At 72.4% G+C, this 225,958-nt stretch carries 202 protein-coding genes, 1 other RNA gene, 1 pseudogene and 2 riboswitches (2 of these 206 cut by a window edge); of the genes and pseudogenes, 100 read left to right on the top strand and 104 right to left on the bottom strand.

The window, feature by feature from the left end:
• Positions 1–36, bottom strand: partial view of an ATP-binding cassette domain-containing protein gene (locus AB5J51_RS28485; RefSeq protein WP_369778985.1) — the beginning only. Its footprint begins 813 nt before the window's first position; only the first 36 of its 849 coding nucleotides appear in the window; it begins with the start codon at positions 34–36; its stop codon lies beyond the left edge, outside the window.
• A gap of 195 nt (positions 37–231) precedes the next feature.
• Here AB5J51_RS28485 and AB5J51_RS28480 point away from each other — a divergent pair, with 195 nt between their 5' ends.
• The 5 genes from AB5J51_RS28480 (at position 232) to AB5J51_RS28460 (ending at position 4,558) form a co-directional block, all read left to right on the top strand.
• Positions 232–753 (top strand): SAV_6107 family HEPN domain-containing protein, encoded by a 522-nt coding sequence (locus tag AB5J51_RS28480; RefSeq protein WP_136224587.1) that lies wholly within the window; start codon positions 232–234, stop codon positions 751–753.
• A 98-nt stretch (positions 754–851) separates the two neighbouring features.
• Entirely contained in the window at positions 852–1,610 is a 759-nt protein-coding gene (locus AB5J51_RS28475; RefSeq protein WP_030291871.1) for a bifunctional 2-polyprenyl-6-hydroxyphenol methylase/3-demethylubiquinol 3-O-methyltransferase UbiG, read from the top strand.
• Between the two features lie 306 nt (positions 1,611–1,916).
• Positions 1,917–2,318, top strand: a complete 402-nt coding sequence (locus AB5J51_RS28470) for a DUF3040 domain-containing protein (RefSeq protein ID WP_030156028.1) — start codon at positions 1,917–1,919, stop codon at positions 2,316–2,318.
• A gap of 137 nt (positions 2,319–2,455) precedes the next feature.
• Positions 2,456–3,091: a DUF4126 domain-containing protein gene (locus tag AB5J51_RS28465; protein ID WP_369778984.1), complete on the top strand. Its 636-nt coding sequence runs from the start codon at positions 2,456–2,458 to the stop codon at positions 3,089–3,091.
• A gap of 54 nt (positions 3,092–3,145) precedes the next feature.
• Positions 3,146–4,558 (top strand): NAD(P)/FAD-dependent oxidoreductase, encoded by a 1,413-nt coding sequence (locus AB5J51_RS28460; protein ID WP_136224586.1) that lies wholly within the window; start codon positions 3,146–3,148, stop codon positions 4,556–4,558.
• 70 nt (positions 4,559–4,628) lie between these two features.
• Here the strand turns inward: AB5J51_RS28460 and AB5J51_RS28455 are convergent, their stop codons facing one another.
• From AB5J51_RS28455 to AB5J51_RS28435, 5 genes are all read right to left on the bottom strand, one after another.
• Complete coding sequence (locus AB5J51_RS28455) at positions 4,629–5,585, bottom strand: hypothetical protein (protein ID WP_369778983.1); 957 nt, start codon at positions 5,583–5,585, stop codon at positions 4,629–4,631.
• 53 nt (positions 5,586–5,638) lie between these two features.
• Entirely contained in the window at positions 5,639–6,556 is a 918-nt protein-coding gene (gene metF / locus AB5J51_RS28450) for a methylenetetrahydrofolate reductase [NAD(P)H] (RefSeq protein ID WP_053785187.1), read from the bottom strand.
• A gap of 92 nt (positions 6,557–6,648) precedes the next feature.
• Positions 6,649–7,299, bottom strand: coding sequence for a thiamine phosphate synthase (gene thiE, locus AB5J51_RS28445; protein WP_053785186.1), 651 nt, complete (start codon positions 7,297–7,299; stop codon positions 6,649–6,651).
• Positions 7,300–7,409: 110 nt separating this feature from the next.
• Positions 7,410–7,775: an Rv2175c family DNA-binding protein gene (locus AB5J51_RS28440; RefSeq protein WP_030291860.1), complete on the bottom strand. Its 366-nt coding sequence runs from the start codon at positions 7,773–7,775 to the stop codon at positions 7,410–7,412.
• A 79-nt stretch (positions 7,776–7,854) separates the two neighbouring features.
• Complete coding sequence (locus AB5J51_RS28435) at positions 7,855–9,075, bottom strand: NAD(P)/FAD-dependent oxidoreductase (protein WP_133898279.1); 1,221 nt, start codon at positions 9,073–9,075, stop codon at positions 7,855–7,857.
• Positions 9,076–9,178: 103 nt separating this feature from the next.
• Positions 9,179–9,291: riboswitch (TPP riboswitch) on the top strand.
• Here AB5J51_RS28435 and thiO point away from each other — a divergent pair.
• The 6 genes from thiO (at position 9,289) to AB5J51_RS28405 (ending at position 15,115) form a co-directional block, all read left to right on the top strand.
• On the top strand, positions 9,289–10,470 hold the full coding sequence (gene thiO / locus AB5J51_RS28430; protein WP_369778982.1) for a glycine oxidase ThiO: 1,182 nt from the start codon (positions 9,289–9,291) through the stop codon (positions 10,468–10,470). (Overlaps the previous riboswitch by 3 nt.)
• Positions 10,467–10,667, top strand: coding sequence for a sulfur carrier protein ThiS (gene thiS / locus AB5J51_RS28425; protein ID WP_053785183.1), 201 nt, complete (start codon positions 10,467–10,469; stop codon positions 10,665–10,667). Before thiO ends, thiS begins: the two co-directional genes overlap by 4 nt.
• A gap of 5 nt (positions 10,668–10,672) precedes the next feature.
• Complete coding sequence (locus AB5J51_RS28420) at positions 10,673–11,467, top strand: thiazole synthase (protein WP_369778981.1); 795 nt, start codon at positions 10,673–10,675, stop codon at positions 11,465–11,467.
• 232 nt (positions 11,468–11,699) lie between these two features.
• A complete protein-coding gene (gene pknB / locus AB5J51_RS28415; RefSeq protein WP_136224581.1) occupies positions 11,700–13,616 on the top strand; it encodes a Stk1 family PASTA domain-containing Ser/Thr kinase in 1,917 nt (638 codons plus the stop codon).
• A 20-nt stretch (positions 13,617–13,636) separates the two neighbouring features.
• On the top strand, positions 13,637–14,506 hold the full coding sequence (locus tag AB5J51_RS28410) for a deoxyribonuclease IV (RefSeq protein WP_053785216.1): 870 nt from the start codon (positions 13,637–13,639) through the stop codon (positions 14,504–14,506).
• A gap of 78 nt (positions 14,507–14,584) precedes the next feature.
• Positions 14,585–15,115: a DUF4396 domain-containing protein gene (locus AB5J51_RS28405; protein ID WP_133898275.1), complete on the top strand. Its 531-nt coding sequence runs from the start codon at positions 14,585–14,587 to the stop codon at positions 15,113–15,115.
• 14 nt (positions 15,116–15,129) lie between these two features.
• On the opposite strand, the gene AB5J51_RS28400 is transcribed toward AB5J51_RS28405, so the two are convergent.
• Complete coding sequence (locus AB5J51_RS28400) at positions 15,130–15,762, bottom strand: sulfite oxidase-like oxidoreductase (RefSeq protein WP_053785179.1); 633 nt, start codon at positions 15,760–15,762, stop codon at positions 15,130–15,132.
• Positions 15,763–15,964: 202 nt separating this feature from the next.
• On the opposite strand from AB5J51_RS28400, the gene bfr reads away from it, so the two are divergent.
• A complete protein-coding gene (gene bfr / locus AB5J51_RS28395) occupies positions 15,965–16,444 on the top strand; it encodes a bacterioferritin (RefSeq protein ID WP_030291847.1) in 480 nt (159 codons plus the stop codon).
• 3 nt (positions 16,445–16,447) lie between these two features.
• Here the strand turns inward: bfr and AB5J51_RS28390 are convergent, their stop codons facing one another.
• The gene (locus tag AB5J51_RS28390) at positions 16,448–16,687 is read right to left on the bottom strand and encodes a bacterioferritin-associated ferredoxin (RefSeq protein ID WP_053785178.1); all 240 of its coding nucleotides are present in this window, start codon (positions 16,685–16,687) and stop codon (positions 16,448–16,450) included.
• A 168-nt stretch (positions 16,688–16,855) separates the two neighbouring features.
• Complete coding sequence (locus AB5J51_RS28385; protein ID WP_369778980.1) at positions 16,856–18,220, bottom strand: class II 3-deoxy-7-phosphoheptulonate synthase; 1,365 nt, start codon at positions 18,218–18,220, stop codon at positions 16,856–16,858.
• Positions 18,221–18,475: 255 nt separating this feature from the next.
• Here AB5J51_RS28385 and AB5J51_RS28380 point away from each other — a divergent pair, with 255 nt between their 5' ends.
• Positions 18,476–20,431, top strand: a complete 1,956-nt coding sequence (locus tag AB5J51_RS28380) for an anthranilate synthase family protein (protein ID WP_369778979.1) — start codon at positions 18,476–18,478, stop codon at positions 20,429–20,431.
• Positions 20,432–20,504: 73 nt separating this feature from the next.
• Here the strand turns inward: AB5J51_RS28380 and AB5J51_RS28375 are convergent, their stop codons facing one another.
• From AB5J51_RS28375 to AB5J51_RS28350, 6 genes and pseudogenes are all read right to left on the bottom strand, one after another.
• The gene (locus AB5J51_RS28375; protein WP_369778978.1) at positions 20,505–20,789 is read right to left on the bottom strand and encodes a hypothetical protein; all 285 of its coding nucleotides are present in this window, start codon (positions 20,787–20,789) and stop codon (positions 20,505–20,507) included.
• Positions 20,790–20,858: 69 nt separating this feature from the next.
• Positions 20,859–21,716, bottom strand: a pseudogene (locus AB5J51_RS28370) (2-hydroxyacid dehydrogenase); the annotation flags it as partial.
• Between the two features lie 60 nt (positions 21,717–21,776).
• Entirely contained in the window at positions 21,777–22,805 is a 1,029-nt protein-coding gene (locus AB5J51_RS28365; protein WP_053785175.1) for a 6-phosphofructokinase, read from the bottom strand.
• A 186-nt stretch (positions 22,806–22,991) separates the two neighbouring features.
• On the bottom strand, positions 22,992–23,636 hold the full coding sequence (locus tag AB5J51_RS28360) for a response regulator transcription factor (protein ID WP_053785215.1): 645 nt from the start codon (positions 23,634–23,636) through the stop codon (positions 22,992–22,994).
• 44 nt (positions 23,637–23,680) lie between these two features.
• Positions 23,681–24,892 (bottom strand): MacS family sensor histidine kinase, encoded by a 1,212-nt coding sequence (macS, locus tag AB5J51_RS28355; protein WP_053785174.1) that lies wholly within the window; start codon positions 24,890–24,892, stop codon positions 23,681–23,683.
• A gap of 66 nt (positions 24,893–24,958) precedes the next feature.
• Positions 24,959–25,690 carry a 1-acyl-sn-glycerol-3-phosphate acyltransferase gene (locus AB5J51_RS28350; RefSeq protein WP_053785173.1) on the bottom strand — a complete coding sequence of 244 codons (732 nt, stop codon included), beginning with the start codon at positions 25,688–25,690 and terminating at the stop codon, positions 24,959–24,961.
• A 160-nt stretch (positions 25,691–25,850) separates the two neighbouring features.
• On the opposite strand from AB5J51_RS28350, the gene AB5J51_RS28345 reads away from it, so the two are divergent.
• Both AB5J51_RS28345 and AB5J51_RS28340 read left to right on the top strand, forming a co-directional pair.
• Positions 25,851–26,630, top strand: coding sequence for a carboxylesterase (locus AB5J51_RS28345; RefSeq protein ID WP_053785172.1), 780 nt, complete (start codon positions 25,851–25,853; stop codon positions 26,628–26,630).
• Positions 26,623–27,237 carry a hypothetical protein gene (locus AB5J51_RS28340; RefSeq protein ID WP_369778977.1) on the top strand — a complete coding sequence of 205 codons (615 nt, stop codon included), beginning with the start codon at positions 26,623–26,625 and terminating at the stop codon, positions 27,235–27,237. The genes AB5J51_RS28345 and AB5J51_RS28340 overlap by 8 nt, the downstream gene beginning before the upstream one ends.
• A 22-nt stretch (positions 27,238–27,259) precedes the next feature.
• Here the strand turns inward: AB5J51_RS28340 and AB5J51_RS28335 are convergent, their stop codons facing one another.
• The 6 genes from AB5J51_RS28335 to AB5J51_RS28310 form a co-directional block, all read right to left on the bottom strand.
• Positions 27,260–28,021, bottom strand: a complete 762-nt coding sequence (locus AB5J51_RS28335; RefSeq protein ID WP_369778976.1) for an endonuclease/exonuclease/phosphatase family protein — start codon at positions 28,019–28,021, stop codon at positions 27,260–27,262.
• Positions 28,022–28,092: 71 nt separating this feature from the next.
• Positions 28,093–29,034, bottom strand: a complete 942-nt coding sequence (locus AB5J51_RS28330; protein WP_053785169.1) for an ROK family glucokinase — start codon at positions 29,032–29,034, stop codon at positions 28,093–28,095.
• Positions 29,035–29,257: 223 nt separating this feature from the next.
• Positions 29,258–29,761: a DUF5304 domain-containing protein gene (locus AB5J51_RS28325; RefSeq protein ID WP_053785168.1), complete on the bottom strand. Its 504-nt coding sequence runs from the start codon at positions 29,759–29,761 to the stop codon at positions 29,258–29,260.
• 76 nt (positions 29,762–29,837) lie between these two features.
• The gene (locus tag AB5J51_RS28320; RefSeq protein ID WP_369778975.1) at positions 29,838–31,070 is read right to left on the bottom strand and encodes an ArsA family ATPase; all 1,233 of its coding nucleotides are present in this window, start codon (positions 31,068–31,070) and stop codon (positions 29,838–29,840) included.
• 59 nt (positions 31,071–31,129) lie between these two features.
• Positions 31,130–31,570 (bottom strand): SRPBCC family protein, encoded by a 441-nt coding sequence (locus tag AB5J51_RS28315; protein ID WP_053785166.1) that lies wholly within the window; start codon positions 31,568–31,570, stop codon positions 31,130–31,132.
• Positions 31,571–31,715: 145 nt separating this feature from the next.
• The gene (locus AB5J51_RS28310) at positions 31,716–32,498 is read right to left on the bottom strand and encodes a metallophosphoesterase (protein WP_136224574.1); all 783 of its coding nucleotides are present in this window, start codon (positions 32,496–32,498) and stop codon (positions 31,716–31,718) included.
• A 228-nt stretch (positions 32,499–32,726) separates the two neighbouring features.
• Between AB5J51_RS28310 and AB5J51_RS28305 the strand changes: the two genes are divergently transcribed.
• On the top strand, positions 32,727–34,523 hold the full coding sequence (locus AB5J51_RS28305; protein ID WP_136224573.1) for a long-chain fatty acid--CoA ligase: 1,797 nt from the start codon (positions 32,727–32,729) through the stop codon (positions 34,521–34,523).
• A gap of 39 nt (positions 34,524–34,562) precedes the next feature.
• Here AB5J51_RS28305 and AB5J51_RS28300 read toward each other — a convergent pair whose 3' ends face one another.
• From AB5J51_RS28300 to AB5J51_RS28265, 8 genes are all read right to left on the bottom strand, one after another.
• Positions 34,563–36,179: a GMC oxidoreductase gene (locus AB5J51_RS28300; protein WP_369778974.1), complete on the bottom strand. Its 1,617-nt coding sequence runs from the start codon at positions 36,177–36,179 to the stop codon at positions 34,563–34,565.
• 119 nt (positions 36,180–36,298) lie between these two features.
• Positions 36,299–37,060 carry an SDR family NAD(P)-dependent oxidoreductase gene (locus AB5J51_RS28295; protein WP_369778973.1) on the bottom strand — a complete coding sequence of 254 codons (762 nt, stop codon included), beginning with the start codon at positions 37,058–37,060 and terminating at the stop codon, positions 36,299–36,301.
• A gap of 128 nt (positions 37,061–37,188) precedes the next feature.
• Positions 37,189–38,331: a glycosyltransferase family 4 protein gene (locus AB5J51_RS28290; protein ID WP_053785161.1), complete on the bottom strand. Its 1,143-nt coding sequence runs from the start codon at positions 38,329–38,331 to the stop codon at positions 37,189–37,191.
• A gap of 56 nt (positions 38,332–38,387) precedes the next feature.
• Positions 38,388–39,512: a hypothetical protein gene (locus tag AB5J51_RS28285; RefSeq protein ID WP_369778972.1), complete on the bottom strand. Its 1,125-nt coding sequence runs from the start codon at positions 39,510–39,512 to the stop codon at positions 38,388–38,390.
• Positions 39,513–39,548: 36 nt separating this feature from the next.
• Positions 39,549–40,589, bottom strand: a complete 1,041-nt coding sequence (locus AB5J51_RS28280; protein WP_240805333.1) for a C40 family peptidase — start codon at positions 40,587–40,589, stop codon at positions 39,549–39,551.
• A gap of 235 nt (positions 40,590–40,824) precedes the next feature.
• Positions 40,825–41,853, bottom strand: coding sequence for an NlpC/P60 family protein (locus AB5J51_RS28275; RefSeq protein ID WP_030291806.1), 1,029 nt, complete (start codon positions 41,851–41,853; stop codon positions 40,825–40,827).
• 253 nt (positions 41,854–42,106) lie between these two features.
• A complete protein-coding gene (locus AB5J51_RS28270) occupies positions 42,107–43,471 on the bottom strand; it encodes an NYN domain-containing protein (protein ID WP_136224569.1) in 1,365 nt (454 codons plus the stop codon).
• A gap of 40 nt (positions 43,472–43,511) precedes the next feature.
• The gene (locus AB5J51_RS28265; protein WP_030291802.1) at positions 43,512–43,751 is read right to left on the bottom strand and encodes a hypothetical protein; all 240 of its coding nucleotides are present in this window, start codon (positions 43,749–43,751) and stop codon (positions 43,512–43,514) included.
• Positions 43,752–43,869: 118 nt separating this feature from the next.
• Between AB5J51_RS28265 and AB5J51_RS28260 the strand changes: the two genes are divergently transcribed.
• Both AB5J51_RS28260 and AB5J51_RS28255 read left to right on the top strand, forming a co-directional pair.
• Positions 43,870–44,616, top strand: a complete 747-nt coding sequence (locus tag AB5J51_RS28260) for a rhomboid family intramembrane serine protease (RefSeq protein ID WP_053785157.1) — start codon at positions 43,870–43,872, stop codon at positions 44,614–44,616.
• Entirely contained in the window at positions 44,613–44,894 is a 282-nt protein-coding gene (locus AB5J51_RS28255; RefSeq protein ID WP_030291798.1) for an Lrp/AsnC ligand binding domain-containing protein, read from the top strand. Before AB5J51_RS28260 ends, AB5J51_RS28255 begins: the two co-directional genes overlap by 4 nt.
• A 693-nt stretch (positions 44,895–45,587) precedes the next feature.
• On the opposite strand, the gene AB5J51_RS28250 is transcribed toward AB5J51_RS28255, so the two are convergent.
• From AB5J51_RS28250 to AB5J51_RS28225, 6 genes are all read right to left on the bottom strand, one after another.
• Complete coding sequence (locus tag AB5J51_RS28250; RefSeq protein ID WP_133898262.1) at positions 45,588–46,976, bottom strand: aminotransferase class V-fold PLP-dependent enzyme; 1,389 nt, start codon at positions 46,974–46,976, stop codon at positions 45,588–45,590.
• 217 nt (positions 46,977–47,193) lie between these two features.
• Positions 47,194–47,310, bottom strand: a riboswitch (SAM riboswitch).
• A gap of 96 nt (positions 47,311–47,406) precedes the next feature.
• A complete protein-coding gene (gene trpD / locus AB5J51_RS28245; protein ID WP_053785154.1) occupies positions 47,407–48,471 on the bottom strand; it encodes an anthranilate phosphoribosyltransferase in 1,065 nt (354 codons plus the stop codon).
• Positions 48,472–48,637: 166 nt separating this feature from the next.
• Positions 48,638–50,263, bottom strand: a complete 1,626-nt coding sequence (locus AB5J51_RS28240; RefSeq protein ID WP_053785153.1) for a cytochrome bc complex cytochrome b subunit — start codon at positions 50,261–50,263, stop codon at positions 48,638–48,640.
• Positions 50,260–51,318, bottom strand: coding sequence for a ubiquinol-cytochrome c reductase iron-sulfur subunit (locus AB5J51_RS28235; protein WP_053785152.1), 1,059 nt, complete (start codon positions 51,316–51,318; stop codon positions 50,260–50,262). Before AB5J51_RS28235 ends, AB5J51_RS28240 begins: the two co-directional genes overlap by 4 nt.
• Entirely contained in the window at positions 51,315–52,124 is an 810-nt protein-coding gene (locus AB5J51_RS28230) for a c-type cytochrome (RefSeq protein WP_136224568.1), read from the bottom strand. Before AB5J51_RS28230 ends, AB5J51_RS28235 begins: the two co-directional genes overlap by 4 nt.
• Before the next feature lie 76 nt (positions 52,125–52,200).
• On the bottom strand, positions 52,201–52,821 hold the full coding sequence (locus tag AB5J51_RS28225; protein WP_030291787.1) for a heme-copper oxidase subunit III: 621 nt from the start codon (positions 52,819–52,821) through the stop codon (positions 52,201–52,203).
• Between the two features lie 198 nt (positions 52,822–53,019).
• On the opposite strand from AB5J51_RS28225, the gene AB5J51_RS28220 reads away from it, so the two are divergent.
• Complete coding sequence (locus tag AB5J51_RS28220) at positions 53,020–53,424, top strand: response regulator transcription factor (RefSeq protein ID WP_053785150.1); 405 nt, start codon at positions 53,020–53,022, stop codon at positions 53,422–53,424.
• Between the two features lie 179 nt (positions 53,425–53,603).
• On the opposite strand, the gene AB5J51_RS28215 is transcribed toward AB5J51_RS28220, so the two are convergent.
• From AB5J51_RS28215 to coxB, 4 genes are all read right to left on the bottom strand, one after another.
• Entirely contained in the window at positions 53,604–54,851 is a 1,248-nt protein-coding gene (locus AB5J51_RS28215; RefSeq protein WP_053785149.1) for an Ig-like domain-containing protein, read from the bottom strand.
• 116 nt (positions 54,852–54,967) lie between these two features.
• Positions 54,968–55,366 (bottom strand): cytochrome c oxidase subunit 4, encoded by a 399-nt coding sequence (locus tag AB5J51_RS28210; protein WP_053785148.1) that lies wholly within the window; start codon positions 55,364–55,366, stop codon positions 54,968–54,970.
• A complete protein-coding gene (ctaD, locus tag AB5J51_RS28205; RefSeq protein WP_369778971.1) occupies positions 55,363–57,093 on the bottom strand; it encodes a cytochrome c oxidase subunit I in 1,731 nt (576 codons plus the stop codon). The genes AB5J51_RS28210 and ctaD overlap by 4 nt, the downstream gene beginning before the upstream one ends.
• A complete protein-coding gene (gene coxB, locus AB5J51_RS28200; protein ID WP_136224567.1) occupies positions 57,090–58,064 on the bottom strand; it encodes a cytochrome c oxidase subunit II in 975 nt (324 codons plus the stop codon). The genes ctaD and coxB overlap by 4 nt, the downstream gene beginning before the upstream one ends.
• A gap of 283 nt (positions 58,065–58,347) precedes the next feature.
• On the opposite strand from coxB, the gene AB5J51_RS28195 reads away from it, so the two are divergent.
• Positions 58,348–59,727: a cysteine desulfurase/sulfurtransferase TusA family protein gene (locus AB5J51_RS28195; RefSeq protein WP_369778970.1), complete on the top strand. Its 1,380-nt coding sequence runs from the start codon at positions 58,348–58,350 to the stop codon at positions 59,725–59,727.
• Positions 59,728–59,756: 29 nt separating this feature from the next.
• Here AB5J51_RS28195 and AB5J51_RS28190 read toward each other — a convergent pair whose 3' ends face one another.
• Positions 59,757–60,734: a carbohydrate kinase family protein gene (locus AB5J51_RS28190; RefSeq protein WP_030291771.1), complete on the bottom strand. Its 978-nt coding sequence runs from the start codon at positions 60,732–60,734 to the stop codon at positions 59,757–59,759.
• Positions 60,735–60,866: 132 nt separating this feature from the next.
• Between AB5J51_RS28190 and AB5J51_RS28185 the strand changes: the two genes are divergently transcribed.
• Together AB5J51_RS28185 and AB5J51_RS28180 are read left to right on the top strand one after the other, a co-directional pair.
• On the top strand, positions 60,867–61,079 hold the full coding sequence (locus AB5J51_RS28185; RefSeq protein ID WP_053785144.1) for a hypothetical protein: 213 nt from the start codon (positions 60,867–60,869) through the stop codon (positions 61,077–61,079).
• Between the two features lie 82 nt (positions 61,080–61,161).
• Positions 61,162–62,619, top strand: a complete 1,458-nt coding sequence (locus AB5J51_RS28180; protein ID WP_369778969.1) for a hypothetical protein — start codon at positions 61,162–61,164, stop codon at positions 62,617–62,619.
• Positions 62,620–62,705: 86 nt separating this feature from the next.
• Here AB5J51_RS28180 and erpA read toward each other — a convergent pair whose 3' ends face one another.
• Positions 62,706–63,062 carry an iron-sulfur cluster insertion protein ErpA gene (gene erpA, locus AB5J51_RS28175; protein ID WP_030010511.1) on the bottom strand — a complete coding sequence of 119 codons (357 nt, stop codon included), beginning with the start codon at positions 63,060–63,062 and terminating at the stop codon, positions 62,706–62,708.
• Between the two features lie 306 nt (positions 63,063–63,368).
• On the opposite strand from erpA, the gene nadA reads away from it, so the two are divergent.
• The gene (gene nadA, locus AB5J51_RS28170) at positions 63,369–64,556 is read left to right on the top strand and encodes a quinolinate synthase NadA (protein ID WP_078613053.1); all 1,188 of its coding nucleotides are present in this window, start codon (positions 63,369–63,371) and stop codon (positions 64,554–64,556) included.
• A gap of 86 nt (positions 64,557–64,642) precedes the next feature.
• Here nadA and AB5J51_RS28165 read toward each other — a convergent pair whose 3' ends face one another.
• The 3 genes from AB5J51_RS28165 to AB5J51_RS28155 form a co-directional block, all read right to left on the bottom strand.
• Positions 64,643–67,786, bottom strand: a complete 3,144-nt coding sequence (locus AB5J51_RS28165) for an efflux RND transporter permease subunit (protein WP_369778968.1) — start codon at positions 67,784–67,786, stop codon at positions 64,643–64,645.
• A gap of 175 nt (positions 67,787–67,961) precedes the next feature.
• On the bottom strand, positions 67,962–68,663 hold the full coding sequence (locus AB5J51_RS28160; protein ID WP_136224564.1) for a response regulator transcription factor: 702 nt from the start codon (positions 68,661–68,663) through the stop codon (positions 67,962–67,964).
• A 17-nt stretch (positions 68,664–68,680) separates the two neighbouring features.
• Positions 68,681–69,514 carry an adenosylcobinamide-GDP ribazoletransferase gene (locus AB5J51_RS28155; protein WP_053785140.1) on the bottom strand — a complete coding sequence of 278 codons (834 nt, stop codon included), beginning with the start codon at positions 69,512–69,514 and terminating at the stop codon, positions 68,681–68,683.
• A gap of 86 nt (positions 69,515–69,600) precedes the next feature.
• Between AB5J51_RS28155 and AB5J51_RS28150 the strand changes: the two genes are divergently transcribed.
• Positions 69,601–70,371, top strand: coding sequence for a hypothetical protein (locus AB5J51_RS28150; RefSeq protein WP_369778967.1), 771 nt, complete (start codon positions 69,601–69,603; stop codon positions 70,369–70,371).
• Between the two features lie 65 nt (positions 70,372–70,436).
• On the opposite strand, the gene AB5J51_RS28145 is transcribed toward AB5J51_RS28150, so the two are convergent.
• Positions 70,437–70,715, bottom strand: a complete 279-nt coding sequence (locus tag AB5J51_RS28145) for a hypothetical protein (RefSeq protein ID WP_133898253.1) — start codon at positions 70,713–70,715, stop codon at positions 70,437–70,439.
• Positions 70,716–70,728: 13 nt separating this feature from the next.
• Positions 70,729–71,523 (bottom strand): PspA/IM30 family protein, encoded by a 795-nt coding sequence (locus AB5J51_RS28140; protein WP_136224562.1) that lies wholly within the window; start codon positions 71,521–71,523, stop codon positions 70,729–70,731.
• 261 nt (positions 71,524–71,784) lie between these two features.
• On the opposite strand from AB5J51_RS28140, the gene AB5J51_RS28135 reads away from it, so the two are divergent.
• Complete coding sequence (locus AB5J51_RS28135) at positions 71,785–72,393, top strand: DUF3043 domain-containing protein (protein ID WP_107093424.1); 609 nt, start codon at positions 71,785–71,787, stop codon at positions 72,391–72,393.
• A gap of 65 nt (positions 72,394–72,458) precedes the next feature.
• Positions 72,459–73,202, top strand: coding sequence for a bifunctional 2-polyprenyl-6-hydroxyphenol methylase/3-demethylubiquinol 3-O-methyltransferase UbiG (locus AB5J51_RS28130; protein ID WP_240805332.1), 744 nt, complete (start codon positions 72,459–72,461; stop codon positions 73,200–73,202).
• Between the two features lie 81 nt (positions 73,203–73,283).
• On the opposite strand, the gene AB5J51_RS28125 is transcribed toward AB5J51_RS28130, so the two are convergent.
• Positions 73,284–73,496 carry a hypothetical protein gene (locus tag AB5J51_RS28125; protein ID WP_053785135.1) on the bottom strand — a complete coding sequence of 71 codons (213 nt, stop codon included), beginning with the start codon at positions 73,494–73,496 and terminating at the stop codon, positions 73,284–73,286.
• A 104-nt stretch (positions 73,497–73,600) separates the two neighbouring features.
• Here AB5J51_RS28125 and AB5J51_RS28120 point away from each other — a divergent pair, with 104 nt between their 5' ends.
• The 5 genes from AB5J51_RS28120 (at position 73,601) to AB5J51_RS28100 (ending at position 79,906) form a co-directional block, all read left to right on the top strand.
• Complete coding sequence (locus AB5J51_RS28120; RefSeq protein WP_053785134.1) at positions 73,601–74,830, top strand: bifunctional adenosylcobinamide kinase/adenosylcobinamide-phosphate guanylyltransferase; 1,230 nt, start codon at positions 73,601–73,603, stop codon at positions 74,828–74,830.
• Positions 74,831–74,901: 71 nt separating this feature from the next.
• The gene (gene cobT, locus AB5J51_RS28115; protein ID WP_369778966.1) at positions 74,902–75,984 is read left to right on the top strand and encodes a nicotinate-nucleotide--dimethylbenzimidazole phosphoribosyltransferase; all 1,083 of its coding nucleotides are present in this window, start codon (positions 74,902–74,904) and stop codon (positions 75,982–75,984) included.
• 36 nt (positions 75,985–76,020) lie between these two features.
• A complete protein-coding gene (locus AB5J51_RS28110) occupies positions 76,021–77,919 on the top strand; it encodes a phosphatidylglycerol lysyltransferase domain-containing protein (RefSeq protein ID WP_053785132.1) in 1,899 nt (632 codons plus the stop codon).
• A complete protein-coding gene (locus AB5J51_RS28105; RefSeq protein WP_206310708.1) occupies positions 77,916–78,650 on the top strand; it encodes a hypothetical protein in 735 nt (244 codons plus the stop codon). Before AB5J51_RS28110 ends, AB5J51_RS28105 begins: the two co-directional genes overlap by 4 nt.
• Positions 78,651–78,733: 83 nt before the next feature.
• A complete protein-coding gene (locus tag AB5J51_RS28100; RefSeq protein WP_078987154.1) occupies positions 78,734–79,906 on the top strand; it encodes a sensor histidine kinase in 1,173 nt (390 codons plus the stop codon).
• On the opposite strand, the gene AB5J51_RS28095 is transcribed toward AB5J51_RS28100, so the two are convergent.
• The 5 genes from AB5J51_RS28095 to AB5J51_RS28075 all read right to left on the bottom strand — a co-directional run bounded on the left by AB5J51_RS28095 (position 79,903) and on the right by AB5J51_RS28075 (position 86,716).
• The gene (locus tag AB5J51_RS28095) at positions 79,903–80,730 is read right to left on the bottom strand and encodes an endo alpha-1,4 polygalactosaminidase (protein WP_136224561.1); all 828 of its coding nucleotides are present in this window, start codon (positions 80,728–80,730) and stop codon (positions 79,903–79,905) included. The two genes, AB5J51_RS28100 and AB5J51_RS28095, sit on opposite strands and share 4 nt — an antisense overlap.
• Positions 80,727–81,374, bottom strand: coding sequence for a spherulation-specific family 4 protein (locus AB5J51_RS28090; RefSeq protein ID WP_133899878.1), 648 nt, complete (start codon positions 81,372–81,374; stop codon positions 80,727–80,729). Before AB5J51_RS28090 ends, AB5J51_RS28095 begins: the two co-directional genes overlap by 4 nt.
• Positions 81,375–81,447: 73 nt before the next feature.
• Positions 81,448–82,986 (bottom strand): hypothetical protein, encoded by a 1,539-nt coding sequence (locus AB5J51_RS28085; RefSeq protein WP_369778965.1) that lies wholly within the window; start codon positions 82,984–82,986, stop codon positions 81,448–81,450.
• Positions 82,983–84,503 carry a GT4 family glycosyltransferase PelF gene (gene pelF / locus AB5J51_RS28080; RefSeq protein ID WP_053785127.1) on the bottom strand — a complete coding sequence of 507 codons (1,521 nt, stop codon included), beginning with the start codon at positions 84,501–84,503 and terminating at the stop codon, positions 82,983–82,985. Before pelF ends, AB5J51_RS28085 begins: the two co-directional genes overlap by 4 nt.
• Before the next feature lie 185 nt (positions 84,504–84,688).
• Entirely contained in the window at positions 84,689–86,716 is a 2,028-nt protein-coding gene (locus tag AB5J51_RS28075) for a hypothetical protein (RefSeq protein WP_053785126.1), read from the bottom strand.
• Positions 86,717–87,062: 346 nt separating this feature from the next.
• On the opposite strand from AB5J51_RS28075, the gene AB5J51_RS28070 reads away from it, so the two are divergent.
• The 7 genes from AB5J51_RS28070 (at position 87,063) to AB5J51_RS28040 (ending at position 97,867) form a co-directional block, all read left to right on the top strand.
• Complete coding sequence (locus AB5J51_RS28070; RefSeq protein ID WP_053785125.1) at positions 87,063–88,604, top strand: leucyl aminopeptidase; 1,542 nt, start codon at positions 87,063–87,065, stop codon at positions 88,602–88,604.
• Between the two features lie 297 nt (positions 88,605–88,901).
• Positions 88,902–90,290, top strand: coding sequence for a dihydrolipoyl dehydrogenase (gene lpdA / locus AB5J51_RS28065; protein WP_030291706.1), 1,389 nt, complete (start codon positions 88,902–88,904; stop codon positions 90,288–90,290).
• Positions 90,291–90,343: 53 nt separating this feature from the next.
• Positions 90,344–92,143 (top strand): 2-oxoglutarate dehydrogenase, E2 component, dihydrolipoamide succinyltransferase, encoded by a 1,800-nt coding sequence (gene sucB, locus AB5J51_RS28060; protein ID WP_369778964.1) that lies wholly within the window; start codon positions 90,344–90,346, stop codon positions 92,141–92,143.
• A 116-nt stretch (positions 92,144–92,259) separates the two neighbouring features.
• Positions 92,260–93,618, top strand: coding sequence for a hypothetical protein (locus AB5J51_RS28055; RefSeq protein ID WP_369778963.1), 1,359 nt, complete (start codon positions 92,260–92,262; stop codon positions 93,616–93,618).
• 86 nt (positions 93,619–93,704) lie between these two features.
• The gene (locus tag AB5J51_RS28050; RefSeq protein WP_030291700.1) at positions 93,705–94,328 is read left to right on the top strand and encodes a GntR family transcriptional regulator; all 624 of its coding nucleotides are present in this window, start codon (positions 93,705–93,707) and stop codon (positions 94,326–94,328) included.
• A gap of 221 nt (positions 94,329–94,549) precedes the next feature.
• The gene (aceE, locus tag AB5J51_RS28045; protein WP_053785122.1) at positions 94,550–97,231 is read left to right on the top strand and encodes a pyruvate dehydrogenase (acetyl-transferring), homodimeric type; all 2,682 of its coding nucleotides are present in this window, start codon (positions 94,550–94,552) and stop codon (positions 97,229–97,231) included.
• A gap of 117 nt (positions 97,232–97,348) precedes the next feature.
• Positions 97,349–97,867: a DUF4240 domain-containing protein gene (locus tag AB5J51_RS28040; RefSeq protein WP_053785121.1), complete on the top strand. Its 519-nt coding sequence runs from the start codon at positions 97,349–97,351 to the stop codon at positions 97,865–97,867.
• A 3-nt stretch (positions 97,868–97,870) separates the two neighbouring features.
• Here AB5J51_RS28040 and AB5J51_RS28035 read toward each other — a convergent pair whose 3' ends face one another.
• Entirely contained in the window at positions 97,871–98,641 is a 771-nt protein-coding gene (locus tag AB5J51_RS28035; RefSeq protein ID WP_136224559.1) for an SDR family NAD(P)-dependent oxidoreductase, read from the bottom strand.
• Positions 98,642–98,728: 87 nt separating this feature from the next.
• On the opposite strand from AB5J51_RS28035, the gene AB5J51_RS28030 reads away from it, so the two are divergent.
• Positions 98,729–99,412, top strand: coding sequence for a TetR family transcriptional regulator (locus tag AB5J51_RS28030; protein WP_053785119.1), 684 nt, complete (start codon positions 98,729–98,731; stop codon positions 99,410–99,412).
• A gap of 187 nt (positions 99,413–99,599) precedes the next feature.
• Positions 99,600–100,739 (top strand): serine protease, encoded by a 1,140-nt coding sequence (locus tag AB5J51_RS28025; RefSeq protein ID WP_369778962.1) that lies wholly within the window; start codon positions 99,600–99,602, stop codon positions 100,737–100,739.
• 62 nt (positions 100,740–100,801) lie between these two features.
• Here AB5J51_RS28025 and AB5J51_RS28020 read toward each other — a convergent pair whose 3' ends face one another.
• Both AB5J51_RS28020 and glnA read right to left on the bottom strand, forming a co-directional pair.
• Entirely contained in the window at positions 100,802–101,125 is a 324-nt protein-coding gene (locus AB5J51_RS28020; protein ID WP_369778961.1) for a hypothetical protein, read from the bottom strand.
• Between the two features lie 213 nt (positions 101,126–101,338).
• Positions 101,339–102,748: a type I glutamate--ammonia ligase gene (gene glnA, locus AB5J51_RS28015; RefSeq protein WP_053785116.1), complete on the bottom strand. Its 1,410-nt coding sequence runs from the start codon at positions 102,746–102,748 to the stop codon at positions 101,339–101,341.
• A 184-nt stretch (positions 102,749–102,932) separates the two neighbouring features.
• Between glnA and AB5J51_RS28010 the strand changes: the two genes are divergently transcribed.
• The gene (locus AB5J51_RS28010) at positions 102,933–103,400 is read left to right on the top strand and encodes an RDD family protein (RefSeq protein WP_369778960.1); all 468 of its coding nucleotides are present in this window, start codon (positions 102,933–102,935) and stop codon (positions 103,398–103,400) included.
• A gap of 95 nt (positions 103,401–103,495) precedes the next feature.
• Here AB5J51_RS28010 and AB5J51_RS28005 read toward each other — a convergent pair whose 3' ends face one another.
• The 5 genes from AB5J51_RS28005 to AB5J51_RS27985 all read right to left on the bottom strand — a co-directional run bounded on the left by AB5J51_RS28005 (position 103,496) and on the right by AB5J51_RS27985 (position 106,932).
• Complete coding sequence (locus AB5J51_RS28005; protein WP_053785114.1) at positions 103,496–104,194, bottom strand: DUF4191 domain-containing protein; 699 nt, start codon at positions 104,192–104,194, stop codon at positions 103,496–103,498.
• A 10-nt stretch (positions 104,195–104,204) separates the two neighbouring features.
• Positions 104,205–104,402: a hypothetical protein gene (locus AB5J51_RS28000; RefSeq protein WP_030291684.1), complete on the bottom strand. Its 198-nt coding sequence runs from the start codon at positions 104,400–104,402 to the stop codon at positions 104,205–104,207.
• A gap of 279 nt (positions 104,403–104,681) precedes the next feature.
• Positions 104,682–105,629, bottom strand: a complete 948-nt coding sequence (lipA, locus tag AB5J51_RS27995) for a lipoyl synthase (RefSeq protein ID WP_030291682.1) — start codon at positions 105,627–105,629, stop codon at positions 104,682–104,684.
• Positions 105,630–105,739: 110 nt separating this feature from the next.
• A complete protein-coding gene (lipB, locus tag AB5J51_RS27990; RefSeq protein ID WP_136224556.1) occupies positions 105,740–106,537 on the bottom strand; it encodes a lipoyl(octanoyl) transferase LipB in 798 nt (265 codons plus the stop codon).
• Positions 106,538–106,614: 77 nt separating this feature from the next.
• Entirely contained in the window at positions 106,615–106,932 is a 318-nt protein-coding gene (locus AB5J51_RS27985) for a hypothetical protein (RefSeq protein WP_369778959.1), read from the bottom strand.
• A gap of 173 nt (positions 106,933–107,105) precedes the next feature.
• Between AB5J51_RS27985 and AB5J51_RS27980 the strand changes: the two genes are divergently transcribed.
• Positions 107,106–108,563, top strand: a complete 1,458-nt coding sequence (locus tag AB5J51_RS27980; RefSeq protein WP_369778958.1) for a regulator — start codon at positions 107,106–107,108, stop codon at positions 108,561–108,563.
• 82 nt (positions 108,564–108,645) lie between these two features.
• Here the strand turns inward: AB5J51_RS27980 and AB5J51_RS27975 are convergent, their stop codons facing one another.
• From AB5J51_RS27975 to AB5J51_RS27965, 3 genes are all read right to left on the bottom strand, one after another.
• The gene (locus AB5J51_RS27975) at positions 108,646–109,902 is read right to left on the bottom strand and encodes an FAD-dependent oxidoreductase (protein ID WP_369778957.1); all 1,257 of its coding nucleotides are present in this window, start codon (positions 109,900–109,902) and stop codon (positions 108,646–108,648) included.
• Between the two features lie 252 nt (positions 109,903–110,154).
• Positions 110,155–111,048 carry a TIGR01777 family oxidoreductase gene (locus AB5J51_RS27970; protein ID WP_369778956.1) on the bottom strand — a complete coding sequence of 298 codons (894 nt, stop codon included), beginning with the start codon at positions 111,046–111,048 and terminating at the stop codon, positions 110,155–110,157.
• A gap of 153 nt (positions 111,049–111,201) precedes the next feature.
• Complete coding sequence (locus tag AB5J51_RS27965) at positions 111,202–111,903, bottom strand: VIT family protein (protein WP_053785211.1); 702 nt, start codon at positions 111,901–111,903, stop codon at positions 111,202–111,204.
• Positions 111,904–111,992: 89 nt separating this feature from the next.
• On the opposite strand from AB5J51_RS27965, the gene AB5J51_RS27960 reads away from it, so the two are divergent.
• Positions 111,993–113,153, top strand: coding sequence for a PP2C family protein-serine/threonine phosphatase (locus tag AB5J51_RS27960; protein ID WP_369778955.1), 1,161 nt, complete (start codon positions 111,993–111,995; stop codon positions 113,151–113,153).
• A gap of 147 nt (positions 113,154–113,300) precedes the next feature.
• Here the strand turns inward: AB5J51_RS27960 and AB5J51_RS27955 are convergent, their stop codons facing one another.
• Complete coding sequence (locus AB5J51_RS27955; RefSeq protein WP_136224551.1) at positions 113,301–113,558, bottom strand: hypothetical protein; 258 nt, start codon at positions 113,556–113,558, stop codon at positions 113,301–113,303.
• 107 nt (positions 113,559–113,665) lie between these two features.
• Here AB5J51_RS27955 and AB5J51_RS27950 point away from each other — a divergent pair, with 107 nt between their 5' ends.
• The 3 genes from AB5J51_RS27950 to AB5J51_RS27940 all read left to right on the top strand — a co-directional run bounded on the left by AB5J51_RS27950 (position 113,666) and on the right by AB5J51_RS27940 (position 116,301).
• Positions 113,666–114,031, top strand: coding sequence for an ArsC/Spx/MgsR family protein (locus AB5J51_RS27950; RefSeq protein WP_030291666.1), 366 nt, complete (start codon positions 113,666–113,668; stop codon positions 114,029–114,031).
• Between the two features lie 49 nt (positions 114,032–114,080).
• Positions 114,081–115,580 (top strand): PLP-dependent aminotransferase family protein, encoded by a 1,500-nt coding sequence (locus AB5J51_RS27945; RefSeq protein ID WP_369778954.1) that lies wholly within the window; start codon positions 114,081–114,083, stop codon positions 115,578–115,580.
• Between the two features lie 97 nt (positions 115,581–115,677).
• The gene (locus AB5J51_RS27940) at positions 115,678–116,301 is read left to right on the top strand and encodes a hypothetical protein (RefSeq protein WP_369778953.1); all 624 of its coding nucleotides are present in this window, start codon (positions 115,678–115,680) and stop codon (positions 116,299–116,301) included.
• A gap of 46 nt (positions 116,302–116,347) precedes the next feature.
• Here the strand turns inward: AB5J51_RS27940 and AB5J51_RS27935 are convergent, their stop codons facing one another.
• Positions 116,348–117,304, bottom strand: a complete 957-nt coding sequence (locus AB5J51_RS27935; protein WP_369780328.1) for a Gfo/Idh/MocA family protein — start codon at positions 117,302–117,304, stop codon at positions 116,348–116,350.
• Positions 117,305–117,542: 238 nt separating this feature from the next.
• On the opposite strand from AB5J51_RS27935, the gene glnII reads away from it, so the two are divergent.
• Together glnII and AB5J51_RS27925 are read left to right on the top strand one after the other, a co-directional pair.
• Entirely contained in the window at positions 117,543–118,562 is a 1,020-nt protein-coding gene (glnII, locus tag AB5J51_RS27930) for a glutamine synthetase (RefSeq protein ID WP_053785107.1), read from the top strand.
• A gap of 505 nt (positions 118,563–119,067) precedes the next feature.
• Positions 119,068–119,664: a winged helix-turn-helix domain-containing protein gene (locus AB5J51_RS27925; RefSeq protein ID WP_053785106.1), complete on the top strand. Its 597-nt coding sequence runs from the start codon at positions 119,068–119,070 to the stop codon at positions 119,662–119,664.
• A gap of 98 nt (positions 119,665–119,762) precedes the next feature.
• On the opposite strand, the gene AB5J51_RS27920 is transcribed toward AB5J51_RS27925, so the two are convergent.
• Both AB5J51_RS27920 and AB5J51_RS27915 read right to left on the bottom strand, forming a co-directional pair.
• Positions 119,763–121,253, bottom strand: a complete 1,491-nt coding sequence (locus AB5J51_RS27920; protein WP_136224549.1) for a PepSY domain-containing protein — start codon at positions 121,251–121,253, stop codon at positions 119,763–119,765.
• Positions 121,254–121,341: 88 nt separating this feature from the next.
• Entirely contained in the window at positions 121,342–122,115 is a 774-nt protein-coding gene (locus AB5J51_RS27915; protein WP_369778952.1) for a hypothetical protein, read from the bottom strand.
• Positions 122,116–122,180: 65 nt separating this feature from the next.
• Between AB5J51_RS27915 and AB5J51_RS27910 the strand changes: the two genes are divergently transcribed.
• From AB5J51_RS27910 to AB5J51_RS27875, 8 genes are all read left to right on the top strand, one after another.
• Positions 122,181–122,783 carry a rhomboid-like protein gene (locus AB5J51_RS27910; RefSeq protein ID WP_136224548.1) on the top strand — a complete coding sequence of 201 codons (603 nt, stop codon included), beginning with the start codon at positions 122,181–122,183 and terminating at the stop codon, positions 122,781–122,783.
• A 125-nt stretch (positions 122,784–122,908) separates the two neighbouring features.
• Positions 122,909–123,706: a tyrosine-protein phosphatase gene (locus tag AB5J51_RS27905; protein WP_369778951.1), complete on the top strand. Its 798-nt coding sequence runs from the start codon at positions 122,909–122,911 to the stop codon at positions 123,704–123,706.
• A gap of 97 nt (positions 123,707–123,803) precedes the next feature.
• Positions 123,804–125,747 carry a hypothetical protein gene (locus AB5J51_RS27900; protein WP_369778950.1) on the top strand — a complete coding sequence of 648 codons (1,944 nt, stop codon included), beginning with the start codon at positions 123,804–123,806 and terminating at the stop codon, positions 125,745–125,747.
• A gap of 158 nt (positions 125,748–125,905) precedes the next feature.
• A complete protein-coding gene (locus AB5J51_RS27895; RefSeq protein WP_369778949.1) occupies positions 125,906–127,336 on the top strand; it encodes a hypothetical protein in 1,431 nt (476 codons plus the stop codon).
• A gap of 121 nt (positions 127,337–127,457) precedes the next feature.
• Positions 127,458–128,354, top strand: a complete 897-nt coding sequence (locus AB5J51_RS27890) for a metal-dependent hydrolase (RefSeq protein WP_369778948.1) — start codon at positions 127,458–127,460, stop codon at positions 128,352–128,354.
• Positions 128,351–129,400 carry a 2Fe-2S iron-sulfur cluster-binding protein gene (locus tag AB5J51_RS27885; protein WP_369778947.1) on the top strand — a complete coding sequence of 350 codons (1,050 nt, stop codon included), beginning with the start codon at positions 128,351–128,353 and terminating at the stop codon, positions 129,398–129,400. The genes AB5J51_RS27890 and AB5J51_RS27885 overlap by 4 nt, the downstream gene beginning before the upstream one ends.
• Positions 129,401–129,430: 30 nt before the next feature.
• Positions 129,431–130,153: a TetR/AcrR family transcriptional regulator gene (locus AB5J51_RS27880; protein ID WP_053785098.1), complete on the top strand. Its 723-nt coding sequence runs from the start codon at positions 129,431–129,433 to the stop codon at positions 130,151–130,153.
• 50 nt (positions 130,154–130,203) lie between these two features.
• A complete protein-coding gene (locus tag AB5J51_RS27875) occupies positions 130,204–130,740 on the top strand; it encodes a GNAT family N-acetyltransferase (RefSeq protein WP_053785097.1) in 537 nt (178 codons plus the stop codon).
• Here AB5J51_RS27875 and pulA read toward each other — a convergent pair.
• Together pulA and AB5J51_RS27865 are read right to left on the bottom strand one after the other, a co-directional pair.
• Positions 130,727–136,069, bottom strand: a complete 5,343-nt coding sequence (pulA, locus tag AB5J51_RS27870) for a pullulanase-type alpha-1,6-glucosidase (protein WP_369778946.1) — start codon at positions 136,067–136,069, stop codon at positions 130,727–130,729. The genes AB5J51_RS27875 and pulA overlap by 14 nt on opposite strands.
• Before the next feature lie 103 nt (positions 136,070–136,172).
• Positions 136,173–137,879 (bottom strand): carbohydrate-binding module family 20 domain-containing protein, encoded by a 1,707-nt coding sequence (locus tag AB5J51_RS27865; RefSeq protein ID WP_369778945.1) that lies wholly within the window; start codon positions 137,877–137,879, stop codon positions 136,173–136,175.
• Positions 137,880–138,354: 475 nt separating this feature from the next.
• Here AB5J51_RS27865 and AB5J51_RS27860 point away from each other — a divergent pair, with 475 nt between their 5' ends.
• The gene (locus AB5J51_RS27860) at positions 138,355–139,431 is read left to right on the top strand and encodes a gluconolaconase (protein ID WP_136224544.1); all 1,077 of its coding nucleotides are present in this window, start codon (positions 138,355–138,357) and stop codon (positions 139,429–139,431) included.
• Positions 139,432–139,466: 35 nt separating this feature from the next.
• Positions 139,467–140,627: a hypothetical protein gene (locus tag AB5J51_RS27855; RefSeq protein ID WP_369778944.1), complete on the top strand. Its 1,161-nt coding sequence runs from the start codon at positions 139,467–139,469 to the stop codon at positions 140,625–140,627.
• Positions 140,628–140,759: 132 nt separating this feature from the next.
• On the opposite strand, the gene AB5J51_RS27850 is transcribed toward AB5J51_RS27855, so the two are convergent.
• The 5 genes from AB5J51_RS27850 to AB5J51_RS27830 form a co-directional block, all read right to left on the bottom strand.
• Positions 140,760–141,776: a LacI family DNA-binding transcriptional regulator gene (locus tag AB5J51_RS27850; protein ID WP_234381897.1), complete on the bottom strand. Its 1,017-nt coding sequence runs from the start codon at positions 141,774–141,776 to the stop codon at positions 140,760–140,762.
• Positions 141,764–143,398 (bottom strand): glycoside hydrolase family 13 protein, encoded by a 1,635-nt coding sequence (locus AB5J51_RS27845; protein WP_136224542.1) that lies wholly within the window; start codon positions 143,396–143,398, stop codon positions 141,764–141,766. Before AB5J51_RS27845 ends, AB5J51_RS27850 begins: the two co-directional genes overlap by 13 nt.
• A 75-nt stretch (positions 143,399–143,473) precedes the next feature.
• Positions 143,474–144,370 (bottom strand): sugar ABC transporter permease, encoded by an 897-nt coding sequence (locus AB5J51_RS27840; protein WP_053785090.1) that lies wholly within the window; start codon positions 144,368–144,370, stop codon positions 143,474–143,476.
• A 2-nt stretch (positions 144,371–144,372) separates the two neighbouring features.
• Entirely contained in the window at positions 144,373–145,401 is a 1,029-nt protein-coding gene (locus AB5J51_RS27835; protein WP_053785089.1) for a carbohydrate ABC transporter permease, read from the bottom strand.
• 8 nt (positions 145,402–145,409) lie between these two features.
• The gene (locus AB5J51_RS27830) at positions 145,410–146,684 is read right to left on the bottom strand and encodes an extracellular solute-binding protein (protein ID WP_053785088.1); all 1,275 of its coding nucleotides are present in this window, start codon (positions 146,682–146,684) and stop codon (positions 145,410–145,412) included.
• A 222-nt stretch (positions 146,685–146,906) separates the two neighbouring features.
• On the opposite strand from AB5J51_RS27830, the gene AB5J51_RS27825 reads away from it, so the two are divergent.
• The 4 genes from AB5J51_RS27825 to AB5J51_RS27810 all read left to right on the top strand — a co-directional run bounded on the left by AB5J51_RS27825 (position 146,907) and on the right by AB5J51_RS27810 (position 151,634).
• Positions 146,907–148,547, top strand: coding sequence for an alpha-amylase family glycosyl hydrolase (locus AB5J51_RS27825; protein ID WP_369778943.1), 1,641 nt, complete (start codon positions 146,907–146,909; stop codon positions 148,545–148,547).
• Between the two features lie 26 nt (positions 148,548–148,573).
• Positions 148,574–149,620 (top strand): LacI family DNA-binding transcriptional regulator, encoded by a 1,047-nt coding sequence (locus tag AB5J51_RS27820; protein ID WP_369778942.1) that lies wholly within the window; start codon positions 148,574–148,576, stop codon positions 149,618–149,620.
• 68 nt (positions 149,621–149,688) lie between these two features.
• Positions 149,689–150,579, top strand: coding sequence for a phosphatase PAP2 family protein (locus AB5J51_RS27815; RefSeq protein WP_133898220.1), 891 nt, complete (start codon positions 149,689–149,691; stop codon positions 150,577–150,579).
• Positions 150,580–150,737: 158 nt separating this feature from the next.
• Positions 150,738–151,634, top strand: coding sequence for an immunity 49 family protein (locus AB5J51_RS27810; RefSeq protein WP_136224540.1), 897 nt, complete (start codon positions 150,738–150,740; stop codon positions 151,632–151,634).
• A 28-nt stretch (positions 151,635–151,662) separates the two neighbouring features.
• Here AB5J51_RS27810 and AB5J51_RS27805 read toward each other — a convergent pair whose 3' ends face one another.
• Together AB5J51_RS27805 and AB5J51_RS27800 are read right to left on the bottom strand one after the other, a co-directional pair.
• On the bottom strand, positions 151,663–153,249 hold the full coding sequence (locus tag AB5J51_RS27805; RefSeq protein WP_369778941.1) for an amidohydrolase: 1,587 nt from the start codon (positions 153,247–153,249) through the stop codon (positions 151,663–151,665).
• Positions 153,171–154,709, bottom strand: a complete 1,539-nt coding sequence (locus AB5J51_RS27800) for an APC family permease (RefSeq protein ID WP_369778940.1) — start codon at positions 154,707–154,709, stop codon at positions 153,171–153,173. Before AB5J51_RS27800 ends, AB5J51_RS27805 begins: the two co-directional genes overlap by 79 nt.
• Before the next feature lie 104 nt (positions 154,710–154,813).
• Here AB5J51_RS27800 and AB5J51_RS27795 point away from each other — a divergent pair, with 104 nt between their 5' ends.
• Complete coding sequence (locus AB5J51_RS27795; RefSeq protein WP_369778939.1) at positions 154,814–155,419, top strand: TetR/AcrR family transcriptional regulator; 606 nt, start codon at positions 154,814–154,816, stop codon at positions 155,417–155,419.
• 12 nt (positions 155,420–155,431) lie between these two features.
• Here AB5J51_RS27795 and AB5J51_RS27790 read toward each other — a convergent pair whose 3' ends face one another.
• Genes AB5J51_RS27790 through AB5J51_RS27780 form a run of 3 tightly spaced genes read right to left on the bottom strand, consistent with a single transcriptional unit; the run spans position 155,432 to position 157,697 of the window.
• Positions 155,432–156,598: a hypothetical protein gene (locus AB5J51_RS27790; protein ID WP_369778938.1), complete on the bottom strand. Its 1,167-nt coding sequence runs from the start codon at positions 156,596–156,598 to the stop codon at positions 155,432–155,434.
• The gene (locus AB5J51_RS27785) at positions 156,595–156,852 is read right to left on the bottom strand and encodes a DUF397 domain-containing protein (RefSeq protein WP_369778937.1); all 258 of its coding nucleotides are present in this window, start codon (positions 156,850–156,852) and stop codon (positions 156,595–156,597) included. Before AB5J51_RS27785 ends, AB5J51_RS27790 begins: the two co-directional genes overlap by 4 nt.
• A complete protein-coding gene (locus tag AB5J51_RS27780) occupies positions 156,849–157,697 on the bottom strand; it encodes a helix-turn-helix domain-containing protein (RefSeq protein WP_369778936.1) in 849 nt (282 codons plus the stop codon). The genes AB5J51_RS27785 and AB5J51_RS27780 overlap by 4 nt, the downstream gene beginning before the upstream one ends.
• A 342-nt stretch (positions 157,698–158,039) precedes the next feature.
• Between AB5J51_RS27780 and AB5J51_RS27775 the strand changes: the two genes are divergently transcribed.
• Both AB5J51_RS27775 and AB5J51_RS27770 read left to right on the top strand, forming a co-directional pair.
• Complete coding sequence (locus tag AB5J51_RS27775) at positions 158,040–158,885, top strand: helix-turn-helix domain-containing protein (RefSeq protein ID WP_369778935.1); 846 nt, start codon at positions 158,040–158,042, stop codon at positions 158,883–158,885.
• 176 nt (positions 158,886–159,061) lie between these two features.
• Positions 159,062–160,291 carry a lipase family alpha/beta hydrolase gene (locus tag AB5J51_RS27770; protein WP_369778934.1) on the top strand — a complete coding sequence of 410 codons (1,230 nt, stop codon included), beginning with the start codon at positions 159,062–159,064 and terminating at the stop codon, positions 160,289–160,291.
• Positions 160,292–160,412: 121 nt separating this feature from the next.
• Here AB5J51_RS27770 and AB5J51_RS27765 read toward each other — a convergent pair whose 3' ends face one another.
• Positions 160,413–163,400 carry a bifunctional [glutamine synthetase] adenylyltransferase/[glutamine synthetase]-adenylyl-L-tyrosine phosphorylase gene (locus AB5J51_RS27765; protein ID WP_053785077.1) on the bottom strand — a complete coding sequence of 996 codons (2,988 nt, stop codon included), beginning with the start codon at positions 163,398–163,400 and terminating at the stop codon, positions 160,413–160,415.
• A gap of 1,024 nt (positions 163,401–164,424) precedes the next feature.
• On the opposite strand from AB5J51_RS27765, the gene AB5J51_RS27760 reads away from it, so the two are divergent.
• Both AB5J51_RS27760 and AB5J51_RS27755 read left to right on the top strand, forming a co-directional pair.
• The gene (locus AB5J51_RS27760) at positions 164,425–167,136 is read left to right on the top strand and encodes a PIG-L family deacetylase (RefSeq protein WP_369778933.1); all 2,712 of its coding nucleotides are present in this window, start codon (positions 164,425–164,427) and stop codon (positions 167,134–167,136) included.
• A gap of 216 nt (positions 167,137–167,352) precedes the next feature.
• Positions 167,353–169,452, top strand: a complete 2,100-nt coding sequence (locus AB5J51_RS27755; protein WP_369778932.1) for a PIG-L family deacetylase — start codon at positions 167,353–167,355, stop codon at positions 169,450–169,452.
• Positions 169,453–169,482: 30 nt separating this feature from the next.
• Here the strand turns inward: AB5J51_RS27755 and AB5J51_RS27750 are convergent, their stop codons facing one another.
• The 3 genes from AB5J51_RS27750 to AB5J51_RS27740 all read right to left on the bottom strand — a co-directional run bounded on the left by AB5J51_RS27750 (position 169,483) and on the right by AB5J51_RS27740 (position 173,182).
• Positions 169,483–170,151: a histone deacetylase gene (locus AB5J51_RS27750; protein WP_136224532.1), complete on the bottom strand. Its 669-nt coding sequence runs from the start codon at positions 170,149–170,151 to the stop codon at positions 169,483–169,485.
• Between the two features lie 527 nt (positions 170,152–170,678).
• Positions 170,679–171,092, bottom strand: a complete 414-nt coding sequence (locus tag AB5J51_RS27745; RefSeq protein WP_369778931.1) for a hypothetical protein — start codon at positions 171,090–171,092, stop codon at positions 170,679–170,681.
• A gap of 728 nt (positions 171,093–171,820) precedes the next feature.
• A complete protein-coding gene (locus AB5J51_RS27740; RefSeq protein WP_030291594.1) occupies positions 171,821–173,182 on the bottom strand; it encodes a glutamine synthetase family protein in 1,362 nt (453 codons plus the stop codon).
• Between the two features lie 173 nt (positions 173,183–173,355).
• Between AB5J51_RS27740 and AB5J51_RS27735 the strand changes: the two genes are divergently transcribed.
• The 4 genes from AB5J51_RS27735 to AB5J51_RS27720 all read left to right on the top strand — a co-directional run bounded on the left by AB5J51_RS27735 (position 173,356) and on the right by AB5J51_RS27720 (position 175,817).
• Entirely contained in the window at positions 173,356–173,784 is a 429-nt protein-coding gene (locus AB5J51_RS27735) for a hypothetical protein (RefSeq protein WP_369778930.1), read from the top strand.
• A gap of 72 nt (positions 173,785–173,856) precedes the next feature.
• A complete protein-coding gene (locus AB5J51_RS27730) occupies positions 173,857–174,510 on the top strand; it encodes a DUF3105 domain-containing protein (protein WP_053785070.1) in 654 nt (217 codons plus the stop codon).
• Positions 174,507–175,274 (top strand): DUF305 domain-containing protein, encoded by a 768-nt coding sequence (locus AB5J51_RS27725; RefSeq protein WP_369778929.1) that lies wholly within the window; start codon positions 174,507–174,509, stop codon positions 175,272–175,274. Before AB5J51_RS27730 ends, AB5J51_RS27725 begins: the two co-directional genes overlap by 4 nt.
• A gap of 123 nt (positions 175,275–175,397) precedes the next feature.
• Positions 175,398–175,817: a CBS domain-containing protein gene (locus tag AB5J51_RS27720; protein ID WP_133898207.1), complete on the top strand. Its 420-nt coding sequence runs from the start codon at positions 175,398–175,400 to the stop codon at positions 175,815–175,817.
• Here the strand turns inward: AB5J51_RS27720 and AB5J51_RS27715 are convergent.
• Both AB5J51_RS27715 and AB5J51_RS27710 read right to left on the bottom strand, forming a co-directional pair.
• Positions 175,802–176,746 carry an alpha/beta fold hydrolase gene (locus AB5J51_RS27715; RefSeq protein WP_369778928.1) on the bottom strand — a complete coding sequence of 315 codons (945 nt, stop codon included), beginning with the start codon at positions 176,744–176,746 and terminating at the stop codon, positions 175,802–175,804. The genes AB5J51_RS27720 and AB5J51_RS27715 overlap by 16 nt on opposite strands.
• Positions 176,743–177,453 (bottom strand): DUF998 domain-containing protein, encoded by a 711-nt coding sequence (locus AB5J51_RS27710; RefSeq protein WP_133898205.1) that lies wholly within the window; start codon positions 177,451–177,453, stop codon positions 176,743–176,745. The genes AB5J51_RS27715 and AB5J51_RS27710 overlap by 4 nt, the downstream gene beginning before the upstream one ends.
• 71 nt (positions 177,454–177,524) lie before the next feature.
• On the opposite strand from AB5J51_RS27710, the gene AB5J51_RS27705 reads away from it, so the two are divergent.
• The 4 genes from AB5J51_RS27705 to AB5J51_RS27690 all read left to right on the top strand — a co-directional run bounded on the left by AB5J51_RS27705 (position 177,525) and on the right by AB5J51_RS27690 (position 183,140).
• Entirely contained in the window at positions 177,525–178,097 is a 573-nt protein-coding gene (locus AB5J51_RS27705) for a hypothetical protein (RefSeq protein ID WP_369778927.1), read from the top strand.
• Positions 178,098–178,211: 114 nt separating this feature from the next.
• Positions 178,212–179,873: a multicopper oxidase family protein gene (locus tag AB5J51_RS27700; protein WP_369778926.1), complete on the top strand. Its 1,662-nt coding sequence runs from the start codon at positions 178,212–178,214 to the stop codon at positions 179,871–179,873.
• Between the two features lie 125 nt (positions 179,874–179,998).
• Positions 179,999–181,321, top strand: a complete 1,323-nt coding sequence (locus tag AB5J51_RS27695) for a DUF4352 domain-containing protein (RefSeq protein ID WP_369778925.1) — start codon at positions 179,999–180,001, stop codon at positions 181,319–181,321.
• A 64-nt stretch (positions 181,322–181,385) separates the two neighbouring features.
• Entirely contained in the window at positions 181,386–183,140 is a 1,755-nt protein-coding gene (locus AB5J51_RS27690) for an NAD+ synthase (protein WP_136224524.1), read from the top strand.
• A 106-nt stretch (positions 183,141–183,246) separates the two neighbouring features.
• On the opposite strand, the gene AB5J51_RS27685 is transcribed toward AB5J51_RS27690, so the two are convergent.
• On the bottom strand, positions 183,247–184,275 hold the full coding sequence (locus AB5J51_RS27685) for an endonuclease/exonuclease/phosphatase family protein (protein WP_053785061.1): 1,029 nt from the start codon (positions 184,273–184,275) through the stop codon (positions 183,247–183,249).
• 340 nt (positions 184,276–184,615) lie between these two features.
• Here AB5J51_RS27685 and panB point away from each other — a divergent pair, with 340 nt between their 5' ends.
• The 3 genes from panB (at position 184,616) to AB5J51_RS27670 (ending at position 187,469) form a co-directional block, all read left to right on the top strand.
• A complete protein-coding gene (gene panB / locus AB5J51_RS27680; protein ID WP_030291569.1) occupies positions 184,616–185,476 on the top strand; it encodes a 3-methyl-2-oxobutanoate hydroxymethyltransferase in 861 nt (286 codons plus the stop codon).
• Between the two features lie 110 nt (positions 185,477–185,586).
• Positions 185,587–186,621, top strand: a complete 1,035-nt coding sequence (locus AB5J51_RS27675) for an ATP-binding cassette domain-containing protein (RefSeq protein ID WP_199827963.1) — start codon at positions 185,587–185,589, stop codon at positions 186,619–186,621.
• Complete coding sequence (locus AB5J51_RS27670) at positions 186,618–187,469, top strand: ABC transporter permease (RefSeq protein WP_053785060.1); 852 nt, start codon at positions 186,618–186,620, stop codon at positions 187,467–187,469. Before AB5J51_RS27675 ends, AB5J51_RS27670 begins: the two co-directional genes overlap by 4 nt.
• Before the next feature lie 59 nt (positions 187,470–187,528).
• On the opposite strand, the gene AB5J51_RS27665 is transcribed toward AB5J51_RS27670, so the two are convergent.
• The gene (locus AB5J51_RS27665; RefSeq protein WP_369778924.1) at positions 187,529–190,873 is read right to left on the bottom strand and encodes a BTAD domain-containing putative transcriptional regulator; all 3,345 of its coding nucleotides are present in this window, start codon (positions 190,871–190,873) and stop codon (positions 187,529–187,531) included.
• A 73-nt stretch (positions 190,874–190,946) separates the two neighbouring features.
• Between AB5J51_RS27665 and AB5J51_RS27660 the strand changes: the two genes are divergently transcribed.
• Entirely contained in the window at positions 190,947–191,744 is a 798-nt protein-coding gene (locus tag AB5J51_RS27660; protein WP_053785058.1) for a site-2 protease family protein, read from the top strand.
• Positions 191,745–191,748: 4 nt separating this feature from the next.
• On the opposite strand, the gene AB5J51_RS27655 is transcribed toward AB5J51_RS27660, so the two are convergent.
• Positions 191,749–191,934: a hypothetical protein gene (locus AB5J51_RS27655; RefSeq protein WP_030291561.1), complete on the bottom strand. Its 186-nt coding sequence runs from the start codon at positions 191,932–191,934 to the stop codon at positions 191,749–191,751.
• Between the two features lie 265 nt (positions 191,935–192,199).
• Positions 192,200–192,916, bottom strand: a complete 717-nt coding sequence (gene npdG / locus AB5J51_RS27650; RefSeq protein ID WP_369778923.1) for an NADPH-dependent F420 reductase — start codon at positions 192,914–192,916, stop codon at positions 192,200–192,202.
• Between the two features lie 115 nt (positions 192,917–193,031).
• On the opposite strand from npdG, the gene AB5J51_RS27645 reads away from it, so the two are divergent.
• Positions 193,032–193,637, top strand: a complete 606-nt coding sequence (locus AB5J51_RS27645) for a hypothetical protein (RefSeq protein ID WP_136224522.1) — start codon at positions 193,032–193,034, stop codon at positions 193,635–193,637.
• A gap of 55 nt (positions 193,638–193,692) precedes the next feature.
• Here AB5J51_RS27645 and AB5J51_RS27640 read toward each other — a convergent pair whose 3' ends face one another.
• Positions 193,693–193,932, bottom strand: coding sequence for a hypothetical protein (locus AB5J51_RS27640; RefSeq protein ID WP_053785055.1), 240 nt, complete (start codon positions 193,930–193,932; stop codon positions 193,693–193,695).
• Between the two features lie 82 nt (positions 193,933–194,014).
• Here AB5J51_RS27640 and map point away from each other — a divergent pair, with 82 nt between their 5' ends.
• Both map and AB5J51_RS27630 read left to right on the top strand, forming a co-directional pair.
• Positions 194,015–194,872: a type I methionyl aminopeptidase gene (gene map, locus AB5J51_RS27635; RefSeq protein ID WP_030291553.1), complete on the top strand. Its 858-nt coding sequence runs from the start codon at positions 194,015–194,017 to the stop codon at positions 194,870–194,872.
• A gap of 172 nt (positions 194,873–195,044) precedes the next feature.
• Complete coding sequence (locus AB5J51_RS27630; protein WP_136224521.1) at positions 195,045–195,692, top strand: heme oxygenase (biliverdin-producing); 648 nt, start codon at positions 195,045–195,047, stop codon at positions 195,690–195,692.
• A 28-nt stretch (positions 195,693–195,720) separates the two neighbouring features.
• Here AB5J51_RS27630 and AB5J51_RS27625 read toward each other — a convergent pair whose 3' ends face one another.
• The 3 genes from AB5J51_RS27625 to AB5J51_RS27615 all read right to left on the bottom strand — a co-directional run bounded on the left by AB5J51_RS27625 (position 195,721) and on the right by AB5J51_RS27615 (position 199,447).
• Positions 195,721–196,392, bottom strand: a complete 672-nt coding sequence (locus tag AB5J51_RS27625) for a PhzF family phenazine biosynthesis protein (RefSeq protein ID WP_053785053.1) — start codon at positions 196,390–196,392, stop codon at positions 195,721–195,723.
• Positions 196,393–196,411: 19 nt separating this feature from the next.
• Complete coding sequence (locus tag AB5J51_RS27620) at positions 196,412–197,830, bottom strand: HtaA domain-containing protein (RefSeq protein ID WP_369778922.1); 1,419 nt, start codon at positions 197,828–197,830, stop codon at positions 196,412–196,414.
• 75 nt (positions 197,831–197,905) lie between these two features.
• The gene (locus AB5J51_RS27615) at positions 197,906–199,447 is read right to left on the bottom strand and encodes an HtaA domain-containing protein (protein ID WP_369778921.1); all 1,542 of its coding nucleotides are present in this window, start codon (positions 199,445–199,447) and stop codon (positions 197,906–197,908) included.
• A gap of 125 nt (positions 199,448–199,572) precedes the next feature.
• Between AB5J51_RS27615 and AB5J51_RS27610 the strand changes: the two genes are divergently transcribed.
• The 6 genes from AB5J51_RS27610 (at position 199,573) to efeU (ending at position 206,149) form a co-directional block, all read left to right on the top strand.
• On the top strand, positions 199,573–200,604 hold the full coding sequence (locus AB5J51_RS27610) for a hemin ABC transporter substrate-binding protein (RefSeq protein WP_369778920.1): 1,032 nt from the start codon (positions 199,573–199,575) through the stop codon (positions 200,602–200,604).
• 85 nt (positions 200,605–200,689) lie between these two features.
• Positions 200,690–201,739, top strand: a complete 1,050-nt coding sequence (locus tag AB5J51_RS27605) for a FecCD family ABC transporter permease (RefSeq protein WP_369780327.1) — start codon at positions 200,690–200,692, stop codon at positions 201,737–201,739.
• Complete coding sequence (locus tag AB5J51_RS27600; RefSeq protein WP_369778919.1) at positions 201,736–202,614, top strand: heme ABC transporter ATP-binding protein; 879 nt, start codon at positions 201,736–201,738, stop codon at positions 202,612–202,614. Before AB5J51_RS27605 ends, AB5J51_RS27600 begins: the two co-directional genes overlap by 4 nt.
• A 185-nt stretch (positions 202,615–202,799) precedes the next feature.
• Positions 202,800–203,948, top strand: coding sequence for an iron uptake system protein EfeO (efeO, locus tag AB5J51_RS27595; protein ID WP_053785049.1), 1,149 nt, complete (start codon positions 202,800–202,802; stop codon positions 203,946–203,948).
• Positions 203,949–203,969: 21 nt separating this feature from the next.
• A complete protein-coding gene (efeB, locus tag AB5J51_RS27590) occupies positions 203,970–205,262 on the top strand; it encodes an iron uptake transporter deferrochelatase/peroxidase subunit (protein WP_133898192.1) in 1,293 nt (430 codons plus the stop codon).
• Positions 205,263–205,288: 26 nt separating this feature from the next.
• Positions 205,289–206,149 carry an iron uptake transporter permease EfeU gene (gene efeU, locus AB5J51_RS27585; RefSeq protein WP_133898191.1) on the top strand — a complete coding sequence of 287 codons (861 nt, stop codon included), beginning with the start codon at positions 205,289–205,291 and terminating at the stop codon, positions 206,147–206,149.
• Between the two features lie 77 nt (positions 206,150–206,226).
• Here efeU and AB5J51_RS27580 read toward each other — a convergent pair whose 3' ends face one another.
• Positions 206,227–207,087 (bottom strand): PhzF family phenazine biosynthesis protein, encoded by an 861-nt coding sequence (locus AB5J51_RS27580; protein WP_369778918.1) that lies wholly within the window; start codon positions 207,085–207,087, stop codon positions 206,227–206,229.
• Between the two features lie 77 nt (positions 207,088–207,164).
• Positions 207,165–207,926 carry an SDR family oxidoreductase gene (locus AB5J51_RS27575; protein ID WP_369778917.1) on the bottom strand — a complete coding sequence of 254 codons (762 nt, stop codon included), beginning with the start codon at positions 207,924–207,926 and terminating at the stop codon, positions 207,165–207,167.
• Positions 207,927–208,034: 108 nt separating this feature from the next.
• Between AB5J51_RS27575 and AB5J51_RS27570 the strand changes: the two genes are divergently transcribed.
• Both AB5J51_RS27570 and AB5J51_RS27565 read left to right on the top strand, forming a co-directional pair.
• Positions 208,035–209,372 carry a Bcr/CflA family multidrug efflux MFS transporter gene (locus AB5J51_RS27570; protein ID WP_136226768.1) on the top strand — a complete coding sequence of 446 codons (1,338 nt, stop codon included), beginning with the start codon at positions 208,035–208,037 and terminating at the stop codon, positions 209,370–209,372.
• A gap of 76 nt (positions 209,373–209,448) precedes the next feature.
• Complete coding sequence (locus AB5J51_RS27565) at positions 209,449–210,465, top strand: small ribosomal subunit Rsm22 family protein (protein WP_053785044.1); 1,017 nt, start codon at positions 209,449–209,451, stop codon at positions 210,463–210,465.
• 13 nt (positions 210,466–210,478) lie between these two features.
• Here the strand turns inward: AB5J51_RS27565 and ddaH are convergent, their stop codons facing one another.
• Entirely contained in the window at positions 210,479–211,309 is an 831-nt protein-coding gene (gene ddaH / locus AB5J51_RS27560) for a dimethylargininase (RefSeq protein ID WP_346766497.1), read from the bottom strand.
• Positions 211,310–211,420: 111 nt separating this feature from the next.
• On the opposite strand from ddaH, the gene AB5J51_RS27555 reads away from it, so the two are divergent.
• Both AB5J51_RS27555 and AB5J51_RS27550 read left to right on the top strand, forming a co-directional pair.
• Positions 211,421–212,050 carry a TetR/AcrR family transcriptional regulator gene (locus AB5J51_RS27555; protein WP_053785042.1) on the top strand — a complete coding sequence of 210 codons (630 nt, stop codon included), beginning with the start codon at positions 211,421–211,423 and terminating at the stop codon, positions 212,048–212,050.
• Positions 212,051–212,235: 185 nt separating this feature from the next.
• The gene (locus tag AB5J51_RS27550; RefSeq protein WP_053785041.1) at positions 212,236–212,982 is read left to right on the top strand and encodes a bifunctional DNA primase/polymerase; all 747 of its coding nucleotides are present in this window, start codon (positions 212,236–212,238) and stop codon (positions 212,980–212,982) included.
• A gap of 31 nt (positions 212,983–213,013) precedes the next feature.
• On the opposite strand, the gene yaaA is transcribed toward AB5J51_RS27550, so the two are convergent.
• Complete coding sequence (gene yaaA / locus AB5J51_RS27545; protein WP_136226765.1) at positions 213,014–213,814, bottom strand: peroxide stress protein YaaA; 801 nt, start codon at positions 213,812–213,814, stop codon at positions 213,014–213,016.
• A 102-nt stretch (positions 213,815–213,916) separates the two neighbouring features.
• Between yaaA and AB5J51_RS27540 the strand changes: the two genes are divergently transcribed.
• Both AB5J51_RS27540 and AB5J51_RS27535 read left to right on the top strand, forming a co-directional pair.
• Positions 213,917–215,362, top strand: coding sequence for an RNB domain-containing ribonuclease (locus AB5J51_RS27540; RefSeq protein ID WP_369778916.1), 1,446 nt, complete (start codon positions 213,917–213,919; stop codon positions 215,360–215,362).
• Between the two features lie 111 nt (positions 215,363–215,473).
• Positions 215,474–216,421, top strand: a complete 948-nt coding sequence (locus AB5J51_RS27535) for a helix-turn-helix domain-containing protein (protein ID WP_369778915.1) — start codon at positions 215,474–215,476, stop codon at positions 216,419–216,421.
• 133 nt (positions 216,422–216,554) lie between these two features.
• On the opposite strand, the gene AB5J51_RS27530 is transcribed toward AB5J51_RS27535, so the two are convergent.
• Together AB5J51_RS27530 and AB5J51_RS27525 are read right to left on the bottom strand one after the other, a co-directional pair.
• Entirely contained in the window at positions 216,555–217,199 is a 645-nt protein-coding gene (locus AB5J51_RS27530; RefSeq protein ID WP_369778914.1) for a hypothetical protein, read from the bottom strand.
• The gene (locus AB5J51_RS27525; protein ID WP_369778913.1) at positions 217,196–217,933 is read right to left on the bottom strand and encodes a MerR family transcriptional regulator; all 738 of its coding nucleotides are present in this window, start codon (positions 217,931–217,933) and stop codon (positions 217,196–217,198) included. The genes AB5J51_RS27530 and AB5J51_RS27525 overlap by 4 nt, the downstream gene beginning before the upstream one ends.
• A gap of 78 nt (positions 217,934–218,011) precedes the next feature.
• Between AB5J51_RS27525 and rnpB the strand changes: the two genes are divergently transcribed.
• From rnpB to AB5J51_RS27510, 3 genes are all read left to right on the top strand, one after another.
• Positions 218,012–218,412: RNase P RNA component class A (gene rnpB, locus AB5J51_RS27520), an RNA gene on the top strand.
• Positions 218,413–218,532: 120 nt separating this feature from the next.
• Positions 218,533–218,802, top strand: a complete 270-nt coding sequence (locus AB5J51_RS27515) for a type II toxin-antitoxin system Phd/YefM family antitoxin (protein WP_053785036.1) — start codon at positions 218,533–218,535, stop codon at positions 218,800–218,802.
• Positions 218,799–219,053, top strand: a complete 255-nt coding sequence (locus AB5J51_RS27510) for a Txe/YoeB family addiction module toxin (RefSeq protein WP_369778912.1) — start codon at positions 218,799–218,801, stop codon at positions 219,051–219,053. Before AB5J51_RS27515 ends, AB5J51_RS27510 begins: the two co-directional genes overlap by 4 nt.
• A gap of 60 nt (positions 219,054–219,113) precedes the next feature.
• Here the strand turns inward: AB5J51_RS27510 and AB5J51_RS27505 are convergent, their stop codons facing one another.
• The 3 genes from AB5J51_RS27505 to AB5J51_RS27495 are packed head-to-tail and all read right to left on the bottom strand — an operon-like array spanning position 219,114 to position 222,042.
• The gene (locus tag AB5J51_RS27505) at positions 219,114–220,445 is read right to left on the bottom strand and encodes a bifunctional RNase H/acid phosphatase (RefSeq protein WP_369778911.1); all 1,332 of its coding nucleotides are present in this window, start codon (positions 220,443–220,445) and stop codon (positions 219,114–219,116) included.
• A complete protein-coding gene (locus AB5J51_RS27500) occupies positions 220,445–221,188 on the bottom strand; it encodes a zinc ribbon domain-containing protein (protein WP_369780326.1) in 744 nt (247 codons plus the stop codon). The genes AB5J51_RS27505 and AB5J51_RS27500 overlap by 1 nt, the downstream gene beginning before the upstream one ends.
• Positions 221,185–222,042 carry a Nif3-like dinuclear metal center hexameric protein gene (locus tag AB5J51_RS27495; protein WP_053785033.1) on the bottom strand — a complete coding sequence of 286 codons (858 nt, stop codon included), beginning with the start codon at positions 222,040–222,042 and terminating at the stop codon, positions 221,185–221,187. The genes AB5J51_RS27500 and AB5J51_RS27495 overlap by 4 nt, the downstream gene beginning before the upstream one ends.
• 243 nt (positions 222,043–222,285) lie before the next feature.
• Here AB5J51_RS27495 and AB5J51_RS27490 point away from each other — a divergent pair, with 243 nt between their 5' ends.
• Positions 222,286–223,350 (top strand): hypothetical protein, encoded by a 1,065-nt coding sequence (locus tag AB5J51_RS27490; RefSeq protein ID WP_053785032.1) that lies wholly within the window; start codon positions 222,286–222,288, stop codon positions 223,348–223,350.
• Positions 223,351–223,395: 45 nt separating this feature from the next.
• Here AB5J51_RS27490 and AB5J51_RS27485 read toward each other — a convergent pair whose 3' ends face one another.
• On the bottom strand, positions 223,396–224,622 hold the full coding sequence (locus AB5J51_RS27485; protein ID WP_369778910.1) for an ROK family protein: 1,227 nt from the start codon (positions 224,620–224,622) through the stop codon (positions 223,396–223,398).
• 104 nt (positions 224,623–224,726) lie between these two features.
• Here AB5J51_RS27485 and AB5J51_RS27480 point away from each other — a divergent pair, with 104 nt between their 5' ends.
• Entirely contained in the window at positions 224,727–225,008 is a 282-nt protein-coding gene (locus tag AB5J51_RS27480) for a hypothetical protein (RefSeq protein ID WP_133898177.1), read from the top strand.
• Positions 225,005–225,592 carry a hypothetical protein gene (locus AB5J51_RS27475; protein WP_063785106.1) on the top strand — a complete coding sequence of 196 codons (588 nt, stop codon included), beginning with the start codon at positions 225,005–225,007 and terminating at the stop codon, positions 225,590–225,592. Before AB5J51_RS27480 ends, AB5J51_RS27475 begins: the two co-directional genes overlap by 4 nt.
• Here AB5J51_RS27475 and AB5J51_RS27470 read toward each other — a convergent pair.
• A protein-coding gene (locus AB5J51_RS27470; RefSeq protein ID WP_136226757.1) for a 3-oxoacyl-ACP reductase crosses the window boundary here: on the bottom strand, positions 225,589–225,958 show its 3' portion. 572 nt of this gene lie beyond the right edge of the window; only the last 370 of its 942 coding nucleotides appear in the window; its start codon lies off the right edge, out of view; its stop codon occupies positions 225,589–225,591. The genes AB5J51_RS27475 and AB5J51_RS27470 overlap by 4 nt on opposite strands.

Raw genomic sequence — 225,958 nt, 5'->3', positions numbered from 1 at the left:
CTCGGCTGTGACGGCCGCACCGTGCGGGCTGTCCACACCGTCCCCCCTTCTTTTGAACTGACCGGTCAGTTCAAAAACTAGCACCTTTGTGTGCATCACATGCCCACAGGGGGGCAGTTGACCGGACAGAGGGGGCAAACCAGCAGGTCAGGGCGATTGTCAGTGGTGGCCGTCACGATGGATGCAGGCACAAACGCAGACACAGCAGTACGCAACGACAGGAGGTTCGTCATGGCCACACCGTCCCCGTCCCCTGTCCACCCCGTCCCGCGCAGGTCGGCAGCCCCCTCCCCTCCGGCTCCGCCGCGGGGATGCCCCAAGGCCGCGCTCGATCTGCTCACCAAGGCCCGCGCGGGCCTGGCCGAGGCCGCCCGGCTGGACCGGCCGGGCGAGCGGTACGCCACCGCCCACCTCGCCGCGCTGCGCACCGCCGCGGCCGTGCTCGCCGCGCGGGGGCGGCCGGAGCCGGTGGGCGCGCGGCGCCGCCCGCGGATCCGCAGCGCGTGGGAGGTACTGCCGGAGATAGCGCCGGAGCTGACGGAGTGGAGCGCACTGTTCGCCTCCGGCGCCGAGCGCCGGGCGCGGGCCGAGGCGGGGATACGGGATGCGGCGTCGGTCCGGGACGCGGACGATCTGGTGCGTGCCGTGGAGATGTTCCTGCGGCTGGTGGAGCGGATGCTCGCCCTCCAGCCGGTGGCGCCGACGCTGCCCCAGCCCCGTCCCGAGCCTCCGGAGCCTGCGGACGCGGGCTGACCCCGGCCGGGCAGCCGGGGGTGATCGGCAGGGCATGCTCCAGGCAATAGGGTGGGGTTCGCATCTCCCACCCTTGTCGCGCCGAGGAGCCATCAGCCGTGTCGGACACTTCCCGCCCCCGTGCCTCCCTCCGCACCGCCGTGGTGTGGGAGGTCCTCAAGGAGGCGCTCGACCGCCGGGTGAAGGCGACCGGGCGGGATGTGCTGGACGTGCTGGACACCGGCGGCGGCACCGGCAAGTTCGCCGTGCCGGTGGCCCGGCTGGGCCACCGGGTGACCGTGGTCGACCCCAGCCCGAACGCACTGTTCGGGCTGGAGCGCCGCGTCGCCGAGGCCGGTGTCGCCGACCTGGTGCGCGGCGTGCAGGGCGACGCCCAGGGCCTGCTGGACGTCGTCGAGCGCGACGCGTACGACGTGGTGCTCTGCCACGGCGTGCTCGAGTACGTGGACGACCCGGCCGAGGGCGTGGCCAACGCGGTCGCCGCCCTGCGCCCCGGCGGCACGCTCAGCCTGCTGGGCGCCGGCCTCGGCGGGGCCGTGCTGGCCCGTGCCCTCGCCGGGCACTTCACCGAGGCCCGTACGGCGCTCACCGACCCGGCCGGCCGCTGGGGCGCGGGCGACCCGGTACCGCGCCGTTTCACCGCCGAGCAGCTCACCGAGCTGGTCGGCGGGGCCGGCTTGGAGGTCGGCGCGGTGCACGGGGTCCGCGTCTTCGCCGACCTCGTCCCCGGCGTCCTGGTCGACACCGAGCCGGGCGCGGTCGAGGCGCTGCTGCGCCTTGAGGAGGCAGCCGCCGAACTGCCGGCCTTCCACGCGGTCGCGACGCAACTGCACGTCCTGGGCGAGAAGCGCGCCTGATCTGCGGAGCTTCCGCTCACGGAGTACGCCGGACACCCTCCGATCGGGTGTCCGGCCCCGTATGATCGTGCGCAGTACCGGCATGGTGGACGGGCCGTTGGGGAATAAGCGCCTCAGTGACCGCCCTCCCGGCGGTACGGTTTCGCGCAGGGTTTTGCTCAGGCGGCGCCTTTCCGGGCGGCGTCTTCTCCGGGCAGTGTTTGGAACCTCGCGCAGAGGGCGGGTATCACGGGGGCGATTCCCCGCCTATCCTGAAGGGGACCCCTGGTCGCTACCCCCCGCGACCGACGGATGAGGAGGACTCCCGTGCCGCTCTCGGAGCACGAGCAGCGAATGCTCGAGCAGATGGAGCGAGCGCTGTACGCCGAAGATCCCAAGTTCGCGACAGCGCTTGAGGGAAGCGGACTGCGTACGTACACCCGGCGACGGGTCTACCAGGCAGTCGCAGGCATTGTGGTGGGTATCGCGCTCCTCATGACCGGTGTGATCATTCCGAACGTACTCTGGGTCAGCGTGGTGGGTTTCCTCGTCATGCTCGGCTGTACGGTCCTCGTGGTCACCGGTTGGCGCAAGGCACCCAAGCCTGGCGAGCAGCCCGTCTCCGGCAGTGCAGGCGGTTCGGCCCACGGCCGCAACCGACAGCGTCGGTCGATGATGACCCGCATCGAGGAGCGGTGGCAGCGCCGCCGCGACGAGCAGGGGCAGTAGGCCCCCCGCAGACACGGGTGAGGGGACGGTCGCCGCACGGCGACCGTCCCCTCACCGCTCTGCCCCGCCGGTCCGCGTGATCGGTCCGGGTCCCGGATCGCCCCTTCCGAGGCGCGATCCTGCGGCATGATGACCCGGTGAGTGTGCTCCCCCTGGTCTTCACCAGCGGCTGGGCCAGTGGGATCAACGCCTACGCCGTGGTCCTCCTGCTCGGCATCTTCGGCGCGACCGGACTGACCGACGAGGTCCCCGAGTCCCTTCAGCGCACCGACGTGCTCATCGTCGCCGGTGTGCTGTTCCTCTGCGAGGCCGTCGCGGACAAGATCCCGTACGTGGACTCGGTCTGGGACACGGTGCACACCGTGATCCGCCCGGTGGCCGGTGCTGTGGTGGGCGCCCTGCTGGCCGGCCAGAGCGGCTCGCTCTCCGACATCGCCGCCGGCGCGATCGGCGGTTCCACGGCGCTGGCCAGCCATTTCGTCAAGGCCAGCACCCGCATGGCCGTCAACACCTCGCCGGAGCCGTTCAGCAACATCGCGCTGAGCACCGCCGAGGACCTGGGCGTGGCCGGCATCGTCACGTTCGCGATGTTCAACCCCCAGGCCGCCGCGATCATCGCGGCCGTCCTGCTGGCGGCCGGTCTGGCCATACTCGTGTTCCTGTGGACCCGGATCCGCCGCTTCCTGCGCCGCCGGGCCCAGCGCCGCGAGGAGAAGAAGCTCGCCGCCGAGGAGCGCGAGGCGGCCGCGCGGGCCGCGGTGCCACCCCGCTGACTTCCCGCGCCACCCCGCTGACCTCCCGCGATCCCGCTCGATAGGGTCATCCGCATGGCACGAATTGCGGTGATCGGCGCCGGCATGGGCGCGATGGCTACGGCGGCCCGGCTGGCCGTGGCAGGGCACCAGGTGACGGTGTACGAGCGCGGGTCCACCTACGGCGGCTCCGTCGGCCGGTACGAGCAGGGCGGCTTCTCCTTCGACACCGGGCCCGGTCTGCTGCACCTGCCCGCCGTCTACCGCGACCTGTTCGTCAAGACCGGCAAACGGCCCCTGGAGGACTGCGTCGAGCTCGTCCAGGTCGACCCGGCCGTCCGGCACGTCCTGGCCGACGGGACAGCCGTCACCCTCCCGGGGGGCTCGCGCGGCGGCGCCGCCGCCGTCCTCGACGAGGCCTTCGGCGCGGGCGCCGGCGAGCGCTGGAACGGGGTCCTGGGCCGGGCCCGGGACGCCTGGAACGCCACCCGCCGCCCCCTGCTGGAGGAGCCGCTGCGCCCCGACTGGCAGGTGCTGGGCGGCGATCCGTACCCCGCGCTGCGGGGGAGCGGCCTGCTGCGCCGCCGCCCGCCGACCCTCGCCGAGGTGGCCGGGCGCGAGCTGGGCGGGGAGCTCGGCGAGCTGCTGGCCGCCCGGGTGCGGGCGTACGGGATCGACCCCGCCACCGCGCCCGCAGCGGCGGCCGTGCTCCCGTACATGGAGCAGACCTTCGGCAGCTGGTACGTGCGCGGCGGGATGCGGGAGCTGGCCACCGCCGTGTACGAGCGCTGCCGGGAGCGGAAGGTCGCCTTCGTCCTCGACGCACCGGTACGGAAGGTCCTGGAGCGGGACGGCCGGGCGGCCGGGCTGCTGCTGGCCGACGGCACCGAGGCCGCCGCCGATCTCGTGGTCTGCGGGGTCGACCCGCGGCAGCTGGGGACCCCGCTGCCGGCCGGCGGCGCCCCGGCCCGCGGGCCGGGGGTGGCGAGCAGGCTGACCCTGCTGCTCGCGCTGCGCGGAGCCCGCCCCGCGGACGCCGTCCACCGCACCCTGGTCCACTCCCCCGGCACCCAGCTGACCGTGCTGCGCCCCGACGACCCCGCGATCCGGCCCGACGCGGACCACGAGGCCGTCACCGTGAGCGCCGTCTGCGGCCCTGGAGGCGCCTCTGCGCCCCGCGAGGAGGAGTTGCTGGACCTGGCCGCCCGGGCCGTTCCCGGGCTGCGCGAGCGGCTGCTGTGGACGCAGGCGCGTACGCCCGCGGACATCGAGGCGGCCACCGGCGCGCAGGGCGGCGCGGTGCCGCCGCCCGCCCTGGCCGGGGCCGGCGGCCGGATGCTCTACCCCGCCAACACCACGGCGCTGCCGGGGCTGTTCCTCGCGGGCGGCTGGGCGCACCCCGGCGGCGGGCTCGCGCACGCCGGGATGACCGGGGCCCTGGTGGCCGGACTCATCGTGGAGGGCGCGGAGTTCCGCGGCTCCCAGTGACACGGACGCCCCCGGGGAAGGAACCCCGGGGGCGCACGCGCTGCTTCACGGCCTCCTCGGCCTCACGGCCTCAGTAGCGGTACTGCTCGTACTCGCCGGAGCCCTGGTACGGGTACTCCTGCGGCTGTTGCTGCGGGTACGGCTGCTGCTCGTCCCCCGGGTAGGGGTGGGCGGCCCCGTCGGTGGACCGCTGCTGCGGCACCCACACCCCGCCCGGCGGGGTGTCCATGGAGTACTGCTGCTGCCCGCCCGCGCTCGCGTACGGGTCGGCGGAGTAGTCGGCGTACGGGGTGTAGTCGTACGGCTGTTGCGGGATGACGGCCCCGCCGGTGCCGATGTACGGGTCCGAGTAGGCGGCGTAGACCTGCTGTTCGCCGCCGGCCGGATAGCCCGTGGAGTAGTCGTAGCCGCCCTGGCCCGTCGGCTCGTAGGACTGCGCGTCGTAGTAGGGCGCGTACTGGTGGGCGTCCTGCTCGGCCGTGGAGAACGGCGGGGCGAACGCCGCCGTCCGCCCCGCGTCGGCGGTGGGCGCGAAGCTCTGTATCCCGTACGACCCGGTGTCCTCGGGCAGCGGCTCCGGGCTGTAGAACTCCTCGGTCGCGGCCTGGAACTGCGGCTCCGGCCGCTCCTTGCCGGACGCGTCGGGCGTGTCGGCGCCGTCGGCGTCCCCGTCCGTCCCCTCGGACCCGTACTCCAGCCCGGTCACCTGCAGCGCGGGCTCGGGGCGCGGACCGCCCGCCCGGCGGCGCCGGGTCTTCCGTACGGGCTCACCGCCCCGGCGCAGCGCCCAGCCGGCCTCGAAGCCCTTGCGGAAGGAGAGCGTCACCAGGGTCTGGCCCACGGCGAACGCGGCCGCACCGACGCCGATGACCAGCACCGAGGGCAGCACCACCCCGGCGACCACACCGAGGAACCCGGCGAACGCGAGCAGGCGCCAGCGCAGCCGGGCCTTGTACTGCATCAGGACCTCGGCAAGCAGCCACAACGCGACGAAACCGAACGCGATGTAGAGGACCGTCATTCCCATGCGTGGCACCTCTCGGTACGGCCGCCCCGCCCAGGAACAAGGGGGCCGGCCGATCAGGCCCGCTGGTGCAGGCCCAGGTTCTCGTAGATCTCGAGAGTCGCCGTGGAATTGTTCAGCGTGATGAAGTGCAGCCCCGGGACACCCTCGGACAGCAGCCGCGCGCAGAACTCCGTGGCGAACTCGATCCCAATGGAGCGTACAGCGGCTGGATCGTCCTTGACGGCGAGCATGCGCTCTTTCACGGCTGCGGGGAAGACTGCGTTGCTGAGTTGTGGCAACCGGTCGAGCTGCTTGATGCCCACAACAGGCATGACCTCGGGGATGATCGGGGTCTCGCAGCCCGCCTTCCCGGCGCTGTCGCGCAGCCGCAGATAATTCTCCGGATCGAAGAACATCTGGGTGATCGCATAGTCGGCGCCGGCGCGGCACTTGTCCACGAAGTGACGGATGTCCGTGTCCCAGTCCTCCGAGCGCGGGTGCATCTCGGGGAAGGCCGCGACGCCCACGCAGAAGTCCCCGGACTCCTTGAGCAGTCGGACGAGGTCGGCCGCGTAGTGCACGCCCTCGGGGTGCGCCAGCCAGGGGCCCATCGGGTCGCCCGGCGGGTCTCCGCGCACGGCGAGCATGTTGCGGATGCCGGCGTCGGCGAACTGGCCGATGACATTGCGCAGCTCGGCGATGGAGTGGTCGACCGCGGTGAGGTGCGCGACGGGGGTCAGGGTGGTGTCGGCGGCGATCTGCTGGGTGGCCTTGACGGTGCCGCCGCGGGTGGAGCCGCCGGCCCCGTAGGTCACGGAGACGAAGCTCGGGCCCACCGCCTCGATCCGGCGCAGCGCGTTCCAGAGGTTGCGCTCGCCCTTCTCCGTCTTGGGCGCCCAGAACTCGAAGGAGTACGACGGGCTCCCGGACGCCAGCAGGTCACGGACCGTGCGTGCACGGTCCGTACGGGTGGAAGCGGTTCCAAGGGCCATACGGGCAGGTTAGACGCGTGTTCGCGGTCACCGAAGCGGTGTCCGCCTTTTGGACACGTTTTTGGACACCTGCACGGGGGTCCTGCGACGGCTTAGGCGGAAACGCGCTCCCGGACCCGCTTGGCCAGGTCGGCGGCGGCCGCACCCGGGTCGGAGGCCTCGGTCAGGGCGCGGACGACCACGATGCGGGTGGCTCCGGCGTCGAGGACCTCGTCGAGGTTGCCCGCGTCGATGCCGCCGATGGCGAACCAGGGGCGGGGCTGCGCCAGCGAGGCCGCGTACCGGACCAGCCCGAGGCCGGGGGCGTACCGGCCGGGCTTGGTGGGGGTGGGCCAGCAGGGGCCGGTGCAGAAGTAGTCCACGCCCGGCTCGGCGACGGCGGCGTCGACCTCGGACTCGGCGTGGCAGGACCGGCCGAAGAGCACCCCGTCGCCGAGGATCGCACGGGCGGCGGGCACCGGGATGTCGCCCTGGCCCAGGTGCAGGACGTCGGAGCCGATGGCGTGGGCGACGTCGGCGCGGTCGTTCACCGCGAGGAGCCTGCCGTGCCGGCGGGCGGCCTCGGCGAAGACCTGGAGGTGCTCGAGCTCCTCGCCGGCCTCCATGCCCTTGTCCCGGAGCTGGACGATGTCCACGCCTCCGGCCAGGACCGCGTCGAGGAACTCGGGGAGGTCCCCCTGCCGCTTGCGGGCGTCCGTGCACAGGTAGAGCCGGGCATCGGACAGCTGGGCGTTCGCGGACATGGGTACCCCCCGGGGTGGAAGCGGTGCACGGGCCGTCCAGGGCCCGTGCACCGCGGATGGATCAGGCGGCCCGGATCACCGGGCCGCTCGGGTCGCTCGGGTCGCTCGGCTCAGAGGGCGAGCGCCTGAGCGCGGCGCTTCACCTCCGTGCCGCGATTCTCACTCAGCGCCTGGACGGGGGTGCCGGGCAGGGTCGGGTCGGCGGTGAAGAGCCATTCCAGCATCTCCTCGTCGGAGAAGCCGTCGTCGCGGAGCACGGTCAGCAGGCCCGCGAGGCCCTTGACGGTCTTGTCGCCGTCGATGAAGGCGGCGGGCACCTGCAGCGCGCGGTTCTCACCGCGGCGTACGGCGATCAGCTGACCTTCCTTGACCAGCTGGCGGACCCGGGTCACTTCGATGTCGAGCATCTCCGCGATGTCGGGGAGGTACAGCCAGGCGGGGACAAGGGCATCGATCTTTGCGTCAATCTCGGTCACGAGCACAAGCCTGCCACCTCGGACCGACACCCGGTACCCGAGCCGACCCGTCCGGGTCTGCGGGCCCCCTCCGCACCGTCTAGACCAGCGCCGATTTCAGCGGGGTCGCCGGGTCGGAGACCTTGGCGGGGTCCACGGGGGCGCCCGTCTCGATCAGCTTCCGGCCCTGCGCCAGGTCCCGCGGCCGACCCACCGCCAGGACCGCGACCAGCGCTCCCGCCCGGAGCCAGCACACCGACCACGCCGCCTCGGCCGGGTCCCCGCGCCACATGAGCTCGTCCGCCCCCGCATGGTGCCCCGCGTACTGCACGAAGCGCCCGAACTGCTCCGACCAGAAGTACGGCACCGGGTCGTAGACCTGCACCGGAGCCGCCGCCACGATGTTCGCCGCGACCACGCGCGGCCCCTGCAGGGCGTTGTCCCAGTGGTGCACCAGCAGCCGCGCCCCGTAGCGCCCCGACGGGAACGACGCGCAGTCGCCGACCGCGTACACCCCGGGCAGGGAGGTCCGCAGGTACTCGTCCGCGGTGACCGAGCCGTCCGGGCCGAGCGCGACCCCCGATTCCGCCAGCCACCGGGTCGCCGGCCGGGCCCCGATGCCCACGACCACCGCGCCCGCCGGCAGCTCCCGGCCGTCCGCGAGCAGGACCCGCCCGGACTCCACCGAGGCCACCTTCGCGCCGGTCAGCAGGGCGGCCCCGGCCTCCTCGTACCAGCGGGCCATGGGGGCCGCGACCTCCGCCGGCAGCGCCCCGGCCAGCACCCGGTCCGCCGCCTCGACCACGGTCACCGCGCAGCCCGCCTCGCGCGCCGCCGTGGCGAACTCGGCGCCGATCCAGCCGGCCCCGACGACCACGGTCGCCGGCGCCTGGGCCAGCACCGGGCGCAGCCGGGCCGCGTCGTCCAGGGTGCGCAGCAGGTGCACGCCCTGGACGCCCTCGGACCCGGGCAGGGTCAGTGGTTCGGCGCCGGTCGCCAGTACGAGCACCTCGTACGGGACCGGTCCCGCCTCGGTGTCCAGCTCGCGCTCGGCGGCCCGCAGCCCGGTGACCTCCACCCCGAGCCGGAGCTCGATGCCCAGCCCCTCGAAGTCCACGTCGAAGGCGGAGTCCTCGGCCTTGCCGAGCAGCACCGCCTTGGACAGCGGGGGCCGGTCGTAGGGCTGGTGGGGCTCGGCGCCCAGCAGGGTCAGGGGGCCGCTCCACCCCTGCTCCCGCAGCGCGACCGCGGTCTGCACCCCGGCCATTCCGGCGCCGACGATGACGACGCCGCTCTGTGTCTGTTCCGTCTGCTCGCTCACACCGCCCAGCCTAGCGATCTGACGCACCGTCAGGAACAGCGGCCGGGGGAACGGCCGGGGAGGCAGCCTTACCCGGCCCCGGCGCCGGGGTTAGTCTGGCCGTCGTACCTATCGCGGGAGTCCGGGCGTACCGGGCTGAGAGGGAGGCTGGACGGCCTCCGACCGTACGAACCTGATCCGGGTCATGCCGGCGAAGGGAGGGGCTGGACGCCCATGCACTCATCTCGGAAGGGATCCGCCAGGGGATCCGACGTCCTCGTCATCGGGGGCGGGATCATCGGCCTGGTCACCGCCTGGCGGGCGGCCCGGCGCGGGCTGCGGACCGCGCTCGCCGATCCGGCGCCCGGCGGCGGCGCCGCTCAGGTCGCGGCCGGCATGCTCGCCGCCGTCACGGAGCTGCACTACGGCGAGGAGACCCTGCTGGGCCTCAATCTCGCCTCCGCCGGCCGCTACCCGGAGTTCGCCGCCGAGCTGGCCGACGCCAGCGGAGGGATGGACATCGGCTACCGCGCCTGCGGCACGCTCGCCGTGGCCCTCGACGCCGACGACCGGCTCCACCTGCGCGAGCTGCACGCCCTGCAGCGGCGCTGCGGCCTGGAGTCCGAGTGGCTCACCGGCCGCGAGTGCCGCCGCCTGGAGCCGATGCTGGCCCCGGGCGTACGCGGCGGCCTGCGCGTGGACGGCGACCACCAGGTCGACCCGCGCCGGCTGGCGGCCGCGCTGCTGGCCGCCTGCGAGGGCGCCGGCGTGGAGATCCACCGGGCGGACGCCGAGCAGCTGCTCACCGCCGCCGACCGGGCCGCCGGGGCACTGCTCGACGACGGTACGGAGCTGCGCGCCGACCAGGTGGTGCTGGCCGCGGGCTCGCTCAGCGGCCGGCTGGCCGGCGTACCGGCGCAGGTGCTGCCGCCCGTACGGCCGGTCAAGGGCCAGGTGCTGCGGCTCGCGGTGCCGGCGGCGTACGCGCCGTTCCTGTCGCGGACGGTCCGGGCGGTGGTCCGCGGCAGCCACGTGTACCTGGTGCCGCGCGAGAACGGCGAGCTCGTCATCGGCGCCACCAGCGAGGAACTCGGCTGGGACACCACGGTCACCGCGGGCGGCGTGTACGAACTCCTGCGCGACGCCCATGAGTTGGTACCCGGCATCACCGAACTGCCGCTGACCGAGACCCGGGCGGGGCTGCGGCCCGGCTCCCCGGACAACGCCCCGCTGCTCGGCCCGACCGACCTGCCCGGCCTGCACCTGGCCACCGGGCACTACCGCAACGGGGTGCTGCTGACCCCGCTCACCGGCGACGTCATGGCGGAGCTGCTGACCACCGGCGTGCTCCCGGAGATCGCCCGCCCGTTCACCCCGCGCCGCTTCAGCGTCGCACGTCAGGAGTCCTACGCATGACGATCTCCGTCAACGGCGAGCCGCGCGAGGTCGCGGCCGGCACCACCCTCGACGCGGTGGTCGCCATCCTGACCGCGGCCCCCTCGGGCGTCGCGGCCGCACTCAACGAGACCGTGGTCCCGCGCGGGCAGTGGCCGCTCACGCCGGTGGGCGAGGGCGACCGGGTCGAGATCCTCACCGCCGTGCAGGGAGGCTGAGCGCGATGGCAGACGACGCTTTCGTGCTGGGCGGCCGGACCTTCTCGTCCCGCCTGATCATGGGGACGGGCGGGGCGCCGAGCCTGGACGTCCTGGAACGGGCGCTGACCGCGTCCGGTACGGAGCTCACGACGGTGGCGATGCGGCGGCTGGACCCGACGGTCCAGGGCTCGGTCCTGTCGGTGCTGACCCGGCTGGGCATCTGCGTACTCCCCAACACGGCGGGCTGCTTCACGGCGGGCGAGGCGGTGCTGACGGCGCGCCTCGCGCGGGAGGCGCTGGGCACGGACTGGATCAAGCTCGAGGTCGTGGCCGACGAGCGGACCCTGCTGCCGGACGGCCTGGAGCTGCTGGACGCCGCGGAGACGCTGGTGGACGAGGGCTTCACGGTGCTGCCGTACACCAACGACGACCCGGTGCTCGCGCGGAAGCTGGAGGACGTGGGCTGTGCGGCGATCATGCCGCTGGGGTCGCCGATCGGCTCGGGGATGGGGATCCGCAACCCGCACAACTTCGAGCTGATCGCGGAGCGGGCGGGGGTGCCGGTGATCCTGGACGCGGGGGCCGGTACGGCCTCGGACGTGGCGCTGGCGATGGAGCTGGGGTGCTCGGCGGTGATGCTGGCGTCGGCGGTGACCCGGGCGCAGTCCCCGGTCCTGATGGCGGCGGCCATGCGCGACGCGGTGTCGGCGGGCCGTCTGGCGTACCGCGCGGGCCGCATCCCGCAGCGCCGCTTCGCGGAGGCCTCGTCCCCGGCCGAGGGCCGCGCCGCCCTCGACCCGGAACGCCCGGCCTTCTGACGCTCCGCTGCGCGGGGCCTTCTCCCCGCCCCGCCCTTTCTCCGTTTCCCGGGCTCTGCCCGGACCCGGTCTTCGGCCCCGGACGGGCTGGAATTGCCGCTGCGCGGCAAGATCCGGACCCGCCGGGGCCGAGCCGCGCGAGGGGCGCGTCGAAAAGGGAGTCACGTCACAGCTGCGCTGCAACAAACCACACCCGGGACGGGACCCCGACCCGCGCTCGTAGAATCGCCGGGTGGATACGACCCTGGATGACCCCCTCGTCGGGCAGACACTCGACGGCCGCTACCGCGTCGACGCCCGCATCGCGGCCGGCGGCATGGCGACGGTCTACCGGGCCGTCGACACCCGCCTCGACCGCGTGCTCGCGCTGAAGGTGATGCACCCGGCGCTCGCCGCCGACGGCGGCTTCGTCGACCGGTTCATCCGCGAGGCCAAGTCCGTGGCCCGCCTCGCGCACCCCAACGTCGTCGCCGTCTTCGACCAGGGCACCGACGGGCCGTACACGTACCTCGCCATGGAGTACGTCTCCGGCTGCACGCTGCGCGACGTGCTCCGCGAGCGCGGCGCGCTCCAGCCCCGGGCCGCCCTCGACATCCTCGAGCCCGTCCTCGCCGCGCTCGGCGCCGCCCACCGGGCCGGGTTCGTGCACCGCGACATGAAGCCCGAGAACGTCCTGATCGGCGACGACGGCCGGGTCAAGGTGGCGGACTTCGGGCTGGTCCGGTCCGTCGACTCGGTCACCAGCACCACCGGCTCCGTCCTCGGCACCGTCTCCTACCTCGCCCCCGAGCAGATCGAGAGCGGCAGCGGCGACACCCGCGTGGACGTCTACGCCTGCGGTGTCGTCCTGTACGAGATGCTCACCGGCTCCAAGCCGCACTCCGGCGGCACCCCCGCCCAGGTGCTCTACCAGCACCTGCACGAGGACGTGCCGCCGCCGTCGGCCGCCGTCCCGGGGCTGCCGGGCGTCCTGGACCAGCTCGTCGCGTACGCCGCCGCCCGCGATCCGGAGCTGCGCCCCTCCGACGCCGCCGCCCTGCTCGGGCTGGCCCTCGACGCCCGCGCGCTGCTCGGTGACGCCGAGCTGGACGCCGTGCCGCCGCAGGCGCGTGCCGAGGCGCGCAGCGCCACCGAGGACCGCACCAGTGTGATCCCGCGGCCCGTCGCGGGACAGCCGCCCGTGAACCTCACGTCCCGGCTGGAGCTCCCGGACCGCCCGGAGCCCGCACCGGCCCGTACCGCGCCTCCGGCCTCGCGCAGGCCGCGGCGCGGCACGCTGCTCGTGATCGCCGGGGTGCTGCTCGCGCTCGGTCTGGGCACCGGGGTCTGGTACATCAACGCCGGCCAGTTCACGAAGGTCCCCAATCTGCTCGGGAAGAGCGAGGCGCAGGCCAAGTCCGACCTGTCCGCGGCCGGCCTCGGTGTGAAGCGGATCGACCGGAAGTTCAGCGACGCGTTCGACCGCGGGACGGTGATGAACTCCGACCCCTCGGGCGGCAAGCGCATCCGCGGCAACGGCGCGGTGGTGCTGACGATCTCGCGCGGCCCGGAGGTCGTCGTCGTACCGGACGTGAAGGGCAGGCCGCTGGACGACGCGAAGGCCGAGCTGACCAAGAGCGGTCTGGCTCCCGGCCTGGTCACGCAGGCGTTCAGCCAGGACGTCGCGCAGGGATCGGTGATCTCCACCGATCCGACGGGCGGGCAGAAGCGGTCGCCCGACACGGCGGTCGCGATCGTGGTCAGCAAGGGCCGGCCGGTGCAGGTGCCGAACGTGGCCGGACGCCCCCTCGACCAGGCGCGGGCCGCCCTCCAGGACGCCGGCCTCAAGGTCGAGACGGCCGCGGACCAGGTCAATTCGCCGTTCCCTGCCGGTACGGTCGCCAACCAGTCGATCGGCGCCGGAGCGCAGGCCGCGACGGGTGACACGGTGACGCTCACCGTGTCCAAGGGCCCGCGGCAGATCCCGGTGCCGAACGTGACCGGCCAGGAGGCGGACGTGGCCCGCAGGACGCTGGAGGCGGCCGGTTTCAAGGTGAAGGTGGAGCGGCCCTTCCTGTCCTTCAGCAACACGGTGGACGCCCAGTCGGTGCCGGGCGGCCAGAACGCCCCCGAGGGCAGCACGATCGTCCTACGGACCAAGGGGCTGTAGCGGTAGTGGACCAGAGCGTCATGGACGGGGCCGTGCGCAATCCCGTGGGCGGACACGTCCCCGTCGCCGGCGGGCTCGCCTCGGTGGGGCTGACGTACGCGCGGGAGATGGGTGCCGAGGCCGTCCAGGTCTTCGTGGCCAATCCCCGCGGCTGGGCCACCCCGGTGGGGAACCCGGCGCAGGACGAGTTGTTCCGGGCCGGGTGCGCGGCCGGGTCGATCCCGGCGTATGTGCACGCGCCGTACCTGATCAACTTCGGCTCGCACACGGAGGCGACCGTGGAGAGGTCGGTGGAGTCACTGCGGCACTCGCTGCGCCGCGGCCGGGAGATCGGTGCGCTCGGGGTGGTCGTCCACACCGGCTCGGCGACCGGAGGGCGCCCGCGCGAGGTGGCGTACGCGCAGGTCAGGGAGTACATGCTGCCGCTGCTGGACGAGCTGGTGCACGACGACGACCCGTTCCTGCTGCTGGAGTCCACGGCCGGGCAGGGTTCCTCGCTGTGCTCGCGGACCTGGGACTTCGGGCCGTACTTCGAGGCGCTGGAGCACCATCCGAAGCTCGGGATCTGCCTGGACACCTGCCATGTCTTCGCCGCGGGGCACGATCTGGCGGAGCCGGGCGGCGCCAAGCAGACGCTGGACCTGCTGGTGGACACGGTGGGCGAGGGGCGGCTGAAGCTGATCCACGCGAACGACTCGAAGGAGGGCGTGGGCGCCCACAAGGACCGCCACGCCAACATCGGGCAGGGACACATCGGCGGGGACGCGTTCGCCGAGCTGTTCACGCATCCCGCGACGCAGGGCGTCCCGCTGATCATCGAGACGCCGGGCGGCAAGGAAGGGCATGCGGCGGACGTGGCGCTGCTGAAGGAGCTGCGCGAGCTCCACTGATCCGTTGAGGAATACCCCTGGGGGGTATACGGTTCTGCTGTCTGCAGGACCGTTATCCGACGTTCCCAGGGGGTTCCGATGGAACACGCGCACGCACACCACGAGCACGACGCACACCATCAGCACCACGACAGCGGCCACGGCACCGGCGGCCAGGGCACCGGCCACGGCAGGGCGAGCTGGGCCGTGGCGGCCAAGGCCACCCTCCACTGCCTCACCGGCTGCGCCATCGGCGAAGTGCTCGGCATGGTCATCGGCACGGCCCTGGGCTGGGGAAATGTGCCGACGATGATCCTGGCGATCGTCCTCGCGTTCTTCTTCGGCTACGCGCTCACCCTGCGCGGGATCCTCGCCGCCGGCGTGGACCTGCGTGCGGCCATCCGGGTGGCCTTGGCCGCGGACACCCTTTCGATCGCCGTCATGGAGCTGATCGACAACGGCGTGATCGCGCTGTGGCCGGGAGCGATGGACGCGCACCTCGCGGACGCGCTGTTCTGGGTCGTGCTGGCGATCTCGCTCGCGCTCGCCTTCGTCGTCACGACCCCGGTCAACAAGTGGCTGATCGGCCGCGGCAAGGGCCACGCGGTCGTGCACCGGTACCACCACTGAGGGCGGAGCCCCGATTACAACTCGGGGCCGTCCCCCGGCTCCTCCTGGTACGAGTAGCGCTGCTCGCGCCAGGCGTCGCCGATGTTGTGGTAGCCGCGCTCCTCCCAGAAGCCGCGGCGGTCGGCGGTCATGTACTCGATGCCGCGGACCCACTTCGGGCCCTTCCAGGCGTACAGGTGCGGGACCACGAGCCGTACCGGGAAACCGTGCTCGGCGGTGAGCAGTTCACCGCCCTCGTGGGTGGCGAAGACGGTGCGGTCGGAAGCGAAGTCGGCCAGCCGCAGGTTGGAGCTGAAGCCGTACTCGGCCCACACCATCACGTGCGTGACCTGCGGCGACGGCGGCGCCAGGGCGAGGATGTCGCGGGCGAGGACCCCGCCCCATTCGGCGCCCTGCATGCTGAACTTCGTCACGCAGTGCAGGTCCGCCACGACCGACTCGAACGGCAGGGCCGTGAATTCCTCGTGGTTCCAGCAGTGCTTGTCACCGTCGGCGGTCGCTCCGAAGACGCGGAACTCCCAGCGGTCCGGCTTGAACTTGGGGACCGGGCCGTAGTGGGTGACCGGCCAGCCGCGCTGCAACCGCTGCCCCGGTGGAAGCTCCAGCTGCTCTGCTCCCGGAGATTCCCGGCTTTCCGGCTGACCCATGCCTCCATGGTGACAGACGTGGCGGGGTGGTCACGACCAGGTATGCCCCTATACGGGCAAGTCACTGCAACTCACACTAAGGAGGCACTTACTGGACGGCCTCCTGCGGCGGTGCAAGGATGCGCGCACTCCCCCAGTCACGGCTGGGAGGTACCCCCAGACCCGTCATTACAGCTGACACTGCCTGGAAGGAGCCTCTGCGATGCAGGGCGACCCCGAGGTCCTCGAGTTTCTGAACGAGCAGTTGACCGGCGAGCTCACGGCGATCAACCAGTACTGGCTCCACTACCGGATCCAGGACAACAAGGGTTGGACCAAGCTCGCGAACTACACCCGTGCCGAGTCCATCGACGAGATGAAGCACGCGGACAAGATCACCGAGCGCATCCTCATGCTGGACGGCCTGCCGAACTACCAGCGGCTCTTCCACGTACGCGTCGGCCAGACCCTGACGGAGATGTTCCAGGCGGACCGGCAGGTCGAGGTCGAGGCCATCGACCGCCTCAAGCGCGGGATCGAGGTGATGCGCGGCAAGGGCGACGTGACCTCGGCGCGCCTCTTCGAGGAGATCCTGGGGGACGAGGAGCACCACATCGACTACCTCGACACCCAGCTGGAGCTCATCGAGAGCATCGGGGAGCCGCTCTACATCGCGCAGCTGATCGAACAGCCGGAGAGCTGAGTCCTACGCGGCTTCCGCGAGCGCCGGGTCGGCCGCGAGCACGGCAGCGGCGTTGCCCTTCTCCAGCAGCTCCCGACGCGGGCACGCCCCGCGGCCCAGGATGCCCTGGATGGTGCGCACACAGGATCCGCAGTCGGTGCCGGCCTTGGTGACCGAGGCGATCTGGCGGGGGGTGCAGGCCCCGGCGGCCGCGTGCTCCTTGACCTGCTTGTCGGTGATCCCGAAGCAAGAGCAGACGTACACGCGGTTCACCTCCCTGGAAGGAATGGTTTCTGCAGCCATCCCCTATTCGGTGAGGCTTACCTAACCGTACCCAAAGTGAGGCGTACCCAAAAGCCCTGGCAACGACGGTGGGGCACGGATCACATCGATCCGTGCCCCACCGTCGTAGGTACCTACGTACTGATCCGCTTACTGGTCGCGGTACATCTCGGCGACGAGGAAGGCCAGGTCCAGGGACTGGCTGCGGTTGAGCCGCGGGTCGCAGGCCGTCTCGTAGCGCTGGTGCAGGTCGTCGACGAAGATCTCGTCGCCGCCGCCCACGCACTCGGTGACGTCGTCACCGGTGAGCTCGACGTGGATGCCGCCCGGGTGGGTGCCCAGGCCCTTGTGGACCTCGAAGAAGCCCTTGACCTCGTCGAGCACGTCGTCGAAACGGCGCGTCTTGTGGCCGGAGGCCGCCTCGAAGGTGTTGCCGTGCATCGGGTCGGTGACCCAGGCGACGGTCGCGCCCGAGGCCGTGACCTTCTCGACGAGCTCGGGGAGCTTGTCCCGGACCTTGTCGGCGCCCATGCGGACGACGAAGGTCAGCCGGCCCGGCTCGCGCTCCGGGTCCAGGCGGTCGATGTACGTCAGCGCCTCGTCCACCGTGGTGGTCGGGCCGAGCTTGATGCCGATCGGGTTGGCGATCTGCGAGCAGAACTCGATGTGCGCGTGGTCCAGCTGGCGCGTGCGCTCACCGATCCAGACCATGTGGCCGGAGGTGTCGTACAGCTTGCCGGTACGCGAGTCGGTGCGGGTCAGCGCGCCCTCGTAGTCGAGCAGCAGCGCCTCGTGGGAGGCGTAGAACTCGACGGCCTTGAACTCGGCCGGGTCGGTGCCGCACGCCTTCATGAAGTTCAGCGCGTTGTCGATCTCCCGCGCGAGCTGCTCGTAGCGCTGCCCGGACGGGGAGGACTTCACGAAGTCCTGGTTCCAGGCGTGCACCTGGCGCAGGTCGGCGTAGCCACCGGTGGTGAAGGCGCGCACGAGGTTCAGCGTCGACGCGGACGCGTGGTACATGCGCTTCAGCCGCTCGGGGTCCGGGATCCGGGCCTCTTCGGTGAAGGCGAAGCCGTTGACGGAGTCGCCGCGGTAGGTCGGCAGGGTGACGCCGTCGCGGGTCTCGGTGTCCTTGGAGCGCGGCTTGGAGTACTGGCCCGCGATGCGGCCGACCTTGACGACGGGCACGGAGGCCGCGTACGTCAGGACGGCGCTCATCTGGAGCAGCGTCTTCAGCTTGGCTCGGATGTGCTCGGCGGACACGGCGTCGAAGGCCTCGGCACAGTCGCCGCCCTGCAGCAGGAACGCCTCGCCCTTGGCGACGGCTCCCAGACGGGCGCGCAGCTGGTCGCACTCGCCCGCGAAAACGAGCGGAGGATACGACTCGAGGTCCGCGACGACAGCGCGCAGTGCCTCGGCATCGGGGTACGAAGGCTGCTGCGCCGCGGGAAGGTCTCGCCAGGTCGCCTTGGCGGCGGGGGCTTGGGTTTCAGCGTTCACGGTCACCTCGTACACATTACGGCGTCTTGCGTCACGTCCAGCCCGGTGCCCACTCCGTGAGACGGGTGTCTCTGCGGGTACGGGTGGGCTATCGTCGGCGGCATGTACGCGCTCTCGAACCAGAACTGGTGGTGGCCCGCTCCCGGCGGCCCACTTCTCGCGCGTACCCACTGACACGCACGACGCGAAGGCCGCCCGAGGGGCGGCCTTCGGTGCTTTCCGGGCCCGGCCGCTCCTCTTCACCCCGCCGATGGAGAAGGACGCCCGCCCATGGAAACCAGCCGCCCGGCCCCCAGCCGCCTGCTCGGCCTGCTCGACGACTCCTGCCCGCCGTTCGCCCTGCTGCGCCGCCGGACCCCCGGCCGCGACCACGACACCGTCGAGGTGCTGATCGGCCCGGTCCATGAGGCCGGGCGCCTCGCCGAGCTGCCCGTGCGGGAGCTGCCCACCCTCGCCCTCGTCCCGTTCCGGCAGATCCGCGAGCGCGGGTTCGAGGTACGCGACGACGGCACGCCGCTGAGCGTGCTGGCCGCCGAGGAGGCGTACGAGATCCCGCTCGCGGAGGCGCTGGCCGCGCTGCCGGACCACCCTGTGCGGATCGAGGGCGGCAGCTTCGACGTGCCCGACGAGGAGTACGCGGCGACCGTCGAGCGGGTGATCCGGGACGAGATCGGCCGCGGCGAGGGCGCGAACTTCGTCATCCGGCGCACGTACGAGGGCCGGATCGACGGCTTCGGGCGGGCCGACGCGCTCGCGCTGTTCCGGCGGCTCCTGCTGGGCGAGCGGGGTGCGTACTGGACGTACGTCGTGCACACCGGGGACCGGACGCTGGTCGGGGCCAGCCCGGAAGTACACGTACGGATGTCGAACGGGAGGGGCGGGCGCGAAGCGCCCTCAGTTGAGGGTGGTGGTGGGAGACGGGCGGGCCACACGGTGGTGATGAACCCGATCAGCGGGACGTACCGCTATCCGGCCGGGGGCCCGACGGCCGAGTCCCTCCTCGCCTTCCTCGGCGACCGCAAGGAGACCGAGGAGCTGTCGATGGTGGTCGACGAGGAGCTCAAGATGATGTGCACCGTCGGGGACATGGGCGGGGTCGTCGTCGGGCCGCGGCTGAAGGAGATGGCGCACCTCGCGCACACCGAGTACGAGCTGCGCGGCCGGTCCTCGCTGGACGTACGGGAGGTGCTGCGCGAGACGATGTTCGCGGCGACGGTGACCGGGTCGCCGGTGCAGAACGCCTGCCGGGTGATCGAGCGGTACGAGGCCGGCGGGCGCGGCTACTACGCGGGGGCCCTGGCGCTGCTGGGCGTGGACGCCTCGGGGTCCCAGACGCTGGACTCCCCGATCCTGATCCGGACCGCGGACATCGCGGCGGACGGCACGCTGCGGGTGCCGGTGGGCGCCACGCTGGTGCGGCACTCGGATCCGGCGGGCGAGGTGGCGGAGACGCACGCGAAGGCGGCCGGGGTGCTGGCGGCGCTGGGGGTCCGCCCGGCGGCCCCGCGGCCGGCGTTCGGTTCGGCCGGCCTCGCCTGCGACCCCCGGGTCCAGGCGGCCCTCGCGGCGCGCCGCCAGGACCTGGCGCCGTTCTGGCTCCGGATGCAGGACCGGCCCCCGGCGCGGACCGGCCACGCGCTGGTGGTGGACGGGGAGGACACGTTCACGGCGATGCTGGCGCACGTGCTGCGGGTGACGGGGCTGGAGGTGACGGTACGCCGCTACGACGATCCCGGGCTGCGGGAGGCGGCCCTGTCGTGGGCGGGCCCGGTCGTCCTGGGCCCGGGGCCGGGGAACCCGGCGGACGCGGCCGACCCGAAGATGCGGATGCTGCGGGGGCTCGCGGGCGAGCTCCTGGCCGGGCACCGGCACGGCCTGCTCGGGGTCTGCCTGGGCCACGAGCTCCTGGCGGCGGAGCTGGGCCTGCCGCTGATCCGCAAGGCGGAGCCGGCGCAGGGGGCGCAGACGCGGATCGACTTCTTCGGGCGGGAGGAGGTGGTGGGCTTCTACAACACGTACACGGCGCACTGCCCGGACGAGGTGGCGGACCGCCTCTCGCAGCAGGGGGTGGGGGTGTCCCGCGACGCGGTCACGGGCGAGGTCCACGCGCTGCGCGCCCCCGCGTTCGCCGGGGTCCAGTTCCACCCGGAATCCGTCCTCACCCTGGACGGCGCGCAGCTGCTGAGCGAGCTGCTGGCGGGCCTGCGCGCCGCCACCCCGGCGTAGCGCGGGTCAGGGGCGGAGCCCCGGTGCACGGGAGGGGGCGGGCAGTGGCCGGGCTCCGCCCCGGCGGGAGCGGTCAGGCCGCGGTCGGCCTCGTGCGGCGGGCCGCGATGGTGCGGTAGAGCCGGCAGGCCAGGACCGGGCCCAGGACGGCCAGGACGGCGAGGAGCGCCGGAAGGTTGCCGAGGGCCAGGGCCAGCGTCACCGGGACGCCGACCGCCGGGTCGGCGAAGGCCAGCCACGCGTCCAGCCGCGCCCCCGGCCGGGAGCGGAGTGCGGGCCGCAGGGCCCGTACGGCGTACCCGAGCTGCACCGCGGCGAGGGCCGTCAGGATCCAGCGGCCCGCAGAAGGTATGTCCACGGGGGCGAATCTAAGCCATGCCTCCCCGCAGCGCGCACGGCCGCGGCCTGAACTCGGGGTGAACTCGCGTCACTCGGGGGACAGCGTGTTCTGCGACCTCCGCCCCGCCAGGTAGTCCTCCACGTTCCGGACCGTCGCCTCGATGATCTGCCCCACCGCGTCGTGCGTGTAGTACGCCTGGTGCGAGGTCACGACCACGTTCGGGAACGTGATCAGCCGCGCCAGGGTGTCGTCCTCGACGGCCTCCAGGGACTTGTCCAGGAAGAACATCCCGGCCTCCGCCTCGTACACGTCGAGCCCGACCCCCTCGAAGCGCCCGGACCGCAGCTCCGACACCAGCGCCTCCGAGTCGATCAGCCCGCCGCGGCTCGAGTTCACCAGGATCGCGTCGTCCTTCATCATCCGCAGCGCGGCCGCGTCGATGATGTGGTGCGTCGCCTCCAGCAGCGGCACGTGCAGGCTGACCAGGTCCGCGGACGTGAGCAGCTCGTCCTTGTCCACGTACTTCATGCCCAGCTCCACGCACGCCGGGTTCTGCACGAGGTCCCAGCCCAGCAGGTTCATGCCGAAGCCGTGCGCGATCCTGGTGAACACCTCGCCGATCTTGCCGGTGCCGAGCACGCCCACGGTGCGGCCCCGCATGTCGCGGCCCATCAGCCCGTTCAGCCGGAAGTCGAAATCCCGCGTCCGGCTCGAGGCCCGGACGATCCGCCGGTTCACGGCCATCGCCAGGGTCCACGCGAACTCGGCGACGGAGTAGGGGGAGTAGTACGAGACCCGGCTCACCGTCATGCCGAGCTGCCGGGCGACGGCCAGGTCGATGTTGTTGAACCCGGTGGACCGCTGGGCGATCATCTTCGTCCCGCCCGCGGCCAGGGTCCGCAGCACGCGCCCGTTCAGATCCGCGTTCACGCTCGACGACTGGACCATGGGTCGTTTCCTCACCTTACGGCCGGTACGACCCACAGCCTGTGCGCCCGCTCCGGCTCAGCCGAAGAACACCCCGACCTCCTCGTACAGCGCCGGGTCCACGGTCTTCAGCTTCGCCGTCGCGTCCGCGATCGGCACCCGCACGATGTCCGTCCCCTTCAGCGCGACCATCTTCCCGAAGTCACCGTCGTGCACGGCGTCGATCGCGTGCAGCCCGAACCGCGTCGCCAGCCACCGGTCGAACGCGCTCGGCGTGCCCCCGCGCTGGATGTGGCCGAGCACCGTGGTCCGGGCCTCCTTGCCCGTCCGCGCCTCGATCTCCTTGGCCAGCCACTCCCCCACGCCCGACAGCCGGACGTGCCCGAACGAGTCGGTGGTGGCGTCCTTCAGCACCATCTCCCCGTCCTTGGGCATGGCCCCCTCCGCGACCACCACGATCGGCGCGTAGCTCGCCTTGAACCGGGAGGTCACCCATGCGCACACCTGGTCCACGTCGAAGCGCTGCTCGGGGATGAGGATGACGTTGGCGCCGCCCGCCAGCCCCGAGTGCAGGGCGATCCAGCCGGCGTGCCGGCCCATCACCTCGACGACGAGCACCCGCATGTGCGACTCGGCCGTGGTGTGCAGCCGGTCGATGGCCTCCGTGGCGATGCCCACCGCCGTGTCGAAGCCGAAGGTGTAGTCCGTGGCCGACAGGTCGTTGTCGATGGTCTTCGGGACGCCGACGCAGGGAATGCCGTATTCCCCGTACAGCTTGGCGGCCACGCCCAGGGTGTCCTCGCCGCCGATCGCGACGAGGGCCTCGACCTCGTACTTCGCGAGGTTCTCCTTGATCTGGCGGACCCCGTTCTCCTGCTTGAACGGGTTGGTCCGCGAGGAGCCGAGGATGGTGCCGCCGCGCGGCAGGATGCCGCGGACGGCGGGGATGCCGAGCGGGACGGTGTCCCCCTCGACCGCACCGCGCCAGCCGTCCTTGAAGCCGACGAACTCGCACCCGTACTCCTGGACGCCCTTGCGGACGACGGCACGGATGACCGCGTTGAGCCCGGGGCAGTCGCCGCCGCCCGTCAGCACTCCGACCTTCATTGGAATCTCCCTTCGCCACAGGGCCCACTGAGCCCGCTGGGCCCGCATGACGGTCACGCTAGTGGTGACTCAGGTCACAGCAAGGGCCTGGGAAGGGTCAATTCCGGTGGAATCACGGGGTGTTGCGTCCCCCCGTTCACTCGTACGAGGACGTAAGTACGACGTACGACACCGTGCGCGTCCCCGTCACGCGTCGTCGAGGCCGCGCTCTATCGCGTACCGGACGAGCTCCACCCGGTTGTGCAGCTGGAGCTTGCCCAGGGTGTTCTGCACGTGGTTCTGCACCGTGCGGTGGGAGATGACGAGGCGCTCCGCGATCTGCTTGTACGAGAGCCCCTTGGCCACCAGCCGCAGCACCTCGGTCTCCCGGTCGGTCAGTTGGGGGACCTTCGGCTCGTCGGGGGCGGCGGGCGCCGGGTCGGTGGCCAGGCGCCGGTACTCGCCGAGCACCAGCCCTGCCAGGCCCGGGGTGAACACCGGGTCGCCGGCGGCGGTGCGGCGGACCGCGTCGATCAGTTCCTGGGCGCCCGCGGACTTGAGCAGGTAGCCGGTGGCCCCGGACTTCACGGCCTCCAGGACGTCGGCGTGCTCACCGCTGGCGGACAGGACGAGGACGCGCAGCGCGGGGTTGGCGCCGACGAGCTCCTTGCAGACCTGCACCCCGGGCATGCCCGGCAGGTTGAGGTCGAGGACCAGGACGTGGGGGGCGGCGGGCACGGCCCGGCGGACCGCCTCGGGGCCGTCGCCGGCCGTGGCGACCACCTCGAAGCCTGCGGCGGCCAGGTCGCGGGCGACCGCGTCCCGCCACATCGGGTGGTCGTCGACGACCATCACCTTGATCTCGTGCGGCTGCGGCTGCGGCTCGGCGGTCTGGCTCACTGGGTTCTCCCCCTCGGTACTTTCAGTTCCACTTCGGTGCCCTGCCCGGGGACGGACACCAGCTCGGCGCTGCCGCCGAGGTCCCGCAGCCGGCCGCGGATGGACAGGGCCACGCCCATCCGGCCCTCGCCCTCGGCCTGGTCGAGCCGGCCCGCCGGGATGCCCGGGCCGTCGTCGCGGACGGTCACGATCACCTCGTCGCCCCAGTCCTCGACCAGGATCCAGGCCCGGGCCCCGTCCCCGGCGTGCTTGCGCACGTTGTCGAGGGCGGCGCCGACCGCGGCGGCCAGCTCCTTCGCCGCGGGCACCGGCAGCAGCACCGGTGTGCCCGGCTCGGCGAAGCTGACCCGGGATCCGGCGTGCGGGGCGAGGAGGGTCCGCAGATCCAGCTCGCCCTCGTCGGCGCCGGGCTCCTCCACCTCGTACGTGTCCACCAGCGCGCCGAGCGACTCGTCGCGGCAGATCCGGGAGGTGGGCACCAGCCCGCTGGTCACCAGGGTGCGCAGCGCCACCTCCTGCTCCCCTGCCATCCGGCCGAGCTCGGCGGCCTCGCCGCCCAGCTCGGTGCCGCGCCGCTGGACCATGGCGAGGACCTGGAGGACCCCGTCGTGGATGTCGCGGGCGAGGCGCTCGCGTTCGCGGGTGGCGGCCTCGATCTCCAGGGCGCGGGCGAGGGTGGCCTCACTGGCCCGGGCGACCTCGACGACGTAGCCGATGGCGATGGAGGCGACCCAGACCAGCAGCACGTTGTGCAGGGTGTCGCGGGTGGGACTGCCGCCGTGGACCAGGACGTTGGCCACGGCCACGAAGGTCGAGGCGAATCCCGCCCAGCGCCAGCCGCCCTTGATCGCGAAGGCGAGGACCGAGCCCGCCGTCCAGATGCTGGGGAGGGTGGGGCCGCCGGTGGCGATCCGCTCGTACGTGTCCGCGACCGGGGTGAGCAGGATCCCGACGAGGGCGACGGTGAGGTCGGCCCCGAGGAACCGCTTGGTGCAGCTGACGGCGTTCGCCACCTTGCGGTGGGTGGCCACGGTCCAGACGGCGAGCACGGCGAGGTACCCGGCCGCGACCCAGGGGCGGTCGAAGTCCTTGTACGCCGAGGCGAACAGCAGGGCCGCGTAGACCATGGTGATCAGCCGGTAGGCGGTCAGGGCCCGCCACAGCGGCTGCTCGACCGACATGCGCACGACGCGTTCGCGTTTCGCCATCTCCCCCACCCCGTGCGGGCGGTAACGCCCGTTCTGCCCGCCCTGCTCCGCTACTCCGCCGCTCCGCTACTCCGCGCTCTTGCCGGCGTTCTTCTCGGCGGCGGCCCTGGCGGCCTTCTCGGCCTTCTCCGCGTCGGCGATCTGGCGCTTGGCGGCCGTCGCGTAGATGTCGACGTACTCCTGGCCGGACAGCTTCATGATCTCGTACATGACCTCGTCGGTCACCGAGCGCAGGATGAAGCGGTCGCTGTCCATGCCCTGGTAGCGGCTGAAGTCCAGCGGCTTGCCGATCCGGATGCCCGGGCGCATCAGCTTCGGGACGACCTTGCCGGGCGGCTGGATCTTCTCCGTGTCGATCATCGCCACGGGGATCACCGGGGCGCCGGTGGCGAGGGCCACCCGGGCCAGACCGCCGGGCTTGCCGCGGTAGAGGCGGCCGTCGGGTGAACGCGTGCCCTCGGGGTAGATACCGAACAGCTCCCCGCGCTCGATGACCTCGATGCCGCTCTTGATCGCGGCCTCGCCGGCACCGCGCGCACCGGAGCGGTCCACCGGGAGCTGGCCGACGCCCTTGAAGAAGGCGGCCGTCAGCTTGCCCTTGACGCCCGGGGAGGTGAAGTACTCCGCCTTCGCGATGAAGGTGACCTTCCGGTCCAGTACGGCCGGCAGGAAGAAGGAGTCGGAGAACGACAGGTGGTTGCTCGCGAGGATCGCCGGCCCCTCGGCGGGAATGTTCTCGAGGCCCTCCACCCACGGCCTGAAGGCGAGCTTCAGGGAACCCCCGATGGAGAACTTCATTGCGCCGTAGATCAACTCGAAAGCCTTCCTGTGTCTGTCGAACAGACCATATCCCCTGGCTCGGGCGTGAGCGGTCGACGACCCTGGTCGGTGTCACCCCCGTCGCGTACGGTGAAGTCACACAGCGCTACGCACCCCCCGCCCGTCGAAGGAGACCCTGGTGCCCGTCCTCCCTGGAGCTGAGCCGTTCCGCCACGAGGGCGGAGAGGTCGGTGTCCTCCTCTGCCACGGCTTCACCGGTTCCCCGCAGTCGCTGCGCCCGTGGGCCGAGTATCTCGCCGGGCAGGGCCTGACGGTGTCGCTGCCGCTGCTGCCCGGGCACGGGACGCGGTGGCAGGACATGCAGCTCACGGGCTGGCAGGACTGGTACGCGGAGGTCGACCGCGCCCTGCGGGAGCTGCTGGACCGGTGCACGCAGGTGTTCGTCTTCGGCCTGTCCATGGGCGGGGCGCTGAGCCTGCGGCTCGCGGCGAAGCACGGGAACGCGATCAGCGGGCTCGTGCTCGTCAACCCGGCCAACAAGGTGCACGACCCGCTGGCCGTCGCCCTCCCGGTGGCCAAGCACTTCATCCGCTCGACCCCGGGCATCGCGAGCGACATCGCGAAGCCGGGCTCGGACGAGGTCGGGTACGACCGGGTCCCGACCCGGGCCGCGCACTCGCTGCGGAAGTTCCTGCAGATGCTGGACACCGAGCTGCCGCAGGTGACGCAGCCGGTGCTGCTGCTGCACAGCCCGCAGGACCACGTCGTACCGCCCGCCGACTCGGCGCGGATCCTCGCGCGGATCTCGTCGACGGACGTCACCGAGACCCTGCTGGAACAGAGCTACCACGTCGCGACGTTGGACTACGACGCGGAGCAGATCTTCGCGGACAGTTTTGCGTTCGTCGGACGGCTCGCGGAGAGCGTCGGCAGGGAGGGGGCGGCCAGCGGTGGCTGAGCACGAGGAGTCCCCGGGGGGTGTCCCCCCGCTGGACGAGGAGGCGGCCTGGGCGGCGATCGTCGCCGGGTACGGGCAGGAGCCGCCGGACCCGCCGGGGTCGAGGCCGTTCCGGCCCATCGAGAACCTGATGCTGCCGGAGGAGGACGTGGAGCCGGCGCCGAAACCTCCGGCGGACAAGCCTCCGGCGGAAACACAGCCTCCGGCGGACAAGCAGCCCCCTGCGGACAAGGAGCCCCCGGCTCCTCCGGCGCTGGGCAGCTCGGTGGTGTTCGCCCCGGGCGTGGGCGTGGGCCTGAGCGGCACCGGTCCCGGGACCGGGCCCCGGGACCACACGCCGGCGGAACCGGACGAGAAGGACGAGGGCCACTTCGTCCCCCCGGAGCCGGAGCTCCCGCCCGCGGACACGACGGCGAAGTTCGCGTGGCTGGCGGTGGTGGGCGGGCCGGTGCTGCTGCTGGTGGCCGTGCTGCTGCAGTGGGACATGACCTGGTGGCTCACGACGCTGGGCATCGGCGGCTTCCTCGGCGGCTTCGCCACGCTGGTGGCCCGGATGTCGCAGGGTGACGACGAGGACGACGACCCGGGCCGCGGCGCGGTGGTGTAGGCCACGGCCCGGACCCCGCGCCTCACACGCCGGCGGGGCCGGACCTCCCGGCCGGGAGGCGGAGGGCGGCCAGGACCGGGAGGTGGTCCGTGGCGGCGTGGAGGTCCCGGGGGGTCACCCCGGGCAGCCCGTCGGGCACTCCGCAGGCCAGGACCTCCACCCCCGGCGAGGCGAAGACGGCGTCGATGCGCCGGTCCGGAGCCGCCGCCGGGAAGGTGCGCTCGCCGCCCCACGGGGACACCGTCCAGCAGTCCCGCAGGCTCTCGGTGAGGCGCCCGAAGGCGGGCCCGCCGGGGGCTTCGTTCACGTCGGCCGCCACGATCGCGTGCGGCGCCTCCAGCGACGCGGCGCGCTGCGCCAGCAGCCCCGCCTGCGCGGCCCGCTCCGCCCGGTCCAGGGACAGGTGCGCGCTGACGACCCCGACCCGCGCGGCCCCGAACCGGACCACCGCCGTGGCGAAACCCCGCCGGTGCAGGCCCGGGGTGAGGGGGAGGAGTACGTCCTCCGTCCGCTCCACGAAGGCCCGTAGGGAACACAGCAGGAGCGGGCCCGCAGCCGTGGCGCCGCCGCTGAGCACCACCAGGTCCGTCTTCGCGGCCAGCCGCGCCGCGTGCTTGCGCCAGCGGAAGAACCGCGGCGCCTCCTGGATGAAGACGAGGTCGGGGGCGCAGGCGCGGATCACCCGGGCCAGCGCCTCCTCGTCGTCCCGCATCGAGCGGATGTTGTAGCTGAGGGCTCGGATCACCGCGGAACCGTCGGGTTCCGTCACAGAGTTCGGCAGCATGGACGGCAACATAGCCAGACTGCCCGCCGTGCCACAGAGGGCGCGGCGGGCAGTTCGGACAACAGGAGCCGTCAGCCCTGGCGGGCCAGGTCCGCCGCGCCGACGAGCCCGGCCTTGCCGCCCAGCTGCGCGGCCAGCACCTGCGCGTGCGGGCGCCACGCGCCGCCGACCAGCCAGCGCTTGAACGACTTGCGGATCGGGTCGAGGACGAGGTCGCCCTCGTCCGAGACCCCGCCGCCGACGATGAACGCCGACGGGTCGAAGAGGGACGCCAGGTCCGCCAGCCCGGCACCCGCCCAGCGGGCCAGCTCGCGGAAGGCGTCGATGGCCACCAGGTCACCGGCCCGCGCGGCCTCGCTGATGTGCTTGCCCTCGATGCCGTCGGCGGTGCCGTCACCGAGCGAGAGCAGGATCGCCGCGTTCTCGGGGGTGGCCTTGGCGCGCTGCTTCGCGTACCGGACGAGCGCGCGCCCGGAGGCGTACTGCTCCCAGCAGCCCTGGCTCCCGCACCCGCACAGCAGACCGTCCGGAACCACCCGGATGTGCCCGAACTCGGCGGCCACGCCGAAGCGCCCGCGGCGCAGTTTGTTGCCGATGATGATGCCGCCGCCCAGGCCCGTGCCGAGCGTGATGCAGATGACGTCTTCGTGGCCCTGGCCGGCGCCGAAGCGGTACTCGCCCCAGGCGGCGCAGTTCGCGTCGTTCTCGACGACGACCGGCAGGCCGATGCGCTGCTCGACCTTGTCCTTGAGCGGCTCGTGCCGCCAGTTGATGTTCGGCGCGAAGAGCACGGTCGCGCGCTTGTCGTCCACGTAGCCGGCGGCGCCGATGCCGACGGCCTCGATGGTGTGGCTGCTGCTGACTTCGGACACTGCGGCGCAGATAGCGTCCGTCACTCCGTCCGCGGTCGGCGGGGTGGGCACCTTGTACGTCTCAAGAATGGTGCCCTCTTCGTCGACCACGCCGGCCGCGATCTTCGTGCCGCCGATGTCGACGCCGATGGTGAGTCCCATTAGTCCCTCGGTTTCCGGTCAAACCCCGCCACGGCCAACGGTACCCGAGGGCGAGGGGGCATCCGGCGGATCAGGGCCGGAAAGCCCGGGGGGTCTGGTGCCGTGGATCGCAAGGCGGAGGAGAGAGCCACTGCGGAGCATTGGCGACCGACGACAACGCGGCGAGGCACGGTGCCAGACCCCCCGGGCCCGGTCATGATCCGCCGGACGCCCCCTGAGGGTCTCAGTCGAGATCGATCCGCTGCGTCGGACCGCTCCCGCCCCCGTCACGGGGATCGGAACGGTCTCCGGAAGGGCGGTCGCCCGAGGGGCGCTCGCCGGAGGGGCCGTCCGGGCCCGCGCCCGCCGCGGGCTCGTCCCGGGTCCAGCGGCGCTCGTGGCCCTCGACGGCCGAGCGGTACGCGGCGAGCAGCTCGGAGCCGGCGGCCGCGAGGTGGTCGAAGACCTCGGGGTTGCGCTCGACGACGGGCTTGGCGGCGGCCTTCGCCTGGTTGACGAACTGGCGTACGGCGCCTTGGGCGGCGGCGCCGAGCAGCGGGTTGTTCAGCCCGGAGACCTTGTCGGCGACGGCTTCGAACAGCTTGAAGAGCTCTTCTGCGGCGGTCCCGGTGCCGGCGTCGGTGCCGCCCTGCCGGGCCCGGCGGCGCTCCTGCTCCGCGGCGAGGTCCTCGGCGCAGGCCTTGGCCCAGGCGTCGTCGTCGGTGGGACGGTCGGTGGCCTCGCTCATGGCGGACTCTCCTGCGGCAGCTGCTGGGCGTGCGGTACGTACTACTTCCGACGTTACCCGAACGGGGGTACGCGGTTCAGGGCCTGCGGGGCCAGAGCCCCGGGTCCGGCGTGAAGCGGATGCGGAGCTCCCCGTCGGCGAGGGCGGCGCCGGAGACCGTGCAACGGCGCAGCGCCGAGGGCAGCGGAACGATCCTGCGGTACGGGCCGGCCGCGAGCAGCAGCTCGTCGCCGCGCCGGACCAGGTCGAGGTCGCGCTTGTGGGCGCCGGGCAGCGGCACCACCCAGACGAGTACCCCGTCGTCGGCGAGGCGGTCCTCGACCACCCAGGTCCGGCGGTTCCGGGCCGTGTCCCGGGCCGTGCCCCCGGCTTCCCCCGAGGCGCCCGGAACGAGCCCCTCCGCCCCGGTGAGCCGTGCCAGGTCCTCCGGCCCCTGGGGGTCCCGCCCGAGGTGTCCCAGCGGCAGCACGGGGGTGTCCCCGGCCCACTGGGCGGCGTACTTCTCCTGCTGGACGGCGAGCCCGGCCAGCCAGGGGTCGGGCGAGCCCTGCGGCACCATCCGGTTGGCGACGATCCCGGCGACCGGCAGCTGCTCGAGGGCGAGGCCGAGCAGCCCGGTCCGCAGTGCGGCGTCGGCGCCCGGTCCCGGCTCGGCGACCAGCCGCAGCGAAGTGGTGCCGGCCTCCACGACGGCCTGGACGGCGGCCAGCTCCTCGTCCCAGCGCGCGGCGGCCTCGTACAGCCACTGCGCGGGCATCGGTACGCCGGCCAGCTGGGCCAGTACGGGCCGCAGGGCGCGGGCCGCCTGCCGCTCGGCCGGGAGCAGCCGGGCCAGGTAGCGGCGCAGCTGGGCGGGGAGGGCGAGGGCGGCCACGGCCTGGTGCAGCGGGGGCATGTCGACGACGACGAGGTCGGTGCCGGGTGCGGCGGCGGCCCGGCGCAGCGCGCGCAGCAGGGCGAACTGCTCGGCGCCGGGCAGCTCGGTGAGCTCCTCGGCCCCGAGCGGGCGGGCCCCGACCATGCCGAGCAGGGCGGATCCGCGCTCCTGGAGGGCGACGAGCTCCTGGCGGAACTCCTCGCCGGAGTCCACGCGGGCCGTGAGGACCCCGGCGGCGGGTACCGCCGTCAGCCCGGGCGCGGCTTCGACGGGGTCCCCCGTCGGCTCCCCGAGCAGTGCGGACAGGGGGTTCCCGGGGTCACCGGAGAGCAGCAGCACCCGCGCACCGTTCCTGGCGGCGGCGAGGGCGGTGGCGGCGGCCACCGTGGTCCGCCCTGCCCCTCCGGGGCCGGTGATGAGCAGAGTGTGCATGCTGCAGGTGCTCCTACGGTGCGCAAGCGGAAGCCGGGCCGGGCCCGGGGCTGGATCGATCAGGCCGATTCGACGCGCTTCTTCAGGCCGGCCAGGGCACGGTCGATGATGACCTTCTCGGCCTTGCGCTTGATCATGCCGAGCATCGGGATCTTGACGTCCACGGTCAGCTGGTAGGTGACCTCGGTGCGCTTGCCGCCTTCCAGCGGGGCGAGCCGGTACGAGCCGTCGAGCTGGCGCAGCATCTGCGACTTGTCCAGGGTCCAGCTGACCTCGTCCGTACCCTTCCAGGTGTAGGCGAGGGTGTGGTCGTCCTTGATCGCGCCCGCGTCCAGCAGCAGCCGGACCTTCTCGGCGCGGCCGTCGGCGTCGGTGGCCAGCACCTCGGCCTCCTTCACCTCGCCGGTCCACTCGGGGTAGCGGGCGAAGTCGGCGATCACGGCCATCACGTCGGCCGGCGCCGCCTCGATCGTGATGCTCGAGCTGGTGTGTTCGGCCATGGCGGTCGCCCCTCCAGGGATTGTTCGAGGAAGTGTGCGGCCTACGGCCGCCGCGTGCAGGCTACCGTGCGTGCGGAGGTCACCACTCCAGGGCCCGGGGCTCTGCGCCCAGGGGCCCACGACCACCCCTGCGGGCCCCGCGGGTTCACCACTCCAGGGCCCACGGCCTTCCGGTGGCGGCGAAATGCCCGACGTTCACGCATTCCGTGCCGCCGATCCGCATGCGCCGGGCCAGCGGCTGGTGCACGTGCCCGAACAGCGCGTACCGCGGGCGGGTCCGCCGGATCGCCGCGAGCAGGGCCTCGCTGCCGCGTTCGAACCGGCGCGCGACCGTGTCGTAGCAGAGCTCGGGAACCTCCGGCGGGATGTGCGAGCAGAGCACGTCCACCTCGCCGAGCGCCTCGACCTTGGCGGCGTACTCCTCCTCGTCCACCTCGTACGGGGTGCGCATCGGGGAGGGCAGTCCGCCGCCGACGAAGCCGAAGACGCGGCCGCCGATCTCCACCCGCTGCCCGTCGAGGACGGTCGTGCCGGGGCCGGCGTACTCGGACCACAGACCCGGGATGTCGACATTGCCGTACGTGGCGTACGTGGGCTGCGGGAACGCGGCGAACATCTCGGCGTACTGGCGGCGCACCGCGCCCTCGATCAGCTGTTCCCGGTCGAGCCCGGCCCACAGCCGTCGCCCGAAGTCGCGGGCCTCGTCGAAGCGGCGCGCGGTGCGCAGCTCGACGATCCGGTCGGCGTTCTCGACGCCGAACAGGTCGGGGAAGATGCCGCGCGAGTGGTCGGCGTAGTCGAGGAAGAGCACGAGGTCGCCGAGGCAGATCAGGGCGTCGGCGCCGTCGCCGGCGCGGGCGAGCCCTTCGGCGTTGCCGTGGACGTCGCTGACGACATGGACCCGCGTGCTGCTTTTCCTGCCACCCATGCGCCCCACCCTAGGGGGACCCGCAGGCCGCGGGTAGAGGGGGTGGGTCAGGCGGCCTACCTGCGGTTACTTCCGAGTCCTCAACGGCGTCGACTAGTGTCGGCCTGGCACGGCCGCGGCTGTGACGCACGGAACATCTGGCCGGTTCCCTCTATCCGGAACCCACTACCGGTGGGTAACGTCCGGTCGGTCCACATGGTGGCGATGGCGCCCAGAGGAGCAGCAGTCTTGCGCGAGTTCAGCCTTCCGGCCCTGTACGAGGTCCCGTCGGACGGGAACCTGACGGATCTCATCCGCCGCAATGCCGCGCAGCATCCCGACACCGCCGTCATGGCCCGCAAGGTCGACGGCCAGTGGCAGGACGTGTCCGCGACCGAGTTCCTCGCCGAGGTGCGTGCAGCGGCCAAGGGCCTGATCGCGGCCGGTATCCAGCCGGGCGACCGTGTCGCGCTGATCTCCCGCACCCGCTACGAGTGGGTGCTCTTCGACTTCGCCATCTGGAGCGCGGGCGGCGTCACCGTCCCCGTGTACGAGACCAGCTCGCCCGAGCAGATCCAGTGGATCCTCGGCGACTCCGGCGCGGTCGCCGCGGTCGTGGAGAGCCCGGGGCACAGCGCGGCCGTGGCCTCGCTGCGCGACCGGCTGCCGGACCTGCGCGAGGTCTGGGAGATCGAGCAGGGCGCGCTGGCGGCGCTGCAGGCCGCCGGCACGGACGTGACGGACGAAGAGGTCGACCGGCGCAGCTCGCTGGCGAACGCCGACGACCCGGCCACCATCGTCTACACCTCGGGCACCACCGGCCGTCCCAAGGGCTGTGTGCTGACCCACCGCAACTTCTTCGCGGAGTGCGGCAACGCGGTGGAGCGCCTGAGCCCGCTGTTCAAGACCGGCGAGTGCTCGGTGCTCCTGTTCCTGCCCGCCGCGCACGTCTTCGGGCGCCTGGTCGAGGTGGCCGCCGTGCTGGCGCCGATCCGGCTGGGCTGCGTACCGGACATCAAGAACCTCACCGACGAGCTGCAGTCCTTCCGGCCCACGCTCATCCTCGGCGTCCCGCGCGTCTTCGAGAAGGTCTACAACTCTGCGCGCGCCAAGGCCCAGGCCGAGGGCAAGGGCAAGATCTTCGACGCGGCGGCCGACACGGCGATCGCGTACAGCCGGGCGCTGGACACCCCGCGCGGCCCGTCCTTCGGCCTGAAGCTGAAGCACAAGGTCTTCACGAAGCTGGTCTACAGCAAGCTCCACGCCGTCCTCGGCGGCCGCGGCGAGTACGCGATCTCCGGCGGCGCCCCGCTGGGCGAGCGGCTCGGGCACTTCTTCCGCGGCATCGGCTTCACCGTTCTGGAGGGCTACGGCCTGACGGAGTCCTGCGCGGCCACCACCTTCAACCCGTGGGACAAGCAGAAGATCGGTACGGTCGGCCAGCCCATGCCGGGTTCCGTGGTGCGCATCGCGGACGACGGCGAGGTGCTGCTGCACGGCGAGCAGATCTTCAGCGGGTACTGGAAGAACGAGGCGGCGACGGCGGAGGCGCTGGCCGACGGCTGGTTCCACACCGGCGACGTCGGCACCCTCGACGAGGACGGCTACCTCACGATCACCGGGCGCAAGAAGGAGCTCATCGTCACGGCGGGCGGCAAGAACGTGGCGCCCGCGGTGATCGAGGACCGGATCCGCGCGCACGCGCTGGTCGCGGAGTGCATGGTGGTCGGCGACGCGAGGCCGTTCGTGGCCGCGCTGGTGACGATCGACGAGGAGTTCCTCGGCCGCTGGGCGGCGGAGAACGGCAAGCCGGCCGGCGTCACGGCGGCGGAGCTGCGCGAGGACGCGGACCTCATCGCCGCCGTCCAGAAGGCCGTGGACGACGGCAACGCGGCGGTTTCCAAGGCGGAATCGGTGCGGAAATTCCGCATTCTGCCCTCCCAGTTCACGGAGGAGTCGGGTCACATCACGCCGTCGCTGAAGCTGAAGCGGAACGTGGTGGCGAAGGACTTCGCGGACGAGATCGAGGCCCTGTACCGCGGCTGATGCCGCCCGCGGCCGGGGCCCCGCGGACGGGGCCGCTGATCAGCGCGGGTCCTCCGCGAGGATCCGCGCCATGTTCCGCTCGGCGAGTGCGGTGATGGTGACGAACGGGTTCACCCCGAGCGAGCCCGGGATCAGGGAACTGTCGACCACGTACAGCCCCTGGTAGCCCTTGGCGCGGCCGTAGTCGTCGGTCGCGTCGCCGAGGACGCAGCCGCCGAGCGGGTGGTACGTGAAGTTGTCGGCGAAGTTCCTGTTGTCGCCGAACAGGTCGTACCGGTAGATCGTGAAATTGGCCCGGTTGATGCGGTCGAAGAGGTTCTTCGCGGCCTGGACCGACGGGGTGTTCTGGTCGCGGCGCCAGTTGAGCCGCGCCGAGTCGGTGGCCGCGTCGTACGTGAAGTGGCCGCGCTCGGGGTTCTTGGTGATCGCCAGGTACATCGAGATCCAGTGCTCGAAGCCCATGGGCAGCGGGGCGATCTCCGCGAACACCGGGTTGGCGGCGTTGTCCCAGTCGTCGATCCCCAGGGCGGGCATGGTGGCCTGGTTGCAGCCGACGGTGTCCCACAGGTGGTTGGCGCGGGCGGTCATGATGTTGCCGTTGTGGCCCCAGCCGAGCCCGACCTTCTCGCTGAGCGCGGGCAGCGTGCCCCGCTCGCGGGCGCGCAGCAGGATCTCGGTGGTGCCGAGGCTGCCGGCGCCGAGGAAGAGCTGCTTGCAGCCGAGTTCCCTGACCTGGGTGACCCTTCCCGTCAGATCGCTGGTCCGGACGGTGAGTACGTAACCGCCGGCCGGGTCCTGGCGTACGCCGACGACGCGTTGCATGGTCTCGATGGTGACGTTGCCGGTGCCGATCGCGGCCGCGAGGTAGGTCTTGTCGACGCTCTTCTTGCCGTGGTTGTTGCCGTAGATGACCTCGCCGGCGAGGGCGGAGCGGGTGGCGGTGCCGGCGGCCTCGCGCTGCATGTACCCGAAGTCGTACACGTTGGGCACGAAGGTGGTCCGCAGGCCGGTGTTCTGGGCGTGCTTGCGGGAGATCCGGGCGAACCGGTACCACTCCGTGGACTCGAACCAGCCCGGATCGATGTCGTTGACCCCGAGCATGGCGCGGGCGCGCGGGTAGTACGTGCCGTACATCTCGTCGGCGTCGACCCGGGGCAGCACCTCGGAGAAGTACGAGCGCCGGGGCGTCGGGGCCATCCCGCCGTTGACGAGGGATCCGCCGCCGACGCCGCGGCCGACGTACACGGACATGTCGCCGTGGTTCACGCGGTCGAGGACGCCGGGGTAGGGGCTGATGTCGCGGTTGACGACGTCGAGCCAGAGGAACTGGGCGAGCGGGGCCTCGGTACGGTTGCGGAACCACATGGACCGCTGGTCGGGGGCGGAGGTGGAGGGGAAGACCTTGCCGTCCGGGCCGGGGGTGTTCCAGAGCCGGCCCATCTCGAGGACGACGGTGCGTACACCGGCCTGCCCGAGCCGCAGGGCGGCGACGGCCGAGCCGTAGCCGGAGCCCACGACGATGGCGGGGGCGTACTGCGCGGCGGCGGGCTCGGCGGCCGCGGCCGATTGCAGGCCTATGCGGGTGAAGCCGAGGGCGGCGGCGGTCTGGAGGGCGCCGATACCCAGGAAATGACGGCGCGTCAGCTGAGGTGTCATGGCCGCATCATGGGCGGAATCCGGCCGTCCACCCAGAGGCGGTGTTGACAGACTTCTGAGGAACAGTCAGATGTGGCGGAGGATCACCGCGCCCGGTCCGGGGCGGGCCGGAAGCGGCATCAGACCTGCTCGGTGGGGCGGACGAGCATCTCCGCCACCGCGACCCGCCGAGGCCGCGTGACGATGTAGACGATCGCGTCCGCGATGTCCTGCGCTTCCAGCCGTTCGATGCCCCCGAACATCCGCCCCAGCGCCTCCTGCATCTCGGGGGAATTGTGCCCGCGCAACTCGGTGTCCACCGCGCCGGGCTCGACGAGGGAGACCCGTACGTGCTGCCGCGCCAGCTCCTGGCGCAGCGCCTCGCTGAACGCGACCACGCCGAACTTCGTGGCGCAGTACACGGTGGCCGTGGCCGCGGCCTGGCGGCCCGCCACGGAGGAGACGTTGACGATGTCGCAGACCTGCCTGCGGCCGTCCGCCGCGGCGTTCACGAGGTGCGGCACGGCCGCGTGGGTGATGTGCATCAGGCCGGTGAGGTTGATGTCCACCATCCGCTTCCAGTCGGCGGTGGCCGACTCGGTGGCGTACCCGAGGATCATCAGGCCCGCGTTGTTCACCAGGGTGTCCAGCCGCCCGAGCTCGTTGACCGTACGCTCCACCACGCGCGCGGCCTCGGCCTCGTCGGCGATGTCGGCGGGCAGCACCAGGGCCGAGCCGCCGCCGGCCTCGATCTGGGCGGCCAGCTCCGTGAGCCGGTCCCCGCGCCGCGCGGTGAGCGCGACGGTGGCCCCCCGCCCGGCGAGCGCCAGGGCGGCCGCCCTGCCGATCCCGCTCGAAGCCCCGGTCACCAGGGCCACGGTGCCGCGCAGCACGTCGTCCATCGTCCTCACCACTCCTCGCCGCCGCGCAACCGTCGTGCACGTCCGCAGACATGCCTTCCGTGTCCGGTGGGACATGCACGGCCGGGGCCCCGACGCGCCCTGGTCGGCGTAATCGCGGGCCGGGTGCGTCAGAGCAGCTCGCGCAGGCGGTCGGCCAGGAGGTCCCAGCGCCACTTCTCCTCGACCCAGGCGCGGCCCCGCTCGCCCATGCGGCGGCGCAGCTCCGGGTCCTGCAGCAGCGCGATCACGCGGTCCGCCGCGTCCTCGGGGACACCGCCCCGGACCACCCAGCCCGTCTCACCCTCCAGCACCGCGTCCGGCGCCCCGCCCGAGTCGCCCGCGACCACGGGCAGGCCCGTCGCCGAGGCCTCGAGGTAGACGATGCCGAGCCCCTCCACGTCCAGTCCGCCCCGCCGGGTCCGGCACGGCATCGCGAAGACGTCCCCGGCGCCGTAGTGGGCGGGCAGCTCGGCCCACGGGACCGCGCCCGTGAAGACCACCGAGTCCGCGACCCCGGTCGAGACGGCCAGCGCCCGCAGGTCCGCCTCGTACGGGCCCCCGCCGACCACCAGCAGCACGGCGTCCGGAACCGCGGCCAGGATCCGCGGCATCGCCTCGATCAGGGTGTCCTGCCCCTTGCGGGGGACCAGCCGCGAGACGCAGACCACCACGGGCCGGTCCGACAGCCCCAGCCGGGCCCGGATCTCGTCGCCGCCCGACCCGGGGTGGAAGGTCTTCTCGTCCACCCCCGGCGGGAGTTGCACCATCCGCTCCGCCGCCCGGTCCGTCAGCGCCGAGGCGATCCGCGAGCGCGTGTACTCGCCCAGGTACGTCAGCGTGTCCGTGCCCTCGCCGATCCGGCGCAGCAGCTGCCGCGCCGCCGGGAGCTGCGCCCAGCCCGCCTCGTGCCCGTGGGTGGTGGCCACGATCCGCTTCGCCCCGGCGCGGCGCAGCGCCGGGCCCATCAGCCCCAGCGGGGCCGCCGCCCCGAACCACACCGACTCGCAGCCGTGCTCGCGCAGCAGCCCGACCGCCCGCCGGGTCACCCGCGGGGTCGGCAGCAGCATCGTCGTACGGTCGCGCACGACCTGGAACGGCTGCTCGGCGTCGAAGGCCGCGGTGGCCTCGCGGCCTTCGGCCCCGTGCTTCCAGGTGGAGGCGTAGACGACGATCCGGTCGGGATCCAGCCGCAGCGCCATGTTGTGCAGGAAGGCCTGGATGCCGCCGGGCCGCGGCGGGAAGTCATTGGTCACGATCAGCGTCTTGTACATCGCCAGCCGACAGTACCGGACGGCTCCGCGCGGCCCCGCGCCAGCCGCGGGCCGGGCTACGCCCCGCCCAAGTCCTGGCGGAGGCTCGCCTGCCAGGCCAGCGTCAGGCCGGGCGGATCGCCGCCGATCGTTTCCTCCAGGGCCGTCGCCAGGGGCTTGCGGCCCGCCCGTTCGTAGAGGCGGACCAGTGCGTCGTCGCCCCATTTGGCGGCGATCAGGCGGCAGGCCAGCCATGCGCCCTCGTACGCGCGGGCCAGTGCCTCCGGGTCGGCGCCGAAGGCGAACGCCTCGTCGGCGGGGAGTGCGGCCGGCAGCTCGCCGCGGCGGACCGCCCGGGTCAGGGCCGGCGCGGCCTGCTGCGGGGTGGTGGTGCCGCCGCGGTACGCCGCCCAGTCCGCGAAGCCCTCCGAGAGCCACAGCGGGGTCTTGGCGGTGGTCGCGGCGCGGGTGGCCACGTGGGTGACCTCGTGGGTCAGGACGACCCCGCGGCCCGCCGCGCTGAGCTCCGCCCAGCCCTCCGGGTTGACAACGACCCGGTCGGCGGGAGCCGCGGCGGCGCCCGCCCGGCCCGTCGTGACGGCTCCCATGCCCCGGTACTCGGCGGCCGGCCGCCCCAGCAGCTGCGCCATCCGCTCCAGGGAGCCGGGCACCAGCACGACCACCCGGCCCGCCCACGGCCCGGGCCAGGCGGCGCTCGCCGCGGGCACCGCCCGGTCCGCCTCCGCCCCGATCGCGGACAGGGTCTGCGCGGACTGGCCGACGCCGAGCACCAGCGCGTGCGCGCCCCGGACCACCTCCACCGGGCCCTGGTCCCACAGCTGCGGCGGGGCGCCCGGCGCGGCCCGGTCCCCGGTCACCCGCCACCGTCCGCCGTCGTCCCGGCTCAGCCGCACCTCGCGCGCCGAACCGGCCGGGGCGAGGTCGTAGCCGGTGAGCCGGTAGTGCAGTTCCGCCCGGGCGGTGGCCTGCGCGCCGTCCCGCCGGACCGCGGAGACCTCGTACGCCCATCCCTCCAGCGGGATCCCGGCGAGCTGCGCGGGCGGCGTCCGCGACCAGGCGGCGACGGCCTCCCGGACGTCCTGCTCGGCGGCGTCCCGTACCGCGGGCGCCCCGCACCCCGCGAGCAGCGCGCTCAGCAGGAGGGGCAGTGCGCGTACGAGGAGCCGACGGACCGGGGACATCCGACGATCGTACGCACGGCCTGCGTCAGGGGCGGGTCAGGGACGGGTCACCGAGGACACCGGCATCATCCCGACCGGGTCGTACCGCACCCGGGCCCCCGGGTACGGGGCGTGCACGACCTGCCCGTTCCCGACGTACATGCCGACGTGGCTGGCGTCCGAGCGGTACGTGACCAGGTCGCCGGGCTGCGCCTGCGACAGCGGGACCTGGCGGCCGGCGTACCGCTGGGCCTGCGAGGTGCGCGGCAGCGCGACGCCCGCCTGCCGGTACGACCACACCATCAGCCCGGAGCAGTCGAACCCGGAGGGCCCGGTGGAGCCCCAGATGTAGGGGCGGCCGACCGCGGACCGGGCCGCCATCACGGCGGTCGCGGCGCGCCCCGACGAGGGGCCGAGCGAGTTCGGCTCGGGCAGCCCCTCGGGGCGCCCGCCCGCGCGCGAAGCCCGCTCGAAGTCGGCCCGCTCCTGCGAGGGCATGGCGTCCAGGAGACGGCGGGCCGCGGCGAGCTTGGCGGTGACGGCGCGCTTCTGACGGGCCACGTCGGCGCGTACGGCGTCGAGTTCGGCGAGCTTGAGCGAGGCCTCGTGGCGCTGCTGGCCCAGCCGGCGCTGTTCCTTGCGCAGTTCGTCGAGCTGCCAGGTCTGCCGGTCCGTCAGCCGGTTCAGCTGGGAGGCCTTGTCGAGGTACTCGTCCGGGTCCTCGGAGAGCATCAGCTCGACGGCGGGGTCGATGCCGCCGGAGCGGTACTGGGCTCCGGCGAAGGTGCCGAGGACACCGCGCATGGTGTTGATGCGGTCCTGGCCGCGGGCCAGTGCGTCCTGGGCCCGGTCGATGTCGGTGCGCAGCCGGTCGGCCCGCTCGCCCGCCTTGTTGTAGCGCTCGGTGGCCTGTTCGGCCTCCTCGTAGAGCCGGTCGACCTGGGCGCGGGCGCCGGCCGGAGGCTCCTGCGGCTGCGCGGGGGCCGCATTCGCCGCCCCCGCCATGGCTGCCGCGGCGGTGGCCACGGCGGCGGTGAGGACGGTGACCTTGGTGTTCCGGTCGAGACTGCCGAGCCCGGGCCGGCGATGGGACGCCACGAGGAACCGCTCCCTTCCGCTGCGCGGGACCGGGTCCGTCCCCCGTGGACGGCCGTGTGCCGGGTTCCGCGCTGGCAGACAGTAGCCGCGCGGCCACACACCGGCCAACGACCGCCGGAGGCCACACACAGCGACGCCCCGCCGGAGACGCAGGTCACCGGCGGGGCGTGCGGTCACAGCGGGCCCGCGGAATTCGCCCGGATGGGCGGTGCACGGCGCGTCCCGTGAGCGGGCGTCAGCCGATGCGGACGCCGAACTGGAAGGGCATGTTGTTGATGGACTCGTACTTGACGCCGCCGCGCGGGTTGGAGGCGTGCAGGACCATGCCGTTGCCCGCGTACAGACCGACGTGGTGCAGGTCCGAGTAGAAGAGCACCAGGTCGCCGGGCTGGAGCTGGCTCTTGCCGATGCGCGTGCCGTCGTTGGCCTGGGTGTAGGTGGTGCGCGTGATGCTGACGCCGGCCTGCTTGTAGGCCCACTGGGTCAGACCCGAGCAGTCGAAGGCGCTCGGGCCGGTCGCGCCGGAGACGTACGCGCTGCCCAGCTTGGTCTTGGCGGCTGCGAGGGCGGCGCCGGCGCGGCCCGAGGCCTTGACGTTGCCGAGGTCGGCGCGGTCGCTGTCGCTGCGGCTGGCGCGGGTGTCCTCGTCCTTGAGGGCCGCGCGCTCCTGCGCGGTCAGGGTGTTGAGGAGGGCCTGGGCCTCGGCGAGCTTGTCCTGCGAGGCCTTCTTCTTCTCGCCGAGTTCCTTGCGGGTGGCGTCGAGGTCCGCGAGCTTGCCGGAGGCCTCCTGGCGCTGCTGCGCGAGCGCGCGCTGCTTGGCCTGGATCTTCTGGACGGCTTCGACCTGCTTGCCGCTCAACTGCTCCAGGGTGGAGGCCTTGTCGAGGTAGGTCTCGGGGTCGCCGGAGAGGAAGAGGGCGACGGACTGGTCCATGCCGCCGGTGCGGTACTGGGCGCTGGCCATCGAACCCAGCGTCGTGCGCAGCTGGTTGAGCTCGTCCTGGCCGCGGGCGACCTGGTCCTGGAGCTGGCCTATCTCCTTCTCGAGCTTCTCCTGGCGCTCCTTGGCCCCGTTGAACTTCTCGGTGGCCTGCTCCGCCTCTTCGTAGAGGGCGTCGACCTTGGCCTTGACCTCGTCCTTGCTCGGCTGGGCCGGAGCGGCGGAGGCGCCGTGTGCGGAGAGTGCGACGGCCGCGGCGGCCGTGGCGGTGAGCACGGTCACACGAGTGCGGGTCGGCTGCTTGGGTCGACGGTGGGACGCCACGAAGGCGAGCTCCTTCTTCCTAGAGCCGCCGAAGGAACGCAACTCGGCGACACCCCCGCCGTCACTCCGAATGAGTGATCTACCGCACGAAGGTTTGAACAGACCCTAGTGACCCCGCTGTGATCAGTTCAAATCCTGTCGAGAAAAAAATCGCTTGCCGACCAGGTTCTTTACCTACAGCCCACGCTCTGTGCAGGGCAGTTGACGGTACGTTCTCTCTTGGCCAGGCCAAATCGGGCATTCCGTCGAGGAGTTACGAAACGCGCGAAAGCCGCTTCAGCAACAAAGCGGACGTTACGGGCCGGGCTCCGGCCTTCGCCACGCCGTCGGCCACCTCGCGGTCCGTGGAGACCACGACCACCGGCCGGCCGGGGGGCTCCGCGCGCACCAGCTGGCGGATCAGCTCGTCCGCCGTGACACCGGGCTTGGAGAACAGCACCCGTACCCCGCGCGGCGGCGCGAGCAGCACCGGGGCCGCCAGTTCCGCGCCGTCGAAGACACAGGTCATCTCCGCGCCGGTCTGCGCGGCCAGCATGGACAGCCCGCCCAGCAGCCGCAGCCGCTGCTTCTCCAGCGGCATCGTCGGATAGCCGGTCTTCGTCACGTTGTAGCCGTCGACCACCAGATGGGCCTGGGGCAGCGCCAACAACTGGTCCAGCAGCGCCGGATCGGTCTCCGACAGGGCCCGCGCCGCGATGTCCTTCGGGGTCATCCGGCCCGGCTCCACCGCGTCCACGGTGTCGGCCGGCCGCGTCGACACCGGCGGCAGCGCCAGCTCCCGGCGCAGCCCCTGCGCCGCGTCCAGCACGGTGTCCAGCAGCAGCCGCAGCCGCATGTCCTCGACGCTGCGGCCCTCACGGGTGGCCCGGCGGGAGGTCTCCAGCGCCGCCTCGACCTCCGCGAGGCGGGACTTGAGCCGCCGGGTCTCGCTCTCGGCGGCCGCCACGTGCGCGGCCGCCTCACCCCGGATCCCGTCGATCTCGGCGGTGACCTTGCGCAGGGCCGCCTCGCCGCGCTTCACATCGCTCTGGGCGCTGCGCAGCTTGCGCTGAAGCGATTCCGCTTCCTTGCGCGCCGCGTCCAGCTCGGCCCGCACCTGCTCGCCGCCTGCACGCTGCAGGTCCCGTGCCTGGGCCAGTTCCTCGCGCAGCCGCTCCATTTCGCGCCGGGTCTCCTCGCCGACGCGCTCGGCGTCGGCGCGCTGCGCCTCCTCGCCTGCGGAGGCCACCAGCTTCACCCAGCCGACCGGCCGCAGCACGTACGCGGCGGCCGCCACGTCCAGCGGGTCCGCGGCGGCCGGCGGCGCACCGGACTCCAGCGCACCGGCCAGCTCGGCCTGCGCCTCGCGCAGCTTCTCGGCGACGCGGCCCCGGAAGACGGCGTCCGTCTCCACGGCCGCGGCCATGGCGTTGCCCGCGAACTTGGCGCGCCGGGTCGGGGTGAACCGGGCGTACTGGCGCAGCTGCGCCGGGAGGTCCGCGATCGTCAGTCCGCCGAAGGCGTCCGAGACGAGCGCGACGACCCGGCGCCGCACGCCTTCCGGCAGCGGGCGGTCGAGCACCTCCGCGGCGTCGCCGGCCGCGTCGGCCGGCTCAGCGCCGCTTGCTGGCTCCACAATCCGTCACCCCTACCGTGATCTACCTGTGGGCCCGGCTCCGTCAGGAGTCCGTGCCCGGCCTGTCCACGAGCTCGATCTGATCCACCGCGTTGCACCACCGGCAGCGGACCGACTCGATGGTCTCATTGACCACCTCGCGCTCCTCGACCTTGGGCTCCCCGGCAAGATCCAGGTGGACGTACTCCACGACCTTCGACGAACGAGTGACGTCGAAACGCGTGAGGTTGCCGCACAGCGTGCAGCGCCACCGGGTGGTGTCGGTCGGCAGGGGAACCGTCATCAGGCCGCTCTCTCCTTCTTCGTAACTGATTCAATTAAAGCCGCCGTCTGCGTCAATCGGCGGACCGCAGCACGTAACCCTACGGCCTGCCGGTGCTCCGGGTGGGTCCGCTTGGGTCATGCTCGATCGCATGATCGTAAGGTGGCGGGCCCTCCGGGAGGGCGTCCGGGATGCCGTCCGGGGCCCGGTGGTCGTCCACGCGCTGATCGCCGGCTGCTGCGTGGTGTTCCTGCTGGGCCCGGCCTCGGGGCTGAACCCCTCGTACGGGACGGGCGAGCGGTTACTGGAGGCGGGTACCGCCTACTTCCGGCGCTGGGGGGTGGTCCCGGACGAGCTGTTCACCGGGTCGGGGCGGGCGCTGCTGACCCCGCTCACCGCATTGTTCGTGCACGGCAGCTGGCTGCACCTGCTCGGCAACATGCTCTTCCTCTACGTCTTCGGCGTGATGACGCAGGAGCGGATGGGCCGACCGGAATTCCTGTCCTTCTACGTCTGTACGGGTTACCTCGCCCTGGCGGCGTACGCGGCGGCCAACGCCTCCTCGGCCCAGACCCTGGTCGGCGCGTCGGGTGCGATCTCGGCGGTCCTCGGCGCCTTCCTGTGTCTGTTCCCCCGGGCGAGGGTGACGAGCCTGTTCCCGTTCCTCCTCTTCCTGCCGCTGCGCTTCCCGGCCTGGATCGTCCTGCTGTTCTGGTTCGGCCTCCAGTGGCTGGCGGCGCACCGCGCCGGGAGCGGCCCGGGGGTGGCGTACCTGGCCCACGTGGTGGGCTTCTCGCTCGGCTTCGTCTACGCGTGGGTGCGGTATCGGCGTACGACTAGAGTGAGGAGACCAGCGACGGCCACCGAGGGAGACAGCCAGCCGTGATCACCGCGATCGTGCTCATCAAGACCAGCGTGGACCGCATCCCCGAGATCGCCGAGTCGATCGCCGCGCTGGACAACGTCAGCGAGGTCTACTCCGTGACGGGGACGTACGACCTGATCGCGCTGGTCCGCGTGGCCCGCCACGAGAACCTGGCGGACATCATCCCGGGCCGCATCAGCAAGATCCCGGGCGTGGAGGCGACGGACACCCACGTGGCGTTCCGCACGTACTCCCAGCACGACTTGGAAGCGGCGTTCGCGATCGGCCTGGACGCGTAACGTCCGACCGCGGACCGACGGGCTCCGGCAGGCTCTCCCCCGGCTGCACCGACCGGCCTTCGGCCAGCCGGAACATGTAGCCGCGGAGGTAGTCCGCCAGGTCGCCGTCGATGTGTGCGACGTACGCCCGCGCCCCGGCGGCGGCATCGTTCATCCAGTCGCTCCGGGCAGTCGCCCAGGGTCCCCAGCCCGCGCCCGAGGCCCACTCCCGCACCCGGGCCCGCTCCCGCCACCAGTCCCGGACCAGCTCAGGGGTCCAGTGGGCGTCGCCGTCGCCGCCGTACCCGCTGAAGGGCTCGCATTCGGCGGCGCAGATCAGGGCGTGGACCTCCGAGGGCGTCCGGGGCCGGCGGTACACGAACTCACTGCCGCACGTGTCCTCGTACGTGACGTGCTCGGGCGCGCACTGCCGCCCGGTGAGACAGGTGTCGGTGTTGGCCGCGTAGAAGGGCCCGGCACGCTCCGCCAGTCCCGCTGCTCCCACCCGTCGGGCGCCGGCCCGGACCGGTCGCGGCTCACCCGGTCGCCCCGCCACAGCGGATGCGGCTCGCCCGCCATGGCGCGGGCGGTCGGTATCGGATCCCAGTACGTCATGCGGCGAAGCGTATGCCGAGGCCGTGACGACGGACCGAGTCCGGCGCAGCGGCACGAAGCCCGGGAGGCCCGCCAGGGCCGTGCGGTGCGAGGGGCGCGTCAGGAAACGGGCACGCAGCGGCCTTCTTCCGTGCGGTACTGCCACTTGGCTCCGTCGGCGACGAGTTCCCTGACCGCGCGGACGAAGCGGTCGACGTGCTCGTCGGGGGTGCCCGCGCCGAAGCTGACGCGGATCGCGTTCAGCGAGCGCTCGCCCGGGGCCGCCTCGGGGGCTCCGCATTCGCCCTGGGCCTGCGGCTCGCTGCCCAGCAGGGTGCGGACCAGCGGGTGGGCGCAGAACAGGCCGTCGCGGACGCCGATCCCGTACTCCGCCGACAGCGCGGCCGCGAAGTGCGAGCTGTTCCAGCCGTCCACGACGAAGGAGATGACGCCGACCCGCGGGGCGTCGTCCCCGAAGAGGGAGAGGATCCGGACGGCGGGGACCTGCGCCAGGCCGGCCCGGACCTTGGCGATCAGGTGGCGCTCGCGGGCGACGAGGCCGTCGAAGCCCGCCTCGGTCAGGGCCTTGCAGGCGGAGGCGATCGAGTACACGCCGATCACGTTCGGGGAGCCGGCCTCGTGGCGCGCGGCCGTGGTGTGCCACTCGACGTCGACGCCGCCGTCCGCGCGGCGGGCGACCTTCCGGGAGGCGCCGCCTCCGGCCAGGTACGGCTCCGCCTGCTGCAGCCAGTCCGCGCGGCCGGCCAGTACGCCCGAGCCGAACGGCGCGTACAGCTTGTGCCCGGAGAAGGCCACCCAGTCCACGTCCAACTCCTGCACGGAGACGGGGTGGTGCGGGGCCAGCTGGGCGGCGTCCAGGACGATCCGCGCGCCGTGGGCGTGCGCCGCGGCGGCGAGTTCCTTCACCGGCCACAGCTCACCGGTGACGTTGGAGGCGCCGGTGACGCAGACCAGCGCCGGACCGTAGGGGTCACGTTCGGCCAGCGCCCGCTCGAGGGTCTCGACGGCCTGGGCCGGGGTCCGGGGGGCGTTGAGGTACGTGACCTGCGCGTCGCCCCACGGCAGCAGCGAGGCGTGGTGCTCGGTCTCGAACACGAAGACCTGGCAGCCGGCCGGGAGTACGGCGGCCAGCAGGTTCAGCGAGTCGGTGGTGGACCGGGTGAAGACGACCTGGTCCGCGGGGCGGCAGTCGAGGAACTCGGCGACCGTGGCGCGGCTCTGCTCGAAGAGGTCGGTGGAGAGCTGGGAGAGGTAGCCGGCACCGCGGTGCACGCTGCCGTAGTAGGGGGCGTACGCGGCGACGTCGTCCCAGACCCGCTGCAGGGCGGGGGCGCTGGCCGCGTAGTCGAGGGCTGCGTAGGTGACCTCGCCGCCGGTGACGAGCGGGACGGTGACGTCGCGGCCGAGGACCGGCAGCGGCTCGGCACAGGCGGGGGCGGCAGGAGCGGCAACGGCGGCGGTGGCGACGGCGTTCGGGTACGTGGACATGGCGGTATCTCCCGGCGGGACAGGCTGAATGGCTTCGGACGGCCCGTACGCGGGTGCACGGATGCGCGGTCGCGCATGCGGCTGTGGGTACGGGAGTTGCCTCGACGCACGGACGGCTGGGTGCCGTGCGGAGGGTGAAGAAGGGGCGGAGTCGCCCTATCGCATTCGCTTGCTCACGGAAAAACTCCTCGAGAGACCAGGACCCCTGGTGTCGAGGGATCCGCGCTTGCCGTGGGCCTTTCTGCCTACGGCCTGGTCATCACCCGGGGCACCCCGCCACGGAAGGAGGGTTGCCGGACAGCAAGCCGGGGCCTAAACGCTGTCACTCGTGACCTGGTCAGCATCCTGCCACAAGATCCCTCACGCGCAAGACCCCGGTCCGCATCGTGGACCGGGGTCATCGCTTTCACGCCTTTCCGGCGCGGCCTGGCTAGGCGTTGCTCGCCTGCACCCAGCGGTCAAGGGCGGCCCGCGCCGCGCCCGAGTCGATCGACTCGGCCGCGCGGGTGATGCCGGCCGCGATCTGCTCCTCCAGGCTGCCGGTGCCCGGGTCCAGCGCCACCAGGGCGGCGGCCGAGTTCAGCAGGACGGCGTCGCGGACCGGGCCGGTCTCGCCGGCCAGCAGGCGGCGGGCCACGTCCGCGTTGTACGAGGGGTCCCCGCCGGCCAGGGCGGAGACGTCGACCAGGGAAATGCCCACGTCACGCGGGTCGAGGGTCTGCTCGGTGACCTTGCCGTCGCGGACCCACCAGATCCGCGAGGTCGACGCCGTGGTCAGTTCGTCCAGGCCGTCGTCGCCGCGGAACACCAGAGCCGAGGAGCCGCGCTCCGCCAGTACGCCCGCCACGATGGGGGCCACCCGGGCGTCCGCGACGCCCGTGGCCTGCGCCCGTACCCGCGCCGGGTTGGTCAGCGGGCCGAGGAAGTTGAAGGTGGTCCGGATGCCCAGCTCCCGTCGGGCCCCGGCGACGTGCCGCAGCGCCGGGTGGAACTTGACCGCGAAGCAGAAGGTGATCCCGGCCTCCTCCGCGACCTCGACGACCCGCGCCGGGGTGAGGTCCAGGTTGACGCCGAGCTTCTCCAGCACGTCCGAGGAACCGCTCGCGCTCGACGCGGCCCGGTTGCCGTGCTTGACGACCTTGGCGCCCGTACCGGCCACCACGATCGACGACATCGTCGAGATGTTCACCGTCTTGGCCCCGTCGCCGCCGGTGCCGACGATGTCCACCGTCCGGCCCGGCACCTCGATCAGGTTGGCGTGCCCGTACATGGACCGCACGAGGCCGTTGATCTCCGCGACGGTCTCCCCCTTGGCCCGCAGCGCCACAACGAAGCCGGCGATCTGGGCGTCGGTGGCCTCCCCGCGCATGATCCGGTCCATGGCCCAGGCGGTCTCCTCGGCGCGCAGGTCCTGGCCGCTCAGCAGGGCGTCGAGGACGCCCGGCCAGCCACGGGCCGCCACGCTGTCGCCGCCTGCCGGGGTCACAACGTTCATGGTCCGCTCCTGCTTTTGGTCGGCCACCCGATGTCGGGGCCCACGTGAATGGGAAGGTCTCCAGCCTATCCAGCGCCGGGGACGGCAAAGAGCCCCGTCCGGACACTGGACGGGGCTCTCGCCGTGGCGACACCAGGACTGACCGAAATCAGCCCCTCAAGCGGGATCAGTGATGGCCGTGGCCGCTCTGGATCTCCTTGTACTCCTCCACCGTGGGCTTCGGAATCTGGTTGTTCTCGGCGTAGAAGCCCTTGCTGAGCTTCGCGCGGAGCTTCTCCATGCGGCCGACCTTGCGCTCGACACCGTTCTCGTCGACCGTCGGGCCGATCTCGATCGGCTTGTACTGCTCGTGCGCGGTGAGCGTGTGCAGCTTGCCCTGCGACAGCGGCTCGTGGACCTCGACGAACTCACCGTGCGGCAGGCGCTTGATGATGCCGGTCTCGCGACCGTGCAGCACCTTGTCGTGGTCCCGGCGCTGCAGGCCGAGGCAGATGCGCTTGGTGACGATGAACGCGAGGACCGGGACGACGAAGAAGCCGATCCGGACGAACCACGTGATGTTGTTGATCGAGAGGTGGAAGTACTGCGCGAACATGTCGTTTCCACCGCCGATCAGCAGCACGATGTACTCCGCGATCCAGGCGACACCGAAGGCCGTACGGGTCGGGACGTTGCGCGGGCGGTCCAGGATGTGGTGCTCGCGCTTGTCCCCGGTGACCCAGGACTCGATGAACGGCCAGGCGGCGATCGAGCCCAGCACCAGCGGGAAGAGCAGCAGCGGGATGAACACGCCCAGGACGAGCGTGTGGCCCCACAGGTTGATCTCCCAGCCCGGCATGGCTCGGATCAGGCCTTCCGGCATGCCCATGTACCAGTCGGGCTGCGCACCGGTGGACACGTGGTCCGGGCGGTACGGGCCGAGCGCCCAGATCGGGTTGATCGAGGCGATCGCCGCGATGGCCGCGATGACACCGAAGACCAGGAAGAAAAAGCCTCCGGCCTTGGCCATGTAGACCGGCAGCAGCGGCATGCCGACGACGTTGTTGTTCGTCTTGCCGGGACCCGCGAACTGGGTGTGCTTGTGGTAGAAGACCAGGATCAGGTGGGCCACCAGCAGGCCCATCATGATGCCGGGCAGCAGCAGGATGTGGATCGAGTAGAACCGTGCGACGAAGTCGCCGCCGGGGAACTCGCCGCCGAAGAGGAAGAACGAGAGGTACGTGCCGACGATCGGCACGGACAGGATCGCGCCCTCCATGAAGCGGACACCGGTGCCCGAGAGCAGGTCGTCCGGCAGGGAGTAACCGGTGAAACCGGTGAACATGCCGAGGACCAGCAGCAGGAAGCCGAAGATCCAGTTGACCTCGCGCGGCTTGCGGAACGCGCCGGTGAAGAAGACGCGCATCATGTGCACGACCATGCCGGCGACGAAGATCAGCGCCGACCAGTGGTGGATCTGCCGGATGAGCAGACCGCCGCGGACGTCGAAGCTGATGTCCAGCGTCGAGGCGAAGGCCTCCGACATCTGGACGCCCTGCATCGGCACGTACGAGCCGTGGTACACGACCTCGTTCATGCTCGGGTGGAAGAACAGCGTCAGGTACACACCCGTGAGGATGATGATGATGAAGCTGTAGAGGCAGATCTCACCCAGCATGAAGGACCAGTGGTCCGGGAAGATCTTGCGCATGTTGGACTTGGCCAGGCTGTAGATGCCCAGGCGGCCGTCCGCCCAGTCGGCTACCCGCTCGCCGGCCGGCGCTTTGCGCTTCGAATCAGTGGCAGTGCTCATCCGCGCTCCCAGAATGCAGGACCGACGGGCTCTTCGAAGTCGCCGAGCGCCTCGAGGAAGCCTTCGCCGTTCACGCCGATCCGCAGCTGCGGAAGCGCGTGGCCGGCCGGGCCGAAGATGACACGGGCGCCGTCGGAGAGGTCGAAAGTGGACTGGTGGCACGGGCAGAGCACGTGGTGCGTCTGCTGCTCGTACAGGCTGATCGGGCAGCCGACGTGGGTGCAGATCTTCGAGTAGGCCACGATGCCCTCGTGGGACCACTCGAGTTCCTGCTTGTCCTTGATGTCCTCCGGCTTGATCCGGACGATCATCACGGCAGCCTTGGCGATCTGCGTCTGGAAGTCGTGCTGCTCCTCTTCCAGGCCCTCGGGCACGACGAAGGTCAGCGAACCGACCTGGACGTCCTCGGGACGCAGCGGCTCCATCGTGTTCTGGTTGATGAGCAGCTTGCCCTTGGCCCACACGGTCTTGCGCAGCTTCTCCTCGGGCAGCGGGCCCAGGTCGCGCATGATCATGACGGCGGACAGCGGCAGCATGGCCAGCGCGCCCAGCATCGTGTTGCGGATCAGCGGGCGGCGGGCGATGCCGGACTCGTTCGCGCCGTCGGCGAAGTCCGCGAGGACCTTCGCCTTGACCTCCGGCGGCGCCGCGATCTCGTGGCGCTCGTCGGCGACCTCCACGTCGGACATCAGGGTGCGGGCCCAGTGGACCGCGCCCGCGCCGATGCAGAAGAGGGCCGCGCCCAGGGTCAGACCGAGGGCGAAGTTGAGCCCGCTCACCTTCCCGACGGGGAAGATGTAGACGATCTTGTCGACCGGGATGGTCACGTACGAGACGATGAAGCCGATCGTGGCCAGCATCGACAGCGTGAACAGCATCGCCACGGTGCGCTCGGAGCGCTTCGCGGCCCGCTCGTCGATGTCCTGGATACGGGGCTTGTGGACCGGCAGGCCCGGGTCGGCGAACGGGTCGTCCGCGACTGCTACGCCACCGTGGTGCGCGTCGCCCTGCTCGCTCGGCAGGTGCTTCTCTTCGGGAATGTCTTGGCTACTCATGACTTCTTGGCCTTAGCGGTGTGGGCCGCGACCCAGACGGCGACAGCGATCAGCGCACCCAGGCCGAAGATCCAGCCGAACAGACCTTCGGAGACGGGGCCGAGGCCACCGAGCTTCAGGCCGCCAGGGCTGACCGACTTCTCGCCGTTCACGTGCTGGATGTACGCGATGATGTCCTTCTTCTCCTTCGTCGGCATGGTGCTGTCCGGGAAGGAGGGCATGTTCTGCGGGCCGGTGAGCATGGCCTCGTAGATGTGCTTCGGCTCGACGCCCTCGAGGTTGGGGGCGTACTTGCCGTTCGTCAGCGCGCCGCCTTCGCCGGTGAAGTTGTGGCACTGCGCGCAGTTGTTGCGGAAGAGCTCACCACCCCTGGCGATGTCGGCACCCGCCGGGTCGTACTGCTTCTCGGTGGGCACGATGGGGCCGGCGCCGAGGGAGGCGACGTAGGCGGCGAGCTGGTCGATCTGGGCCTGGTCGTAGATGACCGGCTTCTTCGGCACCTGCGCGCCGGGCTGCTGGGCGGGCATGCGGCCGGTGCTCACCTGGAAGTCGACGGCCGCGGAGCCGACGCCGACCAGGCTGGGGCCGTCAGTGGAACCCTGACCGCCGGTTCCGTGGCAGCTTGCGCAGCCCACGGCGTAGAGCTTCTTGCCCTCCTCGATGGCGAGGGACTGGGCGGTTTCATCGGCCTGCGCTTTGCCCGCGGGAGCAAAGGCGGCGTACAGCCCCCCAGTGGCCGCCAGCGCGAGGAGTAGAACGACGACCGCCGCCAGCGGATGGCGTCGTCGTGCGGAGAGCTTTTTCACGGATTACCCCGGTGTCAGGATCTTCTGCGTCGGTGTTTCTGGATGGAGTGCCGGGTCTTGCCCGGTGACGTGTTCGCTACTTGATCAGGTAGATCGTCGCGAAGAGGCCGATCCAGACGACATCGACGAAGTGCCAGTAGTAGGACACGACGATGGCCGACGTGGCCTGTTCGTGGGTGAACCTCTTGGCCGCGTACGTCCGGCCGAGGACCAGCAGGAAGGCGATGAGACCGCCCGTCACGTGCAGACCGTGGAACCCGGTGGTCAGGTAGAACACGGAGCCGTACGGACCGGACGAGAGGCTCATGCCCTCGTGCTTGACCAGCTCGGTGTACTCGAACACCTGGCCGCCAATGAAGATCGCACCCATGACGAACGTGATCATGAACCACGACCGGAGCTTCTTCACGTCACCGCGCTCTGCGGCGAATACGCCGAGCTGGCAGGTGAGGGAGGAAAGCACCAGGATCGTCGTGTTCGTCGCCGAGAAGGGCAGATTCAAGGCCGAAGCCTGCTCTGTCCAGTACTCGGGACCTGTCACGGATCGCAGGGTGAAGTACATCGCGAAGAGGGCCGCGAAGAACATCAGCTCGGAACTCAACCAGATGATGGTTCCGACGCTGACGAGGTTCGGCCGGTTGACCGTCGGGTGCGCGTGCCCGGTATCTACTGTCGTTGCTGTCGCCACGACCGACATTATGTCGGTCGCTTATCCCGCCCTCACCCCGGGGGGTGCCGTTCGGAGTGTCAGGGGCGTGTGCAAGGCCCGAACGGCCCATCAGATCGGCCCGGGGCGTTCGTCGACGAGGCTGTTCGAACCGATGTTGACACCGGGTCGGACGGAGTAGCATCCCGCGCAACATCAACGTTATTCACGGCACCGTGGAGGAACGAAATGCGGTCGACTGCACGGGTTCTGGTCTACAGCGACGACGCGAGCACCCGGGAGCAGGTGCGGCTGGCGGCCGGACGCAGGCCGGCCGCGGACCTGCCGCCGGTCGAGTTCGTGGAATGCGCCACCCTCCCGGCCGTCCTGAGCGAGCTGGACGCGGGCGGGATCGACGCGTGCGTGCTGGACGGCGAGGCGGTTCCGGCCGGGGGCATGGGCGTGTGCCGGCAGATCAAGGACGAGATCTTCCGGTGCCCGCCGGTACTGCTGCTGATGGGGCGTCCGCAGGACGCCTGGCTGGCCACCTGGAGCCGCGCGGACGCCGCGGTGACCCTCCCGGTCGACCCCGTGGAGTTCGCGGACGCCCTGGCAGGCCTCCTCCGCCCCCGCCTGGCCGCCAACTCCGCCTGACCCGCCAGGGGACACCGCCGCCCGTGCCCGGCCGAAGGCTGCACGGTCGGCTGAGCCGAAGGGGCCGCGTCGGCGAAGGAGGGCGAGCGCCCGGAGGAAACCGCGAGGTACGAGCGGTTTTCGAGGACGCACGCCCTCCTGGAGCCGACACCAGCGGCCCCGGAGGCGAAGCCGACCAATCAGACAGTGGGCCGCAGGCGGGCCTTGTCGATCGGGCTGCGCCCTTCCTGGGTGCCCTTGAGGAGGGCGCTGCCCTCGCGCCACTCCTTCCAGTCCAGGTTCCAGTCGCCGAAGCCGTTGCCGAACGGCTCCATGTCGTCGCCGATGCTGTTGATCACCCGGACGATGTCGCCCTCGGTGATGTTCTCGTAGAACCAGGCGGCGTTGCCCGTGCTCATGCCGGTGCAGCCGTGGCTGACGTTCTCGTAGCCCTGCGAGCCCACGGACCACGGCGCGGCGTGCACGTATTCACCACTCCAGGTGACGCGGGTCGCGTAGTAGACGGGCAGGTTGTAGTACTCGCTGCCGCCGATGCCGACGGTGTCGCCGCGCATCTGGACGAAGTACTGCTTGCCGAGCACCACCTTGACCCCGTTGCGGGTGGAGAAGCCGGGCTTCCCGGTGGTCACCGGAATGGTGTTGATCACTTCTCCGTTGCGCTCGAACGTGAGGTAGTGCGAGGACGCGTCGGTGGTGACCTCGACCCGGTCCCCGATCTCCAGGTTCAGCGGCTTGGTGACGGCCCCGTGCAACTCGTCGGAGATCTTGATGCCCTCCAGGTTGCTCCGTACGGAGACGGTGGAGTGGGCGGGCCAGTATTCCTTCGGGCGGAAGTGCAGGTGCTTGTCGTCCACCCAGTGCCAGGCGCCCTCGACCCCCGGCGGCGTGTCGACGACCAGGCCCCGCTCCACGATCGCGCGGGCGGCCTTGTCCGTGATGGGCTCGTTGAGTTCGGCCGTGATGGGCTGTCCGACGCCGTACTTGCCCTCGTCCGGCCCGAATTCGACCTTCAGGACCTGCTTGGCCGGAGTCGTCTTGAACGTCAGCCTGCGCTGCCCTGGAGCCCCGCGCTCGTCCTCGGTGTTCACCAGGACCGTGTAATGCGCGCCGGCGGCCATCGGGGCGGTGCTGTGCCAGCGGTCGCCCTTGGCGCTCAGCTCGCCCGCGAGCCGGCGGCCCTGGGAGTCCACGGCGGACACGTCGGTGATCCGGGTGCCGCCGGTGCCCTTGGCGGTGATCTCCAGGGGCTTCTCGGGGTCGAGGGGGCGGCCGCCGGGCGGCTGGTTGAAGACGACCTTGTCGCCCGCGTCGTACGGGCGGGCTGACAGCGGGTTGTCTCCGGGCCCGCAGGCGGTGGCGCCGGCCCCCAGGGACGCGACCAGCACGGAGCAGCTGAGAACCGTCCAAAGACGCGGTGAGTGCTTCATGGAGCCCACGCTATGAAGGTATGACCATTACTGCGCGCGGGGTGACTGCAAACGAGGGGCCCGGACTCCTCCATCGGAGGTGTCCGGGCCCCAGGTCTTGTCTCGTTGCTGCGGTCCTACTGGTTCTGGTTCTCACCGCGGTAGTACTCGTACACCCAGCCCCACAGGCCGATCACGATGATCGGGGCCGAGAAGTACATGAGCCACCAGCCGAAGATGACGCCCATGAAGGCGAGCGCACCGCCGATGCCCAGCGAGAGCGGCTGCCAGCTGTGCGGGGAGAAGAACCCCAGCTCGCCCGCCTCGTCGGCGACGTCGGCCTCCAGGTTGTCCTGGGCCATCTCGTCCACGCGCTTGGCCGTGAAGGCCAGGTAGTAGCCGATCATGACGCTCAGGCCGAAGGCCAGGAAGAGCGCGGTGGTACCGACGGGCTCCTTCGACCACACGCCGTACACGACGGCCATGATCAGGATGAAGAGGGAGAGCCAGAGGAACATCTTGCCCTGGATCTTCACTTGCCGGCCTCCTTGCCACCGGTGACGGCCTTGGTGGCGACGCTGTGGTCCTCGAGGTGGTCGAGGGCCGCGATCTCAGGGTGGTGCAGGTCGAACGCCGGGGATTCGGAACGGATCCGCGGCAGGGTGAGGAAGTTGTGCCGCGGCGGCGGGCAGGACGTCGCCCACTCGAGCGAACGGCCGTAGCCCCACGGGTCGTCGACCTCGATCTTCTTGCCGTACTTCGCCGTCTTCCAGACGTTGTACATGAACGGCAGCATCGACATGCCCAGCAGGAACGAGCTGATCGTCGAGATCGTGTTCAGGGCGGTGAAGCCGTCGGCAGCGAGGTAGTCCGCGTAACGACGCGGCATGCCCTCGGCACCCAGCCAGTGCTGCACCAGGAACGTGCCGTGGAAGCCGATGAACAGCGTCCAGAAGGTGATCTTGCCGAGGCGCTCGTCCAGCATCTTGCCCGTGAACTTCGGCCACCAGAAGTGGAAGCCGGCGAACATCGCGAACACCACGGTGCCGAAGACGACGTAGTGGAAGTGCGCGACGACGAAGTACGAGTCGGAGACGTGGAAGTCCATCGGGGGCGAGGCCAGGATGACGCCGGTCAGACCACCGAAGGTGAAGGTGACCAGGAAGCCGATCGTCCAGAGCATCGGGGTCTCGAAGGACAGCGAGCCCTTCCACATGGTGCCGATCCAGTTGAAGAACTTCACACCGGTCGGGACCGCGATCAGGAAGGTCATGAAGGAGAAGAACGGCAGGAGCACGCCGCCGGTGACGTACATGTGGTGGGCCCACACGGTCACCGAGAGGCCGGCGATCGCGATCGTCGCACCGATCAGACCGATGTAACCGAACATCGGCTTGCGGGAGAAGACCGGGATGATCTCGGAGACGATTCCGAAGAATGGCAGCGCGATGATGTACACCTCTGGGTGTCCGAAGAACCAGAAGAGGTGTTGCCAGAGCAATGCGCCGCCGTTGGAGGCGTCGAACACGTGCGCACCGAACTTGCGGTCGGCCTCCAGCGCGAACAGCGCGGCGGCCAGGACCGGGAAGGCGAGCAGGACCAGGACACCGGTCAGCAGCACGTTCCAGGTGAAGATCGGCATGCGGAACATCGTCATGCCGGGGGCGCGCATGCAGATGATCGTGGTGCTGAAGTTGACCGAGCCGAGGATCGTGCCGAAGCCGGAGAAGGCCAGACCCATGATCCACATGTCGGCGCCGATGCCCGGCGAGCGGACCGCGTCCGACAGCGGGGAGTAGGCGAACCAGCCGAAGTCGGCGGCGCCGTTCGGCGTGACGAAGCCGGCCACCGCGATGGTCGAGCCGAAGAGGTACAGCCAGTACGCGAACATGTTCAGCCGCGGGAACGCCACGTCGGGCGCGCCGATCTGCAGCGGCATGATCCAGTTCGCGAAGCCCGCGAAGAGCGGGGTGGCGAACATCAGCAGCATGATCGTGCCATGCATGGTGAACGCCTGGTTGAACTGCTCGTTCGACATGATCTGCGTGCCCGGACGAGCCAGCTCGGCGCGCATGAAGAGCGCCAGCAGGCCGCCGATGAGGAAGAACACGAACGACGTGACCAGGTACATCGTGCCGATGGTCTTGTGGTCGGTAGTGGTCATCCACTTCACGACGACATTGCCCGGCTGCTTGCGCCGCACCGGCAGCTCGTTTTCATACGAGTCGGCGGCGGCACCCTGAGATTCGTTGAGGATGCTCACAGTTTGTTCGTCTCCGCATTCCGGGCCGGGTCAGTCTGCTTGATGCCGGCCGGGAGGAAGCCGGTCTGCCCCTTCTCGGCCAGTTCCTTGAGGTGCGCCCGGTAGGCCTCGGGCGAGACGACCTTGACGTTGAAGAGCATCCGGGAGTGGTCGACGCCGCAGAGCTCGGCGCACTTGCCCATGAACGTGCCCTCCTGGGAGGGGACGACCTCAAAGACGTTGGTGTGGCCCGGGATCACGTCCTGCTTGAACAGGAAGGGGACCACCCAGAAGGAGTGGATGACGTCGTTCGACGACAGGATGAAGCGGACCTTCTCACCCTTCGGCAGCCACAGCGTGGGGCCGGGGTTGCCGGTCTCCAGGTTGCGGTCGCCGGGAACGCCCTTCTCGTAGACGCCCTCGGCGCCCGCGGGGAATTCCTTGGTGAAGCGGTCCGGGATGTTGGCGAGCTCCTTGGGAACCTCGCCCGCCTTCGGGGTCACCGCATCGCCGTCGACGTTCTCGACGTAGTTGAAGCCCCAGCTCCACTGGAAGCCGACCACGTTGATCGTGTGCGCAGGCTTCGGGGTGAGCGCGAGCAGCTTCGACTCGTCACGCGCGGTGAAGTAGAAGAGCACCGAGACGATGATGAGCGGGACCACGGTGTACAGCGCCTCGATGGGCATGTTGTACCGGGTCTGCGGGGGGACCTCCACCTTCGTCCGGCTGCGCCGGTGGAAGATGACGCTCCAGATGATCAGGCCCCAGACCAGGATGCCCGTGATGAGAGCGGCTGCCCACGACCCCTGCCACAGGGACAGGATGCGAGGCGCCTCCTCCGTGACCGGATAGGGCATTCCGAGCCGGGGGAAGTCTTGCCAGTTGTACGAGCAACCAGTGGCGGTCGCCAGGACCGCGCCCGCAGTCAGCGCCTGCAGCAGCTTCCGCCGCATCGGGCGCCGCGGCGAGCGGTCGGAGCCGTAGGGACTCACGTAGCGCCTTCCCGAGAGTCTCGGCCCGCGCGGCCGGCCGCGGCCGTATTCGGGTCGGTCGCCGGCCCTGACGCAGGCAGGGGTTTGGATGTTTATGCGGACCAAACCCTACTGGACGCTATTTGGGGTCGCGCGGGGAGGGTGCCCAACGCGCCGCTACTGCCCCCGAAGGGATGGATCCGCCGTACGGGGGACGGCCCAACACCCCCTGAATGGCGGCCTCCGGAGGGCATCTGACGGCCCCTGACCTCGAACGGACCCGGCCGCCGGTTAGCGTGGCGGGATGCCGTACTTCGACACCGCGTCCGCCGCCCCCCTGCACCCCGTGGCCCGGCAGGCGTTGCAGGCCACCCTGGACGAGGGGTGGGCGGACCCCGCCCGGCTCTATCGGGAGGGCCGGCGCGCGCGGCTGCTGCTGGACGCGGCGCGGGAGGCGGCGGCGGAGGCGGTGGGCTGTCGCCCCGACGAGCTCGTGTTCACTCCTTCGGGGACGCACGCGGTTCACACGGGGGTCGCCGGAGCCCTCGCCGGGCGTCGGCGCGTCGGCGGTCATCTGGTCGTATCAGCGGTCGAACACAGCTCTGTCCTCCATGCGGCGCAGGCCCACGAGGCCGCCGGCGGGACCGTGACGCAGGTCCCCGTGGACCGCACGGGGGCGGTCTCCCCGGCCGGATACGCCTCCGTACTGGACGCGTCGACGGCCCTGGCCTGCCTCCAGTCGGCCAACCACGAGGTGGGCACGGTCCAGCCGGTGGCGGAGGTCGCCGAGGTCTGCGCGACGGCGGGGGTGCCGCTGCTGGTGGACGCGGCGCAGTCGCTGGGCTGGGGCCCGGTCGAGGGCGGCTGGTCGGTGCTCACCGGGAGCGCGCACAAATGGGGCGGTCCGCCGGGAGTCGGGCTGCTGGTGGTCCGCAAGGGTGTCCGCTTCTCGCCCCAATTCCCCGCGGACGAACGGGAGTCGGGCCGCTCCCCCGGGTTCGCCAACCTCCCGGCGATCGTGGCGGCGGCGGCCTCGCTGCGCGCGGTACGGGCGGAGGCCGACGCGGAGGCGGCCCGGCTGCGGATCCTGGTGGACCGCATCCGGCGGCGCGTGGCGCGGCTGGTGCCGGACGTGGAGGTGGTCGGTGACCCGGAACGGCGGCTGCCGCACCTGGTCACGTTCTCCTGCCTGTACGTCGACGGCGAGACGCTGCTGCACGAGCTGGACCGCGCGGGCTATTCCGTTTCGTCCGGCTCCTCCTGCACCAGCTCCACGCTGACCCCGAGTCATGTGCTGCAGGCGATGGGCGTGCTGTCGGAGGGGAACGTACGGGTCTCCCTGCCGTCGGGGACGACGGCCGAGGAGGTGAACGGCTTCCTGGAGGTCCTGCCCGGGGTGGTGGCGGGGGTGCGCGCCACGCTCGGCGTGGGCGAACCGGTGGCCGTGGAGCCGGTGTCGGACGCGCTGGAGGTCGACGCGCTGGGCCTGCGCTGCCCGCAGCCGGTGATCGAGCTGGCCCGGGTCATCGGTACGGTCCCGGTCGGCGGGACCGTGACCGTCCTGTCGGACGACGAGGTGGCCCGCCTGGACATCCCGGCCTGGTGCACGATGCGCGGCCACACGTACCTGGGCGAAGCCCCCCGCCCGGTGGGGGTGGCGTACACGGTCCGCCGGCGGGTCTGAGGTCCAGCCCCGCCGGCGTCCGAGTGCGCCTACGCGGCCAGGTGGGCGCGGACCTCGGAGGCGGCGGCGTCGCCGTAGGCCTTCGTGAAGCGCTCCATGAAGTGGGCCCGCGCCAGCGTGTACTCCTGGGTGCCCAGCGTCTCGATCACGAGCGTGGCCAGCATGCAGCCGACCTGCGCGGCCCGCTCCAGGCCCACGCCCCAGCCCAGACCGGTCAGGAACCCGGCGCGGAACGCGTCGCCGACGCCCGTCGGGTCGATCTTCGCCGTCTCCTCGGGGCAGCCGACGACGATCGGCTCCTCGCCGACCCGCTCGATCCGCACGCCCCGCGAGCCCAGCGTCGTCACCCGGGTGCCGACCTTGGCGAGGATCTCCTCGTCCGACCAGCCGGACTTCGACTCGATGAGGCCCTTCTCGTACTCGTTCGAGAAGAGGTACGTCGCACCCTCCATCAGGGTGCGGATGTTGTCGCCGTCCATCCGGGCGATCTGCTGCGAGAAGTCCGCCGCGAACGGGATGCCCCGCGTCCGGCACTCCTCCGTGTGGCGCAGCATCGCCTCGGGGTCGTCGGCGCCGATGAGGACGAGGTCGAGCCCGCCCACCCGGTCCGCGACCGCCTTCAGCTCGATCAGGCGGGCCTCGCTCATCGCGCCCGTGTAGAAGGAGCCGATCTGGTTGTGGTCGGCGTCCGTGGTGCACACGAAGCGCGCGGTGTGCAGGACCTCGGAGATCCGCACGGAGGCGGTGTCGACGCCGTGCCGGTCCAGCCATGCGCGGTACTCGTCGAAGTCGTACCCGGCCGCGCCGACCAGGATGGGGCGGATGCCGAGCTGGCCCATGCCGAAGCAGATGTTCGGGCCGACACCGCCCCGCCGTACGTCGAGGTTGTCGACGAGGAAGGAGAGGGAGACCGTGTGCAGCTGGTCCGCGACGAGCTGGTCGGCGAAGCGGCCGGGGAAGGTCATGAGGTGGTCGGTGGCGATGGAGCCGGTGATGGCGATACGCACGGCGTGGACGCTCCTGCGAGGGACGGCGAGGGGGACAGTCAAAACTACCCGGTCGCTGCCCCGCGGCCGACCGCACGAAACTACCCCGTAGTAGGTCTTTCTTCACCCGCGGGGCCGTGCCTACCGTGCCCCATGACCTCTACCGATGGTTTCGGGTACGAGAACGCGGCCGACACGCAGCCGGAATTCGAGCGGCTGCTGGGCGACTGCGCCAGGATGGCCCCGCACTGGACGGTCCCGGCACACCCCCGGCCGACCCGGGTGGCGCCGTCCCAGATCCACGGGATCAGCGTCCCGCCGGCCTCGGCCCGCCTGATCGCTTCCACGGCCGAGTACGGCGAGTAGCCGCCGGCGACCGGGGAACCGGTTCGCCGTCTGTTCCGTCACAGCCGCATCAGCCACTGCGGTACAGGCGAAGGAGCAAGCGGTGACCAGCGAACAACCCGACACACCACGCGGCACTCGGCGGCGGCCGGCCTGGGCCATCGGCTCGATCGCGGCCGCCGTCCTGCTCGCAGGCGGCGGTACGGCGTACTGGGCGGCGGCGGCCTCCGGCGACGGTACGCCGGGCGGTCGTACGGGTGACAGCGCGGCCTCGGCGCCCCGCGTCGCGCCGAGCCCCTCGGGGCCGGGCATCGCCCCGGGCGAGCCGGATCCGCACGGCAGCGGGGTGACGTACCGGGCGGACGTGGCCCTCCCCGAGGCTCCGGCGACCGCGCCGGCCTTCGCCGCGACCGGCGAGGTCACCTCGGAGGAGGTGGCCCGGCTCGCGACGGCCCTCGGCATCCCGGGCACCCCGCGGCTGACCGGCGACGTCTGGCAGGCCGGGGAGACCGCGGACGGCGCCGGGCCCCGGCTCACGGTGAACCGCAAGGCGCCCGGCACCTGGAACTTCGCCCGCTTCCAGGGGGCGGGCGGCGCCGGTGACGACTGCAAGCGCGGCAAGGACACCTGCGGCCCGGCCACGCTCCCCCAGGGCGCCCAGGAGGCGGACGGCGCGGGCGGTGCGGCCGCCAGGGGGGGTGCACCGGTGAGCGAGGAGGCCGCCAAGGCCGCCGCCGCCCCGGTGCTCGCGGCCGCCGGCCAGAGCGGGGCCAAGCTGGACGCCCGGCTCGTCCAGGGCGCCGTCCGCGTGGTCAACGCCGACCCGGTGATCGACGGGCTGCCCACGCAGGGCTGGTCCACGAAGGTCAGCGTGGCTGCGGACTCCCAGGTGGTGGCGGGCAGCGGCGAGCTGAAGGCACCCGTGCGCGCCGCCGATCAGCCGGTGGTCGGGGCCGTCGAGGCGCTGGCCCGGCTGAACCGGTCCTCCGCCGGGTCGGGCGGTACGGACCCGGGGCCGAGCGGCTGCGCGACCTCGGTCCCGCTGACCCCGGACACCCCGGTCGGGCCCTCGGACACGCTGCCCTGCAACCCGGAGCCGCGTCCGATGAAGCCGCCGCGGACGGAGACCGTGAAGGGGGCCGTGCTCGGGCTGGCCCCGGGGACCGTGGACGGCGCGCGCGGCCTGGTGCCGGCCTGGCTGTTCGAGGTGGCGGGCAGCAACGGCGGCGCAGGGCGCACGGTGGTCCAGCCGGCCGCCGAGAACGGCTCCGCCGCGCCTTCGGCCCCCAAGGGCGGCCGGACCGTGCCCGGGTTCTCGTACAAGGAGGACGACCGGAAGCTGACCGTGAACTTCTGGGGCGGGGTGTGCAGCACCTACGCCCTGGAGGCGCGGGAGGAGGCCGGGTCGGTCATGGTGAAGATCACCGACACCCCGAACGAGCCGGGCCGGGCCTGCATCATGGTCGCCCAGGACATGACGGTGTCGACGACCCTCCAGCAGCCGCTCGGTGAGCGCAAGGTGGTCGACGTGACCTCGGGCAAGCCGCTCCCCCGGCAGTAGCCCCTACGCGAAAGGCCCCCGGCACCGAGAGGTGCCGGGGGCCTTTCGTCGTTCGGGCTCGCTCAGGGCTCAGCCGGACGACGGGCCTAGCTGAACGAGTCGCCGCAGGCGCAGGAGCCGGTGGCGTTGGGGTTGTCGATCGTGAAGCCCTGCTTCTCGATGGTGTCGACGAAGTCGATCGAGGCACCGTGCAGGTACGGGGAGCTCATCCGGTCCGTGACGACCTTCACGCCGTCGAAGTCCTTGACGACGTCACCGTCGAGGGACCGCTCGTCGAAGAAGAGCTGGTAGCGCAGGCCGGAGCAGCCGCCGGGCTGGACGGCGACGCGAAGCGCCAGGTCATCGCGGCCTTCCTGCTCCAGCAGGGTCCTGACCTTCTCGGCGGCGGCGTCGGACAGGAGGATGCCGTCGCTCACAGTGGTCTTGTCGTCCTGTACGGACATCTGCATTCACTCCCGAAGTGGGCGGCTCCCCGCCGGAAGCAGGGAAACGTCGGACTCTTGCCGTCGATGGCAACGAGCGGGGCCGCGGATTCATTCCGGACCCGACGCATGTCTTGGTTATTCATGCTCGCACACCCTCCCGGGCGGCTGGGCCCGACGGACCGAGTGCTTCATCTCAGGGGAATTCGTCACATCGACACTATCGGCATCGTCAAAGTGACGTGAAGCGGCTATCATAGATAGCGTCAAATAGACGAGAAGTCGAAGCCCAGCTCCAGAAGTTCCCCTTGTCGCAGAACAGAAAGGGTGCGTGTCGTGACCACCGCCCAGCCTTTGGACGTCCAGCCGACGCCCCTTGCCCTGCTGCTGCTCGGCCGTGAGGCCGACCCCAAGAGCGAGCGCGGGGTGGAGTGCCCCGGCGACCTGCCCTCGCCGTCGGACCCGGACCTGGTCGCGCGCGCCCGCGCGGCCAAGGAGAAGCTCGGGGACAAGGTCTTCATCCTCGGCCACCACTACCAGCGTGACGAGGTGATCGAGTTCGCCGACGTCACCGGCGACTCCTTCAAGCTGGCCAAGGACGCGGCCGCCAAGCCGGAGGCCGAGTACATCGTCTTCTGCGGCGTCCACTTCATGGCGGAGTCCGCGGACATCCTGACCTCGGACGACCAGAAGGTCGTCCTGCCCGACCTCGCGGCCGGCTGCTCGATGGCCGACATGGCCACCGCCGAGCAGGTCGCCGAGTGCTGGGACGTGCTCACCGAGGCGGGCATAGCGGACGTGACGGTCCCCGTCTCGTACATGAACTCCTCGGCGGACATCAAGGCGTTCACCGGCAAGCACGGCGGCACGATCTGCACGTCGTCCAACGCCAAGAAGGCCCTCGAGTGGGCCTTCGAGCAGGGCGAGAAGGTGCTCTTCCTGCCGGACCAGCACCTGGGCCGCAACACCGCGGTGCGCGACATGGGCATGTCCCTCGACGACTGCGTGCTCTACAACCCGCACAAGCCGAACGGCGGCCTGACCGCCGAGCAGCTGCGGAACGCCAAGATGATCCTGTGGCGCGGCCACTGCTCGGTGCACGGCCGGTTCTCGGTCGACTCGGTCAACGACGTGCGCGCCCGCATCCCCGGCGTGAACGTCCTCGTCCACCCCGAGTGCAAGCACGAGGTCGTGGCGGCCGCGGACTACGTCGGCTCGACGGAGTACATCATCAAGGCGCTGGAGGCGGCCCCGGCCGGATCCAAGTGGGCCATCGGCACGGAGCTGAACCTCGTCCGCCGCCTGGCGAATCGATTTGCCGCGCAGGACAAGGAGGTCGTCTTCCTCGACAAGACGGTCTGCTTCTGCTCGACGATGAACCGCATCGACCTCCCCCACCTGGTGTGGACCCTGGAGTCCCTGGCCGAGGGCAACCTCGTGAACCAGATCCAGGTCGACAAGGAGACGGAGAGCTTCGCGAAGCTCGCCCTGGAGCGCATGCTCGCGCTCCCGTAGCCGTCTCCTCCCGTACGCCCGCAGTACGCCCGAAGGGCCGCCCCCTCGATCGAGGGGGCGGCCCTTCGTCGTCCGTCGGACGTGCGTCAGACCGTGACCGGGGACTCCTCGTCCGAGGACTCGTCCGGGGACGGGACCACCCTCAGGCGGGCCGTCCGCCTGGCCTCGCGCCTGGCGCGGCGGCGCTCCTTGCGGAGCTCGATCATCGTGTACAGCGTCGGCACCAGGAGCAGCGTCAGCAGGGTCGAGCTGACCAGGCCGCCGATCACCACGACCGCGAGCGGCTGCGAGATGAACCCGCCCTCGCCGGTGACGCCGAGCGCCATCGGGAGCAGCGCGAAGATCGTCGCGAGGGCCGTCATGAGGATCGGGCGCAGGCGGTGCCGGCCGCCCTCGATGACGGCTTCGACGACGCCGAGGCCCTGGGCGCGGTACTGGTTGACCAGGTCGATCAGGACGATCGCGTTGGTCACGACGATGCCGATGAGCATCAGCATGCCGATCATGGCCGGGACCCCCAGCGGGGTGCCGGTCACGAGCAGCAGGCCGAGCGCGCCGGTCGCCGCGAACGGGATGGACACCAGCAGGACCAGCGGCTGGATCAGCGACCGGAACGTGGCCACGAGCAGCATGAACACGATGGCGATGGCCGCGAGCATGGCCAGGCCCAGCGAGGCGAAGGCCTCGCCCTGGTCCTCGGAGACGCCGCCGATGGTGGCCGTGGCCCCGTCGGGCAGGTCCAGTGCGCTGATCTTCGTCTGGAGCGCGGCGCCGATCGCGCCGGTGTTGTCGCCCACCGGCTTCGCGGTGACGGTGGCGGCGCGGGCGCCGTCGATCCGGGTCATCGAGACCGGGCCGGGGACCTCCTTGACCTCGGCGACGTCGCCGAGCTTGACCGGGCCGACCGGGAGCGCCTGCAGTTCGGCCAGGGTGGTGGCCGGCTGCGCGGACTTGATGACGATGTCCCGCTCGGTGTTGTCCAGTACGGCCTTGCCCGCCGGATTGCCCCGTACGGCCTGGGCCACGATCGCGCCGAGCGCGGCCTGGTTCAGGCCCGCCTCGGCGGCCTTCGGGGTGGCGGTGACCGAGATCCGGGGCACGGACTGGGACAGGTCGCTCTGCACGTCGGTGACGTCGTCGAGCGTGGCCACCTCGGCCCGGACCTGCTCGGCGGCCTGGGCGAGGACGGCCGCGTCGCCCGCCTTGACGACCACGCTGAGATTCTGGCTGCCGAAGCCGCCGCCCGCCGAGATGCTGGTGTCGCCGATGCCGTCGAGCTTGCCGAGGGCGTCCTCGATGCGCTTCTTGACGCCCTCGGAGTCGCCGGAGTCCTCCAGGGTGACCTGGTACGAGGCCTGGTTGGAGCCCGTACCGCCGCCGAAGGCGGCCAGGAAACCGGAGGAGCCGACGGTGACCTGGTAGTCCTTGACGCCCTTGACCTCGGTCAGGGCCTTCTCGACCCGCCGGCCGGCAGCGTCGGAGGCGGCCAGCGAGGTGCCCGGGGGCAGCTGCTGCTTGACCGTCAGGACGCTCTGCTCGCCCTGGTCGAAGAAGTTGGTCTTCAGCAGGGGCGCCATCCCGAACGTGGCGATGAGGACGACGACCGCGACGACGAGGGTGGCGATCCGGCGGCGGGTGACCAGCCCCAGGGCCCGTACGTAGAACCGCTGGAGACGGCTCTTCGCCTCCTTCTCCTCGGCTTCGCGCCGCGCCTTCGCCGCACTCTCGGGGTCGCCGGCCACCACGCCCTTCGGCGCGCGCAGGAACCAGTAGGAGAGCACCGGCACGACCGTCAGGGAGACGATCAGCGAGGCCAGCAGGGCCGCGGCGACGGTGAGGGAGAACGGGCCGAAGAACTCGCCGACCATGCCGCCGACGAAGGCGATCGGCAGGAAGACGGCGACGGTGGTGAGCGTGGAGGAGGTGACCGCGCCGGCGACCTCCTTGACCGCGGTGATGATGGCGGCCTCGCGCTCCTCGCCGTAGCCGAGGTGGCGCTTGATGTTCTCCAGGACCACGATCGAGTCGTCGACGACGCGGCCGATGGCGATGGTGAGCGCGCCCAGGGTCAGCATGTTGAGCGACAGGTCGCGGGTCCACAGCACGATCAGCGCGAGGACCACGGACAGCGGGATGGAGACCGCGGTGACCAGCGTCGAGCGCAGCGAGGCCAGGAAGACCAGGATCACGATCACCGCGAAGAGCAGGCCGAGCAGGCCCTCGGTGGTGAGGCTGGAGATGGACTTGGCGACGGGCGGGCCCTGGTCGCTGACGACGGTCAGCTCGGCGCCGGCGCCGAGCGCGGTGCGCAGCTCGGGCAGCTTGTCCTGGACGGCGTCGGAGATCGCGACGGCGCTGCCGTCCTTGTCCATGGTGAGGACGAGGGCGAGGCTGGGCTTGCCGTTGGTGCGGGTGATGGAGACGGCCTTGGCGGGCTCCTGCTTGACGGTGGCGACGTCGGCCAGGCGCACGGCCGGCTTGCCGGGGCCGGCGCTCAGGCGCAGGTCCTCGAGCTGGGCGAGGGAGGTGTAGCCGCCGCCGACGCGGACGGTCCGGTTCTTGCCCGCCTCGTCGAAGGAGCCGGCGGGGACGGTCGCGCCGCCCGCCTGGAGGCCCTGCGCGAGGGCGGCGCCGTCGAGGCCGGCCGCCGCGAGCTTGGCGTTGTCGGGGGTGACGGCGATCTGGAGGTCCTGGACCCCGTCGACGCTGACCTGGCCGACGCCCTCGATGTCCTCGAGGACGGGGACGACGGAACGGTTCAGCTGGTCGGCGAGCGCCTGCTGGTCCTTGTCCGAGGTGACGGCGAGGACGACGGTCGGGATGTCGTCGGTGGAACCGGCCACGACCTGCGGGTCCACCTCGGCGGGCAGCCGTACGCGCGCCCGGTTCACGGCCTGCTGGACGTCGGCGACGAGCTGCTTGGTGCCGCTGTCGCCGTAGTCGAACTTGGCCATGATGAGGGCGTTGCCCTCGCTGGCGGTGGAGGTGATGCCGGTGATGCCGTCGACGCCCTTGAGCGTGGCCTCGATCGGTTCGATGACCTGCTTCTCCACCACGTCGGGCGAGGCGCCCTGGTACGGCGCGAGCACGGACACCATCGGCAGTTCGATGGACGGCAGCAGCTGCTGCTTGAGCTGCGGGATGGCTATGGCGCCGAAGAGCAGTGCGGTGATCGACACGAGGCCGACCAGCGCTCTCTGCGCCAGGCTGAAGCGGGACAGCCAGGACATGGGTTGGGATCTCTCTGCTGTGGCGTGCGCGGGGCTGGGCCTGAAGGCCGCGGGCCTTCAGCCTTCCGTACGCCGGGGCGGCGCTGCGTCGCCCCCAGGTCCCGCGTCTTTATACGCCGCATACCGCGTCCGCAGTACGCGGCCGTACTCCACGGCCCTGCGGCCGGCCGTGGCCCTACTCGGCCCGGGGCCGGACCAGTCCCGATTCGTAGGCGATGACCACCAGTTGGGCGCGATCGCGGGCGCCGAGCTTCGCCATGGCCCGGTTCACATGGGTTTTGACGGTGAGCGGGCTGACCTCGAGCCGGCGGGCGATCTCGTCGTTGGACAGGCCCGCGGCGACGTGGACGAGGACCTCGCGCTCCCGGACGGTCAGCGCGGCGAGCCGCTCGGCGTGCACGGCGGCGGGTCCGGCGGGGTCGGCGCCGCCGCCCTGGGCGAGGAAGGTGGCGATGAGCCCTTTGGTGGCCGCCGGGGACAGCAGCGCCTCCCCGGCTGCGGCGACGCGGATGGCGTTGAGCAGCTCCTCGGGCTCGGCGCCCTTGCCGAGGAACCCGGAGGCGCCGGCCCGCAGGGACTGGACGACGTACTCGTCGACCTCGAAGGTCGTCAGCATGACCACGCGGACGGCGGCGAGTTCGGGGTCGGCGCTGATCATGCGGGTGGCGGCGAGACCGTCGGTGCCGGGCATCCGGATGTCCATGAGGACCACGTCGGGCCGGGTTGCCCGGGCGAGTTCGCAGGCCTGGGCGCCGTCGCAAGCCTCGCCGACGACCTCCATGTCGGGCTCGGAGTCGACCAGCACCTTGAAGGCGCTGCGGAGCAGGGCCTGGTCGTCGGCGAGCAGCACCCTGATGGTCGTCGGCGTCTCTTCCACGCCCCGAACCCTACGGGTCAGCCCAGGGCCAGGACGATCAGGGCCGTCGTCGCCGAGACCTCGGCGAGGGCGCCGAACACGTCGCCCGTGACCCCGTCGAAGCGGCGTACGCAGCGGCGGAGCAGGTGTTCCGCCGCCGCCAGGGCGATCAGGACCGCGGCCGCGCACTGCACGGCGGCCCCCGGGCCCACCGGCAGGGCGGCGGCCCCGGCCAGGACGGCCACCAGTGCGGCGATCCCGATGGCCGAGCCCTTGGGGAGCACTCCGGCGACCGCCGCCCCCAGCCCCTCGGGGCGGGCCGGCGGTACGCCGTCACGGGCGGCCATGGTCATGGCCAGCCGGGCGGTGACGGCCGCGATGACCGTCGCCAGGGCCCCGTGGAACCAGCTCTCGGCGTAGAGGTCGGCCAGCGCCCCGGCCTGGGCCATCAGCACCAGCAGCAGCGCCACCACCCCGAAGGGGCCGATGTCGGACTGCTTCATGATCCGCAGGGCCGTCTCGGCCGGCTTCGCGCTGCCCAGCCCGTCGGCGGTGTCGGCGAGCCCGTCGAGGTGCAGCGCCCGGGTCAGGGCGGCCGGTACGGCGACGGTGACGGCCGCCGCGAGCAGCGGGCCGCCGCCCAGGAGCAGCAGCAGCACCCCCGGCACGGCGGCGAGCAGGCCCACGACCAGCCCGGCGAGCGGCGCACAGGCCATGCCGGTACGGGCCGCGGGCCGGTCCCAGCGGGTGATGCGGGCGGGCAGCACGGTGAGCGTGCCGAACGCGAAGCGCAGGCCGTCGCGCAGCGAGGCGCGCTCCGCGGGCGGCGTCAGGGGCGGCGCGGGGGGCTGGTCGTCGAACGAATCTTTCATCGGCGCGAACGCTACCCGCTCTCCGAGGGCGGTAAATTGCCGCATACGGGAAATTGGGGAGCTGCCCACAACAGGGAGCCGGCGGTATGGGTCACTGGTGGTACCGGAACATCGTCGAACCGGGGAAGCTCCCCCTGCTCCTCGCCCTGCTCTCGTTCGTGATGTCGTTCCTCGTCACCCGTGTGATCACCCGGCTGATCCGGGCCGGGCGGGGGCCGTTCAAGAACGTCACCCCGGGCGGCCTGCACATCCACCACGTGGTGCCCGGCGTCGTCCTCGTGATCATCGGCGGGTTCGGGGCCGTCGGCAGCGGCCGGCACGGATTCGGCGCGCTGCTCTCCGCCGTCATCTTCGGGCTGGGCGCCGGCCTGGTGCTGGACGAGTTCGCGCTGATCCTGCACCTCGACGACGTCTACTGGAGCGAACAGGGCCGCAAGAGCGTCGAGATCGTGGTGCTGACGGCCGCGCTGGTGGCGCTGGTTCTGGGCGGGTTCCTGCCGTTCGGCGTCAACGACCTGACCGCCGACGAGCGGCAGAGCCGCGGGCTCATCATCATGAACACCGCGACGAACTTCTTCCTGGCCCTGATCGCCCTGTGGAAGGGCAAGGCGCGCACCGCGTTCTTCGGCACCGTCATCCCCTTCGTGGCGCTGATCGGGGCGATCCGGCTGGCCCGGCCCGGCTCCCCCTACGCGAAGAGGTTCTACGCGAAGCGCCCGCGGGCCCGCGCCAAGGCCAAGCTGCGCGCGTTCCACCACGACCGGCGGTGGGCGGCCCCGCGCCGCAGGTTCGAGAACTTCATCGGCGGGACCCCGGATCCGGAGCGGACGGCGGTCTCGAAGCCGACGAAGCACTGAGCGCGCCCGGCCGCCCCCGCGAGGGGGCGGCCGGGCGCCGTCACGTCCCTGTCCTGCCGGGCGGTTCAGCCCGGGATCAGGCCGTCGTCGCTGAGCATCTCCTTGACCTCGTCGAGCGAGGCGTCCTCCGCGGGCAGGATCAGCTCGGACGGCTCCAGCGCATCGTCCGGCAGCGGCTCGCCGAGCCGCCGTACGGCCTCGAGCAGCGCGCACAGCGTGCGCCGGAAACCTTGCTCGTCACCGCTCTCCATCTCCGCGAGCAGGTCGTCGTCCAGCTTGTTGAGCTCGGTGAAGTGGCTGTCGGCCACCTTCACCTGGCCTTCCCCCATGATGCGGACAATCATGACGGGCCCCGTCCTACTGCTTGTCGAACCGGTGCTGGGCCTGCGGCTGCTGGGCGCTGCCCGGGGCACCGCCCTCGATGGCCTGCTGCTGCGCCGACGGGCCGCCCGCCAGCTCGGCCTTCATCCGCTGGAGCTCCAGCTCCACGTCCGTACCGCCGGAGAGGCGGTCCAGCTCGGCCTGGATGTCGTCCTTGGAGCCGAGGCCGCTCTGGTCGTCGAGGGCGCCGGAGGCCAGCAGCTCGTCGATCGCGCCGGCGCGGGCCTGCAGCTGGGCGGTCTTGTCCTCGGCCCGCTGGATGGCCAGGCCGACGTCGCTCATCTCCTCGGAGATGCCGGAGAAGGACTCCGCGATCCGGGTCTGCGCCTGCGCCGCCGTGTACGTGGCCTTGATGGTCTCCTTCTTCGTACGGAAGGCATCCACCTTGGCCTGCAGGCGCTGCGCGGCGAGGGTCAGCTTCTCCTCCTCGCCCTGCAGGGTCTGGTGCTGCACCTCCAGGTCGCTGACCTGCTGCTGCAGCGAGGCCCGCCGGGACAGCGCCTCGCGCGCCAGGTCCTCGCGGCCCAGGGCGAGGGCCTTGCGGCCCTGGTCCTCGAGCTTGGCGGACTGGCCCTGCAGCTGGTTCAGCTGCAGCTCCAGGCGCTTGCGGGAGGTCGCCACGTCGGCGACGCCGCGGCGCACCTTCTGAAGCAGCTCCAGCTGCTTCTGGTACGAGTAGTCGAGGGTCTCGCGCGGGTCCTCGGCCCGGTCCAGGGCCTTGTTCGCCTTCGCGCGGAAGATCATCCCCATACGCTTCATGACACCGCTCATGGGCTTCGCGCGCCCCCTTCTAGACGGACTGTGCTCCAGGTCACCGACAGAACCCACAGTACGGGCCCTGTCTCCATTACCGCACTGTTCCTGTGCGGATGCGCTCCTCCTCCAGAACGACTCCACCCCTGCCCCTGTCAGGCGTAGGGAGTAGGTGCTCCCCCGAGCCCGCCCACCGCAAGAACCCTGCACAGGGAAGACGCCCGCCGTTGCCGGATCGTTCCCCGCCGGGGTGGGGTACCCGCCCGCAACCACGTAGGCTTGGGTTTTGTGTTTGGTAGCCGTTCCTCCAAGGAAGAGAAGGCCGCAGCCACCGACAAGGTGACCGCCGACCTCTCGCAGCCCCGTGACCCGCAGGCCCCGAAGGGCCGCCCGACGCCGAAGCGTGCTGTGGCCCAGTCGCAGCGCAAGGCCGTGGTGGCCTCGACCGGCAACCGCAAGGAGGACGCCAAGCGTGCGCGTGAGCGCCGCCGGGTGGAGATGACCAAGCAGCGCGAGGCGCTGGCCAGTGGCGACGAGCGCTATCTGCCCGCCCGCGACAAGGGCCCCGTCCGCCGGTTCGTCCGCGACTTCGTGGACTCCCGCTTCTCCGTCGCCGAGATGTTCCTGCCGCTGGCAGTGATCATCCTGGTGCTCAGCATGGTGCGGGTGCCGTCGATCCAGAACATCGCCCTCATGCTGTGGCTGGCCGTGATCGCCCTGATCATCGTCGACTCCGTCGGCATGGGCTTCCGCCTGCGCAAGGCCCTCGCCGCGCGCTTCCCCGACGAGCCGCGCCGCGGCGCCGTCGCGTACGGCCTGATGCGCACCCTGCAGATGCGCCGACTGCGCCTGCCGAAGCCGCAGGTCAAGCGCGGGGAACGGCCCTGAGCGGAGGGAAGCCCGGAGCGTCGGGAGACGGCTTCGCGGGGGGAGCCCGGCTGTGGCTCGAGGGCTTGGGCGGACTGCGCAACGCCGTCCGCCAGGAGCTCGTGGGCCGGCAGGTCGACGAACAGATCGCGCACCGCTTCCCGGTCGGGCAGCGGCTGCGCGTCCTGGACGTCGGCATGGGCCAGGGCACCCAGGCGCTGCGTCTCGCCCGCGCCGGGCACAAGGTCACCGGACTGGAGCAGGACCCCGCCATGCTCGCCGTCGCCCAGGAGGCGCTCGCGGCCGAGCCCGCCGGGATCCGGGACCGGGTCCGGCTCATGGAGGGCGACGGCCGCGAGACCGGCGCGCACTTCCTGCCGGGCAGCTTCGACGTGGTGCTGTGCCACGGCGTTCTGATGTACGTGCCCGAGCCGGACGCGATGCTCGCCGGGCTGGCCCGGATGCTGGCACCCGGCGGACTGCTGTCCCTGCTGGTGCGCAACGGCGACGCCCTCGCGATGCGGCCCGGGCTGGACGCCGACTGGCCGGCCGCTCTGGCCGCCTTCGACACCATCGACTACACGAACCGGCTGGGCCTGGAGGTACGGGCCGACCGGCTGGCCGGGCTCACCGCCACCCTGTCCGGGATCGGCGCACCGCTGCAGGCCTGGTACGGCGTACGCGTCTTCACCGACGGGACCGAGGCCGGCGAGGAACTTCCCCCGGACGAGGAGCTGGAGCAGCTGCTGGCCGCCGAGGACCGCGCCGGACGGACCGACCCGTACCGCGGTGTCGCGGCGCTGCTGCACCTGTGCGGCGTACGGGGCTGACCCGCCCCGGCACACCACCCGCAGAACCCGGGAAGCCCGGACCCCGACGGGGTCCGGGCTTCCTGCATCGGCAGCCGCCGCTCAGGCGTTCAGAGCCTCACGCAGGCTCATCGTGTACAGCTCGGTGCCGTTGTCGTCGGACAGCTTCACCTGCTCGGTGCCGCCTTCCAGCAGCTCCTTCCAGACCTCGCCGATCCACGACTCCGCGTCGCCCTGCGTGGTGAACTCCTCCGGCTCGACCGCCGGGCTCGTCTCGCTGCCGTCGGCCTTCTCGAACCGCCACGTCCACGCCATGTCCGCCTCCGTTGCTCGTCCGCTGCTCGCACGCATCTCTTCTTGAGTCTGCCCGCAGAGTAGCCGGGCGCGCACCAGTCCCGGCGACGCGGGAGGATCTTCTCGTGGAACTCACTCTGCTCGGCACCGGCACACCCGAAGGACTGCCCCGCCCCGGCTGTCCCTGCGCGGCCTGCGCGGTCTCCGTCGGCCCCCGGTCGCGCGCCGCGACGTCCCTCCTCGTCGACGGGGCGCTGCTGCTCGACCTGACCCCCGGGGCGGTCTTCGCCGGCGCCCGCGCGGGGCATTCGCTGGCCGGCGTACGGCAGGTCCTGCTCACCCATCCGCACGACGGGCCGCCGGTCGAGCTGCCGCCGGGGCTGCCGGCCGCCGGGCGGGTGCCGGACGGGCGGGAGCTCGCGGTGATCAGCGGGCACCGCGTGCGGGCGGTGCCGATGGACGCGCCGGGCACCGGGTACGAGGTGACCGGGCCGGACGGCAGCCGGCTCCTGTACCTCCCGCCCGGCGGGGCGCCGGCCGGCTGGGGGTCCCCCCGGACGGAGTCTGGGGGAGGCGCCGCCGGGCAGCGTCCGTACGACACGGTCCTCGCGGACGTGCTGGGCCGGCCGGAGGCGCTGGTGCGGCTGCGGGCGAGCGGCGCCGCCGGGCCGACCACCGACGTGATCGCCGTGCACCTGGACCACGACACCCCGCCGGGCCGGGAACTGGAGCGCCGGTGCGCCGCGGCCGGCGCGCGGGCGGTGCCGGACGGGACGACGGTGACGGTGGGCGAGTACCACGCGGTGCCGGACCTGCCGCGCCGGACGCTGGTGCTCGGCGGGGCCCGCTCGGGGAAGTCCTTCGAGGCGGAGCGGCGGCTGGCGGGCTTCCCGGAGGTGGTCTACGTGGCCACCGGCGGAACCCGGGACGGCGATGCGGAATGGGCGGCGCGGATCGGCCTGCACCGGGACCGGCGGCCGGGGAGCTGGCGCACGGTGGAGACGTGCGAGCTGGTGCCGCTGCTGGTGGAGGGAGGGCCGCCGTTGCTGATCGACTGTCTGGCGCTGTGGCTGACCGACGCGATGGACCGGGCGGGGGCCTGGGACGACGCCGTGTGGGCGGGGCGGGGCCAGAAGGAGCTGCGGGAGCGGGTGGCGGAGCTGGTGGCGGCCGTGCGGGCCACCCGCCGCACGGTGGTGGCCGTCAGCAACGAGGTGGGCTCGGGCGTCGTTCCGGCAACCGCTTCCGGCCGGCGTTTCCGCGACGAACTGGGGCGCCTGAACAGCCTGGTGGCCGCCGAGTGCGAGCACGTCCTGATGGTGGTCGCCGGGCAGGCGGTGGTCCTGAAGGACTGACTCCGCGCCCCGCCCGGCGAGCGGCCCGGACGGGGCTTGGGGAGGGCCTTACCCGCTGTACGCTCTGGCAGATGACCACGCTGAATCTCGACGACTTCTCCGATCTGATCGAGCGCCCCGACGGGGGCGTCCGGCGTGACGCCGAGGAACGCCGTGAGCGGCTGGCCGTGCCGGCCGGGGCGCTGGGGCGGCTCGACGAGCTCGCCGAGTGGCTCGCCGCCGCGCAGGGGCGGGTGCCCGTCCGCCCGATCGAACGGCCCCGCGTCGTGCTGTTCGCCGCCGACCACGGGATCGCCGCCGAGGGGGTGTCCGCCCGCGCCGCCGGCAGTGCGCACGAGCTGGTGCGCTCCGTGCTCGACGGGAACAGCCCCGTCTCGATCCTCGCCGGGCGCCTCGGCGCCCCCGTACGGATCGTGGACGCCGGCCTGGACTGCGAGCCCGGGCTGCTGCCCGAGGACGTGGTCCGCCACCGCGTACGCCGCGGCAGCGGGCGGATCGACATCGAGGACGCGCTCACCCTCGAGGAGGCCGACGCGGCCCTGCGGCTCGGGGTGCGGATCGCCGACGAGGAGGCCGACTCGGGCACCGACCTCGTGGTCCTCGGGGACGTGAGCGTCGGCGGGACCACGGTCGCGGCGACGCTCGTCGCCGCCCTGTGCGGAACCGACGCCTCTGTGGTCACCGGCCGCGGGGGACTGCCCATCGACGACCTGACGTGGATGCGCAAGTGCGCGGCGATCCGCGACGCGCTGCGCCGGGCCCGCCCGGTCCTCGGCGACCAGGTGGCCCTGCTCGCGGCGGTCGGCGGCGCCGACGTGGCCGCGATCACCGGGTTCCTGCTGCAGTGCGCGGTCCGTCGTACGCCGGTCATCCTGGACGGCATCGTCTCGGCGGCCTGCGGTCTGGTGGCCCAGCGCGCCGCGTTCCGGGCCCCCGACTGGTGGCTGGCCGGGCAGGCCAGCGGCGAGCCGGGCCAGACGAAGGCCCTGGACCGGATGGCACTCAACCCGGTGCTCGACCACGGCGTCACAGTGGGAGAGGGAACCGGGGCATTGCTAGCTCTCCCCCTGGTCCAGGCGGCCGCCGCGCTCGCGGCGGACCTCCCGGAGCGGGTGGCGCAGGAGCCTGCGGAGCCTGAGGAGCCGAAGGACTGAGCGTCCGGTCGGCGGCGCCCCATATGATCGCGTTTTATGGGAGAGGCCCGCTTGACCAGCGCAGACATTGACCGGACCGCACAGGCTGCCAAGGCAGCACAAGGATCCGGCAAAGACACGAACAGCAGGAAAGACGAGAAGAAGGACGAAGGGGGCGGCCGCGAGACCGGCCGGGGATCCGCCCGGTCGCGGCGCAGCGCCGCGTTCGCGGTCTGGTACCTGCGCGCCGTCACCTTCGTCAACTTCCTCAGCGCGGTGTGGCTTTCGCTCGGGCAGGACCTGCGCCGCCACAACACCGCCGATTTCTACACCCCTTACCTGCTCACGGCGGGCTTCGCGTCCGGCCTGTTCTCGCTGCTGCTCGCGGTCACCATGGGCCGCCGCAAGCGGGCCGCGTGGATCCTGAACCTGGTGCTCAGCGGCATGCTGCTGCTGGCCTTCGCCACCGCGGCCTTCGCCCCGTGCACCAGCGGCGACTTCGACCTCTGCTACCCGGAGTTCCGGGACCACACCCAGAACTGGGTCTCCCTGGCCCTGACGGCGGCCTTCGTCGGCGCCCTGCTGCTCGGCCGTCGGGAGTTCTACGCCAAGGGCGACCGCTCCAACCCCAAGCTGGCCACCCTCGTCGGCGCCGTCGGCCTGCTGGCCACCTCGCTGCTGGCCGCGCTGATCGTCGGCGCCGCCAACACCGACCCGGACGCCGCCGACGCCACGTTCCTGGCCCGCTGGCGGTACGGCGTGATGCGGCTCATCACCCTGGAGCCCAACGCCCGCGACTACGCGGCGATCACCACTCCCGGCTGGGTGGACATCGTCATCAACGTCATGTCGACGCTGCTGCTGATCGCCGTGCTGCTCGCCGCCTTCCGCTCGCGCCGCGCCGTCGACCCGCTGACCGAGGAGGACGAGGAGAGGCTGCGCGCGCTGCTCGCCCGGCAGGGCGACCGCGACTCGCTCGGCTACTTCGCGCTGCGCCGCGAGAAGTCCGTCATCTGGTCCCCCACCGGCAAGGCCGCCGTCACGTACCGCGTCGTCGGCGGGGTCTCGCTGGCCTCCGGCGACCCGATCGGCGACCCCGAGGCCTGGCCCGGCGCCATCGAGCCCTGGCTGGCCGAGGCCCGCGAGCACGGCTGGGTGCCGGCCGTGATGGGCGCGAGCGAGGAGGCCGGGCAGATCTACGCGCGGCACGGTCTGGACGCGCTGGAGCTGGGCGACGAGGCCATCGTCGAGACCGACGAGTTCACCCTGGAGGGCCGCGCCATGCGGACCGTCCGGCAGGCCTACAACCGCGTCAAGCGCGCCGGGTACACCGTCCGGATCCGCCGGCACGCCGACATCCCGGCCGAGGAGATGGACGTGCTCCTCACCCGCGCCGACGACTGGCGCGACGGTGCGACCGAGCGCGGCTTCTCGATGGCACTGGGCCGACTGGGCGATCCCGGCGACGGCCAGTGCGTGATGCTGGAGTGCACCGACGGCAACGGCGATCTGCGCGCCGTGCTGTCCTTCGTGCCGTGGGGCCCCAAGGGTCTGTCGCTGGACCTGATGCGCCGCGACCGCGATTCCGAGAACGGTCTGATGGAGTTCATGGTCATCGAACTCCTGGAACGCTCCAAGGAGATCGGCGTCACACAGGTCTCGCTCAACTTCGCGATGTTCCGTTCCGTCTTCGAGCGGGGGTCCAAGCTCGGCGCGGGTCCGGTGCTGCGCATGTGGCGCTCGCTGCTGAGCTTCTTCTCCCGCTGGTGGCAGATCGAGTCCCTCTACCGGGCCAATGCCAAATACCGGCCGATCTGGGAACCGCGGTTCATGCTCTTCGAGAAGAGCTCCGACCTGCTGCGGATCGGTATCGCGGCGGGCCGGGCCGAGGGCTTCCTGGAGGCTCCCGGGCTGCCGAAGTGGCTGAACCGCAGACATCTGGAGACCAATCGTTGACGGCGTGGACGACCACCCCCCTCCGGCGGTTCGCCCGCCGCGAGTGGGGGCCCCTGTTCTGGACCGTCCGCGACGCGCTCGTCCGCGACAAGTGGCGGGCCGCCCCGATGACGCTGGGGGCCGTCTGCCTGACCTCGGTCTTCCAGATCGTCCAGAACACGTCCTGGGGGTTCCAGCCGGTCCAGAACCTCGGGTCGGTCAAGGCCGCCGACCCGCTGTGGCTGGCCCTGCTGCGCACCCCGCTGTCCCTGTTCGTCCCCGCCCTCGACCTGCCCGTGTGGGGGGCCCTCGCCCAGATCCTGCTGGTCTTCGGGATCTCCGAGATCTGCATCGGCTGGTGGCGCACGCTGCTGATCGGCTACGTCGCCACCCTCGCCGGGACCACGTACGCGCGGATCGGGCTCTCGCTGGGCCCCGACCACCCCTTCGGCCTGCCGGTGTCCGACCGCGTCGTCAACGACACCGGCCCGTCGGCGGCGGTGGTCGGCCTCGCGATCTACGTGTGCTGGCGCTACCGGGCGTACCTGACCGGGGCCGCCGTGATCGCGGTGATGATCGGCGAGGTGCTGGTCAAGGACAACCTGGCGGGCAAGGAGCACCTCGCGGCCATCGCCGCCGTCATGGCGGTGTGCGTGGTCCGCGCGAAATGGGGCCCCGCACGCTCCCGGGCCCCCCTCGGCCGGCGCCCGCCCCCGGCCGCCCCGCTGCCCCCGCAGCGTCCCGGCCTCTGACGCCCGTCCGCCCGGCCGGAGGCAGGCCGTACCGTATCGGGGTGACGACACACCTCGGGCCGTTCGCCCCCACCCGGCACTGGATGCGGACCCATCCGCTCGCCACCGATGCCGTTCTCGCGCTCGGGGCGCTCGTCTCCATGGTCGTCGGCTCGTTCGCCGATCCGCACGGCCCGCACGGGCCCACGTTCGGGACCCGGACCCCCGAGCCGTTCTCCCTGCTGCTCATGGTGCTGGGCGCGGCCGCGCTGGTGTTCCGGCGGCGGCACACGCGCACCGTGCTCGCCGTGACCATCGGGCTCTGCCTGCTGGAGCTGACCACGGGCGAGCCCCGGGCCCCGGTCGCCATGTCCACGGTGATCGCCCTGTACACGCTGGCCTCCCGCACCGACCGGCCCACCACCTGGCGGATCGCCGTGCTCACGATGGCCGGGCTGACGGGCGTGGCCATGCTGGCGGGCCCCCTGCCCTGGTACGCGCAGGAGAACATCGGCATCTTCGCCTGGACCGGGATGGCCGCGGCCGCCGGCGACGCGGTGCGCAGCCGGCGGGCGTTCGTCGACGCGATACGGGAGCGGGCCGAACGGGCCGAGCGGACCCGCGAGGAGGAGGCCCGGCGGCGGGTCGCCGAGGAGCGGCTGCGGATCGCGCGCGACCTGCACGACGTGGTGGCCCATCACATCGCCCTGGTCAACGTGCAGGCGGGGGTGGCCGCGCACGTCATGGACAAGCGTCCCGACCAGGCCAAGGAGGCCCTGGCGCACGTACGGGACGCGAGCCGCTCGGCGCTGAACGAGCTGCGGGCCACGGTCGGCCTGCTGCGGCAGTCCGGCGATCCGGAGGCGCCGACCGAACCGGCGCCGGGGCTGGCCGTACTGGACGAGCTGGTGGACACCTTCCGGCACGCCGGGCTGCCGGTGAAGGTGATGGTCGAGCTGGGCCGGGAGCGGGACGTGCTGCCGGCCGCCGTGGACCTGGCGGCGTACCGGGTGATCCAGGAGGCCCTGACCAACGTGCGCAAGCACGCGGGCCCGGAGGTCCGGGCCGAGGTCAGCGTGGTCCGGGTCGGCGCCTCGGTGGAGGTGACCGTGCTGGACGACGGCGGCACCGCCGAGCTCCCCGCGGACGACGGCGCCGGCGGCGGCCACGGGCTGCTCGGCATGCGCGAGCGGGCCACGGCCCTGGGCGGCTCCTGCTTCGCCGGGCCCCGGTTCGGCGGCGGCTACCGGGTGCACGCGGTCCTTCCGGTGGCCTAACCCTTCGGTGGGCAGAACTGCCGCCAGACGCCCAGTTCGTACTTCTTCTGCAGCGAGCTGAGCCGCAGCTCCTGCGAGCGCTCGCACCACTCGCCGATCCGGCTCTCGTACTCGACGTGGAAGACGGCCTTGCCCGCCGCGATGAACGGGGTGAGCCGCTCGCACTCGTCGTACTCGGCGCACTGCTCGTTGACCGCGAAGTCGAAGTCCCCCACCAGCTGCGGGATCTGGTCGAGGTCGTTCTTCAGCCCGACCGCGAGGCCCCGGTCGTGCGCCAGCTTCGCGATCAGCCGGTTGTACTTCAGCTGGTCGTCGGCGGAGAGCGGGAAGCCGGACTTGTTGCGGTAGCCGTCCATGTTGTCGGGCTCCACCGCGTCGAAGCCCTTCTCCCGGCACATGTCGAACCGCTTCGCGATCAGCGGCTCCAGCTCGGTCAGCCGCCGGATGTCCAGCCAGCGCTCGCCCTCCCAGCCGTTGCCCTCGCCGAGCATCTCCTTCGGGAAGGCGCCGGCGTCGGGGCGGAAGTCCTCCCAGGCGCCGGTGGAGAGGTAGCAGATGGTCCGCCGGCCGGCCTTGTTCAGCTCGGCGACCTGCTCCTTGGTGGTGGTGAACCCGTCGACGTCGTAGACCGCGGCCTTCACCGAGGTGTCCAGCTTCTCGGTCAGCTGCCACTGCCAGCTGACCCCGGGCTTCGGCTGCCAGCGCTCCCCCGGCGCCGGGGCGGGCGACAGGTCGTCCGGCTCCTGCCCCTCGGTGGTGCAGGCGGCCAGCACGAGCAGCAGGAGCAGCGGCAGTACGCGGCCGCGCCGGAGCGGGCGCGTCATCCGGTGGCCTCCAGGGCGTACGGGAGGGTCCCCCACGGGTGCGCGCCGGTCCCGGGGACGGCGCAGTGCACCGCGGCCCCGCGCTGCCGGGCGAGCTCGGCGGCGGGCGCGCCCGGCGGGACCGCGTACACGAGGTGGCAGAACCGCTGGGCGGGGTGGTCGGCCGTCCAGGGCGGCACCGACGCGTCCCGGTAGGCGTCCCAGGGTCCCTCGAAGGTGACCAGCAGATCGGCGAGTCGGGCGTAGCCGGGGTGCGGGTGGACCCCGTGGTTGAGGACGAGGGTACGGGCGCCGGCGGCCCGGGCGGCGACGGCGAGCCGCCCGTAGTGCGACAGCAGCTCCGGATCGGCGGAGGCCTGGTCGAGGAAGGCCCCGTCGGCGCCGTACCAGTCGCGGTGGCGCAGCAGGTCCGCCACGACGGCGGCGTGCGGACGCCGCCCGTAGTCGGTGTCGGTGTAGCCGAGGACGGGCACCCCGGCGTCGCGCAGCCGCTCCGCGACGGCGGCGAACCGCTCGTCGCGGGCCTCCCCCGGCCCGCTGGCCGGGTTGAGGACCACCGAGTGCAGCCGGCCGGCGGAGCGGATCAGCCGTTCCCAGTCCTCGGGCCGGTCGGCGGGGTGCTCGTAGAGGGGCACCAGCAGCATGAGGTCCTTCTTCTTGTACGGGTTCACGTTGTACGGGTTCACGTTGTACAGGTCATGTCGTACGGGTCGGGAATCAGCGGTGGGCCGTCGCGCGGCCGAGGAGCAGGCAGACCAGCGTGCCCAGCGCCGCCGCGGCCGCACCCGCCACCACCAGCTGGACCAGTCGCGGCTGCCCCGCCCCCAGCAGCAGCGCCAGGCTCTGGGCGACGGCCGCCGAGGCGCAGACCACGGCCGCGGGCCGGACCGCCCCGAAGGACTGGAGCAGCAGCCCGGTCCACATGACGGAGCCGAGCAGCAGCAGCGTCGCGACCCGGACCACGGTCAGGCCCGGGGCCCCCGGCCACAGCAGGGTGCCGACCAGCCCGAGGAGCAGCAGCACCGCCAGGTACGCGGCGAGGCAGCGGCCCAGCGTGCCGAGCATCCGCAGCCAGAACTGCCGGGGCGAGCGGGCCGCCCGCAGCCCGGCCAGGCTCCCGCTGCGGAACCGGTGGAGCAGCCATTCGGCGGGACCCATGCTGAGGGTGAGCGCCACCGCCGAGGGGGCGGCGACGGCCTCGGCGGGACCCCCGGCGAGCACTTCCCCCAGCGCGGCGTACAGCACGAGCAGGCCGGTCCCGAGGCCGAACACCCCGTACGGCACGGAGTCCCCGATGCGGGGTCCGCGCGGGCCGTACTCCTCCTCGGCGCCCCGCAGCATCCGCCAGCGCACCGGGCCCTCGCCGGGCCGGTGTCCGGCCCAGCCCCGGATCCGGCGCGCGCCGGCCCGTACGCCCTCGGCCAGCGGCAGCTCCCGTACGGCGAGGGTGCAGGCGGCCAGCAGGGACACCAGCAGCAGGCCCACCCGCAGCGGCACGGGCGGGTCGGTGAACAGCGCGAGCAGCGACCCCGCGGCCATCGGGGCGAGCGCGGCGAGCAGCACCCGCTCCCGGCCGAGGACCAGCAGCACGGTGGCGGCCCCGACGTACAGGGCCTGCCCGGCGGCGAACGCGTACGAGAACGGCGGCCCGCCCGGCACGGTCAGCGCGGCGGCGATGCCGAGCAGGGCGCCGGCGGGGGCGCCGACGAGCAGGGTCCGCCCGGCAGCGGCCCGGTCGCCCAGGCCCATCCAGGAGTAGGCCCGGTGGGACAGCGTCTGGTCCCACACCCAGCCGATGAGCGCCCCGGCGAGCAGGGTCAGCGTGCCGGCGGGCAGCCCGAGCCGGTCCTGCGGACCCTCCAGCAGCGGGGCGCCCAGGACGTACGCCAGACCGGGCAGGGCGAAGATCACCCCGCGGAGCAGGCAGGCCGTGAGGGAGACCTTCCACGGGTCGGGGACGTGCTGCGGCTCCGGGAAGGCGCGCGGCACCCGGGCGTAGAGCTCCTCGGCGAGGCCGAAGGAGTCGTGGCGCCCGTAGGTGAGCCGGATGTGCTCGTCGGTCATCCCGTCGGATTCGAGGACGGCGGCGATCTCGTCGGGGTGGACGGCCGCCGCGATGAAGGGTCCGAGGCGTTCGGCGAGTTCGTCCATCGGGTCGCCGGCGGGGCCGGGGTCCCCCGGCCCGGTGCGCCGGGGCCGGGGGAGGGCGGGCAGGGTGTCGCCGCCGGGGACGCGCAGCCAGAGGGATCCGCTCACCACAGGCTCCCGTCGGCGGCGAGTTCGCGGTACCAGGGGTCGGCGACCCGCTGCGTCCAGTCGCCGCCCTCGCGGACGGGCAGCACGGGCTGCCCGGCTTGGGCGAGGCCGCGGTAGATGTGCCGGAAGCCGTCCACGGACTGGTGGAGCGTGAACTTCTCGATCACCCGCTTGCGGGAGCGCCGGCCCAGTTCGGCGCGGCGTTCGTCGTCGCGGAGCAGGGCGAGGGTGGCGCGGGCCATGGTCTCCGGTTCGCGCGGCGGGACCACGAGCCCGGTGTCGCCGACGGCCTCCCGCACCCCGCCGACGTCGGTGGAGACGGTGGTGCGGCCGCAGGACATGGCCTCGATGATGCTGAAGGGGAAGCCCTCGCTGATGCTGGAGAGCATCACGACGCTGCCCGCCGCGTAGGCCCGGGCCACCTCCGCGATGCGGCCCTCGTACGAGATGCCGTCGCTCACCCCGAGTTCGGCGGCGAGTTTCTCCAGGCGGAGCTTGTACTCCTCGCAGCCGGCCGGGACCGGGCCGAACAGGCGCAGCCGCAGGGCGGGCAGCTCCTCGCGCATGAACGCGTAGGCCCGGATGAGGGTTTCGAGGTCCTTGATCGGGTCGATGCGCCCGCACCAGCTGAGGGTGGGCACCTCGGGTTCGGGGCCGGCGTCGGGGAAGACGTACGGGTCGACCCCGTTGTAGACCGTGCGGATGCGGTCGGGGGCGGCGCCGCCGCGCTCCTCCCAGCGGCGGTTGTACTGGTTGCACGGGGTGATCAGGTCGGCCTGCCGGTAGCCCTCGGTGTTGAGCTCCCGGTAGAAGCCGAGCATCAGCGCCTTGACCGGCCAGCGCTGTTCCGCGGTGCGGTAGCCGAGGTAGCGCTCGCGCAGGTAGATGCCGTGCTCGGTGAGCAGGAAGGGCACCTCGTCGAGGTACTTGGCGGCGAGGGCCGGGAGCGTGGCGAGCCCGCTGCTGACGGCGTGCGCGACGCTGTCCGGCGGGATCCGTACGGACAGCGGCCGCAGCGCGTGCTCGATCAGGTCGGTGGCGGTGAGCGCGTCGTGGACGGTGGGCTCGGCGGCGGCGGTGACGAGGCCGGGCCGGGTCCATACGGTCATCAGCAGCCGCAGGACCGTTTCGGAACGCAGGGCCGGGGCGAGGCGGCCCGCCCGGGCCAGGACGGCGAGCTCGTGCAGGGCTTCGGAGAATCCGCCGCGGGCCGGGTCGAGGAGCGAGAGCAGGAAGGTTTCGTAGGTCTCGGTGAAGCGGCGGTGCGCCTTGCCCCGCAGGGCGGAGCGGCGGCTGCGTCCCGGCGGCGGTCCCCAGAGCGGGACGGCGGTGTGCCGGTAGACGTTGCGCGGCAGCTCCCAGGTGACCGGCTCGCGCCCGGAGCCGGTCAGGGCTATGACGTTGAAGTCGACCTCCGGCATCCCGCGTACCAGCTGGTCGCACCAGGTGCTGACTCCCCCGTGGACGTGCGGATAGGTGCCTTCGGTGAGCATGGTGACATGACGCCCATGGCTCATGCGCTGTGTCCCCCCAGGACTCTCTTTTTGGGGCTCGCTCGCCTCCGGGGGCGCCCTTGTCGGCTCCAGGAGGGCGTGCGTCCTCGAAAACCGCTCGTACCTCGCGGTTTCCTCCGGGCGCTCGCCCTCCTTCGCCGACGCGCCCCCTTCGGCTCACTCACCCGTGCAGGTGGTGCGGCGGCAGGTCAGCTGGGCAGCTTGAGCGTGACCGCGCTCTGCAGCAGCTCGGGCGCGGTCCACGCCGAGCGGTTGCCCGCGTAGGCGGTGCCGAAGTCGGCGGTGCCCAGCAGGAGCTGCTTCTTGGTGCCGGTGGGTGCGGTCACCGGGGCGACGACGCCGGACGGCGCCTTGACGGTGACGGCGGTCCCGATGCGGTAGGCGGTGACCTTGCCTTCGGCCAGCGCCTTGTCCCAGGCGGCCCGGCGGCTCAGCTCCACCCCGGTGTCCTTCATGCTCTGGTTCACGATCGGGGCGCTGGGCGCGTAGAGCGCGCGGTAGGTGTCCAGGACCTGGTTGAGCACCGGGTAGAGGGTGCGGTCCTCGGCGAGGTTGGACTGGTGGACGTAGTGCGGACGCGGGTCGTTGGCCAGGACGTGGCGCAGGGCGGTCCGCGCCTCGGCCGGGACGATGTAGTCCAGGTAGCCGGTGGTGGTGCTGAGCGGGGCCGGGAGACAGGTGGAGGTCGCGGGGTTGTCCTCGCAGACCCCGCTGCCGCCGTCGGCGCGGCTGGTGTAGATCCAGTTGTACTCGTCGGCCATCTCCGCGTTGGTGCCCGTGTTGTAGTACACGTTCATCGGGTAGCGGGGGACGGTCAGGGCGGCGCCGACCGCGCGCTGCACGGGCTCGCGCGAGTTGTCGCTGCCCGCCCACTTGACCCCGTTGTCGGCGAGCGCGCCGGCCAGGTTGGGGTTGTCCTGGGCCTGCTGCGGCAGGGTCTTGAGGCCCGAGTGCTCGCCGGTGACGAGCTCGGTGCGGTCGGTGGTGATGCCCTTGGCGGCGGCCCAGTTGTTGTTGTCGCGGATCTGGGCGGAGATCTCGGCGCGGCTCATCCAGTTGATCGCGCCCGCGCTGTTCGTCGTACAGGTCCACGGGACGGTGGTGGTGTTCTGGACGCAGCCGAGGAACGGGTGCGTGTAGGTGTGGTTCATCCAGCGGTACTTGGCCCGGTCCGCGACCAGTTGCGCGGTGAGGGCGTCGGTGCCGCCGTTCTCGGCCTTCCACTCCTCGCCGGCGCCGGCGTTGAAGAGGAGGTCGAGCTTGAAGTTCTTGCTCGTCTGCCACTGCGCCGCGTACTGGGCGTCGGCGGCGGTCATGCGGATGGTGCTCTCCTTGCCCTCGCCGCCCGCACAGGCGTAGTCGCCGGGCGTGCAGTTGAGGTCCTTGCTCCAGCGGGCGTCCGGGGCGAAGACGTCGTCGACGTGTACCGCGAAGTAGCTGCGGCTCTGGCCGAGGTGGACCCCCTGGGTGAGCCAGTCGACGATGCCGCGGGCCAGCAGCCGGAACTGCTGCTGGTACTGGTTGTATCCGAAGGTGACGACCAGTTCGCTGCGTCCGTCGTGCGTGTACTCGCCGACGAGCGAGGCCCGTCCGCCGGCGACGGGTGCGTCGAGGTAGCTGGTGTAGCCGGCCCGCGGCTTGCCCATGAACCCGAAACTCTCCGGAATCAGGGTGGAGTTGTCCTCGAAGGCGACTTGACCGGCGAGGTAGTTGAAGGGGCCCGCCTTGCCGGCCGTGGTGACCGCGGCCTGGGTGCCGTCGAGCTGCCCGCTGTAGCCGCCGTTGTCGGTGTACTCGAGCCCCACGCCCGGGTGGGCCCAGGTGTACGCGTCGACCTGGCGGACTCCGTACGTCGTCTCGTACGCGGTCAGCGCGGCCATCTCGGCCGAGCCCTCGCCGAACGGGTTCTCGTTCGGCAGCACGACGCCCTGGTACTTGGCGCGCGGCCGGCCGTCGACCGTGTCGCTGAGGAACGCGGCGTTGATCACCGGGCGGTCGGAGCCGCCCAGCAGGACGCGGGTGTAGGGGACTCCGGTGTCCCGGAGCTCCGCGGTGATGGCCTCGACCGAGCTGCCGCCGTCGTCGACGACGAGCACCTTCAGGTCGATGCGCGGTGTCGCGGCCGCCTGTGCGGTCGCAGCGGGCATTGCCACGGACATCAGCGCTGCCACCGCCATTGCGGCGGCAGCCCTGTTCATCCGGTTCTTGTTGACCATTTCGGCCTTTCCCCCCGCAGGCATCACTCGACAACGGCCCTGTGGCGGTCGGCCGGGCCGAGGAGGCTCTGTGGAAATCATGCAAAGGGACCCCGCGTCCCCTTGCGAGAGTGGCTCGAGTCTCTCGGACCTCGTCAGGTCTAAAGGGCAAACCTGGTCCGGAAGCCACGGATGGGTGAACCTGGTGGCGTCTTGATCGAACAACTTGCCAAACCTTCGAGTGGCGTACGGGCCAGCCGGTACGCGTAGGCTCATTTCTGGCGGCCGTCGGGCCGGAATACGATCGCTACGGATGGCCGTCCACCCACTCGGCCCACAACACAAACGGAAGCGAGACTTCACCACCGTGACTGCTCTGACTCTCAGCACTGCCGGCGCGGCGACGCTCCGCGCCGACGCCCTCGTGGTCGGCGTGGCGAAGGGCCCGAAGGGCCCGGTCGTCGCCGCAGGCGCCGAGGCCGTGGACAAGGCGTACGACGGAAAGCTCGCCGCCGTGCTCGACGCACTCGGTGCCTCCGGCGCCGAAGGCGAGACCACCAAGCTGCCGGCGCCGGACGGCCTGAAGGTCCCGGTCGTGCTGGCGGTCGGACTGGGCCCCGTCCCCGAGAAGGACGAGTCGTACGACGAGGAGGCCCTGCGCCGCGCCGCCGGCGCCGCCGCCCGTGCGCTGCACGGCACCAAGAAGGCCGCCTTCGCGCTGCCCCTGGACGACGCCTCCGCCATCACCGCCGTCGCCGAGGGCGCGCTGCTGGGCGCGTACGCCTTCACCGCCTACCAGGGCGGCGAGAACAAGGCCCGCAAGAACGGCGACAAGAACGGCGGCCCGAAGCAGCCGCTCGCCGAGGTCGCCCTGCTGGGTGCCAAGCCGCGCGACAAGGAGCACAAGGCCGCCGTCGAGCGCGCCACGGTCGTCGCGACCGAGGTCAACATCGCCCGCGACCTGATCAACACCCCGCCGAACGACCTCACCCCCGAGGCCTTCGCCGCCGTCGCGTCCGCGACCGCCAAGGAGCACGGGCTCAAGGTCCAGGTCCTGGACGAGAAGGCGCTGACCAAGGGCGGCTTCGGCGGCATCATGGGCGTCGGCAAGGGCTCCGAGAACCCGCCGCGCCTGGTGAAGATCGCCTACACCCACCCCAAGGCGGAGAAGCACCTCGCCTTCGTCGGCAAGGGCATCACCTACGACTCGGGCGGCATCTCCCTGAAGCCGGCCGGCCACAACGAGACGATGAAGTGCGACATGTCCGGCGCCGCCGCCGTGTTCGCCTCCGTCGTGGCCGCGGCCAAGCTGGGCCTCGAGGTCAACGTCACCGGCTGGCTCGCGCTCGCCGAGAACATGCCCTCCGGCTCCGCCACGCGCCCCGGCGACGTGCTGCGCATGTACAGCGGCAAGACCGTCGAGGTCCTGAACACCGACGCCGAGGGCCGCCTCGTCCTGGGCGACGCGCTGACCAAGGCCTCCGAGGAGAACCCGGACGCGATCGTCGACGTCGCGACCCTGACCGGTGCCATGGTGCTGGCCCTGGGCAACCGGACCTTCGCGATCATGTCCAACGACGACGCCTTCCGCACGGCGGTCCACGAGATCGCCGAGGAGGTCGGCGAGGCCTCCTGGCCGATGCCGCTCCCCGCGGACCTGCGCAAGGGCATGGACTCCCCCACCGCCGACATCGCCAACATGGGCGAGCGCATGGGCGGCGGCCTGGTGGCCGGCCTCTTCCTGCAGGAGTTCGTCGGCGAGGGCATCACCTGGGCGCACCTCGACATCGCGGGCCCGGCCTTCCACGAGGGTGCGCCGTACGGCTACACCCCCAAGGGCGGCACCGGCTCCGCCGTGCGCACCCTGGTGCGGCTGGCCGAGCGTACGGCCACGGGCGACCTGGGCTGACGCTCCCCGTGTGAGACGCGACTCGCCCCGGGCCCTTGGAGGAGGCCCGGGGCGAGGTTCGCTCACGACGGAATCCGAAGCAATCCGTAGGTTTCTACGCACGGGTAACCGTTGCTTCGGGCAGAACGACCTGCCACAGTCCGGGCCCGGCGTCCCGCGTTCCCCCGACAAATGCGAAGATGGGTTCTCGGCAGGACAGGGCCCCCACCACAGGGCCGAAGAAACAAGCGGCCGATTACCAGCCGCCGCCCGGTCACAGAGGACCGGTGCCCGGCGCACATGCATGGAGGACGTGACGTGGCGAACGACGCCAGCACCGTTTTCGACCTAGTGATCCTCGGCGGTGGCAGTGGCGGTTACGCCGCAGCTCTGCGCGCATCCCAGCTGGGTCTGGACGTTGCCCTGATCGAGAAGAACAAGCTCGGCGGCACCTGCCTGCACAACGGCTGCATCCCCACGAAGGCCCTGCTCCACGCGGGCGAGATCGCGGACCAGGCGCGCGAAGCCGCCCAGTTCGGCGTGAAGGCCACCTTCGAGGGCATCGACATCGCGGGTGTGCAGAAGTACAAGGACGAGGTCATCTCGGGCCTGTACAAGGGCCTGCAGGGCCTGGTCGCCTCCCGCAAGGTGACGTACATCGAGGGTGAGGGCCGCCTTTCCTCGCCGACCTCCGTCGACGTGAACGGCCAGCGCATCCAGGGCCGCCACATCCTGCTGGCGACCGGCTCCGTGCCGAAGTCGCTGCCGGGCCTGAACATCGACGGCAACCGCATCATCTCCTCGGACCACGCGCTGGTCCTGGACCGCGTCCCCGAGTCGGCGATCGTCCTGGGCGGCGGCGTCATCGGCGTCGAGTTCGCCTCGGCGTGGAAGTCCTTCGGCTCCGACATCACCGTGATCGAGGGCCTCAAGCACCTCGTCCCGGTCGAGGACGAGAACAGCTCGAAGCTGCTGGAGCGCGCGTTCCGCAAGCGCGGCATCAAGTTCAACCTCGGCACCTTCTTCGACAAGGCCGAGTACACCGAGACCGGCGTGCGCGTCACGCTGGCCGACGGCAAGACCTTCGAGGCCGAGGTGCTGCTGGTCGCCGTCGGCCGCGGCCCGGTCTCGCAGGGCCTCGGCTACGAGGAGCAGGGCGTCGCGATGGACCGCGGCTACGTCCTGGTCGACGAGTACATGCAGACCAACGTGCCGACGATCTCGGCGGTCGGTGACCTCGTCCCGACCCTGCAGCTCGCGCACGTCGGCTTCGCCGAGGGCATCCTGGTCGCGGAGCGTCTGGCCGGTCTGAAGACCGTCCCGATCGACTACGACGGCGTTCCGCGCGTCACGTACTGCCACCCCGAGGTCGCTTCCGTCGGCATCACCGAGGCCAAGGCCAAGGAGATCTACGGTGCGGACAAGGTCGTGGCCTTGAAGTACAACCTGGCGGGCAACGGCAAGAGCAAGATCCTGAAGACCGCGGGCGAGATCAAGCTCGTCCAGGTCAAGGACGGTGCCGTGGTCGGCGTCCACATGGTCGGTGACCGGATGGGCGAGCAGGTCGGCGAGGCCCAGCTGATCTACAACTGGGAGGCCCTGCCGGCCGAGGTCGCGCAGCTCATCCACGCGCACCCGACCCAGAACGAGGCGCTCGGCGAGGCCCACCTGGCCCTGGCCGGCAAGCCGCTTCACTCCCACGACTGATCGTCCCGGGCGCGACGACCACTTCCGCACTTTCGTAAGGAGCAACAGAAACCATGTCGGTTTCCGTAACCCTTCCGGCGCTCGGCGAGAGCGTCACTGAGGGCACTGTCACCCGCTGGCTGAAGGCCGAGGGCGAGCGCGTCGAGGCCGACGAGCCGCTGCTCGAGGTCTCGACCGACAAGGTCGACACCGAGATCCCGTCGCCCGTGTCCGGCGTCCTGGCGTCCATCAAGGTCGCCGAGGACGAGACCGTCGAGGTCGGCGCCGAGCTGGCCGTCATCGACGACGGCTCCGGCGCGCCGGCCGCCGCCGAGGCCGAGACCGTCGTCGCCGAGGTTCCGGCCGCGCCGGCCGCTCCGGCTCCGGTCGCCGAGGCCCCCGCGGCCCCGGCTCCGGCCGCTGCGGCTCCGGCCGCCGCCGCCCCTGCCGCCTCCGGCACGGACGTCGTTCTCCCCGCCCTGGGCGAGAGCGTCACCGAGGGCACCGTCACCCGCTGGCTGAAGCAGGTCGGCGAGTCCGTCGAGGCCGACGAGCCGCTGCTCGAGGTCTCCACGGACAAGGTCGACACCGAGATCCCCGCGCCGGTCTCCGGCACGCTGCTCGAGATCCGGATCAACGAGGACGAGACCGCCGAGGTCGGCACCGTCCTGGCCGTCATCGGCGCCGCGGGTGCCGCCCCGGCCGCCGCTCCGGCTCCGGCCGCGGCTGCTCCGGCCGCTGCCGCCCCGGCCCCGGCCGCCCCGGCCGCTGCCGCCCCGGCTCCGGCCGCCCCGGCTGCCCCGGCCGCCGCTCCGGCTCCGGCCGCCCCGGCCGCTCCGGTTGCCGCTCCGGCCCCCGTGGCCGCTGCGGCTCCGGTCGCTGCCCCGGCTCCGGTTGCCGCCCCCGCTGCCCCCGCTGCCCCCGCCGCCCCGGTCTCCGCCGGTGACGAGGGCGCGTACGTGACCCCGCTGGTGCGCAAGCTCGCCTCGGAGTCCGGCGTCAACCTGTCGCAGGTCTCGGGCACCGGCGTCGGTGGCCGTATCCGCAAGCAGGACGTCCTCGCCGCTGCCGAGGCCGCCAAGGCCGCCGCTGCCGCCCCGGCTCCGGCTGCCGCCGCTCCCGCCGCGAAGGCCCCGGCCGCCGCGGTCTCCGAGCTGCGTGGCCAGACCGTCAAGATGACCCGCATGCGCAAGGTCATCGGCGACAACATGATGAAGGCGCTGCACTCGCAGGCTCAGCTCAGCTCCGTGGTCGAGGTGGACATCACCAAGATCATGAAGCTGCGCGAGCAGGCCAAGGGCTCCTTCCTGGCCCGCGAGGGCGTCAAGCTCTCGCCGATGCCGTTCTTCGTCAAGGCCGCCGCCCAGGCGCTGAAGGCCCACGCGGTCGTCAACGCCCGGATCAACGACGACGAGGGCACCATCACCTACTTCGACTCGGAGAACATCGGCATCGCCGTGGACTCCGAGAAGGGCCTGATGACCCCGGTCATCAAGGGTGCCGGTGACCTCAACCTGGCGGGCATCTCCAAGGCGACCGCCGACCTGGCCGCCAAGGTCCGCGGCAACAAGATCACGCCGGACGAGCTGTCGGGCGCGACCTTCACCATCAGCAACACCGGCTCGCGCGGTGCGCTGTTCGACACGGTCATCGTGCCCCCGAACCAGGTCGCCATCCTGGGCATCGGTGCCACGGTCAAGCGCCCGATGGTCATCGAGACCCCCGAGGGCACCGTCATCGGCGTCCGCGACATGACGTACCTGACCCTGTCCTACGACCACCGCCTGGTGGACGGCGCGGACGCGGCCCGGTACCTCTCGGCCGTCAAGGCGATCCTCGAGGCCGGCGAGTTCGAGGTCGAGCTCGGCCTCTGAGGCTGACGCCCCATCGGCAGACGCCACGACGGCGCCCCCGCCCGGAACCACTTCGGGCGGGGGCGCCGTCGTCATACCCTGGTGGGTCCATGTGTGACATCTGGGGGGGGCGTCGTATGGCACGGGCACGGGTGACGGATCTCGTCGTGGTACTGCCGGGCATGACGGGCAGCCGCCTGGCGGACGCCGACGGCACGGCGGTCTGGGACCTGTCGGGCGCCGCCCTGTTACGTGGCCTGCAGACCTTCGGCCGCTCCGCGGCGGCCCTGCGCCTCCCCGAGGACATCGGCGACGGGGATCCGGGCGACGGCGTCGTCCCCGTGGGCCTCATGCCCGATCTGCACGCCCTCCCCGGCATCTGGCACCCGGTGGACGGCTACACGGACCTGCTGCGCTGGCTGGAGCGGCACTTCACCCTGTCGGTGTCGGACAACCTCCTCACGTTCCCGTACGACTGGCGGCTGTCCTGCCGCTTCAACGCGGAGCGGCTGAAGGGCCGCATCGACCTGGAGCTGGAGCGCTGGCGGGCCTCGGCCCCCGAGCGCCGCGAGGCCCGGGTGGTCTTCCTCTGCCACTCGCTGGGCGGGCTGGTGGCCCGGCACTACGTGGAGCGCCTCGGCGGCCACGAGATCACCCGCCGCCTGATCACCCTGGGCACCCCGCACCGGGGCTCCGTGGAAGCCCTGGCCCACCTGGTCAACGGCGGCCTCCTGCCGGGCCCGGACCTCGGGGCGTTCGCCCGCAGCCTGCCGTCCCTGCACCAGCTGGCCGCCGACTACGCATGCGTGACGGGCCCGCAGGGCCTCGCGTACGCCCGGGACCTGCCGGGTCTGCCGGGCGTGGACGCGGCCCTGCTGGCGGATGCGGCCGGCTTCCACGCGGACCTGCGCAGCGCCCCACCGCGGGCCGAACTGCACGCGATCGCCGGTGCCGGCCAGCCCACGGCGATGAGCGCCTCGTACGCGGACGGCCGTCTGACGCTCCTGCCGGACCTCGACGGCGCCGCCGGGGGCGGCGACGGCGCGGTCCCGCTCCTCGCGGCCCTCCCGGCGGACGCTCCCGGCGACGGCTGCGCGGTGGCCGGGTCGTTCACCCCGTACGAGCAGCACGGCTCCCTGCACCACAACCGGGGCGTCCGGGAAGCCCTGTGGGGCCTCCTGGGCCATACGCCCCCGCCCCACCGCCGCGAACACCCCGCCGCCACGGCCCGCCTGGGCGTCCAGGCACCCGCCGTACTGGCGGCCGGAGTCCCGTACGAGGTCACGGTCACGGCTCCCGACTCGGAACTGCGGCTCACGGCGGAACTGCGCCCGTCGGACGGCGGCAGCCCGACGGCCCGCCCCCTGCGCAGCCTGGGCGGCGGCCGCTACGCCGCCTCGTTCCCGCCGCCGCAACCGGGCGCGTACCGGCTGTCGGTGGGCCGGGTCACGGCGCTGGGCGTCGTCCTTGTTACCAGCCTCACCCAACGGCCCTGACCAGGAACGCATCCCAGCGGGCTACTCCGCCGTATTGTCTACGCATCAGAGCTCTGCATGCCCCCACAGGAGATGAAGCCCGGATGATCACCCCACCCGTTGTGCACTCGCTGCGCGAGCAGATCCGCGAGCACATCGTGGAGGGGATCGTCAGCGGGCGCTGGAAGCCCGGCGAGCGGATCGTCGAGCGGCGGATCGCCGTCGAGCTCGAGGTCAGCCAGACGCCCGTGCGCGAGGCGCTGCGCGAGCTGGAGACGCTGCGGCTGATCGAGTCGGCGCCGAACAAGGGCGTGCGCGTCCGGAACCTGTCGGCGGCCGACCTGGAGGAGATCTACCCGGTCCGGGCCGGCCTGGAGCAGATCGCGGCCGAGCTGGCCGCGCCCCGGCTGGCGGCCGACTGCTCGGCGCTGGAGCCGCACGTGGCGGCCCTGTGGGAGGCCGACCGCACGGAGGACGGGACCGCGCAGGTGCGGCACACCGTCGGGTTCCACCGGGAGCTGGTGCGGGCGGCCGGGAACAGCGTGCTGCTGCACACGTGGGAGAGCCTGGGCATCGAGGTGTTCACGGCCCTGTCCATCCGCTGGCTCGGAACCGTCCAGAAGTCGTACGCCGAGGAGCACGCGGCCCTCGTGGAGGCGTTCCGCAATCAGGATCCGGACATCGGCGTGCTGGTGAAGCGGCACGTCCTGGGGTGCGCACCCCGCGCCTGACGGGTCACTCTGTCCCGGTTTGCCCGGCACCGGGTGCCTGATTTCCTGGCACCGGGTGCCGACTTTTGGCCGGATGGCCATTTCAACGTCACATTCGTTTGATCGATCATCGATCAGCGATTTACAGTCGACGACGGACCCCACCCGGGCCCATCGACCCTGTCCTGCCCGTCAGGGATTTCTTCACCACCTCTCCTTTGTCCGGAAGGCGGCGCACACCGATGTCCGACCCCGTAGGAAAGCTTCCGAGCGAGCTCGACCAGCTCCCGGACCGCGACACCGAGGAGACCGCCGAATGGGCGGCCTCCCTCGACGCCGTCGCCAAGGCCGCCGGTACGCGCCGCGCCGAATACCTGCTCCGCCGCACCCTCCAGCACGCCGAGGCCGCCGGCCTCGCCCTGCCGAAGCTGCTGGAGACGGACTACGTCAACACCATCCCCACCTCCGCCGAGCCCGAGTTCCCGGGCGACGAGGAGATGGAAGCCAAGATCACCGCATGGAACCGCTGGAACGCGGCCGCCATGGTGACCCGCGGCTCCAAGTACGGCGTCGGCGGCCACATCGCCACCTTCGCCTCGGCGGCCTGGCTCTACGAGACCGGCTTCCAGCACTTCTTCCGCGGGAAGGAGGCCGACGGATCGGGCGACCAGCTCTACATCCAGGGCCACGCCTCCCCCGGCATCTACGCCCGCGCCTTCCTCGACGGGCGCATCTCCGAGCAGCAGCTCGACAACTTCCGCCAGGAGTCCGGCGGCAACGGCCTGCCGTCCTACCCGCACCCGCGGCGCCTGCCGTGGCTGTGGGAGTTCCCCACGGTCTCCATGGGCCTCGGCCCGCTGTCCGCGATCTACCAGGCGCGCTTCAACCGCTACCTGCAGAACCGCAGCATCAAGGACACCGCGAACTCGCACGTCTGGGCCTTCCTCGGCGACGGCGAGATGGACGAGCCCGAGTCGACCGCCGCCCTGGCCCTCGCCTCCCGCGAGCAGCTCGACAACCTGACCTTCGTCATCAACTGCAACCTGCAGCGCCTCGACGGTCCGGTCCGCGCCAACTTCCGCGTGGTCCAGGAGCTGGAGGCCCAGTTCCGCGGCGCCGGCTGGAACGTCATCAAGTCGCTGTGGGGCTCCGCCTGGGACGAGCTGTTCCAGCTCGACACCACGGGCGCCCTGGTACGCCGCCTGCGCGAGGTACCGGACGCGCAGTTCCAGACGTACGCGACCCGCGACGTGGCCTACATCCGCCAGCACTTCTTCGGCGCGAACGCCGAGCTCGTCGCCCTGGGCGGCCTGCTCTCCGACGCGAAGATCGCCGAGTGCTTCCACAGCTCCCGCGGCGGCCACGAGCCCCGCAAGGTCTACGCCGCGTACAAGGCCGCCCTGGAGCACAAGGGCGCGCCGACGGTCATCCTCGCGCAGACCGTCAAGGGCTACACGCTGGGCGCCGGGTTCGAGTCGAAGAACGCGAACCACCAGATGAAGAAGCTGACGACCGACGAGTTCAAGGACATGCGTGACCTCCTTGGCCTCCCGATCCCCGACAGCGCCTTCGTCGACGGCAAGGTCCCGTACGGCCACCCGGGCGCGAACAGCCCCGAGGTGCAGTACCTGAACGAGCGCCGCGCGGCCCTCGGCGGCCCGGCCCCCGCCCGCAAGGTCCACCACGTGGCCCTGCCGGCTCCGGCCGAGCGCTCCTTCGCCCCGCTGCTCAAGGGCTCCGGCAAGCAGGAGATGGCCACCACCATGGCCTTCGTCCGGCTCGTCAAGGACCTGATGCGGGACAAGGAGACCGGCAAGCGCTGGGTCCCGATCGTCCCCGACGAGGCGCGTACCTTCGGCATGGAGTCCCTGTTCCCGTCGGCCGGCATCTACTCGCCGCTGGGTCAGACGTACGAGCCGGTCGACCGCGACCAGCTGATGTACTACAAGGAAGCCAAGGACGGCCAGATCCTCAACGAGGGGATCACCGAGGCCGGTGCCATGGCCGACTTCATCGCCGCCTGCACGTCGTACGCGACGCACGGCGAGCCGATGATCCCGTTCTACATCTTCTACTCGATGTTCGGCTGGCAGCGCACCGCCGACCAGATGTGGCAGCTCGCCGACCAGCTCGGCAAGGGCTTCATCGTCGGCGCCACCGCCGGCCGCACCACGCTGACCGGCGAGGGCCTGCAGCACGCGGACGGCCACTCGCACCTGATCGCGTCCACGAACCCGGCCTCGCTCAACTACGACCCGGCGTTCGCGTACGAGATCGCGGTGATCGTCAAGGACGGTCTGCGCCGCATGTACGGCGAGCAGCCCGAGGACGTCTTCTACTACCTGACGGTCTACAACGAGCCGAAGGTGCAGCCGGCCATGCCGGAGGGCGTGGAGGAAGGCATCCTGCGCGGCCTCTACCGCTTCAACGAGGCCTCCTCACTGGAGTCGGCCCCGGCCGCCGACGCCCCGAAGATCCAGCTGATGGCCTCGGGTACGGCGATCCACTGGGCGCTGGAGGCGCAGCAGCTGCTCGCCGCCGACTGGAACGTGGCCGCCGACGTCTGGTCCGCCACCTCCTGGGGCGAGCTGCGCCGCGACGCGCTGGAGTGCGACGAGGCACTGCTGCGCGGCGAGATGCGCACCCCGTACGTCACCCGCGCGCTCGAGGGCGTCACCAGCCCGGTGCTGGCCGTCTCCGACTGGATGCGCCAGGTCCCGGACCAGATCAGCCAGTGGGTGGAGCAGGACTGGACCTCGCTCGGTACGGACGGCTTCGGCCTGTCCGACACCCGCGAGGGCGCCCGCCGCCACTTCGGCGTCGACGCGCAGTCGATCGTGGTGGCCGCGCTGGCCCAGCTCGCCCGCCGCGGCGAGGTGCCGGCGTCCGCCATCAAGGAGGCGCGCGAGCGCTACGGCCTGTAAGGCAACGGCACGGTACGGCCGAAGGCCGGTGTCCACCCCCGTCACAGGGGTGGACACCGGCCTTTGGCCGTATGAGCGGTGGCGGCGAGGGGGCTCACCCGTGATGCTGGAGCGGTGATGGACGAGACGGAGTTCTGGGAGATCGTCGACCGTACCCGCGAGGCCGCCGAGGGCGACCCCGAGGAACACGCCGAGCTGCTCGTGGAGCGGCTGGCGCAGCTCGATCCGGACTCCGTCCTGGACTTCGCCCGGCACTTCGAGTCCCGGTACAACCGGGCGTACACGTGGGACCTGTGGGGCGCGGCCTGGGTCCTGCTCGACGGGGCGAGCGACGACGCGTTCGACTACTTCCGGTGCTGGCTGATCGGCCAGGGCCGGGAGGTCTTCGAGGGCGCGGTGCACGACCCCGACGCGCTCGCGGAGCTCCTGGACGAGTTCGACGAGGACATCGACGGGGACGGCGAGGAGCTCGGGTACGCGGCCGACGAGGCGTACGAGCAGCTGACGGGCGCGGTGGCACCGGACTTGGGGATTCCGCTGCAGGCGGCCGAGCCGGAGGGCACCCCGCTGGACTTCGAGAACGAAGCCGTGCTCGCGGAGCGCTTCCCCCGGCTGTGGGACCGCTTCAGGGGCTGATCCCTAGTAGTGGGTGCCGCCGTCGATCCGGATCTCGGTACCGGTGATGAAGGCGCCGTCCTCGGAGCCCAGCATGGCGACGACGCCGGCGACGGTCTGCGGACCGGCGAAGCCCTGGCCGATGGCCGGGGCCAGCTTCGTGAACAGGCTCCAGTCGGTGTCCTCGGGCAGGCCGGGGCCGTTGCCCGTGGTCATGCCGCTCTCGATGGAGCCGGGCGCGACGGCGACGAAGCGCAGGCCCTGCTTGCTGTACTCGGCGGCCAGCGCGTGGGTCATGGACTGGATGCCGCCCTTGCTGGCCGCGTACGCGGACATGTAGGGGTGGGCGAAGGACGCCGAGGTGGAGCTGAAGTTCACGACGACCGGCTGGTCGCCCTCCAGCAGCGCCGGGAGCGCCTCGCGGATCACCAGGAAGGTGCCGGTGAGGTTGACCGCAATGACCTTGTTCCAGAACTCGAGCGTGGTCTGGTGGGTGTGCGCGGAGCGCAGGATGCCGGCGGCGTTGACGAGCACGTCGAGCCCGCCGAGGCTCCGGACGGCGGCGGCGACGCCGCTCTGCACGGCGGCCTCGTCGGATATGTCGAGGACGGCGGTGGTGAGCCGGTCCGCGCACCCGTCGGCGGCGGCCTGCTCCGCGGTGCGCTTGAGCCCCTCGTCGTTGACGTCCACGGTGTGCACGCGGCCGCCCTCGGCGAGGATGCGGTGGACCGTGGCCTGGCCGATGCCGGAGCCGCCGCCGGTGATGAGGACGCGACGTCCTTCGTAACGGTTCATGGGGGCGAGCGTACCGAGTCGATGGCACGTTTTGCCAGGGCGTCAAAGCGTGCAATTACTCTCGTTCCCGGGAGGTAGGCTTCACCCGTGAGATCCCCTCGTCCGTACTCTCCCCAGGCCGGCCCCGGAGCCCAGTCGCTGACCGAGCGCCGCAAGGCCGCCACCCAGCTCGACATCGCCCGCGCGGCCTGCGAACTCTTCGCCGAGCACGGCCCCGACGGCACCACCGCCGAGGACATCGCGCACCGCGCCGGCGTGGCCCTGCGCACGTTCTACCGGTACTTCCGCAACAAGCAGGAGGCCGTGGCCCCGCTGCTCGCCGGCGGCGGCGACGCCTGGCGCGCCCTCCTCGCCGAGGAGGACCCCGGCACCCCGCTCGACGCGGCGCTGGAACGCGCGGTGACCCGCTCGCTCAGCGACCTCCACGCGATCGAGGAGGGCCTGGAGGTGACCCGCGGCCTGCTCCGTGCGGCCGCCTCCGACGAGGCGCTGCGGGCGGTCTGGTACCGGGTGAACCAGGACTCCGAGGAGCGCCTCGTCCCGGTGATCGCCCGCCTGGCCGGCGAGGACGCCGACCCCCTGGGCGTCCGCCTCCTCGCAGCGGCCGCCACGGACGCCATCCGCATCGCCCTGGAACTCTGGTCGACCACGGAAGCCCCGGTAGCCGGCCCGGGCTCCCCCCCGGAACTGGCGGTCCGCTGCCTCCGCGAACTGACGAGCGGCATGTCCCTGCTCCGGGGGGTGCGGGGAGCCGGTCCGGCTTCGGCCTAGTCCAGGGACGCGCGTATCGCCGTCGCCGCAAGGCGCTCCGCGAGGCGACTCAACTCTCCGCCGCCGGTCGGAAGTTGGGTCGCGATTCCATCCAGACGTCTCACACAGCGCGTTCACAGAATGCCCATGCCCGTGGTGTTCACTGACACGGCGCGACAGGAGGATACGTCAACTGGAGAGGTAGAGCGTGTTAGTACGCAGCACCCGCAGGACGACCGCAGCCGTCCTCATGGCCATGGCCATGATCCCGGCCACCCTCACGACCGCCTCGGCGGGCGAGACCCCGGCAGCACCGGCAGTCCCGGCGGTGACGGTCGGCAAACAGGCCACAGACCCGCAGAAGGTGCGGGACTTCTGGACCCCGGAGCGCGTCAAGAAGGCCCTCGCCAACGAGAAGGGCGACCAGTCCGTCGTCGCCCGTGACGCGAAGGCCGCCGCCGACAAGGCGGCGTCCGAAGCGACCGACACCGCCGGAAGGGCACGAGGTGCGGGCCTGACGGCCGAGGCTCCGCAGGTTCGCCCGGCGAAGAAGACCGGCACGGCCTCGACCATGGCGGCCGCGGCCGACGTGCCCGAGATGCCCGTCGCCCGCAAGGTGCCGTTCCCGCAGAACTCCCCGGCCACCGTCGTCGGGAAGATCGTGTTCATCGACGACGCCGGCAAGGAACACGGCTGTACCGGGGCGTCGATCGCCGCCGACGGCAACAACACCGTCTGGACCGCCGGACACTGCGTCCACCCCGGCGACGGACGCGGCTCGGACGGCTTCTACGACCTGGTGCTGTTCATCCCCGGCTACAAGGAAGACCCCACCAGCCCTGGTGACTACCAGGCTCCCTGGGGCGAATGGGCGGCCCGGTCGTTCGTGGCCCCTCAGGCATGGACCCGCGACAAGGACTACGAGGAGGGCGACCTCGCCGCCTTCACCGTCTCCGCCCCGACCGGCTACACGAACCTGACCGACACCGTCGGCGCGCTCGGCTACAAGTTCGGGTACGGCTCCGACTGGTCCGACATCATCGACTCCGGCTTCCCCGGCGAGGGCTTCAACCGCACCGACATGGACGGCTACACCCAGTTCTACTGCACGGGTGACGTCGTGGACGCGGTGGACTGGTACCCGTGGGACAACCGCCTGGAGATGGACTGCGACATGGGCGCGGGCGCGTCCGGCGGCCCCATGGCAACCCCCGAGGGCCGGATCGTCGGCGCGAACTCCCACGTCGAGACCGACGACAACGACGTCCGCATCAACGACAACCTGTACTCCTCGGACCACGGGGATCAGGCCGTCGCGGTGATCAACGCGATCAACGCCAACAACTAGCCCCGTACGGCAGAGGGGCCCGCAGCCGGACGATCGGCTGCGGGCCCCTCTGCCGTGCCCGATCAGTCAGCCCGGCGGGCCATGCCCGGGTCGATGCCCTCGGCCTTCGGGGCGTTGACCACCTTCTGGTGCAGATACCGGCCCCGGATCTCCTCCGCGGTCAGCACCTCCCACCCTTCCGGCAGCCCCTTGCCCGCCTTCTCCAGCTCGGCCGCCCACGCCGCCACGAGCGCCTCGCGGGACTGCGGCACCGCCGAACCGGACGCAGCCTGCGGGCCGATCGTCACCTCGGGAGTCCGGTCCCACAGCACCCCGGAGAGGAACCCGCCGGCCGCCCCGACGAGCAGCAACCCGGCTCCCGCACCCCACAACCACCTTCGCGTCATCGCACTCCTCCCTCTGCAGCCGCGCCCCCGCCACCGTGCCACACCGGCCCGCCGGCCGATACGGCGACGACCCGGGCTCCCTGTCGCACCTCGTGCCCGACAGCGAGGCGAAAACACGAAGGGCCGTCGACGGAGTCTTCCGCAAGGGGAGACACCGGCGACGGCCCGAAGACGGCCCAGGGGGACGGAAAAGCGTCCTGACCTGCGGCTGACTTAAATGTCGAAGTAGAGCTCGAACTCGTGCGGGTGGGGGCGCTGGGCGATCGGGGCGATCTCGTGCGTGCGCTTGTAGTCGATCCAGGTCTCGATCAGGTCCGGGGTGAAGACACCGCCGGCCAGGAGGTACTCGTGGTCGTCCTCCAGGGCCTTGAGGACGTCCTCGAGGCTGGTCGGGACCTGCGGGACGCTCGCGTGCTCGTCCGGGGAGAGCTCGTAGAGGTCCTTGTCGATCGGCTCCATCGGCTCGATCTTGTTCTTCACGCCGTCGAGGCCGGCCAGCAGGAGGGCCGCGAACGCCAGGTACGGGTTCGAGGACGGGTCCGGGGCGCGGAACTCGACGCGCTTGGCCTTCGGGTTCGAGCCCGTGATCGGGATGCGCATCGCGGCGGAGCGGTTGCGCTGCGAGTACACCATGTTGACCGGCGCCTCGAAGCCCGGGACCAGGCGGTGGTACGAGTTCACCGTCGGGTTGGTGAAGGCGAGCAGCGACGGGGCGTGCTTGAGGATGCCGCCGATGTAGTAGCGGGCGGTGTCCGACAGGCCCGCGTAGCCGGCCTCGTCGTAGAACAGCGGGTCGCCGTTCGCCCACAGCGACTGGTGCACGTGCATGCCCGAGCCGTTGTCACCGAAGATCGGCTTCGGCATGAAGGTCGCGGTCTTGCCGTTGCGCCAGGCGACGTTCTTCACGATGTACTTGAAGAGCATCAGGTCGTCGGCCGCGGCCAGCAGCGTGTTGAACTTGTAGTTGATCTCGGCCTGGCCGCCGGTGCCGACCTCGTGGTGCTGGCGCTCGACCTGGAGGCCCTGGGCGTCCAGCTCGAGGGAGATCTCGGCGCGCAGGTCGGCGAAGTGGTCGACCGGGGCGACCGGGAAGTAGCCACCCTTGTAGCGGACCTTGTAGCCGCGGTTGTTCTCCTCGGAGCCGGTGTTCCAGGCGCCGGCCTCGGAGTCGATGTGGTAGAAGCCCTCGTTCGCGGAGGTCGCGAAGCGCACGCTGTCGAACACGTAGAACTCGGCCTCGGGGCCGAAGTACGCGGTGTCGGCGATGCCGGTGGAGGCGAGGTACGCCTCGGCCTTCTTCGCGATGTTGCGCGGGTCGCGGCTGTAGGCCTCGCCCGTGATCGGGTCGTGGATGAAGAAGTTGATGTTGAGCGTCTTGTCCTTGCGGAACGGGTCCAGACGCGCGGTGCTGATGTCGGCACGCAGCGCCATGTCGGACTCGTGGATCGCCTGGAAGCCGCGGATCGAGGAGCCGTCGAAGGCGAGCTCCTCCGCCGGGTCGAATGCCCGAGCCGGGATGGTGAAGTGCTGCATCACACCAGGCAGGTCGCAGAAGCGGACGTCGACGAACTTGACGTCGTTCTCCTCGATGTACTGCTTCACTTCGTCGGCGTTCTGGAACATCCAACTCCTCCTACTCCCGACCCCGGGGCAGGGCGGGCTTTATAGCTCGTGGTGCGTCAGTGCGGTGCCGCACGCTGACCCGACCATAAGCAGGCGGGATTTCTCAAGCATGACCCATTTGTTTCGCTCAAGTTAACCAGGGTCCCGCCGGAACGCCGTGGGACACCACCGGTACCGTGGTCGGGTGGACAACAGACAGGCAATCGGATCCTGGCTCTCCGGCCCCCGCGCGGCCGCCGAGGACATGGGCGTCGACTTCGGCTACCGGGGCCAGCGGCTCGGCCTGCCCCAGGAGGGGCCCGGCTCGGTGGCGCGCTTCGGCCGCCGCCTCGGCGCCCTCGGCATCGACTGGGTCGGCTGCCAGGTGATCGCATACGGGCTGATCACGGGCGGCAACGCGACCGCCACGGGTAACTGGACCCTGGCGCTCTTCGTGGTGTTGAGCATCCTCACCATCGGCACCGTGGGATTCACTCCCGGGAAGCGGCTCGTGGGCCTGCGGGTCGTCGCGGAGGGCGGCGGCCGCCTCGGCCTCGGCCGGGTCGTGCTGCGCACCGTGCTGCTCGCCCTCGTCATCCCGGCGCTGGTCTGGGACCGGGACGGGCGCGGCCTGCACGACCGCCTCGCCCGCGCCGTCCAGGTCCGCATCTAGCCGGACGCGGTACGACGGACGGAACAGAGGGGCGCCCCCGGACCGACAGGTCCGGGGGCGCCCCTCTGTTCGTATACGAAAATCAGCTGAGCCGGTCAGCGCATCTTTCCGCCGCGCGGCATCCGCATGCCCTTCGGCATCGGGCCCTTCGGCAGCGGCATGTTGCTCATGAGGTCACCCATGGCACGCAGCTTGTCGTTGACCTGGGTGATCTGCGGGCCGGCCAGCGTGCGCGGCAACTTGAGCAGCGTCGTGCGCAGCTTCTTCAGCGGGACCTCGCCCTCGCCGGTGCCCACGATGAAGTCGTACACCGGGATGTCCGGCATGATCCGGGCCAGCTTCTTCTTCTCGGCGGCGAGCATCGGCTTCAGCCGGTTCGCATTGCCCTCGGCGATCAGGACGATGCCCGCCTTGCCGACGGCCCGGTGGACGATGTCCTGGCTCCGGTTCATCGCGACGGCCGGGGTGGTCGTCCAGCCCCGTCCCACGTTGTCCAGTACGGCCGCGGCCGCGCCCGGCTGTCCCTCCATCTGCCCGAAGGCAGCCCGCTCGGCCCGCCGTCCGAAGACGATCGCCATCGCGAGGAACGCCACCAGGAAGCCCAGGATGCCCAGGTAGACCGGGTGGTCGATCAGGAAGCCGATCGCAAGAAAGACACCGAAGGTGACGATTCCCACGCCCGCGACGATCAGACCGACCTTCGGGTCGGCCTTGCGCGTCATCTTGTACGTCAGGGCGATCTGCTTCAGTCGCCCGGGGTTCGCAGCAGTCTCTGCGTTTGACTTCCTCGCCATACAGCGAAGTTTACGTGGCCTGCGAGGTCCGGGTCGCCGCGGCCTCGAGTACGTGCTCGGTTTCGACCCGGTCCTTGGCTCGGCGGCGGTCCTCGAGGACCGCGGTCCAGGCGTTGCGGCGGGCGCCGCTCATGAGCAGCGACTCGATGCCCCGGAAGGCGTCGGTGAACGACGGAATGGCAATGGCGCGTACGGGCGCGGCCTGCATGATGTCGATCCCTTTCACGGTGCTCATGTCGGTCTGGGTGCGCGTCGGGCGTGCGTCGGCGGTGGGCGACGGCGTGCGCGGTGCGTGGACCCATCGTCACTGACTGGTGTTACCAGGGCATGACCGGCCGGTCAAACGGTGATGAAACATTTACGCGGCCCGCCGGGCTCTTCGTTACAAAAAAGAGCCTAGGGGCCGCGTCGATGCGGTGTTACCCGTTGGTAAGACTTTGTGCGTGAGTTCACACAGTCCGTGTGGTAGCGCGCGTCACACCTGCACTCAGACCCGGCTGCGCTTCTCCATCGCCTGCTGGTAGAGGCGCCCGGCGCGGTACGAGGAACGGACCAGCGGGCCCGACATCACGCCGGAGAAGCCGATCTCCTCGGCCTCCTTCGCCAGCTCCACGAACTCGGCCGGCTTCACCCAGCGCTCGACGGGGTGGTGCCGCGGCGAAGGCCGCAGGTACTGGGTGATGGTGATGAGCTCGCAGCCGGCCTCGTGCAGCTCCTTCAGCGCCTCCGAGACCTCCTCGCGCTCCTCGCCCATGCCCAGGATCAGGTTGGACTTGGTGACGAGGCCATAGGCGCGGGCCTGCCGGATCACGTCGAGCGAGCGCTCGTAGCGGAAGCCGGGGCGGATCCGCTTGAAGATCCGCGGCACCGTCTCGACGTTGTGCGCGAAGACCTCGGGGCGGGAGGCGAAGACCTCCTCCAGCAGCTCCGGGACCGCGTTGAAGTCGGGGGCCAGCAGCTCGACCTTGGTGTGGCCGGTCTCGCGGCCCGCCGTCTGCTGGTGGATCTGGCGCACGGTCTCTGCGTACAGCCAGGCACCGCCGTCGGCCAGGTCGTCGCGCGCGACGCCCGTGATCGTGGCGTAGTTCAGGTCCATCGTGACGACCGACTCGCCGACGCGGCGCGGCTCGTCCCGGTCCAGGGCCTCGGGCTTGCCCGTGTCGATCTGGCAGAAGTCACAGCGCCGGGTGCACTGGTCGCCACCGATGAGGAAGGTGGCCTCGCGGTCTTCCCAGCATTCGTAGATGTTGGGGCAACCGGCCTCCTGGCACACGGTGTGCAGTCCTTCGCCCTTCACCAGGGCCTGCATCTTCGTGTACTCGGGACCCATCTTCGCCCGGGTCTTGATCCACTCGGGCTTGCGCTCGATGGGCGTCTGGGCGTTACGGACCTCGAGGCGCAGCATCTTGCGTCCGTCGGGTGCGACTGCGGACACGACCGGCTCCCTGTGACTTCGATTCTTCGGCGCCCACCAGGGTACGCCCGTAATTTCATACGCTCTTACGTCCGCCAACCTGGGGGGCGGCGGTCGCATTCCCCCGGGCGTCAGCCGGCGGCCGGCTCGATCTCCCGGGGCCGCAGCTCGGCCTGCTCCAGTACGCCCTTCAGGTGACGTTCGACGACCGGCAGCACCTCGGCGATGGTGATCTCCCGGCCCAGTTCGTACGAGAGCGAGGTCACACCGGCGTCCCGGATCCCGCACGGGATGATCCGGTCGAACCAGGTGCTGTCCGGGTTCACGTTGATCGCGAAGCCGTGCATGGTGACGCCCTTGGCGACGCGGATGCCGATCGCGGCGAGCTTGCGGTCCTCGCGGCGCTGGCCGGCGTTGGAGGGGGCGTACTCGGGGCCGTTCAGGCGCGGGTCGAACTCCTCGTCCGTCAGCCGCGGGTCGAAGTCGAGGGAGAGGCCGCCGATCTTCGGACGCTCGTCGATCGGGTCGCCCAGCACCCACACGCCGGAGCGGCCCTCGACCCGGGTGGTCTCCAGGCCGAACTCGGCGGCGGTGCGGATCAGCGCCTCCTCCAGGCGGCGGACGTGCGCGACGACGTCGACGGGGCGGGGCAGCTTCATGATCGGGTAGCCGACCAGCTGGCCCGGGCCGTGCCAGGTGATCTTGCCGCCGCGGTCCACGTCCACGACGGGTGTGCCGTCCAGCGGCCGCTCGTTGTCGGCGGTGCGCCGGCCGGCGGTGTAGACGGGCTCGTGCTCCAGCAGCAGGCAGGTGTCGCCTATCTCGTCCGCGAAGCGCGCGGCGTGGACCCGCCGCTGCTCCTCCCAGGCCCGGGTGTACTCGACGTAATCGGGTCCGAAGCCCAGACGGACAAACCCAAGCTCAGCCACCGCAGCGCCTCCTCGTTGAACCTGCCGTGTGCACGTATCGTGCCAAGCCAAGAGTACGGCGGCCGGATTCCGACCCCTCAGTCACCCGTCGGCGGCCCTGGCGGCGGCCCGTCCTGCGGGCCCGGCGGCAGCGGCCTGGGCCGCCTGCGGCCCCGGGGCGGCCGGTCCGGGTCCTCGTCGGCCCGCGGCAGCCGCCGGTGGCCCTCGGAGTGGTCGTTGACCCAGCCGCAGACCCCGCACGCGTACCGGCCGTCCAGGCCCGCGATGTACGTGCCGCACCGGCGGCACTCGGCCTCGGTCAGCTCGGGCGCCGTCAGCGGCGCGGGCAGCCCGGGCGCGGGCAGTGGCGCGGTGGCGTCGGCGGAGGGCTCCGCCGCGGTGGGCCTGCGGGTCATGTCGCGCAGCGTACGCGGACGGAAGGGGGCGGTCCGTAAAGAGCCCTACCGATTCTGCACACGATCGGATGAATGTGGGACAGAGGGGGCGGCATGAGCGGAGTTCGCCGCTACATTCACGCCGTTCACAGGGCCGGGACTCCGGTCCGTCACGTCAGGAAACCGTGGAGCCGATGACGGAACGACCTGCCCAGCGCGTCCCCAACCGGCAGCTCGCGGCGCTGATCGCGGAAGCCGGGTTCTCCAACGCCGGTCTGGCCCGCCGCGTCGACCAGCTCGGCCTGGAGCACGGTCTCGATCTGCGGTACGACAAGACCTCCGTGACCCGGTGGCTGCGCGGGCAGCAGCCGCGCGGGACCACCCCGGCGCTGATCGCCGAGGTCTTCACCCGGCGCCTGGGCCGGCGGCTCTCCGCACAGGACCTGGGCCTGGACGCCTGCGCGCCCGTCTACGCCGGTCTGGAGTTCGCGGCCACCCCGGAGGAGGCCGTCGACATCGCCAGCGGGCTCTGGCGCAAGGACTCCGGCTCCCACGCCGAGCTGCGGAAGATCGCGTTCACCCCGGCCGGGCTGGTCGTGCCCAGCCGGGACTGGCTCATCGGGCGGCCCGACGAGCGCGTGGGCCGCGGCGCGGACCCGGCGGCGGCGGCGGCCGCGGCGGCGGCCCGCGTCCCGGTGCAGGGGCGCAGCTCGGTGCCCCGCCAGCGGCAGATCGACCGGGGCCCCGGCCAGCGGGTGACCGGCGGGGACATCGCGGCGCTGCGGTCGGTGAGCGAGCTGTTCCGGACCCTGGACCAGACCTACGGCGGCGGGCACGCCCGGCAGGCCCTGGTGCGCTACCTCGAGCACGAGGCCGAGCCCATGCTCCGCGGCACCTACGGGGAGACCACCGGGCGGCGGCTGTTCTCGGCCGCTGCCGACCTGACCCGGCTCGCGGGCTGGACCTCGTACGACATCGCCGCGCACGGGCTCGCCCAGCGGTACTTCGTGCAGGCGCTGCGCCTCGCGCAGGCCGCCGGGGACCGGCCGTACGGCTCGTACGTGCTGGTGACCATGAGCCGGCAGGCCGTGTACCTCGGCCACGGCCGGGAGGCCGTGCAGCTGGCCCGCGTCGCGCAGCAGGGCGTCGGCTCGGGGCCGCCGCCCGTGGTGCAGGCGCTCCTGCACTCGGCGGAGGCGCGCGGGCACGCGGTGCTCGGCGAGGTCCGGGCGGCGACGGCCTCGCTGGTGCGGGCCGAGCGCGCGCTGGGTGCGGCCCGGCCGGGGGACGACGTACCCCACTGGGCGCGATTGTTCGACGAGGCGCAGCTGGCGGACGAGTTCGGGCACTGCCACCGGGACCTCCAGCAGTACCGGGCCTCGGCTCAGCACGCGGAGCGGTCCCTGCAGTTGCGGGCGCCCGCGTTCGCGCGCTCGCGGCTGTTGTGCCGGGTGGTGCTGGCCACGGCGCGGCTGGGGCTGGGCGAGCTGGACCAGGCGTGCGCGCTGGGTGCGGAGGCGGCGCAGCAGGCGATGGAGATGCGGTCGGTGCGCGCGGTGGAGTACGTACGGGACTTCGAGCGCCGGCTGGAGCCGTACCGGGACGCCTCGGCGGTGCGGACGTACCGGGACCGGGTGGCGGCGCTGTCGTGAGCTGCTGATACGGGGTCAGGCGTGGGCCCGGTTCCGCGGGGCGGAACCGGGCCCTGGCGCCGTGGTGCTCAGGCCATGGTTCTCAGGCCACCGCCGGAAGGGCGGGTTCCGCGCTCGCCGGGAGCCGGATGCCGAAGTCGCGCAGGGCGGCCGTGGCGGCGCGGCGGGCCGAGTGCAGTGCCCCCTGGACGGTGTTGGAGTCGCGGTGGTCGCCGCACACGTACAGCCCGGCCAGGACCCGGACCGGACGGCGCAGGTCATGGGGCGGCGACATCGCGGGGACGGCCTCCGGGGTGTGGTGCACGGCCAGCAGCTCCCAGTCCCGGGTGCCGGTCTCGTACAGCCGGGACAGGCGCGAGGCGACCGTCCGCGCGGGCGGCGGCGGGCCGAGCACGGTGGTGGTGACCAGGCTCCGGCCGGCCGGGGCCCGCGTCGGGTCGACCGCGCTCATCACGGCGGTGTGCGCGACGGGCCAGCGCGGATCGCCGTCGAGCAGGAGCGAGCCGTCCCGCGGGAGCGGGGCGGCGGTGGCGTGGTGGATGACGGTGATCTCGTGGAACTCCGGCACCCGCAGCCCCGGCAGCAGTTCGGCGGCGGCCCGCGCGCCGGTCGCCAGGACGGCGGAGCGGCAGCTGAAGTCGCCGTGCTCCTCGGTGGTGACGAGTCGGGTCGCCACCGACCGGACCCGGACCCCGGTGCGCACCGTGCCGGGCGGCAGGGTGGCGGCGAGCAGCCCGGGCAGGGTGGCGGCGCCGCCCTCGGGCACGGCGAGCCGGCCGCGGGCGAAGGTGCGCAGGGCGAGGTCGGCGACGCGGCTGGAGGTGGTGAGCTCCGGATCGCGCAGCAGGGCGGCGAGCAGGGGCCGCAGGGTCGTGCCGTGGGCCCGGGAGCGCAGGGCGGCGAGTGCCGTGCGCTCGGGGCGGGCCAGTACGCGTTCCACGGGCACGGCGGCGAGCCGGCCGAGGTAGGCGCTGAGCCGGGCCTGGTCGAAGGAGCCGCTGGCCAGCGCACGGGCCGGGGTCAGCGCTCCGGCGCGCAGCTGCCTGCCGTCCGTGTGGACGAGCACCCCCGGTGCGAAGGGCCGCAGGACCAGTCCGGCCAGGCCGGGGGTCCGGTCGAGCTCCGTGTACGAGGTGTTGAGCAGCTGCCCGATCCGGTCCAGCCGGAATCCGTCGACGTGCTCGGTGGCCATCCGGCCGCCGGGATCGTCGGCGGCCTCCAGAACGGTGACCGTGACCCCTGCCGCGATCAGGTGGTGTGCGGCCGCGAGTCCTGAGACCCCGGCTCCTACGATGACGACGTCCGCATGCTGTGCGGCGCGGTGTGAGCTGCTGAGCACGTGCCCCTCCCCGAGGTCGGCGCGGCTGTGTGGGGATCCTCCTTCCCCCAACGGGCTCGATGGGAACCCGAGTTCGGTGCCGTATTACGTCCGACTCCGGTCGCACACCGGTCGCATCCGGGTCACGACCGGTCGCACGGCGCCGGAGCCGCGCGCCGCGGTGGGGGTCCGGGACGGAGCGAGCGGCTAGGGGGTGTCTGACGGGTCGGGGTCGGATAGACCCGGGCCCGGCCCTGATCCGTCAGACACCCCCTAGCGGGCGAGCGCGGCGCGGATCGCCTCGTTGATGCCCGGGTGCCGGAAGGTGAACCCCGTCTCCAACAGCCGGGCGGGCCGTACCCGCTGACTGCCGAGAACGTCCCCGGCGAACTCCCCCAGGACCACGCGCAAGGCGGGCGCCGGTACGGGGAACGGCGTCGGCCGGTGCAGTACCCGGCCCATCGCGGCGGTGACCTCACGGTTGGTCAGCGGCTCGGGGGCGGTCAGGTTGACGGGGCCGGACAGCTCCGGGGTGTCGATGGCGTGCCGCAGCGCGGCGATCTCGTCGTGCATGGAGATGAAGGACCAGTACTGCCGGCCGTTGCCGAGCCGGCCGCCGATCCCGGCGCGGAAGATCGGGAACAGCTTGCCCCAGGCCCCGCCCTCGGCGGCGACCACCAGTCCGGTCCGGGCGAAGACCGTCCGTACGCCGGCCTCCTGGGCGGGGGCGGCGGCCGCCTCCCACTCGATGCAGACCTCGGGCAGGAAGCCCTGCCCCGCCGGGGCGTGCTCGTCGACGGCGCGGTCGCCGGTGTCGCCGTAGTAGCCGATGGCGGAGCCGCAGACGAAGACGGCGGGGGGCGCATCGAGCGCGGCGATCGCCCGGGCCAGGGCGCTGGTTCCCGCCACCCGGCTGTCCCGGATCTCCTTCTTGTAGGCGGCGGTCCACCGGTGTTCGCCGACCCCGGCCCCCGCTAGGTGGACGACGGCCCCGCAGCCGGCGAGCCCGGCGGGGTCGACGTACCCGCGCCGCGGGTCCCAGGCCGCCTCGTCGGGTGCGGCGGGCGTGCGGCGCACGAAGCGGACGACGTCGTGGCCGTCTGCGCGCAGGGACCGTACGAGGGCTTGGCCGATGAGGCCGGTGGAGCCGGTGATGGCGATACGCATGGGCCCATGATGCAGGTCCGCTGCGCGGTGCATCCGGTGGCGCTGCGCGGGCTCCCCTCCCCGCGCCGCCCTTCCCCCGTTCCCCGGGCCCGGGCCGGACCCGTCCGGGTGCGGCGCCGTCGCCGGCGTCCGAGGCCGGCGGCGGCGGTGGGGTCAGCTCGTGCCCATCCACGTGCCCACCGCGTACGTGACCGTCATGGCCAGGGCGCCGCCCGCGACGTTGCGCAGGACGGCCCGGAGGGGAGGTGCGCCGCCGAGGCGGGCGCTGATCACCCCGCACAGCGTCAGCGCCGCCAGCACCGCCGCCACCGTCACCGGCACCCGCTGCGACGGCCCCGGCAGCACGATCGCCAGCAGCGGGAGCAGCGCCCCCACCGTGAACGCGACCAGGCTCGCGAACGCCGCGTGCCAGGGATTGGCCAGCTCGTCGGGGTCGATCCCGAGCTCCACCCGCGCGTGCGCCTTCAGCGCGTCCCGCTCCGTCAGCTGCTCCGCCGCCTCCCGCGCCAGCTCCCGGCTCAGGCCCCTGCCCTCCAGCAGCTCGGTCAGTTCCGCCAGCTCCGCCTCGGGCTCCTGCAACAGCTCCTGCCGCTCCGTCTCCAGCGCGGCCTGCTCCGAGTCCCGCTGGGAGCTCACCGAGACGTACTCCCCCGCCGCCATCGACAGCGACCCCGCCAGCAGCCCGGCCACCCCCGCCGCCAGGATCGACGCCCGCGAGGTGGTGGCCCCGGCCACGCCCACCACCAGGCCGGCCGTGGAGATGATCCCGTCGTTCGCGCCGAGCACCCCCGCCCGCAGCCAGTTCAGCCGCGTGCTGATCGCCGCGCTCTGCTCCACCCCGTCCGTGTGCGTCACGGGACCACTGTCGGCGCCCGGACCCCGCAGGTCCACCCGGCAGGCCGGTCCGGCGTGCGCGGCCCGGGCCCCGGTACCAGGGTGGAGGGGTGAGACGCCGACGCGAGGAGCCTGGCTGGCTGCACGGGAAGCCGCCACCACGCTGGGCGCGGCTCGCGCCTCCCGTGGCGCTGGTGGCGCTGGTGTTCGCACAGGCCGCCACGCCGGGCGACATCGAGCTGGGCTACTTCCTGGCCGGACTGCCCCCGGTCGCGGCCTTCGCGTACGGCCCGGCCGGCACCGCCGTCTTCGCCGGGATCGTGCTGCTGCTGCTCGGCGTGTCGTCGCTCGGGATCGGGCACGCCCAGGGCGCGGACCTGGCCACCGTGGCCGTGGTCGCGCTGCTCAGCGTGGTGATCGCCTGGGTCCGGCGGCGCCGCGACGCGCAGCTGGTCAGCGTACGGACCGTCGCGGAGGCGGCGCAGATGGCGGTGCTGCCGCCGGTTCCGGAACGCGTCGGTCCGGTGCGTTGCGCCGGGCTGTACCGGGCCGCCCAGCGCGGCACGCTGGTGGGCGGCGACCTGTACGACGTACGGGTCGGGCCGTACGGGGTACGGGCTCTGGTCGGGGACGTGCAGGGGCACGGCCTGGCGGCGGTCGGCACGGTGGCGGCGCTGCTCGGCGCCTTCCGCGAGGGGGTGCTGGACGATCCGGAGCTCGCGGGGGTGGCCGCCCGGCTGGACCGCAGACTGCTGGCGGACACGGCGGGGGCTACGGGTGCGGCGGAGTCGGCCGGCTCCGCGGGGTCGATGGGCCCGGCCGGCCCGGGCGACGCCACCGTCGAGCATCCGGAGCTGTTCGCGACGGCGCTGCTGCTCGAGTTCCCGCCCGGGCTGGACCTCGTACGGATCGTCTCGTGCGGGCATCCCCCGGCGCTGCTGCTCCGGGCGGCCACGGTGTCGGAGGTGGCCGTGGAACCGGGCCCTCCGCTGGGGCTCGGGCTCGCCGGAGCGGACCTCGCGGTGGTGGCCGACGTACGGCTGCTGCCGGGCGACCGGCTGCTCGTACACACGGACGGGGTGACGGAGGCCCGCGATGCGGCGGGCGACTTCTACCCCCTGGCCGCCCGGATCCCGGTCCTGGCGAAGGATCCGGCCGGGCTGGTCGAGGCGGTGTGGCAGGACCTGGTGGCGTTCACCGACGGCGGGCCGCGCGACGACGTGGCCGTGCTGGTGCTGTCGCTCCCGGACGGGGCGGCCGCCCCTCGATGACCGGGCGGTCCTGATCACGTGACCTGATCACGTGGCCGCGGTCGCGTGGCCGCGGTCGCGTGGCCGCGGTCGCGGTCGCGTCGTCGTCGGGCAGAGCGTCCGAGAACGCTCTGCCCGACGCGTCCGACCATCGCCCCTGTCGGTTGCTCAGGCTCCGTTGCTGATGATGAAGGCGCGGACCATCTTGCACGTGACGTTCGACGGGCGGTGGATGCCCGTGCGGACGGCCATCGTGCGGATCTTCCGGTTGGTGGCGCGACGGGCGTCGTACGTCCCCGAGTCGAGCAGGGATATCGCCAGCCGCATCGCCTTCAGACGGCGGTTGTGGCTCTCGTACCATTCGCGGGGCAGGCCCGCCGGCAGCGGCTTCTTCTTGACGGGCACCATGGTCGTGGCAGTGGCCATCTACAGCCTCCCAAACGGTAGTTGGCTTCCTGTCGTTCTCCCTCGATTTTACCGGGGACCACTGACAGAAGCCCCTGGCCAGACAGGCTCTGACTAGGCTGTGGCGCATGGAGATCTGGATCAATCCCGCTTGTTCGAAGTGCCGCAGCGCGCTGACCCTGCTGGACGCGGAGGGCGCCGAGTACACGGTGCGCCGCTACCTGGAGGACGTGCCGTCCGAGGACGAGATCCGCGAGGTCCTGGGCCGGCTCGGCCTGGAGCCGTGGGACATCACGCGCACCTCGGACCCGCTCGCGAAGGAGACCGGCGTACGGGACCTGCCGCGCGAGGAGACGGACGAGGCCCGGGGCCGCTGGATCGCCCACCTGGCGGCGCACCCGAAGCTCATCCAGCGCCCGATCATCACGGCGGAGGACGGCACGGCGGTCATCGGCCGCTCGGAGGAAGCGGTCCGCGAGGCCCTGTCCCGCTGAGGCCTGCCGGGCAGCGCAGGGTGCAGGCGCGCCCGCCTACGCTCCCGGTATGACGTCCGACCACACGGCCACCGCCGCCATCGCGTCCGGCACCACCACAGCCGGAACCGGCGGCGGCACGGGCCAAGGCCCAGGCGCAGGCCCCGGCGCGGACGCCGGCACCGGCACCGGCACCGACCTGCATCTCGAGCTGCCCCCGCACGGCGCCCGGCGCACCGCCCTCGCGCAGGCCCTCCGCGAAGCCGTGCGCAGCGGGCGGCTCGCCGGCGGGACCCGGCTGCCGCCCTACCGGGCGCTGGCCGCCGACCTCGGGCTGGCCCGCAACGCCGTCGCCGACGCCTACGCCGAGCTCGTCGCCGAGGGCTGGTTCACCGCCCGGCAGGGCTCCGGGACCCGGGTCGCCGAGGGGGCGGCCATCGCCGCCGCGCCCGCCGCCCCGGCCCCGGCCGCCCCCGAAGGTCCCCGTCACGACCTGCTCCAGGGCAAGCCCGACCCCGCCTCCTTCCCGCGGGGCGCCTGGTCCGCGAGCGCCCGGCGGGCCCTCGCCGAGGCTCCCACCGAGGCCTTCGGGCCCGGCGATCCCCGGGGCCGCCCGGAGCTGCGGCGGGAGCTGGCCGCGTACCTGTCCCGGGCGCGCGGCGTGCGTACCGGCCCGGAGAACGTCGTGATCTGCTCCGGCTTCGCGAACGGCCTGCGGCTCCTCGCGTCGCTGCGGCCCCGCGACTGGGCCGTGGAGGAGTACGGACTCCCGTTCCACCGCAGCATCCTCGAAGCGGCCGGGGTCCGCCCGCACCCCGTCCCCGTCGACGAGGACGGCGCCCGCCCGGACGAGGTCCCGGCCCGGGCCCGCACCCTGCTGCTGACCCCGGCGCACCAGTTCCCGACGGGCTCCCGGCTGCTTCCGGCGCGGCGGGCCGCCGCCGTGGAGTGGGCCCGTACGACCGGCGGACTGATCGTGGAGGACGACTACGACGGGGAGTTCCGCTACGACCGCAAGGCGGTCGGCGCCGTACAGGGCCTGGACCCCGGGCACGTCGTCTACGCGGGCTCGCTGAGCAAGTCCCTCTCCCCCGCCGTCCGCCTGGGCTGGCTGGTGCTTCCGGACCACCTGGTCGACCGGGTCCTTGCGGCGAAGGGGCTGCGGGAGTCCTGGGCGAGCGCCCTGGACCAGCTGGCACTGGCCGACTTCATCGCGTGCGGTGGGTACGACCGTCACATCCGCCGCATGCGGCACCGCTACCGCGACCGCCGCGACCAGCTGGTCTCCGTACTCGCCTCCCGTGCGCCGGAGTTGCGGGTGACGGGCATCTCGGCGGGTCTGCACGCGGTCGTGGAACTCCCGCCGGGGACGGAAGCCGCCGCTCTGGAGGCGGCCCGCGCGGCGGGCCTGGCACTGGACGGCCTCTCGGAATACCGGCACCCGGCCGCCGCCGGGGCGGGCAGGGAGGGCCTGGTGGTGGGCTACGCGGCGCCACCGGACGCGGCGTTCGGCCGGGCGGTGGAAGCACTGGCGCAGGCGATCAGCCGCGCGGGCAGGGCGGGGCGCTGATCCCGGGAGCTCGGCCTCGCCCTCATCTCATCCTCACCCACTCACCCCATAGGGTGTGAAATCAGCCAAATGGGATGCATCTGATCGAAGGACCGGGATGAACGACGACGGGCAGAACGAGCCGAACGAACAGAACGAGCCGAACCGGCAGCAGGCGCAGCCCTTCCCGGCCGACCCCCGGTCCGATCCCCGGTCAGACACCCGGCCCCAGCAACCCGCCGCCGCGCCCCGGCTCCCCCCACCGCGCCGGGGGGCCGACTGGATGTTCGGCGGGGTCTACGGGACCGTGCTCGCGTCTGCACTGCTGGCCGCGCTCGATCAGGAGGGCGACGCGTTCACCCCGTTCTACGACGCCAGCTGGGTGCTGGTCACCGCCTGCGCGGCCGCACTCGCGCACGGCTATTCACACCACATGGCCGGGCATCAGGCCGGCTCCGCCGCCCACCGCCGGCGGGTCCTCTCGCGGGCGCTGTGGAACGAGCGGCCGATGATCGTGGCCACTCTTCCCACGGTCCTGCTGCTGGTCGTCTCCGGGCTCGCCGACTGGGGCTCGTACGAGGTGACCGCCGTCGGGCTCGGCCTGAACACCGCGCTGCTGTTCGCCTGGGGCTCCTTCGTGGCGCTCCGCGTCGGCTACCGGACCGGCCCGGCGCTGCTGATGGGCCTCGCGGACGCGACCATCGGACTGGCCATCATCGTGGCCAACGCCGTCATCAAGTAGCGCCCCGGTCCGGGCCTGCCACGGCCCGGTGCCCGGCCCCGCCCCCTCACTCCGGCAGCTGCGCCTCCGCCTCCGCCAGGATCTCCGTCAGCCTGGCCGCGAACTCCGCGTCTCGCGCGTCCGGCACCCCCGTCCGGGCCGCGGTGAGCAGTGCGTCCAGGGCGCGGCCGTACGCGCCGGGTACGTCGGACCAGTTGGGCAGCGAGAACACGCCCTCGGCCCCGCGCAGCTCCAGCCCCACCCCGGCCGCCGCGGCCGGCGCACCGAGGCTGAGCACCGCGGTGCTGGCAGCGCCCGAGGCGTGGCGCAGTGCGAGCTGGACCACGTCGGAGGGCCCGCGGGTGGCGGTGACGGCCGTGACGTCGCCCAGGACCGGGATCAGGACGGACAAGGCGTGCGGGCCGACGTCCCAGAGCCCACCCTTGGCCTTGCGCCAGGGCGAGGCGGCGTACGCGCTGGGCGTGCCGTCGGGCGGGAAGACGGCGCCGAGCCAGTGCGCGCTCGCGGTGAACCAGCCGGAGCGACCGGCCTGCTCGGCGACCCAGCCGGCGGCCGGCTCGGCGAAGCGCAGGGTGAGGAAGACGACGGAGGCGACGCCGTGCCGGGCGACGGCGTCGGCCACGGCCCGGGCGTCCCGGGCGGTCGTGGCGACGGGCTTGTCGAGCAGCAGCTGGCAGCCCGCCGCGGCGGCGCGCACCGCGAGCGGGGCCTGTACGTCGGGCGGCAGGGCGAAGGCCACGACGTCGCAGTCGGCGAACAGCGCGTCGGGGTCTTCGTACACCTTCACGCCGTACGCGTCGGCGAGCTCGGCGGCGGCTTCGGGGCGGCGGCCCCACACTCCGGCGAACTCGGAGCCGGCGGACTCGGCGGCGGCGTGCGCGGCAAGAGCCGGGGCATGGGTGCGGTGGGCCCAAGGGCCGGTACCCAGCAGGCCGACGCGGGGGCGGGCCGGCAGGCGGGGGGAGTCCGTGGGGGCGGTGGCCGAGGTCAAATCGTACGAAATGCTCACCTGCTCAGTCTGCCCCACTCGGACGGGTGTGCTGCCACCAACCCGCACAACCCACCCGACCTGCGGCGTAAACCTCGGTAACACGGGGTTCACACCCGGGCAACGGAAGAGAAATCGCGAGCGGGCACGCTGCGGTCGACACCGCAGCGACATCGCAACACCACGACCGCAGCACCCGCAACGCAGCACCCGCACGGTCTGCGACGGAGCGACGCACCGAAGGATGGGGCCCGTGAGCTACAAGGCTGAGTACATCTGGATCGACGGCACCGAGCCGACGGCGAAGCTGCGCTCCAAGACGAAGATCCTGGCCGACGGCGACGCGCTGCCGATCTGGGGCTTCGACGGATCGAGCACCAACCAGGCCGAGGGCCACGCCTCCGACCGCGTGCTGCAGCCGGTGTTCTCCTGCCCGGACCCGATCCGCGGCGGCGACAACCTCCTCGTGCTCTGCGAGGTCATGAACATCGACATGACCCCGCACGAGTCGAACACCCGCGCCCTGCTGCGTCCGGTCGCCGAGCAGTTCGCGGACCAGGAGCCGATCTTCGGCATCGAGCAGGAGTACACCTTCTTCGACGGCATCCGGCCGCTCGGCTTCCCCGTGGGCGGCTTCCCGGCCGCGCAGGGCGGCTACTACTGCGGTGTCGGCGCGGACGAGATCTTCGGCCGCGAGATCGTCGAGAAGCACCTGGACCACTGCCTCGCGGCGGGCCTGAGCATCTCCGGCATCAACGCCGAGGTCATGCCCGGCCAGTGGGAGTTCCAGGTCGGCCCCGTGGGCCCGCTGGAGGTCTCCGACCAGCTGTGGATCGCGCGCTGGCTCCTCTACCGGACCGCCGAGGACTTCAACGTCTCCGCGACGCTGAACCCGAAGCCGGTGAAGGGCGACTGGAACGGGGCGGGCGCGCACACCAACTTCTCCACGAAGGCGATGCGCGAGGACTACCGCGCCATCATCACCGCGTGCGAGTCGCTGGGCGAGGGCTCGAAGCCGCTGGACCACGTCAAGAACTACGGCGCCGGCATCGACGAGCGCCTGACGGGCCTGCACGAGACCGCCCCGTGGAACGAGTTCAGCTACGGCGTCTCCGACCGCGGCGCCTCGGTCCGCATCCCGTGGCAGGTGGAGAAGGACGGCAAGGGCTACATCGAGGACCGCCGCCCGAACGCGAACGTGGACCCGTACGTGGTGACCCGCCTGATCACGGACACCTGCTGCACGGGCCTGCAGAAGGAGGGCCTGGTCTAAGACCCGGCCCCCCTTCCGCAGCGAACACTGCGACACGACGCGCGACGCCCGCCGAGCCCCCGTGGCCCGGCGGGCGTCGTGCGTCGTGCGTCCACACAACCGACCAGCATTCGATACGGGCCGCCGGTACGGACGCCCGGACCGGCGCCACCAGGTGACGTTTTGTCCGCCCTTGTCCAGGCCAAGTCGAGGAACGATCGCGGAATTTGAGATTCCGCTCCACTACCTGAGACGGGGCCTGCCCCGCACCCGTTGCGTCTGCTTCAATGAGCTCATGGCCAGCCACTCGCACACCTCGAACGGTCGCAGCGACCTCGAGCCGTTCTGGCCCTCCCGTCAGGACCACGATTTCGACCGGGTGTGTCGCCGCGTGAAGAACGCGCCGACCCTCTAAAGCCTCCCGGGATCTCCCACCGGACCTTCCCCGAGGCCTTCGGTCTGCGCGGAACGCGATGACGTACGCACGTCTCCTGCCGACCACTCCGCGTGAAAGAGCTGACCACTCATGTCTCACACCCGTTCCCTGACGTCCGCCGCCTCCGCCGCGACCGCTGCGACCGCGCCCCTCGCCTATCCGCCCAGTCCGCGCCACCGGCTGCGCGCCGTGGACCGTGACGAGGTCGCCCGCGTGGTCGACCTCCTGCCGCCCGGCGCCACCTGGCTGCCCGCGCCTCAGCACACCCTGCCGGCGCTGCCGGGCCAGCCGCCGATGGTCGGATACCTGGTCCTCGTACCGGCGGACCAGCAGCCGCCGATCGCCTTCGCCCCCCAGGCCGTTCCCGCACCGGCCGCTCCCCGGCCGGTCCCGGCCACCACCGGGGACGAGCTCGTCCGCATCGACGCGGCGCAGCGCACCGCCGAGGTCGACGGCCGGGTACTCGACCTGACGTACCTGGAGTTCGAGCTGCTGGCCCATCTGGTGGCGCACCCGCACCGGGTGCACAGCCGGGACCAGCTGGTGACCACGGTCTGGGGCTACGGCCACGTCGGCGACGGCCGGACCGTGGACGTCCACGTCGCCCGCCTGCGCCGCAAGCTGGGCGCGGCGCACCGCAGCGCGATCCAGACGGTGCGCCGCGTGGGCTACAAGTACGCGCCCTGAGTGCCGCTTCGCCGCGCCGCGGCGCCCCGCACGGCGGTGGGCCCGCACTCCCTCGCGGAGTACGGGCCCACCGTGCGCATCGGGACGGACCGTCCGGGCTAGACCGCGGTGGCCGCCTTGGCGCGGCGCGCCGCGAGCAGCCCCAGCAGCACGTCGACTGCCAGGAAGGCGACCAGGCTGATGCCGAGCAGCGGTACGAACCACCCGACCACCGCGACCACGGCGGCGAGCGGGAGCAGCAGGGTCAGCGGCACCTTGCGCCAGGCTCCGCGCGGCTGGGCGCGGCCGACCGAGAGGGTGCGGTCCTTGGTGGGCCGGCGCAGCCACCACATCCGGTAGCCCCAGAAGACCAGGAACATCACCGCGACCGCGAGCGCGGCGAGCGCGATCTGGTTGGCGAGGCCGAAGGTCCTCCCCATGTGCAGGTCGATCCCGAAGCGCGTCAGCTGCGCGAGGACGGGGTAGTCGGCGAAGCGGAGCTCGTCCATGATCCGGCCGTCGGCGGGGTCCACGGCGACGGAGTCCAGGTGGACCGGCAGCTGCTTGTCCTGCTCCTTGATCACGTAGCCGTTGCCCTTGGCGGGCAGGGTGATGCGGAGTTCCTCGGTGACCCCGGCGGCGCGGGCGGCGGCCACGGCCTTGTCGATGCCGATGTCCGCGGCGGCCGGCGTCCGGGGCGTCTGCGTGCCGTCGGTCGTGCCGTGCCCGGCGTGCTCGCCCGAGCCGGAGCCGGAGCCCTCGCCGGAGCCCGAACCGGGCGCGAGGGCCGCGGACACGGACGGGGTGGCGCCGCCGAGGCCGTCCTGGAGCTGCCCGATGTTCTCGCCCGCGTACTTCGACCAGGTCAGGCCGGTGGCGGACAGCGCGACGAGCCCGGCGACGGCCCAGAGGCCGACGGCCCCGTGCCAGGAGAGGGTCTTGCGGCGGCCGGTGGCGGCGCGGTCGGGCAGGACGAGCAGGGCCTTGCGGGACCGGCGGCGGCCGATCCACAGGGCGAGTCCGCCGAGTGCGACGACCCACAGCCAGCTCGCGGCGAGCTCGCTGTAGTTACGGCCGAACTCGCCCAGCTGGAGGCTCGAGTGGAACTCGCTGAGCCACGCGCGCAGCGGCAGCGCGTCGCCCTCGGTGATCAGCTGTCCGTTGACGTGGGCCGTATACGGATCCACGAAAACGGTCCTGGTCTGGCCCTCCCCGAGGCCCGGAACCTGCATGATCACGCGGGTGGTCGCCTCGGCGTCGGGCGCGGGCCACACGCCCACGACCTTGCCCTCGGGGACGGTCGCCCGGGCGGCCGTGACCTGGGCGCTGAGCGGCACCGTGCTGTCGCGGACCTCGGTGACGGTCAGTTCGTCGGAGTAGATGATCTTCTCGGCCTGCCAGGAGGCGGCGTACAGCAGGCCGGTGGCGGCGGCGAGGAAGATCAGCGGGGCTATGAGGATCCCCGCGTAGAAGTGCATGCGCAGGAGCAGCGGCCGCAGCGCCGCCCAGGTGCCGGGCTTCGAGGACGCGTCGGGTGTGACGGGCGCGTCAGGTGTGTCAGGCGTGTCGGAGTCCGGGATGCGGACGTCCTGAACCTCTTCAAGGGACATGTGGGTCCTAGGTGTTGGCCCTGTGGGCGAAGACTCGGGTGAACCGGCCCCGGGTCCCGCCACCTCGCCGATGAAGGAGGTGCGCCGGTCAGGCGCAGGCAGGACGGCCGGGGGCCGTGGCGCGGGTGTCTCGCCACCCGGGCGGGCCCCGGCGCACCAGGGCGTGCGCGGGCACGGCTCCGCGCAGCCTGCGCAGGGGTTCGTACGAGGGGCGCGCGGCGGGCCGCGGCGGTGCGGGGGCCACGCGGGCCCGGATCAGGGCGACCGCACGGGCGAGCGGCCGGGCCGCCAGCAGCGCGGCGGAGCCGAGGACCGAGGCCAGCCGGAACACGGCGGCCTCGCCCCACGCCAGCCAGGCGGCACAGAACAGCCCGGCGAGCACGTGCGCGGCGATCATGCCGAGGCCGCCGTGCCCGGCCATGTCGGCCATGCCCGCCATCCCGCTCATGTCCGCCATCCCGGCCATGCCGTCCGTGCCGCCCGTACCGGCGGCGCCGGCCGCCGTCTCCGGCAGCGCCGTGCCCGCCAGGTGGTGGTGCCCGGGCATCGGCTCGGGCAGGGACAGGGGCAGGGACTTCCCGGTGTGACCGGCGTGGCCGCCGGGTCCCGCCTGGCTGCCGGAGAAGACCAGGTGCAGTACGCCCTGGACGGCGAGCAGCGCCGCACTGATCCCGACGGGTCCGCGGCGGCGACCGGCTGCGAGCCGTGCGAGCCCCCCGGTCACCCCGAAAGCACCCAGAAGGCCCAACAGCGGGATATCCGTGCCGGACATGCACGAATGCCCCACAGCGCCCAATGCGGTGCACACCGCCGCGAACATCGCGGCCCGTGCGGTGCGCATCGGCGCGGGGATCACTGGCATGGCTGGAACATGCTCGCACGGGACCCGGTTCCGCCAGCCCCGGGGTCGTATCCGATCATGATCGGATGAATTCACTGCCATGGCCGCCGCCGACCCTCGGCGTGGTGTACGCGGGCGGGGTCCAACTCGGCGCGCACGCACTGGACCGGCTGGGGGCGGCGGAGCGGGACCGGGTGCTGCGGGGCTGCTCGACGAATGTCGACAACCTCGCCGCCGGCCGCTGGGAGACCCTGCTGAGCAGTGCCTTCGTCGTCGAGGAACCGATGCCGCTGCCGTACGCGCTGCTGCTCGTCGCGGTCCTCGGGTACGCGGAGTACGCGTACGGGGCCTGGTGGACGGCCGCGGTGTTCGCGTTCGGGCACGCCACGGCGACCCTCCTCGTCTACGGCGCCCTGCACCGGACGGCCGATCCGCCGACCCGGCGGGCCGTGGACGTGGGGACCAGCTACGGGTTCAACGCCGTGCTCGGCGCACTGACCTCCGCACTGCCGCGCGGGCCGGTCCGTACGGCCGCCCGGGTGGGACTGCTGGCGCTCGCCGCGGCGCCGGTGCTGAAGCGGGACCGGACCTTCACGGACGCCGGGCACCTCGCGGCGCTGGGGATCGGGGTCGGGGTCTCGCTCGCGCTCGATTACCTATCCGGGACAAAACATCCGAAAATCGGGTGAACACGGACCATCCGCACGATCGGCATGACCCGCACCACCCCCCACCCACCCTCCGCACCACCCGCACCACCCCGCGCCACCCTCTGCACCGCTCGCACCGCCTGCACACCGCTGGAGCCGCCACGATGACCACGACCACCCCCTCCACCACCGTCGCCAACCTGCGCGACCTCGGCGGTACCCCCCTGTCCGGCGGGCGCACCGTCCGCCCCGGGCTGGCCCTGCGCTCCGGCCAGCTCGACCGGCTCGACGTCGACGCCGACCCGGTCGTGGCCGCGCTGGGCCTGCGTACGGTCATCGACTTCCGCACCGACCCCGAGCGCGCCGACCACCCGGACCGGATACCGGCGGGCGTCCGCCTCCTGATCAGCGACGTCCTCGCCGACAAGCTGCGCTCCGGCAAGATGCCGGCCGCCACGCAGCTCAAGGACCTGCTGTCGGACCCGGCGGTGGCGGAGGAGCACCTGGGCGGCGGCAGGGTGCAGAAGCTGTTCGCCGACACCTACCGGTCCTTCGTGAACACCGCTTCCGCGCAGGCCGCGTACCGGACCCTGCTCACCGAGCTCGCGGACCCGGAGGCGGGCCCGCTGCTGTTCCACTGCACGGCCGGCAAGGACCGTACGGGCTGGGGCGCGACCGTCGTCCTGTCGCTGCTCGGCGCGGACGACGAGACCCTGATGGCCGAATACCTCTCCGTCAATCCGGCGGTCAAGCAGGCCTTCGCTCCGCTGATCGAGGGCTTCACCATCGCCGGCGGCAACCCGGACATCGCGCTGGGCCTGATCGGCGTGTTCCCCTCGTACCTGGAAGCCGCGCTCGACGAGGTGAACACGCGGTACGGCTCGATGGAGAAGTACGTGCGCGAGGGTCTCGGCGTCCCCGACGAGACGGTCGAGGCGCTCCGCGCCCGCCTCGTGGCCTGATCCGGGCCCGCCCCGCCCCCTCCCGCGGCCGGTATTCGACCCGAACGTGTGACCTGGGGACGGGTGACCATCCGACGATTCGCTCGTTCTGCTGAACGTGACTGCGCCGGATACCGCCACCCGCCCCCCGTCTCCCGTACCGCCCGACGTCGAGCTGGCCGAGGCCGCCATCGTCGAGCACTACCCGCGGCTGGTGCGGCTCGCCTATCTGGTGCTGCCGCCCGCCCTCGGCCGCAACCGGCGGGTGCTCACCGCCCATTCGCTGGCCCAGCGCGCCCTGCCGCGCGGGCGGCGCGGCGCCGGTGCGGAGGCCGCCTCAGCAGCCGCGGTGCAGGGCGGGGTGCCGGGCCAGCGCGGGACCGCGGGCGCCGAGTCCGGGTACGCGTACGTCCGTCTGCGGGTGCTGCGCGCCGCCCTGGAGGCCGGGATTCCGCTGACCTTCCGGGCGCTGCCCCGGCGGGCGCAGCTGCCTCCGCTGCTCCCCCAGGTGTGGGGGCTGCGGCTGTTCCCGCGCTCGGGCGGGGCCGAGGAGCTGGCGCTGGACCAGTGGCTGGCCACCCTCGACGGGCCGGGCCGGGCGGCCTGCGTGCTGCGCGCCCTCGAGCGGCTGCCGGAGTCCGAGGTGCTCCGGGTGCTGACCGAGGCCGGGGTCGCGAACCCCGCTGCCGCGGTCGCGGAATCGGGGGATCCGGCCAACGACGCCCTGTTCGCCTCCCCCGAGTTCGATCCGTGCGTGCTCCAGGCGCGGCCCACCGACCTGCTGCGCCGGCGCCGGTTCGCCCGGGCCTCTCTGGCCGCCGCGGCCGCCCTCGCCGTGTGCGGGGCGCTGCTGGCGCTGCCCGGCGGCGGCTGGGGTGCGGACGGGGCGGCGGCTCCGCCGTACGCACGCAACGCGGCTGCGGAACAGGCCCTGGATCCGGGCAAGCTGGTCCGGGTCGCGCCCTCGCTCTGGCGTACGTCCTCCCGTACGGGCTTCTCCACCTGGCCCGCGCGCGGCGACCGCGCAGACGACTCCGAGCTGCTGCGCCGCGCGCTGGCCGTCTGGGCCCGGCCGGGCCCGACGGTGGTCGCCTCGGGCACCCCCGGCACGCCGCCCGGACCGCCGATGGGCCCGCCGCAGCTGCTGTTCGCGGGCACCGTCGACCAGGCGGTCGTGGTCCTGCTGTACGACGGCCTGCGCGTGGTCCGGTACGCCGAGCCGCGCACCGGGACCTCGGTCGCCGCCCTCGACTTCGCCCGGACCGACGGCACGTCGGCGGAGAACTCTTCCGCGCTCGTACTGAGCCGGGTCGACGGCAACGTCCGCTACCTGACCGCGCCGTGGGTCACCGGCGCGGGGCTGCGGGACCTGCTGAAGCCCGGTGACGCCCCGGCGGCGCTGAAGCTGAGCCAGGACGGGATCACCCCGCCGGTGGCGAGCCCCGCGCCGTCCGGCAACTGCACCGGATGGAACGCCCTGGCGCTGACCGGCAACGGCTCCACCCGGCTGGTCACCGACCTCGGCGAGCTGACGCCGGCCCGGCTGACCTCGGGCGCGCCGGGTGCGGAGCGCGATGTGGCGGAGGGTGCGGAGCTCGGCGACTGGTCGCGGATCGCGTGCCTGCTGCCGTCGGTCCGCTCGCACGGCGTCCGCAGCGTCAACGCGTGGACGTACGCTAAGCAGCCGCTGCCCGAGGGCGACGGCACGGCGACGTGGCTGTGCACACGGGCGGAGACCTGGGCGGGTACGGAGGACCGGGTGCAGGCCCAGTTCCTGACCCCGGGCGCCCCGCTGGCCGCGCAGGCGGCGAAGGCGGAGGGCTCGCCGGCGTGCGGGCCGCGGGAGCCGCGGGTGCTGGCGGGCGTGCTGTGGAAGTCGAAGGCGGGCCAGTGGTACGTGCTGGCGGCGGGCAGTGCGCAGTTCGCGTCGCTGTCGGTGTCCGGCAACGGGGTGAGCGGGGCTGCGAACGGCAACCGGCTGGCGGTGAAGGCGCCGGCGGGCGCGCAGGTGGAGCTGGCGGGCAAGCTCACGGACGGTACGAAGGCGGGGGTGCTCCGGTAGCCGCACCGCAGGGTGGGTGAATCTTCAACCGTCAAGAAGAGACGGGGAGTTGGCGGGATCCGGACATGACGGCCGCAGCGCGCGCATGGCATGATCGGATTCCGGTTACCTCGGGGTAACCCGCCAACACCCCCCTCACGTACTGAAGGTTCACCCACGTGCGCACGCTCGCCCGACGGCTCCTCCTCCCCGGCCTGACCACCCTGGCGCTCACCGCCACCGGCTGCTCCTCGACACCACACACCGGCGCCGCCGACGCGGCCGCCCCCGCCACCCTCGCGCCCGCGGGCGACGGCACGTCGCAGCAGCTCGACGTGGCCGCGGCGCCGCAGGGGACGCCGACCCCGGCGGCCGTGGCCCGCGCCGACGGAAAGGGGAAGACGGAGCAGTCCTCGCTGAAGGTCGCCTCGTACGACCAGGCGAGCGGACGGGCCGTCATAGCCAAGGCCCCGCAGGGGCCCGCACCGAAGCCGACGAAGTCCGCCTCCCCCTCCTCCTCGCCCTCCTCCTCGCCCTCCCCGACAGCCGACAAGCCCGTCGCCGTGGGTGACGTCATCGCCAGTGCGCCGGCGCCCGGCGCCCCCAACGGCCTGCTCGCCAAGGTCACCGAGGTCGTCGGGAAGACCGACAGCGGCACCGAGGTCAAGACCGCCTCCACGACGCTGGCCGCCGTCCTGAACGACGACAAGGCCGACGGCAAGGTCCCCGTCGACCCGTCGGCGGTCACCGTCGAACCCCTGATGAAGGGCGTCACCTTCTCCTGGGCCAAGGGCCCGGGCGTGAAGTTCGGCCCCCAGAGTGCCAAGCTGCCGCTCGGCAACCTCCGCCTCGACGTGAACGCCGCCGTCGACACCGCCCCGGACGCCCCCGCCTCGGCCGGAGCCTCGGTGTCCGGCTTCGTCCAGCTCGCCCCCCAGGTGGAGTTCTCGTACGACGGCGGCGCGAGCGGCGGCTCCGGCCCGCGCGGAGCCACCCTCGGCATGAGCGGCGAATGGTCCTCGCAGTGGAAGCTCCAGGGCCGCGCCGCCGCGAGCACCGGGGCGCCCAAGCGGATCCCCTTCGCCAAGCTGCACAGCGCTCCGGTCATCCAGGTGGGCCCGGTGCCGGTCGTCGTCAACCTCGACCTGACCTGCTACGTCCAGGTGGAGGCCGACGGCCGCGTGACCCTCGACGTCCAGCAGGACGTCAAGGGCGACTTCAAGGTCGGCGGCAGCTACGCGCTGGGCAAGGGCTGGACGCCGATCAGCGAGTCGCACGTGAAGAGCACCCCGGTCACGGCGACCGTCGCCGCCACCGGCAAGGTCAAGGGCGCGCTCGGCGCCGAGGCCTCCGTCGGCCTGTACGGGGCCGTCGGCGTCAGCGCGGACTTCGCCCCCTACCTGCGCGGCGAGGCCGACGCCAAGGCGAGCGCGTCCAGCGACGGCAAGACCTCCCTCAGCGGTGCCTGGGCGCTGTACGGCGGCTTCGATCTGAGCGGGAACCTGCACCTGCAGCTCTCCCTGTTCGGCACGCCGCTCTTCGAGCGCAAGATCCCGCTGGGCTCGCTCAACCGCGAGTGGGCCCTCGCGAGCGGCCACGCCGAGCGCTAGCCGGACGAGCCGGACGGCAGACCTGAGTCCCCCGGGCGCGGTGCGCGCCCGGGGGACTCCTGCGTGAAGTGGTGGGCGCAGAGGGGTTTTCCTCCGTCCTACCCCTCAGTACATTGACGCCATGTCTAATACGCCGCTCGCGCCCGCCCCCGTGGCGTCGGAACACATAGAGCTCAAGGCGCGGAACGTGTCCTTCGGCTGGGAGGACACCCCGCTCCACTGGCTGCCCGGCGACCCGTTCGCCACGCACACCATCAACGTGCTGCACCTGCTGCTGCCCGCGGGCGAGCGCTGGTTCGTACACGTCTACAAGCAGGTGCTCCCCTACATCAAGGACGAGCAACTGCGCGCGGACGTCGTCGGGTTCATCGGCCAGGAGGCCATGCACGCCGCCGCGCACGACGACGTGCTCCCCCACCTGAAGCGGCTCGGACTGGACCCGACCCCGTACACGGCGCAGGTGGACTGGCTCTTCGAGAAGCTGCTGGGCGACCGGACGCTGCCCCCGGGCAAAGCCCGGCACTGGTGGCTCATGGAGCGGGTCGCGATGATCGCGGCGATCGAGCACTACACGGCGTTCCTCGGGAACTGGGTGCTCAACGCCGAAGAACTGGACCGCAGGGGCGCGGACCCGATGATGCTGGACCTGCTGCGCTGGCACGGCGCGGAGGAGGTGGAGCACCGCTCGGTGGCCTTCGACCTCTTCATGCACGTGGACGGCGGCTACCGCCGGCGGGCCCGGACCTGGGCCACCGCGTTCACGGCCCTCGTCTTCCTGTGGCAGCGGGGCGCCCGCTTCTTCATGGAGAACGACCCGGAGCTGCCCGGCGCCAAGGCCTCGCTCGGCCAGTTCTTCCGCGCGGGCCGGCAGGGCACGCTGCCTTCGACGGGAGCCATGCTCAAGTCGATCCCGACGTACCTCTCCCGTACGTACCACCCGTCCCAGGAGGGCTCGACGGCCCAGGCCGTGGCCTACCTGGCCTCCTCCCCCGGCGCGAACGGCGGTGCCACCGCATGAGCCGCGCCCTGAAGGTGGCGGCGCTGGCGGGCGCGGCCCTGCTGACCCGCCGCGCCCTGCGGGGGCGCATCGCCCGCTCCCCCCTGTGGCCCCTCCCGGCGCTGGAGACCCCGGTCTCGGGCCACTCCCCGCGGCGTTGGCTGCCCGCGCTGATCGTGTCCCGTACGGAGCCGGCCGACGGGGTCATGGCCCTGACCCTCGAATCCACGGAGTTCCCGCCGTGGACCCCGGGCGCGCACGTGGACGTACGGCTTCCCTCGGGCCTGATCCGCCAGTACAGCCTCTGCGGCGACCCGGCGGACGCGGGCCGCTACACGATCGCGATCCGCCTGATCGAGGACGGCCGCGGCGGCTCCCGCGAGGCGCACGCCCAGCTGGTGGAGGGCGCGGAACTGGCCGTACGCCCGCCCCGCAACCGCTTCGCACTGGAGCCGTCCGCCTCGTACGTCTTCATCGCGGGCGGGATCGGCATCACGCCCGTCCTCCCGATGCTGCGCGCGGCCGAGGCGGCGGGCGCGGACTGGACCCTGATCTACGGCGGCCGCTCGCGCTCCTCCATGCCGTTCATCGCCGAACTGGCCCCGTACGGCCCCCGGGTCACGATCACGCCGCAGGACGAGGCGGGCCACCCCGACCTCACCCCGCTCAACGCAACGGCCCCCGGCACCCTGATCTACTGCTGCGGCCCGGACCCGTTGATGAAGGCGGTCGAAGCTGCAGCCGCGCCCGGAACCCCGGTCCATGTGGAACGCTTCACGGCAACCGCCGCCACGGCGGGCGCCTGCCACCCCTTCACGGTCGAACTCCACCGCTCGGGCCGCACGATCGAGGTGGCGGCGGACGAGTCCACCCTGACGGCGGTCCGCCGGGAACTCCCCACCACCCCGTACTCCTGCGAACAGGGCTTCTGCGGCACCTGCCAACACCGCGTCCTCGCAGGCGAGGTCGACCACCGCGACACCCTCCTCACGGACCGGGAACGCGAGGACTCGATGCTCCTGTGCGTCTCCCGCGCCAAGGACGACCGCCTGGTCCTGGATCTCTGAGCCCCGCTGCGGGCCCAGTAGGGTGTCCGCATGACTACCGGGACGCGGCGCAGGATGGGTGTCGAGGAGCGGCGGCAGCAGCTGATCGGGGTGGCCCTGGAGCTGTTCAGCCACCGGTCGCCCGACGACGTGTCGATCGACGAGATCGCGGCGGCCGCGGGGATATCCCGGCCGCTCGTCTACCACTATTTTCCGGGCAAGTTGAGCCTGTACGAGGCCGCGCTGCGGCGGGCCGCCGATGAGCTCGCGCAGCGGTTCGTCGAGCCGCAGGAGGGTCCGCTCGGGGCACGGCTGCTGCGTGTCATGGGCCGGTTCTTCGCGTTCGTCGACGACCACGGGCCCGGGTTCTCGGCGCTGATGCGCGGCGGTCCGGCGGTCGGGAGCAACCGGACCAACGCGATGATCGACGAGGTCCGCCAGGCCGCGTACGAGCAGATCGTCACGCACATCGGCATCGAGAAGCCGCCCGCGCGCCTGGAGCTCGTGGTGCGGTCCTGGGTGTCGCTCGCGGAGTCCACCGCACTGATCTGGCTGGAGGGGCGGAAGATCCCGCGGGCCGAGCTGGAGCTGCAGCTCGTGCACGACTTCGCCGCGCTGGCCGCCGTAAGTGCCGCGTACGACGCGGAGATGGCCGGGATCCTCGGCCGGATCCTCGCCGGCGAACCGTCCGACGGGCCCTTCGGCGAGCTGGTCGGGCGGCTCGGGGGGCTCGTCCCCGCAACGGTGGAGGCCGGGGTGCCCGGCCCCCGCTGACCGGCCCCCGCCGGCCCGCCCCCGGTGATCATCCGCGTGATAATACCCGCGTGATCATTGATGACGGGATCTTGTTCCGGCGCGCCGTGGAGAAGGACGCCGCCACGCTGGTGGCCCTGTACGACCAGGCCGCCCGATGGATGCGCAAGCACGGGATCGACCAGTGGAAGCCCGGGGACAAGGACGCCGCGCACTTCCTGGCGAAGATGCGCGAGGGCGAGGTGTGGCTCGCCGGGGACAGCGACGGACGGATCGTCGGCGCGTACGAGCTGTGGTGGTCCGACGAGGAGGCCTGGGGCGTGCAGCCGCCGGTCGCCGGCTACGTGCACCGGCTGATGGTGGATCGCGAAACCGCGCCCGCGGGCGCCGGGCGCCGGCTGCTCGAACATGCCGAGCGCCGGATCGCCGGGTCGGGGTTGCCGCGGGCGCGGCTGGACTGCGTCTCCACCAACCCCCGGCTGCTCGCGTACTACCGGGGTGCGGGCTACCGGGTGGTCGGGGAGTTCCCCCACAAGGAGGGCAAGGACGGCAAGGTGTACGGGGTGATCCTGCTCGAGAAGAGGCTCGATCAGCTCACCGTCGTGTGAAGACCGACACGGTGCGGGGCGGGGTCGTGAACTCTCCTGTCCGTGCGTCGTACGCCGCCTGCTTGACCGCGGGGTCGGATCCGGCCGCCTGGACCGGGTGCAGGGCGTAGGCGGTGCCCGCGAGGGCCGGGATGCGCTGGGCCTGGGCGGTGGGCGTGGCGTTGAAGACCACCACCAGGTCGCCGAGGGTCATGGTGATCACCCCCGGGGTCTCGTCCTTGCCGGAGAGCGGGAAGGCCAGCGCGGCCTGGACCGCCTCGGGCGTGGTGAGGGCGAAGGCCGGTTCCGTCGTACGGATCCGCAGCAGGTCGCGGTAGGCCGCCGAGGCTCCGGTGATGTCGGCGCAGGCGGGTGCGGAACGACCTGCCAGCAGGGGCTTCGCGTACAGCCACTTGGAGCCGTTGTCGGCGGCCGGCGGCAGCCCTCGGCCGAATCCGTTGCCGTCGCGGCAGTCCCAGTGGACGGCGTTGAACCAGTCGCCGCTGTCGTACGAGTTGCGGTCCAGGGACTTCGAACGGAGCAGGTCCGTGCCCGCCTGGGACAGCGACGGGCCCTGCGAGAGGGTGCCGACTGCCATCGCCAGGACCTGCATGCGGGCCTGGTCGGCGGTGGAGGTGCCGTCCGGGAGCTTGTACGTCAGGGCGTCGGCCAGGGTCTCGTTGTCGTGGGCGTCCGCGTAGGCGAGGGCGTCGCCCGGGGCCGCCGCGTAGCCGGCCGGGGAGCCGTTGTAGTCCACCTCGGAGCCCTTGGTGCGCCGGCCTGTGGTGTCCGTGAAGGCGTACGAGGCGAGGTTGCCGGACAGCCCGACCTTGATCAGGTCCTGGGCGTGCAGGAGCCGGGCCCGCTGCTGGTCCGCGGTGCCGTTCGCGGGTGCGTCGTTCGGGGCCGTGAACAGGCCGGAGGCGAAGCCCTGGACGCGCGGGTCCTCGTCGAAGGGGCCGCCGCCGCGGACCGCGTCGCGCGAACGGTCCGAGAAGGTGGCGATGCCGGTGCCGGCCATGTTCTTCTGCGTGGCCTGGACGAAGCGGGCGTCGTCCGCGACCTCGCCGAAGTTCCAGCCCTCCCCGTAGAGGATGATCTTCTTTCCGTCGACGCCGTCCTTGGCGGGCGTGAGCGCGTCGAGGGCCTGGCGGACGGCCAGGATGTTCGCCTTCGGGTGGTGGCCCATCAGGTCGAAGCGGAAGCCGTCGACCTTGTACTCCTTGGCCCAGGTGACGAGGGAGTCCACGACGAGGCGGCCCATCATCGCGTTCTCGGGGGCCGTGTTGGCGCAGCAGGTGGAGTTGGCGACCGAGCCGTCCGCCAGCAGCCGCTGGTAGTACCCGGGCACGATGCGGTCCAGCACCGACTTGTCGGACTGGCCGGACGCCACGGTGTGGTTGTAGACCACGTCCATCACCGTGCGCAGGCCGGCCCCGTTCAGCGACTGGACCATCCTGCGGAACTCGACCGTGCGGGCCGTGCCGTTGGGGTCACTCGCGTACGAGCCCTCCGGCACGGTGTAGTGCAGCGGGTCGTAGCCCCAGTTGTACGCGTCCTTCGCGGCCGTGGCGGCCACGCAGGCCTGCTGCTCCGGCGAGTCCGGCGCGTACACCTTCAGGTCGCAGGCGGGTTCGGTGCGGTCGGAGGCCTTCTCCGGGATGGTCCCGATGTCGAAGGCGGGCAGGAGGTGGACGTACGAGGTGCCGGACGCGGCCAGGGAGCGCAGGTGCTGCATGCCCGCCGAGGCGGTGTCGGTGAAGGCCAGGTACTGGCCGGGGTGCGTGCTCGTACGGTCCGCGACCGAGAAGTCGCGGATGTGCAGCTCCTGGATCTGGGCCGAGGTGAAGGGGACGGGCGCGGGCTTGCGCAGTGCGCCCCAGCCGGGCGGGGCCAGCTTCGGGTCGGCCAGGTCGACGGCCAGGCTGTACACGGAATCGGTGGTCAGGGCGGTGGAGTACGGGTCGGTGACCAGGTTGCGGACCACCTGGCGGGTGCTCGGGGCCCACACGGTCACGGCGTAGCGGTACGGCTTGCCGGTCCAGCCGCGCTCGCCGCGCACCGACCAGACGCCGGTGGTGTCGTCGCGGTGCATGGCGACGGTGCGGCCGTCGAGCTCGAGGGCGACCTGCTGGGCGGTGGGGGCCCAGACGGAGAGCGTGGGGCGGCCGTCCTTGAAGACGGGGCCGAGCGCGGCCGTGTTCGCGTACAGGTCGTCGAGTACGCCGGCGAGCTGCACGCCGGTCGCGGCCAGGACGGCGCCGTTCGCGGCGCGGGCGCTCGCGACGAGCTGGCCACGCAGGGCCTCCCGTACGCGGTCCCGGTCGCGGGGGTCGACGGTGAACGCCTGGTACGCGGAAAGGTGCGGGAACTTCTGCTTCTGGGCGGCGGTGAGCTCGGCCTTGGCAAGGCGCAGCCACTGCGCGCCGTCCGCGTGCAGGACGCCGTTCTCCGCGGTGATCTTGCCTTCGCGGGAGGCGAGGAGCTGGACGGAGGCGGCGGCCGCGGGGGCGTTCCAGGCGAGGGTGTCGCGGTCGATCCAGACGGCCTGGGCCTTGGTGAGGTCCAGGGCGGCGGAGGAGCCGGCGGGCTGCGGGAGGAGGTACGGGGCCCGGCCGCCCAGCATCCAGACCTCGTGGCCGGTGGCCTTCAGGTCCAGGGACTGGTCGGAGGGGAGGTCCTTCTCGTCGCCCTTGTGGAGGATGTAGCTGAGGCTGGTCGCCCCGGCCGCGAGCGGGACCTCGTACACCGCGCCGTAGGAGTCGGTGCGGGCGGGCATCAGCGGCTGGGACCAGTCGGTCGGGGTGGCGGCGCCGGTCCAGACGTGCAGGCCCCAGCCGTCGTGGGCGCCGTCGGCGCGCCGGTAGTGGAGGACGGCCTTGTTCTGGTCCTGCGGCGGGTAGGCGGGGCGGTCGGTGCGGGCGGCTTCCTTGCCCTGCTCGAGCCAGACCTCGCCGGTCTTCGTCACGTCGAGGGTGCGGTCGGCGGCGACGTCCTTGTTGCCGTCCTTGTCGATGACGAGGTAGCCGACGGAGGAGGCACCGGGCTTGAGCCTGACGTAGGCGAAGGCGCCGTATGCGTCGCGGCCGGTGAAGCCGTGGCCGGCGGGCCAGGGGGTGGCTTCGCCGTCGGCGAGATCGCCCCAGGCATAGAGCCGCCAGTCGGTGTAGTCGCCGTCGGGGCGGTTGTAGTGGACGACGGCGTAGTCGCGCTGGGTGGCGGTCGGGGGCTCCACGGGCGGCACCTGGCCGGCGACGGACTCGGCGAGGGCGCTCGCGGTACGGCCGGAGGCGTCGACGACGACGGCCTTGTAGCGCAGCGGGGTGCCGGCCGGGGCCGTGATGTGCTGGGTGACCTTGTACGGGGCGTGGTCGGCGGATCCGAGGACCTGCCACTTGCCGGTGCCGGTCTGGGCGGCGAAGACGACCCGGTTCAGGCCGCCGCCGGTGACGTCGGCGGAGAGCTCGACGGTACCGGTGGCTGCCGCCGGGGCCTTGAGGGTGATGCCGGGAGCCGTGGCGGGCTGGGTGAGGGGCACGCCTGCACGCAGTACGACGGATCCGAGGGCCGGGACGACCACACGGACGCCGGCGGGCGTGACCCGTGACGAACCCGAACCCCCGTACAGGGCCTTGAACTCGGTACCCACCGCGCTGCCGACCGGCATGTCGACGGTGACCGGCTCGGGGGCGTTGTTCACCGCGACCGCGTACTCGGCCTTGGAGCGCGCGTCGGTGCGCGTGAACGCGTAGACGGAGTCGCGGGCGAGCCGCTCGGTCTGGACGCCGTCCCGCAGAGCCGGGTGGGCCTTGGTCAGCTGGGACAGCGCGGCGATCTGGCGGTACAGCGGATGGGCCGGATCGTAGGCATCGCCGGCGTGGGTGCGCGCCGTTCCGAGCTGGTCGTCGTCCAGGTAGTCGGCGACCTTCGTGGCGAACAGCGGCTGCCGCGCGTCCTTGTCACCACCGGCGCCCGTGAAGCCCTGCTCGTCGCCGGAGTACACCACCGGGTTGCCCCGGGAGAAGAACATCAGCTCGTTGGCGAGCCGGTACCGGTCCAGCAGCTCCTGCTCCCCCGCCCCCGGCCGGTCCTGCTTCAGGAAGCTCCCGAAGCGGCCCATGTCGTGGTTGCCGAGGAAGGTGACCTGCTCGTACGCGTTCGCCTTGTCCGTGGTGTACCGGTAGTCGTCACCCAGTACGGAGCCCAGCCGCGCGGCCGCCGCGCCCTGGGAGGCGTACGCCCGGATCGCGTCCTGGAGGGGGAAGTCGAGGGTGGCGTCGAGGCGCCCGCGCGTCACGTACGGGGAGGTGACGGCGGTGTCGGCGGAGTAGACCTCGCCGAACATGAAGAAGTTCTTCCGGCCGCGCTGGGCGGCGTACTTGTCGAGGGCGGTGGCCCACTGCGTCCAGAACTCGGTGTTGACGTGCTTGACCGTGTCGATGCGGAAGCCGTCGATCGCGAAGTCCTTGACCCACTTCTCGTAGATCTTCTCCATACCGGTGACGACCTCGGGGCGCTCGGTCCACAGGTCGTCGAGGCCGAAGAAGTCACCCTGGTCGGAGGATTCCCCGGCGAAGGTGGAATCGCCCCGGTTGTGGTACATCGTCGGGTCGTTGAGCCAGGCGGGAGCCTTCAGGCCCTTCTTCGCATCGGGCACGAACGGGGTCCGCGGGAAGGACTCGGCGTCGACCTGCGGGAACTTCTTCTTCCCGGCCGCGTAGTCGGCGTCCTCGAAAGGCACCCCGCCCTTGGTCAGGTAGGGGAAGGCCCCCTTCGACAGGTACGAGTACGACTGCTCCCGGTAGTCGACGACGTCGGCGGTGTGGTTGGTGATGACGTCGAAGAAGACCTTCATCCCCTTCGCGTGCGCCTTGTCGATCAGCCTCTCCAGGTCGGCGTTGGTGCCGAAGTGCGGGTCGACCTGCGTGAAGTCGGTGATCCAGTACCCGTGGTACCCGGCGGAGACATCGGCCCCCTTGCCCTGCACCGGCTGGTTCTTGAAGATCGGCGCCATCCAGATGGCGGTGGTGCCGAGCCCCTTGATGTAGTCGAGCCGGTCGGTCAGGCCCTTGAGGTCGCCGCCCTGGTAGAAGCCCTTGTCCGTCGGGTCCAGCCCGGTCTCGAGCCGGGTGCCGGTCAGGCCGCCGGTGTCGTTGCGCGGATCGCCGTTCGCGAACCGGTCCGGGAGGACGAAGTAGAACTGCTCCCGGGTCAGGTCGTGGCGTGCGGGCTCGGCGGCCAGCTTCGCGTCCGAGGGCGGGGCGGGCGGCGCGGCGGCCGCTGCCGGGAGGGCGGGCAGGAGCGTCACGGCCAGGGCGGCGGCGAGCACTCCTGCGGCGGGGCGTATCAAGGCGGGTCTCCTTGTGTACGTGGCACGTGGATGAGGGCCGCCCGGGCGGATGGCCGGGGGAGGTTCTGGATACCGGGCGGCCCTGGTCTGCGGAGGGAGGGGTTCAGTTGCGCCAGGTGTCGTTCAGCACGACCTTGCCGCTCGCCGGGACGGTGGCGGCGCGGTTGGCCCCGCTCTCCCAGGTGACGTTCCCGGCGGCGTCCTTGCGGAGGTACTTGTACGAGAACGCGGTCCCGGCCGGGAGCGGCACGTCGAGCTTCCAGACGGGGTAGGCCGCCGGGTCGAGCTTGAGGGCGCTGCCGGTGTTCCAGCCGCCGAGCTCGGCGCGGTCCCCGGTGACGTAGATGTTCTGCCCGGGGGCGGTGGTGGCGTTGACGGCGAACGAGGCGCCCGCGGCCGCCGGCGGCGGAGTCGTCCCGCCGCCGCAGGTACGGGCGTTCACGTGCAGGGCGAGGGCGGTACCGGCCCCGAGGGTGGCGGTGAACTGCCCGGCGGAGTTCACGTTCACCGTGCGGCCGCTCTGCACGTCGCAGTAGTCGCCGGCCGGGAGCGAGCTCTGGAAGGTCCGGGTGAGGGCCGCGCCCTCGTGGTTGAGGGCGACGTACGCCTTGGCGCCGCGCCCGAAGGCGATCTGGTCGCCGCCGTTGTCCCACCAGTTGGTGACGGCCTGGCCGCGGGCCGCGTTGCGGAAGCCGACCATGGAGGAGATCTCCCGCCAGGTGTGCTGGCACTTCCACCCGTCGGCGTAACAGGCGTTCACCGTGCCGCCGTTCGGCGGACCGGCGTCCTTGTCGGTCCACTCGTAGCCGGAGTGGACGTCGGGGGACCCGTACGGCCAGGCCAGCATGAAGACGCTCGCGAGGGTGTAGGCGGAGCCGTCCTTGTAGTTGAGGGTGTCGCCGACCCGCTCGGTGTCGTGGTTGTCGACGAAGACGGCGGACTGGGAACCGGCCATGTACCCCCAGGCCTCGCCGAAGTTCTTCAGGTAGGCGAGGTTCTCGTTCTGGAAGACCCGCTTGAGGTCCCGGGCGTAACGGAATTCCTGCACGTCGCCGTTGCCGAGGTACTCGGACGGTGAGACGGCCTCACCGGCCCCGTGGATCGCCTCCTGCTTCCAGTACGCGCCCGGGTTGGTCAGCCGGGACTTGATGTTGGCCAGGTCCGCGGCGGGCATGTGCTTGGCGGCGTCGATCCGGAAGCCGTCGACGCCCAGCGACAGCAGGTCGTTCAGGTACGCGGCGATCCGCCCGCGCACGTAGTCCTCGCCCGTGTCCAGATCGGCCAGCTGGACGAGCTCGCAGTTCTGGATGTTGGCCCGGTCCTGGTAGTTGGAGATGGTCGCTCGGCAGTCGTCCATGTCGGAGCCGGAGTAGAGGCCGGGATAGCCGTACTTCGTGTACGACGATCCGCCGGTCCCCACACCGTCGCCGGCGGCCATGTGGTTGATCACGGAGTCGGCGACGACCTTCACCCCGGCGGCGTGGCAGGTGTCGACCATGGCCTTGAACGCGGCCCGGTCCCCGAGCCGCCCGGCGATCTTGTAGCTGACGGGCTGGTACGAGGTCCACCACTGCGAGCCCTGGATGTGCTCCTGCGGCGGCGAGACCTGGACGTACCCGTACCCGGCGGGCCCGAGCGCATCGGTGCAGGCCTTGGCGACGGACTCGAAGCGCCACTCGAACAGCACGGCCGTGACGTCCTTGTCGCCGGGTGCCGCGGCCACGGCCTGCGGTGCCGGGCCGGTGAGGGCGGCGGCGGCAAGTGCAGTCGCGGCGAAAAGAGTTGCAGCTCTGACGGCTCTGGCAGGCATGCGGGGGGCCTCCTGGCGGAAGAGGTGGGGATTGCAGCGACCGTAGGGGCCAGGTAGGAGCGCTGCAAGAGTTTGCGCAAGAGATTGCAGAATTGTTTCCGGGGCGTGTCCTGCCGGACAGCCGGGTCGTACGGGAGCCGCGGACCGGCCGCCCTGCACCTCCGCGGATCAGGCCCGCACCCCCCACGGGCACCGCTTCCCCGCCACTTCCTCACACTCCGCAGCCACGCGAACCGCTCAAAACGACGGATCCGGCCACGTTCCGCACCCACGCATGCGCAGGTGACAGCGGGTGGGCCGGCCGGGCGCCCGCCCGAAGAACGATCAAGCAAGTGGTCAGCGGGACTGTCCGCTTTTCGCCAGCCTGGCCATTTCGGCGGGGCGGTCACCCGGCGTCGCCCACGTAGTTTCACCCTGCACCCAGAGGGCGCGACGACAATCATCCCATTCCGGAACGCAAGGAGGCCCCGAGAACATGGCGACAAGCAGCATGACGAGCGACGTGGGCAAGGCTTATATCAACGATGTATTCATGCGCCATCCGCTCACGACCCGGAACCAGGAGGAGCTCGAAATCGCCGCCAAGGCGGAGGAGATCCTGAAGCGCAACATCCTGAGGAATCCTGCACTCAAGAGGGCCACCGAAAAAGGGGGAGAGTCGGTCGGCCCCATAGGATTCTGCCTGAACAAGGTGCGATACGGCACCTTCCCCCAGGAGGAGAAGGCGGCGCACGAACGCGGCTGGCGCGCCTACATGAACATGGGTGTACCGGTCGTCGAAGAGCGGAGCGACATCACACAGCCCCCGCCCGACATGATCTCCAAGCAGACGTACATCAACGGAACCGACCCCATCAAAATCACCGTTACGGACACGGTTGAATTCTCGATTTCGAACACGATCAGCTGGTCGCTCCAAGGGGAGGTGAAGCTCACCTTCGGGGCGAAGTCCACCGCATCGCTGCAGGAGCAGCTGCAGAAGAGCATGGCGATGATGCAGTTCCAGAAGACCACCCTGAAGAACAGCAAGGACAATCAGGGCGTCGACAACGAGTCCCATACAGAAGCGACGAATACGACAACGGCCTCGACTTCCGTCACGGGCACCGGGGAATTATGGGCAGATCTTCTCCTCGGAATCACCGCCTCTGTCAGCGGTTCGCTGACCACTGAATGGAAGCACCAGTCATCGGTCAGCCTGGAAGTGATGAGCCGAGCGGACGTCATGGCCACGACACGACGTCAGGTGAGGCAGTTCGATTATGAATTCCCGGTCACCTTCGGCGGCTGGATCGCCTTGTACTACCCCAAGCCGGTGGCGGTCAAGGAGACTCCCCCGCAGTCCAAGGACCCGAAATTCTCCCAGGTCATCGCATGGAAACTCGGCGATTCCGTCACGGATGGCAGCCATTTCGATCTGGCCGACGAAGGCAAGCGGTTCATGCAGAAGGGGGCGGCCGAAATCGTCGCCGTCCGCACCGGGGAACACCGGGTCTTCCAGCCTGAAACCCTTGATTATTCGAGCCAGAAACAGCCGCTCTACAAGGGGTGATTCCACAACCGCCGGGCAGCTCAGGAGGAAAACTCATGTCCTTTGAAAACATCTTCAACAGCGGCGGAAGCGAAGCCGACTCCGCCAAACGATCCGCTGAATCGCTCAACAACGACGCCCCTGGCGCCGGGGACGTCTCGGAGGCGGTACGCAAACTGGAGAGTGAGCGCGACCCGTGGCTCGTACGTCAGACGGCGCACGGAGCCTTCGACGTCATGGGCTTCCTCAGCCCCCTCTTCCAAAAGATCAACGAAACGTCCGCCGGTCAGCGTCAGGTCGCCGAGAACCCCGGTTCCACGTCCGGCATGGCCTCCTCGACCCTGAAGGCGGCCGGACCGCCTCGGCCGACCATCAGCGAAGAAGACATGCCGAAGCTCGAGGACCTGTCGAAGATGATCGGCGACAGGAGGGGCTACGCCCTGATCACGACGGGCCTGGGGACGTCCGAAGGCCTCGCGGTGGACCCGGCGCAGAACACGGCGTACGTCGCCGACCGGGGCGGCCAGAAGCTGTCCGCGGTGAAGATCGCCACCGGCGCGCAGCGCGTGGTCGCGAGCGGCCTGGGCGACATCTGCGATGTGAAGCTGGACGGCAAGGGCAAGGCCTACGCCGCCGACTACGGCAACGGTCGCCTGCTCGCGGTGGACCTGTCCACCGGCACCTCCGGTGCGGTCGCAAGTGTCCCGGGCGCGTACGGCCTCGCGCTGGACGGCAGGGGCACGGCCTACGTCATCAGTCACAGCGAAGGGAAGCTCACCGCGGTCGACCTGCAGAGCGGGCAGAAGACCACGGTCGCCACCGGCCTGCCGGTCGGCGTCGGCGCAGTGGCGCTCGACGGCAAGGGCAAGGCGTACGTCGGCCAGAAGGACCACGGCGGCAACCTGTACGAGGTCAGCCTCGCCGACGGCACGAAGCGCCTCCTGACCACCCTGTCCGGGGCGAGCGCCATGCGCATCGAGCTCATCGGCGACGGCAAGGCGTACACCGTCGACCATCAGAACGGCGGCCGCCTGCACGAGATCACCCTGGCCGACGGCTCGCAGCGGGTGGTGGCCGGCGGTCTGGCGACGTGCGAAGGCCTCGCGCTGGACACCGCCGACGGCCAGATCTACGTCAGCAACCGCGAAGGCCAGCTCTGGCAGATCGCCCAACGCGCCGCCCAGCCCCTGGGCGGCGTCGGCAAGGTCGTGGCGTAAGACACGCGGGGGTCCCCCCACCCCCGGGACCCCCGCGAGCCGCTAGGGGGTGTCGTCAAAGTAGCGTCGTCCGCCCGCCGGCCTGGGGGCACCTCCCAGCGGTAGCTGGGGGAGGGACTTTGACGACACCCCCTAGTCCTCCGGAACCTGGGCCGTCGATCCCCTCACCACCAGTTCCGGCTGGAAGACGTACTCCGTGCGCTGGACCGGGGTGCCGCCGACCGCCTCCAGGAGGGCTCCGACCGCCGCCGTCGCCATCGCGCGGACCGGCTGGCGGATCGTCGTCAGCGGCGGGTCCGTGAAGGCGATCAGCGGCGAGTCGTCGAAGCCGACCACCGACACGTCCTCCGGCACCCGCAGCCCCCGCTCACGCACCGCGCGGATGACGCCGAGCGCCATCGGGTCGCTGCCGCACACGATGCCGGTGCAGCCGCGGTCCAGCAGGGCTCCGCCCGCCGCGTGGCCGCCCTCCACCGTGAACAGCGTGCGCTGGATGAGCCCCTGGGACTCCGCATCCGGCACGGCGGCGACGAACCCCGCCTCCTTGCGGGCCGACGGGACGTAGCGGGTCGGCCCTATCGCCAGGCCGATCCGCCGGTGCCCCAGGTCCGCGAGGTGACGTACCGCCATGTCGGCCGCCGCCCGGTCGTCCGGGGAGATGAACGGGGCGTTCACGTGCTCGTTGAAGCCGTTGATCAGGACGAAGGGGACACCCCTCGACGACAGCCGCTGGTAGCGGGACGGGTCCAGCGTCGAGTCCGCGTGCAGGCCGGACAGGAAGACGATCCCCGTCACGCCCCGCTCCTCGAGCTGTTCCACCAGCTCGTCCTCGGTGGCCCCGCCCGGCGTCTGCGTGCACAGCACCGGCGTGTACCCGTGCCCCGCCAGCGCCTGCTCTATGACCTGCGCGAACGCCGGGAAGATCGGGTTGGTGAGCTCCGGGATCAGGAGCCCCACCAGCCCGTTGCTCCGCCGCCGCAGCCGCACGGGCCGCTCGTAGCCGAGCAGGTCCATGGCGGCCAGCACCTTGTGCCGGGTGCCGGCCGCCACGCCCGCCTTGCCGTTGAGCACACGGCTGACCGTCGCCTCGCTGACCTGGGCCTGCGCGGCGATGTCCGTCAGCCGGAGCGGGGAGGTCACCCCTGCCACCACACCGCCGTGTCGGCGGGCAGCACGTCCGGCTCCGCGAGGTCCCCGCTGGCCAGCAGCACCGTCCCCGGCGCGGACATCCGCACCGGCTCGCCCGTCGTGTTGACCGTGCAGACGAAGTCCCCGCGCCGGAACGCCAGCACGCCCTCCGCAGCCTCCGGCGTCTGCAGCCACTCCACCGCGTCGCCCGCGCCCAGGTCGGAACGCTCCCGGCGGATCCGCAGCGCCGACCGGTACAGCTCCAGCGTCGAGGCCGGGTCGCCCGTCTGGGCCGCAACGCTCAGGCCGGCCCACTCCGCCGGCTGGGGCAGCCAGCTGCCGCCGTCGCCGAAGCCGTACGGGGCCTGCTCGCCCGACCACGGGATCGGCACGCGGCAGCCGTCGCGCAGCCCGTCCTGGCCGTTCTCCTTGAAGAAGGAGGGGTCCTGGCGCACCTCGTCCGGCAGATCGGTCACCTCCGGCAGGCCGAGCTCCTCGCCCTGGTAGACGTACGCCGACCCGGGCAGCGCCAGCATCAGCAGCGCGGCGGCCCGCGCCCGGCGCAGGCCGAGTGCCGGATCGCCGTCGGCGAAGCGGGTGGCGTGCCGGACCACGTCGTGGTTGGAGAGCACCCATGTGCTGGGGGCGCCGACGGGGCGCATCGCGTCGAGCGAGTCGTCGATGGTGGCGCGCAGCGCGTCCGCATCCCAGCCCGTGGTCAGGTAGTGGAAGTTGAACGCCTGGTGCAGCTCGTCGTGGCGCACGTAGAGGGCGGTGCGGTCGTTGCTGGGGGTCCAGGCCTCGGCGACGCCGATGCGGTCCCCCGCGTACTCGTCGAGGACCTTGCGCCAGGCTCGGTAGATCTCGTGGACGCCGTCCTGGTCGAAGAAGGGCAGCACCTGGTTGCCGAGCAGCTTGAGCTGCTCGTCGCGGCCGAGGTCGGGCAGGCCGGGGGCCTTGACGAGCCCGTGGGCGACGTCGATGCGGAAGCCGTCGACCCCCAGGTCGAGCCAGAACCGGAGCACGGAGCGGAACTCGTCCTGCACCGCCGGGTGTTCCCAGTTGAAGTCGGGCTGCTCGGGAGCGAAGAGGTGCAGGTACCACTCGCCGTCGGCGACCCGCGTCCACGCCGGCCCGCCGAAGATGGACTCCCAGTCGTTGGGCGGCTCCGCACCGCCCGCCCCGCGCCCCGGACGGAAGTGGAAGCGCTCGCGCAGCGGGGAACCGGGACCTTCCCGCAGGGCCTGCTTGAACCATTCGTGCTGGTCGGAGCAGTGGTTCGGGACGAGGTCCACGATGATCCGCAGGCCCAGCTCATGCGCTTCGCGGATCACGGCGTCGGCGTCGTGCAGGGTGCCGAACATGGGGTCGATGGCCCGGTAGTCGGCGACGTCGTAGCCGGCGTCGGCCTGCGGGGAGGCGTAGAACGGGCTGAGCCAGACGGCGTCGACGCCCAGCTCCTTGAGGTAGGGCAGTCGGCTGCGGATGCCTTCGAGGTCCCCCATGCCGTCCCCGTTGGAGTCGGCGAAGCTGCGCGGATAGACCTGGTAGATCACCGCTTCTCTCCACCAGCCGGGCCGGGTGCCGGTGGTGGTGGGAAGGCCACTGTCCGAAGGCAGTGCGTCGGCGAGGTGCTGGGTCATGTCGTCCTTGGAGAGATCGGGCCGGGGGTGAGAGGGGGCAGGCAGGGGGGTCAGCCCTGGGTCGCGGGAGGGGCGTCAGCCCTTGGTCGCGCCTGCCGTCATCCCGGCGACGAGGTGACGCTGGGCGAAGAGGAAGAAGATGGCCGCGGGGATGGCGATGAGGACCGAAGCGGCACTCATCGCACCCCAGTTGGAGGTGTACTGCGTGACGAAGGTCTGCAGGCCCCCGGCGAGGGTGAGGTGTTCGTCGCCGACCATGAAGGCGGAGGCGTACGCGACTTCGCCCCAGGCGGTGATGAACGAGTAGAAGCCGGTGACGGCGAGGCCGGGCTTGGCCAGCGGGAGGATCAGGCGCCAGAAGGTGCCGAAGGGGTTGAGCCCGTCGACGCGGCCGGATTCGTCGATCTCGACCGGGATGGTGTCGAAGAAGCCCTTCATCATCCAGGCGCAGAACGGCACCGCGATGGTGAGGTAGGTGATGATCAGGCCGAGCGGCTGGTTCAGCAGCCCCAGCTCTCCCATGAGGTTGTAGAGCGGGACGATGAGGATGGCCATCGGGAACATCTGCGTGATGAGCAGGGTCCACATCAGCGGCTTCATGCCGGGGAACTTGAACCGGCTGACCGCGTAGCCCGTCGTGGCGGCGATGAACACACCGAGGACGGTGGTGATGCCGGCGACGAGCACGGAGTTGCCGAACCAGGTGAAGAAGGAGGTCGACTCCACCAGGTAGCGGTAGTTGTCGAGGGTCGGTTCCTTCACGAAGTCCGTGGAGATGGCGTGCTTCGCGGGCTTGATCGAGGTCAGCAGGACCCACAGCACGGGGAAGACGGCGATCACGGACGCGACGATCAGGGTCACGTGCAGCCCGGCGGAGGCGAGCGGCGAACGCTCGCCCCGCTTGCGCACGGAAACGGTGGCCGTCGCGGTGCCGGTCGTCGCGGTTCCGGTGGTCACGGTGTCGGTCGTCATGGTCACCACACCTCTCCCTGCTTGCGCAGCGAGCGCCGGTAGACCAGCGCGAAGATCATGAGCAGGGCGAGGATGAGCACGCCCCAGGTCGCAGAGCCCGCGAAGTCGCGCGGGCTGGCCACGAAGGCCTCGCGGAAGGCCTGGGTCACCAGGATCTCGGTGGAGTCGCCCGGTCCGCCCCGCGTCAGCAGGAAGATCACCGGGAACATGTTGAAGGTCCAGATGGTGGAGAGCAGGATCACGGTCATGCTCACCGTGCGCAGCCCGGGCAGGGTGATGTGCCGGAACCGCTGCCAGGCCGTGGCGCCGTCCATCTCGGCGGCCTCGTACAGCTCGCCGGGGATCGACTGCAGCCCGCCGAGCAGGGCGACCATCATGAAGGGGACGCCGAGCCAGACGTTGACGGCGACGACGGAGAACTTCGCCCACGTCGGGTCGTCGAGCCACGGGATCGCGGAGATGCCGCCACCGTCGAGGATCTTGTTGAGGATGCCGCTGTCGCGGTTGAAGAGGAACCGCCAGGCGAAGACGGAGACGAAGCCGGGGACCGCCCAGGGCAGGATGAGCGCCATCCGGTAGGCGGCGCGGCCCCGGAAGTCCCGGTTGAGCATGTTGGCCAGGGCCAGTCCGAGCGTGAACGTGATCGACACGCACAGGACGGTCCACATCACCGTCCACACCAGCCGCTGCAGGAACACCGGGTCGGCCAGGACGTCCGCGTAGTTGTCGAGGCCGACGAACTTGTACGTGGCCTCGATGTGGTTGGCGCCGATCGTACGGGCGACATTGCGCTCGTTGGCGTCGGTCAGCGACAGGTAAATGCCGCGGACGAGCGGCCAGCCGATGATCACGCCGAGGACGAGCACCACCGGGGCGACCATGGCCCAGGCGTACCAGTGGGTGGCCAGGGCGCGCCCCAGTCCACCGCGCTTCGCGCTGTCAGTCCTGCGGCTCCGGCCGCGGGCGGCGACGGTGTCCTCCCCGTCGCTGCCCGCGGCCTTCGCCACCGACTGGCTGGTGTGAGCAGCCATTGTCTTTTCTACTTCCAGCCCTTGAGGATCTTGCGGAACTCGACGCCGGCCGCCTTGGCCGCGTCCTCCGGGCTCGAGGCCCCGGTGATCGCCTTGGTGTACTCGACCTTCAGCGGCTCGAAGAGGGAGCCGTTCTCCGGGATCCAGGCGCGCTCGACGGCCTTGTCCACCGCCGGCTTGAAGAACTGGACCATCTCGCTGGACTTGACGTCGGGCTGCTCGTAGGCGGCGGTCCGCGTCGGGAGCAGGCTGAGCTCCTTGGTGGACTGCACCTGCACGTCCTGCGAGGTCATGTACTCCACGAAGGCGTGCGCGGCGGCACGGTTCTTGGAGCCGGCGTAGACGGCGAGGTCGTGGCCGCCCTGCGGGGCGCCGGCCTTGGCGGAGCCGGCCGGGACGGCGGCGACGCCGAGGTTGGCCTTGTCCTTGAACTGGTCGCCGGCGTAGGTGTCGGCGACGGCCCACGGGCCGTTGATCATCATCGCGGCTTCGCCCGACTTGAAGGCGGTCTGCATGTTGACCCAGCCGTCGGTGGCGTTGGTGATCGCCGCGCCGGAGGTGACCAGGTCGCGGGCGGTCTTGAACGCCTTGACGCCCGCCGCGTTGTCGACGGTGACCGTCTTGTTCTTCGCGTCGACCAGGTCGCCGCCCTCGCCGTAGATGAGGGGGAGGAACCAGTAGGAGTCGTCGCCGCGCAGGTAGAGGCCGGCCTTGCCGGTCTTCGCCTTGATGGCGGCGGCGGCCGTCTTCACCTCTTCCAGCGTCTTGGGGGGCTGGACGCCGGCGTCCGCGAGCATCTTCTTGTTGTAGAAGAGGCCGAGGGTGTCGATGACCTGCGGGACCGCGTAGGTCTTGCCCTCGAACTTGCCGCTGGCCGCGGCCTGCGGCAGGAACTCGGCGTCGACCTTCTTGGCCGTCTCGGCCGGGACCTCGTCGAGGTAGCCGAGGGACGCGAAGTCGGCGACCCAGCCGACGTCCGCGCGGATCACGTCAGGGGCTTCGGAACCGCTGCTGAAGGCGTTCTTGACCTTGTTCTGCGCGTCGCCGTACGGGACGTTGACGTACTTGACGGTGACCTTCGGGTGCTTCGCGGTGAACGCCTCGGCGATCTTCTGGAAGCTGGCCTTCTCGGCGTCGTTCGAGGTGTCCCACCACGTGACCGTGCCGGAAAGCTCGCCGCCCGCCTTGGCCTCGCCGGCCGCGTCCTTGTCGTCCCCACCGCAAGCCGTCGCCGCGAGCGCCAGGGTCGCGACCAGCGCGGTGGCCGCTATGCCACGCCGCATATGAACTCCTTCGATGATCCCGGCCGCTCCCTCGCGGTCCCGAGTTGCAGGGAACGTAACAAGCCTGAAAGCCGACCGAAAGAGCTTGCGGCAATTTTCTGCAAGCAAGGCCGATCGTTACATCCGTGTGTCCTGACGGTTGCCGCTGCTTGCTGGTTGTTCGAACTTCCTTCGGGTCATCAGGCCCGCAACCAGGGGGCATGTACCCGCGTTGACACCGGTATGACCCATGAGCTGACAGCATCCCGGCTTGCAAGCGCTTCCAGCAAGGCGACCGAAAGCGTCGGCTGGTGGCGCGATGCCGTCATCTATCAGGTGTACGTACGGTCCTTCGCGGACAGCGACGGCGACGGCATCGGCGACCTCCGCGGGGTGCGCACGCGCCTGCCCCACCTGGCCCGGCTCGGGGTCGACGCCGTCTGGCTCACCCCTTTCTACGTCTCCCCGCAGGCCGACGGCGGTTACGACGTCGCCGACTACCGGGCCGTCGACCCCCTCTTCGGGGACCTCTCCGACGCCGACGAGCTCGTCCGGGCCGCCCACGCGCTGGGCCTGCGGGTCATCGTGGACGTGGTCCCCAACCACACCTCCGACCGGCACGTCTGGTTCCAGGAGGCCCTGACCGCGGACCCGGGCAGCCCGGCCGGGGTCCGGGCCCGGGCCCGCTACCACTTCCGCCCCGGACGCGGACCCCACGGGGAGCGCCCGCCCAACGACTGGGAGTCCGTCTTCGGCGGCCCCGCCTGGACCCGGACCCCGGACGGCGCCTGGTACCTGCACCTCTTCGCCCCCGAGCAGCCCGACCTGAACTGGGAGCACCCCGAGGTCGCGGAGGAGTTCGCCTCCGTCCTGCGCTTCTGGCTCGACCTCGGCGTCGACGGCTTCCGCATCGACGTCGCCCACGGCATGGTCAAGGCCTCCGGCCTGCCCGACATCGGCCGCGGCGCCCAGGCCACCCTGATCGGCACCGAGCCGCTCCCCTTCTTCGACCAGGACGGCGTGCACGAGATCCACCGCTCCTGGCGGCGGCTGCTCGACTCCTACCCGGGCCCGCGCATCGGCGTCGCCGAGGCCTGGGCGCCGACCTCCGAGCGGCTCGCCCTGTACGTCCGGCCCGACGAGCTGCACCAGGCCTTCAACTTCCGCTTCCTGAACTGCCCGTGGGACGCCCGGGCGATGCGGACCGTCATCGACGAGTCCCTGGCCGCCACCGCCTCCGTCGGCGCCCCCACCACCTGGGTGCTGTCCAACCACGACGTCGTACGCCACGTCACCCGCTACGGCGGCGGCGCACAGGGGCTGGCCCGGGCCCGGGCCGCCGCCCTGCTGATGCTCGCCCTGCCCGGCTCCGCGTACCTCTACCAGGGCGAGGAGCTCGGCCTGCCCGAGGTAGACGACCTCCCCGACGCCGTGCGCCAGGACCCCGCCTTCCTGCGCACCGCCGGGCAGGACGGACTGCGCGACGGCTGCCGGATCCCGCTGCCCTGGTCCGGCGAGCAGCCCCCGTACGGTTTCGGCCCGGCCGGCAGCTGGCTCCCGCAGCCCGCGGACTGGGCCCCGCTGAGCGTCGCCGCCCAGACCGGCGACCCGCACTCCACCCTCGAGCTGTACCGCGCCGCCCTGGAGCTGCGCCGCGCACTGCCCGGCCTCGGTGCCCCCGACGCGGGCCCGCTGACCTGGCTGCCCGCCCCCGCGGGCGTCCTCCTCTTCACCCGGCCCGGCTTCGCCTGCACCTTCAACAGCCGCTGCGAGCCGCTCGAACTGCCCTCGCCGGGACGCCCCGTACTCTCCAGCGCGCCGGTCGAGACGGACGGCCGGACCGTGCTGCTGCCCGCGGATTCGTGCACGTGGTGGGCTTTGTGAGCCGGGGACCGGTACAGTCCAATCCCGTGACCGCACGGCTTGCCGACATCGCAGCCCAGGCGGGGGTCAGCGAAGCCACAGTCAGCCGCGTGCTCAACGGCAAGCCCGGTGTGGCCGCAGGCACCCGCGAGTCCGTGCTGGCCGCGCTCGACGTGCTCGGCTACGAGCGCCCCGTGAAACTGCGCCAGCGCAGCGCGGGGCTCGTCGGCCTGATAACCCCCGAGCTCGACAACCCCATCTTCCCGGCGCTCGCCCAGGTCATCGGCCAGGCCCTGACCCGGCAGGGGTACACGCCGGTGCTGGCCACGCAGACGCCCGGCGGGTCCACCGAGGACGAGCTCACCGAGATGCTCGTCGACCGCGGGGTCTCCGGCATCATCTTCGTCTCCGGGCTGCACGCCGACACCACGGCCGACATGGGCCGCTACGACCAACTCCGCGGGCAGGGCGTCCCGTACGTCCTCATCAACGGGTTCTCCGACAAGGTGCAGGCCCCCTTCGTCTCCCCCGACGACCGCGCCGCGATGCAGCTCGCCGTGACCCACCTGACCGCGCTCGGGCACACCCGGATCGGGCTCGCGGTCGGACCCAAGCGGTTCGTGCCCGTCCTGCGCAAGATCGAGGGCTTCCGGCTCGGGATGAAGGAGCGGCTCGGCCTCGACGAGGCCGAGGTCGAGGAGCTCATCCAGCACTCCCTCTACACACTGGAGGGCGGGCAGGCCGCCGCGGCCGCGCTCGTCGCGCGCGGCTGCACCGCCATCGTGTGCGCGAGCGACATGATGGCGCTCGGGGCGATCCGGGCGGCCCGGCAGCAGGGGCTGCGGGTGCCGCAGGACGTCTCGGTCGTCGGCTTCGACGACTCCCCTCTCATAGCGTTCACCGATCCGCCGCTCACCACCATCCGGCAGCCCGTGCAGGCCATGGGGCAGGCGGCGGTCCGCACGCTCCTGGAGGAGATCGGCGGTACGCCGGCACCGCACAGCGAGTTCGTGTTCCTGCCCGAACTGGTCGTCCGCGGATCCACCGCCTCCGGTCCGCAGCAACGTAGGGGACCGTCTCGTCCCCAGGGGTGAGCAGCTGCGCCGCAGACCCTCCCGAGGGATGATCGAAGGCGAGAACGCATCTGGCAGACTCTTTCCCCATGGGTGAATCGAGCGTGAAGACACTGGAAACCCGGACGGAAGTCTCGTCACCCCACGTGACCGAGAGCGAAACTCGTCCGGGCGCTCAGCGCACCCATTTGTCCCGGTTGCGAGCCCCACGCCGGCCCCGGATCTGGTTCGAGATCCTGCTCATCGGGGTCAGTTACTGGACGTACTCACTCATCCGCAACGCGGTGCCCGAGCAGAAGGCGGACGCCCTCGCGAACGCCGACTGGCTGTGGGGCCTCGAGCGCACCCTCGGGATCGCTGTGGAGCAGTCGGTCAACCACGCCGTGAACTCGGTGACGTGGCTGATCGTCGGCATGAACTACTACTACGCCACGCTCCACTTCATCGTGACCATCGCCGTCCTGGTCTGGATCTACCGCTTCCATCCGGGGCGCTACGCGGCCACGCGCCTGGTCCTCTTCGCCACCACGGGCGTCGCCCTGGTCGGCTACTACTTCTTCCCGCTCGCGCCGCCCCGGCTGATGAACGGGCAGGACTTCGTCGACACCGTGCTGGTCCACCACACCTGGGGCTCCATGGCCTCCGGCAACCTCAAGCACATGTCGAACCAGTACGCCGCCATGCCCTCCATGCACATAGGGTGGTCGCTCTGGTGCGGGCTGACGATCTTCGCCGTCGCCTCCGCCCCCTGGGCCCGGATCCTGGGCCTGCTCTACCCGACGGCCACCCTCGTGGTGATCGTGGCCACCGCAAACCACTTCTGGCTGGACGCCGTGGGCGGCATGCTCTGCCTGGCGTTCGGCTACACCGTCTCGCGCAGCTGGTACGGCTCGCTGCCGCACCGGCTGCCGCGCGAGCCCGAGTACGCGGGACCGCACCCGGCGTCGGCCCTGCTGAACCGCTTCCGCGCCGACCGCTGACCGGTCCGGCGCCCCGGCCTGCAGGCCCGACCCGCTCCCCCGCACCGTAACCGGTCCACCCCGTACGGACCGCAACCCGCCCGCACCCTCCGGGGGCGGTGTCAGTGGGCGTTGTTAGCGTGCGCGTCGCAAGGTGAAACGATCAAGGAGGCGGCGGCATGCAGGACGTGATGCGGCACGAGGTCAGCGGGCACCGGATATCCCGGGCACTGGAGGACGTCACCGGACGGGTCTACGACCACTGGCACGGGCTGCGGTTCGGGGGGCTGCTGTCCCTGAAGGGGCTCCACGAGACCCGCGACGACCTCCTCGACCACGTCGGCGCGCAGACGCTGGCGGATCCCGAGCTGGGCGGAGCCGTCGTACGCCGTGCGCTGCGGACGGCCGCCGAATGCGCGCTCGGGGAGCTCTCCCTCGGTTGCTTCCCCGACGGCGACTTCGAGGTGCCGTTCCCCCTGCTCCATGAGGAGCTCAGCAGCATGGACATCTCCTTCGGCGACGCGGTCGACCAGGCGCCCACCGCCCGGACCTGGCTGGACGCCTTCGCGTTGTGCCTGGTCAGCGGGGCGGTGCGGGAGCGGGACCGCGTCATCGGGCTGCTGCTGCGCAACGACTTCGCGCCCGCCCTCCACGACGGCGTGCCCTACTCGCCGCTCGACTCGCACTCCGACCCGGCCGAGCTCGCCGAGATGGACGCGCTGTGCCTCTACCTCACCCGGGCGGCCGGGCACCTGCCGCGGGACTGGCCGGACGCGACCCTGTGCAAGCCGGACGCCGCCGAGCGCGCGGAGGCAGCCCGCCGCCTGGACGGCCTCGGCGTGCTCACACCGGACCAGCGGCTGCTGCGCGTCCTGCTCGACGACGACCAGGCCGCCTTCGAACGCGCCCTGGCCGGGAACCTCGCCGGCCTGCGCGAGGGCGCACGCCCCGACGCGGCCCCCCGCACCCTGTTCCCGGCCGGCACGATCGCCGTGGCCGCGCTCGCCGTCCAGGTCCACGGCTGGCGGCTCGGCGTCACCTCCGCGTACCTCCCGCAGAGCCTGCTGCACGCCTGACCGCCCGGCGACCGCCGCAAGACACAACCTAAGGGCTGTCCCGTAGGTGGGTGATCCGGCCGCCCGACATCGTGAGCCGGATCGGGGCCTCGGCCAGCTCGTCCGGGGCGGTGTCCACCGGGTCGAGCGCGAAGGCCGTCAGGTCCGCCCGGAAGCCGGCCGCGATCCGGCCCGCCACCTGCTGCTCCCCGGCCGCGAGCGCGGCGTGCGAGGTCATGCCCTCCAGGGCCATCAGCCCGGTCAGCGCGGGCCCTGCGGCGGCCGCGCCGAGCGGGCTGCGGGCGATGGCCAGGACCCGGCGGGCGTCGTGGTGGGCGATGGGCCAGTCCGAGCCCAGGGCGAGCACGGCCCCCGCGTCCCGCAGGTCCCGGCAGCGCCAGGCCCGGGCCGCGCGGGCCGCACCCAGCCGCTTCGACCACTCGTCGCTGTGGTCGGCCCGGGTGTACGCGGTGTGCGGCGGCTGCATCGAGGCGATCACCCCGAGCTCCGCGAACCGCTTCAGCTGGTCGTCCGGGACGGTCTCGATGTGCTCGATCCGGTGCCGCAGCCGGGCCTGACCGCCCAGGGAGGCCACCGTGTCCAGGACGTGCCGGACCGCCGCGTCGCCGATGGCGTGGGTCGCCGTACGCACCCCGGCCGCGTCGAGGGTCCGTACGGCCGCCGAGTAGGCCTCGGGGTCGGGCCAGAAGGCGTCCGTGCCGCGGCCGTGGCAGTCGGCGTGCTCGAGCCAGGCGGTGCCGCCCTCGACGGTGCCGTCCATGAAGAACTTCACGCCGCCGACCTGCCAGTGGCGCCCGCGCAGGCCCTGGAGTGCGATCACCTCGGCCAGGTCCTGCGGGGTGGCGCCCGGCATGCACCAGGGCGAGAGGTTCAGCCGCAGCGGCAGGTCGCCCTCGTACTCGACGCCGGCGAGCAGGGCCGGTACGTCTCCGTCGCCCAGGTCCATGACGTGGGCGACGGTGAGGCCGGTGGCGGCCATGTCGCCGAGCAGGGCGGTGAGGCGGCTGCGCCGCTCGGCGGACGAGGGCTTGGGGGCGAGGGCTCCCACGAGGGCCATCGCGGCGTGCTCGATCAGGTGGCCGGTCGGGCGTCCTTCCCTGTCGCAGACGATCTCGGAGCGCTGGTCGAACGTACGCGGGCCGGTGATGCCCGCGGCGTGCAGGGCCGCGCCGGAGGCGAGGGCGGAGTGGCCGTCGTACAGGCGCAGGAAGGCGGGGGCGCCGGCCAGGGCCTCCTCGACCAGGGCACCTTCGACGGGGCGGCCGCCGAAGGCGTTGTGGTCGAGGCCGTATCCGAGGACCCAGCCCCCGGTGCGGGGGGCGCCGCGGAGGGCGGAGCGCAGCTGGTCGAGGTCCTTGACGGCGGAGAGGTCGGTTCCGGTGGCCATCTCGATGCCCCAGACGGGGTGGCTGTGGGCATCGGTCAGGCCGGGGGTGAGGGTGGCGCCGCCGAGGTCGACCACCTCGGTGGCGGGGCCGCGCCAGTCGCGTACGTCGGCCTCGTCGCCGACGGCGAGGATCTCGCCGCCGCGGACCGCTACCGCGCCGGCCTCGGGGCGGCCGGGGTCGAGGGTGCGGACGCGGGCTCCGGTGAGGACGGTGTCGGCAGCGGGCACGGCTCTTCTCCTTCAGGGGCTTCGGCGGGCTCGGCGGCGAATCGGGCGTAGACCTCGGGGCGGCGCCTCTCGAGGCGCCGGGCGAGCCCGAGCCCGGCCAGGAAAACGGCGGGCACGAGGGCGACGAGGACGGTGTTGACGGGGGTGGGGGCCATGGTGAACAGGCCGACCTCGGAGACGACCAGCACGATCGCCACGGCGAGCAGCACGGCGGCGGCGACGGGCGCGACCACGGTCCGCCAGGGGCCCTCGGTGTGCGCGGTGCGCCGGAAGTAGACGGGTACGGCGATCGCGGCGAGCAGCATCAGCGCCATGAGCCCGATCATGCCGGGCGTGTTCACCCAGAGCAGCAGCTGCTGGTAGGGGTCGGCCCCGGCCAGCGCGAAACCGAGGACGACGACGGCGCCGAGGGCGGTCTGGGCGAGCCCGGCGAGGTACGGGGAGCGGTGGCGCGGGTGGACCCGGCCGAGGGCGGCGGGGAGCACGCCCTCCTCGGCGAGGGCGAGTACGTAGCGGTTGATGGCGTTGTGGAAGGCGAGGAGGGAGGCGATGACGCTGGTGACGATGAAGAGGTGCATCAGGTCGGCCGCCCAGGGGCCGACGTACGTGGTGATCGCGGCGAAGAAGAGGCCGCCGGGGTCCTCGGCGGCGGCCGCGATCACCTCCTCGGCGCCGAAGGCCTGGATGACGGTCCAGACGATGAAGGCGTAGAAGAGGCCGAGGAAGGCGACGGCGATGTAGGTGGCGCGCGGGATGGTCCGGTCGGGGTCGCGGGCCTCGCGGCGGTAGATGACGGTGGACTCGAAACCGGTGAACGCGGCGAAGGCGAAGGCCAGGACGGCGGCGGTGCCGGGGACGAGGACCGCGCCGGGGGCGAAGGAGCCGGCGGAGAGCCCGTGGGCGCCGCCCTTGACGAGGACTCCGGCGGCGAGCAGGACGAGTATCCCGGTCTCGGCGACCAGCAGGACGCCGAGCACCTTGGCGCCGAAGTCGATCGAGCGGAAGCCGCCGTACCAGATGAGGGCGAGGCCGGCGAGGGAGACGGGCAGCCAGGGGACGTCGAGGCCGCCGAGGGCGTGGGCGGTGTCGGCGGTGGTGGTGCCGAGGAGGCCGTAGACCCCGATCTCCATGCCGTTGTAACCGACCAGGGCGAGCAGGGCGGCGCCGATGCCGACGCGCTTGCCGAGGCCGCGGGTGATGTACGCGTAGAAGGCGCCGCCGCTGCGGACGTGGCGGCTCATGGTGGTGAACCCGACGGCGAAGACGGCGAGGGTGAGGCCGGCGAGGAGGTATCCGGCGGGGGCTCCGATGCCGCCGAGCAGGATCGCGACGGGGGCGACGCCGGCCATGACGGTGAGCGGGGCGGCGGCGGAGACCACGAAGAAGGAGATGTCCGCGGTGCCGAGCGCTGCGCGGCGCAGGGCGGGTCTGTCTGCTGGCGGTTCCGGCATTTCGGGCATGCGGCGATACACCCTTCGGGAGACCGAAATCTAAAGGCTTTAGGTTCGCGGCAATGTAGCCTCCGGTTTTGGCGTACGGGAAGACCTCACGGCGGGAGAAATCGATGGCACGGCCGCGCACCCCCCTGCTCGACCGGGAGCGGATCACCACGACCGCACTGCAACTGGTCGCGGAACAGGGCGAGTTCAGCGTCCCGCAGATCGCCCGGGCGCTCGGGGTGCAGACCGCGTCGGTGTACCACCACGTGGACGGCCGGGCCGGGGTGGTGGAGCTGGTGCGCGAGCGGGTGTGCGCGGGGATCGCCGACGAGACCCTCGAACTCGAGCCCTGGGACCGGGCCCTGGAGGCCTGGGCGCGCTCCTACCGGGCCTCGTTCGCCGCGTACCCGCGCGTCATCCCGCTGCTGATGACCACGCCGGTGCGGGCCCCGCGGGTGCTGGCGCAGTACGAGCGGGCGGTCGGCATGCTGCTGGCGGCGGGTTTCACCCGCCACCAGGTGATGCCGCTGTTGACGGCGCTGGAGAACCTGGTCCTCGGCTCGGCCCTGGACCTGGCCGCCCCCGAGGCCATGTGGGAGCCGACACCGGACACCCCGCTGCTCGCCGATGCCCTGACGGCCGTCGGCCCGGGCCGCGCGGACGCCGCGTTCGACGTGGGCCTGGCGGCGTTCCTGATGTACGCCCGCACCCTGCTGGGCGAAACGGGCTGAGGAATCGGCCGGTCAGCGGGTGCGCGCTGCGCGCGGGCCCAGCCATCGCTCCAGCACCCCGCGCCGGGCGGCTGGCGCGGCCACCGGCGCCGGGCCGTCCGCGCTCGCGCCGATCCGGGCCAACGCCTCGGTGAGGGTGCGGACGTAGGCCTCGTCGGCCAGGATCCGGACGTGCTCGTACGGGTGGCTCAGCCGCTCCTCCGCCGCCAGGATCCGGCGCAGCAGGGGCGCCGCGGCGGCAGCGGGGGCGCCGATCGCACCGAGCCGGCGGACGGCCTCGCGGGTCGGCAGGGCGGGGTTCCCGGTCCAGTCGGGGTCCACCTCGGCCAGCAGCACCGCCATGGCGGACTCCGAGTCCCCGGTGATCCGCCCGTACGCGTGGGCCGCGGCGACCCGGGTCCAGGCGCCGGGCGATTCCATCAGGCCGCGCACGGTGTCCGCGTGGGCGGCGGCCAGGGGGCCTAGATCGGCGAGGAAGGGCAGGCCGTGGCTGGCGGTCCCGGACCCCACGGCCGCACCGCACACGTCGAGGGCCAGCTCCGGGTAGCCGGTGGCCTTCCAGTGTGCCCAGGCGGCCAGCCGCGGATGGTGGCGTGCCGCCTTCGGGGCACGGCCGGTCGCGAAGTCGGCCAGCCGGTCGGCGGCGACGGCCGCGGCCGGGCCGATCCGGCCCAGGGCGCGCAGGGCACCGTAGGCGTACGGGCTCTCCAGGTACGGGAGCACCTCGGGTACGGCGGGTGCGGCGGCCGGGCCCCAGAGCGCGAGGAGTTCGAGGGCGGCGGTGCTCGCGTGGTACTTCGGCGGATCCCGGCGCAGCACCGCCCGCATCGTCGGGAGCAGCTCCGCGGCGGGCAGCGCGGCCAGGTGGGGGACCCAGGGGACGTTTAGCGGGATCCGGTTGTCCTCCGCGATGCGCCGGAGGGCGGGCAGCGCACGGAGGTCCCCCGTCCCGGCGAGGGCGACCGCGAGCTCCTCGACGTTCCCGAGCCGCGTGGCGAGGGCCCTGGCCAGCCGGTCGGCGTGCCCGGAGACGGCGGAGCCGGCCTGCGCCACCGCCTTGGCCGCGTCCCAACTGCTGCCCAGAGGATTGCAGGCGGCCCTGACGACGACCGCCCAGCACGCCGGATCCGGCCGCCGGTAGCGGATGACGGCCTTGACGGCCGAACCCGTGCTTCTCACGCGGTCGCGTAGGTGACGAACCCGTCCCAGGCGGCCGGGGCGACGGCCAGCCGCCCGTCGTCGGGCCGCTTGGAGTCCCGGACGAGGACGGTCCCGGGCGTGCGGGCGATCTCTACGCAGTCGGCTCCATCAGCGGTGCTGAAGCTGCTCTTGGTCCAGGCGACTTCGACGCAGTTGGGACCGTCGGCGGTGCTGTAGCTGCTCTTGACCCAGGTCAGCGCGGAGAGGCCCTCGGCCGACGACTTGATGCTCATGTCTCCCCCAGTACCTTCTCGATGAACGTCAAAGATTCGCGAGGCGTCAGAGCCTGTGCCCGGATCATGCCATAGCGCATGTCCATGATCTGGACCTCTTTGGGATCAATGATCAAGCGGCTGGCCAGCTGAACCTCGCTGTGTCCGACGGTCGTTCCGTCCTTGAGCCGCATGACTGTGAACGATGAGCCAAGACCGGCGTGCTCCTCAACCACAGTGGGCATGACCTGGATCTCCACGGTGCGCAACCGGCCGACCTCCAACAGGTGTTCCAGTTGGCGGCGCAACACCATCTTGCCCCCAATGGGGCGTCGCAGGACAGCCTCTTCCTGCACAACGGTCAGCAGCGGCGCCGGATGCCGCTGGATGAGCTTCTGACGAGCCAGCCTCGCCGTGGCCAGGCGTTCGACCTCGTCCTCCGAAAACCCCGGGCGCCTGAGCCCGAACAGCGCCCGCGCGTACTCCTCGGTCTGGAGCAGGCCCGTCACCACCACGTTGTCGTACGACCCGATCTCCACCGCCGCTGATTCCAACTTGGCCAGATCCCGAACCTTCTTGGGGTACCGGGCCTTTTCGACGTCCAACTTCATCGCGGCGATCTTCCCGTCCGCGCCGAGAACCTCGTCCGCCTTGTCCAGGAACTCCGGACGCGGAATGCGGGTGCCGCTTTCGATCTTGCGGGTCAGGTCCGCCCCGTAGCCCATCCGTTCAGCAAAAGTGGACCGGTCGAATCCGGCCGCCTCCCGCCACATTTTCAACTGGCGTCCCACCGCCGCGACGACCGCCCCGGATTCGTCCTCCGGATCGAGTGCCCAGCTCGACTCGTCGGTGCCCTCTGCGCTCATTGCCACCTCCGTTGGCCTGCAACTCCCTTCAGGCTAAGTACGGATGCGCACGCCGAGGCACGAGAATCGGAAAGTCCGATTTCACCGGATCGAGGTTTCCACGGTCCGGTGGAGCGATGGCCGGTGACGCTCGACGTCTAAAGAGAAACAACCGGGGGAAATGACCTCTCCTCACCTCCCCCTCCCCTCTCACCCGGACGGGTGAATCGCCCCAACCCGGCTGGCGCATATGCCAATCCGTCGGGCACGCTAACCCCCGAAAACCCCATAAACGCAATTCGGCCCTCGTACGGGACGCCAATCCCGCCCGAGGGCCTGACCAAGAGAAGGCACTACCCTTCCATGGCTGACCAGCAGTTTAGCGCGCCCCCGCGCGCCTCGTCGGGCATCCGGCACATCAATCACGATCACCGCCGCGGCTACGTCAAGATCGGCAACCACCTCGCCCAGCACCGCGGGTTGAGCATGGGTGCGATCGGTCTGGCCACGCACATCCAGTCCCTCCCGGCCGGTGCGAAGGTCACCATCAAGGCCCTCGCCGAACGCTTCCCCGAGGGCGAGGTCCGCATCGCCGCCACCCTGCGCGAGCTGGAGGAGCACGGCTACCTGGCCCGCTACCACGAGAGGCTCCCCACCGGCCGGATCGTGACCTGCACGGTCTCGTACAACAACCCGCCCGCGATGGCGGCTGCGGCTCGCGAGCGGCGCGCCGAGCCCACCGGGGCCGAGCCGAAACCGGCTCCCGAGCCGGACCCCGGACCAGGGGCGGACCCCGAACCGGAAGCAGACCCCGCCCCAGCCACCGTCTCCGAAGCAGAGCTCGGGGCCCGCGAGCTGCTCGCACGGCTGCGGCTGCGCGATCCCCGGCTGGTGCTGTCCGAGCGGGACACCGTACGGCTGGGGCCCGCCGCGGCGGGGTGGCTGGAGCGCGGGCTGACCCCGAGCGCCGTCATCGCGGCCCTGACCCGCTCGCTGCCGGTGGTGCCCATCCACTCCCCGGCGGCGCTGCTCGCCCACCGCCTGCGGGAACTGCTGCCGCCCCGCCTACCGGATCCCGGCGAGGCCCGCCCCGTGGCGCCCGACCGCGAGATCCACCCCCTCCGCACCTGCGACGGCCGCGACCGCGCCTTCCGCTCCCCCACCGCCGGCCGCTGCCAGGGCTGCGCCCCGCCGGCGAACGCCGCTTAGCGCGATCCAAACGTAGCCGTCGAGGGTCCCCCCTAACGAGCGAATGTTGCGCTGCGTAACCGGCATATTACGTTGCGTGTGCAGATGATGGGTCGTCATCACCCCTCACCCTGCACCTCCGTGCGTCCGGCCCGGCCGGACTGCGGAGCCGTGCACGCAGCCAGAAGGAGACACCCGTGCCCGGAACCCCGAGCGGCAAGGACGCCCAGTCGGAACAGATCAGCGGCACGCTGATCGCGGCGGCCCCGCTGAGTTCGCCGCCGCCCATCACGGTCCCCGTACATCAGCGCGACACCGAGTGGGAGCTGCCGAACGGCTTCGCCTGGGTCTACTACGGCGAGGGCACCGACCAGGTCCACAAGCCGGTGATCATGGCTGACGGGTTCAACCTCGGCCGAAGCGATCTGCAGTGGCTCGCCCAGGGCCTGGACGGCGGGGAGTACAAGTTCCTGACCGCCCTGCGCAAGCAGGGGCGCACCGTGATCCTGGTCGGATTCGACGAGCGCACCGCGCCGATCCAGAAGAACGCCGAGACCGTGACCGCGGCGATTCTTCGGACCCTCGGGGAGCGCGTCGGTGACGACCGGCTGACCGTCGGCGGCTTCAGCATGGGCGGCCTGATCACCCGCTACGCGCTGGCCAGGATGGAAAGGCAGCGGATGGACCACCAGACCGAGCTGTACTTCTCCTACGACACCCCGCACCGCGGCGCCGTGATCCCGATCGGCCTGCAGGCGTTCGCACACTTCATCCCGCTGGCCAACGACTTCGCGCGGCAGATGAACAGTCCGGCGGCCCGGCAGATGCTCTGGCGCCACTACAACAGCGAGACCGGCAAGGACGAGATCGACCCGCTGCGCACCCAGCTGCTGGAGGAGCTGGACCAGATGGGCGGCTGGCCGATGATCCCGCGCAAGATCGCGGTGGCCAACGGCACCGGCGACGGCATGGGCCTCAGCATCCCGCCCGGCGTCATGGCACTGAAGAGCACCGGCCTGATCGCCTTCCCCGGCACGACCTTCTACACCCAGGCCACCGGCAACAACGTCACGGTCGCCGAGCTGAAGCGGCTGTTCCCGCCCGCCTCGAAGCCGGTCACCACCAGCGGATACCCCGAGCTGGACGGCGCACCGGGCGGCACCCTCGCCTCCTACAAGATCGTGGCGGACGAGCTGGTGGCGAAGGGCGGCAAGGTCGACCTGCGGCACGAGGCCGTCTGCTTCGTCCCGACCGTCAGCGCGGTGGCGATCCGCAACATCGACAAGCAGGAGGACCTGTACGCGAAGGTCGCCTCGATCGACCCGAGCGAAAGCGAGCTGGACGAATTCCTCTGGTCCTCGGCCACCACCCCGCACACCGCGATCACCCGGGAGCTGTGCGAGTGGATCATCAAGCGGCTTCCGTAGTGACGCAGCGTCATCACCACTGATCCAACCGGTGTTCCAGCCGCCCGTCCGGCTCTCTCTGCGCCGGGCGGGCGGCCTCGCGGCGCGCTGACGCCGGGCCGCGGCCGGGGACCCGGACCGCTCAGGCCCCGTAGAAGAGGTCGTCCACGACCGCCCGCGCCCGGCGCGTGATGCGGCGGTAGTCGTCGAGCAGCTCGCCGGCCGTGCCCTCCGCGTAGCCGAGGTAGCGGCCGACGGCGGCCAGTTCGCGGGCCTCCGACGGGAAGGTGTCCCCGGCCCGGCCGCGGACCAGCATCACCGCGTTGCGGACGCGGGTGGCGAGCACCCAGGCCTCGTCCAGGATCTGCGCCTCCTCGGCCGGGATCAGCCCGGCCGCATGGGCGGCGGCCAGGGCCTCGCGGGTCCGCGTGGTGCGCAGGCCGGGCTGCGACCAGGCGTGCCGCATCTGCATCAGCTGCACGGTCCACTCGACGTCGCTGAGGCCGCCGCGGCCCAGCTTGGTGTGGAGCGTGGGGTCGGCGCCGCGCGGGAGGCGCTCGGACTCCATACGGGCCTTCAGGCGGCGGATCTCGCGGACCGCGTCCTCGCCGAGGCCCTCCGCCGGGTAGCGCAGCGGGTCGATCAGCTCGATGAAGCGGGCGCCGAGCTCGACGTCGCCCGCGACCGGTTCGGCGCGCAGCAGGGCCTGGCTCTCCCAGGTCAGGGACCAGCGCCGGTAGTACGCGGCGTACGAGGACAGGGTGCGTACGAGCGGGCCGGAGCGGCCCTCGGGGCGCAGGTCGGCGTCGATGAGCAGCGGCGGGTCGGCGGTGGGGAGTTGGAGCAGCCTGCGCATCTCGGCGATGACGGCCTGGGCGGCCTTCGCGGCTTCCTGTTCGTCGACGCCCTCGCGGGGTTCGTGGACGAACAGGACGTCGGCGTCGGATCCGTAGCCGAGCTCGTGGCCGCCGAAGCGGCCCACGCCGATGATCGCGAAGCGGGTCGGGAGGGTCTCGCCCCAGTGGCCGCGGACGGCGGCGCGCAGGGCTCCGGCGACGGTGGCGGCGGTGAGGTCGGAGACGGCGTTGCCGACCCGGTCGACGAGGGCGCCGGGGTCCTCCTCGGCCGGGTTGTCCTCCGTACCGTACGAGCCGATGATGTCGGCGGCGGCGGTGCGGAACAGCTCGCGGCGGCGGACCCCGCGGGCGGCGGCCACGCCGACTTCGGCGCTGTCGGCGCGGCCGACGGCGGCGAGCACCTCCTGCTCCAGGGCCTCGTGCGTACGGGGCTGCAGTCCTTCGGGGTCTCCGAGCAGGGCGACGGCCTCGGGGGCGCGCATCAGCAGGTCGGGGGCGAGCCGGCCGGCGGACAGGACGCGGGCCAGGTTCTCGGCGGCGGCGCCCTCGTCGCGGAGCAGGCGCAGGTACCAGGGGGTCTTGCCGAGGGCGTCGGAGACCTTGCGGAAGTTCAGCAGGCCGGCGTCCGGGTCGGCGGAGTCGGCGAACCAGCCGAGCATGACGGGCAGCAGGGTGCGCTGGATGGCGGCCTTGCGGGTGACGCCGGAGGCGAGGGCCTCGAGGTGGCGCAGGGCCGAAGCCGGGTCGGCGTAGCCGAGGGCTTCGAGGCGCTGGCCGGCGGCGCGCGGGGAGAGCCGGGTCTCGCCGGGGGCGAGCTGGGCGACGGCGTCGAGCAGCGGCCGGTAGAAGAGCTTCTCGTGCAGGCGCCGGACCACGGAGGCGTGCCGGCGCCAGGCCTTGTTGAGCTCGGCGACGGGTTCGGTGCGCAGGCCGAGGGAGCGGCCGAGGCGGCGCAGGTCGGCCTCGTCCTCGGGGACGAGGTGGGTGCGGCGCAGCCGGTAGAGCTGGATGCGGTGTTCCATGGCGCGCAGGAAGCGGTACGCGTCGTTCAGCTGGGCGGCGTCGGTGCGGCCGACGTAGCCGCCGGCGGCGAGGGCGTGCAGGGCGTCGAGGGTGGTGCCGGAGTGCAGGCCGGCGTCGGTGCGGCCGTGGACGAGCTGGAGCAGCTGGACGGCGAACTCGACGTCGCGCAGGCCGCCGGGGCCGAGCTTGAGCTCGCGGTCGACCTGGGACGCGGGGATGTTGTCGACGACGCGGCGGCGCATCTTCTGGACGTCGGCGACGAAGTTCTCGCGTTCGGCGGCCTGCCAGACCAGGGGCGTTATGGCGTCGATGTACTGGGCGCCGAGGTCCGGGTCGCCGGCCACGGCGCGGGCCTTGAGCAGGGCCTGGAACTCCCAGGTCTTGGCCCAGCGCTGGTAGTAGGCGAGGTGGGAGGCGAGGGTGCGGACGAGGGGGCCGTTGCGGCCCTCGGGGCGCAGATTGGCGTCGACGGGCCAGATGGTGCCCTCGATGGTGGTCTCGGAGCAGATGCGCATGAGGTGGGAGGCGAGTCGGGTGGCGGCCTGGACGGCCTTGGCCTCGTCGGCTCCGTTCGGCGCGTCGCCGACGAAGATGACGTCGACGTCGGAGACGTAGTTCAGCTCGTTGCCGCCGCACTTGCCCATGGCGATGACGGCGAGCCGGCAGGCGGCGGCGTCGTCGGGGGCGGCCGCGGACGCGATCCGCAGGGCGGCGCGGAGGGTCGCGGTGGCGAGGTCGGCGAGCTCGGCGGCGGTCTGGGCGACGTCGATGGTGCCGCAGACGTCGCGGGCGGCGATGGAGAGCAGGCAGCGGCGGTAGGCGACGCGCAGGGCGATGGGGTCGTGGGCCTGGGCGAGCCCCTGCTCGAACTCGGCGAGGCCGGGGTGCAGATCGGCGGCCTCGTACGTGACGAGCGCGTGCCAGTCGCGGGGGTGGCGGGCGAGGTGGTCGGCGAGCGCCTCGGACGCGCCGAGTACGCCGAGGAGGCGGTCGCGCAGCGGTTTGGCGCTGACGAGGGTGTCGAGGAGCACGGGCCGTTCGTCGTCGCTCTGCGCCTCGGCGAGCCGGACGAGCCCGAGGAGGGCGAGGTCGGGGTCTGCGGTGGCCCCGAGGGCGTCGAGGAGCACCGGGTCGGTGCGTACGGAGGCCAGCGCGTCGGAGTCGAGCAGCCGGGCCGCGGCCGAGGGGTCGGTGAAGCCGCTGCGCAGCAGCCGGATGAAGGTGCTGCTCCTGCGTCCCGGGACTGTCATCCCGCCGCCTCCCGCGTACGTCGCCGCCACTGCCCAAGCGTGCCTGGAAGGAGCCTAGCCGGAGCAGGCGTTCGACTCACCGGCGTGGGTGGACCCGTATCATGGCCCGGATTATCGGATTATCTGAATACTTATGCGGAACGCCCCACTCCGCTTACCTGCCCCTCGTTGGCCCGCTCGTGCCCGACCGCTCCCAAGGAACCACATGCCCGACGGACCCGCCGCCCCGGGCCCCTGGCTCCCCGACGACCCGGGAGCCTCGCCGCATCCGGGGCAGGCCGGGGGCGGGCCGGCGGGACAGGCCTGGGACCCGTCGCCGCAGCACTGGCCGGGCGGACCGTCGTGGGACCCGTCGGCGCAGCCCTGGCCGGGCGGACAACCATGGGACCCGTCGGCGCACCCCTGGGCGGGCGGACAGCCGTGGGACCCGTCGGCAGGACCGGCCGCGAACCCGTCGCAGCCCGGCCCGGGCGGACAGCCGTGGGACCCGTCGGCGCAACCGTTCGGGGACCCGGCGTGGCACCTGCCGGCGGGACCGGCCGAGTACCTGGTGGCGCCGCAGTACGGGCAGCCGCAGGCGGGCGGCCCGGCTTGGGATCCCTCCCTGCTCCCGGCGGGCGGAGCGACCGGGGGTCCGCTGGCAGGACCGGTCGGAGGTCCGTATGCCGGAGGGGCCGCCGGCCCGTCCGGCCCACCGTACGCGGGGCCTTGGGACCCCTCGCTGCCTCCGGCGGGTGGACCTCATCAGGCATCCGCCGGCAGCGGCTGGGACCCGTCACGCCCGCAGCCGGGCGGCCCGGGCTGGAACCCCGCGCAACCGCATTCGGGCGGGCCGGGCCGGGACCCGTCACGCCCGCAGCCGGGCCAGCCGGGCTGGAACCCCGCGCAGCCGCATACAGGCGGGCCGGGCCGGGAGCCGTCACACCCCCAGCCGGGCCAGCCGGGCTGGAACCCCGCGCAGCCGCATACAGGCGGGCCGGGCCGGGAGCCGTCGCGGGTCCCGGCCGGCCCAGCCGGATCTGACGTGCCGTCCGCCCCGCCCCTCAGCGGGGCCTGGCAGGGCGGCTCGCCGCTGCATGCCGACTGGCAGCCGGCCCCCGGCGGGCACCCCGGCCCGGCGGGCTCGGCCGAGGCCTGGTCCGGCCGTCCCGGCCCGGCGGGGCCCGAAGCTGCCGGGCACGGCCATCCGTCCGGGGCCACGGGCCGCCCCACCGGGGACGGCGCGGTCCCGCATGCCGCGCCCGGCGCAGCCACCGCCGACGCCCGACCCACCGGACGCGCTTCGCGCCGTTCCGGCACCGACGAGCCGCCCGCTTCCGGCAACCGCCGAGCCGCCCGGCGTTCCCGCGCCGCCGACCCCGCAGAGGCGGCCACCGGCCACCCGGCCGACGCCGACCCGGGCGAGGGCCGCTCCGGGCAGCCCGGCGGACGCCGCCGCTCGCGGGGCTCCGGCCCCGCGGGCGCGGCGGCCGGGGCCCTCGCCGACCAGCCCGCCGAGCGGGCCAACCCCCGTACCGGCAACGCCGAACCCCCGGCACCCGGCGGCCGCCGGACCGCCCGGCGTTCCCGTGCCGCCGACCCCGCCGGCGCAGTCGCCGCCGGCTCGGGCGGCGGGCGCGGCTCCCGCCGTGCCGGCGGCGGCGCCGGAGCCTCGGGAGCTCGCGGCCAGCGGCGTGGGCGGCGGGTCGTCAAGGGGGTGGGACTCTGTGCCGGCATCGTCGCCTGCGGCGTGTTCGTGCTGCGCGCCGGCGAGGCGCGCGGCGGCATCGCCGACCGGACGGCGGCCCCCGCGGCCGCCGCCGACGCGCCCGACCCCGGCCGGGTGCTGCAGATCGTCGCCCACCCCGACGACGACCTGTACTTCATGAACCCGGACCTGCGGTACTCCATAGCCGCCGGCCACCCCGTCACCACCGTCTACCTCACCGCCGGCGAGGCGGACGGCATCAACGCCACCGAAGGCAAGCAGGCCTCCACCCCGCCCAACAAGCCGGCCTACGCCGAGGCCCGCCAGAACGGCATCCGCGCCGCCTACGCCAAGATGGCCACCGGCGACCGCAGCAGTGCCTGGAAGCGCACCGTCGTCCCCACCAAGGGCGGCGGCCACGCCGAGGTCGACGTCCTCGTCGCCAAGCCCGAGGTCAACCTGGTCTGGCTGCAGCTGCGCGAGGCCGGCACCGTATACGACAGCGCCCCCGACAGCCTCCACGGCCTGTGGGACGGCAAGATATCCGCGCTCGGCGCCCAGCTCTCCTCCGGCACCCCCGTCAAGCAGCGGTTCTCGTACTCCAAGGAGCAGGTCGTCCAGACCGTCGCCGGAATCCTGGAGCAGTACAAGCCGACCACGGTCCGCGCCCAGGACCCCACCCCGGGCCGGTCCCCCGACAAGCGGTACACCGATCACCAGGACCACTTCTACGGGGCCCGCTTCGCACAGGCCGCCCTGGCCGCGTACGCGAAGGACGTCGCCCCCGCGAACCGCCCGCACTTCGCGGTGCAGAACTACCTCGGCTACTCCAACGGCTCCCTGCCCAGCGCGCTGGACCCGGACGAGGCCAAGGCGAAGCTGGACATCCTGGACACCTACGCCTGGCTGGACCGGCAGAACCACTGCGGCAGCGACGCCGGCTGCGGCGATCTCAAGGTGGCCGACCACCCCGCCGGCAACGGCTGGACCTCGACCGTCAACTACGCCCGCGGCACCGGCACTTCCTGGCTGACCTCCGACAAGGAGCACGGTCTGTGGGCCTTCAAGGTGCTCGACGGCCAGGTCGCCGTCTGGCACCGGTCCGGCCCGATCGGCGCCTGGAGCGGGCCGCGCCTGCTGCCCGGCACCGGCATGGACCCGGGCATCTCCGCCGTCACCCTGCCGGACGGGCGGATCGCCGCCTTCGGCACCCGTACCTCCTTCGGCGCGCGGCCCACGGACTACCGGCGCGAGGTCGGGTACGTCGTCCAGAAGGGCCCGGGCACGGAGGAGTTCGGGGACTGGCAGTCGCTGGGCACGCCCGAGGCCGCCGACGAGAGCTGGACCTCCGACATCAGCGCCCCCGCCGTCTCGGTCGACGGCACCGGCCAGCTGGCGGCGTACGTCCGCGACGGCGCCTCCACCCTGCGCGGCCGGGTGCAGCTCGCGAACGGCACCTGGGGCCCCTGGACCCAGTACGGGGGCGCCGACCTGCACGGCACGCCGGTCACCGCCACGGACGGCGCCGGGCGGCGCATGGTGTTCGCGGCCACCGTCAAGTCGGTGCTGGGCTGGACGCAGCCGAAGCCGGGCGCGCCGCTGGGCCCGGCCACGCCCACGGGGCTGCCGGACACGACGCTGCCGCTCACCGCGGAGGGGCGCGAGGGCGGGGTGCGGCTGTGGTTCCGCAAGCCGGGCTCGGGCAACGTCCGTACCGCCCTGGTGACGGGCGACGGCGGCCTGAAGGTGAACCACCTCACCGACCTCGGGGGGCTCCAGGGCTTCGGTTCGGTGGCGGCGAGCGGGCACGTACTGGCCGGGCGTTCGGCGGGCGGTCAGCTGGGCTCGGACCTCGGGTCGGGGCGGCCGTGGGAGCGGTCGCCGCTGATGTTCGTCGGGGCGCCCTCGTCCACGACGACCGGCAGGAACACGGTCAGCCTGGCGGTGGTGGGGCTCGACGCGCGGCTGTACGTGACGTCTTCGGCGGACGACGCGAACGCGCACCTGGCGCCGTGGCTTCCGGTGGGTCCGCGGAACACGGGCCGCTGAGGATCCTCCTCCGGCGGACCAAGTGCGTCCACATCCCGGGCACATGCGCGGATCAGAAGCTCACACGCCACAATCGCATCCGGTCGTTTTCGGAAAGCAGGAGTCATCGAGCCCAACGGTGAACCAAGTCCCCCGATTTGGCCTCTCACTGACTGAGCTGACTGAACTGACTGAACTGCCGTTCTTCCCGCCCGGAACGACCCCAAGGCGTGACCGATGCCGATTGCCCGTCGCCGTTTCCTCCTTGCCGCCCTCCTTCCCGTACTCACCGTCGGTGCCACCGGCGTGCTCGCCGTCGCCACCGGCCAGCAGACGTCGGCCGAGGCCACCCAGGAACAGGGCACCGGGTCCCGTGCCGTCGCGCTCCCGGCGAGCGTCACGTCCGGATCGGTCGTCCAGGTCGTCGCCCACCCCGACGACGACCTGTTCTTCATGAACCCGGACCTCAGCCGGTCGCTGACGGCCGGCCTCCAACTCACCACCGTCTACCTGACCTCCGGCGAGGCCGACGGCCGCAACGAGGCCAACGGCGCCGACGCCAAGGACCCGGAGCAGCCCGCCGACCGCGCCCACTACGCGGAGGCCCGGCAGAACGGCATCCGCTCCGCGTACGCCCAGATGGCCACCGGGGACCGCACCAGCGCCTGGAAGCGCACGGTCATACCCACCGCGGGCGGCGGCCAGGCCGAGCTCGACGTGCTGATCGCCCGGCCGCAGGTCAACCTGGTGTGGCTGCAGTTGCGCGAGGCCCGCAACCCCACCGCGGAGAACCCGGACAGCCTGCGCGGCCTGTGGAACGGCAAGATACCCGCGCTCGGCGCGCAGCTGTCCTCCGGAAGCCCGGTCAAGCAGCCGTACACGTACACCAAGGACCAGGTGATACAGGCGATAGCCGGGCTGCTCGGGGTCTACAAGCCGACGACGATACGCATGCAGGACCCGACGCCGGGCCGGTACCACGACACCGGCAAGTACACCGACCACCAGGACCACATGTTCGGCGCCCGCTTCGCACAGGCCGCCACCGCCGCGTACGCCGCCCAGGTCGGCGACCGTCCGCGGTTCTCGGTGCAGAACTACCTCGGCTACCACAACGGCACCCTCCCGCACGCCCTGGATCCGCAGACGGCCGAGACGAAGATCGGCTTCCTCAAGACGTACGCCTGGCACGACCACCAGAACTACTGCGGCAGCCCCTCCGGCTGCGGCGACCGCAAGGTCGCGAGCAGCCCCACCGGGCGCAACTGGGCCCAGTCGCTGCGCTACGCCCGCGCCGACACCACCTCGTGGCTGGTGGCGGGCGGCTCCGGCCGGCTCTACGCCTTCGCCGCCCTGGACGGACAGATGGCCGTCTGGACCAGGCAGGACGGCCCGGCCGGCTGGACCGGCCCGGTCCTGCTCCCGGGCACCGGCATCGACCCGGGCGCGAGCACCGCCCGCCTCTCCGACGGCCGCATAGCGGTCCTCGCCACCCGTACGGGCTTCGGCCCGGGGCCCGCGGACTACCGGCGCGAGATCGTGTACGCCGTCCAGTCCGCGCCGGACGGCCCGTTCGGGCCGTGGCAGTCGCTCGGCACCCCCGAGGGGGCCGACGAGGAGGGCACCTCCTCCATCAGCGCGCCCTCGGCGGCCGTGGCCCCGGACGGCCGGCTGACCGTCTACGTCCGCGACTCCCGCCGCACGCTGCGCGCCCGCGAACAGCAGCCGGGCGGCGCCTTCGGCCCCTGGCAGCGCCTGGGCGGCGAGGACCTGCAGGGCGACCCCGTGACGGCGGTCGACGCCGCCGGGCGGCGCCAGGTGTACGCGACCACCACCAAGTCGGTCCTGGCCTGGACCCAGCCGGCGCCGGGGGCCCCGCTCGAGGGACCGTTCCCGACGGGCCTGCCGGCCACCACGGTCCCGCTGTCGGCGGCGCCGGAGGGCGCGGGCATCCGGCTCTACTTCCGCCGCCCCGACTCGGGGGTCGTGCGTACGGCCCTGGTCACGGCGGGCTCCGGCAAGCCGCAGGTCTCCAGCGTCTCGGAGGCAGGCGGCCGGGCGGGCTACGGCGCGGTCGGCGTCGCGGGCCGCCTGCTGTCGGGCCGCGCGGACACGGGCACGGTCAGTACGACGGGCCTCGGTGGCCCGCCCGCATGGACGGAGTCGAAGATGCTCTTCGCCGGCGCCCCGGCCGGCATCCTCGAACCGGCGGGCGCGACGACGACGGCGGTCCTGGGCCTGGACGCCGAACTCCACATCACCACGACCCCGCCCGCCACCCCGGACCCGGCCCACCCGGCCCGCACCACCTGGCACCGGGCGGTCCCCCCGAAGTAACCGGGGCCGGAAGTCAGCGGCTCCGGGAGGTCAGCAACTCCCGGAGACCAGCAGCTCCCGTACCTGCTCGGGCGTCCAGTGACCGGCGGCGCCCGGGCAGTCGGCCAGGTACTCGGCGATGTCCTGCTCCTCCCAGGGCCCGGACTCCAGGAGTCCCCCGGCGAGGTAGCGCAGGTACACGGCGGTGGGCGGGAGCACGTCGACGTCCCGCAGGGTCCACGGCGCGGTGAACGTCAGGACGGGGATGTCCTCGATCGTGCCGGGGCAGATCAGCGTCTCGTAGCGCCCCGGCCCGAGTTCATCGCGGCCGTCCCGCAGGGTCGCCGTGAGGTCGAGGTCCGTCCCGGGTTCCTCGCCCATCTCCTGCGCGGCGATGTCGGACACCTGGCCGACCGTCACCAGGTGCGCCCGCCCGCGCATCCGGCCCGGAGCCGTCGGGTCGTACAGCCCCCGGCCCCCGCCCCACACGGCGGACTCGGTGGCGAAGTACAGCCGGCCCTGCAACTCGACCGCGAGCGACCGCTCCGGCGCCCGCCGGTCCCGGCACCCCGGATAGGTCCGCGCGGCGCCGACGGGAGTTCCCCCGGCGATGTACGCGGCCAGGCGGTCCATGTGCATGTTGGACCCGTAGGAGGCGTACCAGACCCGCTCGGGCGCAGGCAGCCCCCCGTCGAGCGGCGTCACGGTGTGCACGGTCATACGCGTGTCCTCGTACCTCAGGGCCAACGGCGTCACGCCGTCGGCCCTGAGCGGGTGTTCCGGCCCCGGAAGAGGCCCTGACCTGCCCTTACAGCACCGGCAGGTTCTTCCGCAGCTGCTTCTTGTTGCGGAGGAAGGCATGCCCCACTCAGCCCACCAGCCAAACCCCGCCCCACCCGCCCGCCAACCAGCACCGGAGAGGCCGTCATTGGTCGTCGCCGGCCACCCCCGGCCCCCCGTCGGACGGCCCAGGGACGGCCCGGGTGAATCAGTTCGTTCGGCGACGAGGCTGTACGCGCCTCCGCTTCGATCTCCGCCATGGAACTCCGAAAGAAGCCCCGTGGGCAGCCGAGAACCACAGGCTCGGCAGTCCGCTTACGTCAGGAGGCGGCGGCTTCGCCGGTGCTGGGCATTCGGCATCCGCCTCGCGGGACGCACGTACGACCTCGCGTTCACGGTTTGCTGCGGCGTGGGCGCCCGCCCCCATGGTGTCGGGGTGGGCGCCCAGTTCACAAGCCCGAGGGCGGCTATTCCGGAGGAGGCGGAGGAAGATTGATGGGCAGAGGGTGGCCGTCCGCTCTCTTCTTGATCGACAGATCCTTGATCTTGTACGTATTCACGGCGCCATCATCGTCTTCGCAGACAACCTTAGCGATGGCGGACGTGCCCTTATCCGGAATGCCTGTGAGCGTGATTGTGTACTCTTCCTCCTGTGCCTCGCCGGGCGTTTCGTCCGAGCCGGCCTTCCCCTTCTTGGGGGTTATTGTCACTGTCTTCGGTGTTGACTCATCGAATTGGGCGCAGCTCACCGTTCCAGTGACAGTGACCTTCGTAGCGGCGTGAGCTGTGCCGATTGCTGCCATGGATGCAGCGAGCGTCAGTGAGGCCGCGACCGCTACGGGGCTGAGTGTACTTCTCTTGATGCTGCTGAAGTTCCGCATTTCAGACTCCCGTACTGATTTCAGACGGCGTTGTCGAGAGTGCCTGGCTACGCAAGACGCAGGTCGCAGCGTGAATCGCATATGTTCGACGTGCGCCGTCATGCGGATCCGCGCGCCTGCCACTGAGGGCTGCACCCGGCCCCTGGTTCATGCATGCGGGGTCGGCTGTGCATCGCACTGAATGACGCTGGCTGTCATTGATGATCCGGTTGACTCCGGTCTTTTCGACGCCAACTTCCTTGCGTTCGCATTGCTGCTTCAGGTGTGGCATCCGCTAATCGAGCCTAGCCAGGGGTGCGCGCCGTGTCCACTTTTGACTCAACGCACGTGATTGATAGCTAAATCACTACGTAGCGCCGCGGGTTGCCCGCAAGAATCTCCTCCTTGCGGGATGCCAACCCCGTAACCCGCCCCCCTCCGCATCTCTCATCCCGTGTGCCGTCGACCCACACGTATGTGGAGCGGGCGCGGGTCCTGGCGTCCAGGTGGAGCGCGCCACCGTACGAACGACGCATCTACCCGAGCCGTCCGGCGTGCGGATGGCGGCCCGGCTGGAGCGGGGCGCAGACAGGAGCGCGCCCGTCGGTCCGGGCCCCGGTGCCAGCGACCCCCCGGGTACGCCCGCGGACTGCAGAGCGCGTCTGTGGAAATGAAACGACTCCGGGCCGGTGGTCGATGACCACCGGCCCGGAGTGTCCTGCACACCTCGAAAAGGCTCTGAACTCCGGTTAGAGGACCGGGAGGTTCTTGCGGAGTTCGAAGGCGGTGACCTCGGAGCGGTATTCCTCCCACTCCTGCTTCTTGTTGCGCAGGAAGAAGTCGAAGACGTGCTCGCCGAGGGTTTCGGCGACCAGTTCGCTGCGTTCCATCAGGGAGATGGCCTCGCCGAGGTTCTGCGGGAGGGGTTCGATGCCCATCGCGCGGCGTTCCGCGTCGGAGAGGGCCCAGACGTCGTCGTCGGCGCCCGCCGGGAGTTCGTAGCCCTCCTCGATGCCCTTGAGGCCCGCCGCGAGGAGGACCGCGTAGGTGAGGTACGGGTTCGCGCCCGAGTCGATCGAGCGGACCTCGACCCGCGAGGAGCCCGTCTTGCCCGGCTTGTACATCGGGACGCGGATCAGGGCCGAGCGGTTGTTGTGGCCCCAGCAGATGTACGAGGGGGCCTCGCCGCCGGAGCCGGCCGTGCGGGAGGAGCCGCCCCAGATGCGCTTGTACGAGTTGACCCACTGGTTGGTGACCGCGGCCGTTTCCGCCGCGTGCTTCAGGAGGCCCGCGATGAAGGAGCGGCCCACCTTGGAGAGCTGGTACTCGGCGCCCGACTCGTAGAAGGCGTTGCGGTCCCCCTCGAAGAGGGAGAGGTGCGTGTGCATGCCCGAGCCGGGGTACTCGGAGAACGGTTTCGGCATGAAGGTGGCCTGGACGCCCTGCTCGAGCGCGACCTGCTTCATGACGAGGCGGAAGGTCATGATGTTGTCCGCCGTGGAGAGCGCGTCCGCGTAGCGGAGGTCGATCTCCTGCTGGCCGGGGGCGCCCTCGTGGTGGCTGAACTCGACCGAGATGCCCATGGATTCGAGCATGGTGATCGCCTGGCGGCGGAAGTCCATGCCGACGTTCTGCGGAGTGTGGTCGAAATAGCCGGAGTTGTCCGCCGGCACCGGGCGGGTCCCGTCCAGCGGCTTGTCCTTCAGCAGGAAGAACTCGATCTCGGGGTGGGTGTAGAAGGTGAAGCCCAGGTCGGAGGTCTTGTTCAGGATGCGCTTGAGGACGTACCGCGGGTCCGCGAAGGACGGCGATCCGTCCGGCATCAGGATGTCGCAGAACATCCGGGCGGTCCCGGGGGCCTCGGCGCGCCACGGCAGTATCTGGAACGTGCTGGGGTCCGGCTTGGCGATCATGTCGGATTCGTAGACCCGCGCGAAGCCCTCGATGGCCGATCCGTCGAAGCCGATGCCCTCGTCGAAGGCCTGCTCCAGCTCGGCGGGGGCGACCGCGACGGACTTCAGGAAGCCCAGTACGTCGGTGAACCACAGGCGCACGAACCGGATGTCGCGCTCCTCGAGCGTCCGGAGGACGAATTCCTGCTGCTTGTCCATGCCTTCATCCTCGCAGTTCAGACGGCCTGTGCACCACCTCCCCCGAGGGCGGGGGCACAGTCGGGCGGGCCCAGTATCGCCAGCCGCGGTTTCCGCCACATTACGCACCTCTGAAACCTCGTGGCACCCCCGCACTGACCTCGGGCCCGTCATGAGCATTACCATCTGCGGCCATGGGGGGCTGGGAGCACATGCGGCGCGGGCGCGCAGGGCGTCGGACGCCTCGGCGTGCCGTCATCGCGGTGGCCCTCTGCGTGCTGCTCGGAGCGCTGTTCCTGTGCGTACGGCCGGGCGAGCCGCACGCCGTCACCGCCCTGTCCGGCGCGACCTCCGCGACCGCCCCGACCGGCGTGTCGGCCGTACGCGGGCCCGGCGGCGGGCACGGCACGCGCGCCGTCTGCGCGTCCCCCGACGAGCGGCCCGGCTGCTCCCCGTTCTCGCACGTGGCCCCCGGCGTACTGCCCGCCCCGCCGCCCGCCGTGACCGTGGCGGGCGCCGCCCCGGATCCCGTCGGGCGCGCCGCCGGCGGCGGGCCGGCCCGGCCGCACGGGACGCTCGCCCGGGCCCCCGACCTCCACGCCCTCCAAGTGCTGCGGACCTGACCGGTCCGGGCGCCGTACCGCGCTCCACCGGATCCATCCCTCCACCCCCCTCAGCAGAAGGATTCAGGGCACATGGCCAGCAGGACCCCGTACGACAGCAACTCCCCCCAGGCCCGCATAGCCGAGATGCGCCGCGCCGAGCGGGCCCGCGACCGGCGCAACGCGGCCATCGCGATCACGGTCTCGGTGGCCGTCGCCGCCGGGCTCATCGGCTTCGGCGCCTGGGTGCTGATCGACAAGCAGCAGAAGGAGGACGCCAAGGTGGCGGCCCTCAAGGCCCCGGTGAACGGCGAGCAGACCTGGGACGCGAAGGCGCTGGGCCGCAACCACGTCGAGACCCCGGTGAAGTACCCGATGAACCCGCCGGTCGGCGGCGACCACAGCCCCCGCTGGATGAACTGCAACGGCGACGTCTACAAGAACCCGGTCCCCGAGGTCAACGCCGTCCACTCGCTGGAGCACGGCGCGGTCTGGGTGACGTACAACGAGAAGGCCGCCAAGGGCGACGTCGACAGCCTGGCCGGGACGGTGGCCAAGACCCCGTACACGCTGATGAGCCCGGTCAAGGAGCAGGCCGGCACGATCATGCTGAGCGCCTGGGGCAAGCAGCTGACGGTGGACAAGGCGGACGACCCCCGCGTCGCGCAGTTCTTCACCAAGTACGTGCAGGGCCCGCAGACCCCCGAGCCGGGCGCGGCCTGCACGAGCGGGCTGGCCGAGAAGTGACCCGTACGTACTGGGCGGCCGGGACCGCCGTCCTGCTCGCGCTGCTGTTCGCGGGGGCGGCCACGGTCACCGCCGCGAGCGACGGCGACGGCGACGGCTCCGGCCCGTCGGGCCGCGCTCCGGGCCTCCACTCGCCGGACGCGGGCTTCGCGCGGGACATGGCGGTGCACCACCAGCAGGCGGTGGAGATGTCGTTCATCGTGCGGGACCGCACCAAGGACGAGCCGGTGCGCGGGCTCGCGTACGACATCGCGAACACCCAGGCCAACCAGCGGGGCATGCTGCTGGGCTGGCTGGACCTGTGGGGGCTGCCGAAGGTGGTGGCCGACGAGCCGCCGATGTCCTGGATGGGGTCCGCGGACCAGCACGGCGGTCACGCCGGGCACGGTACGAGCGGGCACGATACGAGCGGGCACGACGCGGCCGGGCACGGCACGAGCGGGCACGACACGAGCAGCCACGACACGGCCGGCCACGACATGGGCGGCGCCGCCGCCAAGCCCGGCGCCCTGATGGCCGGCATGGCCACCAAGGAGGAGCTCGCGCAGCTCGGCGCCGCCGAGGGCCGCGACGCGGAGGTGCTCTACCTCCAGCTGATGACCGACCACCACAAGGGCGGGGTCGCGATGGCCCAGGGCTGTGCGACGCAGTGCAAGACCCCCGCCGAGCGGGATCTGGCCCGGGGGATGGTCGAGGCGCAGCAGTCGGAGCTCACGCTCATGGCGGACATGCTGAAACAGCGCGGAGCTGCACCGCGCGGGTGACGGGCCGCGCCCGTACGGTGGTGGGAGGGCGCCCTCGTCAGGCCCTCCCACCACCGGCCTCCCGAGGGTGCCGAGGCGGGCGCATCCGCGCCCGGCCGCACCGGCATGCGCAGGAGGTAAGCAATGACCACCGCGGCAGACATCATGCACCCCGGGGCCCAGTGGATCCCCGCGACCGCCACTCTGGACGAGGCCGCTCAGCTGATGAGCCGGCTCAACGTGGGCGCCCTGCCCATCAGCGACGCCGCCGAGCGGCTCTGCGGCATCATCACCGACCGCGACATCGTCGTGAACTGTGTGGCCCAGGGGCTGAACCCGTCCGAGATGACCTGCGGTGACATGGCCAAGGGCACCCCGCGCTGGATCGACGCGGGCGCGGACGTCACCGACGTGCTGGACGAGATGGAGAGCCACCGGATCAAGCGGCTCCCGGTCATCAAGGACAAGAAGCTGGTCGGCATGATCAGCGAGGCCGACCTGGCCCAGCACCTCGACGAACACCAGCTGGCGGGCTTCGTGGAGAAGGTCTACGCGGGGCGCTGACCCGGCCGCTCCGGCCGGTCCGGCCGGCCCGCCCCGCCCGGCTCCCTTCCACCAGCGTCCAGGATCGCCCGTGCCACCCGGCCCGGGCGGTCCAGCATGACCAGGTGCCCCGCGGGTTCGGCGATCTCGAAGCGGGCGCCGAGCCGGTCGGCCAGCCGCGCCTGGCGCTCGCACCAGCGCAGGGCCCCCCGCCCGGCCGAGCCGTCGTACCCCGTGAGCACGGTGACGGGGACGGACGGCGGGCGCCCGGTCCGCAGCGCCAGGACCTCGGCGGCGGTGTCGGGGTAGCGGGAGTTCTCCAGCAGGGCGCCGCGCCAGACCCGGCCGGTGCGGTAGCAGCGGCGTACGAGGTGCCGCGCGGCCAGGTCGCCGCCGCCGGTGCGGGAGGCCCGTACGGCGGCGCGGCGGGCGAGCGGACCCAGCGCGGCGGGCAGCCCGGCGGCGGTCAGGGCCCGGCCGAGCACGCGGGCGGCGGCGGTGCGCAGCCCGGCGGGCCAGACCGTACGGGGGTCCTCCTCGATGCTGGTGTCGACCAGGACCAGGGCGGCGGTGCGCTCGGGGTACAGGCGGGCGAAGGCTTCGGCGTGGAACCCGGCGATCGAGTGCCCGGCGACGGTGACCGGGCCGGGCAGGCCGAGCGCGTCCAGGAGCCCGGCGATGCGGCGGGCCTCCCCGGCGGCGGTCGCCGGGACGGTGGCGGGGGCGCTCAGCCCGTGCCCGGGGCGGTCGAAGCGGACGACGGTGCGGCCGTGCGCGACGAGCAGTGCGGCGACGGGGTCCCAGTCGAACCAGGCCATGGCGAGCCCGGCGCTCAGCACCACGGGCGGTCCGCTCCCCTCCACGACGACGTGCAGCGGGACGCCGTCCACGCGTACGAAGCGGCCGGTCGGGGCGGTGCCGGTGCCGTGCGCGGTCGTACGCGGTGTCATGTGCGGCGCTCCTTGTGGACCGAGTACGCGAGCAGGCCCAGCCAGAGCGCCACGAACAGCACCTGCAGCCGCTGCCCGGCCCCCAGCGCCCAGGTCCCGCGCCCGGCGGTGAACAGCGCGATGGCGGACAGGGTCCAGGCGGTGGCGAGCAGCTCCAGCCCGACCAGGACCGGCCCGTAGCGGGCGAGCGGGGCGAGCCGGCCGTAGCGGCGGGCGGCGACGGTGAGGGCGACGATCCCGACGAGGGCGCCGGTCATGGCGAGGCTGCTGCTGACGGCGTGCGCCTGATGGGTGGCCGGGACCAGGCCGGCGGTCTCCCGGGCCGCGCACACCGGGTCCACGGTGGGTGTGCAGCTCAGCGGGAGCCAGGCATCGGCGGCGGTGGCCGCGCCGAAGAGGGTGACGCCGGCCCAGCCCACGACCGACCAGGGGCGGCGGGACCCGTCGCGGCGCAACAGCCCCGCCAGGGCCAGCAGGCCGCCCGCGAAGGCGAGCACTCCGGCGGTGAAGTCGGTGGCCCGGAACAGGCCGCCGAGCGGCTGGTCCTGGGCGGCGAGCTCGCTGACGTACGTCTCGATCGGGTTCAGGCCCGTCGAGAGGACGACCTCGAGCACCCACGCCGTGTACGCGGCGGCGCCCAGCCCGATGAGGAGGGCGACCGGCCGCGCATTGCTCGCGAAGAACCCCGTTTCGGCTTTTGTGGACATACTGCGCATCATCCTCAACACGGCGGACCCGGTCCTACGATCAGATACCCACCCGGGGTAGGGTTCCGCCCATGACGCGCCCTGCCCTGCGCACCGACCGGCGAGCGGCCCGGTGGCCCCGGCTGCTGCTGCTCGCTGCGCTGCTCCTGGGCATCGTCACCATGCACACCCTGGGCCATCCGAGTCCGTCCCACACCATGGAGGACGCGGCTCCGGCCGTCGCCGTTGCCTCGGCCGGGCGCGGCGCCGACCACACGCCGGGCCACGCGTCGGCCGGCCTGACGGGCACGGGCGCGCGCACGGCCACGGGCACGGGCACGGACGCCGGCACCGGCACCGGCACCGGCACGGACGTCGACACGGGCACGGACCCCGGCACGGTCTCCGCCCCCGTCCCGACGCACGCCTCCCACGACCGGGGGTCCGCCGTCGAGGCCCCGCCGCCCGGCTCCGGCATGGACCCCATGTCGGTGTGCCTGGCCGTACTGGGCGGACTCACCCTGCTGATCCTGGGCGCCGGACCGGCCGGCCTCCGCGACGCCGCGCCGCTCGGGGGCGCGGCCCGCGGGCCGCGCCGGTCCGGCGGACCCGACCCGCCGTCGCCCCACGAACTCCTGACCCGGCTGGCGGTACTGCGCGTATAGCAACGGGCCGGCTGCCGCCCCTGCATGCCCGCGCACGCGCCCCGCGTGCAGGGCCCGAGCGGCGGCAGCAGACGGCGCCCATCCGCTCGTACGACCACACCACGAGGTGCTCCCATGCGCTCTCTTCCCAGCCGTCCTGCCCGCCCCACCCGCCGCGCCGTTCTCGGCGCCTCCGCCGCCCTCGCCGGTTCGGCGCTGCTCGCCGCCTGTTCCGACGGCTCCGGCGGCTCCGACGGCTCCGGCCCGGACCACGGCTCCATGAACCACGGCGGGTCCTCCGCCGCCGCGCCGGGCGGTTACGTCGACCCCGCCGGGCCCGAGGTCCAGGCCGCCGAGGCCGCCCGCAAGGCCACCGGACCGGTCTCCGAGGTCAAGCTGACCGCCACCGCCACCCCCCTCGACCTCGGCGGCGGCCTCACCGTCCGCTCGTGGGCGTACGGGGACCGGCTGCCCGGCCAGGAGGTCAGGGTCACCGCGGGCGGCACCCTCGCCCTGACCCTGGCCAACGACCTCCCGCAGGCCACCTCCCTGCACTGGCACGGCCTCGCCCTGCGCAACGACATGGACGGGGTCCCGGGCCTGACCCAGCGGGACATCGCGCCGGGCGGGTCCTTCACGTACCGGTTCGCCGTCCCGAACCCGGGGACGTACTGGTTCCACCCGCACTCGGGCGTCCAGCAGGACCGCGGCCTCTACGCCCCGCTCATCGTCGAGGACCCGAAGGAGCCGCTCTCGTACGACAAGGAGTGGGTGGTGGTCCTGGACGACTGGGTCGACGGAGTCGACGGCTCCACCCCCGACGCGGTCCTGGCCGAGCTCCGCAAGGGCATGGACATGCAGTCGGGCGGCGGGCACGCCGGCCACGGCGGCGCGGCCCCGCAGACCCCGCCCGGCGGCGGACCCTCGCGCCTGCTCATGGGCGGGGAGAGCGAGGTCCTCGGCAAGGACCCGGGTGATGTCGCGTACCCGCACTACCTGGTCAACGGGCGGACGGCGCAGGACCCGTCGGTCTTCACGGCCAGGCCCGGCGACCGGATCCGGCTGCGGATCGTCAATGCGGGCGGGGACACCGCCTTCCGGATCGCCCTCGGCGGCCACGAACTGACGGTCACCCACACCGACGGCTACCCGGTGGAGCACGCGAAGACCGGCTCCCTGCTGCTCGGCATGGGCGAGCGGTACGACGTACTGGTCACCGCGCAGGACGGGGTGTTCCCGCTCACCGCACTCGCCGAGGGCAAGGAGGGCAAGGGCGGGCCGGCGTCCGCGCTCGCCCTGCTGCGCACGGGGGCGGGGGCGGCGCCCACCGCCGCGACCCGGCCCGCCGAGCTGGCCGGGAAGCCGCTGACGGCGGACCGGCTGCGCGCCGCGGAGCCCGCAGCACTCGCGCCGCGCGAGCCGGACCGCACGATCGGGATCAAGCTGACCGGGGGGATGGAGAAGTACGACTGGGCCTTCGACGGCAAGCCGTACACGGCCGACCAGCGGCACCCGGTGAAGGCCGGCGAGCGGGTCCGGCTGGAGTTCAACAACTCGACGACGATGTGGCACCCGCTGCACCTGCACGGGCACACCTTCGCGCTCGGCGGCGGCCGGGGCGGCGCACGCAAGGACACCGCGCTGATCCTGCCTGGGGGTACCTCCCGGACGAAGTCTGGGGGAGGGACGCTGACGGTCGACTTCGACGCCGACAACCCCGGGCTGTGGATGGTGCATTGCCACAACGTGTACCACGCGGAGGCCGGGATGATGACGGTGCTGGGGTACCGGCGGTAGCCCCTGCGCGGGGTGCGGCTCCCGGCCTGCGGGCCGGGGGCCCAAACCCTCTTGGAGCTCTACGGAGCGCATGGCAGGCTTGGTGATCACCGCGCACGCCACCCCCGTGAGGACTTCCGCCAGGTATGAGCACGCCCCCGAACCCGCCCAGCAGCCCGTCCGGTCCGCCGACGGAGCCCGCGGGCACGCCCATACCGGAGCCGGCCCCGGCGCCCTCCGCGCCCGAGCCGGCGCAGCCGCTGCCGCTGTCGCTCCAGAAGTCCCCGGTGCCGGAGCCGGAGCCGACGCCGGAACCGGCCCCGGAGCCCGCGCCGACGCCGGAACCCGAAGCCCGGCCCGAGCCGGCGCCCGCGCCCGAGCCGACGCCCGAACCGCAGCCCCAGCCCGTGCCGGCTCCCACGCCCGAACCGCAGCCCGAGCCCGTGCCGGCCCCCGCGCCGCAGCCCGCGCCCGTGCCGGCCCCCGCGCCGCAGCCCGCGCCCGCACCCGCGCCCGTCGACGCCTTCGCGCCGCCCGCGCCCGCCGATGCCTTCGCGCCGCCGACCGCGCCCCAGTTCGCGGCTCCCCCGGCCCCCTCGTTCGGCGCGCCCGTGCCGCCCGGCGGACCCGGCGCGCCCGTGCCGCCCGGCAACCCCTGGGGTGCCCACGCCGGCCCCGGCGCCGGCCCCGGCAACCCCTGGGGTACGCCCGCCCCCTCCACCGCCACCAACGGCCTGGCCGTCGCCGCCCTCGTCATCGGCATCGCCGCCGTGGTCGTCGGGCTCATCCCGTTCGTCTTCTGGCTGGGCTCCCTCCTCGCCGTGATCGGCATCGGCATCGGCATCGGCGCCCTCGTCCGCGCCTCGGACGGCGCCGGCCGCAAGACGATGGCCGTGGTGGGCACCGTGCTCGCCGTACTGGGCTTCGGCGCCTCCGTCGGCGGCTTCCTCCTCACCGGCCTCGTCATCGAACGGGCCGGCGACCGCCTCGACGACGACTGGGACCCCCCGGCCGACCTCCGCCGCAGCACGCCGCCGGTCCCGAAGGCCTCGCCCATGCCTTCGCCTTCGCAGGTCCCCGGCATGACGACCCCGCTGCCGTTCGGCGAGACGTACACGTACCCGAACGGCATCAAGGTGACCCTCTCGACGCCGAAGAAGTACGTCACCAAGAACAAGTACTCCCAGGTGGGCAACGCGGTGGAGATGACGCTCACCATCACCAACGGCTCGTCCGCCGCGCACAACGTCATCTACGCGATGCCCAACGTCCGTGACGAGAAGGGGATGACCGCCAAGCTCGTCTTCGACGGGGACGTCCCGAAGATGATCAAGGGCGACATCCTGCCGGGCGAGTCCGCCAGCGGGGTCGTGGCCTTCGAGGTGCCCGAGGGCACCGAGCGCATCAGCGCCGACATCTCGCCCGGAATCATGATGCCCAACGCGAAGTTCAGCGGCTCGATCGGCTGACGGAAGCGCACGAGAAGTGCGGGCCCCAGGACATCGCGTCAGAAAGACGATTAGACTGGGTCCCGTGCCTCAACTTCGCCTCGCTCTGAATCAGATCGACTCGCAGGTCGGCAACATCGCCGCCAACGCCGACTCGGTCGTCCACTGGACCCGGCACTCCGCCGAGCAGGGCGCCCACCTGGTGGCGTTCCCGGAGATGATGCTGACCGGGTACCCCGTCGAGGACCTCGCCCTGCGCGGCTCCTTCGTCGAGGCCTCCCGCACCGCGCTGCGCGAACTCGCGCAGCGGCTGGCCGTCGAGGGCTTCGGCGAACTGCCGGTCGTCGTCGGCTACCTCGACCGCTCCGGGAAGGCCGCCCCGCGGCTCGGCCGCCCCGCCGGATCCCCGGAGAACGCGGCCGCCGTGCTCTACGGCGGGAAGGTCGCCCTCCGTTTCGCCAAGCACCACCTCCCCAACTACGGCGTGTTCGACGAGTTCCGGTACTTCGTGCCGGGCGACACCCAGCCGGTGATCCGGGTGCGCGGCGTCGACGTGGCCCTGGCGATCTGCGAGGACCTCTGGCAGGAGGGCGGCCGCGTCCCGGCCACCCGCTCCGCCGGGGCCGGCCTGCTGATCTCCGTCAACGCCTCCCCGTACGAGCGCAACAAGGACGACCAGCGCCTGGAACTGGTCCAGAAGCGCGCCCAGGAGGCCGGCTGCACCCTCGCCTACCTGGCGATGATCGGCGGCCAGGACGAGCTGGTCTTCGACGGCGACTCGATCGTCGTCGACGCCGCCGGCGAGGTCATCGCGCGCGCCCCGCAGTTCTCCGAGGGCTGCGTCCTCGTGGACCTCGACCTGCCCGCGGCGCGGGCCGACGCGCCCGAGGGCGTGGTCGACGACGGCCTGCGGATCGACCACGTGATCCTCTCCGAGGAGCCGGTGGAACCGTACGAGCCGGTGGTCACGGGCGGCTACGCCGACCGCCTCGACGACGACGAGGAGGTCTACGACGCGCTGGTCGTGGGCCTGCGCGCGTACGTCAAGAAGAACGGGTTCCGCTCCGTCCTGATCGGGCTCTCCGGCGGCATCGACTCGGCGCTGGTCGCGGCCATCGCCTGCGACGCGATCGGCGCGCAGAACGTCTACGGCATCTCGATGCCCTCGAAGTACTCCTCGGAGCACTCCAAGGGCGATGCGGCGGATCTGGCCGACCGGACCGGCCTGAACTTCCGTACGGTACCGATCGAGCCGATGTTCGACGCGTACATGGGCTCGCTGGGCCTGACCGGCCTGGCGGAGGAGAACCTCCAGTCCCGGCTGCGCGGCACCATGCTGATGGCGGTGTCCAACCAGGAGGGCCACATCGTGCTGGCCCCGGGCAACAAGTCGGAGCTGGCCGTCGGCTACTCCACCCTGTACGGCGACTCGGTGGGCGCGTACGGGCCGATCAAGGACGTCTACAAGTCGGACGTGTTCCGGCTCGCGCAGTACCGCAACCGGGCCGCGGCCGAGCGCGGCGAGACCCCGCCGATCCCGGAGAACTCCATCGTGAAGCCGCCGAGCGCCGAACTGCGCCCGGGCCAGGTGGACACGGACTCGCTGCCGGACTACCCGGTGCTGGACGCGATCCTGGCGCTGTACGTGGACCGCGACCAGGGCCTGGAGGCGATCGTCGCGGCCGGATTCGACCCCGAGCTGGTCGCCAGGACGCTGCGGATGGTGGACACGGCGGAGTACAAGCGCCGCCAGTACCCGCCGGGCACGAAGATCTCCGCGAAGGGCTTCGGCAAGGACCGCCGGCTGCCCATCACGAACGGCTGGCGCGAACAGGCGTAGCCGCTGCGGGCTCGGCTCGGACAATCGGATCGGACAAGGGGCCTCACCGCCGATGCGGTGGGGCCCCTCTCGAAACCGGTGCGGACCACGGGCCTGCTTCTCGGGCCTACTTCTTCACCGTCAGCCGCGCAGCGACCGGCAGGTGGTCGCTGCCGGTGCGCGGGAGGGTCCAGGAGCCCTCCGGCGTGATCCCGCGGACCATGATCTGGTCGATGCGGGCCATCGGGAACTGGGCCGGCCAGCTGAAGCCGAAGCCGTCGCCCGCCGCGCCCTGCGTGGAGCGCATCTGCGAGGTGACCTCGGACAGGGAGCGGTCGTTCATGGTGCCGTTGAGGTCGCCGAGCAGGATGACCTTCTTCAGCGGTTCGGCGGCGAGCGCGGCGCCCAGGGCCCCGGCACTGTTGTCGCGCTGGTTGGCGGTGAAGCCGGCGTTGAGCTTGACCCGGACGGAGGGCAGGTGGGCGGCGAAGACGGCGATCTGGCCGTACGGGCTGTCCACGGTGGTGCGCATGGCGCGGGTCCAGCCCATCTTGATGTCGACGGGCGAGCTGGCGCTCAGCGGGTACTTGCTCCACACGCCGACCGTGCCCTCGACGGAGTGGTACTTGTACGTACCCGCCAGGGCCTGCTCGTAGACGGGGACGACGCTGCCCTTGAGCTCGGTCAGGGCCAGGACGTCGGCCCCGGACTTCGCGACCCGGGCAGCGGTGCCGCGCGGGTCGGGGTTGTCGGCGTCGACGTTGTGCGTGGCGACCATCAGGTTGCCGCCGGAGCCGGACTTGTCGAGGACCAGGCTGCCGAACAGGTTCACCCATACGACAGCCGTCAGCAGTATCGCGATCAGCGCGGTCGCCGACTTGCGGATCACGGCGGCGACGAGCAGCAGCGGCACGGCCAGGCCCAGCCAGGGCAGGAAGGTCTCGGTGAGGCTGCCGAGGTTGCCCACGTCGTTCGGCAGCTCGGCGTGGAAGATCATGACCAGTGAGATCAGGGCGGCCAGGGCCGCGGTCACGATCCCGCGCCGCCAGATGCCCCGGTCTCTGCGCAGCGCGGCCAGTCGGCGCCGGAGGCGGGATCCGGAGGGCTCGGGCTCCGAGCCGCCGTTCCCCGTCTCCGTCATGTACGCCTGTGCCATGCCACTGCCCTCGCTGCCGTGCTTGCGCTCCGTCCCCGCTCCTTGACCCTAGGCGATGGACGCAGCCTTCCGTGCCGTTGTTCCGGCCGTACGTCCGGGAGGACGAACGGCCGTGTGGCCGGAGTTCCGCTTGTCACGAAACGCGTACATTGCCTCTCGCGCGCGCCGAACCGCCGCGGAGGGGACCATGAGGGGGCCAGGAGTGGTCCTGGTGTGAGCCAGGAGTGTGACGCACAGGCCTTCGCGCCACTTTCGCCACGGCCCGGGCAGGTGCCACCATGGTGGGTGAGTCCGGGGACGCCGTAAGGGCGCCTCGAGATGACATCAAGGAGCAGTTGCAATGACGCATGCCGTTTCGCCTGCCCGCGAAGCCGCCTCCCCCACCCTGTACGGAGGCACGGGCACCCGGCGGATCACCGTCCGCGACCTCACTCTCGCCAAGGAGCGCGGCGAGAAGTGGCCCATGCTCACCGCCTACGACGCGATGACCGCGTCCGTCTTCGACGAGGCCGGCATCCCGGTCATCCTCGTCGGCGACTCCATGGGCAACTGTCACCTCGGCTACGAGACCACCGTCCCCGTGACGATGGACGAGATGACCCTGCTGTCGGCTGCCGTCGTACGGGGCACGAGCAGGGCCCTGGTCATCGGCGACCTGCCGTTCGGCTCGTACCAGGAAGGCGCCGTGCAGGCGCTGCGCAGCGCCACCCGCCTCGTGAAGGAGGCCGGCGTCGGGGCCGTGAAGCTGGAGGGCGGCGAGCGATCGCTGCACCAGACCGAGCTGATCGTGCAGTCCGGCATCCCCGTCATGTCCCACCTGGGCCTGACCCCGCAGTCCGTGAACGCCATGGGCTACCGGGTGCAGGGCCGCGGCGACGAGGCCGCGCACCAGCTGCTGCGCGATGCCAAGGCGGCGCAGGACGCGGGCGCCTTCGCGGTGGTACTGGAGCTGGTCCCGGCCGAGCTGGCCGCCGAGGTCACCCGGTCCCTGCACATCCCGACGGTCGGCATCGGCGCCGGCGCGGAGTGCGACGCGCAGGTGCTGGTGTGGACCGACATGATGGGCCTGACCGGCGGGAAGATGCCGAAGTTCGTGAAGCAGTACGCGAACCTCCGCGCGACCATGGGTGACGCGGCGAAGGCCTTCGCCGAGGACGTGGTCGGCGGAACGTTCCCGCAGGCCGAGCACAGCTTCCACTGATCGAACGCGCCCCGTCCGACAGCCCGCCGACGCATCGTCGGCGGGCTGTCGGCTTCCTGTCGGTCGCCTGTCGGTCCGCTGTCGGTGCGTTGTCGGTGGCGGATGGTCCCATGATGCCCATGACGCGAAACGACAAGAATCCCCAGAACGGCTCGAACGCCGTCGAGGTACGGGGACTGGTCAAGCACTACGGCGAGACCAAAGCCCTGGACGGTGTCGACCTGGACGTCCGCGAGGGCACCGTCCTCGGGGTCCTCGGACCCAACGGCGCAGGCAAGACCACCCTCGTGCGCTGCCTCTCCACCCTGATCGTCCCGGACGCCGGGACCGCGACCGTCGCGGGCTACGACGTGGTCCGCCAGCCGCGGCAGCTGCGCCGCACCATAGGCCTCACCGGCCAGTACGCCTCGGTCGACGAGAAGCTCTCCGGCTGGGAGAACCTCTACATGATCGGCCGGCTGCTCGACCTGTCCCGCAAGGACGCCCGGTCGCGCGCCGACGAGCTGCTCGAGCGGTTCTCGCTCACCGACGCCGCCAAGAAGGCCGCGATGAACTACTCCGGCGGCATGCGCCGCCGGCTCGACCTGGCCGCCTCCATGATCGGCCGCCCGGCCGTGCTGTACCTGGACGAGCCGACCACCGGCCTGGACCCCCGTACCCGCAACGAGGTGTGGGACGAGGTGCAGCGGATGGTCGCCGAGGGAGCCACCGTCCTGCTCACCACCCAGTACATGGAGGAGGCCGAGCAGCTCGCGAGCGAGCTGACGGTCATCGACAAGGGCAAGGTCATCGCCAACGGCAAGGTCGACGAGCTGAAGGCGCGGGTCGGCGGCAGGACCCTGAAGATCCGCCCCGTCGCCGCGTCCGACCTGCCGGGCATGGCCCGTGCGCTGGCGGAGGCCGGGCTCGACGGCGTGGCCGGTTCGCAGGCCGTGCCGGACGAGGGCGTGCTGCTGGTCCCGATCCTGAGCGACGAGCAACTGACCGCGGTGGTCGGCCTGCTGGCCGCCCGCGGGTACGCGATCGCCGACCTCGGCACGTACCTGCCCAGCCTGGACGAGGTGTTCCTGGCCATCACCGGCCAGCGGCCCACCTCCGTCGAGGACTCCGTTCCCACCGAGAAGACCGAGGAGGTCGCGGCATGAGCACCGTAACCACGACGAAGCCCGCTCCCACCGCGCCCGCTCCGGCCCCGGTGGAGGACCGCTCCGGCGAGGGCCGGATCGGCCTGCGCGCCAACCTGCGGCACATCGGCGCCCTGGTGCGCCGCAACGCCCTGCAGATCAAGCAGGACCCCGAGTCGATGTTCGACGTCCTGTTCATGCCGATCATCTTCACGCTGCTGTTCGTGTTCGTCTTCGGCGGCGCGATCTCCGGCAAGGGCCAGCAGGAGGCGTACGTCAACTACGTCGTGCCGGGTCTGATGGCCATGATGGGCATGAACATCGCCATGGGCGTCGGCACCGGCGTCAACGACGACTTCAAGAAGGGCGTGATGGACCGCTTCCGGTCCATGCCGATCGCCCGGTCGTCCGTACTGATCGCCAAGATCGTCGTCGAGCTCGGCCGCATGATGGTCGCGATCGCGATCCTGCTCACCGTGGGCTTCATGCTCGGCCTGTCGATCAAGACCTCGGTGTTCGACCTGCTGCTGTCCATCGGCCTGTCGGCGGTCTTCGGCGCCTCGCTGATGTGGATCTTCATCCTGCTCGGTCTCACCATGAAGACCGCGCAGGCCGTCCAGGGCATGGCCATGCTGGTCCTGATGCCGCTTCAGTTCGGCAGCTCGATCTTCGCCCCGCCCTCGACCATGCCCGGCTGGCTGCAGACCTTCACGGACTACAACCCGCTGTCCAACCTGGCCGACGCGGCCCGCGGCCTGATCAACGGGGGTGCGGTCGCCCACCCGGTGACGGTGACCCTGATCTGGTCCGTGGCCATCACGGCGGTCACCATGCCGCTCGCGGTCCGCAAGTTCCGCCAGAAGACCTGATCCGGGACGACGGTCCGTTCCGGATCGCGTCCCGGACGGGCCCCGCACGGGGGGCCGGGTCAGACGAGGGCGGTGGCCTCCTCCAGGGTGAGGCCGCCGCCTTCGGCGTACGCGGACGCGTACGCGGCCTCGCCGAGCGCGGCCCGCGTCAGCTCCTCGGCCCGGGCCGCGTCCTCCCGTTCCGTGCTGATCGGGAAGTGCTGCTGCGGCAGCAGGGCCCGGTACGCGCCGAGCAGCCGCGCGGCGTCGTACGCGTGCTGCGCGCCGCCGAGGCAGGCGTGGGAGAGGGCCGCCGTCATCAGGTACACGGCGGGCAGCTGCGGGGCGACCATCTGGGCGAGGGGGTCCTGGGCGGTCACCATGGCCTCCCGGATCATGGCGAGTGCCTCCGTGTACTTGCCCTCCTGGTTCTCCAGCCAGGCCATCGTGCCGAGCAGGAACCCGTCGAAGATGGCGAACGCGCCGAACGCGAACTCGTCGCGCAGCAGCTGGAGCTGGTGGCGGGCCTCGGCGATGCGGCCGGTGCGGCCGTAGATGCTCGCGAGGAACATCCGGGCGGCCGGCATGGCCTCGTTGCCGTAGCTCCGCGGGGTGCCCACGATCTCGTCGAGGAGCGCCTCGGCCTCGGCGACCGCGCCGTTCTCGATGAGGGTTCCGGCCATCCGCACGCGCAGGACCGTGACCTGGGACGGGGCGCCGAGCCGCTCGGCGTGCTCGATCGCGGACCGGAAGTCGTCGGCGGCCTGCGCGTACTCGCCCCGCTTCTCGCGGGATTCGGCGCGGGCGGAGAGGGCCTCGGCGCAGCCCCAGTCGTCGCCGAGCGACTCGAACAGGGCGTGGCTCTCGTCGGCGTCGCGGGCCGCGTCTCCGCACCAGGCGGGCCGGTTGGCCAGCACGTTGGCCCGTACCTGGAGGGCGGCGGCCAGCTCCCAGCGGTAGTCCAGCTCCCGGGCGGTGTCGACGGTGGCGTCGAGGACCTGCTGGAGCAGGCCGGGGTCGCCGGCGATCATGACGGCGTAGATCCACAGGCCGGCGGGGGTCCGGCAGGTCTGCGGCAGGCCGGGCCGGTAGGCGGCGACGATCCCCTCGATCTGGGCCCGGATCTCCGGTGCGTTCCAGCTCTCGTTGGTCTGGTCGCGGGAGGCGAGCTGGATCATCCGGATGCCGCGCCAGGCCTCGACGAGCAGTTCCCCGCTGTACGGCGGGGGCGTGTCCACGAGCTGCGCGTACACCGGCTCGGCGGGGGTGATCGGCGCGACGAAGGGGTCGGGGATGAGCGCGCCGGCGGCGTTGGACCAGTGCCGGGACTCGGCGCGCAGGTCGTGCATCTGCCAGTACCAGGTGAGGGAGTGGACCAGGCAGAGCACCTCGTCGGTGTCGCGGGCGGCGACGGCGCGGCGCAGCGCGGTACGCAGGTTCTCGTACTCGGCGGCGAACCGCCCCGTGGCCTCGCGCTGGTGGCGGCCGCGCAGCAACGGCTCGGTGGTGCGCGCGAGTTCGCGGTAGTACGTGAGGTGGCGGCGCTCGGTGTCGGCGCGGTCCCCGTCGGCTTCGGCCAGCCGCTCGGCGGCGTACTCGGCGACGGTCTCGAGGAGCCGGTAGCGCATGCCGCCGCTCTGGCCGGGGGCGGCGACGACGAGGGACTTGTCGACGAGGGAGCCGAGGACGTCGAGGGTGTCGGGGTCGGCGAGCGTGCCGGGGTCGGCGCACACGGCCTCGGCGGCGGCCACGTCGCAGCCGCCGGCGAAGACGGAGAGGCGGCGCAGGACGACGCGCTCGGGCTCGTCCAGCAGGTCCCAGGACCAGTCGACGACGGCGCGCAGGGTCTGCTGGCGGGGCAGGACGGTACGGGCGCCGCTGGTCAGGAGCCGGAAGCGGTCGTCGAGGCGGTCGGCGATCTGGCGCGGGGTGAGCAGTCGCAGCCGGGCGGCGGCCAGCTCGATGGCGAGCGGCAGCCCGTCGAGGCGGCGGCAGATCTCGGCGGCGGCGGCCGGGTCGTCCTCGACACTGAACCCGGGCCGGGCGGCGGCCCCCCGGTCGCCCAGGAGCCGCAGCGCGACGGGGTCGGGCAGCGGTTCCACCGGCCGCAGCAACTCCCCCGGCACGCCGAGGGGTTCGCGGCTGGTGGCCAGGATCCGGACGCCGGGGCAGCGCGCGAGGAGCTCCTCGGCCAGCTCGGCGGCGGCGCCGACGACGTGCTCGCAGTTGTCCAGGATCATCAGCATCCGGCGCCGCGCGCAGTGCTCCGCGAGCCGGTCGAGCGGCTGGTCCCCGGCGCGGTCGGTCAGCGCCCGCAGCTCCTCCGCGGCGGCGCCGCGCAGCTTGGTCTCGCGCGCGCCGAGCGCGGTGAGCGCGGCCTCGGCGACGTCCTCGGGATCGTCCACGGGAGCCAGCTCCACGAACCACACCCCGTCGGGCCAGGCCACGGCGGCGCGCTCGGCGGCCTCCTGGGACAGCCGTGTCTTCCCGGCCCCGCCGGGCCCGAGCAGCGTCACGAGCCGAGCCCGCGCCAGGTCCTCCCGGATGACCCGGATGTCCCCCTCCCGCCCCACGAAGCTGGTCAGCCGCGCCCGCAGGTTGCCCTGGCCGGGCGGTACGAGCCCACCGGCCGCCTCGCTGCCCGGGGCCGGGGCCGGGGACGGGGCCTGGGCTGGGCCCTGGTCCGGCTGCTGCGGGGCGGCGGGGGACGCCGGGGACGGGGCCAGGAGGGATGCGTGGAGGGCTCGGAGGTCCGGGCCGGGGTCCGCGCCCAGGCGGGCGGCGAGGGTGCGGCGGACGGTGTCGTAGGCGGCCAGCGCCTCTGCCGGGCGGCCCGCGTCCCGCAGTGCGCGGATCCGCAGGGCCTGGAGCGGCTCGTCCAGCGGGCGCTGCTCGCACAGGGCGGTCAGCTCGGGGAGGGCCCGCTCGGCCCCGCCCAGGGCCAGGGCCGCCGCGAGCCGGCCCCGGCGCGCGTCCGCCCGTACGGCATCCCAGCGCGCGGCCTCGGCTGCCGGGTCCGGGAGGTCTGCCAGCGCGGGCCCGCGCCACAGGGCGAGGGCCTCGTCGTACAGGGCGGCCGCCCCGGCCGGGTCCGGGGCCTCGCCCGCGGCCCGGGCCAGCCGCTCGAAGCGGTACAGGTCGATGTCGTCCCGCTCGGCGGCCAGCAGGTAGCCGCCCTCCGCGGAGCGCACGGCCTCGTGCCCCAGCGCCCGGCGCAGCCGCGCGACCAGCGCCTGGAGGGCGGCGACCGCGTCGGCCGGCGGGTCCCCGTCCCACACCTCGGCCACGAGCAGGTGCACCGGCACCGCCCGCCCCGGGCGCAGCGCGAGCGCCGTCAGCAGCGCCCGCAGGCGCGCTCCGCCGACGGCGACGGGGGTCCCGTCGTCGCGGATGGCCTGGGCCGTGCCGAGAATCGCGTAGCGCACCGGCCCATTGTCGCTGGCTCCGCCCCCGACCCCGTAATCCTTTTGGCCGTGTGCCCGGGGTAGGTTTCGCCGCATGGGTCATCAGGGCAGCCGCAGCGAGCGGCAGATCAGTTCCGTATTCCTCGGGATCGCCGCCGTCATGGCGGTCACCGGGTGGGCCGTGTGGACGGGGTACTCGACGAGCACCGGGCTCGCCGTGTTCCTCTTCGTGACCTCGGCCTGGATCGTCTCCCTGTGCCTGCACGAGTACGCGCACGCCCGCACGGCCCTGCACAGCGGCGACCTCACGGTCGGGGCCAAGGGCTACCTGACGCTGAACCCGCTGAAGTACACGCACGCGCTGCTCAGCATCATCCTGCCGGTGATCTTCGTGATCATGGGCGGGCTGGGCCTGCCCGGCGGCGCCGTGTACATCGAGCGGGACCGGATCCAGGGCCGCTGGAAGCACAGCCTGATCTCTGCGGCGGGCCCGCTGACCAACGTGGCCTTCGCGATCGTCTGCACGGCGCCGTTCTGGCTGGACGCCCTCGACGGCGTCCCGCTGCCGTTCCGCTTCGCGCTCGCGTTCCTCGCGCTGCTCCAGGTCTCGGCGGCGATCCTGAACTTCCTGCCGGTCCCGGGCCTGGACGGCTACGGGATCATCGAGCCCTGGCTCTCGTACCGGATCCGCCGCGAGGTCGCGCCGCTGGCGCCGTTCGGGCTGATCGCCGTCTTCGCGCTGCTGTGGATCCCGGAGGTCAACGGGTTCTTCTTCGACGTGGTGCGCGATCTGCTGGCCTCGCTGGGCGTGTCGGACCTGGAGACCTACTGCGGCCGCGACCTCTACCGCTTCTGGCAGGACGCGAACGGCTTCTGCGCGGTCCCGCAGTAGGCGGCTAGCCCGCGGAGCGGGCTGCCTTCTCGGCCTTCGCCTTGCGCAGGTAGTACCAGGCCATGTTGGACGTGAGCCCGGCCAGCAGCACCCAGACGATCCCCAGGAAGCTGCCCTCCACGAAGGCGACCACGGCCGCGGCCACGGACAGCACGCAGACGACGATGGCGAACACGGCAAGGCGGGGCATGGGGAACAGCTCCTCGGCGACACGGAACGGGGTCGAGCCCCTCCAGTGTCCCCCATGCACTGCAGTGCTCCCGTAAAGCCCCGCGCCCTCCGCTTCCGACCCTTTTTCGCCGTTCCCCAACCTCCCACGCACCACGCCGCTACGGTTCCCCTTCTACCAGGGGGTGGTGGCCCACCTCGGCCCCGTCGAGGCGCGCGTCGGCAGCCGCCGCTGACCAGGTCCGCCCTGGGCCCGGCGGGCGGCCGCCGGGCGGAGAGGCGGCGGCTCAGACGTCCGTGATGCGCAGGCCCGTGTGGGCCTTGTAGCGGCGGTTGGCGGAGATCAGGTTGGCGACCAGGGACTCCACCTGGTGGGCGTTGCGCAGGCGGCCCGCGAAGACCCCGCGCATGCCCGGGATACGGCCGGCCAGGGCCTGCACGATGTCCGTGTCGGCGCGGGATTCGCCGAGGACCATCACGTCGGTGTCGATCTCCTCGACGGACTCGTCCTGGAGCAGGACCGCCGAGAGGTGGTGGAAGGCGGCCGTCACCCGGGAGTCGGGGAGCAGGGCCGCGGCCTGCTGGGCCGCGCTGCCCTCTTCGACGTGGAGGGCGTACGCGCCCTGCTTGTCGAAGCCCAGCGGGTTGACGCAGTCCACCACGAGCTTGCCCACGAGGTCCTCGCGGAGGGCTTCGAGGGTCTTGGCGTGGCCCTCCCACGGCACCGCGATGATCACGATGTCGCTGCGGCGCGCGCACTCGGCGTTGTCCGCGCCCTCCACGCCGAGGCCCAGTTCGTCGGCGGCGCTCTGCGCGCGGTCGGCGGCGCGGGAGCCGATGATCACCTTCTGGCCCGCCCGGGCGAGCCGGTAGGCCAGGCCCCGGCCCTGGTCGCCGGTGCCGCCGAGGACGCCGACGACGAGGCCGGAGACGTCCGGCAGGTCCCACGGGTCCTTGGCCGGCGCCGTCGCGGGGGAAGTCTGAGTGCTGTCTGAGGAGGTCATGGGGGCGAGGGTAATGCCGGGACCCGCAGAGTCGAACGGGAACGGGGCTGCGCCCGGCCGGGCCAAGCGGGGCGAAGCGCTCCCGTATGTCCCTTCCATGCGGCAGGATGCCGATATGGACGCCGTGAGGGTCGCGCTGCTGCGCGAGGTGCTCGCCGGTACGCAGTGGCCCGGTGCCGCGCGCCGCTTCGCGGGATCGCTGCGGAGCTCCGTCTCGCCGGCCGGCGGGAACCTGCTGCTGGTGGGGACCGAGCAGTACGAGCCCTGGCACCTGGCGGCGCACCTGGTGGACGAGGCCGCCTGGTCGGGACTGCCGGAGCTGGCGCCCACGCTCGTACGCCACCGCGTGCTGCCCGGGCAGCCGGCGCACCTGTCGGTGGGGCTGGGCCGGCTGGAGGCGGCCCGGCGCGGGCACACCCTGCTGGTGGTGGCGCCGGAGCAGCCGGGGGCGGGGCTGCTGGAGCGGGTGCACGACGCCCGGCGCGCGGGGGCGACCGTACTGTCCCTGGACGGCGGCGATCCGGATCTCGCCGCGCTCGCGCACGACGCCCTGTCCGTACGGGAAGGGGCCGGCGAGCTGGACCTGGACACCGTGCAGCACCTGGTCAGCGCGGCGGCCGGGGAGAACGGCCTGCCGGTGCGGCGCGGGCCGCGACGGCTGCGGGACCGGCTGGCGCGCCTGGCCGACCAGCTGACCGCGCCGCCGCCCAGCCGCTGGTAGGCCCCACGAGCCCCTGGAGCCCCCGGAGCCCTGACGGCCGACGGGCCCTACGGCCCTACGGGGCGGCCGTGCCCTCGTCCTCGTCGCGGGACTTGTCGTTCCACTTGGGGTCGTTCTGCCATTCGAGATTGCGTTCCTCGGCGGTCTCCATGGCGTGGGCGGCCTCCTCCGGCGAGGCGTACGGGCCGAAACGGTCCTTCGCCGGGCACTCCGGGCCTTCCTCGACCTTGTGGTGGACCAGGCAGTAGTACCACTCGCCGGGTTTGCCCACCTGACGCTTCTTGAACAGGGCCATCGTCCTCGGGCTCCTCTCGATACCTCTCGATCCCGCTCTCTGCCGCCATGCTGCCCCATCCCCGCTGGATACACTCGCTTGCATGTCTGGCCAGTCGCTGCTCGTACCAGGCGAGCTCTCTCCCGCCCGTTCCGTTCCCGGAAACATCCGCCGGCCCGAGTACGTGGGCAGGCCCGCGCCCACTCCGTACACCGGACCGGAGGTGCAGTCGGCCGCGACCATCGAGGCCATGCGCATCGCCGGCCGGATCGCCGCACAGGCGATGGAAGAGGCCGCCAAGCTGATCGCCCCGGGGGTGACCACCGACGAGCTGGACCGGGTCGCGCACGAGTACATGTGCGACCACGGCGCCTACCCGTCGACGCTGGGCTACCGGGGCTTCCCGAAGTCCCTGTGCTCCTCGGTCAACGAGGTCATCTGCCACGGCATCCCCGACTCCACCGTCCTGCGCGACGGCGACATCGTGAACCTCGACGTCACCGCGTTCATCGGCGGCGTGCACGGCGACAACAACGCCACCTACCTGTGCGGCGAGGTGGACGAGGAGTCGCGGCTGCTCGTGGAGCGCACCCGCGAGGCCCTGAACCGGGCGATCAAGGCCGTCAAGCCGGGCCGCCAGATCAACGTGATCGGCCGGGTCATCGAGTCGTACGCGAAGCGCTTCGGCTACGGCGTGGTCCGGGACTTCACCGGGCACGGCATCAACTCGTCCTTCCACTCCGGGCTGATCATCCCGCACTACGACAGCCCGCACGCCACGACGGTCATCGAGCCCGGGATGACCTTCACGATCGAGCCGATGCTGACCCTGGGCACGCACGAGTACGACATGTGGGCCGACGGCTGGACCGTCGTGACGAAGGACCGCAAGCGCACCGCGCAGTTCGAGCACACACTGGTCGTGACGGACACGGGAGCCGAGATCCTCACCCTGCCGTAGGAGCCGGAAAGCCGGAGCCCCGGCGGAGAATCTTCGCCGGGGGTGTTTTACCGACACCGCGTCGGGAAGACATTGACTTAGGTAAGCCTAAGCACGAGGATCGGGCGTGGCGGACGTGCCGTCACGCCCGGCGGCGCCGCCCGTCTCCTCGTCCCGTCTCCGGAGGATTGTCTTGGACGCCTTCTCTACGGTCATCCGTGTCGCGTCGCACGAGCAGCACACCGAGGCCGAGACCTCGACCTTCATGAGCGACCTGCTCGGCGGCCGGCTCGGGGTGGACGCGTACACGCGCTACACCGAGCAGCTGTGGTTCGTGTACCGGGCCCTGGAAGACGCGGCCGAATCCCTGAAGGACGACCCGGTGGCCGGCCCGTTCATACGGCCCGAGCTGATGCGCGTCGCCGAGATCGAGCGCGACCTGGCACACCTGCGCGGGCCGTCCTGGCGCGAGACGCTGATCGCACTGCCCGCCACCGAGGCGTACGCGGCCCGCGTGGCGCAGTGCGCGGCCACCTGGCCCGGCGGGTACGTCGCCCACCACTACACCCGCTACCTGGGCGACCTCTCCGGCGGCCAGATCATCCGCGACAAGGCGGAGCGGACGTGGGGCTTCACGCGCAAGGGCGACGGTGTCCGGTTCTACGTCTTCGCGGAGATCAACAACCCCGCGGCCTTCAAGCGGACCTACCGCGAGCTGCTGGACGCGATCGCCGCGGACGACCTGGAGAAGCAGCGCATCATCGACGAGTGCAAGCGCGCCTTCGACTTCAACGGCGCGGTCTTCCGCGAGCTGGGCCGGGAGTTCCCGCTGAGCGCCTGACGCGCCCCGGTCTCCACGGCGTACGCATCTATTCGGTCCGCGCCTCGGGCAGTTTCGCGAAGCGGACGCGGCCGCCGATCTCGACGGTGCCGTCCGGGCCGGGCGCGGTGAGGATCTGGGAGCCCGCGCCCTGGGTGATGTTCAGGGCGCGGTTCAGCTGGGCGGTCAGCAGTATCGCGGCCGACCCGGTGGCCTCGTCCTCGGCGATGACCCCGTCGGGGCGGCGCGGGAAGCCGCGGGCCCTGATGCGGCCCGCGGCCTCGTCCTCCCAGGCCCAGGCGTACAGCCAGCCCTCGCCGGGCGGCGGCGCGGGCAGCGCGTCGACCTCGGCGGGGCTCGCGTACTGCTCGGTGCGCTTGCCCTCGACCCACTCGGGGAGGGCCGTGATCCAGGTGAACTCCCCGTCGTCACGGGCCCATACGGAGCCGGCGGGCGGCTGGAGCTCCTCGATGTCGAGCAGCCAGGCGACCCCGACCAGCGGATGGCCGGCGAAGGTCATCCGCGTCCCGGGCGTGCGGATGTCGACGACCCCGCGCTCGGGGTCGTCGACGAACACCGTCTCGCTGTAGCCGAGTTCGGCGGCCAGCGCCTGCCGCGACGCGTCGTCGGGGCAGGTCCGGCCGTCACGTACGACGCCGAGCAGGTTGCCGTACCGCCCGTCGCCCGCGCAGAAGACCTTGAGCACATCCAGATCGTTCACGCGAAAATTGAAACACGGTTCAGATCCGGACGGCGCGCCGCCTGCGTGCGAGGAAAACCGCTCCGGCGCCGGCCGCGACGGCCGCGCCGGAGGTGGCGAGCAGGGCTCCGGCCGGGAGTTCGGCACCGGTGCTGGCGAGGTTCCCGCCGACGGTGCCGGCTGCGGCCCCGGTACCGCCCGTGCCGCCCGCGGCGCCGGTGTTCGGGGTGGGGCCGCCCGTCGGGAGGGTGGCGCCCTTGTCCACCGCCACGGAGAGGGTGAGCGGGTCGACCGCGTCTCCGGCCTTGTACAGGGAGCCGGTGGTGTCGTTGGCGAAGGAGGCGGCGCCCTCGGCCGTGAACGCTGCCGCAACCGCGTTCAGCGCCAGTACGCCGTCCTTGGACTTGTAGTCCGTCTTCGACAGGTCGAGCGTGGCGAACGGGACGTCCGCCTTGCTGCCGGAGGCGTTCTTGACGTCCACGTAGAGGGTGCCGGTCTTGCCGGCCGCGGCGACGCGCGGGTTGGCGAAGGTCATGTCGATGCCGTGGGCCGCGTACTGGAAGCGGAGGCTCCCCTCGAAGGAGGCGTTCAGGGTCTGCTTCTTCGCGTCGAGTTCGCCCTTGCCGAGGGCGAAGTCGAAGAGGTCGCCGTTCTTGGCCGCGCCGCCGGCCGGGGTGATCGAGCCCGCGCCCAGGACGTACTTGCGGAAGGACTCCTTCACGCCCCAGGTCAGCTTGGCACTGAGGATCTTCTGCGGGCCGTCGGCCGGGGCCGTCGGCGTCGCGGAGGGCGTCGCCGACTTCGTCGGGGTCGGGGAGGGGGTCGCCGACTTCGTGGGGGTCGGGGAGGGGCTGGGCGGGGCGGGCTTCTCGAACTCCAGCTTCGCGGTCAGCGGGTCGCCGGCCTTGTTCTCGTACGAGGCCGAACCGAGCGCGTCCCCGGCCTCCTTGGTGAGGGTGGTCGCGAGGCCGTCCATCGACTGGCCGGCGAAGGCCACCGCGGCCAGCGGCACGTCCTGGGTCGTGGCGCTGCCCTTGGTGACGTCCGCGGTGAGCTTCTTGGTGCCGGTGTCGATGCGGAAGTCCGAGAGCTTGACCTCGAAGCCGTGGCCGGCCGGCGGGGCGGGCGAGGAGAAGGTGACGCTGCCCTTGAAGGCGGCCTTCACGACGTGGCCGGCGGCCGGCTCGTACTGCCCGGTCGGCTCGCCGAAGCGCAGGCTGCCGTCCTCGTTCTGCTTGGCGCCGTCCGCCACGGTGATGGTGCCCTTGGCCATGCCGGTCACGTAGGCGCGGTAGCCGGCGAGCACACCCCAGTCGAGGGTGCCGCCGACGATCTTCACAGGGCCGGCCGGGGCACCGTCCGCCGCGGTGGCGGGCAGGACGAGGGCGGTGGAGCCGAGCGCGGCGGCGGTGGCGACGGCGGCCGCGAGGGCGAGCGGACGGCGGTGGGACGAGGACATTGCGGGGGCCTCCTGAAAGGCGACGGGGGGTGGCTGAGGGAGTGAGGCGTAAGGGCTGTCGGGGCGGGCGCGTGGTCAGGGCCTGGGCTGCTGCGCGTCCGCGGACTCGGCGGGACCGTCCGGATCGGCCTGGCCGGGCGCGTCGGGCTGGCCGGGCTCGTCGGCCCGGCCGGGCTGGCCGCGCCCGTCGGGCGCGTCGGGCGCGTCGGCCTCCGTACGGCGGTTGCGGCGCAGCACGAGGTAGCCCGCGCCGCCGGCCAGGACCAGGACGGCCACCCCGAGGGCGGCGTACAGCCCGGCGTTCGAGGACTCCCCCTCCTTCGCGGCGGGAGCAGCGGACGTGCCGGGGGCCGCAGGCGCGGCGGGCGAGGCCGTGGAGCCCAGATCGGGCAGGGCCGGCAGCTTCGCAGTGGCGTCGAGCGCGACGGCGAGCGAGACGGGGTCCATCTCGGTGCCCGCCGCGTACAGAGAAGACACGGCCGTGGATGTGAAAGCCTGCGAGCCGCCCTCGGTGAGGGTGGCCGGGGCTTCGGTGAGAGTGACGAGTGCGCCGTCGGTCTTCAGCCCCTTGGCGTCGAACTCGACGAGCGCGACGGCGTTCTTCGTCTCGCTGCCGGTGGTGACGTCGGCGGACAGGACGCCCTTTCCGTTCTCCACCTTGACGCTCAGCCCGCCGAGCTTCAGGTCCAGATGGGCGCCGGTGAAGTGGACCGTGCCCGCGAAGGCGGCGTCGAGGGTTCCCTTCCGGCCGTCGTACGCGCCCTTGCCCTGCGGGAAGCGGAACAGCGCGCCGCCGTCCTGGGCTCCCTCGGCGAGGGTCCACTTGCCCTGCCCGATGGCCCCGGTGACGTACTCGCGGAACGTGCGCCGGACACCCCAGTCGACGGCGGCGTCGGCGAACGCGCCCTGGGCGGCCTGCGGATCCTGCGCCGGCTGCGAGGGCTGCGCCGACGGGCTCGCGGCCGGTGCGGTCTCGGCGGCCGGGGCGGCCTTGACGTCGGCGGAGAGCGAGACGGGGTCGAGCTGCGCGCCCGCCGAGTAGTAGCCCGCGAAGGCCTTGGCCCCCTGGTCGGTGAGGGTGGCCGGGATGCCGGTCAAGGCGATCGGGCTGCCGCCGCCCTTCGTGTTGACGCCGCCGAGGCCGAGGGCGGCGAAGGGCACCTGGGTCTGTGTGGTGACCGCGCCGGTGTCCTTGGCCTTGCTGGAGACGTCCGCGTAGAGGGTGCCGCTGCCGCCGTTGATCTTGACGGTCGGGCGGCTGACGGTCAGGTCCAGTTCGTACGAGCCGTCCGGCTTCTGGTGGCCCTGGAAGACGACGCCGCCGCTGAAGGCGGCCTCGAAGGCGCCGGTTTCCGGATCGTAGGAGCCGGTGGCCGAGTGGAAGCGGAACAGGCTGCCGCCGACGGTGGCGGCGCCGTTCTTCAGCTTGAAAGAGCCTTTCGCAACCGGGCCTGTGACATAACTCTGGAACGACGATTTGATGCCCCAGTCGAGCCGGCCCCCCTGCACGGTACGGCCGGCCGCATGGGCGGCAGTGGCCGGGAGCAGGGCGCACAACAGGGCCGCGAGGGCCGCCACCAGGGCGACTGCGGATGCGCGGGCGGGTCGCGAGGGCATGAATGCCCCTTCCGGGTCTGGTTAATAAGGTTAGGCTAACCTAAGCTACCTCCCGTCGGAGGGGAACCCCCGGCTCCCCGGAACCTCAGCCCGACCTCCAGCCGGACGATCAGGACGGTGCCTTCGTGCCTACGCCCGCCGCGCCAACCCGCGCCCCCCGCCGCGCCCTTGCCCTTGCGCTCACCTTCTCCGTCCTGGCACTGGCCGCCCTGACGGGCTGCGCGGGCACGTCCGCCGCCGGACCCGGGGCCGCCGCCCGGCCGGCCGCCGCGCCGGACCGGGTGGAGCCGCTCTCCCCGGCTCCACTGCCGGCGCTCCCGGTGACCGTGCCGTCGGCGGACGGCCGCCAGGTGACGGTCACCTCGGCGGAGCGGGTGGTCCCGCTGACGGGCAGCCTCAACGAGATCGTCCAGACCCTGGGCCTCGGCCCCCAGGTCGTCGCCCGCGACATCACGGCCACCTTCGAACAGGCCGCGCAGCTGCCGGTGGTGACCCGGGGTCATGACGTCTCGGCGGAGAGCGTGTTGTCGCTGCGCCCGACACTCGTGCTGGCCGAGACCACCTCCGGCCCGGCCGAGGCGATCCGGCAGATCCGCGACGCCGGCATCCCGTTGCTGGTCGTGGCCCCGGCCAAGTCGCTGGAGGACGTACCGAAGCGGATCGGGACGGTGGCCGGTGCGCTGGGCGTCAAGGACGCCGGAGTGCAGCTGAACCAGCGCACCGCGGAGCGGATCGCCGCGGCCCGCAAGGGCATCCCCGCCGATGCGGCCGGGAAGAAGCCGCGGGTGGCGTTCCTGTACCTGCGCGGCACCGCCTCCGTGTACCTGATGGGCGGCGCCGACTCGGGCGCGGCCCCGCTGCTCGAAGCGGCCGGCGCCGTGGACACGGGCAAGGAGTCGGGGCTCGGCAAGGACTTCACGCCGATCACGAGCGAGGCGCTGGCGGCTGCCGCGCCGGACGCGATCCTGGTGATGTCCAAGGGACTGGAGTCCGTGGGCGGCACGGACGGCCTGGTGAAGATCCCGGGCGTCGCGCAGACCCCGGCGGGGTTGGACCGGCGGGTCGTCACCGTCGACGACGGCGTGCTTCTCAATTACGGCCCGCGCACGGACCAGGTGCTGAGTTCGCTGATCTCCCAGCTGTACGGCAAGGCCTGACGTGGCCGGGCAGAACGCGAGTGCCGCGCCGCCGTCGGGCGCCGGCCCGCGACCCCCCGCGCCTCGAACGCCTGCGGGACCGGATCTGCCCCGGGCGGGCACCTCGCCCCGTCGGACCGGCGCCCTGCTGGTCGCCGGGCTCGTCGTCCTGCTCATCGGGCTCGCCCTGGTGTCCGCCGGAGTCGGGGCGTACGGGATTCCCGTCGGGGACGTGCTCGGCTCCGTGCAGCACCGGCTGGGGCTCGGCGGAGCCGCGCTCGACCGGGTCGGCGAGAGCGTGCTGTGGAACGTACGGCTCCCCCGGGTCATGCTCGCGCTGCTCGTCGGCGCGAGCCTGGGCTGCGCGGGGGCCCTGATGCAGGGGGTGTTCGGGAATCCGCTCGCCGAACCCGGCGTCATCGGGATCTCCGCGGGCGCCGCCGTGGGCGCGGTCGCCGCCATCGGCCTCGGGCTCGGCTTCCTCGGCAACTGGACCGTCACCGCCTGCGCGTTCGTCGCCGGGCTCGTGACCGTCGCCTCCGTCTACCTCCTCTCCCGCAACGGCGGCAGGACCGAGGTCGTCACCCTCATCCTCACGGGCATCGCCGTCAACGCCTTCGCGGGCGCCCTGATCGGTCTGTTCGTCTTCTTCGCGGACAGCGGCCAGGTCAACCAGATCACCTTCTGGCAGCTCGGCTCCCTCGCCCAGGCCACCTGGCCCAAGGTGCTCGCCGTCCTGCCCTGCGCGCTCGCCGGTCTGCTGGCCGCCCCCTTCTACGCCCGCAAGCTGGACCTGCTCTCGCTCGGCGAGCGGCCCGCCCGCCATCTCGGCGTGGACGTGGAGCGGCTGCGGCTCGCGCTCATCCTCGTCGTCGCGCTGCTCACCGCGGCGGCCGTCGCCGTGGCCGGCGTCATCACCTTCGTCGGGCTGCTCGTCCCGCACCTGCTGCGCATGGCGAACGGCCCCGGCCACCGCTTCCTGGTCCCGGGCAGCGCGCTGGCCGGCGCCGTGGTCCTGCTCGGGGGCGACCTGGCCGCCCGGACCGTCGCCCGGCCCGCCGAGCTGCCGCTCGGTGTGCTGACCGCCCTGATCGGCAGCCCGTTCTTCTTCTGGCTGCTGCGTCGCACCCGCCGCAGGCAAGGGGGCTGGGCATGACCATCCCGTTCCTGCGGCGCAGCGGACGCAGCATCCCCGCCCGGCCGTCCCCCGGCTCCGCCTTCGCCGAGGCCGTCGGCCTCCGTGTCCGGCTCGGCAAGCGCGCGGTGCTGGCCGGGATCGACCTGACCGCACGGGCCGGCGAGGTGCTGGCACTGGTCGGCCCGAACGGCGCCGGCAAGTCCACCCTGCTGGCCGCCCTCGCGGCCGATCTGCCCGCCGCCGAGGGCCTCGTACGGATCGACGGGCGCCCGGTGGACGAGTGGGCGGCCCCGGATCTGGCCCTGCGCCGGTCCGTACTCCCCCAGTCGGCGCAGATGTCCTTCCCCTTCCCCGTCGGGGACGTCGTACGGATGGGCCGCGCCCCCTGGGCCGGCACCCCGCTCGCCGACGCCGATGCGGAGGCGGTGGCCGCCGCCATGGCCGCGACGGAGGTGGCCGGTTTCGCCGCCCGCCCCTTCTCCGCGCTCTCCGGCGGCGAACGGGCCCGGGTCGCGCTGGCCCGCGTACTGGCCCAGCAGGCCCCGCTGTTGCTGCTCGACGAGCCGACCGCGGCCCTGGACCTGCGCCACCAGGAGCTGGTGCTGCGGATCTGCCGGGAGCGGGCCGCGGCCGGGGACGCGGTGGTGGTCGTCCTGCACGACCTGGGCCTGGCCGCCGCGTACGCGGACCGGGCCGCCGTTCTGCACGAGGGGCGGATCGCGGCGGACGGACCGCCGGCCGAGGTGTTCGGGGCCGATCTGCTGAGCCGGGTCTACCGGCAGACCGTCGAGGTCCTCCCGCATCCGCGTACCGGGGTTCCGCTTGTGATCCCCGTACGGGACGCGGCCCCTTCCGCCGTACCGAACGGTCACTTGGACTTGACTTCCACTTGACCTTCCCATGGGTTGGCCCTGAAGGCGCCGTGACGGCCCCGTGTCCGGCGGTCGTAGGTGTGGCCTGAATCACTGGACGCGCGGGCATGGGTCAGGTAAGCCTCGGTTAAGTTAGGTCCGCCTCACCGGCCGTCCCTTCTGATCGGGGCGGCCGTCTGCCGAACGCCAGACAGCCAGGAGCCCGCATGCGTCCCGCCCGCCTCACCGTCCTCACCGCGGTCGCCGCCGTGGCCGCGCTCACCGCAGTCACCGGCTGCGCCGAGAAGAGCGGCGCTGGCGACGGGGCCGTCAAGATCGCCGCCTCCGACAGCGCCTGCGAGGTCTCCAAGACGGAGTTCCCGGCCGGCAAGGTCACCCTCGAGGTCGAGAACAAGGGCTCCAAGGTCACCGAGGTCTACGTCCTCTTCCCGGACGACCGCATCGTCGCCGAGCGCGAGAACATCGGCCCCGGCACCAAGGCCTCCATCACCGCGGAGATCAAGGCCGGCGACTACGAGATCGCCTGCAAGCCCGGCATGAAGGGCGACGGCATCCGGCAGAAGGTCAAGGCCACGGGCAACGGCGCCGTCGAGAAGCGCAGCCCCGAGCTGGACGCCGCGGTCGCCGAGTACCGCAAGTACGTGCAGGAGCAGGCCGACCAGACCCTCCCGAAGGCGCAGGCCTTCGCGGACGCGGTCAAGGCCGGCGACGTCGAGGCCGCCAAGAAGGCGTACGCCGCGTCCCGCATCGGCTGGGAGCGCACCGAGCCGGTCGCCGAGTCCTTCGGCGACATCGACCCGAAGGTCGACGTCCGCGAGGACGGCCTGGAGGCCGGCCAGGACCCGGCGAAGGACTGGACCGGCTGGCACCGCCTGGAGAAGGCCCTGTGGGTCGACAACAAGATCGGCGACGACGAGAAGAAGCTCGCCGACACGCTGATCACCGACCTCACCGACTGGCAGAAGAAGGTCGGCCAGGCGGAGATCACCCCCACCTCGATGGCGAACGGTGCCAAGGAGCTGCTGGACGAGGTCGCCAGCGGCAAGGTCACCGGTGAGGAAGAGCGCTACAGCCACACCGACCTGGTCGACTTCAAGGCCAACGTCGAGGGCGCCCAGAAGGCGTACGAGCTGCTCAAGCCGGTCGCCGCGAAGAACGACCCGGCCCTGTCGGCGGAGCTGGACAAGCAGTTCGCCGCGATGAACACGCTGCTCGACAAGTACCGCGCCGACAAGAACGGCTACGAGTTCACGTCGTACGAGACCGTCGGCCCGGACCAGCGCAAGGAGCTCTCGGACGCGGTCAGCGCCCTCGGGGAGCCGCTGTCCAAGCTTGCCGCCGCAGTCGCCAAGTAACGCGGATCAGGGGTAACGGACATGTCTGACGACACCAACACCACCGGCGCGGCCACCGCGGACGCAGCCGGTGAGGCAACCGGCGGGCCTTCCCGCCGGGCCGTGCTCGGCTGGGGCGGTGCCGGGCTCGCGCTCGGCGCCGCGGCGGCGGGCGGTACGGTCGCCGCGCTCACCGACACCACGGACGCGGTTCCGGCTGCGCTCAGCGGCTCCGCCGTGCCGTTCCACGGCAAGCACCAGGCCGGTATCGCCACCGCCGTCCAGGACCGGCTGCACTTCGCCGCGTTCGACGTGAAGACGAAGGACCGTGCGGAGCTCGTCCAGCTCCTGAAGGACTGGACGCGGGCGGCCGAGCGGATGACCGCCGGACTCCCCGTCGGCGAGGGCGCGGTCGGCGGCCTGCCGCAGGCCCCGCCGGACGACACGGGCGAGGCGCTCGGCCTCAAGCCGTCCCGCCTCACCCTCACCGTCGGTTTCGGACCGGGCCTGTTCGCCAAGGACCGGTTCGGCCTGGAGGGCAGGCGCCCCGAGGCGCTGATCGACCTGGAGGCGTTCCCCGGCGACAACCTGGACCCGGCCAAGAGCGGCGGCGACCTCTGCGTGCAGGCCTGCGCCGACGACCCCCAGGTCGCCGTGCACGCCATCCGCCAGCTCGCCCGCATCGGCTTCGGCAAGACCGCGGTGCGCTGGTCCCAGCTCGGCTTCGGCAAGACCTCGTCCACCACCCCGGACGAGCAGACCCCGCGCAACATGATGGGCTTCAAGGACGGCACCCGGAACATCTCCGGCACCGACACCGCCGCCCTCGACAAGCACGTGTGGGTCGCGGACGAGGCCAAGGACGGCTCGGCGTGGATGGCCGGCGGCTCGTACCTGGTCGCCCGCCGCATCCGCATGAACATCGAGATCTGGGACCGCACTCCGCTCCAGGAGCAGGAGGACATCTTCGGCCGGGACAAGGCCGAGGGCGCGCCGGTCGGCAAGTCGAAGGAGCGCGACGAGCCGTTCCTGAAGGCGATGAAGCCGGAGGCGCACGTCCGCCTCGCGCACCCGGACACCAACAACGGTGCCACGATCCTGCGCCGCGGCTACTCGTTCACCGACGGCACGGACGGCCTGGGCCGGCTCGACGCGGGCCTGTTCTTCCTCGCCTACCAGCGGGACGTCCGCAAGGGCTTCGTCCCGATCCAGCGCAACCTGGCCAAGAGCGACGTGCTCAACGAGTACATCCAGCACGTCAGCTCGGCCGTCTTCGCCATCCCGCCGGGCGTCCGCGACAAGGACGACTGGTGGGGCCGGGCGCTGTTCGCGTAGTTCCGGCGGCACGGAAAGGAACCGACGTGTTCAGCAACTATCTGATCGGCCTGCGCGAGGGGCTCGAGGCCAGTCTGGTCGTCTGCATCCTCATCGCGTACCTGGTGAAGACCGGGAACAAGGACAAGCTGGGGCCGCTGTGGCTCGGCGTCGGCCTCGCGGCCGCGCTCAGCCTGGCCTTCGGCGCGGGGCTCGAATTCGGCACCTCGGAACTGACGTTCCAGGCGCAGGAGGCGATCGGCGGCAGCCTGTCGATCATCTCGGTGGGCCTCGTGACGTGGATGGTCTTCTGGATGAAGCGCACCGCGCGGCACATGAAGGCCGAGCTGCAGGGCAAGCTCGACGCGGCCCTCGCGATGGGCACGGGCGCCCTGGTGACGACGGCGTTCCTGGCCGTCGGCCGGGAGGGTCTGGAGACCTCGCTGTTCGTGTGGCGGTCGGTGCACGCGGCCGGGAACGGTGCGGGTCCGCTGGTGGGCGTGCTGCTCGGGATCGGTTCGTCGATCCTGCTGGGCTGGCTGTTCTACCGCGGCGCGCTGAAGATCAACCTGTCCAAGTTCTTCACCTGGACCGGCGGGATGCTGGTCGTGGTCGCCGCGGGCGTGCTCGCGTACGGGGTCCACGACCTCCAGGAGGCCGAGTTCCTGCCCGGCCTCATGAACAAGGCCTTCGACGTCACCTCGGCGGTCCCGCCGGACAGCTGGTACGGGACGCTGCTGAAGGGCACGTTCAACTTCCAGCCGGACCCGACCTGGCTCCAGGTCGCGGTGTGGCTGCTGTACCTGGTGCCGACGCTGCTCCTGTTCCTCGGGGTGCTCGGCCGTACGACGGCTGCGCCGGCTCCGGCGGAGGCGGTCTCCGCGGAGGCCGGGACCAGCAGCTCGTAAACCTGTGCAAGGGGCCCGGATCGGGATGATCCGGGCCCCTTCGGCATGTCGGCACCCGCACCGCGCGCGGGGCGGGCTCAGGCGATGCGGACCCCGCTGCCGCCCACCCGGACCCGGGGGTCGCCGGTGCGGAGTTCCACCGTCAGGACTCCGGGGCGGCCCATGTCCTCGCCCTGGCGGAGGGTGAGCACCGCGTCCGCCGGGGCCAGGCCCAGCTCGCGCGCGTACGCCCCGAAGGCGGCCGCGGCGGCTCCGGTCGCCGGGTCCTCGACGACGCCGCCGACCGGGAAGGGGTCCCGTACGTCGAACAGGTCCGGGCCCGCCCGGTGCACCAGCTGGACGGTGGTCAGGTCCAGGCGATGCATGAGCGCCTCGAGCCGGGGGAAGTCGTACGCGAGGTCCGCGAGCCGGGCCCGGGTGGCGGCGCCGAGCACCAGGTGGCGGTTTCCGGCGTAGGCGATCCGGGGCGGGATGGCCGGGTCCAGGTCGGCCTCCGGCCAGTCCAGCGCGGCCAGCGCCTCGGCGAGGTCGGCCGGGTCGACGTCCTCGACGTGCGGTTCGACGCTGGTCAGGACGGCCCGCAGGCCGCCCTCCGCGTCCCCGGTGACCGACACCGGCACCGTGCCCGCGGGAGTCGCGAAGACCAGCTCGCCCGGCCCGATCCGCTCGCCCAGCGCGACGGCGGTGGCCACGGTGGCGTGCCCGCAGAACGGGACCTCCGCCTTCGGGCTGAAGTAACGCACGGTGAAGGCCCGTCCGGCCTCCCCGCCGAGGCCCTCCGGCGGGGCGGTGAGGAAGGCCGTCTCGCTGTAGCCCAGCTCGGCGGCGATGCCCAGCATGTCGGCCTCGTCGAGCCCGGTCGCATCGAGGACGACCCCGGCGGGATTGCCGCCTGCCGGGTCGTCGGAGAAGGCGGTGTAACGCAGCACCTCAGTCATGATCACTCCAACTCCCGTCCCCGCGCCCGCATTCCCGTGGCTCCGGCAGGCCCGTCCGGCCGGCACCGGCCGCCGGATCAGCCGCGCCCGATGTACGGCATCGTCGTCGCCATCACCGTCGCGAACTGCACGTTCGCCTCCAGCGGCAGATCCGCCATGTGCAGCACCGTGCGCGCCACGTCGGCGGCGTCCATCACCGGCTCCACCGCCAGCTGCCCGTTCGCCTGGAGGATCCCGGTCTGCATCCGCTCGGTCATCTCGGTGGCCGCGTTGCCGATGTCGATCTGCCCGCAGGCGATCCGGTACGGGCGCCCGTCCAGCGAGAGCGACTTCGTCAGGCCCGTCATCGCGTGCTTGGTCGCGGTGTAGGCGACCGAGTTCGGCCGCGGCACGTGCGCGGAGATCGAGCCGTTGTTGATGATCCGGCCGCCCTGCGGGTCCTGTGCCTTCATCTGGCGGAATGCCGCCTGCGCGCACAGGAAGGACCCGGTCAGGTTGACGTCGACCACCGAGCGCCAGGCCTCGTACGTGAGGTCCTCCAGCGGGACCCCGCCCGGGCCGAAGGTCCCGGCGTTGTTGAACAGGAGGTCGAGGCGCCCGTAGTGCTCGCGGACCGCGGCGAACAGCGCGGCCACGTCCTGCGGATCGCTCACGTCCGCCCGTACGCACAGCACGTCCGCGCCGGCTCCGGCCGCCTTCGCCGTCTCCTCCAGCGGTTCGGTCCGGCGGCCGGCCACGGCAACCGACCAGCTGGCGGCGGCCAGGGTCAGGGCCACTGAGCGGCCGATGCCGGAGCCCGCTCCGGTGACCAGGGCGATCTTCTTCCCACTTGCGTTCATGGGGCCGCAGGGTACGTCACATGTCGCATCGCTCCACGGACGTTCCGACAGCTGAGAGCATGGGTCGGTCGGGGGTGTGAAAAGACGACGAAAAGACTGGAGTTCCGCATGCCGGAGAGAGGCCCCGCGACGGCCCCCTCGCACGAGCCGTCGCCCGAGACGCCCTCCGCACCGCAGACCGCTTCCGCGCAGCAGACCGTTTCCGCACCGCAGACCGCTTCCGCACCGCTCACGGCTGCCCGCCGTACCGGACTGCTCGTCACTTTCATACTCGGCGGGCTCAGCGCCCTCCCCCCGCTGTCCATGGACATGTACCTGCCGGCCCTGCCGGAGGTCACGGACGCCCTGGACAGCCCGGCGGCCACCATCCAGGTCACCCTCACCGCATGCCTCGCCGGCATGGCGCTGGGCCAGCTCGTCATCGGCCCGATGAGCGACAAGTGGGGCCGCCGCCGGCCCCTGCTGACCGGCATGGTCGTCTACGTCCTCGCCACCGCGATCTGCGCGCTCGCCCCGACCGCCGAGCTGCTGATCGGCTTCCGGCTGCTCCAGGGCCTGGCCGGATCGGCCGCGGTCGTCATCGCCCGGGCCGTCGTGCGCGACCTGTACGACGGGGTCGAGATGGCCCGGTTCTTCTCCACACTGATGCTCATATCCGGCGTGGCCCCGGTCGTCGCCCCGCTCATCGGCGGCCAGGTGCTCCGCTTCTCCGACTGGCGCGGGGTGTTCGTGGTCCTCACGGCCGTCGGCGCCCTGCTCACCCTCGTCGTCTGGCGCAGCCTCGGCGAGACCCTGCCGCCGGAGCAGCGGCAGACCGGCGGCGTGGGCTCCGCACTGCGGACCATGCGAGGGCTGCTCGCCGACCGGGTCTTCGCCGGGTACACCCTGGCCGGCGGCTTCGCCTTCGCCACGCTCTTCTCGTACATCTCCGCCTCGCCCTTCGTCGTGCAGGAGATCTACGGGGCTTCGCCGCAGGCCTTCAGCCTGCTGTTCGGCCTCAACTCGGTCGGCCTGATCGCCGCCGGGCAGGTCAACGGGAAGCTGCTGGTCGGCCGGGTCCGCCTGGACAAGGTGCTGGCGGGCGGGATCGCCGTCATCACCGCCGCCTCGGTGGCGCTGCTGCTGATGGCGGCCGGGGTGTTCGGGGAGGTCGGGCTGGTCCCGATCGCCGCCGCGCTGTTCGTGCTGATGTCGGCGATGGGCGTGGTGCTGCCGAACACCAACGCGCTGGCGCTGATGCGCACCCCGCACGCGGCCGGGTCGGCCTCGGCGCTGCTGGGCACCTCCTCCTTCCTGGTCGGGGCGATCGCCTCGCCTCTGGTCGGGATCGCGGGCGAGGGCACGGCGGTGCCGATGGCGGTGGTCCAGCTGGTCTGCTCGCTGCTGGCGGCCGCCTGCTTCGCCGGCATGTGCCGGCCCTGGCAGAACCGGGAGTCCGCAGTCTGAGCGCAGGGGCGGGGCGGGAGCCCGGGCGGCCCTCCCGACGGCGTCCGGGATGTTCCGGGCGCCGTAAACTTCCCAGGTGAACGCCTCCGCTTCCGCCTCCGTCCCGACCACCGCCGCAACCCTCCGGTCCGCGCTGGGCGGGCTGCTCGACGGGCTCCCGCCGAAGCAGGCCACCGCCGCCGTCGAGCGGCTGATCGCCAACTACCGCGGCCGGACCCCGACCGACGCGCCCGTCCTGCGCGACCGCTCCGACGTGGCGGCGTACGCGGCGTACCGGATGCCGGCCACGTTCGAGGCCGTACGGTCCGCCCTGGACGCGCTCGCCGAGGCCGCGCCGCAGTGGTCCCCGGCCTCCCACGTCGACGTGGGAGGCGGCACGGGCGCGGCGACCTGGGCGGTGGACGCCGTCTGGGACGGCCCGCGCGGCACCACGGTCCTGGACTGGGCGGAGCCGGCGCTGGCCCTCGGCAAGGAGCTCGCGGCGTCCTCCGGCTCGGAGGTGCTGCGCGCCGCCGAGTGGCGGCGGGCCGTCATCGGATCCGGGCTGGCCCTGCCCGATGCGGACCTCGTGACGGTGTCGTACGTACTCGGCGAGCTCACGCCGGAGGCCCGCCGGGCCGTGGTCGCCGAGGCGGCCCGCGCCGGGCAGGCCGTGGTGCTGATCGAGCCGGGCACGCCCGAGGGGTACCTGCGCATCCGCGAGGCCCGCGACCAGCTGATCGGAGCCGGGCTGAAGGTCGCCGCCCCGTGCCCGCACGACGGCACCTGCCCGATCGAGGTCGGGCAGGACTGGTGCCACTTCTCGGCGCGGGTCAGCCGGTCCTCCCTGCACCGGCAGGTCAAGGGCGGGTCCCTCCCGTACGAGGACGAGAAGTTCAGCTACGTGGCCGCCACCCGCTTCCCGGTGGAGCCGGCCCCCTCCCGGATCACGCGGAGGCCGCAGATCCGCAAGGGGCTCGTCCTGCTGGACCTGTGCGGTCCGCAGGGCGAGGGCCTGACCCGGGTCAACGTGACCAAGCGCCACGGTGACCTGTACAAGGCGGCGCGGGACGCCGACTGGGGCCAGGAGTGGCCGCCGGCGGCCACCTCGTAACCGGCCCGCGGCGCTACATCCGCAGCTCCTGGGTGCAGCACTTCACGCTGCCGCCGCCCTTGAGCAGCTCGCCCAGGTCCATCGGGATCGGCTCGAAGCCCCGGTCCCGCAGGGGTGCGAACAGCCCGGTCGCCGCCTGCGGGAGCAGGACGTGCCGGCCGTCCGAGACGGCGTTCAGGCCGAGGGCCATCGCGTCCTCGTCGCCGGCGATCAGCGCGTCCGGGAACAGCCGCCCGAGCACCGCCCGGCTGCCGGCCGAGAAGGCCGGCGGGTAGTACATGACCTCGTCGCCGTCGAGCACGCACAGCGCCGTGTCCAGGTGGTAGTACCGCGGGTCCACCAGGTCGAGGCCGATGACCGGCCGGCCGAAGAACTCCTGCGCCTCGTCGTGCGAGAGCGGGCTGGAGCGGAAGCCCCGGCCGGCCAGGATGTAGCTGGCGGTGACGGCGAAATCGCCCTCGCCCTCGTTGACATGGGACGGCTCGTGGACGTGCTCGAAGCCGTGGGACCGGAACCAGTCCAGGTGGATCTCCGCCTCGGCGGCGCGCTCCGGGTAGGCGAACCGGGCGCCGAGCACCCGGCCGTCGACGACGAGGGCGCCGTTCGCGGCGAAGACCATGTCGGGCAGCCCGGGGTCCGGTACGAGCGTCTCGACGGTGTGGCCGAGGGAGCGGTAGCGGTCCCGGAGGTCTTCCCACTGGGCGTGTGCGAGGGGCAGGTCCACCGGTTTCGTGGGGTCCATCCACGGGTTGATGGAGTACGTGACCTTGAAGTGTGCGGGTGGGCACATCAAGTAGCGCCGGGGTGTGGCGACTCTGCGCAAAGAAGGCTCCTCACGGCTCACGAGAGATGTCGAGAGAATCGTCTCTCCTCAAGGGAAACCGCGCAGTGAACTGATTGGGTGGTTTACGGAATGACACAAAGACGAGACGTCCCGCGTTGATAATTTGTCCGAATGAACAGCAGAACGTCCGATGGCAGAGCCCCTGACCCCGCCCGCCGCAGCGACCGCTCCCGGCGGGCCATCCTCGACGCGGCGCTCGCCCTGGTCGGAGAGGTCGGCTACGACAAGCTGACCATCGAGGCCATCGCCGCCCGCGCGGGCGTCGGCAAGCAGACCATCTACCGGTGGTGGCCGTCGAAGGCGGCGGTCCTGCTGGACGCCTCGCTCGCCCTCTTCGGGGACGCGGAGACCGAGGCCGGCTGGTCGGGCTTCCCGGACACCGGGGACCTCGCGGCAGACCTCAAGCTGGTGCTGCGGATGACGGTGGACCAGTTCAACGACGAGAAGTACGACGCCCCCACCCGCGCCCTGACCGCCGCCGGGGCGACCGACCCGCAGCTGGGCGCCCGCTTCACCGAGCAACTGCTGGAGCCGCAGCTCGCCCTGTACGAGGAACGGCTGCGCGCGGCCCGGGAGGCCGGGCAGCTCGCGGCGGACGTGGACCTGCGCCTGACGGTGGAGATGCTGGTCGGGCCGCTGACGTACCGCTGGCTGCTGCGGACGGCGCCGCTGACGCACGCTTATGCGGACGCACTGGTGGACCGGGTGCTGGGCGGGGTGGCGAAGGTCACCGAGGGCTGACGGGCCGGCGTCCACCCGGGGACAATTGGCCGAATTTCACGGCTATGTGACGGTATTCCGCCTACTCATCGGCGTACAGCCGGCACCTCTCCCCCACCCCCCGGTTGGGGAGAGCGGTCACCCGGACCGCAGGATGGTGGGACCATGTGAGGGTCTGCCGGGGAAACGGTGAGGTGAGGGGATAGATGGGGTCTGAGTCCGGCCGCGTCAAACGCGGCGAGCAGAGCAGGATTTCCCAGTGGCTGCGCCGGCGGCCCAAACCCTCCCCCGAAGATCCCGAGCGCGCACGCGAGGCCCTGCTGCTGGCCGTGGCCGCCGCGGGCCTGCCGCTCGCCCCCGCCGCCCACCCCGCCGGCTACCGGTGTTCGTGCGAGCGGATCGGCTGTCCCACGCCCGCGCGGCACCCCCTCTCCTTCGCCTGGCAGACGCAGTCGACGACCGACCGCGCGCAGATCGAACGCTGGGCGCGCAACCAGCCCCAGGCGAACTTCGTCACCGCGACGGGCATGGTCCACGACGTGCTGGACGTCCCGCTCGAGGCCGGCGCGAGCGCGCTGGCCCGCCTGCTGGCGGCGGGCGTCGAGGTCGGACCGGTCGCGGAATCGGGCGGTACGGGCGACCAGGCCCGGATGCTCTTCTTCACGGCGACGCGCGGCACCCCCGAGGACGAGGACGAGTGGTGGCCGTGCGAGCTGGACTGCCACCCGGAGACGATGGACGAGCACCCGGGCCTGCGCTGGCACTGCCGCGGCAGCTACGTCCTGGTCCCCCCGGCCGCCCTTCCCGGTGACCTGGCGGTGACCTGGATCCGCGGCATGGAGCACCCGCTCCCGGACCCCCTGACCCTCCTGGAAACCCTGACGGACGCCTGCGCCACGTACGCGGTCGCGTCCGACCGGACCCCGTCGGCAGCCTGGCCCCTGAGCCGCTGACCCGGCGGGCCGGAACCCGGACCGGCGGGGGTCAGTGGATCTGGGTGACCACCACGTCCAGGGACCAGGCCTTGGACGGCTTGGCCGGGGGTTCGGCCTCCACCGTGTAGCCCAGGTCGCGCAGCGCCGTGACCAGGTCCGCCGGGGTCGAGGGGACGGCCCCGGCCACGAGCAGCTCCCGCACCAGCCGGCCCTTCGTCGCCTTGTTGAAGTGGCTCACCACCGACCGCTTCTCCACCCCGTCCACCACCTGCGAGTGCAGCACCCGCACCGTCGCCGTCCGCCCCGCCACCTCGCCCTTGGGCTTCCACGCCGACCCGTACGCCGACGACCGCAGGTCCAGCACCAGCCCGTCCCCCGCCGCAGCCGGCATCACCGCCGCCATCGGCTCCCGCCAGTACGCCCCCAGCGCACCCAGCCCCGGCAGCTTCACGCCCATCGAGCAGCGGTACGAGGGGATCCGGTCCGTCACCCGCACCGCACCCCACAGCCCCGAGAACACCAGCAGCGACCGCTCCGCCAGCGCCCGCGCGCCCGCCGGCAGGTCCGCCAGGCCCAGCGCGTCGTACAGCACGCCGGTGTAGATCTCCCCCGCCGGCCGGGCCACCGCCGACCGCAGCCCGGCGTTCTTCGCCACCTCGCCGCGCAGCCCCTCGCTCAGGCCGAGCACCTCGCGGGCCTTCAGCTCGTCCCCCGCACACAACTCGACCAGTTCCGCCAGCACGGCCGCCCGCGCCTCGGCCAGTCCGGGCAGCGACAGCGTCTCCGGCGACAGGGGCGCGCCGGAGCCGCCGGCGGCCTTTCCCTCGGACGGCGGCAGCAGCACGAGCACGGTGGTTCTCCTTCAGTACGACACGGCGCAGGGGGTGCGGCCCCCGAGCCAGGGTAAGGCTCTCGCCGTGCCGCCCCGAGCCACCGGCCCTACGCTCGACCCATGCCACGCCGTCATATGCACATGACCGGACCGGACGGGGCCGCCCTGCGGGCCGCGCTGCGTGAGCTGCGGGCCGGCCTGGGCGTGCCCGGGGAGTTTCCGGCCCCCGTGCTCGCCGAGGCCGAGCAGGCGGTCCGCAGTCCGCGACTCCCGGACCTCGACGCCACCGGCGTCCCCCTGTTCACCATCGACCCGCCGGCCTCCCGCGACCTGGACCAGGCCATGCACCTGGCGAAGCGCCCGAACGGCAGCGGCTACCGCGTGCACTACGCCATCGCCGACGTCGCCGCGTTCGTCACCCCCGGCGGCGCCCTCGACGCCGAGGCACACCGCCGCGTCACCACCCTCTACTTCCCCGACGGCAAGGTCCCCCTGCATCCGGCCGTGCTCTCGGAAGGCGCGGCCAGCCTGCTGCCCGGCCAGACCCGCCCGGCGCTGCTGTGGCGGTTCGACCTGGACTCCGCCGGCCGCGTGGAGACCACCGAGGTCCGCCGCGCCCTGGTCCGCAGCCGGGCCAGGCTGGACTACGACGGCGTCCAGCAGGCCATCGACTCCGGGACCGCCGAGGAACCCGTCGCCCTCCTCGAGGACATCGGCCGGCTCCGCGAAACGCTGGAGCAGGAGCGCGGCGGCGTCTCGCTGAACGTGCCCGAGCAGGAGATCGTCGCGCGGGACGGCTCGTACAGCCTCACCTACCGGGCCCCGCTCCCGGCGGACGGCTGGAACGCGCAGATCTCCCTGATGACCGGCATGGCCGCCGCCGACCTCATGCTCGCCGCCGGCGCCGGCATCCTGCGCACCCTCCCCAGCGCCCCCGACGGGGCGGTCGGCCGGCTGCGGCGCACCGCCACCGCCCTGCGGATCGACTGGCCGCACCACATGCCGTACGCAGAACTCGTGCGCACCCTGGACCCCCACCTCCCCGCCCACGCCGCGTTCCTCCAGGAGTGCACGGCCCTCCTGCGCGGGGCGGGCTACACCGTCTTCACCGGCGGCGCGACCCCGGACCCCGTCCTGCACGCCGCGGTGGCGGCCCCGTACGCGCACTGCACCGCCCCGCTGCGCCGGCTCGTCGACCGGTACTCCGGCGAGCTGTGCGTGGCGGCGGTGGCGGGGGCCGAGCCCCCGCCGTGGGCGCTGTCCGCACTGGACGCCCTCCCGCAGCGGATGGCCGACGGGAGCAAGCTGGCCAACACGGCAGAGCGGGAGTGCGTGGACCTCGTCGAGGCGGCCCTGCTGAAGGACCACGTCGGCGAGACCTTCGAGGCGACCGTGATCGACGTCAAGGACCACGAACCGCAGGTGGGCACGGTCCACCTGGAGGAGCCGGCGGTGGTCGGCCGCGTCGAATCGCCGTCCGCGCACCTGCCGCTGGGCGACCGCATCCGGGTCCGGCTGACGGAGGCCGACCCGGGCCGGGCGAAGGTGCTGTTCGCCCCGGCATGACGGGACGGGGCGACGTGCCCGGCTCCGCCGACTGCTTCGGATCGCCCGCCGGCTATGGCCCGCCCGCTCGCCGCCTGTCATCATCTGCGCAGCAGGTGGGGAGGGCCGGCGATGGGTTCCGTCGACATGTCCGTACGGCCGGCCGCACCGGGCGCGCCCGCGGGTGCACCCCCGCGTTCGCCCTCGGGTTCGCCCGCGGGCGCGAGCCGCCGCAGGCCCGCCGCCGCGCTGCGCCCCCACATCGTCAACTACACCGGATTCCGTACGGAGTTCACCGCGCCCCGGCGCCGGCTCGAGCTCCCCACCGGCCACGTGACGCTCGTCTTCCCCTTCGGCGAGGGCCTGTGGGTCGGCCGGGGCGGGCAGGAGCCGCCCGCGCGGCTGCGGCCCGCCTCCGGGGCCCTGATCAGCGGCCCGCGCACCGGCTGGGCGATCGGCGTGCACGAGGGCGCGGTGCACGGGCTGGAGGTCAACATGAGCCCGCTGGGCGCCTACCGGCTGTTCGGCATCCCGATGGCGCACTTCGGGGAGACGCGGGTGGATCCCGCGGAGGTGCTCGGGCCCGCCGGCCGGCACCTCGCCGAGCGGCTCCAGGCGCTGGGCACCTGGCCCGAACGCTTCGACCTGCTCGACGCGGTGTTCACCACCCGCCTGGACCGGGGTCCGCGCGTCGCGCCCGAGGTGCGCGGGGCGCTGGCCCGGCTGTGGGCCGACAGCGGCTCGCTGGCCCGGGCGGCCGCCGAGACCGGCTGGAGCGCCCGGACGCTGCGGGCCCGCTTCCGCGAACAGGTCGGCCTGTCCCCCAAGGGCGTCGCCCGGGTGTTCCGGCTCCAGCACGCGCTGCGGCTGCTGGCGGCCGGGATGGCGCCGGCCGCCGTCGCGGTGGCCTGCGGGTACCACGACCAGGCCCACTTCGGCCGCGACGTGAAGGCCATGACCGGGCTGGCTCCCGCCCGGCTCGCCGCCCTGCGCGGCGGGCTGCCGCCCGGCTCGGCCCTGGACCGGCTGCCGGGCCGGATCACCAGCGTGCTGCTCACCGCAGGAGCCGCCCCGCTGTGACGGCCGTCGTCGCGGGCTGCCGTGAACTGCCTGTGCGTGCCGTTTTTGACAAGACGGGGCCGCCGCGGCCCGCCACGCTACGGGGTACGACTCCTCATCCCCCCGGAGGGTCCCGGCGCAGTGCGGCAGCCCGTCACGGGGGTGCGGGTTGCCGCAGTGCGGCCACCAGCGTGCGCGGGTCGTCGGCGTGGAAGCGGATGGTGCGGGCCTCGGCCCGGGAGCCGAGCGGGCGGGTGAACGGGAGCGGACGGGTCAGCTCCAGGGTCACCGTGGTCTGGCTGCCCACGATCAGGTCGAGCACCCCGTCCTCGGAGAGGGTGACGAGCCGGCCCTCCGGGTAGCGCCGGTCCACCCGGGCCGAGGCCACCGCGTCCGGCGGGACGGTGAGGTCGAACAAGGCCCCGTAGCGGATCCGCAGGGAGCCGTCCCGGCGGACCACGTGCGGCCGGGTCACGCAGGCGGCGTGCATCGCCAGCACCAGCAGCACCCCGTACGCGTCGAGGACCAGCACCACCCGGTGCACGGCCGGCCACGGGATCAGGAAGGCCAGCGCGACGGTCTCGACGACCGATACGAACAGGAAGCCGTACATCATGGCGGTCTGCGGTCCCGTGTACCGCGCGGCGAGCTCGCCCGCGCCCACCCCGTGCGGCGGCCGGCGCAGCGCCCACCGCGCCAGCGAGGCCATGGCGCGCAGCTCGTGCATCAGCAGTTTGCGCACGGGCGCGGGTACGACGGCGCGCACGGCCTCCCACCGCGCCATCCGTACGCCGCTCATCTCCTGCCCCTCTCCATGAACGCCTCCATCACCCGGCGGACGACCTCCGCCTGCGCGGGGGCGTACTCGGCGAGCAGGGCGATCGTGAACCCCTCGCCGGCCGGCCGCCCGTCGGCCGGGATCGCCGCGAACGCCTCGTCGGTGACGGCAGCCACCAGTTCGGCGGCGAGCACCGGGATCCGCGGGTCGTCGACCGGCGCGTCGGCCAGTTCGTCCAGCCGCTCGTACAGGGCGAGTACGGACGGATCGGCGACCAGCGGGGCGAGCGCGGCGTAGAGCTCCTCGCCGGCGGCGCCGGACACGTCGAGCAGCGTCAGGTGCTCGCGGTCCATCGCGGCGCTCGGCGAGGCCGTCTTCGGGGCCTTGGCGAGCAGCGCGGCGAGCGCGGGCGAGACCGGATCGGTCTCCCCGGGCGGCGCGGCCAGCAGCACGGCGAGCCGGCGCCGGCGCTCGGCCAGCTCGGCCTCCTGCCGGGCCAGGTCGGCCTCGAGCTCCTCGAGTACGTCGGCCAGATCGCGCCCGGCGTCGTCCGCGAGGACGTCCCGCACCTCGTCGAGGCTCAGCCCGAGCTCGGTGAGCCGGCGCACGCGCGCCAGCAGGACGGCATCGCGCACGCCGTACGCGCGATACCCGTTGGACCTGCGCTCCGGCTCCGGAAGCAGGCCGACGTGGTGGTAGTGCCGGATGGCCCGGGTGGTGACCCCGACCAGCGCGGCGATCTCTCCGATCCGCATGCGCCCAGTAGAAACCCTGCCGCTGCGTCAAGGTCAAGCCGCGCGTGGCACAGCCGGTAACATGGTCGCCACGGCAGACGAGTCGGCCGGGCGGCCGCGTCGGGATCCCGGATCCCGCCGAGGAACGTCCGGGCTCCACAGGGCAGGGTGGTGGCTAACGGCCACCCGGGGTGACCCGCGGGACAGTGCCACAGAAAACAAACCGCCGGGGGCTTCGGTCCTCGGTAAGGGTGAAACGGTGGTGTAAGAGACCACCAGCGCCTGGGGTGACCCAGGCGGCTAGGTAAACCCCACCCGGAGCAAGGTCAAGAGGATCCGTCCCCGGACGGGTCTGCGCGAACGCTCGAGGGCTGCCCGCCCGAGTTCGCGGGTAGACCGCACGAGGCCGGCGGCAACGCCGGTCCTAGATGGATGGCCGTCTCCCCGGCGACCGCGAGGTCACCGGGTGACAGAACCCGGCGTACAGGCCGGCTCGTCTGCTGTACCTCTCCGACCTGCGGATTCGCGGGGCCCGGGGAGGTTCTTTTTTGCCCTCACGCGTCTCGCACCGGGGACTGGTACGGTAAATCCGTACGACTCGTGCATACCGGGAGGTCCCCATGCCGATCTCGGCGAACGAAGCCCGCACTCGCTTCTACCCACTGATTCGCCAGGTCAACGAGGATCACGAACCGATAGAGGTCACCTCCCGCGAGCACGGCGACGTCGTCATCATGTCCGCCGAGGACTTCCGGTCCTGGCAGGAGACGGTCTACCTCCTGCGCTCCCCTCGCAACGCGCAGATCCTCATGGAGTCCATCGCAGAACTCGACGCCGGCCACGGGCAGGCGCGTGAACTCATCGAAACGACGGATGAGTCCGCCGCATGAAGGTGGTGTTCTCCGGTCGTGCGTGGGATCAGTACACCTCCTGGACGACGGCCGATCCGAAGATCCTCAAGAGGATCAATCGGCTGATCCAGGAGATTCAGCGGACACCGTTCGAAGGGGCCGGAAAGCCCGAACCGCTCAAGGAGAACCTCTCCGGATGGTGGTCCCGGAGAATCACGGACGAGCACCGTCTCGTCTACCGGATCAAGGACGAGGCCGTGGAAATCGCCCAGGCCCGGTACCACTACTGAGCGGCAGTACGAAAGGCCCCCGCCCCTGGCGAATGCAAGGGGCGGGGGCCTTCCCATCGGCTACCTCAGGTGCGACGTGTCGTTCAGGAGGCGGACCGAGGCGTTGCCGTCGGCGTAGTAGGCCACCGCCGAGAGGGAGGCCGCGGACAGCTCCATCTTGAACAGCGACTCCGGCGGCGCGCCCAGCGCCAGGCGGACCAGGATCTTGACCGGGGTCACGTGCGTGACCAGCAGTACCGTGCGGCCCGCGTGCTCGGCCAGCAGCCGGTCCCGGGTCGCCGAGATCCGGCGGGTGGCGGTCGTGAAGCTCTCGCCGCCGCCCGTCGGGGCCGCCTTCGGGGAGTCCAGCCAGGCCTGGAGGTCGTCCGGGAAGCGCTCCCGCACCTCGGCGAAGGTCAGGCCCTCCCAGGCGCCGAAGTCCACCTCGCGCAGGCCCTCCTCGACGGTGACCTCCAGCCCGAGGCGGTCCGCGACGGCCTGCGCGGTCTCCCGGCAGCGGCGCAGCGGGGAGCTGACGATCGTCTGGACGGTGCCGCGCGCGGCCAGCGCCCCGGCCACCGCCGAAGCCTGGCGGCGGCCGGCCGGGGACAGCTCCGGGTCGGCGCCGCCGCTGCCGGAGAAGCGCTTCTGCGGGGTGAGGGCCGTCTCGCCGTGACGCAGCAGGACGAAGGTCGCCGGGGTCCCCATGTCGGGGCCCCAGCCCGGCGTGGTGGCCGGGGCCTGGGCCGGGGGCGCCGCCGGGGCGGGGACGTGTACCGGGGCAGGGGGGCCGGGCTCCGCGAACAGGGCGTCGTCTCCGGCCTCCTCGCGTACCGGTGCGGTGGCCGGCGTACGGGACGTGGAGGCGAGGGCGGCCCGTACGGCCGCGGCCCCCTTCGCCGCATCCCCCGGAGGGCCCGCCGGCGGGGCGGCCAGGGCGCGGGCCGCCGAGGTGTCCAGGGCCGCCGAGGACGCCGACGGCTCCCACTGCTCGCCGCGCTTGCCCGCGTCCATCGCCTCGTTGGCGAGCCGGTCCGCGTGCTTGTTCCGCTCGCGCGGGATCCACTCGTACGTGACCTGCGCGCGCGGCAGGATCGTCGCCGCCTCCGCCGCGAGGGGCTTCATGTCCGGGTGCTTGATCTTCCAGCGGCCCGACATCTGCTCGACGACCAGCTTGGAGTCCATGCGCACCTGGACCACGGCGTCCGCGGCCAGCTCGCGGGCCGCCTTGAGGCCGGCGATCAGCCCCTTGTACTCGGCCACGTTGTTCGTCGCGACGCCGATGTACTCGGCGCGCTCGGCCAGGGTCTCGCCCGTCGCCGGGTCGAGGACGACCGCGCCGTAGCCGGCGGGCCCCGGGTTGCCCCGGGAACCGCCGTCCGCCTCGACGACGAACCGGGCAGGCCTCTGCATCAGATGCCCGAGTCGGCCGTACGGACCAGGATGCGGCCGCAGTTCTCGTGACGCACGACCTGGTCGCGGGCCGCGGCCTTGATCTCGTTGACCTCGGCCATGTCGAGCTCCAGGCGGCAGCCCTCGCAGCGGCGCTGGTAGAGGCGGGCGGCGCCGACGCCGCCCTGCTTGACGCGGATCTTCTCGTACAGGGCCATCAGGTCGGCCGGCATCAAGGCGACGATGACCTCGCGGTCCTTGGTGATCTTCGCGGCCTCGGCGTCGAGCTCGCCGGTGGCCGCGTCGCGGCGGGCGGTGGCGTCCGTCAGCTTGGCTTCGAGGGCGGCGACCCGCTCGGTCAGCTCGGTGACCCGCTCCTGCGCGCCCTCCAGGCGCTCCATGACCTCCAGGACCACGTCCTCCAGGTCGGCCTGGCGCTTGGCGAGGGAGACGACCTCGCTCTGCAGGTTCGCCAGGTCGCGGGCGGAGATGCCCGCGCCGGAGTCGAGCCGCTGCTGGTCGCGGGCCGCACGCTGGCGCACCTGGTCGACGTCCTGCTCCGCCTTGGTCTGCTCGCGGGCGGCGTCGCTCGCCTGCGTCTGGGCCGCCACGAGCAGGTCGCGCTGCTGCGTCAGGTCCTTGGTCAGGGACTCGACCTCGGTGTGCTCCGGCAGCGACTTGCGCTTGTGGGCGAGCTGAGACAGCCGGACGTCCAGGGCCTGGACGTCGAGGAGTCGGATCTGGTCGGCGGGCTCGGCGTTCAGTTGGGGGCTCCAGAGATAGAAGGGGGTGTGACGGACGGCGCGTGCACCGTCCACGGGTCGGTGACCGTGCGCGAGACGTGGGTGCGCAGACCCCAGCCGTGGCGCTCGGAGATCGCGTCGAGCTGCGCGGCGGCCTGCTCGCACCAGGGCCACTCGGTGGCCCAGTGCGCGGCGTCGACGAGGGCGAGCGGGCTCTGCTCGCGGGCCTCGGACACGGGGTGGTGGCGCAGGTCGGCGGTGAGGTAGACGTCCACGCCGGCGGCGCGGACGGCCGCGAAGTTGCTGTCGCCGGAGCCGCCGCTGACGGCGACGGTACGGACGGGCATGTCGGGGTCGCCGGCGACGCGGATGCCCTGCGCGGTCTGCGGCAGCCGGGCGGCGGCGCGGGCGGCGAACGCCCGCAGGGTCTCGGGGTGGTCCAGCTCGCAGATCCGGCCGAGGCCGCGGCGGCCCTCGGGGTCGCTGGGATCGGGGATCAGCGGGCCGGTGATCCGCAGGTCGAGGGCGCCGGCGAGGGCGTCGGAGACGCCGGGATCGGCGGTGTCCGCGTTGGTGTGGGCGACGTGCAGCGCGATGTCGTTCTTGATCAGCGTGTGCACGACGCGGCCCTTGAAGGTGCCGGCCTCGACGGTGGTGGTGCCGCGCAGGTAGAGGGGGTGGTGGGTGACGACCAGGTCGGCGCCCAGCTTCACGGCCTCGTCGACGATCTCCTGCACGGGGTCCACGGCGAACAGGACGCGGGAGACCTCGGCGTCGGGATCGCCGCAGACGGTTCCGACGGCGTCCCACTGCTCGGCCCGCGAGGGGGGCCAGAGAGCGTCCAGCGCGGCGATGACTTCAGAGAGACGTGGCACAGGCCAAGGCTACCGTCCGTACGGGAGCGGCAGAGTCCGTACGAGGTGCCGGTCGCCCGGGACCCCCGTACGTCCACCCCCCAGGAGTTCCGCCACCCTGAACGCCCCGGTATCGCACAGCACAATCGCCCCCGCCATCACAGTCGAACCGCCGGGCGGCCACCCGTATGTGTGAAGCGGGGAACGTCGTGCTGTTCGGGCCGAAGTGCGAAAACTAGCTTCCTCCCCGGAGGTGACGCACGGATGACTGTCTGTGCCATCGAGATCACGACGGCGGCCCCGTTCACCATCGCCGCGGACGGTTCGTACGCGGCCCGGCTGGCCGGGGACGGCGAGGCCCGCTACCCGGAGCGCTGGACACTGGCCGGGCCCGAGCCGTACGCGGTGCCGCTGCCGCTCGCCCAGCCCGAGGAGGCCGACAGCCAGGTGCTGGCGCTGGCCGACGGGCGGGTGCTGATCCACCGCCGGGTCGCGCAGCGGCACGCCTTCGCCCTGCTCTACCCGACGGGCGGGGCCGCGGCCGGGCCGCGCACCGGGGAGCTCCCGCTGGGCTCGGTGGAGCCCGGGGACGACGGCGTACGGGTGTCCCTGCTGCCCCCGTCCCCGGACGGATACGGCGCCTTCGCCCTGGCCGCCTCGGACGCGGGGACCACGGTCTGGCAGGTGGCCGGGGGCCTCTTCGGGCCGGTCGCCCGGATCCCGGGCCGGTGCTCCGGCGGCGTCTGGCTCGACCGGGGCGGCCGGATGCTGGCGCTGGACCGCGAGCTGGGCGGCACCACCAAGGCCGTCGCGGTGGACCTGGGCCGCGGAGGCGAGGTGTCCCCGCTGCTCCAGATCACGGAGGGCAGCGACGACCGGCTGCTGCTGGCCGACCCCGACAGCGGGCTGCTGCTGATCCGCTCGGACGCCCCGGGCGAACCGCGCCTGGGCTGGGGGGTGCTGGGCAGCTCCCTCCCGGTGCGCTTCCCGGAGTGCCTGCGCGGGGAGTCGGGGACCCCGTTCGCGGTGCAGCCGGGCCAGGCCCTGATGCCGGAGACCTGCGGGGTCGCGCTCCGGCTGGAGGACGGTGGGGTCGGCCTGTGGCGGCCCGCCGACCGGCACGTCTTCCGGCTCGGCGCGCCCGACGGCTGGCTCGGCACCGGGCTGTGGAGCCGGGAGGGCCGTCTGCACCTCCCGTACGCCACCCCCGAGGTGCCGTGCGGGATCACGAGCCTGACCCTGCCGGTGTCCCCGCCGCCTCCGGTCCGGCTGGACCCGCCGCCGGCGGCGGCGCCGCGGCCCGTACCGCTGCAGCAGGCCCCGCTGTAGCGGAGCGCCGCGGGCCGGCGCGGCCGGGCTCGGATTCCCCGCCGCTCAGCGGCCTTCGAAGGCCAGGTCGCGGGCCGCGTCGAGCGCCGTGGCCACCGCGCCCAGCAGCACCGCGTCCTCCCCCAGGCTGCTCGGCGCCACCTTCGGCCGCAGCGGTGTGAGGGTGCGCAGCGTCTGGCGGACCGTGTGCAGCAGCAGGTCGGCGTTGTGGCCGACGCCGCCGCCGAGGACGACGAGGTCGGGGTCGAGGACGGCGGAGACCGCCGCGACGGTGTGGGCGAGGCGTTCCCCCTCGAGTTCCACCGCCCGGGCGGCGGCCGCGTCTCCCGCCCGGGCGGCGTCGAAGACGTCCTTGGCGGTGAGGGGTCCGGTCATCCCGTGGGCGCGGGCCGTCTGGACCACGGCCTCGGCCGAGACGGCGTCCTCCATGCTGTCGGCCGTGCCGTCGGCCGTGCTGTCGGCCGTGCTGTCGGCCGTGCCGTCGGCTGCGGGCTCCGGCTCGCGACGGCCCGGCCACGGCAGGAAGCCGATCTCGCCGGCCCCGCCGTGCGCCCCGGTGAACAGCCGGCCCTCGTTGACGATGCCCATGCCGAGGCCGGTCCCGATCATGACGTAGACGAAGAGCCGGCTGCCCGCGCCGACGCCGTACGTGTACTCGCCGAGCGCCGCGAGGTTGGCGTCGTTCTGGACGGCGACGGGCAGGCCGAGCCCGTCGCGGATCCGGTCGAGCAGCCCCGGGCGGCCCCAGCCGGGCAGTTGCTGGGCGTACCGGACCCGGCGCTCGTCCTCGTCGAAGACGCCGGGAGTGCCGACGACGGCCTGGGTGACCTTGCCCGGGTCCAGCCCGGAGTCGGCGACGAGCCCGCGGGCGGCGGACACGGCGAGGTCGGCCATGCTGTTCGCGGTGCGGGCCTGGTTGCGGACGTCGGAGCGGGCGACGACGGTGCCGTCGAGGTCGGCCAGCGCCACGCGCAGCCAGCTCCGGCCGATGTCGAGCCCGAGGGCGTAACCGGCCGTCGGATCGGGGGCGTACAGCACGGCGATCCGGCCCCGCTCGGGCGCGTGCGTACCGGCTTCCCGGACCAGGCCGGCCTGTTCGAGGGCGGCGAGCGCGCTGGAGACGGTGGGCTTGGACAGCCCCGTCTCGCGCGCGAGCTGCGCCCGCGACGCGGCCCCGCCGGAGCGCAGCCGGTCCCACAGCAGCCGCTCGTTGGCGCTGCGCTGCCGTTGGGGGTTCCAGGGCTGCTCGGCGCCCTCGTCGCTGCTGGTCATCAGATCATTCTCGCGCAGCCGGGAGCGCTGCGGCCGTCGACGACCGGCCGGAGGGCTGTCAAGGAATTCTTGACAACTCGACGGTGTCAAGGTTTCCTTGACGCATGTCGATCTTGAACTCGAAGGCCCGGCACCGGATCGCCTTCCCCGCCACCCCGTCCATGGCCGCCGCACTGCCGCTCGCCGTGAGCCTGCCGGCCCTGTCGGTGGTGTTCGGCGACGGCCTCGGTACCGCCGCCACTGTCGCCCTGGTCGTCGCGGGCCTCGCACTCATCGCCTGCACCGCCGGCCTGGCCGCCCGAGCAGCGGCCGCCGACGCCGAGCGGATGCGCCGCGACGAGGAAGTCCTCGACGCCCTCGAGCCCCTCGCAGGACTGCGCCGATGAACGACGGACCGCTGCTCCACCCTGCGGAGATGGACCGGATCCGGGAAGGGATCGCCGCAGCCGTTCTCGGCGCCCCCGAGGGGCTGGCCGACTCGCTGGAACACGACCCCCACGGGTACCTGCGCCTGGTGGGCGCCTCGCGCGTCGGAGCGGAGGAGGCGAGCCGGCTGCTGCGCGAGGCCGTTCAGGGCGCCAGGGCCGCCGGCCACAGCTGGGACACGGTGGGCCGCGTCCTGGGGGTGAGCCGCCAGGCCGCCCAGCAGCGCTTCGCCGGCAAGGCTGCGGGCTCGGCGCCGCCGCCCGCCGAGGGACCGGACGCCCCGAAGCGCCGCACCCTCGGCGGATTGACCGCGTTCAACGAGATGGCCGCCCTGGACGAGGCCGGCCGCGACGGCTGGCACATGGTCGGCTACGGCCCCTTCTTCCACGAGGTGGAGGCGTCCGGCCACCCCTGGGAACACTGCCGGGTGACGCTCCCCTCCCTCGCGCGCCACCGGCGGATGGAATCGGAAGGCTGGATCCCGGTCGGCGCCGGCTGGTTCCCGTGGCGGTACTACAAGCGCCCCCTCCGCCCCGTCGGCTAGTCGTGCTTGAGGCCGAGGACCTCCACCGCGGCGAACGTCTCGTTCGCCGGGCGGGAGTCGTAGTGCGCGGTGAGCAGCTCGTCCAGCTCCTCGTAGGAGAAGGCCTCCTTGCCCGTGTCGAACTTGGCGGCCACCTTCGGGCGTTCCATCACGACCACGATCCCGCCGTGCACGACGAACAGCTGCCCGTTGGCCTTGGCGGAGGCCGGCGAGGCCAGGTAGCCGACGAGCGGCGAGACGTGCTCGGGAGCCAGCGGGTCGAGCTTGCCCTCCTCCGGGACCTGGAAGCCCGCGAACACGTCCTCCGTCATCCGGGTCCGGGCGCGCGGGCAGATGGCGTTGGCCGTCACCCCGTACTTGGCGAGG

Source organism: Streptomyces sp. R33, assembly GCF_041200175.1.
In the GTDB taxonomy this organism is placed as follows: domain Bacteria; phylum Actinomycetota; class Actinomycetes; order Streptomycetales; family Streptomycetaceae; genus Streptomyces; species Streptomyces katrae_B.
Note: the sequence above shows the minus strand (reverse complement) of the source record. Positions and strands in the feature narration are given on the sequence as shown.

What these genes read in the sequence shown, in the direction of transcription:
- AB5J51_RS28410 (WP_053785216.1), top strand. Translation starts at nt 13,637, where the DNA reads ATGGACGGGGCCGTGCGCAATCCCGTGGGCGGACACGTCCCCGTCGCC.
- AB5J51_RS27880 (WP_053785098.1), top strand. Translation starts at nt 129,431, where the DNA reads ATGACTACCGGGACGCGGCGCAGGATGGGTGTCGAGGAGCGGCGGCAG.
- AB5J51_RS27655 (WP_030291561.1), bottom strand. Translation starts at nt 191,934, where the DNA reads ATGCCCCGCCTTGCCGTGTTCGCCATCGTCGTCTGCGTGCTGTCCGTG.
- AB5J51_RS27530 (WP_369778914.1), bottom strand. Translation starts at nt 217,199, where the DNA reads ATGAGCGGCGTACGGATGGCGCGGTGGGAGGCCGTGCGCGCCGTCGTA.
- AB5J51_RS27705 (WP_369778927.1), top strand. Translation starts at nt 177,525, where the DNA reads ATGACGCGCCCTGCCCTGCGCACCGACCGGCGAGCGGCCCGGTGGCCC.
- metF (WP_053785187.1), bottom strand. Translation starts at nt 6,556, where the DNA reads ATGGCCCTTGGAACCGCTTCCACCCGTACGGACCGTGCACGCACGGTC.
- AB5J51_RS27845 (WP_136224542.1), bottom strand. Translation starts at nt 143,398, where the DNA reads ATGACCCAGCACCTCGCCGACGCACTGCCTTCGGACAGTGGCCTTCCC.
- AB5J51_RS28235 (WP_053785152.1), bottom strand. Translation starts at nt 51,318, where the DNA reads ATGAGTAGCCAAGACATTCCCGAAGAGAAGCACCTGCCGAGCGAGCAG.
- AB5J51_RS28350 (WP_053785173.1), bottom strand. Translation starts at nt 25,690, where the DNA reads ATGAAGTTCTCCATCGGGGGTTCCCTGAAGCTCGCCTTCAGGCCGTGG.
- AB5J51_RS27685 (WP_053785061.1), bottom strand. Translation starts at nt 184,275, where the DNA reads ATGGCACAGGCGTACATGACGGAGACGGGGAACGGCGGCTCGGAGCCC.
- npdG (WP_369778923.1), bottom strand. Translation starts at nt 192,916, where the DNA reads ATGACCTCCTCAGACAGCACTCAGACTTCCCCCGCGACGGCGCCGGCC.
- AB5J51_RS28110 (WP_053785132.1), top strand. Translation starts at nt 76,021, where the DNA reads ATGGGAGAGGCCCGCTTGACCAGCGCAGACATTGACCGGACCGCACAG.
- AB5J51_RS28380 (WP_369778979.1), top strand. Translation starts at nt 18,476, where the DNA reads ATGGAAACCAGCCGCCCGGCCCCCAGCCGCCTGCTCGGCCTGCTCGAC.
- map (WP_030291553.1), top strand. Translation starts at nt 194,015, where the DNA reads ATGTCTGGCCAGTCGCTGCTCGTACCAGGCGAGCTCTCTCCCGCCCGT.
- AB5J51_RS28140 (WP_136224562.1), bottom strand. Translation starts at nt 71,523, where the DNA reads ATGAGCGGTGTCATGAAGCGTATGGGGATGATCTTCCGCGCGAAGGCG.
- AB5J51_RS27505 (WP_369778911.1), bottom strand. Translation starts at nt 220,445, where the DNA reads ATGCAGAGGCCTGCCCGGTTCGTCGTCGAGGCGGACGGCGGTTCCCGG.
- AB5J51_RS27660 (WP_053785058.1), top strand. Translation starts at nt 190,947, where the DNA reads ATGGGTCATCAGGGCAGCCGCAGCGAGCGGCAGATCAGTTCCGTATTC.
- AB5J51_RS27535 (WP_369778915.1), top strand. Translation starts at nt 215,474, where the DNA reads ATGGGTTCCGTCGACATGTCCGTACGGCCGGCCGCACCGGGCGCGCCC.
- AB5J51_RS27720 (WP_133898207.1), top strand. Translation starts at nt 175,398, where the DNA reads ATGACCACCGCGGCAGACATCATGCACCCCGGGGCCCAGTGGATCCCC.
- AB5J51_RS27540 (WP_369778916.1), top strand. Translation starts at nt 213,917, where the DNA reads ATGCCACGCCGTCATATGCACATGACCGGACCGGACGGGGCCGCCCTG.
- AB5J51_RS27640 (WP_053785055.1), bottom strand. Translation starts at nt 193,932, where the DNA reads ATGGCCCTGTTCAAGAAGCGTCAGGTGGGCAAACCCGGCGAGTGGTAC.
- AB5J51_RS28250 (WP_133898262.1), bottom strand. Translation starts at nt 46,976, where the DNA reads ATGTCCACGTACCCGAACGCCGTCGCCACCGCCGCCGTTGCCGCTCCT.
- AB5J51_RS27480 (WP_133898177.1), top strand. Translation starts at nt 224,727, where the DNA reads ATGTCGATCTTGAACTCGAAGGCCCGGCACCGGATCGCCTTCCCCGCC.
- AB5J51_RS28260 (WP_053785157.1), top strand. Translation starts at nt 43,870, where the DNA reads ATGCTCGATCGCATGATCGTAAGGTGGCGGGCCCTCCGGGAGGGCGTC.
- AB5J51_RS28265 (WP_030291802.1), bottom strand. Translation starts at nt 43,751, where the DNA reads ATGACGGTTCCCCTGCCGACCGACACCACCCGGTGGCGCTGCACGCTG.
- AB5J51_RS27525 (WP_369778913.1), bottom strand. Translation starts at nt 217,933, where the DNA reads ATGCGGATCGGAGAGATCGCCGCGCTGGTCGGGGTCACCACCCGGGCC.
- AB5J51_RS27555 (WP_053785042.1), top strand. Translation starts at nt 211,421, where the DNA reads ATGAACAGCAGAACGTCCGATGGCAGAGCCCCTGACCCCGCCCGCCGC.
- AB5J51_RS28020 (WP_369778961.1), bottom strand. Translation starts at nt 101,125, where the DNA reads ATGACGCGAAGGTGGTTGTGGGGTGCGGGAGCCGGGTTGCTGCTCGTC.
- AB5J51_RS27855 (WP_369778944.1), top strand. Translation starts at nt 139,467, where the DNA reads ATGTCCTTTGAAAACATCTTCAACAGCGGCGGAAGCGAAGCCGACTCC.
- AB5J51_RS27800 (WP_369778940.1), bottom strand. Translation starts at nt 154,709, where the DNA reads ATGCCCGAAATGCCGGAACCGCCAGCAGACAGACCCGCCCTGCGCCGC.
- thiE (WP_053785186.1), bottom strand. Translation starts at nt 7,299, where the DNA reads ATGTCCGCGAACGCCCAGCTGTCCGATGCCCGGCTCTACCTGTGCACG.
- AB5J51_RS27710 (WP_133898205.1), bottom strand. Translation starts at nt 177,453, where the DNA reads ATGTCCACAAAAGCCGAAACGGGGTTCTTCGCGAGCAATGCGCGGCCG.
- AB5J51_RS27670 (WP_053785060.1), top strand. Translation starts at nt 186,618, where the DNA reads ATGAGCACCGTAACCACGACGAAGCCCGCTCCCACCGCGCCCGCTCCG.
- AB5J51_RS27570 (WP_136226768.1), top strand. Translation starts at nt 208,035, where the DNA reads ATGCCGGAGAGAGGCCCCGCGACGGCCCCCTCGCACGAGCCGTCGCCC.
- efeO (WP_053785049.1), top strand. Translation starts at nt 202,800, where the DNA reads ATGCGTCCCGCCCGCCTCACCGTCCTCACCGCGGTCGCCGCCGTGGCC.
- AB5J51_RS27715 (WP_369778928.1), bottom strand. Translation starts at nt 176,746, where the DNA reads ATGACACCGCGTACGACCGCGCACGGCACCGGCACCGCCCCGACCGGC.
- AB5J51_RS27475 (WP_063785106.1), top strand. Translation starts at nt 225,005, where the DNA reads ATGAACGACGGACCGCTGCTCCACCCTGCGGAGATGGACCGGATCCGG.
- AB5J51_RS27985 (WP_369778959.1), bottom strand. Translation starts at nt 106,932, where the DNA reads ATGACCCGCAGGCCCACCGCGGCGGAGCCCTCCGCCGACGCCACCGCG.
- AB5J51_RS28000 (WP_030291684.1), bottom strand. Translation starts at nt 104,402, where the DNA reads ATGCAGGCCGCGCCCGTACGCGCCATTGCCATTCCGTCGTTCACCGAC.
- AB5J51_RS27615 (WP_369778921.1), bottom strand. Translation starts at nt 199,447, where the DNA reads ATGCCCTCGCGACCCGCCCGCGCATCCGCAGTCGCCCTGGTGGCGGCC.
- AB5J51_RS27675 (WP_199827963.1), top strand. Translation starts at nt 185,587, where the DNA reads ATGATGCCCATGACGCGAAACGACAAGAATCCCCAGAACGGCTCGAAC.
- AB5J51_RS27740 (WP_030291594.1), bottom strand. Translation starts at nt 173,182, where the DNA reads ATGGACAAGCAGCAGGAATTCGTCCTCCGGACGCTCGAGGAGCGCGAC.
- AB5J51_RS27970 (WP_369778956.1), bottom strand. Translation starts at nt 111,048, where the DNA reads ATGCGTATCGCCATCACCGGCTCCACCGGCCTCATCGGCCAAGCCCTC.
- AB5J51_RS28320 (WP_369778975.1), bottom strand. Translation starts at nt 31,070, where the DNA reads ATGCACACTCTGCTCATCACCGGCCCCGGAGGGGCAGGGCGGACCACG.
- AB5J51_RS27885 (WP_369778947.1), top strand. Translation starts at nt 128,351, where the DNA reads ATGAGCCGCGCCCTGAAGGTGGCGGCGCTGGCGGGCGCGGCCCTGCTG.
- AB5J51_RS27860 (WP_136224544.1), top strand. Translation starts at nt 138,355, where the DNA reads ATGGCGACAAGCAGCATGACGAGCGACGTGGGCAAGGCTTATATCAAC.
- AB5J51_RS27745 (WP_369778931.1), bottom strand. Translation starts at nt 171,092, where the DNA reads ATGCGGAACTTCAGCAGCATCAAGAGAAGTACACTCAGCCCCGTAGCG.
- AB5J51_RS27865 (WP_369778945.1), bottom strand. Translation starts at nt 137,879, where the DNA reads ATGCCTGCCAGAGCCGTCAGAGCTGCAACTCTTTTCGCCGCGACTGCA.
- AB5J51_RS27580 (WP_369778918.1), bottom strand. Translation starts at nt 207,087, where the DNA reads ATGACTGAGGTGCTGCGTTACACCGCCTTCTCCGACGACCCGGCAGGC.
- AB5J51_RS28400 (WP_053785179.1), bottom strand. Translation starts at nt 15,762, where the DNA reads ATGGGTCAGCCGGAAAGCCGGGAATCTCCGGGAGCAGAGCAGCTGGAG.
- pelF (WP_053785127.1), bottom strand. Translation starts at nt 84,503, where the DNA reads ATGAGCCATGGGCGTCATGTCACCATGCTCACCGAAGGCACCTATCCG.
- AB5J51_RS28310 (WP_136224574.1), bottom strand. Translation starts at nt 32,498, where the DNA reads ATGGGTGGCAGGAAAAGCAGCACGCGGGTCCATGTCGTCAGCGACGTC.
- AB5J51_RS28100 (WP_078987154.1), top strand. Translation starts at nt 78,734, where the DNA reads ATGCGGACCCATCCGCTCGCCACCGATGCCGTTCTCGCGCTCGGGGCG.
- AB5J51_RS27735 (WP_369778930.1), top strand. Translation starts at nt 173,356, where the DNA reads ATGGGGGGCTGGGAGCACATGCGGCGCGGGCGCGCAGGGCGTCGGACG.
- AB5J51_RS28455 (WP_369778983.1), bottom strand. Translation starts at nt 5,585, where the DNA reads ATGGGAATGACGGTCCTCTACATCGCGTTCGGTTTCGTCGCGTTGTGG.
- AB5J51_RS27915 (WP_369778952.1), bottom strand. Translation starts at nt 122,115, where the DNA reads ATGCCAGTGATCCCCGCGCCGATGCGCACCGCACGGGCCGCGATGTTC.
- AB5J51_RS28365 (WP_053785175.1), bottom strand. Translation starts at nt 22,805, where the DNA reads ATGAAGGTCGGAGTGCTGACGGGCGGCGGCGACTGCCCCGGGCTCAAC.
- AB5J51_RS27695 (WP_369778925.1), top strand. Translation starts at nt 179,999, where the DNA reads ATGAGCACGCCCCCGAACCCGCCCAGCAGCCCGTCCGGTCCGCCGACG.
- AB5J51_RS28125 (WP_053785135.1), bottom strand. Translation starts at nt 73,496, where the DNA reads ATGGCGTGGACGTGGCGGTTCGAGAAGGCCGACGGCAGCGAGACGAGC.
- AB5J51_RS27810 (WP_136224540.1), top strand. Translation starts at nt 150,738, where the DNA reads ATGCAGGACGTGATGCGGCACGAGGTCAGCGGGCACCGGATATCCCGG.
- AB5J51_RS27835 (WP_053785089.1), bottom strand. Translation starts at nt 145,401, where the DNA reads ATGGCTGCTCACACCAGCCAGTCGGTGGCGAAGGCCGCGGGCAGCGAC.
- AB5J51_RS27515 (WP_053785036.1), top strand. Translation starts at nt 218,533, where the DNA reads ATGCCGATCTCGGCGAACGAAGCCCGCACTCGCTTCTACCCACTGATT.
- AB5J51_RS28460 (WP_136224586.1), top strand. Translation starts at nt 3,146, where the DNA reads ATGGCACGAATTGCGGTGATCGGCGCCGGCATGGGCGCGATGGCTACG.
- AB5J51_RS28095 (WP_136224561.1), bottom strand. Translation starts at nt 80,730, where the DNA reads ATGACGCGCCCGCTCCGGCGCGGCCGCGTACTGCCGCTGCTCCTGCTG.
- erpA (WP_030010511.1), bottom strand. Translation starts at nt 63,062, where the DNA reads ATGTCCGTACAGGACGACAAGACCACTGTGAGCGACGGCATCCTCCTG.
- AB5J51_RS28420 (WP_369778981.1), top strand. Translation starts at nt 10,673, where the DNA reads ATGGCAGACGACGCTTTCGTGCTGGGCGGCCGGACCTTCTCGTCCCGC.
- AB5J51_RS27575 (WP_369778917.1), bottom strand. Translation starts at nt 207,926, where the DNA reads ATGAACGCAAGTGGGAAGAAGATCGCCCTGGTCACCGGAGCGGGCTCC.
- AB5J51_RS28090 (WP_133899878.1), bottom strand. Translation starts at nt 81,374, where the DNA reads ATGCTGCTGGTGCCCCTCTACGAGCACCCCGCCGACCGGCCCGAGGAC.
- panB (WP_030291569.1), top strand. Translation starts at nt 184,616, where the DNA reads ATGACGCATGCCGTTTCGCCTGCCCGCGAAGCCGCCTCCCCCACCCTG.
- efeB (WP_133898192.1), top strand. Translation starts at nt 203,970, where the DNA reads ATGTCTGACGACACCAACACCACCGGCGCGGCCACCGCGGACGCAGCC.
- AB5J51_RS27815 (WP_133898220.1), top strand. Translation starts at nt 149,689, where the DNA reads ATGGGTGAATCGAGCGTGAAGACACTGGAAACCCGGACGGAAGTCTCG.
- AB5J51_RS28040 (WP_053785121.1), top strand. Translation starts at nt 97,349, where the DNA reads ATGGACGAGACGGAGTTCTGGGAGATCGTCGACCGTACCCGCGAGGCC.
- AB5J51_RS27950 (WP_030291666.1), top strand. Translation starts at nt 113,666, where the DNA reads ATGGAGATCTGGATCAATCCCGCTTGTTCGAAGTGCCGCAGCGCGCTG.
- AB5J51_RS28405 (WP_133898275.1), top strand. Translation starts at nt 14,585, where the DNA reads ATGGAACACGCGCACGCACACCACGAGCACGACGCACACCATCAGCAC.
- AB5J51_RS27700 (WP_369778926.1), top strand. Translation starts at nt 178,212, where the DNA reads ATGCGCTCTCTTCCCAGCCGTCCTGCCCGCCCCACCCGCCGCGCCGTT.
- AB5J51_RS28005 (WP_053785114.1), bottom strand. Translation starts at nt 104,194, where the DNA reads ATGGCGAGGAAGTCAAACGCAGAGACTGCTGCGAACCCCGGGCGACTG.
- AB5J51_RS28215 (WP_053785149.1), bottom strand. Translation starts at nt 54,851, where the DNA reads ATGAAGCACTCACCGCGTCTTTGGACGGTTCTCAGCTGCTCCGTGCTG.
- AB5J51_RS27825 (WP_369778943.1), top strand. Translation starts at nt 146,907, where the DNA reads ATGACCCATGAGCTGACAGCATCCCGGCTTGCAAGCGCTTCCAGCAAG.
- AB5J51_RS28035 (WP_136224559.1), bottom strand. Translation starts at nt 98,641, where the DNA reads ATGAACCGTTACGAAGGACGTCGCGTCCTCATCACCGGCGGCGGCTCC.
- AB5J51_RS27980 (WP_369778958.1), top strand. Translation starts at nt 107,106, where the DNA reads ATGACGGAACGACCTGCCCAGCGCGTCCCCAACCGGCAGCTCGCGGCG.
- glnA (WP_053785116.1), bottom strand. Translation starts at nt 102,748, where the DNA reads ATGTTCCAGAACGCCGACGAAGTGAAGCAGTACATCGAGGAGAACGAC.
- AB5J51_RS28240 (WP_053785153.1), bottom strand. Translation starts at nt 50,263, where the DNA reads ATGAGCACTGCCACTGATTCGAAGCGCAAAGCGCCGGCCGGCGAGCGG.
- AB5J51_RS27550 (WP_053785041.1), top strand. Translation starts at nt 212,236, where the DNA reads ATGGGGTCTGAGTCCGGCCGCGTCAAACGCGGCGAGCAGAGCAGGATT.
- AB5J51_RS28325 (WP_053785168.1), bottom strand. Translation starts at nt 29,761, where the DNA reads ATGAGCGAGGCCACCGACCGTCCCACCGACGACGACGCCTGGGCCAAG.
- AB5J51_RS27785 (WP_369778937.1), bottom strand. Translation starts at nt 156,852, where the DNA reads ATGAGCATCAAGTCGTCGGCCGAGGGCCTCTCCGCGCTGACCTGGGTC.
- AB5J51_RS27905 (WP_369778951.1), top strand. Translation starts at nt 122,909, where the DNA reads ATGACCACGACCACCCCCTCCACCACCGTCGCCAACCTGCGCGACCTC.
- AB5J51_RS27510 (WP_369778912.1), top strand. Translation starts at nt 218,799, where the DNA reads ATGAAGGTGGTGTTCTCCGGTCGTGCGTGGGATCAGTACACCTCCTGG.
- AB5J51_RS28315 (WP_053785166.1), bottom strand. Translation starts at nt 31,570, where the DNA reads ATGGCCGAACACACCAGCTCGAGCATCACGATCGAGGCGGCGCCGGCC.
- AB5J51_RS28155 (WP_053785140.1), bottom strand. Translation starts at nt 69,514, where the DNA reads ATGAAAGATTCGTTCGACGACCAGCCCCCCGCGCCGCCCCTGACGCCG.
- aceE (WP_053785122.1), top strand. Translation starts at nt 94,550, where the DNA reads ATGTCCGACCCCGTAGGAAAGCTTCCGAGCGAGCTCGACCAGCTCCCG.
- AB5J51_RS27910 (WP_136224548.1), top strand. Translation starts at nt 122,181, where the DNA reads ATGAATTCACTGCCATGGCCGCCGCCGACCCTCGGCGTGGTGTACGCG.
- AB5J51_RS28300 (WP_369778974.1), bottom strand. Translation starts at nt 36,179, where the DNA reads ATGACACCTCAGCTGACGCGCCGTCATTTCCTGGGTATCGGCGCCCTC.
- macS (WP_053785174.1), bottom strand. Translation starts at nt 24,892, where the DNA reads ATGGCGAAACGCGAACGCGTCGTGCGCATGTCGGTCGAGCAGCCGCTG.
- AB5J51_RS28185 (WP_053785144.1), top strand. Translation starts at nt 60,867, where the DNA reads ATGACCTCTACCGATGGTTTCGGGTACGAGAACGCGGCCGACACGCAG.
- thiO (WP_369778982.1), top strand. Translation starts at nt 9,289, where the DNA reads ATGCACTCATCTCGGAAGGGATCCGCCAGGGGATCCGACGTCCTCGTC.
- AB5J51_RS28285 (WP_369778972.1), bottom strand. Translation starts at nt 39,512, where the DNA reads ATGTCCCCGGTCCGTCGGCTCCTCGTACGCGCACTGCCCCTCCTGCTG.
- AB5J51_RS27490 (WP_053785032.1), top strand. Translation starts at nt 222,286, where the DNA reads ATGACTGTCTGTGCCATCGAGATCACGACGGCGGCCCCGTTCACCATC.
- bfr (WP_030291847.1), top strand. Translation starts at nt 15,965, where the DNA reads ATGCAGGGCGACCCCGAGGTCCTCGAGTTTCTGAACGAGCAGTTGACC.
- AB5J51_RS27780 (WP_369778936.1), bottom strand. Translation starts at nt 157,697, where the DNA reads ATGAGCGCAGAGGGCACCGACGAGTCGAGCTGGGCACTCGATCCGGAG.
- AB5J51_RS27755 (WP_369778932.1), top strand. Translation starts at nt 167,353, where the DNA reads ATGCCGATTGCCCGTCGCCGTTTCCTCCTTGCCGCCCTCCTTCCCGTA.
- AB5J51_RS27775 (WP_369778935.1), top strand. Translation starts at nt 158,040, where the DNA reads ATGGCTGACCAGCAGTTTAGCGCGCCCCCGCGCGCCTCGTCGGGCATC.
- AB5J51_RS27955 (WP_136224551.1), bottom strand. Translation starts at nt 113,558, where the DNA reads ATGGCCACTGCCACGACCATGGTGCCCGTCAAGAAGAAGCCGCTGCCG.
- AB5J51_RS27750 (WP_136224532.1), bottom strand. Translation starts at nt 170,151, where the DNA reads ATGACCGTGCACACCGTGACGCCGCTCGACGGGGGGCTGCCTGCGCCC.
- AB5J51_RS28055 (WP_369778963.1), top strand. Translation starts at nt 92,260, where the DNA reads ATGGCACGGGCACGGGTGACGGATCTCGTCGTGGTACTGCCGGGCATG.
- cobT (WP_369778966.1), top strand. Translation starts at nt 74,902, where the DNA reads ATGACCACGCTGAATCTCGACGACTTCTCCGATCTGATCGAGCGCCCC.
- AB5J51_RS28075 (WP_053785126.1), bottom strand. Translation starts at nt 86,716, where the DNA reads ATGGTCAACAAGAACCGGATGAACAGGGCTGCCGCCGCAATGGCGGTG.
- AB5J51_RS28335 (WP_369778976.1), bottom strand. Translation starts at nt 28,021, where the DNA reads ATGCTGCCGAACTCTGTGACGGAACCCGACGGTTCCGCGGTGATCCGA.
- AB5J51_RS27945 (WP_369778954.1), top strand. Translation starts at nt 114,081, where the DNA reads ATGACGTCCGACCACACGGCCACCGCCGCCATCGCGTCCGGCACCACC.
- AB5J51_RS28290 (WP_053785161.1), bottom strand. Translation starts at nt 38,331, where the DNA reads ATGTACAAGACGCTGATCGTGACCAATGACTTCCCGCCGCGGCCCGGC.
- AB5J51_RS27890 (WP_369778948.1), top strand. Translation starts at nt 127,458, where the DNA reads ATGTCTAATACGCCGCTCGCGCCCGCCCCCGTGGCGTCGGAACACATA.
- AB5J51_RS28225 (WP_030291787.1), bottom strand. Translation starts at nt 52,821, where the DNA reads ATGTCGGTCGTGGCGACAGCAACGACAGTAGATACCGGGCACGCGCAC.
- AB5J51_RS28480 (WP_136224587.1), top strand. Translation starts at nt 232, where the DNA reads ATGGCCACACCGTCCCCGTCCCCTGTCCACCCCGTCCCGCGCAGGTCG.
- AB5J51_RS28220 (WP_053785150.1), top strand. Translation starts at nt 53,020, where the DNA reads ATGCGGTCGACTGCACGGGTTCTGGTCTACAGCGACGACGCGAGCACC.
- AB5J51_RS28150 (WP_369778967.1), top strand. Translation starts at nt 69,601, where the DNA reads ATGGGTCACTGGTGGTACCGGAACATCGTCGAACCGGGGAAGCTCCCC.
- AB5J51_RS27940 (WP_369778953.1), top strand. Translation starts at nt 115,678, where the DNA reads ATGAACGACGACGGGCAGAACGAGCCGAACGAACAGAACGAGCCGAAC.
- AB5J51_RS27485 (WP_369778910.1), bottom strand. Translation starts at nt 224,622, where the DNA reads ATGACCAGCAGCGACGAGGGCGCCGAGCAGCCCTGGAACCCCCAACGG.
- AB5J51_RS27840 (WP_053785090.1), bottom strand. Translation starts at nt 144,370, where the DNA reads ATGACGACCGACACCGTGACCACCGGAACCGCGACGACCGGCACCGCG.
- sucB (WP_369778964.1), top strand. Translation starts at nt 90,344, where the DNA reads ATGTCGGTTTCCGTAACCCTTCCGGCGCTCGGCGAGAGCGTCACTGAG.
- AB5J51_RS27600 (WP_369778919.1), top strand. Translation starts at nt 201,736, where the DNA reads ATGACCATCCCGTTCCTGCGGCGCAGCGGACGCAGCATCCCCGCCCGG.
- AB5J51_RS27645 (WP_136224522.1), top strand. Translation starts at nt 193,032, where the DNA reads ATGGACGCCGTGAGGGTCGCGCTGCTGCGCGAGGTGCTCGCCGGTACG.
- AB5J51_RS27620 (WP_369778922.1), bottom strand. Translation starts at nt 197,830, where the DNA reads ATGTCCTCGTCCCACCGCCGTCCGCTCGCCCTCGCGGCCGCCGTCGCC.
- AB5J51_RS27830 (WP_053785088.1), bottom strand. Translation starts at nt 146,684, where the DNA reads ATGCGGCGTGGCATAGCGGCCACCGCGCTGGTCGCGACCCTGGCGCTC.
- thiS (WP_053785183.1), top strand. Translation starts at nt 10,467, where the DNA reads ATGACGATCTCCGTCAACGGCGAGCCGCGCGAGGTCGCGGCCGGCACC.
- AB5J51_RS28295 (WP_369778973.1), bottom strand. Translation starts at nt 37,060, where the DNA reads ATGGACGACGTGCTGCGCGGCACCGTGGCCCTGGTGACCGGGGCTTCG.
- AB5J51_RS28360 (WP_053785215.1), bottom strand. Translation starts at nt 23,636, where the DNA reads ATGGTCGTCGACGACCACCCGATGTGGCGGGACGCGGTCGCCCGCGAC.
- AB5J51_RS27730 (WP_053785070.1), top strand. Translation starts at nt 173,857, where the DNA reads ATGGCCAGCAGGACCCCGTACGACAGCAACTCCCCCCAGGCCCGCATA.
- AB5J51_RS27925 (WP_053785106.1), top strand. Translation starts at nt 119,068, where the DNA reads ATGTCTCACACCCGTTCCCTGACGTCCGCCGCCTCCGCCGCGACCGCT.
- AB5J51_RS27765 (WP_053785077.1), bottom strand. Translation starts at nt 163,400, where the DNA reads ATGACAGTCCCGGGACGCAGGAGCAGCACCTTCATCCGGCTGCTGCGC.
- AB5J51_RS28165 (WP_369778968.1), bottom strand. Translation starts at nt 67,786, where the DNA reads ATGTCCTGGCTGTCCCGCTTCAGCCTGGCGCAGAGAGCGCTGGTCGGC.
- AB5J51_RS28195 (WP_369778970.1), top strand. Translation starts at nt 58,348, where the DNA reads ATGCCGTACTTCGACACCGCGTCCGCCGCCCCCCTGCACCCCGTGGCC.
- AB5J51_RS27920 (WP_136224549.1), bottom strand. Translation starts at nt 121,253, where the DNA reads ATGTCCCTTGAAGAGGTTCAGGACGTCCGCATCCCGGACTCCGACACG.
- AB5J51_RS27795 (WP_369778939.1), top strand. Translation starts at nt 154,814, where the DNA reads ATGGCACGGCCGCGCACCCCCCTGCTCGACCGGGAGCGGATCACCACG.
- trpD (WP_053785154.1), bottom strand. Translation starts at nt 48,471, where the DNA reads ATGAACGTTGTGACCCCGGCAGGCGGCGACAGCGTGGCGGCCCGTGGC.
- AB5J51_RS28145 (WP_133898253.1), bottom strand. Translation starts at nt 70,715, where the DNA reads ATGATTGTCCGCATCATGGGGGAAGGCCAGGTGAAGGTGGCCGACAGC.
- AB5J51_RS28330 (WP_053785169.1), bottom strand. Translation starts at nt 29,034, where the DNA reads ATGGGACTCACCATCGGCGTCGACATCGGCGGCACGAAGATCGCGGCC.